The 224,391-nt window shown below is 66.0% G+C and carries 217 protein-coding genes, 2 tRNA genes and 2 pseudogenes (1 of these 221 only partly in view); 101 read left to right on the forward strand and 120 right to left on the reverse strand.

The features are described 5' to 3' along the window. Positions 1-163: 163 nt before the first annotated feature. Positions 164-2,005: an ATP-dependent DNA helicase gene (locus QA609_RS03390; protein ID WP_278301393.1), complete on the reverse strand. Its 1,842-nt coding sequence runs from the start codon at positions 2,003-2,005 to the stop codon at positions 164-166. A 181-nt stretch (positions 2,006-2,186) separates the two neighbouring features. Between QA609_RS03390 and QA609_RS03395 the strand changes: the two genes are divergently transcribed. Continuing rightward, positions 2,187-2,274: transfer RNA gene (locus QA609_RS03395), tRNA-OTHER, on the forward strand. Between the two features lie 86 nt (positions 2,275-2,360). Here QA609_RS03395 and QA609_RS03400 read toward each other — a convergent pair. Continuing rightward, positions 2,361-2,606, reverse strand: coding sequence for a hypothetical protein (locus tag QA609_RS03400; RefSeq protein ID WP_278301179.1), 246 nt, complete (start codon positions 2,604-2,606; stop codon positions 2,361-2,363). 80 nt (positions 2,607-2,686) lie between these two features. Between QA609_RS03400 and QA609_RS03405 the strand changes: the two genes are divergently transcribed. From QA609_RS03405 to QA609_RS03415, 3 genes are read left to right on the forward strand one after another with little or no spacing between them, the layout of a single operon-like run. Further along, the gene (locus tag QA609_RS03405) at positions 2,687-3,628 is read left to right on the forward strand and encodes a YkgJ family cysteine cluster protein (RefSeq protein WP_278301180.1); all 942 of its coding nucleotides are present in this window, start codon (positions 2,687-2,689) and stop codon (positions 3,626-3,628) included. A gap of 59 nt (positions 3,629-3,687) precedes the next feature. Continuing rightward, positions 3,688-4,647 carry an NAD(P)H-binding protein gene (locus QA609_RS03410; RefSeq protein ID WP_278301181.1) on the forward strand — a complete coding sequence of 320 codons (960 nt, stop codon included), beginning with the start codon at positions 3,688-3,690 and terminating at the stop codon, positions 4,645-4,647. Continuing rightward, positions 4,644-5,369, forward strand: coding sequence for a hypothetical protein (locus QA609_RS03415; RefSeq protein ID WP_278301182.1), 726 nt, complete (start codon positions 4,644-4,646; stop codon positions 5,367-5,369). The genes QA609_RS03410 and QA609_RS03415 overlap by 4 nt, the downstream gene beginning before the upstream one ends. On the opposite strand, the gene QA609_RS03420 is transcribed toward QA609_RS03415, so the two are convergent. Beyond that, positions 5,366-5,539 carry a DUF5786 family protein gene (locus QA609_RS03420; protein ID WP_278290408.1) on the reverse strand — a complete coding sequence of 58 codons (174 nt, stop codon included), beginning with the start codon at positions 5,537-5,539 and terminating at the stop codon, positions 5,366-5,368. The genes QA609_RS03415 and QA609_RS03420 overlap by 4 nt on opposite strands. Before the next feature lie 110 nt (positions 5,540-5,649). On the opposite strand from QA609_RS03420, the gene QA609_RS03425 reads away from it, so the two are divergent. Together QA609_RS03425 and QA609_RS03430 are read left to right on the forward strand one after the other, a co-directional pair. Then, positions 5,650-6,663: a DUF5784 family protein gene (locus QA609_RS03425; protein ID WP_278301183.1), complete on the forward strand. Its 1,014-nt coding sequence runs from the start codon at positions 5,650-5,652 to the stop codon at positions 6,661-6,663. Between the two features lie 403 nt (positions 6,664-7,066). Beyond that, complete coding sequence (locus QA609_RS03430; protein ID WP_278301184.1) at positions 7,067-7,555, forward strand: cupin domain-containing protein; 489 nt, start codon at positions 7,067-7,069, stop codon at positions 7,553-7,555. Between the two features lie 353 nt (positions 7,556-7,908). Here QA609_RS03430 and QA609_RS03435 read toward each other — a convergent pair whose 3' ends face one another. Together QA609_RS03435 and QA609_RS03440 are read right to left on the reverse strand one after the other, a co-directional pair. Further along, positions 7,909-8,886 (reverse strand): stage II sporulation protein M, encoded by a 978-nt coding sequence (locus QA609_RS03435; protein WP_278301185.1) that lies wholly within the window; start codon positions 8,884-8,886, stop codon positions 7,909-7,911. A gap of 43 nt (positions 8,887-8,929) precedes the next feature. Further along, positions 8,930-9,850 carry a phosphotransferase gene (locus tag QA609_RS03440; protein ID WP_278301186.1) on the reverse strand — a complete coding sequence of 307 codons (921 nt, stop codon included), beginning with the start codon at positions 9,848-9,850 and terminating at the stop codon, positions 8,930-8,932. A 112-nt stretch (positions 9,851-9,962) separates the two neighbouring features. Between QA609_RS03440 and QA609_RS03445 the strand changes: the two genes are divergently transcribed. Then, positions 9,963-10,820 carry a ribose-phosphate diphosphokinase gene (locus QA609_RS03445; protein WP_278301187.1) on the forward strand — a complete coding sequence of 286 codons (858 nt, stop codon included), beginning with the start codon at positions 9,963-9,965 and terminating at the stop codon, positions 10,818-10,820. 769 nt (positions 10,821-11,589) lie between these two features. Here QA609_RS03445 and ileS read toward each other — a convergent pair. Beyond that, positions 11,590-14,790 carry an isoleucine--tRNA ligase gene (gene ileS, locus QA609_RS03450; protein ID WP_278301188.1) on the reverse strand — a complete coding sequence of 1,067 codons (3,201 nt, stop codon included), beginning with the start codon at positions 14,788-14,790 and terminating at the stop codon, positions 11,590-11,592. 181 nt (positions 14,791-14,971) lie between these two features. Between ileS and QA609_RS03455 the strand changes: the two genes are divergently transcribed. Together QA609_RS03455 and QA609_RS03460 are read left to right on the forward strand one after the other, a co-directional pair. Then, complete coding sequence (locus tag QA609_RS03455; RefSeq protein WP_278301189.1) at positions 14,972-15,154, forward strand: hypothetical protein; 183 nt, start codon at positions 14,972-14,974, stop codon at positions 15,152-15,154. Between the two features lie 91 nt (positions 15,155-15,245). Then, positions 15,246-15,425 (forward strand): hypothetical protein, encoded by a 180-nt coding sequence (locus QA609_RS03460; protein ID WP_278301190.1) that lies wholly within the window; start codon positions 15,246-15,248, stop codon positions 15,423-15,425. Here the strand turns inward: QA609_RS03460 and QA609_RS03465 are convergent. Continuing rightward, positions 15,422-15,649, reverse strand: a complete 228-nt coding sequence (locus QA609_RS03465; RefSeq protein ID WP_278301191.1) for a hypothetical protein — start codon at positions 15,647-15,649, stop codon at positions 15,422-15,424. The two genes, QA609_RS03460 and QA609_RS03465, sit on opposite strands and share 4 nt — an antisense overlap. Before the next feature lie 92 nt (positions 15,650-15,741). Here QA609_RS03465 and QA609_RS03470 point away from each other — a divergent pair, with 92 nt between their 5' ends. The 4 genes from QA609_RS03470 to QA609_RS03485 are packed head-to-tail and all read left to right on the forward strand — an operon-like array spanning position 15,742 to position 17,618. Then, the gene (locus QA609_RS03470) at positions 15,742-16,416 is read left to right on the forward strand and encodes a uracil-DNA glycosylase (RefSeq protein WP_278301192.1); all 675 of its coding nucleotides are present in this window, start codon (positions 15,742-15,744) and stop codon (positions 16,414-16,416) included. Positions 16,417-16,440: 24 nt separating this feature from the next. Then, positions 16,441-16,875, forward strand: a complete 435-nt coding sequence (locus tag QA609_RS03475) for a Rieske 2Fe-2S domain-containing protein (RefSeq protein ID WP_278301193.1) — start codon at positions 16,441-16,443, stop codon at positions 16,873-16,875. Between the two features lie 50 nt (positions 16,876-16,925). Beyond that, on the forward strand, positions 16,926-17,345 hold the full coding sequence (locus QA609_RS03480) for an HIT family protein (RefSeq protein ID WP_278301194.1): 420 nt from the start codon (positions 16,926-16,928) through the stop codon (positions 17,343-17,345). A 42-nt stretch (positions 17,346-17,387) separates the two neighbouring features. Next, positions 17,388-17,618 (forward strand): hypothetical protein, encoded by a 231-nt coding sequence (locus QA609_RS03485; protein WP_278301195.1) that lies wholly within the window; start codon positions 17,388-17,390, stop codon positions 17,616-17,618. Here QA609_RS03485 and QA609_RS03490 read toward each other — a convergent pair. The 6 genes from QA609_RS03490 to QA609_RS03515 form a co-directional block, all read right to left on the reverse strand. Then, positions 17,610-18,611, reverse strand: a complete 1,002-nt coding sequence (locus QA609_RS03490; RefSeq protein ID WP_278301196.1) for an A24 family peptidase — start codon at positions 18,609-18,611, stop codon at positions 17,610-17,612. The two genes, QA609_RS03485 and QA609_RS03490, sit on opposite strands and share 9 nt — an antisense overlap. A gap of 146 nt (positions 18,612-18,757) precedes the next feature. After that, positions 18,758-19,870 (reverse strand): ABC transporter ATP-binding protein, encoded by a 1,113-nt coding sequence (locus QA609_RS03495; protein WP_278301197.1) that lies wholly within the window; start codon positions 19,868-19,870, stop codon positions 18,758-18,760. Next, positions 19,867-20,685: an ABC transporter permease gene (locus tag QA609_RS03500; protein WP_278301198.1), complete on the reverse strand. Its 819-nt coding sequence runs from the start codon at positions 20,683-20,685 to the stop codon at positions 19,867-19,869. The genes QA609_RS03495 and QA609_RS03500 overlap by 4 nt, the downstream gene beginning before the upstream one ends. Next, positions 20,682-21,632, reverse strand: a complete 951-nt coding sequence (locus QA609_RS03505) for an extracellular solute-binding protein (protein WP_278301199.1) — start codon at positions 21,630-21,632, stop codon at positions 20,682-20,684. The genes QA609_RS03500 and QA609_RS03505 overlap by 4 nt, the downstream gene beginning before the upstream one ends. Before the next feature lie 334 nt (positions 21,633-21,966). Beyond that, positions 21,967-22,356, reverse strand: coding sequence for a ferredoxin Fer (fer, locus tag QA609_RS03510; protein WP_005554738.1), 390 nt, complete (start codon positions 22,354-22,356; stop codon positions 21,967-21,969). Between the two features lie 161 nt (positions 22,357-22,517). Beyond that, positions 22,518-23,699, reverse strand: a complete 1,182-nt coding sequence (locus QA609_RS03515; RefSeq protein ID WP_278301200.1) for an inorganic phosphate transporter — start codon at positions 23,697-23,699, stop codon at positions 22,518-22,520. 417 nt (positions 23,700-24,116) lie between these two features. Between QA609_RS03515 and QA609_RS03520 the strand changes: the two genes are divergently transcribed. Beyond that, entirely contained in the window at positions 24,117-24,869 is a 753-nt protein-coding gene (locus QA609_RS03520) for a hypothetical protein (protein WP_278301201.1), read from the forward strand. Positions 24,870-24,928: 59 nt separating this feature from the next. Here the strand turns inward: QA609_RS03520 and QA609_RS03525 are convergent, their stop codons facing one another. The 3 genes from QA609_RS03525 to QA609_RS03535 form a co-directional block, all read right to left on the reverse strand. Then, the gene (locus QA609_RS03525) at positions 24,929-25,354 is read right to left on the reverse strand and encodes a universal stress protein (RefSeq protein ID WP_278301202.1); all 426 of its coding nucleotides are present in this window, start codon (positions 25,352-25,354) and stop codon (positions 24,929-24,931) included. A gap of 40 nt (positions 25,355-25,394) precedes the next feature. Next, complete coding sequence (locus tag QA609_RS03530) at positions 25,395-26,558, reverse strand: inorganic phosphate transporter (RefSeq protein ID WP_278301203.1); 1,164 nt, start codon at positions 26,556-26,558, stop codon at positions 25,395-25,397. 96 nt (positions 26,559-26,654) lie between these two features. Next, positions 26,655-28,511, reverse strand: coding sequence for an SLC13 family permease (locus QA609_RS03535; protein WP_278301204.1), 1,857 nt, complete (start codon positions 28,509-28,511; stop codon positions 26,655-26,657). Between the two features lie 118 nt (positions 28,512-28,629). On the opposite strand from QA609_RS03535, the gene hisA reads away from it, so the two are divergent. Beyond that, positions 28,630-29,361, forward strand: coding sequence for a 1-(5-phosphoribosyl)-5-[(5-phosphoribosylamino)methylideneamino]imidazole-4-carboxamide isomerase (hisA, locus tag QA609_RS03540; RefSeq protein WP_278301394.1), 732 nt, complete (start codon positions 28,630-28,632; stop codon positions 29,359-29,361). A 13-nt stretch (positions 29,362-29,374) separates the two neighbouring features. On the opposite strand, the gene QA609_RS03545 is transcribed toward hisA, so the two are convergent. After that, the gene (locus tag QA609_RS03545) at positions 29,375-30,904 is read right to left on the reverse strand and encodes a TrkH family potassium uptake protein (protein WP_278301205.1); all 1,530 of its coding nucleotides are present in this window, start codon (positions 30,902-30,904) and stop codon (positions 29,375-29,377) included. A 105-nt stretch (positions 30,905-31,009) separates the two neighbouring features. Continuing rightward, complete coding sequence (locus tag QA609_RS03550; RefSeq protein ID WP_278301206.1) at positions 31,010-31,279, reverse strand: hypothetical protein; 270 nt, start codon at positions 31,277-31,279, stop codon at positions 31,010-31,012. 262 nt (positions 31,280-31,541) lie between these two features. On the opposite strand from QA609_RS03550, the gene hisB reads away from it, so the two are divergent. Further along, positions 31,542-32,129: an imidazoleglycerol-phosphate dehydratase HisB gene (hisB, locus tag QA609_RS03555; RefSeq protein ID WP_278301207.1), complete on the forward strand. Its 588-nt coding sequence runs from the start codon at positions 31,542-31,544 to the stop codon at positions 32,127-32,129. 84 nt (positions 32,130-32,213) lie between these two features. Beyond that, on the forward strand, positions 32,214-32,717 hold the full coding sequence (locus QA609_RS03560) for an amino acid-binding protein (RefSeq protein ID WP_278301208.1): 504 nt from the start codon (positions 32,214-32,216) through the stop codon (positions 32,715-32,717). A gap of 2 nt (positions 32,718-32,719) precedes the next feature. Here the strand turns inward: QA609_RS03560 and QA609_RS03565 are convergent, their stop codons facing one another. Continuing rightward, positions 32,720-33,109, reverse strand: coding sequence for a hypothetical protein (locus tag QA609_RS03565; RefSeq protein WP_278301209.1), 390 nt, complete (start codon positions 33,107-33,109; stop codon positions 32,720-32,722). A 152-nt stretch (positions 33,110-33,261) separates the two neighbouring features. On the opposite strand from QA609_RS03565, the gene QA609_RS03570 reads away from it, so the two are divergent. Continuing rightward, positions 33,262-33,870 (forward strand): YigZ family protein, encoded by a 609-nt coding sequence (locus QA609_RS03570; protein WP_278301210.1) that lies wholly within the window; start codon positions 33,262-33,264, stop codon positions 33,868-33,870. A 5-nt stretch (positions 33,871-33,875) separates the two neighbouring features. Here the strand turns inward: QA609_RS03570 and QA609_RS03575 are convergent, their stop codons facing one another. From QA609_RS03575 to QA609_RS03590, 4 genes are all read right to left on the reverse strand, one after another. Next, the gene (locus tag QA609_RS03575; protein WP_278301211.1) at positions 33,876-34,748 is read right to left on the reverse strand and encodes a hypothetical protein; all 873 of its coding nucleotides are present in this window, start codon (positions 34,746-34,748) and stop codon (positions 33,876-33,878) included. A gap of 49 nt (positions 34,749-34,797) precedes the next feature. After that, on the reverse strand, positions 34,798-37,539 hold the full coding sequence (locus QA609_RS03580) for a TRAP transporter fused permease subunit (RefSeq protein ID WP_278301212.1): 2,742 nt from the start codon (positions 37,537-37,539) through the stop codon (positions 34,798-34,800). Positions 37,540-37,610: 71 nt separating this feature from the next. Beyond that, a complete protein-coding gene (locus QA609_RS03585) occupies positions 37,611-38,174 on the reverse strand; it encodes a DUF1850 domain-containing protein (RefSeq protein ID WP_278301213.1) in 564 nt (187 codons plus the stop codon). 39 nt (positions 38,175-38,213) lie between these two features. Continuing rightward, positions 38,214-39,278: a TAXI family TRAP transporter solute-binding subunit gene (locus QA609_RS03590; protein WP_278301214.1), complete on the reverse strand. Its 1,065-nt coding sequence runs from the start codon at positions 39,276-39,278 to the stop codon at positions 38,214-38,216. A gap of 197 nt (positions 39,279-39,475) precedes the next feature. On the opposite strand from QA609_RS03590, the gene QA609_RS03595 reads away from it, so the two are divergent. The 3 genes from QA609_RS03595 to QA609_RS03605 all read left to right on the forward strand — a co-directional run bounded on the left by QA609_RS03595 (position 39,476) and on the right by QA609_RS03605 (position 43,240). Then, the gene (locus QA609_RS03595) at positions 39,476-41,659 is read left to right on the forward strand and encodes a S9 family peptidase (protein WP_278301215.1); all 2,184 of its coding nucleotides are present in this window, start codon (positions 39,476-39,478) and stop codon (positions 41,657-41,659) included. Positions 41,660-41,730: 71 nt separating this feature from the next. After that, positions 41,731-42,879: a M48 family metalloprotease gene (locus QA609_RS03600; RefSeq protein ID WP_278301216.1), complete on the forward strand. Its 1,149-nt coding sequence runs from the start codon at positions 41,731-41,733 to the stop codon at positions 42,877-42,879. A 166-nt stretch (positions 42,880-43,045) separates the two neighbouring features. After that, on the forward strand, positions 43,046-43,240 hold the full coding sequence (locus QA609_RS03605) for a DUF2892 domain-containing protein (protein ID WP_278301217.1): 195 nt from the start codon (positions 43,046-43,048) through the stop codon (positions 43,238-43,240). Positions 43,241-43,267: 27 nt separating this feature from the next. Here the strand turns inward: QA609_RS03605 and upp are convergent, their stop codons facing one another. After that, complete coding sequence (gene upp, locus QA609_RS03610; RefSeq protein ID WP_278301218.1) at positions 43,268-43,945, reverse strand: uracil phosphoribosyltransferase; 678 nt, start codon at positions 43,943-43,945, stop codon at positions 43,268-43,270. 145 nt (positions 43,946-44,090) lie between these two features. On the opposite strand from upp, the gene QA609_RS03615 reads away from it, so the two are divergent. Next, a complete protein-coding gene (locus QA609_RS03615) occupies positions 44,091-44,807 on the forward strand; it encodes a DUF5828 family protein (RefSeq protein ID WP_278301219.1) in 717 nt (238 codons plus the stop codon). Here QA609_RS03615 and QA609_RS03620 read toward each other — a convergent pair. The 4 genes from QA609_RS03620 to QA609_RS03635 are packed head-to-tail and all read right to left on the reverse strand — an operon-like array spanning position 44,804 to position 48,365. Continuing rightward, positions 44,804-45,799 (reverse strand): amino acid ABC transporter permease, encoded by a 996-nt coding sequence (locus QA609_RS03620; protein ID WP_278301220.1) that lies wholly within the window; start codon positions 45,797-45,799, stop codon positions 44,804-44,806. The genes QA609_RS03615 and QA609_RS03620 overlap by 4 nt on opposite strands. A gap of 30 nt (positions 45,800-45,829) precedes the next feature. Further along, positions 45,830-46,648, reverse strand: coding sequence for an amino acid ABC transporter ATP-binding protein (locus QA609_RS03625; RefSeq protein WP_278301221.1), 819 nt, complete (start codon positions 46,646-46,648; stop codon positions 45,830-45,832). Beyond that, positions 46,645-47,478 (reverse strand): amino acid ABC transporter permease, encoded by an 834-nt coding sequence (locus QA609_RS03630; RefSeq protein ID WP_278301222.1) that lies wholly within the window; start codon positions 47,476-47,478, stop codon positions 46,645-46,647. Before QA609_RS03630 ends, QA609_RS03625 begins: the two co-directional genes overlap by 4 nt. 11 nt (positions 47,479-47,489) lie before the next feature. Further along, the gene (locus QA609_RS03635) at positions 47,490-48,365 is read right to left on the reverse strand and encodes a transporter substrate-binding domain-containing protein (RefSeq protein ID WP_278301223.1); all 876 of its coding nucleotides are present in this window, start codon (positions 48,363-48,365) and stop codon (positions 47,490-47,492) included. A gap of 124 nt (positions 48,366-48,489) precedes the next feature. Here QA609_RS03635 and QA609_RS03640 point away from each other — a divergent pair, with 124 nt between their 5' ends. After that, positions 48,490-49,677 carry an inorganic phosphate transporter gene (locus QA609_RS03640; protein ID WP_278301224.1) on the forward strand — a complete coding sequence of 396 codons (1,188 nt, stop codon included), beginning with the start codon at positions 48,490-48,492 and terminating at the stop codon, positions 49,675-49,677. Between the two features lie 48 nt (positions 49,678-49,725). Further along, positions 49,726-50,430: a hypothetical protein gene (locus QA609_RS03645; RefSeq protein WP_278301225.1), complete on the forward strand. Its 705-nt coding sequence runs from the start codon at positions 49,726-49,728 to the stop codon at positions 50,428-50,430. Here QA609_RS03645 and QA609_RS03650 read toward each other — a convergent pair. Continuing rightward, positions 50,427-51,815 carry a hemolysin family protein gene (locus tag QA609_RS03650; RefSeq protein WP_278301226.1) on the reverse strand — a complete coding sequence of 463 codons (1,389 nt, stop codon included), beginning with the start codon at positions 51,813-51,815 and terminating at the stop codon, positions 50,427-50,429. The genes QA609_RS03645 and QA609_RS03650 overlap by 4 nt on opposite strands. Positions 51,816-51,910: 95 nt before the next feature. On the opposite strand from QA609_RS03650, the gene QA609_RS03655 reads away from it, so the two are divergent. From QA609_RS03655 to QA609_RS03665, 3 genes are read left to right on the forward strand one after another with little or no spacing between them, the layout of a single operon-like run. Beyond that, positions 51,911-52,243 (forward strand): glutathione S-transferase N-terminal domain-containing protein, encoded by a 333-nt coding sequence (locus QA609_RS03655; RefSeq protein WP_278301227.1) that lies wholly within the window; start codon positions 51,911-51,913, stop codon positions 52,241-52,243. Next, positions 52,243-52,749 carry a redoxin domain-containing protein gene (locus tag QA609_RS03660; protein ID WP_278301228.1) on the forward strand — a complete coding sequence of 169 codons (507 nt, stop codon included), beginning with the start codon at positions 52,243-52,245 and terminating at the stop codon, positions 52,747-52,749. Before QA609_RS03655 ends, QA609_RS03660 begins: the two co-directional genes overlap by 1 nt. A 39-nt stretch (positions 52,750-52,788) precedes the next feature. Continuing rightward, on the forward strand, positions 52,789-53,373 hold the full coding sequence (locus tag QA609_RS03665; protein WP_278301229.1) for an L-threonylcarbamoyladenylate synthase: 585 nt from the start codon (positions 52,789-52,791) through the stop codon (positions 53,371-53,373). Here the strand turns inward: QA609_RS03665 and QA609_RS03670 are convergent. Together QA609_RS03670 and QA609_RS03675 are read right to left on the reverse strand one after the other, a co-directional pair. Then, the gene (locus tag QA609_RS03670) at positions 53,370-54,050 is read right to left on the reverse strand and encodes a hypothetical protein (protein ID WP_278301230.1); all 681 of its coding nucleotides are present in this window, start codon (positions 54,048-54,050) and stop codon (positions 53,370-53,372) included. The genes QA609_RS03665 and QA609_RS03670 overlap by 4 nt on opposite strands. 60 nt (positions 54,051-54,110) lie before the next feature. After that, positions 54,111-54,701 (reverse strand): conditioned medium-induced protein 4, encoded by a 591-nt coding sequence (locus QA609_RS03675; RefSeq protein WP_278301231.1) that lies wholly within the window; start codon positions 54,699-54,701, stop codon positions 54,111-54,113. A gap of 168 nt (positions 54,702-54,869) precedes the next feature. On the opposite strand from QA609_RS03675, the gene QA609_RS03680 reads away from it, so the two are divergent. After that, entirely contained in the window at positions 54,870-57,068 is a 2,199-nt protein-coding gene (locus QA609_RS03680; RefSeq protein ID WP_278301232.1) for a (Fe-S)-binding protein, read from the forward strand. Between the two features lie 174 nt (positions 57,069-57,242). Here QA609_RS03680 and QA609_RS03685 read toward each other — a convergent pair whose 3' ends face one another. The 7 genes from QA609_RS03685 to QA609_RS03715 form a co-directional block, all read right to left on the reverse strand. Next, the gene (locus tag QA609_RS03685) at positions 57,243-57,974 is read right to left on the reverse strand and encodes a type 1 glutamine amidotransferase (RefSeq protein ID WP_278301233.1); all 732 of its coding nucleotides are present in this window, start codon (positions 57,972-57,974) and stop codon (positions 57,243-57,245) included. A 105-nt stretch (positions 57,975-58,079) separates the two neighbouring features. After that, positions 58,080-59,258 carry an AMP-binding protein gene (locus QA609_RS03690; RefSeq protein WP_278301234.1) on the reverse strand — a complete coding sequence of 393 codons (1,179 nt, stop codon included), beginning with the start codon at positions 59,256-59,258 and terminating at the stop codon, positions 58,080-58,082. Between the two features lie 66 nt (positions 59,259-59,324). Further along, the gene (locus QA609_RS03695) at positions 59,325-60,110 is read right to left on the reverse strand and encodes an alpha/beta hydrolase (RefSeq protein WP_278301235.1); all 786 of its coding nucleotides are present in this window, start codon (positions 60,108-60,110) and stop codon (positions 59,325-59,327) included. Positions 60,111-60,158: 48 nt separating this feature from the next. Further along, on the reverse strand, positions 60,159-61,397 hold the full coding sequence (locus QA609_RS03700) for an ArgE/DapE family deacylase (RefSeq protein ID WP_278301236.1): 1,239 nt from the start codon (positions 61,395-61,397) through the stop codon (positions 60,159-60,161). Between the two features lie 78 nt (positions 61,398-61,475). Further along, entirely contained in the window at positions 61,476-62,987 is a 1,512-nt protein-coding gene (locus QA609_RS03705) for a tripartite tricarboxylate transporter permease (RefSeq protein WP_278301237.1), read from the reverse strand. Continuing rightward, positions 62,984-63,871, reverse strand: a complete 888-nt coding sequence (locus QA609_RS03710; protein ID WP_278301238.1) for a hypothetical protein — start codon at positions 63,869-63,871, stop codon at positions 62,984-62,986. Before QA609_RS03710 ends, QA609_RS03705 begins: the two co-directional genes overlap by 4 nt. 198 nt (positions 63,872-64,069) lie before the next feature. Further along, a complete protein-coding gene (locus QA609_RS03715) occupies positions 64,070-65,128 on the reverse strand; it encodes a tripartite tricarboxylate transporter substrate-binding protein (protein ID WP_278301239.1) in 1,059 nt (352 codons plus the stop codon). Positions 65,129-65,334: 206 nt separating this feature from the next. Here QA609_RS03715 and QA609_RS03720 point away from each other — a divergent pair, with 206 nt between their 5' ends. After that, on the forward strand, positions 65,335-66,639 hold the full coding sequence (locus QA609_RS03720; RefSeq protein ID WP_278301240.1) for an ArgE/DapE family deacylase: 1,305 nt from the start codon (positions 65,335-65,337) through the stop codon (positions 66,637-66,639). Positions 66,640-67,032: 393 nt separating this feature from the next. On the opposite strand, the pseudogene QA609_RS03725 reads toward QA609_RS03720, so the two are convergent. The 4 genes and pseudogenes from QA609_RS03725 to QA609_RS03740 form a co-directional block, all read right to left on the reverse strand. Then, positions 67,033-68,153, reverse strand: a pseudogene (locus QA609_RS03725) (Gfo/Idh/MocA family oxidoreductase). Between the two features lie 751 nt (positions 68,154-68,904). Then, on the reverse strand, positions 68,905-71,682 hold the full coding sequence (gene alaS / locus QA609_RS03730; protein WP_278301241.1) for an alanine--tRNA ligase: 2,778 nt from the start codon (positions 71,680-71,682) through the stop codon (positions 68,905-68,907). A gap of 118 nt (positions 71,683-71,800) precedes the next feature. Then, the gene (locus tag QA609_RS03735) at positions 71,801-72,295 is read right to left on the reverse strand and encodes a hypothetical protein (protein WP_278301242.1); all 495 of its coding nucleotides are present in this window, start codon (positions 72,293-72,295) and stop codon (positions 71,801-71,803) included. A gap of 503 nt (positions 72,296-72,798) precedes the next feature. Next, positions 72,799-73,791: a replication factor C small subunit gene (locus QA609_RS03740; protein WP_278301243.1), complete on the reverse strand. Its 993-nt coding sequence runs from the start codon at positions 73,789-73,791 to the stop codon at positions 72,799-72,801. Positions 73,792-73,950: 159 nt separating this feature from the next. On the opposite strand from QA609_RS03740, the gene QA609_RS03745 reads away from it, so the two are divergent. Together QA609_RS03745 and QA609_RS03750 are read left to right on the forward strand one after the other, a co-directional pair. Next, positions 73,951-75,045 (forward strand): polymer-forming cytoskeletal protein, encoded by a 1,095-nt coding sequence (locus QA609_RS03745; RefSeq protein WP_278301244.1) that lies wholly within the window; start codon positions 73,951-73,953, stop codon positions 75,043-75,045. A gap of 56 nt (positions 75,046-75,101) precedes the next feature. Further along, positions 75,102-75,320 (forward strand): ubiquitin-like small modifier protein 2, encoded by a 219-nt coding sequence (locus QA609_RS03750; RefSeq protein ID WP_278301245.1) that lies wholly within the window; start codon positions 75,102-75,104, stop codon positions 75,318-75,320. Positions 75,321-75,373: 53 nt separating this feature from the next. Here the strand turns inward: QA609_RS03750 and QA609_RS03755 are convergent, their stop codons facing one another. Next, the gene (locus QA609_RS03755) at positions 75,374-76,081 is read right to left on the reverse strand and encodes a TOBE domain-containing protein (protein ID WP_278301246.1); all 708 of its coding nucleotides are present in this window, start codon (positions 76,079-76,081) and stop codon (positions 75,374-75,376) included. A gap of 137 nt (positions 76,082-76,218) precedes the next feature. Here QA609_RS03755 and QA609_RS03760 point away from each other — a divergent pair, with 137 nt between their 5' ends. Both QA609_RS03760 and QA609_RS03765 read left to right on the forward strand, forming a co-directional pair. After that, positions 76,219-76,620 (forward strand): GNAT family N-acetyltransferase, encoded by a 402-nt coding sequence (locus QA609_RS03760; protein ID WP_278301247.1) that lies wholly within the window; start codon positions 76,219-76,221, stop codon positions 76,618-76,620. A gap of 59 nt (positions 76,621-76,679) precedes the next feature. Further along, positions 76,680-77,039 carry a hypothetical protein gene (locus tag QA609_RS03765; RefSeq protein WP_278301248.1) on the forward strand — a complete coding sequence of 120 codons (360 nt, stop codon included), beginning with the start codon at positions 76,680-76,682 and terminating at the stop codon, positions 77,037-77,039. Between the two features lie 52 nt (positions 77,040-77,091). Here QA609_RS03765 and QA609_RS03770 read toward each other — a convergent pair whose 3' ends face one another. Continuing rightward, a complete protein-coding gene (locus QA609_RS03770; protein WP_278301249.1) occupies positions 77,092-78,441 on the reverse strand; it encodes a tryptophanase in 1,350 nt (449 codons plus the stop codon). Between the two features lie 211 nt (positions 78,442-78,652). Between QA609_RS03770 and QA609_RS03775 the strand changes: the two genes are divergently transcribed. Further along, positions 78,653-80,281, forward strand: a complete 1,629-nt coding sequence (locus tag QA609_RS03775) for a long-chain fatty acid--CoA ligase (protein ID WP_278301250.1) — start codon at positions 78,653-78,655, stop codon at positions 80,279-80,281. Between the two features lie 148 nt (positions 80,282-80,429). Here the strand turns inward: QA609_RS03775 and QA609_RS03780 are convergent, their stop codons facing one another. Both QA609_RS03780 and QA609_RS03785 read right to left on the reverse strand, forming a co-directional pair. After that, positions 80,430-80,576, reverse strand: a complete 147-nt coding sequence (locus QA609_RS03780) for a DUF1328 family protein (protein WP_005554807.1) — start codon at positions 80,574-80,576, stop codon at positions 80,430-80,432. A 131-nt stretch (positions 80,577-80,707) separates the two neighbouring features. After that, on the reverse strand, positions 80,708-81,886 hold the full coding sequence (locus QA609_RS03785) for an aspartate kinase (RefSeq protein ID WP_278301251.1): 1,179 nt from the start codon (positions 81,884-81,886) through the stop codon (positions 80,708-80,710). Between the two features lie 191 nt (positions 81,887-82,077). On the opposite strand from QA609_RS03785, the gene QA609_RS03790 reads away from it, so the two are divergent. Then, complete coding sequence (locus QA609_RS03790; RefSeq protein ID WP_278301252.1) at positions 82,078-82,515, forward strand: hypothetical protein; 438 nt, start codon at positions 82,078-82,080, stop codon at positions 82,513-82,515. On the opposite strand, the gene QA609_RS03795 is transcribed toward QA609_RS03790, so the two are convergent. Continuing rightward, on the reverse strand, positions 82,512-84,107 hold the full coding sequence (locus QA609_RS03795; protein ID WP_278301253.1) for a DNA-directed DNA polymerase II small subunit: 1,596 nt from the start codon (positions 84,105-84,107) through the stop codon (positions 82,512-82,514). The two genes, QA609_RS03790 and QA609_RS03795, sit on opposite strands and share 4 nt — an antisense overlap. A gap of 91 nt (positions 84,108-84,198) precedes the next feature. Between QA609_RS03795 and QA609_RS03800 the strand changes: the two genes are divergently transcribed. Then, on the forward strand, positions 84,199-85,212 hold the full coding sequence (locus QA609_RS03800) for a S26 family signal peptidase (RefSeq protein WP_278301254.1): 1,014 nt from the start codon (positions 84,199-84,201) through the stop codon (positions 85,210-85,212). A 91-nt stretch (positions 85,213-85,303) separates the two neighbouring features. Here QA609_RS03800 and QA609_RS03805 read toward each other — a convergent pair whose 3' ends face one another. Beyond that, a complete protein-coding gene (locus QA609_RS03805) occupies positions 85,304-86,950 on the reverse strand; it encodes an ORC1-type DNA replication protein (RefSeq protein WP_278301255.1) in 1,647 nt (548 codons plus the stop codon). Between the two features lie 1,318 nt (positions 86,951-88,268). Here QA609_RS03805 and QA609_RS03810 point away from each other — a divergent pair. The 4 genes from QA609_RS03810 to QA609_RS03825 all read left to right on the forward strand — a co-directional run bounded on the left by QA609_RS03810 (position 88,269) and on the right by QA609_RS03825 (position 91,412). Continuing rightward, positions 88,269-88,907, forward strand: coding sequence for a GTP-binding protein (locus tag QA609_RS03810; RefSeq protein ID WP_278301256.1), 639 nt, complete (start codon positions 88,269-88,271; stop codon positions 88,905-88,907). A gap of 6 nt (positions 88,908-88,913) precedes the next feature. After that, complete coding sequence (locus tag QA609_RS03815; RefSeq protein WP_278301257.1) at positions 88,914-89,318, forward strand: DUF2073 domain-containing protein; 405 nt, start codon at positions 88,914-88,916, stop codon at positions 89,316-89,318. Continuing rightward, positions 89,318-90,343 (forward strand): Zn-ribbon containing protein, encoded by a 1,026-nt coding sequence (locus QA609_RS03820; RefSeq protein WP_278301258.1) that lies wholly within the window; start codon positions 89,318-89,320, stop codon positions 90,341-90,343. Before QA609_RS03815 ends, QA609_RS03820 begins: the two co-directional genes overlap by 1 nt. Positions 90,344-90,617: 274 nt before the next feature. Beyond that, on the forward strand, positions 90,618-91,412 hold the full coding sequence (locus QA609_RS03825) for a hypothetical protein (protein ID WP_278301259.1): 795 nt from the start codon (positions 90,618-90,620) through the stop codon (positions 91,410-91,412). Here QA609_RS03825 and QA609_RS03830 read toward each other — a convergent pair. The 3 genes from QA609_RS03830 to QA609_RS03840 all read right to left on the reverse strand — a co-directional run bounded on the left by QA609_RS03830 (position 91,409) and on the right by QA609_RS03840 (position 95,324). Further along, positions 91,409-91,987, reverse strand: a complete 579-nt coding sequence (locus QA609_RS03830) for a hypothetical protein (RefSeq protein ID WP_278301260.1) — start codon at positions 91,985-91,987, stop codon at positions 91,409-91,411. The two genes, QA609_RS03825 and QA609_RS03830, sit on opposite strands and share 4 nt — an antisense overlap. A gap of 129 nt (positions 91,988-92,116) precedes the next feature. Next, positions 92,117-93,739 (reverse strand): iron ABC transporter permease, encoded by a 1,623-nt coding sequence (locus QA609_RS03835; protein WP_278301261.1) that lies wholly within the window; start codon positions 93,737-93,739, stop codon positions 92,117-92,119. Positions 93,740-94,085: 346 nt separating this feature from the next. Continuing rightward, positions 94,086-95,324: an extracellular solute-binding protein gene (locus QA609_RS03840; protein ID WP_278301262.1), complete on the reverse strand. Its 1,239-nt coding sequence runs from the start codon at positions 95,322-95,324 to the stop codon at positions 94,086-94,088. 229 nt (positions 95,325-95,553) lie between these two features. On the opposite strand from QA609_RS03840, the gene QA609_RS03845 reads away from it, so the two are divergent. Then, positions 95,554-96,234 (forward strand): class I SAM-dependent methyltransferase, encoded by a 681-nt coding sequence (locus QA609_RS03845; protein WP_278301263.1) that lies wholly within the window; start codon positions 95,554-95,556, stop codon positions 96,232-96,234. Between the two features lie 399 nt (positions 96,235-96,633). On the opposite strand, the gene QA609_RS03850 is transcribed toward QA609_RS03845, so the two are convergent. Continuing rightward, a complete protein-coding gene (locus QA609_RS03850; protein ID WP_278301264.1) occupies positions 96,634-97,209 on the reverse strand; it encodes a DUF1684 domain-containing protein in 576 nt (191 codons plus the stop codon). Positions 97,210-97,688: 479 nt separating this feature from the next. Here QA609_RS03850 and QA609_RS03855 point away from each other — a divergent pair, with 479 nt between their 5' ends. From QA609_RS03855 to QA609_RS03875, 5 genes are all read left to right on the forward strand, one after another. Then, positions 97,689-98,711: a metal ABC transporter substrate-binding protein gene (locus tag QA609_RS03855; RefSeq protein ID WP_278301265.1), complete on the forward strand. Its 1,023-nt coding sequence runs from the start codon at positions 97,689-97,691 to the stop codon at positions 98,709-98,711. Positions 98,712-98,773: 62 nt separating this feature from the next. After that, entirely contained in the window at positions 98,774-99,526 is a 753-nt protein-coding gene (locus QA609_RS03860; protein WP_278301266.1) for a metal ABC transporter ATP-binding protein, read from the forward strand. A gap of 2 nt (positions 99,527-99,528) precedes the next feature. Continuing rightward, positions 99,529-100,494 (forward strand): metal ABC transporter permease, encoded by a 966-nt coding sequence (locus QA609_RS03865; RefSeq protein WP_278301267.1) that lies wholly within the window; start codon positions 99,529-99,531, stop codon positions 100,492-100,494. 58 nt (positions 100,495-100,552) lie between these two features. Continuing rightward, positions 100,553-101,176, forward strand: a complete 624-nt coding sequence (locus QA609_RS03870; protein ID WP_278301268.1) for a metal-dependent hydrolase — start codon at positions 100,553-100,555, stop codon at positions 101,174-101,176. 97 nt (positions 101,177-101,273) lie between these two features. Further along, entirely contained in the window at positions 101,274-103,640 is a 2,367-nt protein-coding gene (locus QA609_RS03875; protein WP_278301395.1) for an ATP-dependent DNA helicase, read from the forward strand. A 57-nt stretch (positions 103,641-103,697) separates the two neighbouring features. Here the strand turns inward: QA609_RS03875 and QA609_RS03880 are convergent, their stop codons facing one another. Together QA609_RS03880 and QA609_RS03885 are read right to left on the reverse strand one after the other, a co-directional pair. Beyond that, the gene (locus tag QA609_RS03880; protein ID WP_278301269.1) at positions 103,698-104,006 is read right to left on the reverse strand and encodes a hypothetical protein; all 309 of its coding nucleotides are present in this window, start codon (positions 104,004-104,006) and stop codon (positions 103,698-103,700) included. 117 nt (positions 104,007-104,123) lie between these two features. Then, complete coding sequence (locus QA609_RS03885) at positions 104,124-105,263, reverse strand: extracellular solute-binding protein (RefSeq protein ID WP_278301270.1); 1,140 nt, start codon at positions 105,261-105,263, stop codon at positions 104,124-104,126. Between the two features lie 109 nt (positions 105,264-105,372). Here QA609_RS03885 and QA609_RS03890 point away from each other — a divergent pair, with 109 nt between their 5' ends. Both QA609_RS03890 and QA609_RS03895 read left to right on the forward strand, forming a co-directional pair. Continuing rightward, entirely contained in the window at positions 105,373-106,470 is a 1,098-nt protein-coding gene (locus QA609_RS03890; RefSeq protein WP_278301271.1) for an AI-2E family transporter, read from the forward strand. 52 nt (positions 106,471-106,522) lie between these two features. Continuing rightward, positions 106,523-107,101 carry a DUF5518 domain-containing protein gene (locus tag QA609_RS03895; protein WP_278301272.1) on the forward strand — a complete coding sequence of 193 codons (579 nt, stop codon included), beginning with the start codon at positions 106,523-106,525 and terminating at the stop codon, positions 107,099-107,101. Positions 107,102-107,234: 133 nt separating this feature from the next. Here the strand turns inward: QA609_RS03895 and QA609_RS03900 are convergent, their stop codons facing one another. Further along, on the reverse strand, positions 107,235-108,587 hold the full coding sequence (locus QA609_RS03900) for an ABC transporter permease (RefSeq protein ID WP_278301273.1): 1,353 nt from the start codon (positions 108,585-108,587) through the stop codon (positions 107,235-107,237). Further along, positions 108,584-109,357: an ABC transporter ATP-binding protein gene (locus tag QA609_RS03905; RefSeq protein ID WP_278301274.1), complete on the reverse strand. Its 774-nt coding sequence runs from the start codon at positions 109,355-109,357 to the stop codon at positions 108,584-108,586. Before QA609_RS03905 ends, QA609_RS03900 begins: the two co-directional genes overlap by 4 nt. A 142-nt stretch (positions 109,358-109,499) precedes the next feature. Between QA609_RS03905 and QA609_RS03910 the strand changes: the two genes are divergently transcribed. The 3 genes from QA609_RS03910 to rpiA all read left to right on the forward strand — a co-directional run bounded on the left by QA609_RS03910 (position 109,500) and on the right by rpiA (position 112,104). Continuing rightward, positions 109,500-110,429, forward strand: a complete 930-nt coding sequence (locus QA609_RS03910; protein ID WP_278301275.1) for an ABC transporter ATP-binding protein — start codon at positions 109,500-109,502, stop codon at positions 110,427-110,429. Beyond that, on the forward strand, positions 110,426-111,268 hold the full coding sequence (locus tag QA609_RS03915) for an ABC transporter permease subunit (RefSeq protein WP_278301276.1): 843 nt from the start codon (positions 110,426-110,428) through the stop codon (positions 111,266-111,268). The genes QA609_RS03910 and QA609_RS03915 overlap by 4 nt, the downstream gene beginning before the upstream one ends. A 128-nt stretch (positions 111,269-111,396) precedes the next feature. Then, complete coding sequence (rpiA, locus tag QA609_RS03920) at positions 111,397-112,104, forward strand: ribose-5-phosphate isomerase RpiA (RefSeq protein WP_278301277.1); 708 nt, start codon at positions 111,397-111,399, stop codon at positions 112,102-112,104. 9 nt (positions 112,105-112,113) lie between these two features. Here the strand turns inward: rpiA and QA609_RS03925 are convergent, their stop codons facing one another. Then, positions 112,114-112,527, reverse strand: a complete 414-nt coding sequence (locus QA609_RS03925) for a hypothetical protein (protein WP_278301278.1) — start codon at positions 112,525-112,527, stop codon at positions 112,114-112,116. Between the two features lie 99 nt (positions 112,528-112,626). On the opposite strand from QA609_RS03925, the gene fni reads away from it, so the two are divergent. Then, positions 112,627-113,685 carry a type 2 isopentenyl-diphosphate Delta-isomerase gene (gene fni / locus QA609_RS03930; RefSeq protein WP_278301279.1) on the forward strand — a complete coding sequence of 353 codons (1,059 nt, stop codon included), beginning with the start codon at positions 112,627-112,629 and terminating at the stop codon, positions 113,683-113,685. Positions 113,686-113,851: 166 nt separating this feature from the next. Here the strand turns inward: fni and QA609_RS03935 are convergent, their stop codons facing one another. Beyond that, on the reverse strand, positions 113,852-114,019 hold the full coding sequence (locus tag QA609_RS03935) for a DUF1931 family protein (protein WP_005554854.1): 168 nt from the start codon (positions 114,017-114,019) through the stop codon (positions 113,852-113,854). A gap of 254 nt (positions 114,020-114,273) precedes the next feature. On the opposite strand from QA609_RS03935, the gene larB reads away from it, so the two are divergent. The 6 genes from larB to QA609_RS03965 all read left to right on the forward strand — a co-directional run bounded on the left by larB (position 114,274) and on the right by QA609_RS03965 (position 120,417). Then, positions 114,274-115,032 carry a nickel pincer cofactor biosynthesis protein LarB gene (larB, locus tag QA609_RS03940; RefSeq protein WP_278301280.1) on the forward strand — a complete coding sequence of 253 codons (759 nt, stop codon included), beginning with the start codon at positions 114,274-114,276 and terminating at the stop codon, positions 115,030-115,032. 118 nt (positions 115,033-115,150) lie between these two features. Further along, on the forward strand, positions 115,151-115,300 hold the full coding sequence (locus tag QA609_RS03945; RefSeq protein WP_278301281.1) for a hypothetical protein: 150 nt from the start codon (positions 115,151-115,153) through the stop codon (positions 115,298-115,300). Positions 115,301-115,404: 104 nt separating this feature from the next. After that, positions 115,405-115,659 carry a GIY-YIG nuclease family protein gene (locus QA609_RS03950; RefSeq protein WP_278301282.1) on the forward strand — a complete coding sequence of 85 codons (255 nt, stop codon included), beginning with the start codon at positions 115,405-115,407 and terminating at the stop codon, positions 115,657-115,659. A 419-nt stretch (positions 115,660-116,078) separates the two neighbouring features. Continuing rightward, a complete protein-coding gene (locus tag QA609_RS03955) occupies positions 116,079-116,990 on the forward strand; it encodes a helix-turn-helix domain-containing protein (protein WP_278301283.1) in 912 nt (303 codons plus the stop codon). Positions 116,991-117,167: 177 nt separating this feature from the next. Further along, positions 117,168-117,830, forward strand: coding sequence for an ABC transporter ATP-binding protein (locus QA609_RS03960; RefSeq protein ID WP_278301284.1), 663 nt, complete (start codon positions 117,168-117,170; stop codon positions 117,828-117,830). A 4-nt stretch (positions 117,831-117,834) separates the two neighbouring features. Continuing rightward, positions 117,835-120,417 carry an MMPL family transporter gene (locus tag QA609_RS03965; RefSeq protein WP_278301285.1) on the forward strand — a complete coding sequence of 861 codons (2,583 nt, stop codon included), beginning with the start codon at positions 117,835-117,837 and terminating at the stop codon, positions 120,415-120,417. A gap of 456 nt (positions 120,418-120,873) precedes the next feature. Here the strand turns inward: QA609_RS03965 and QA609_RS03970 are convergent, their stop codons facing one another. Further along, positions 120,874-121,458: an NADPH-dependent FMN reductase gene (locus tag QA609_RS03970; RefSeq protein WP_278301286.1), complete on the reverse strand. Its 585-nt coding sequence runs from the start codon at positions 121,456-121,458 to the stop codon at positions 120,874-120,876. A gap of 89 nt (positions 121,459-121,547) precedes the next feature. Between QA609_RS03970 and QA609_RS03975 the strand changes: the two genes are divergently transcribed. Together QA609_RS03975 and QA609_RS03980 are read left to right on the forward strand one after the other, a co-directional pair. Then, a complete protein-coding gene (locus tag QA609_RS03975) occupies positions 121,548-122,936 on the forward strand; it encodes a phosphoglucomutase/phosphomannomutase family protein (protein WP_278301287.1) in 1,389 nt (462 codons plus the stop codon). Positions 122,937-122,989: 53 nt separating this feature from the next. Next, positions 122,990-123,382, forward strand: a complete 393-nt coding sequence (locus QA609_RS03980; RefSeq protein WP_278301288.1) for a hypothetical protein — start codon at positions 122,990-122,992, stop codon at positions 123,380-123,382. A 4-nt stretch (positions 123,383-123,386) separates the two neighbouring features. Here the strand turns inward: QA609_RS03980 and cysE are convergent, their stop codons facing one another. The 3 genes from cysE to QA609_RS03995 all read right to left on the reverse strand — a co-directional run bounded on the left by cysE (position 123,387) and on the right by QA609_RS03995 (position 125,480). Beyond that, entirely contained in the window at positions 123,387-123,896 is a 510-nt protein-coding gene (gene cysE, locus QA609_RS03985) for a serine O-acetyltransferase (protein ID WP_278301289.1), read from the reverse strand. Between the two features lie 217 nt (positions 123,897-124,113). Then, positions 124,114-124,782, reverse strand: a complete 669-nt coding sequence (locus QA609_RS03990; protein WP_278301290.1) for a metallophosphoesterase family protein — start codon at positions 124,780-124,782, stop codon at positions 124,114-124,116. Between the two features lie 107 nt (positions 124,783-124,889). Then, positions 124,890-125,480, reverse strand: coding sequence for an IMP cyclohydrolase (locus tag QA609_RS03995; protein ID WP_278301291.1), 591 nt, complete (start codon positions 125,478-125,480; stop codon positions 124,890-124,892). Between the two features lie 112 nt (positions 125,481-125,592). Between QA609_RS03995 and QA609_RS04000 the strand changes: the two genes are divergently transcribed. The 3 genes from QA609_RS04000 to QA609_RS04010 all read left to right on the forward strand — a co-directional run bounded on the left by QA609_RS04000 (position 125,593) and on the right by QA609_RS04010 (position 127,439). After that, positions 125,593-126,384: a hypothetical protein gene (locus tag QA609_RS04000; protein WP_278301292.1), complete on the forward strand. Its 792-nt coding sequence runs from the start codon at positions 125,593-125,595 to the stop codon at positions 126,382-126,384. A 111-nt stretch (positions 126,385-126,495) separates the two neighbouring features. Continuing rightward, positions 126,496-126,568, forward strand: a tRNA-Gln gene (locus tag QA609_RS04005). A gap of 127 nt (positions 126,569-126,695) precedes the next feature. Further along, the gene (locus QA609_RS04010; protein ID WP_278301293.1) at positions 126,696-127,439 is read left to right on the forward strand and encodes a rhodanese-like domain-containing protein; all 744 of its coding nucleotides are present in this window, start codon (positions 126,696-126,698) and stop codon (positions 127,437-127,439) included. Positions 127,440-127,443: 4 nt separating this feature from the next. On the opposite strand, the gene QA609_RS04015 is transcribed toward QA609_RS04010, so the two are convergent. Further along, positions 127,444-128,796, reverse strand: a complete 1,353-nt coding sequence (locus tag QA609_RS04015) for an NADH:flavin oxidoreductase (RefSeq protein WP_278301294.1) — start codon at positions 128,794-128,796, stop codon at positions 127,444-127,446. A gap of 42 nt (positions 128,797-128,838) precedes the next feature. Next, positions 128,839-129,882 carry an NAD(P)-dependent alcohol dehydrogenase gene (locus QA609_RS04020; RefSeq protein ID WP_278301295.1) on the reverse strand — a complete coding sequence of 348 codons (1,044 nt, stop codon included), beginning with the start codon at positions 129,880-129,882 and terminating at the stop codon, positions 128,839-128,841. A 142-nt stretch (positions 129,883-130,024) separates the two neighbouring features. On the opposite strand from QA609_RS04020, the gene QA609_RS04025 reads away from it, so the two are divergent. Next, entirely contained in the window at positions 130,025-131,089 is a 1,065-nt protein-coding gene (locus QA609_RS04025; RefSeq protein WP_278301296.1) for an amidohydrolase family protein, read from the forward strand. Beyond that, positions 131,089-131,856, forward strand: coding sequence for an iron-sulfur cluster assembly protein (locus tag QA609_RS04030; protein WP_278301297.1), 768 nt, complete (start codon positions 131,089-131,091; stop codon positions 131,854-131,856). Before QA609_RS04025 ends, QA609_RS04030 begins: the two co-directional genes overlap by 1 nt. A 16-nt stretch (positions 131,857-131,872) precedes the next feature. Here the strand turns inward: QA609_RS04030 and QA609_RS04035 are convergent, their stop codons facing one another. From QA609_RS04035 to QA609_RS04045, 3 genes are all read right to left on the reverse strand, one after another. After that, complete coding sequence (locus QA609_RS04035) at positions 131,873-133,042, reverse strand: LEA type 2 family protein (protein WP_278301298.1); 1,170 nt, start codon at positions 133,040-133,042, stop codon at positions 131,873-131,875. A 106-nt stretch (positions 133,043-133,148) separates the two neighbouring features. Further along, complete coding sequence (gene cgi121, locus QA609_RS04040; RefSeq protein ID WP_278301299.1) at positions 133,149-133,646, reverse strand: KEOPS complex subunit Cgi121; 498 nt, start codon at positions 133,644-133,646, stop codon at positions 133,149-133,151. Then, positions 133,646-135,982 carry an ATP-dependent DNA helicase gene (locus tag QA609_RS04045; RefSeq protein ID WP_278301300.1) on the reverse strand — a complete coding sequence of 779 codons (2,337 nt, stop codon included), beginning with the start codon at positions 135,980-135,982 and terminating at the stop codon, positions 133,646-133,648. Before QA609_RS04045 ends, cgi121 begins: the two co-directional genes overlap by 1 nt. Before the next feature lie 283 nt (positions 135,983-136,265). Here QA609_RS04045 and QA609_RS04050 point away from each other — a divergent pair, with 283 nt between their 5' ends. Next, positions 136,266-136,700: a universal stress protein gene (locus QA609_RS04050; protein WP_278301396.1), complete on the forward strand. Its 435-nt coding sequence runs from the start codon at positions 136,266-136,268 to the stop codon at positions 136,698-136,700. A gap of 2 nt (positions 136,701-136,702) precedes the next feature. Here QA609_RS04050 and QA609_RS04055 read toward each other — a convergent pair whose 3' ends face one another. The 3 genes from QA609_RS04055 to QA609_RS04065 all read right to left on the reverse strand — a co-directional run bounded on the left by QA609_RS04055 (position 136,703) and on the right by QA609_RS04065 (position 139,097). Further along, positions 136,703-137,911, reverse strand: coding sequence for an inorganic phosphate transporter (locus tag QA609_RS04055; protein ID WP_278301301.1), 1,209 nt, complete (start codon positions 137,909-137,911; stop codon positions 136,703-136,705). A gap of 92 nt (positions 137,912-138,003) precedes the next feature. Next, positions 138,004-138,738, reverse strand: a complete 735-nt coding sequence (locus QA609_RS04060) for a DICT sensory domain-containing protein (protein ID WP_278301302.1) — start codon at positions 138,736-138,738, stop codon at positions 138,004-138,006. Beyond that, positions 138,735-139,097 carry a hypothetical protein gene (locus tag QA609_RS04065; protein ID WP_278301303.1) on the reverse strand — a complete coding sequence of 121 codons (363 nt, stop codon included), beginning with the start codon at positions 139,095-139,097 and terminating at the stop codon, positions 138,735-138,737. The genes QA609_RS04060 and QA609_RS04065 overlap by 4 nt, the downstream gene beginning before the upstream one ends. 186 nt (positions 139,098-139,283) lie before the next feature. Between QA609_RS04065 and QA609_RS04070 the strand changes: the two genes are divergently transcribed. Beyond that, positions 139,284-139,529, forward strand: coding sequence for a ferredoxin (locus QA609_RS04070; protein ID WP_278301304.1), 246 nt, complete (start codon positions 139,284-139,286; stop codon positions 139,527-139,529). A gap of 12 nt (positions 139,530-139,541) precedes the next feature. Here QA609_RS04070 and QA609_RS04075 read toward each other — a convergent pair whose 3' ends face one another. Next, positions 139,542-140,195, reverse strand: coding sequence for a helix-turn-helix domain-containing protein (locus QA609_RS04075; RefSeq protein ID WP_278301305.1), 654 nt, complete (start codon positions 140,193-140,195; stop codon positions 139,542-139,544). 81 nt (positions 140,196-140,276) lie between these two features. Here QA609_RS04075 and QA609_RS04080 point away from each other — a divergent pair, with 81 nt between their 5' ends. Continuing rightward, positions 140,277-141,734 carry a cytochrome P450 gene (locus tag QA609_RS04080; RefSeq protein ID WP_278301306.1) on the forward strand — a complete coding sequence of 486 codons (1,458 nt, stop codon included), beginning with the start codon at positions 140,277-140,279 and terminating at the stop codon, positions 141,732-141,734. Positions 141,735-141,749: 15 nt separating this feature from the next. On the opposite strand, the gene QA609_RS04085 is transcribed toward QA609_RS04080, so the two are convergent. Next, positions 141,750-142,019, reverse strand: a complete 270-nt coding sequence (locus tag QA609_RS04085; RefSeq protein WP_343233784.1) for an HAD-IA family hydrolase — start codon at positions 142,017-142,019, stop codon at positions 141,750-141,752. A gap of 148 nt (positions 142,020-142,167) precedes the next feature. Then, positions 142,168-143,082 (reverse strand): malate dehydrogenase, encoded by a 915-nt coding sequence (mdh, locus tag QA609_RS04090; protein ID WP_278301307.1) that lies wholly within the window; start codon positions 143,080-143,082, stop codon positions 142,168-142,170. Positions 143,083-143,263: 181 nt separating this feature from the next. On the opposite strand from mdh, the gene QA609_RS04095 reads away from it, so the two are divergent. The 5 genes from QA609_RS04095 to QA609_RS04115 all read left to right on the forward strand — a co-directional run bounded on the left by QA609_RS04095 (position 143,264) and on the right by QA609_RS04115 (position 146,809). Further along, positions 143,264-144,487 carry an MFS transporter gene (locus tag QA609_RS04095; RefSeq protein ID WP_278301308.1) on the forward strand — a complete coding sequence of 408 codons (1,224 nt, stop codon included), beginning with the start codon at positions 143,264-143,266 and terminating at the stop codon, positions 144,485-144,487. Between the two features lie 45 nt (positions 144,488-144,532). After that, positions 144,533-144,979: a TIGR00725 family protein gene (locus tag QA609_RS04100; RefSeq protein WP_278301309.1), complete on the forward strand. Its 447-nt coding sequence runs from the start codon at positions 144,533-144,535 to the stop codon at positions 144,977-144,979. 137 nt (positions 144,980-145,116) lie between these two features. Then, positions 145,117-145,551 carry an ester cyclase gene (locus tag QA609_RS04105; RefSeq protein ID WP_278301310.1) on the forward strand — a complete coding sequence of 145 codons (435 nt, stop codon included), beginning with the start codon at positions 145,117-145,119 and terminating at the stop codon, positions 145,549-145,551. 37 nt (positions 145,552-145,588) lie between these two features. Further along, complete coding sequence (locus tag QA609_RS04110) at positions 145,589-146,011, forward strand: GNAT family N-acetyltransferase (protein ID WP_278301311.1); 423 nt, start codon at positions 145,589-145,591, stop codon at positions 146,009-146,011. A gap of 45 nt (positions 146,012-146,056) precedes the next feature. After that, positions 146,057-146,809 carry an Sjogren's syndrome/scleroderma autoantigen 1 family protein gene (locus QA609_RS04115; protein ID WP_278301312.1) on the forward strand — a complete coding sequence of 251 codons (753 nt, stop codon included), beginning with the start codon at positions 146,057-146,059 and terminating at the stop codon, positions 146,807-146,809. On the opposite strand, the gene QA609_RS04120 is transcribed toward QA609_RS04115, so the two are convergent. The 3 genes from QA609_RS04120 to QA609_RS04130 all read right to left on the reverse strand — a co-directional run bounded on the left by QA609_RS04120 (position 146,806) and on the right by QA609_RS04130 (position 151,695). After that, a complete protein-coding gene (locus QA609_RS04120) occupies positions 146,806-147,222 on the reverse strand; it encodes a thiol-disulfide oxidoreductase DCC family protein (protein WP_278301313.1) in 417 nt (138 codons plus the stop codon). The two genes, QA609_RS04115 and QA609_RS04120, sit on opposite strands and share 4 nt — an antisense overlap. A 76-nt stretch (positions 147,223-147,298) precedes the next feature. Further along, on the reverse strand, positions 147,299-148,897 hold the full coding sequence (locus QA609_RS04125; RefSeq protein ID WP_278301314.1) for an HTTM domain-containing protein: 1,599 nt from the start codon (positions 148,895-148,897) through the stop codon (positions 147,299-147,301). A 299-nt stretch (positions 148,898-149,196) separates the two neighbouring features. Next, positions 149,197-151,695, reverse strand: a complete 2,499-nt coding sequence (locus tag QA609_RS04130; RefSeq protein ID WP_278301315.1) for a DEAD/DEAH box helicase — start codon at positions 151,693-151,695, stop codon at positions 149,197-149,199. 99 nt (positions 151,696-151,794) lie between these two features. Between QA609_RS04130 and QA609_RS04135 the strand changes: the two genes are divergently transcribed. Continuing rightward, positions 151,795-152,013: an antitoxin VapB family protein gene (locus QA609_RS04135; RefSeq protein ID WP_278301316.1), complete on the forward strand. Its 219-nt coding sequence runs from the start codon at positions 151,795-151,797 to the stop codon at positions 152,011-152,013. Between the two features lie 69 nt (positions 152,014-152,082). Continuing rightward, positions 152,083-152,583: a TspO/MBR family protein gene (locus QA609_RS04140; RefSeq protein ID WP_278301317.1), complete on the forward strand. Its 501-nt coding sequence runs from the start codon at positions 152,083-152,085 to the stop codon at positions 152,581-152,583. Positions 152,584-152,850: 267 nt separating this feature from the next. On the opposite strand, the gene QA609_RS04145 is transcribed toward QA609_RS04140, so the two are convergent. Further along, positions 152,851-153,783 (reverse strand): hypothetical protein, encoded by a 933-nt coding sequence (locus QA609_RS04145; protein ID WP_278301318.1) that lies wholly within the window; start codon positions 153,781-153,783, stop codon positions 152,851-152,853. 83 nt (positions 153,784-153,866) lie between these two features. Between QA609_RS04145 and QA609_RS04150 the strand changes: the two genes are divergently transcribed. Then, a complete protein-coding gene (locus QA609_RS04150) occupies positions 153,867-154,511 on the forward strand; it encodes a helix-turn-helix domain-containing protein (RefSeq protein ID WP_278301319.1) in 645 nt (214 codons plus the stop codon). A 261-nt stretch (positions 154,512-154,772) separates the two neighbouring features. Continuing rightward, the gene (locus tag QA609_RS04155) at positions 154,773-154,994 is read left to right on the forward strand and encodes a hypothetical protein (RefSeq protein ID WP_278301320.1); all 222 of its coding nucleotides are present in this window, start codon (positions 154,773-154,775) and stop codon (positions 154,992-154,994) included. Positions 154,995-155,077: 83 nt separating this feature from the next. Here QA609_RS04155 and QA609_RS04160 read toward each other — a convergent pair whose 3' ends face one another. From QA609_RS04160 to QA609_RS04185, 6 genes are all read right to left on the reverse strand, one after another. Continuing rightward, positions 155,078-155,662, reverse strand: coding sequence for a dolichol kinase (locus QA609_RS04160; RefSeq protein ID WP_278301321.1), 585 nt, complete (start codon positions 155,660-155,662; stop codon positions 155,078-155,080). A gap of 98 nt (positions 155,663-155,760) precedes the next feature. Further along, a complete protein-coding gene (locus QA609_RS04165) occupies positions 155,761-156,093 on the reverse strand; it encodes a HalOD1 output domain-containing protein (protein ID WP_278301322.1) in 333 nt (110 codons plus the stop codon). 47 nt (positions 156,094-156,140) lie between these two features. Further along, the gene (locus QA609_RS04170) at positions 156,141-157,283 is read right to left on the reverse strand and encodes a bacterio-opsin activator domain-containing protein (protein WP_278301323.1); all 1,143 of its coding nucleotides are present in this window, start codon (positions 157,281-157,283) and stop codon (positions 156,141-156,143) included. 174 nt (positions 157,284-157,457) lie between these two features. Then, positions 157,458-158,447, reverse strand: a complete 990-nt coding sequence (locus tag QA609_RS04175; RefSeq protein WP_278301324.1) for an acetamidase/formamidase family protein — start codon at positions 158,445-158,447, stop codon at positions 157,458-157,460. Positions 158,448-158,541: 94 nt separating this feature from the next. After that, positions 158,542-160,311: a glycine--tRNA ligase gene (glyS, locus tag QA609_RS04180; RefSeq protein WP_278301325.1), complete on the reverse strand. Its 1,770-nt coding sequence runs from the start codon at positions 160,309-160,311 to the stop codon at positions 158,542-158,544. Further along, positions 160,304-161,155 carry a CBS domain-containing protein gene (locus QA609_RS04185; RefSeq protein WP_278301326.1) on the reverse strand — a complete coding sequence of 284 codons (852 nt, stop codon included), beginning with the start codon at positions 161,153-161,155 and terminating at the stop codon, positions 160,304-160,306. Before QA609_RS04185 ends, glyS begins: the two co-directional genes overlap by 8 nt. 131 nt (positions 161,156-161,286) lie before the next feature. On the opposite strand from QA609_RS04185, the gene QA609_RS04190 reads away from it, so the two are divergent. Both QA609_RS04190 and QA609_RS04195 read left to right on the forward strand, forming a co-directional pair. Next, complete coding sequence (locus tag QA609_RS04190; RefSeq protein WP_278301327.1) at positions 161,287-161,448, forward strand: hypothetical protein; 162 nt, start codon at positions 161,287-161,289, stop codon at positions 161,446-161,448. Positions 161,449-161,517: 69 nt separating this feature from the next. Beyond that, the gene (locus tag QA609_RS04195) at positions 161,518-162,024 is read left to right on the forward strand and encodes a hypothetical protein (RefSeq protein WP_278301328.1); all 507 of its coding nucleotides are present in this window, start codon (positions 161,518-161,520) and stop codon (positions 162,022-162,024) included. Positions 162,025-162,076: 52 nt separating this feature from the next. Here QA609_RS04195 and QA609_RS04200 read toward each other — a convergent pair whose 3' ends face one another. From QA609_RS04200 to QA609_RS04225, 6 genes are all read right to left on the reverse strand, one after another. Then, the gene (locus QA609_RS04200) at positions 162,077-162,232 is read right to left on the reverse strand and encodes a hypothetical protein (protein ID WP_278301329.1); all 156 of its coding nucleotides are present in this window, start codon (positions 162,230-162,232) and stop codon (positions 162,077-162,079) included. A 175-nt stretch (positions 162,233-162,407) separates the two neighbouring features. Then, positions 162,408-163,745, reverse strand: a complete 1,338-nt coding sequence (locus QA609_RS04205; RefSeq protein ID WP_278301330.1) for an oligopeptide/dipeptide ABC transporter ATP-binding protein — start codon at positions 163,743-163,745, stop codon at positions 162,408-162,410. After that, the gene (locus tag QA609_RS04210; protein ID WP_278301331.1) at positions 163,738-164,853 is read right to left on the reverse strand and encodes an ABC transporter ATP-binding protein; all 1,116 of its coding nucleotides are present in this window, start codon (positions 164,851-164,853) and stop codon (positions 163,738-163,740) included. Before QA609_RS04210 ends, QA609_RS04205 begins: the two co-directional genes overlap by 8 nt. A 2-nt stretch (positions 164,854-164,855) precedes the next feature. Beyond that, positions 164,856-165,857: an ABC transporter permease gene (locus QA609_RS04215; protein ID WP_278301332.1), complete on the reverse strand. Its 1,002-nt coding sequence runs from the start codon at positions 165,855-165,857 to the stop codon at positions 164,856-164,858. 2 nt (positions 165,858-165,859) lie between these two features. Continuing rightward, a complete protein-coding gene (locus tag QA609_RS04220; protein ID WP_278301333.1) occupies positions 165,860-166,858 on the reverse strand; it encodes an ABC transporter permease in 999 nt (332 codons plus the stop codon). A 96-nt stretch (positions 166,859-166,954) separates the two neighbouring features. Further along, positions 166,955-168,634, reverse strand: coding sequence for an ABC transporter substrate-binding protein (locus tag QA609_RS04225; RefSeq protein WP_278301334.1), 1,680 nt, complete (start codon positions 168,632-168,634; stop codon positions 166,955-166,957). 355 nt (positions 168,635-168,989) lie between these two features. Between QA609_RS04225 and QA609_RS04230 the strand changes: the two genes are divergently transcribed. The 4 genes from QA609_RS04230 (at position 168,990) to QA609_RS04245 (ending at position 175,735) form a co-directional block, all read left to right on the forward strand. Further along, on the forward strand, positions 168,990-172,604 hold the full coding sequence (locus QA609_RS04230; protein WP_278301335.1) for a DNA polymerase II large subunit: 3,615 nt from the start codon (positions 168,990-168,992) through the stop codon (positions 172,602-172,604). A gap of 94 nt (positions 172,605-172,698) precedes the next feature. Then, on the forward strand, positions 172,699-174,234 hold the full coding sequence (locus QA609_RS04235) for an alkaline phosphatase (RefSeq protein ID WP_278301336.1): 1,536 nt from the start codon (positions 172,699-172,701) through the stop codon (positions 174,232-174,234). 262 nt (positions 174,235-174,496) lie between these two features. After that, complete coding sequence (locus tag QA609_RS04240) at positions 174,497-174,796, forward strand: hypothetical protein (protein ID WP_278301337.1); 300 nt, start codon at positions 174,497-174,499, stop codon at positions 174,794-174,796. Between the two features lie 39 nt (positions 174,797-174,835). Continuing rightward, the gene (locus QA609_RS04245; protein WP_278301338.1) at positions 174,836-175,735 is read left to right on the forward strand and encodes a 2-dehydropantoate 2-reductase; all 900 of its coding nucleotides are present in this window, start codon (positions 174,836-174,838) and stop codon (positions 175,733-175,735) included. Between the two features lie 54 nt (positions 175,736-175,789). On the opposite strand, the gene QA609_RS04250 is transcribed toward QA609_RS04245, so the two are convergent. Further along, on the reverse strand, positions 175,790-176,146 hold the full coding sequence (locus tag QA609_RS04250) for a NifU family protein (RefSeq protein WP_005554935.1): 357 nt from the start codon (positions 176,144-176,146) through the stop codon (positions 175,790-175,792). Between the two features lie 48 nt (positions 176,147-176,194). Beyond that, the gene (locus QA609_RS04255) at positions 176,195-176,512 is read right to left on the reverse strand and encodes a DUF5783 family protein (RefSeq protein ID WP_278301339.1); all 318 of its coding nucleotides are present in this window, start codon (positions 176,510-176,512) and stop codon (positions 176,195-176,197) included. Positions 176,513-176,675: 163 nt separating this feature from the next. On the opposite strand from QA609_RS04255, the gene QA609_RS04260 reads away from it, so the two are divergent. Then, positions 176,676-177,056, forward strand: coding sequence for a hypothetical protein (locus QA609_RS04260; protein ID WP_278301340.1), 381 nt, complete (start codon positions 176,676-176,678; stop codon positions 177,054-177,056). A 252-nt stretch (positions 177,057-177,308) separates the two neighbouring features. Next, complete coding sequence (locus QA609_RS04265) at positions 177,309-178,061, forward strand: PHP domain-containing protein (RefSeq protein WP_278301341.1); 753 nt, start codon at positions 177,309-177,311, stop codon at positions 178,059-178,061. Here QA609_RS04265 and QA609_RS04270 read toward each other — a convergent pair. From QA609_RS04270 to hemC, 5 genes are all read right to left on the reverse strand, one after another. Beyond that, positions 178,058-179,563 (reverse strand): DHH family phosphoesterase, encoded by a 1,506-nt coding sequence (locus QA609_RS04270; RefSeq protein WP_278301342.1) that lies wholly within the window; start codon positions 179,561-179,563, stop codon positions 178,058-178,060. The genes QA609_RS04265 and QA609_RS04270 overlap by 4 nt on opposite strands. Positions 179,564-179,623: 60 nt before the next feature. Next, on the reverse strand, positions 179,624-179,974 hold the full coding sequence (locus QA609_RS04275; RefSeq protein WP_278301343.1) for a hypothetical protein: 351 nt from the start codon (positions 179,972-179,974) through the stop codon (positions 179,624-179,626). A 145-nt stretch (positions 179,975-180,119) separates the two neighbouring features. Next, a complete protein-coding gene (locus QA609_RS04280) occupies positions 180,120-180,863 on the reverse strand; it encodes a uroporphyrinogen-III synthase (RefSeq protein ID WP_278301344.1) in 744 nt (247 codons plus the stop codon). Between the two features lie 4 nt (positions 180,864-180,867). Beyond that, positions 180,868-181,674, reverse strand: a complete 807-nt coding sequence (gene cobA, locus QA609_RS04285) for a uroporphyrinogen-III C-methyltransferase (RefSeq protein ID WP_278301345.1) — start codon at positions 181,672-181,674, stop codon at positions 180,868-180,870. Continuing rightward, positions 181,674-182,798, reverse strand: a complete 1,125-nt coding sequence (gene hemC / locus QA609_RS04290) for a hydroxymethylbilane synthase (protein ID WP_278301346.1) — start codon at positions 182,796-182,798, stop codon at positions 181,674-181,676. Before hemC ends, cobA begins: the two co-directional genes overlap by 1 nt. A 145-nt stretch (positions 182,799-182,943) precedes the next feature. On the opposite strand from hemC, the gene QA609_RS04295 reads away from it, so the two are divergent. After that, complete coding sequence (locus QA609_RS04295) at positions 182,944-183,309, forward strand: group 1 truncated hemoglobin (RefSeq protein ID WP_278301347.1); 366 nt, start codon at positions 182,944-182,946, stop codon at positions 183,307-183,309. 6 nt (positions 183,310-183,315) lie between these two features. Here QA609_RS04295 and QA609_RS04300 read toward each other — a convergent pair whose 3' ends face one another. The 6 genes and pseudogenes from QA609_RS04300 to QA609_RS04325 all read right to left on the reverse strand — a co-directional run bounded on the left by QA609_RS04300 (position 183,316) and on the right by QA609_RS04325 (position 191,056). Then, on the reverse strand, positions 183,316-184,002 hold the full coding sequence (locus QA609_RS04300; protein WP_278301348.1) for a hypothetical protein: 687 nt from the start codon (positions 184,000-184,002) through the stop codon (positions 183,316-183,318). A 76-nt stretch (positions 184,003-184,078) separates the two neighbouring features. After that, the gene (locus QA609_RS04305; RefSeq protein WP_278301349.1) at positions 184,079-185,425 is read right to left on the reverse strand and encodes a glutamate-1-semialdehyde 2,1-aminomutase; all 1,347 of its coding nucleotides are present in this window, start codon (positions 185,423-185,425) and stop codon (positions 184,079-184,081) included. A gap of 126 nt (positions 185,426-185,551) precedes the next feature. Beyond that, a complete protein-coding gene (locus QA609_RS04310) occupies positions 185,552-187,303 on the reverse strand; it encodes an ammonium transporter (RefSeq protein WP_278301350.1) in 1,752 nt (583 codons plus the stop codon). Between the two features lie 481 nt (positions 187,304-187,784). Beyond that, positions 187,785-188,156: pseudogene (locus QA609_RS04315) on the reverse strand (P-II family nitrogen regulator); the annotation flags it as partial. A 227-nt stretch (positions 188,157-188,383) separates the two neighbouring features. Beyond that, positions 188,384-189,409, reverse strand: a complete 1,026-nt coding sequence (hemB, locus tag QA609_RS04320; protein WP_278301351.1) for a porphobilinogen synthase — start codon at positions 189,407-189,409, stop codon at positions 188,384-188,386. Positions 189,410-189,571: 162 nt separating this feature from the next. Then, on the reverse strand, positions 189,572-191,056 hold the full coding sequence (locus tag QA609_RS04325; RefSeq protein WP_278301352.1) for a sodium:solute symporter family protein: 1,485 nt from the start codon (positions 191,054-191,056) through the stop codon (positions 189,572-189,574). A gap of 478 nt (positions 191,057-191,534) precedes the next feature. Here QA609_RS04325 and QA609_RS04330 point away from each other — a divergent pair, with 478 nt between their 5' ends. Both QA609_RS04330 and QA609_RS04335 read left to right on the forward strand, forming a co-directional pair. Continuing rightward, the gene (locus QA609_RS04330; protein ID WP_278301353.1) at positions 191,535-192,323 is read left to right on the forward strand and encodes a helix-turn-helix domain-containing protein; all 789 of its coding nucleotides are present in this window, start codon (positions 191,535-191,537) and stop codon (positions 192,321-192,323) included. A 98-nt stretch (positions 192,324-192,421) separates the two neighbouring features. Then, the gene (locus tag QA609_RS04335; RefSeq protein ID WP_278301354.1) at positions 192,422-192,745 is read left to right on the forward strand and encodes a ferredoxin family protein; all 324 of its coding nucleotides are present in this window, start codon (positions 192,422-192,424) and stop codon (positions 192,743-192,745) included. Here QA609_RS04335 and QA609_RS04340 read toward each other — a convergent pair whose 3' ends face one another. Continuing rightward, complete coding sequence (locus QA609_RS04340; protein WP_007141157.1) at positions 192,746-192,910, reverse strand: DUF6757 family protein; 165 nt, start codon at positions 192,908-192,910, stop codon at positions 192,746-192,748. It lies immediately after the preceding gene. 58 nt (positions 192,911-192,968) lie between these two features. Further along, positions 192,969-193,745 (reverse strand): PHP domain-containing protein, encoded by a 777-nt coding sequence (locus QA609_RS04345; RefSeq protein WP_278301355.1) that lies wholly within the window; start codon positions 193,743-193,745, stop codon positions 192,969-192,971. Between the two features lie 147 nt (positions 193,746-193,892). On the opposite strand from QA609_RS04345, the gene QA609_RS04350 reads away from it, so the two are divergent. Next, positions 193,893-194,180, forward strand: a complete 288-nt coding sequence (locus QA609_RS04350; protein WP_278301356.1) for a DUF2795 domain-containing protein — start codon at positions 193,893-193,895, stop codon at positions 194,178-194,180. An 81-nt stretch (positions 194,181-194,261) separates the two neighbouring features. Here the strand turns inward: QA609_RS04350 and QA609_RS04355 are convergent, their stop codons facing one another. The 3 genes from QA609_RS04355 to QA609_RS04365 all read right to left on the reverse strand — a co-directional run bounded on the left by QA609_RS04355 (position 194,262) and on the right by QA609_RS04365 (position 198,192). Further along, positions 194,262-196,898 carry a heavy metal translocating P-type ATPase gene (locus QA609_RS04355; RefSeq protein ID WP_278301357.1) on the reverse strand — a complete coding sequence of 879 codons (2,637 nt, stop codon included), beginning with the start codon at positions 196,896-196,898 and terminating at the stop codon, positions 194,262-194,264. Between the two features lie 177 nt (positions 196,899-197,075). After that, complete coding sequence (locus QA609_RS04360) at positions 197,076-197,387, reverse strand: hypothetical protein (protein ID WP_278301358.1); 312 nt, start codon at positions 197,385-197,387, stop codon at positions 197,076-197,078. Between the two features lie 202 nt (positions 197,388-197,589). Beyond that, on the reverse strand, positions 197,590-198,192 hold the full coding sequence (locus QA609_RS04365) for a MarR family transcriptional regulator (RefSeq protein ID WP_278301359.1): 603 nt from the start codon (positions 198,190-198,192) through the stop codon (positions 197,590-197,592). Positions 198,193-198,403: 211 nt separating this feature from the next. Here QA609_RS04365 and QA609_RS04370 point away from each other — a divergent pair, with 211 nt between their 5' ends. Further along, positions 198,404-200,656, forward strand: a complete 2,253-nt coding sequence (locus tag QA609_RS04370) for a heavy metal translocating P-type ATPase (protein ID WP_278301360.1) — start codon at positions 198,404-198,406, stop codon at positions 200,654-200,656. A 34-nt stretch (positions 200,657-200,690) separates the two neighbouring features. Here the strand turns inward: QA609_RS04370 and QA609_RS04375 are convergent, their stop codons facing one another. After that, positions 200,691-202,682: an acetate--CoA ligase gene (locus QA609_RS04375; RefSeq protein ID WP_278301361.1), complete on the reverse strand. Its 1,992-nt coding sequence runs from the start codon at positions 202,680-202,682 to the stop codon at positions 200,691-200,693. Between the two features lie 157 nt (positions 202,683-202,839). Here QA609_RS04375 and hisG point away from each other — a divergent pair, with 157 nt between their 5' ends. Beyond that, positions 202,840-203,697, forward strand: coding sequence for an ATP phosphoribosyltransferase (hisG, locus tag QA609_RS04380; protein WP_278301362.1), 858 nt, complete (start codon positions 202,840-202,842; stop codon positions 203,695-203,697). Between the two features lie 262 nt (positions 203,698-203,959). Here hisG and QA609_RS04385 read toward each other — a convergent pair whose 3' ends face one another. Together QA609_RS04385 and QA609_RS04390 are read right to left on the reverse strand one after the other, a co-directional pair. Continuing rightward, positions 203,960-204,352 carry a hypothetical protein gene (locus tag QA609_RS04385; RefSeq protein ID WP_278301363.1) on the reverse strand — a complete coding sequence of 131 codons (393 nt, stop codon included), beginning with the start codon at positions 204,350-204,352 and terminating at the stop codon, positions 203,960-203,962. Between the two features lie 312 nt (positions 204,353-204,664). Continuing rightward, positions 204,665-205,225: a TATA-box-binding protein gene (locus QA609_RS04390; RefSeq protein WP_005554970.1), complete on the reverse strand. Its 561-nt coding sequence runs from the start codon at positions 205,223-205,225 to the stop codon at positions 204,665-204,667. Positions 205,226-205,428: 203 nt separating this feature from the next. Between QA609_RS04390 and QA609_RS04395 the strand changes: the two genes are divergently transcribed. Both QA609_RS04395 and QA609_RS04400 read left to right on the forward strand, forming a co-directional pair. Next, the gene (locus QA609_RS04395; RefSeq protein WP_278301364.1) at positions 205,429-206,514 is read left to right on the forward strand and encodes a methyltransferase domain-containing protein; all 1,086 of its coding nucleotides are present in this window, start codon (positions 205,429-205,431) and stop codon (positions 206,512-206,514) included. A gap of 88 nt (positions 206,515-206,602) precedes the next feature. Then, positions 206,603-207,025 (forward strand): nucleoside 2-deoxyribosyltransferase, encoded by a 423-nt coding sequence (locus tag QA609_RS04400; RefSeq protein ID WP_278301365.1) that lies wholly within the window; start codon positions 206,603-206,605, stop codon positions 207,023-207,025. Positions 207,026-207,097: 72 nt separating this feature from the next. On the opposite strand, the gene QA609_RS04405 is transcribed toward QA609_RS04400, so the two are convergent. From QA609_RS04405 to QA609_RS04415, 3 genes are read right to left on the reverse strand one after another with little or no spacing between them, the layout of a single operon-like run. Further along, entirely contained in the window at positions 207,098-207,535 is a 438-nt protein-coding gene (locus tag QA609_RS04405; RefSeq protein ID WP_278301366.1) for an acyl-CoA thioesterase, read from the reverse strand. Positions 207,536-207,588: 53 nt separating this feature from the next. After that, positions 207,589-208,593, reverse strand: coding sequence for an AAA family ATPase (locus QA609_RS04410; protein ID WP_278301367.1), 1,005 nt, complete (start codon positions 208,591-208,593; stop codon positions 207,589-207,591). Between the two features lie 51 nt (positions 208,594-208,644). Next, positions 208,645-209,796 (reverse strand): CARDB domain-containing protein, encoded by a 1,152-nt coding sequence (locus tag QA609_RS04415; RefSeq protein ID WP_278301368.1) that lies wholly within the window; start codon positions 209,794-209,796, stop codon positions 208,645-208,647. 151 nt (positions 209,797-209,947) lie between these two features. Between QA609_RS04415 and rnz the strand changes: the two genes are divergently transcribed. The 4 genes from rnz to QA609_RS04435 all read left to right on the forward strand — a co-directional run bounded on the left by rnz (position 209,948) and on the right by QA609_RS04435 (position 213,507). Further along, positions 209,948-210,874 (forward strand): ribonuclease Z, encoded by a 927-nt coding sequence (rnz, locus tag QA609_RS04420; RefSeq protein WP_278301369.1) that lies wholly within the window; start codon positions 209,948-209,950, stop codon positions 210,872-210,874. Positions 210,875-210,959: 85 nt separating this feature from the next. Beyond that, on the forward strand, positions 210,960-211,226 hold the full coding sequence (locus QA609_RS04425) for a hypothetical protein (RefSeq protein ID WP_278301370.1): 267 nt from the start codon (positions 210,960-210,962) through the stop codon (positions 211,224-211,226). Between the two features lie 346 nt (positions 211,227-211,572). Then, positions 211,573-212,772, forward strand: a complete 1,200-nt coding sequence (locus QA609_RS04430; protein ID WP_278301371.1) for a glutamate-cysteine ligase family protein — start codon at positions 211,573-211,575, stop codon at positions 212,770-212,772. A gap of 6 nt (positions 212,773-212,778) precedes the next feature. Then, on the forward strand, positions 212,779-213,507 hold the full coding sequence (locus QA609_RS04435; RefSeq protein ID WP_278301372.1) for a type 1 glutamine amidotransferase: 729 nt from the start codon (positions 212,779-212,781) through the stop codon (positions 213,505-213,507). Positions 213,508-213,541: 34 nt separating this feature from the next. Here the strand turns inward: QA609_RS04435 and QA609_RS04440 are convergent, their stop codons facing one another. Beyond that, positions 213,542-214,516: an aldo/keto reductase gene (locus QA609_RS04440; protein ID WP_278301373.1), complete on the reverse strand. Its 975-nt coding sequence runs from the start codon at positions 214,514-214,516 to the stop codon at positions 213,542-213,544. A 148-nt stretch (positions 214,517-214,664) separates the two neighbouring features. Here QA609_RS04440 and QA609_RS04445 point away from each other — a divergent pair, with 148 nt between their 5' ends. Genes QA609_RS04445 through QA609_RS04455 form a run of 3 tightly spaced genes read left to right on the forward strand, consistent with a single transcriptional unit; the run spans position 214,665 to position 218,574 of the window. After that, entirely contained in the window at positions 214,665-215,312 is a 648-nt protein-coding gene (locus tag QA609_RS04445) for a hypothetical protein (protein ID WP_278301374.1), read from the forward strand. Beyond that, positions 215,309-216,550 (forward strand): DCC1-like thiol-disulfide oxidoreductase family protein, encoded by a 1,242-nt coding sequence (locus QA609_RS04450; protein WP_278301375.1) that lies wholly within the window; start codon positions 215,309-215,311, stop codon positions 216,548-216,550. The genes QA609_RS04445 and QA609_RS04450 overlap by 4 nt, the downstream gene beginning before the upstream one ends. Positions 216,551-216,600: 50 nt before the next feature. After that, positions 216,601-218,574, forward strand: coding sequence for a DUF460 domain-containing protein (locus tag QA609_RS04455; protein WP_278301376.1), 1,974 nt, complete (start codon positions 216,601-216,603; stop codon positions 218,572-218,574). A 40-nt stretch (positions 218,575-218,614) separates the two neighbouring features. Here the strand turns inward: QA609_RS04455 and QA609_RS04460 are convergent, their stop codons facing one another. Next, on the reverse strand, positions 218,615-218,794 hold the full coding sequence (locus QA609_RS04460) for a hypothetical protein (protein WP_278290615.1): 180 nt from the start codon (positions 218,792-218,794) through the stop codon (positions 218,615-218,617). A 124-nt stretch (positions 218,795-218,918) separates the two neighbouring features. Here QA609_RS04460 and eif1A point away from each other — a divergent pair, with 124 nt between their 5' ends. Further along, positions 218,919-219,209 carry a translation initiation factor eIF-1A gene (gene eif1A / locus QA609_RS04465; RefSeq protein ID WP_278290616.1) on the forward strand — a complete coding sequence of 97 codons (291 nt, stop codon included), beginning with the start codon at positions 218,919-218,921 and terminating at the stop codon, positions 219,207-219,209. Between the two features lie 101 nt (positions 219,210-219,310). On the opposite strand, the gene QA609_RS04470 is transcribed toward eif1A, so the two are convergent. The 5 genes from QA609_RS04470 to QA609_RS04490 form a co-directional block, all read right to left on the reverse strand. Then, on the reverse strand, positions 219,311-219,592 hold the full coding sequence (locus QA609_RS04470) for a hypothetical protein (RefSeq protein WP_278301377.1): 282 nt from the start codon (positions 219,590-219,592) through the stop codon (positions 219,311-219,313). 420 nt (positions 219,593-220,012) lie between these two features. Further along, positions 220,013-221,125, reverse strand: coding sequence for an alanine--glyoxylate aminotransferase family protein (locus tag QA609_RS04475; RefSeq protein ID WP_278301378.1), 1,113 nt, complete (start codon positions 221,123-221,125; stop codon positions 220,013-220,015). A 557-nt stretch (positions 221,126-221,682) separates the two neighbouring features. Beyond that, positions 221,683-222,708, reverse strand: coding sequence for a DMT family transporter (locus tag QA609_RS04480; protein ID WP_278301379.1), 1,026 nt, complete (start codon positions 222,706-222,708; stop codon positions 221,683-221,685). Positions 222,709-223,096: 388 nt separating this feature from the next. Next, positions 223,097-223,756 carry a twin-arginine translocation signal domain-containing protein gene (locus tag QA609_RS04485; RefSeq protein ID WP_278301380.1) on the reverse strand — a complete coding sequence of 220 codons (660 nt, stop codon included), beginning with the start codon at positions 223,754-223,756 and terminating at the stop codon, positions 223,097-223,099. A 127-nt stretch (positions 223,757-223,883) separates the two neighbouring features. Further along, positions 223,884-224,391, reverse strand: partial view of an MFS transporter gene (locus tag QA609_RS04490; protein WP_278301397.1) — the 3' end only. It continues 725 nt past the right edge of the window; the window shows 508 of its 1,233 coding nt (coding positions 726-1,233); its start codon lies beyond the right edge, outside the window; the stop codon is at positions 223,884-223,886.

Raw genomic sequence — 224,391 nt, forward strand, 5'->3', positions numbered from 1 at the left:
CTTCGTCGAATTGCCTCTATCCTGTGATGCATTCGCGCGCTGTATTCAGCACGGTTCTATCAACATCACCGATAGCTGATAGAAGTAGCAGCATTACGTTCGCACGCTCTACATAACGCTCGGTCACTTGGGTCCAGATCCGCGGAGAGAATCCGATTGCTACCTATCCGTCCGTATCCCAGACGTCCGCCAGCGGACTCGAGCCCGACGAGCGCCGCGAGCGCGAGCTGGAACTACCGCGGCCGCTGCTCGAGTAGCCGCCCGAGCTCCGGCCCGAATCGCTCCGAGATCGACCGGCCGAACTCGAGCCCTTGCGTACTGCCGCACTCGGCTCGAACGCAGGCAGCTCCGGGCGCTCCATGCGTTCGACCTGGGCGGCGAACCAGTCGGGCATATCCGAGCGGGCGCGATCGAACACGTCGAGCAGGCTCGAGTCGGCCAGATAGGTCGCGCCGTAGTCGTCTGGGGCACGGACGACCCGCCCGCAGGCCTGGATGATCGTCCGCAAGGCGGTCCGGTAGTACCACGCCCACTGGCCCTCCTCGAGGCGGTGGGCGACCCTCGAGTCGCCAGTGTTGAGGAAGGGCGCCTTACAGAGCACCTGCCAGCGACAGAGCTCGCCTTTGAGATCCAGCGCCTCCTCCATCTTCACCGAGAGGAAGACGTCGGGGTCGTCGCTCGCTTTCCACTCCTCTAAGGCGGCGTCGCGGCTGTCCCGGTCGTGGACGCGGATCCGATCGCCGACGCCGAAATCACCCAGGAGGTCGGCCAGCCGCTCCTGGATGTCGTAGGAGTGGGCGTGGACCAGCCCCTTCTCGTCGGGGTGTTCCTGCATGACCCGGACGATCGTTCGAGCGAGTTTCGGCGTGGTCTCCGAGCGGTGCTCGTAGGTCATCTTCCCCTGCGTGACGTCGTACAGCGGGCGGTGCTCGACGGGAAACGTGTGCTCGACGTCGACCAAGGCGACGTCTGCGGGATCGAGCCCGACCTGCCGGCAGAAGGCGGCCTTGTTCAGGATCGTCGCCGACAGCAGCGCGAACTTGTTCCCGCGGTCCCAGACCGTGTGGCGGAGGTAGCGCTCGGGATCCATCGGCTTGATCGTCAGCGGCCCGCCGAGCTTCTCACCCTCCCCCTCGGAATCACCGCTGTCGCCCTCGCTTCCGCTGGAGCGCGGATCGGACTGGTCGACCAGCCACGTCGTCGCGCTCTGTGGATCCCGGTAGTCCGAGACGAACCAGTCGAGTTCGCCGATCAGCTCCTGGAGGCGGTCGCGCTGGCGGACCTCTCGCGGAGTGAGCGACTCCTGGGCGAGCAGCTCGTCCTTTCGGCGGGTACAGATCTGGGCGACGTTCTCCGCGTACCGGACCGCTCGATCCAGACCGTCGAGCTCGGGCACCCGGAGCTCGTCCCAGAACGGCACCGTCCGCGGTCCCAGTTGAATGGTCGCGTACATCTCGGCCCACTCGGCGAGCCCGTGGGCCTCGTCGATCACGACGACGTCGCGCTTGCGAAAGACCTCGCTGCCCGCCGTCTGCATGAAGTAGGCCAGCGTCATCGCCGCGATCGACCGGTTCGAGGCGATCGCCCGGTCGGAGAAGTACGGACAGCGGTGTTTGACCGAGCAGTCGTACCCCCGTTCGCGGACGCAGGGGGCCTGGTTGACCGGCGTGTCACGCTCGTCGGGGAGGATGCAGGTGTAGTTGGACTTCCCACGGATCACGTTCAGGTCGGCCAGCAGGTCGTCGGCCGCGACGTCGTCGAGCTGGGAGACCTGCGGGGTCGTGTAGTAGGCGCCCGCGGCCTCGCTGGGCTCCGCCTCCTCGACGGTCCGTGCGCAGCCGGCGACCGCGCGGGCGAGCAGGGACTTGCCGCTGCCCGTCGGCGCGCGCACCAACACGACGTCGTTGCCGGCCGCGAACGCGTCGCGAACGTCGCGGAGGGCTTGCTCCTGGGTCCCACGGTAGCTCGGCGCGGGGAAGGCCTCGAAGATCCGCTCGGGGTTCACCGTTCGATCCACGGGGCGGTCGCGTCCTAAAGGCTGCGAACCGTTACGCCCCGTGCAACCGTCGTCGTCCGTTTCGCTCGTCGAAACTCGAGAAGGCGCCGCCTATCGGGACGTAGGCGGTCGATACGATCGGGGTAGCGGGTCGATTACGAATACGGATCCCGCCCTCAAGTTCGAGTGCGGAAGGGTCGCTCAGCGGTAGAGCACCGCGGTGCCCTCGGCCCGCGGCGGCCATCGTGCCTCGTGGCGTTCAAATCCCACCCCTTCCGCTCGCGGCGCCGGGTCGAACGATCGCGGTCGTGCTTTCGGTGGTGTGTCACACGCTCGCTCCCTCCACTCGTCCTCCGGCGCCGCCTCAACTCGACTCGAGTCGCGACGTCTCCCCGTCGACCTGCTCCAGCCGGGCGACGTCCGCGTCCGTCGGTTCGTCCGGCAGGGCCGCAATACAGGGGTAACACAGCAGGTGGTCCGAGCCGTTCTCGAACTCCAGGGTCATCGCGGAGCCCTGGCTGCCGTCGTCCTCGCCGAACGTCCAGAGGTTGGCGATGCCGCCGGCGACCGTCACCGTTCGGCCGCAGCCGTCGCAGGTGTCCCGCGCCATACGCGAGTATCCGTCTCGAGCCGTGAAAGTCGTTCCCCCGCGGCACAGCGGTTATGGCCACGCCCGCGGTACCGACGCCCATGGAGGTGAACTGTCACGGCTGTGCCGGCTGCTGTCTCGACTGGCGGCCGCTGCTCGAGGCCGACGATGGGTCGAATCGACGACGGCGCGCCCGATCGGCACCACACGACGGCGGCGCCGAACGCGAGCGGGCGTTCTCCGAGCGCGTGCCGCTGGGCGGCAGTTACAACTTCGTCGCGCTGACCCGCGGCGAGATTCGGACTCTCCTCGAGCGGGGTGCGGCCGCGGCGCTAACCCCGCGGTTCTGGACGGTCGCCGAGGAACGCGAGGGCGTCGAGATCGGCGACCGCCGCGTGGCCGCCGTCGCCGGCCGTCCGGTCTTCTTCGTCGGCCTGCGGAAACCGCCGAAACCCGTCGCCCCCTTCGGCCGCGAGGAGCCGACGTGGCTGCCGACCTGCGTCTTCCTCGACCCGACGACGCTGCAGTGTCGGATCCACGGGAGCGACCGCTTCCCCGACGAGTGCGGAACCTATCCCGAACAGACCCTCGCGCTGGGTGCCGAAACCGAGTGCGAGCGCGTCGAGACCCGGTTCGGCGGTGAGCGTCTGCTCGAGCGAGACCACGACGATCCCGACGGACTGCTGTTCGGTCCGCAGGCGCTGGGCGCGAAGCTGTTCTGTCACCCACGTCCCGACGAACTCGAGGGGCTGCTCGACCGGCTCGAGCGTGGCGAGCCGTCGGCGACTGACCGAGCCGAGTGTATCGCCGTCGCCGCGGCCTCGAGTCCCGGCACCGTCGCCGTCTCGAAGCCCCACTACGAGCGGGCGCTCGAGCGTCTCGAGGGCGACGAGCCGGACGGCGACGCGTGGATCGCTCCCGCGATCGAGGAGTGGCACCGACGTCGGGATCGAACTCGAGCCGGCGAGGCGATTCCCGATCCTGAACTCGCGGCGAAGATCGAGGATCGACGCGGCGCTCCCGAAACCCCTGGCTGGGAGTGAGTCGAGGACGGAACCGCTGCAACGCGACTCGTTAAGAGCCGATCGTCCGTACCCGTCGTATGAACGTACTCGTGACGGGTGCGACCGGCTTCGTCGGGAGTCGCCTCGTCGCCGCGCTGCGTGCGATGACCGACCACGACGTGACGGTGCTCGTTCGGGACGCCGACGACTACGAGCCGCCCGACGACGGAATCACCGTCGCGGAGGGCGACGTCCTCGAGGAGGGCAGCTTCGAGGACGCTCTGGAGGGGATCGACGTCGCCTACTATCTGATCCACACGATGGGCAGCGGCGACAAAGACCTGATCGCGCAGGACCGACGCGCCGCGCGGAACTTCGAGCGGGCGGCGACCGACGCCGGGCTCGAGCGGATCGTCTACCTCAGCGGGCTGGGCAACGAAGACGAGCGGCTGTCGGAACACCTGGCCTCGCGCCGGCTCGTCGAGTCCGAGCTGCAGGCCGGCAGCGCCGAGGTGACGGTGCTGCGGGCGGCGATCATCATTGGCGGGGAGAGCGCGAGCTTCCAGATCGTCCGCCAGCTCGCAAAGCGACTCCCGGTGATGGTGACCCCGCGGTGGGTCCGCGTCGACTGCCAGCCGATCGCCATCGACGACGTGATCGCGTACCTGCTCGCGGTCCTCGAGCGACCCGAAACCGCGGGCGAGACCTACGAGATCGGCGGTCCGGACGTGCTCACCTACGGGGAGATGCTCCGGACGACCGCGAGAATCATGAGAGGCTGGGAACCGATGATCGTCCCGGTCCCGGTGCTGACGCCGACGCTGTCGGCGTACTGGGTCGACCTCGTCACCGACGTCGACCCGCAGGTCGCCCACCGGCTGATCGAGGGGATGGTCAACCCGGTTGTCGTCGAGGACTATCGCCTGCAGGAGCTCGTCGGCGTCGATCCGACGCCGTTCGAGGACGCCGTCCGCAGCGCGCTCGCCGAAGAAGTGACCCTCGACGGGGACACCCTCGAGAGCGGGCTGCCCGACGAGGGGCGCCCGCTCGAGGAATGACCCGAACTCCGGAGTACGGCGAGACGTGGGTCTACGAGAGCATCGTCGGTGCGCTGCCGGGGGTCGACCTTTCGGATCGGCTCGCCATCGGGATCCAGTTCGCGGTCTTCGAGGCGGCGCTGCTCGTGGTCGCGGCCGCCTACGGGCTGTGGGGAGCGGTCGTTCCGGGGACCGTCGCCGTCCTCGTCGCGGCGGTCGGCAGCTGGCTCATGCTCCGGTACAGCCGCTCGGTTCGTGCGCTTCGGTCGCCGGAGGGGTATCGGCGCGTGCTGTTCGGCTCGAACATCGAGGTCGTCCTCGGGGTGGTGGCGTTCGTCCTCCTGGTCACGTACCTGTTCGTCACCGATCCCCGGACCAGCGACGTGCCGTTGCTGACGGAGATCCTCGGTCCGGAACCGCCGGCGCTGGCGGTCGCCCTGTTACTGTTGATCCTCTGGGACGTCGTCTACCGGATCGGCACCTGCTGGTGGGCGACCGTCGCCGGGCTCTGGCGGTCGATCGTCTACGAGTTCGAGCCGAAGACGACCCGAGAGTACGCCCGGACTGACGGACTCAACGTGGCGTTCGCGGGAGTCCAGCTGCTGTTCGTCCCGTTCGTTCTCGGTCATCCGATCCTCGTCGGTGCGCTCGTGGGCCACGTGATCGCCGTCGTCGCGGTGGCGGCGCTGTCGGTACTGCTACAGCGACGATCCCAGAAAGAATCCGGAGGGACGACCCCCTAATCCGACTTCATCTCTTCGAACTGGCTCAGCAGCTCCTCGGCCGACTCGCCGGCGTCGTACTCGACCTTACCGTGGTAGATCGTCCGCTCGTCGTCGAAATCCGCATCCACCCGCGAAGCCTGTGCCTCGCGCCGCTCGTGTTCGTCTTCGTCATAGGCACCCATTGACATGGTAAGTATACACATTGTAGGCAGCTGATGCTTATCAATGTAACGGTGACCCACACCCCCGTCGTCCCGTCAGCGAACAGTATATACCCTCCCGGACACAATCTATCGGCGTGGCACGGCCGCTTCGCTTTCGTTACTCGCCCGCCCGCTGGAGCGAGCAACGAGTCCGACAGGAGATACTGGGTCCGCTTCGCTCGAACATCGGCGCTCGAGCCGCGGCCCCGCGATTCGATATCGGCGCAGACTGGGAGACGCACCGCTTCGAGATGCAAAACGGCGACCTCGCACTTTTCGCTCGCAACGGCGAGGAGGCCTACTGGATGGGCAACACGGAGACCCCCTCCTCGCTGTGGAAGACCGACAAGTTCGGCTGGAAGGACGTTCCCTACCACGTCGCTCGCTGGAATCAGCGAGAGCTGCTCGCGACGCTGCACGAGACCGATCCCTGGCTCGCGGACTACCCCTACCTCTCGTGGTTCTTCCTGCCCGTCTTCATGTCCAAGGACGGACGCGATTCCACACGGGCTTTCTTCCGTGAACACGCCGCGGGGTTTCCCGACGCCGGTCGCCGCGAGGCAACCCGCTACTTCGAGAACTTCCTCGAGACCGGCGTGCTCGACGACTACCGACCGACCATGGCCGGGAAGCTGGGCACCAGCAACCACGTCGACCGCGTCCGGATGAGCGCCGCCATGGGCGAGTTCATCGCCGCGAAGATCCTCACCGACGCAGGCTACGAGGTCACCCCCGAGATCGAGGTGACGACCGGACACTCGCTGGACTACCGGGCCGAGGACGAGGAGACGAACCGCCTCGTCGAGGTAACCCGACCCCAGCCGCCGGCCAACCGGGCCGCGGCCGGCCCCGTCGCTGCCGTTCGGGACACCGCCGAGACCAAGACCGACGGCCAGCTCGCCGAACACGGCGGGGGCGCCGTGTTGTTCGTCGACTGCTCGAGCTTCCGGGACGACGCCTGGGCTGCAGTACGGGGTGAACAGCCCGACCTGCGACACCGCCCCGCGGTCGTCTACCGCGCTCGTCCCGACGGTTACGTCGAGGGCTACCGGAAGGGGTCGGTTCCACTCGAGTTCGGCGACGCGATCGAGTTTTTCGATTCCTCGTGAAGCAGATCGTTGATCGTGGGAGCTGTAGCTGAAGATCGGAGAGGACAAGCGACCGCGCCAGCGGTTCCCGATCCGTTCTCGAGCCGCCGCTTCGTGTCGGAGCAGCTGTAGCGGACCTGATGCAGCAGGAGTCGCTGGCCGTCTCCGTCGACGGATTTCGGTCGTATGAGCCACGAGATGTTGGCGACAAGTTCGACCGACAATACGTCGTCCACAGCGACAGTGAAGACGCTGCTGAAGACGTCATCTCAGCATCTGTGAGAGCCACGACTCGCTGATGTGACCGTGGCTCTCACCCCCTCGAAGTGTCTCAAAAGACAAACTCGCACCCCATTTTATGCTGTTAACTGATCCGCCCCTATTAGCCGACATCATTAACTCTTCTTGTCCGTTGACTTTCCGCATGGAGAAAGTGACCATCGATAACGTGCGAAACGAGGTCAACCCGATGCAAGTTCACGACGTACGCCGACCGGTCTCGGACGCGCTCGGAACCGACCACTTCGCGATGAACTACTTCGAACTTGCGCCGGGCGATTCCTTCTCCGGGGGGCTTCACACGCATCACGACCAGGAAGAAGTCTTCTATATCGAGGAGGGAACGGCTGTATTCGAGGTCGGCGAGGAGCGCGAACGGGTAACCGTCGAGGAAGGGGAAGTCATCAGATTCGAACCCGGAGAGTTCCAGATGGGCTACGCGAAAAAGGAGACCGGAAACGAGGTTATCGGCTGGGCGATGGGTGCACCCGGCTCGACCCACGACTGGGAGGAGCTCGAATCGGTGGTGTCATGCCAGGAGTGTGAGGAGGAAGTTCGACACGCGACGAGGATTAATTCGGAGGGCCGATTCGAGTTCACCTGCACCGAGTGTGGCAACGAGTTTGCGATGTGAGCAGAGGTGTTCCGCGACGCGGTCGAGGCCGAAGTGTACTGTCGTAGAAGTTGAACGTATTTGCAGTACGAACTGCTGGAGCCAGCCCCCATCCGTCGATCTTCGTTATCACTCGGCACCTATGAGCGAGGATTTCCGTGAATTACTACAGTTGGGCTGGCAACGGAGGCTTTCCACGCCCTCCCCGGCCGAGTCGTACGCTCACGGGTCGCCGACCGCTCACGTACTCGTCCCTTCCACGGGTCGATCGATCGCTTCTCACCGTCGTTCGAACTGACCGACAGCGCGCTCCATCGCACCGTGGATCGGCCGGTCCGTAGCGAAGCGCGGTGCAACGAAATCGGATCGATCGGTCACGGCTCGGCCAGCCCCGGGAACAGCGCCTCCGCGATCACGATCGTCAGGTAGGCCTCGACAAAGGCCGCCAGCGCGAGCAACAGCCAGCCGAAGACGACGAGAAGGGTGGTCCGATAGACGTAGGTCTTCGTAAACAGCGAGTCGCGCGAGCCGACGAGCCGCTGGCCGGCCCGATGGAGGAACCGGAAGCCGACGCCCGCGGCGATAAACAGCGCTGGCAGCTCGAAGATCCCGTGGGGGACGAGCAGGGCGACGATCGGGCCGAACCCGACCTCGAGCCCGGTGACGACTGCGATGTTGCCGACGATGATCCCGTTAAAGACCATGATGACCGTCGTCACCAGTCCGAGCGTGAGCGCCCCGAAGATAGCCGCCAGAAACGGCGGCGTGTTCTGGACGAGGAAGAACGACGCCGAGAGCTCGATCCCACCGCCACCGGCCAGTTCGTCGTCGACGAACTCCTCCTCACCGAACTCCTCGGTCAGGAGCTCGAGGAACAGCTCCGTGAGGTCGACCCCCGCGGCGACGAGCGCGGCCCCGAGGACGACGCCGCCGCCGAACAGTGCCGTCGCGAACCAGACGTAGAGGCGGTGTTCCGCCCATCCAGCTGCGAGCGACGCGGCCACACCGGAGCCCTCGGTCAGCGCGACCGCGCCGAGCGCGGCGAACGCAAGCGCGAGCACGGCGGCACCGGCCGCGGCCGTCGGAAGATCGTGGATCGCGGCCGTCGCCCCCGCCGTCGCGAGCGAGACCAGCGCCAGCGCGAACGCGAGGGCCGCCCAGCCGCGGTTCGGATCCGCTCCCGGCCCCGGCTCCGTCCCGGTCCGGTCGGGATCCGGCGGCTGGCTCGAGGGAGCCTCTCGACCCGCGGAATCAAGCGGCTCGCGTCGCTCGCTCGCCGACTCGTCGGCCCGCGCCGACCGATCTGCCTCGGTCGACTCGACCGTTCGGTCGTCGGCCTGTCTATCGTTCATACCCCTTCCTTCGGGCAAATCGCGGATAAATCCGCCGACGGAGCTACCCCTCGAGCAGCCGACGGCACTGCCGCCACAGCTGTCGGCGACCGCGAGCGCTACCAGCGATCCGCCCGTAGTTCGCCGCTGACTGGGCGATCCAGAGCAGTTTGTACGCCCGGAGTCGACGAGTGGTCTCGGGCTCGAGCCGAACCGCCCGTGCGTATCCGGATCGGAACGCCGTCCGAAGCCGAGCGCGCTCTCGCGGATCGAGTTCCCGCACGTGGGCGTCGACGAACCGAGCCTCGGCGCGGGCCAGCGCGTACTCGGCGCGGGTGACGTGGGCGTTCCCCCAGTCGAGGACGCCCGTGATCGAGCCAGACGTGTCGATCAGCAGGTTCGAGGGCTGGTAGTCGCCGTGAGTGAGCACCGGGCGGGGGTCCGGGTCGTCGGCCGGCGGTATCGGGAGCGCCTCGAGCGCGGGTCCGAAATCCACCGCGTGCCAGCCCTCGGGCTCGCACAGCCGAAGTGACGATCCCTCGCGGGCGAGCCCGGCGACGCGGTCGAACGCGAGCGAATCCGTCGCGTGGAGCCGACCGAGCAGCTCGCCGGCCTCCCGAGCGAGCCGTTCGCGGACGGCCGGCTCGAGACCCGGATACTCGGGCCCGGGATTTCGGCCCGACAGATGCTCGTAGAGAGCCCACCGTTCGGGCCCGGCGTTGGACGGGTTCGCGAGCGAACCCGACGCGAGTACCTCGGGAACCGGAAGGTCGGTCGCCGCGCCGACGAGGTCGACGACCAGCGGTTCGATCACGTCGCCCGTCCAGACGCTAGCACCGCCGCGCTTGCAGACCGCCGTCTCCGGGTTGTCGGCCAGCTCGAGGACGAGCGTGTCGGCGACCGAGCCCGGATCAGGGCGGCGAACCGATCGGAGTTCGGTCCCGAGGGCGGTCTCGACGATCCGTGCGGCCGTCTCGAAGTGCATCCGTCCGCCGGCTACGGTCGGCGCAGCCGTAGCCCTTCCGTCCCGCCGAGTCGTCGGCAACGCCGGCACCGAGAACGAAAGCGGGTTTACCCGCGGCGCTGTGGCAACGAGTATGATCGTCAGCGGATCCAGCTCCCAGGCCTTCGCCGCGGCCCTCGCCCGCGACCTCGAGGAACCGCTCGCCGCCGTCGAGTACGACCGATTCCCCGACGGCGAACTGCTCGCGGCCGCTCCCGACGTCGCCGACCGCGACGTCGACCGGGCGATCGTCGTCGCCTCGACGACCTCGAGCGATGCCCACCTCGAGGTGCTCCAGCTCCAGGATGCCGTCCGGGAGGCCGGCGCCGACGAGGTCGTGACGGTGTTGCCGTACATGGGGTACGGTCGCCAGGACAAGGCCTTCGAGGCGGGCCACCCGATCTCGGCGCGAGCCGTCGCGCGGGCGATCTCGACCGGAACGGACCGCGTGCTCACCGTCAACCCTCACGAGGAGTCGATCTGTGGCTTCTTCGAGCCGACCGCGACGGCCGTCGACGCCGCTGACCAACTGGCCGACCCCCTTCCGGCTGACCTCGAGGAACCCGTCTTCCTCTCGCCCGACGCGGGTGCTGTGGAACTCGCCGAGACGGTTCGGGACGCCTACGGCAGGGGGGCGACGGACTACTTCGAGAAGACTCGACTCTCGGGGACCGAGGTCGAGATCTCGCCCAGCGACGTCGCCGTCGCGGACCGGGACGTCGTCGTCACCGACGACATCATCGCGACGGGGTCGACGATGAGCGAGGCCGTCGGCGTCCTCGGCGAGCGCGGTGTCGGCCGCGTGTTCGTCACCTGCGTCCACCCGCTGCTGGCCCGCGACGCCGTCACGAAGCTCTCGAGAGCCGGCGTCGAGGCGATCTACGGCACCGACACGATCGAGCGCCAGTACAGTGCGGTGTCGGTTGCCCCGTCGGTCGCCGACGAACTGTAACAGTAGAGCGGAGCACGGTTTCGGTATTCAGCCTCTCGAGTGGTAATCGCGTTCCCTATAGAGAATAAAGTCAGCAGACGGGAGATGCCGATTACTCGACTGACTCGCCGCTTCGCCGGGATCGATCACGTCCCATCTCGACGACGTAGCCGTCCTGGGAGATGGAGATAGATGCCCGCGGGTCGGTCGATTGGTCGCCGAGGTACTGAGCAGACTCGATTCCGACCGCGTCGAACGGGTAGAGGGAACCGTCCGCCGACGTACGGACCCAATCGAAACGACTCTTGAAGATTTGTTCGAGCCTCATTCGAGCTTTCATGGTTATCTTGTATTTGGCTTCTAATTGTGAAGAGTATTACGAGAAGCATGTGAACACGTGGTGAACGATCTGCACCCACGGGTGACGACGATTGGAGAACCACTTCATAAAGCACGTTCAGGATGCTTGAAGTTCCACTGAAACTAACACTAGCCGGTTACTACCTTTCGTAGGTCCAAGCCAGATGATGTGTAACATTCGCGTTGTGTACAGGCGGAGGCGGTATCACTGCAGTGTGGTTCAAGCACAGCACCCGCGATCGAGCATCGCGAGTGAGCGGCTTTTTAGCGTAGATTTTTGCGCGAGTGGTTCCGCGCGAAGCGCGGAATCCCGACGCGGAAAAAGGTACGTGTGTAGATCGATATAACGAATCAACCGTTCTGAGTTCGACACCGCGACCGAACAAAGAAGGGCGATTGCCAACTGCTAATGAAAAATCCGGTTTTGCGCTTAGTCCGAGGCTTCCGCCGCCGCGACGGGCTCGAGGGCGATCTCCATCGCGACCCCGTCGACGTCCCACTCCTTGCGGTGGCCGTCCTCGACCGTCCGCAGTTCGTCGGCCCGGACCTCCTCGCGGATCAGGTCCTCGCGTTCCTCGACCAGCGAGGCCACGCGGTCGTCGTCGATCTCGACCTCGAGGACGATCCGCTCCTCGACGTCTAAGTCGAGCTCCTTGCGCATCTCCTGGACTCGACGGATGACCTCGCGGGCGTACCCCTCGCTCTCGATGTCCTCGGTCAGCGAGGCGTCGACGTAGGCGACGCCGCGGTCGTCGCCGTCGAGCGAGAAGGCGGTGCCGGCGATGTCGTCGGGGGTCTCGGTGACAAAGGAGACCATCGACTCCTCGATCGATTCGCCGTCCTCGAGCGCGTCCGAGACGGCCGCTTCGAGGGTCTCGAGGTCCGGTTCGTCGATGCGGGCCTCGTTGAGCGCGTTCATCACCTGCCCGGCGCGGCCGCCGAAGGCCGGGCCGAGTTCGCTCATATCGGCCTCGGCGCTGTACCGAAGCTCCTCCCAGCGGTTTTCCGCCGAGACGAGTTCGATCTCGCGGGCGTTGAGCCGGTCCTCGAGCAGGTCGGCGTGGCGCTCGACCGCTTCGGCGACCCGCTCGTCGTCGGCCGCGACGACGACCCGCGGAACGGGCCAGCGCAGCTTGCGGCCGGCCTGCTGGCGGGCGTTGGCGCCCGCTTCCTCGATCGCCCGCAGGAAGGCGACGTCGGTCTCGAGCTGGTCGTCGACCCAGTACTCCTCGACGGCGGGCCAGTCGCACATGTGGACGGTGTCGTGTTCGGCCTCGCCCGTGAGCGTGCCGTAGATCTCGTCGCTGACGAACGGCGCGTAGGGAGCGAGCAGGGCGACCGTCTCGCGCAGGACGCGGTAGATCGTCGCGTAAGCGGCTTCTTTGGAGGCGCTGTCCTCTTCCTCCCACATCCGTTCGCGGACGGCCTGGACGTAGAAGCGGGAGACGTCCTCGACGACGAACTCGAGCAGCGCATCGAGGGCCTTGTCCTGGCGGTAGTCCTCGAACGCCTCGGTCATCTCGGCTTTCGTCGACTGCAGCCGGGCGAGCACCCACTCGTCGATCAGCTCGAGGTCCGAATCGACGTCGTCCAGGCTCGTCCCCTGAGGATCGAAGTCGTCCAGCCGCATGTACGGCAGCGGGAACCGGAAGACGTTCCACAGCGTCCGGAGGTTGTCCTCCATCGTCTGCATACCATCCCAGGAGAAGCGCATGTCGTCGCCCTGGGGGTTGTTCGACAGCAGGAACAGTCGCATCACGTCCCGGCCGTGGCGGTCGATCGCCTCGTGGGGGTCGATCAGGATGTCCTTGGACTTGCTCATCGCGCGGCCGTCGGGCATCAGCGCGTGGCCGTGCATCAACACCTCCTGGTAGGGACTCTCGCCGAGCGCCGCGGTCCCCATCCCGAGCTGGGACCAGAACCAGCCGCGAGTCTGGTCGTGGGCCTCGAGGATGAGGTCGGCGGGCCACAGTTCGTCGAACGTGCTGTCGTCCGAGGGGAAGTTCAGCGTGCCCCAGGAGGCCACCGAGGAGTCGAGCCAGACGTCGAACACGTCCGGAACGCGGGTGTACGTCTTCCCGTCCTCGGTGATCGTCAGGTCGTCGACGGTGTCCTTGTGGAGGTCGACGCTGTCGTACTCGATCTCCTGATCGACCCGCTCGACGAGCTCCTCGCGGTCGGCGACGACGATCATGTCCTCGTCGTCGTCCCGATCCTCGGGCGTCCAGACGGGGAGGGGAATGCCCCAGTAGCGCTGGCGGGAGACGTTCCAGTCGGGGGCGTCCTCGACGAAGTCACGGAACCGGTTGTCCCGTGCCCACTGGGGGTGCCACTCGCTGTCCTCGATGTTGGAAAGCAGCTCCTCCTTGACGTCGGTGATCGTGATGAACCACTGGTCGGTGACGATCTGGACGATCCCCGTGTCACAGCGCCAGCAGTGGCCGTAGCTGTGGTGGACCGTTCCCGAGGACAGCATCGCCCCGTTGTCCTCGAGGTCGGCGATGAGCTCCTCGTCGGCGTCCTTGACGAACTGGTCCTCGTACTTACCAGCCTCCTCGGTGTAGACGCCGTCACCGGCGACCGGACAGAAAATCGGCAGGCCGAGTTCGCGGCCCCGCCGGAAGTCCTCCTCACCGTGGCCGGGCGCGGAGTGGACGAGTCCGGTGCGGTCGGCCTCGACGTACTCGGCGTCGTAGATCTGGAGGGCGTCGTCGACGTCGACGTGGTCGGGCACCTCCTCGGCGAGGGGGTGTTCGTACTCCCAGCCGATCATCTCCTCGCCCGTAACGGTCTCGAGGAGCTCGTAGTCGTCGTAGCGGCCCTCCTTGAGGACGCCCTCGACACAGTCCTCGGCGACGTAGATGACCTCCTCCTCGCCGTCCTTCTCGGCTCGGACGCCCTGGTAGGTCAGCTCGGGATCGACCGCGACGAACGTGTTCGCCGGGATCGTCCACGGCGTCGTCGTCCAGATGACGACCGACCCCTCCCGGTCGACGAGATCGAACTTGACGTAGATCGAGGGGTCTTCGACGTCCTCGTACTCGACCTCGTTGTTCGCGATGGCGGTCTCACAGCGCGGACACTGCGAGATCGAGCGGTGGCCCTTCTCGACGAGCCCGCGCTCGGCTGCCTTCGAAAAGCCCCACCAGGCGGCCTCCATGTACTCGGGTTCGACGGTCCGGTAGGGGTCGTCCCAGTCCATCCAGACGCCGAAGTCCTGGAAGTCGGACTGGAGCCCCTCGAGCTGTTCGTCGGCGTACTCCTTGCACTCCCGGATGAACTCGTCCTCGCCGAACTCCTCGATGTCCTTCTTGTTCTCGAAGCCGAGCCGCTCCTCGACGCGGGTCTCGATCGGCAGTCCGTGCATGTCGTAGCCCGGACGGTCGGTGACGTCGTACCCCTGCATCCGCAGGAAGCGGATGTAGACGTCCTTCAGGGACTTGTTCCAGGTCGTTCCCATGTGTGCCGACCCGGAGGTGTACGGCGGGCCGTCGACGAAGAAGAAGGAGTCGCCGTCGGATCGGTGCTCGACCGTCTGTTCGTAGGCGTCGACGTCGTCCCAGTAGTCGAAGACCCGTTGCTCTAGGGTGTGGGGGTCGTACTGGTCGTCGACCTCGTCGAACCTGCTCATACCGGACGTAATTGCACGGGACGGTAAAGAGGAATCGATATTGCAGGTTCGGCTCGACGGGAGTCGACGACCTCCACGGTCGCCGTGTCCCGGAAAACGGCCCGTCCGAGACCCGTCGGCTTCGTATTCAATATCCGAACGTAGAACAAGCACTATATGTTGGATTATTGTTGTTCCCTACATGGCGATTAGCAGTCTGATCGGGCTCACGTTCGTCTTCGCGTTTCTGACGACGGCATCGTACGTCGGCACCCGGCTGGCGATACGAGACGCCACGCCGCAGGGACCGAGCCGGGAGTACGTACCCGAGAAGCGGCCGGACGAAGGGCAAACGAGCCGTGACGGGCGCTCGAGGGCGGAGTGACCGGCGTTCTCTCGAGGCCCGCGGTACAGTCGGAGTCCTGTTCGGCCGAGAATTTCTGAAACCCCTCGCGGTCGTCGTCGCTGACTGGTTGATGCTCGAGACGGGAGCCGCGATGCCGGCGTTCGTGGAGGTCCGGGCCCTCCTGAACGCGCTCTACGAAGGGATCAGGACGCTCACGACGCTCGTCGACGCCGTGCTCTACTACGGCGGTGCGCTCGCGTTGCTGGTCAAGCTCGTTTACGACACTGCCGTCCTCGCCGACTCGAGCTAGCTCGAGCGAACCGACGCGAGGACCTTCTGGTAGCCGATGCCGTAGATGCCAGCGTAGAGCATGATCGCACCGAGGCCGGCGAGCCACAGCGCGACGACGGCTTCGCCCGAGCCGAAGTGCTGGAGGCTCGCGTACTCCGCGGCGAGCCCCCCGGCGGTCAGAACGGCCGCTGCGAGGACGTAGAGTAACAGTGCGAGCGATTCGGCGATGAGTTCGGAGCCCATTGTCGTCCGAGAGTCACCCGGTGAAGGTAAACTTGTCCCTCGCTCTACCGACGATCCGACCGGCCTATACACCTCGAGACCCGAACGAGCCCGTGCCAGCTTCGAACGACGATGCCACCCCGGAGCCGCCGTTTCCCGACTCGAGGAACGTCCTCGAGTCCGACTGTCGGCGCTGTCCCGCCCTCGCCGAGGACCGAAACTGCATCTCGTGGGGAACCGGCCCGCTCGACGCCGACGTGCTCGTCGTCGGCGAGGCGCCCGGCTCCGGGAACCCTGACGCCGACCGCTGGAAGGGGGGCAACTGGACGGGGAAGGCCTACACCTCCCGCCACTCGGGCCGACGGATCCGGGGGATGCTCGAGCGGGTCGGCCACGACGAACGGTCGTACTACACGAACGCGGTGAAGTGTTTTCCCGCGAGCGAGGAGGATCCGACCAGCAACCGCGAGCCGACCGACGAGGAGCGGGCGAACTGTCGAGCCCACCTGGCAACGGAGGTCGAGACCCTCGAGCCCGACGTCGTCCTCGCGACGGGTAAGCACGCGACGAAATCCGTACTGGCGGCCGAGGGCCGCGGGCTCGACGGGTTCATCGACTCCGTCCTCGAGCCCGTCCGCTGTGAGACCCTCGACACCTGGCTCGTTCCGATTCTACATCCCTCCTACCAGGACGTCTGGATCGTCCGCATGGGGTACGAACCCGAGGAGTACCTCGCAGAGATCGGCGCAACGCTCGACGAACTCGCCGCGGACGGCCCGGACGCCTAAGCCGTTCGACGCCCAACTCGAGGTATGGCGGTTCGACATCGACTGACGAGCGTCGAAACGGTTCTCGAGGAGGGATCCTGGCTGTTTACGGTTCGGGACGGGCGCGGCGAAGAAAAGGAGGTGATCCTCGTCCCCTGCGACGACGACGAGCGCGCCCCGGTCGAGGCGTGGGTCAACCGGTGTACCCACGAGAGCCAGCGGCTCCACCGAGAGGGAATCGGGGCCGTGATCCGCGACGGCGGAATCGTCTGTCCGAAACACGGCTCGATGTTCGAGACCTGCTCGGGCTACTGCGACAACGGCGAGGCCGCGAACACGACGCTCGTCGACGTCGGGATCGAGGTCGAGGACGGGGAGGTGTACCTGACCGACAACGACGTCAGCTTCCTTCGGGATGGTGGAACGAACGACGACGAGGACGGGGACGGACCGAGTTCGACGTCCCACATCCAGTTCTGAGCGCGGATCGCCGGGTAACCTTCTTACGGCGAGCCGACACACACTCGCGTATGGGTACGATCTTCACGCAGATCGTCGAGGGAGAGATCCCGGCACGCATCGTCTACGAGGACGAGACCACCGTCGCCTTCCTCGACGCCAACCCGCTGGCGCCCGGCCACACGCTGGTGATCCCGAAAGACGAGTACGAGCGGCTGAACGACGTTCCCGACGACGTCGCGACGGACCTCTACGCGACGATTCACAGACTGGTTCCTGCCGTCGAGGAAGCCGTCGACGCCGACGCCTCGACGGTCGCGTTCAACAACGGCGAGGAAGCCGGCCAGGAGGTCCCCCACGTTCACTGCCACATCGTTCCCCGGTTCGAGGGCGACGGCGGCGGCCCGATCCACGGCGTCGCGGGTGAGGCGCCCGATCTCGCCGACGACGAACTCGACGACATCGCTGCCGACATCGAGTCCCGGATCTGACCCGGCCGTGACAGTTTTGAACCCCTCGTGTGAGAGTCGCGTATGGTAGTTCCCGACGTTGGCGCTCGAGTGCGAGCCAACCCCGTCGCGGCGACGATCGAACTCGCGAGCGTCTGCGTCGCCGCGCTGTTGCTCGTCGGGACCGTCTCGCTTCTCATGGGCGGGCTCCCGATCCGCGCCGAGTGGCCCTGGCTGCTCGTCGTCGGCGTCGGCGCCGCGTTCGTCCTCTTCTGGACGACTCTCGTCCCGGCGTACGAACGGACCCTACGGTAGGATCCCGGACAGCACGTCGCCGTAGGTGAGCGCGACGACGAGTCCGAGAAACAGCGGGACGAGGAAGGGCATTCCCGGCGAGATCCAGACCCGATCACGGGCCGCCAGCGTCTCGAGCCCGTCCCGGAGTTCCGACGCCGACGTCCCGTACGCCGTGCCCTCGATATCCTCGAGGAACCGTTCGGCGCCCCAGGGGTCGTCGTACTCGCGTGATCGGTCGCCCCCGTCTCGGACCGGCTCCTCGAGGGCGGGACTCACGTCGTCATCCGATCCGTCGGCGACGGCGCCGTCGGTCGGCGGGTTCGGTTCGTCGGGAAGCGTGTCGGGATCCCGGTACCGATCGGGCTGCTCCTGAAGTCGCGCGAGCGTCAGGCCGCGCCACCGCAGGTACATCCGGAGGGCGTCGAGGTCGAGCCCGCCACCCCCGTCGTCGCCGGGCGCCGAGAGCAGTTTGCCGTGGGTCGTCGGCACCCGTTCCCAGGGAACGGGTCGGCCGACGAAGACGAGTCGCGTGAGGCGACCGGCGGCGACGTTGCGGGCCGCCAGGGCGAGCGGAATCGCGAGTGCGACGAGGACGGCGTTGGTCAGGATCGTAAACGAGAACGTCCCGAGCGGCGACGTCGCGACGGGGGTCGACCAGGGGCCGAGGACGTACTGCGGCGTCGTCGGAAACAGGAGCGCGAGTACCAGCAGCGCCTTCCCGTCCGCACCGCCGAACGCGCCGAACCACCAGCACAGGTACGCGAAGGGGACAACGAAGCCGAGGCTGATCGCCGCCGGAACGAGAAACTCGTACTGCCAGACGGCGGGACCGGCGGTCCGGGCTACGAGGGCGTCCCACAGCAGGAGGACCGCCCCGAGCAGCGCCAGCGGAATCCAGAGCGCACTCGAGATCCGCCTGGTCCTGACGTCGCGAACGGCGGCCCAGCCGAAGACCGGAACGGCGAGGAGTCTGAGCAGATCCGGAACCGTCGTGACGTCGAGGGGTGTCACGCCTGGGTACTCTCGAGCGCGACGGCGTTATCTTTTCGGCCACGGAGGTAGTTGCTTCCTCACGAATTTGGATAGATAAGAAGTAGGTGCAACGGACTGCTCGTACCGAACGAAGCGGTTCGCCACCGAACAGTGCTGCTGTGGGCTCAGCCCCTCGTTTCGTTTGCAGCGACGAGACGCTGCCGTTCGTTTTCGTCGGCGTCGAAGACCGCGATCCGATCCCGTGGGAGTTCGACCGCGACTCGCTCGCCCGCTGTCGGCGGGTCGTCGGTGAGCTCGACGACGAGTTCGTCACCGGTTTCGGTTCGAACGGTCACGTCGTACCGGCGACCGACGTCCGCGACGGTTACGACCTCGCCCGGGATCGAGAGTCTCGTTCCGCTGGCTCCGGCGGCTTCAGGGGGAGAGATCGACAGATCCGCCGGACGGACGTGGCACGTGACCGACGCTCCCGTCGGCGGAGAACGGACGCTGCTTTGCAGTTCGAGCTCCCGGTCGCCCACTGCGACGGTCGGCGGCTCTCGAGCGACGACGGTCGCCGGGAGCGCGTTCGATCGGCCGAGAAACGACGCCACGAACGGGGTCGGCGGCGATTCGTACAGCACCCGAGGGGTCGCGTTACCGGAGAGCCGACCCTCGTCCATCACGACGAGTCGGTCGGCGAGCGCCATCGCCTCCTCCTGATCGTGGGTGACGAACAGGGTCGTCACCCCGGTTTCGTCCTGGATACGAGCGATCTCCTCCCGGAGCCGCTCGCGGAGCGTCCGATCGAGCGCCGACAGCGGTTCGTCGAGCAACAGCACGTCCGGTTGCGGGGCCAGCGCACGAGCCAGTTCGACCCGCCGCTGTTGCCCCCCGCTCAGTTCGGCGGGGTACGCGTCCCGCTGATCGCGGAGGGCGACCAGCTCGAGGTACTCCGTCACCAGTTTCTCTCGTTCTCGAGCGCCGATATCGCCGGACGCGAGGCCGTAGGCGACGTTCTCGCCGACGGTCATGTGGGGGTACAGCGTCGATTCCTGGAAGACGACGCCGACGCGACGCGCTTCGGGCGGCTCCTCGGTGACGTCGCGGTCGCGAAGGCGGATCCGCCCCGCGGTCGGTCGGACGTGGCCCGCGATCGCCTGTACGATCGTCGTCTTCCCGCAGCCGCTGGGGCCGAGCAGCGCGACGAGTTCGCCCTCCTCGAGCCCGAACGAGACGTCGTCGACGGCCAGCTCGTCGCCGTATCGGTGGGTCAGCGACTCGAGCTCGAGAATCATCGGTCGATCACCGTCGGCACGCGGCCGAACCGCTGGACCGCCGCGAGGACGGCCAGCGTGATGCCGAGCAGCGCCAGCGCGAGCGGGACGATCGCGTCGATACCGCCGGCGATGAACTCCACCCAGATCCGTGTCGGCATCGTCCGCGGGTTGTACGCGACCATCATCGTCGCGCCGAACTCGCCGATCGCCCGCGCGAACGTCAGGACGATCCCCGCGACGATCGCGCCGCGAGCCAGCGGTAGCGAGACGTTCCAGAACGTCGAGAGCGGCCCGTAGCCGAGCGATCGGGAGGCCTGTTCCAGCCGTTCGTCGACCGCGCCGAACCCGGCACGAGCGGTGATGATCACGAACGGCGCAGCGACGAACGTCTGTGCGAGGATCACGCCGAGCAGGCTATCGGTAAGCGGGATGCCGACCGCCGCGGCGGCGGCGCCGATGGGGGTGAACCGGCCGACGGCGGTAAGCAGCATCGCGCCGCCGACGACCGGCGGGACGATCAGCGGCAGGATCACCAGCGCCTCGACGAGCCGCTTTCCGACGAACGACCTGCGGGCGAGGACGTACGCAAGCGGGACCCCGAGGACGGTCGAGATCGCCGTCGAAACGGGAGCGGTAAGCAGCGAGTTGCGGATCGCCACCCGGGCCTCCGGCGTCGACAGCTCCCCGACGACGTCGACCGCGCCGGTTCGGGCCAGGAACGCGACGAACGGGATCGCGAAGTAGACGAGGACGAGTCCGCCCAGCAGCGCGGGAACGAGCAGTTCAGGCAGCCGGCTCGAGCCACGGGTCGGGAAGCGCCTGGCGAGGCTCACGCGTCGATCGCCTCCGGGAGGTCGCCTTCGGGACGCGGAAGGCTGTCGCCGACGGTCAGCCCGGCCTCGACCAGCGGGTCGGATTCGTCGGCAAGGAACTGGACGAGGTCGCGACCCGCGTCCGGTTCGTCGGCCTCGTCGTTCACCGTGGCGTTGTACAACACCGGTCGCCCTTCCGCGGTGTACCCCTCCTCGTCGGTCGTGAACTCGACCGTCGCGTAGTGGTCGGCCAGCCCGGGCTCCCCGAAGTTGTACGCGTCGGGAAACTCGAGGAAGGGCATGCCGTGGTCGACCGCCATGTTCCGGTAGACGACGGACGCGGCTCGAGAGCCGCTCTCGACGCCCGCCATCATCTGGGGCTCGTCGGGTTCCTCGGAGACGAGCTCCAGCAACTCGTCGCGAAGCCCCTCGATACCGTGCTCGGCTTCGGCCAGCTCGAACGCCTGGACGGCGCGGTAGCCGAGCGGATCGAGGTCGGGGTCACCGATGGAGATGTCGCCTTCCTCGGTCGCGAGCGCCAGCTCGTACCAGGGCTCGCCGTTCTCGAGTCCGCGTCCGAACGTCGTTTCCTCGTCGTACCCGATGCCGACGCTGTTGGTCGCGAACTCGACGTCCCAGTCGGTGAACTCGCCGTACAGTCGGTCCCGAAGCAGGGTCGCATCGGCGCTCACGATGACGTCGGGGTGTTTGGTACGATCCTCGACCATCCGCATGACCGCGTTCGCCCCGTAGTACTCGCCGTGTACCTCGAACCCGGTTTCGTCCTCGAACGCTGGACCGACGTGGTCCTCGAACGTGTGAGCGAGGCTTCCGGCCGCCAGCACGCTGACCGACGCGGAGTCGCTGCCGAGACAGCCCGCCACGGCCGTTCCGGCGAGACCGCCCACTGTGGCGAGGACCGAACGACGGGTTCGAAGACCGCTGCCGCTACTCCCGTCCCGTGTCATACACCACTCTCTGTATACGGACAGTATGAAACCTCGTACAGTTTCCTACTGGCTAAGAAGAAACCCGTACTGGTTTCGTAGACGGTGATAGCAGGCCCGGGAACAGAAACGCGGTCGCTGCTGACCTCGAGCTGTCGCGGCGTTGTTAGGAATCCACGATCGTCGAAAGCCGTACCTTCGCGGGAACGGAATCGGTATCGATCGATCCACAACTCTCACTGCTACTGATAGTTGAACGCCGGGGACGATCGACCGATAGCCGAGTCGCTGATGCCGCGTATTTCAGTCTACCCAACAATAAATAAAACCGATATCGTGCGGTCTACGCGGCCGATTAGATGACGCGGTTCTGCAGGTAGTCGAGGTGCTTCGCGTTGTAGACGATCTGAACCTCGTCGGTCTCGGCGGAACCGATGCAGGTCAGACGGACGTTCTTGTCCTCGACCTCCTCGTCCGAGAGGATCTGCTGCATGTCCATGTCGATCTCGCCCTCGTAGACGATCGCTGCGCAGTTCGCACAGGCGCCCGCACGGCAGGAGAAGGGCCAGTCGTAGCCCTGCGCCTCGGCGGCCTCGAGGATGTACTCGCCCTCGGCGACGTCGAGGGTTCCGTAATCCTCCTCGTCGAGGCCGGCGTCGGCGGCTTCGTCGAAGAGGTCGTCGTCGTCCATTTCCCAGCCCTGGTCGTCCAGCACTTCGTAGTTGAGGTATTCTACCGTGGGCATCACACGACGGTTCGAGTCCCGCCTTGGTATAGCTTGCTGTTCGATCCGAGGCGCTGCCGGCCACTGCAGGCGTCTACCACTTAATTACGGAACCGGCGAGCAAGTCGGACCGATCGGGGGTCGGACTCGAGTTCGGGCGCGCGGCCGAACTCGAGGCGCGATCAGAGCCCGAAGATCGGAACGAATCGGAACGTCAGGAACGCGCCGACCGTCGAGATGATGGGGACGACGTTTTGCATCAGGACGACGCGGGCCGTCGTCGAGGGATCGAAGAGGTCGGACGCCTGCGGGATGTCTGCGGGTTCCTCCTCGCCGATTTCGGGCGAGCGTTCGCCTTCCTCCTCGGCGGTCAGGGCGCCGACGGAGACCCTTGTTTCCTCGCCGGCCCTGGCGTCCGAGAGCGTCGTCGTTCTGGTGGCTCGACCCCAGCCGAGCCCGATGATGCTCATCGTCGCGATGACGACGAAACTCGCGGGAATGCCGATCCACGAGAGTCCGATAACGATCCCCGAACTGATAACCGCGACGACGATCGCGGCGGTCAGCGGAAGGTTCGTGATATCGTTGCCGAGCGTGTCGAGCGTCCGTCGGGCGATGGTGAAACAGCCGACGGCGACGGCCGCGGAGCCGATCAGGATCAGCGGAATCATGTCGACGTCGCCGGTGCCGTAGATCGGTGCGATGGCGTTAGCGATGTTGCTCGTCCCCGAGGAAAAGGCCATCAGACAGCCGATCGCGACGACGACGAGCGCGCCCGTGATCTCGCGGCGATCGGCGTCGTCCCCGAACCGGAGCTGCGGGGCGAACCCCGATCGGTCGACCGTTATCATCTCGCGTCCCTCCCGGTTGCCCTCGATGGCGACCCAGGCGTTGATCTGCGGGTAGAAGTAGCGGCCGACGACGCCGGCCACCCAGAACCCGATGATCGGAGCGACGATCCACCAGATGACGATTTCGCCGAGGACGGCGAAGTCGAGTTCGCCGGTCGCCAACCCGAGCGCGGCGATCGCTCCGACCGCGGTCATCGACGTGGAGGCGGGGACGCCGGCGTAGTTGCCGATGAACAGCGCACCGCCGATGAAGAAGAGGACGGCGACGTTCGAACGCATCGTAAAGATCGCCGTGTCGGTGACCAGTTCCGCGCCGAGCGTGTCGACGACGTTCGGGCCGATGGTGATCGCGCCGATGAAGAAGAAGATCGACATCAGCGCGGCAGCCATCAGCTTCGTGATGACGTTCGCTCCGACCGCCGGTCCGAAGGCGGGGCCGGTCGTTGCACCGCCGATATTGTAGCCGACGAACATCGCAACGAGAAGCCCCACGATAAGCAGTACTTCTGTCACAGTACTAGCCACAGGATCCGTCCGTAAAAACACGCCTATTTGCGGCGTACCCGGCGACCGTACCCGCCTCGAGTCGATGCTGTCATCAGTGTGTCTCGAAACGGTACGGGTTCGTTGCGAAGCCCGTCGGCGTTCCGCACAGAAGCAAAGCGACGCTTCGAGACGGCCGTGATACCGGACGATTCGCTCGATACCGGGGGAGTTCCCGAACCGCTCCTTCGACGGTTCGTGAGAGGGTTCGATCCTAAAGAACTTCAACAGTCATACCCTGGAATACAGTATCATGTACGCCGATCGGAAACTCGTCTCGAGGAATCGTCAGGGAAGGACCGGAACGGGTCCGCAGGGGGACGAAGAGTTCGCTATCGACGAGCGTTCGAAAACCGTCCGATCCACGCGTGTCGGTGGCGGTCGGCTATGCTAAACCCGGTTCGGGTCGACGCGGCCGTCGACCTCGCCTACGGAGCACTGATCGCGCTCTCGATCGTGCTGATCATGGTGCTCGGAACGAACGTCGGGATCGCGTTCGGAGTCGGCGTGTTCGCCTCGTACGTCGTCCACGTCGTCTGGAAGATGGCGCGCTTCGATCCCGATTGGATGACCACAGCCGTTCAGGAATCGGTCGAAGAGAGTGTCGGCGAGACCGTCGAGGAACGGGTCGGCGAGACTGTCGAAGAAACCGTCGGTGAGACCGTCGAGAAAAGCGTCGAGGAGACCGTCGGCGAAACCGTCGAAGAGACCGTCGGCGAAACCGTCGAGGAGCGGGTCGGTGAGACCGTCGAGAGAAGCGTCGAAGAGAGCGTCGGTGAAACCGTCGAGGAGCGGGTCGGCGAAACCGTCGAAGAGACTGTCGAGGAGCAGGTCGGCGAAACCGTCGAGAAAAGCGTCGAAGAGACTGTCGGCGAAACCGTCGAGGAGAAGGTGGGAGAAACCGTCGAGAAGCGGGTCGGTGAGACCGTCGAGGAGGCCGTCGAGCGAACCGTCGGCAAACGCCTCGAGGAGATACAGGCGGAGGTCAAAGCCGTCGACGAACGAATCGATCGCCGGCCCCGAGAGGACGAGATCGAGGAACTTCTCGAGGACGACGACGGCGAGGGGACGGAACGCGACGACGGCAAGGAGACGGAGCACACCGACGACGAGCAGGCGGAGCGCACCGACGACGACTGATCGACGTGTGAACGATTACGCTGTCGTTTCCGCGGCCGTTCGATTCGCTGCGTGAGCGGTCACCGAACGACGACCACCGGTACCGGCGACTGGTGGACGACCTTCTTCGCGACGTTGCCGACGTAGAGATTGTCGGCGATCGTCCCGCCGTGGCTGCCGATAACAACCGTCTCGTAGTCGTCGGCGCGGTTGATTATCGCGCGAACGGGATGGCCCAGCTCGTAGACGGTCTCGAGGTCTGCGTCACCGTCGGCGTCCGAAACGATCTCGCGCGCCCGTTCGAATATCGACCGCGCGGCTTCCTCCGCCGCTTCCTCGAGGTTGTCGGCGAGCGCGAGCCCCGTCGCTTTCCCCCACATCGACGACGGTTCGCCGACGACGGTCAGGACGGTTATCTCGGCGTCCGGATACACCTCGAGGGCGTACTCGAGGGCGTGTTCGCTCATCTCCGAGTCGTCCATCGGAACGAGAACGCGTGAGACCATACGCGATCTACGTCGGGGCCGCGAATAAATCCGGAGGGAGTCAGAACAGCTCGAGGGTGGTAAAGAAGCCGTAGGCGAGCGCCGTCGACATCGACGGGCCGATGATCCACATCGAGAGGTACTTTACGACCGCTCGCGGGTTGAACAGGTCGCTCGCATCGAGAGCCTGTTCTGACTCCTCCTCCCCGATCTGCGTGACTGGCGCGTCCGGCTCCGCCCGCAGTGCCCCCATCGAGAGTTCGGTGTCGGTGTTGCCGCGAATCGCCTCCCGGGCCGTGATCGGACGGGTCGCTCGTCCCCAGCCGAGACCGACGATCGTCATCACCGACCCCATCACGAGACTGATCGGAATGCCAGCCCACGAGAGGAGTGTGGTGATCGTCGAAGCCGTGATCATGACGATCAGCGCCGCGAGCAGCGGAATGTCACTGAGTTCGCCGCCGACCGACTCCATCGTCCGCCGGGCGATCGTAAAGCCGCCGAACCCGATCGCAACCGTCGCGAGGACGATCGCGGGCTCCTCGGAAAGCGCGCCGCTGCTGACGAGCGGGGCGACGGCGTTTGGGACGTTGCTCGCACCGGCGCTGAACGCCATATAGCAGCCGACGACGAGGACGACGATCGTTCCGCCGAGTTCCTGGAACGTCGTGTTCGGGCCGAACGAGGGCAGTGGAACTGAACCGTTACGATCGAGAACCAGCAACGGTCCCGCCGAGTTGCGGATCTCGAATCGCCGGTTGAGCTCCGGGTACACGTATCGGCCGATCGTCGCGCCGACCCAGAATCCGATCACTGGCGTGACGGCCCACCACGTGATGATCCAGCCGATGACCTCGACGTTGAGCGTGTCGGTCGCCAACCCGAGCCCTGCGATCGCGCCGACGGTCGTCATCGACGTCGGAACCGGGACACCGAAGACGTTCGCGATGAGGATCCCCAGCCCGATGAAAAAGAGGACGGCTACCCCCGCGGTGAGCGATATTTCGATCGCGATGATGTCGCCGGCCAGCGTGTCCATAACGTTCCGGCCGACGGTCCACCCGCCCAGAAAGACGAAAAACGTCATCAGTGCTGCCGCAGTCGTCTTTCCGAGGATCCCGGCCCCGACCGCGGGACCCCACGCGATCCCCGTCGACGAACCGCCGATATTGAACCCGACGAAGAGGGAGGCGACGATCCCGACCAGCAACACGGTTTCGACCATCAGTAGATAGAACGGGCGTATTCGAGGAACAAATAGTGTGTCGAATCCATCCCGTTTTCGACTGCCGGCATCGCGCCGACGGTACCCCTGGTCGGATCAGACCCCCCAAAAGTAGGCGATCCCGAGCACGGTGACGATCGACAGGATCAGCTGCAACGGCGCGCCGACCCGGAAGTAGTCGCTGAAGCGATACCCGCCGGGCCCGTAGACGAACAGGTTCGTCTGGTAGCCGATCGGTCCCAGAAAGGAGGTGCTGGCGGCGAAGGTCACCGCGAAGACGAACGCGAGCGGGTTCGCGCCGATCCCCGCCGCTGCGGCCGCCCCGACCGGAACCATCAGGACGACGCTCGCGTTGTTACTGATGACCTCCGTGATCAGCCCCGTGACGATGTAGAACAGCCAGAGGACGACGATCGTCGGCAGGAAGCCGGCCGTCGAGACGACCAGCCACGCGAGGTAGGCCGCGGCGCCCGACCCCTCGAGGGCGATCCCCAGCGGGATCACGCCCGCCAGCAGGAAGATGATGTCCCACTCGACGGCCTCGTACAGTTCGTGTGGCTCGAGGACGCCCGTGACGACCATCGCGACGACGCCCGCGAGCGCGGACAGCAGGATCGGATAGAGCCCGGCGGCGGCGACGGCGACGACGCCGATCATGATGGCGACGGCGATCGGTGCCTTGTCGGCGCGGTACTCCGGACGGGGTGGCTCGCGGGCGACGATCACGTCCTCCCGGCGCGAGAGCCGATCGAGCGTCTCCTGTGGAGCCTGGACGAGCAGCGTGTCACCGACGTCGAGCCGTCGACCGACGATCCGTTCGTTGACGAGTTCGCCCCGGTGCCGAAGCCCGAGGACTGCCGCGCCGAACTCCTCGCGGAACGACTCCGGGTCGAGCCGTTCGCCGACGAGCCGGGAGTCGAGCGCGACGATCAGTTCGGTCACGGTCCCCGTCTCGTCGTTCGTCGAGAGATCCGCAACCGAATCCGGCTTGCCGACGTGTTCGACCCCCTCGAGGTCCTCGAAGGCTGCGATCGCCGACCGTTCGGTGCGGACGACGAGGACGTCACCTTCCCGCAGCTGGACGTCCTGTCTGGGAGCGACCGAGCGATCCCGATCCCGGACGACCTGAACGATGTCGATGTCCGACCCGAACCGATCGGTCGCGTCGCCGACGGTCTCGCCGGCCAGGGGAGAGCCGGGAACCACCGCAACCTCGGCGATGTAATCGCTGACCGCGTACTCCTCCAAGTAGTCCGCCCGTGGGGGCACCCGTTCGGGGATGAGGTAGTGGCCGACGACGATCAGGTACAGCGCCCCCGTGACGACGACGATCGCACCGAGCTGGGTAAACTCGAACATCGAAAAGGCGTGAAGCTCGGGATACTCCTCGCTCAGTCGGCCGCTGATGTTGCTCGCGAGCAGGTTCGTCGACGTGCCGATCAGCGTGAGCATCCCACCGACCTGGGAGGCGTACGACAGCGGAATCAGCAGCTTCGAGGGCGACGTGTTCCCCCGGTTCGCGACGTCGGTGACGACCGGGACGAGCAGGGCGACGATCGGCGTGTTGTTGAGAAAGCCCGAGGCGGGACTCGTCGCGAGCACGGTCGCGAACAGCTGCTTGTGGATGCTGTCGCCCGCGTAGGCGGCCATCCGTCGGCCGAGTTCCTGGACGAGACCGGTGCGGGCGACACCCCCGCTCAGGATCAGCATCGCGAGCACCGTGATCGTCGCGTCGTTCGAGAAGCCCGAGACGCCGGTGCTCGGGTCGACGCCGGTCCAGGGCTCGAGAACGACCAGCACGACGATCAACAGGATCGCGGTGACGTCGATCGGGAGCCGCTCGGTGAGAAACAGGACGAGCGCGAGGGCGACGACGCCGAGAACGACGAGGATGTCCGTCGTCAGCTCCGGCTGGGTCGTCACGTCCTGGGCGAGCACCAGGCTCTCCGGCATACCTCCTTCCGACACGGACCCGACAGGTAACAGTTCCGGACGATCGCCGAACACTCCGCGCCCGATGGCAGTCGTCGAAACCGTCGCCTTTACTCGCCCCGACCGCGCGCACTCGAGTATGCAACCAAACGGGTTCGAGGTGATCCCCGCGGTGGACGTTCAGAACGGCGAGGTCGTCCAGCTGGTCCAGGGCGAGCGCGGCACCGAGAAGACGTACGGCGACCCCGTCGAGGCCGCCGAACGGTGGATCGACGCCGGCGCGGAGACGCTGCATCTGGTCGATCTCGACGGCGCCTTCGAGGGCGAACGACGAAACGCTGATGCCATCGACGCGGTGATCGACGCCGTCGACGTTCCGACGCAACTGGGTGGCGGGATCCGAACCGCCGAGGACGCCGTCGACCTGCTCGAGCGCGGCGTCGATCGGGTCATCCTCGGGACGGCGGCGGTCGAGAACCCGGACATCGTCGCCGAGATCAGCGAGACGTATCCCGACAGCGTGGTCGTAAGTCTCGACGCGAAAGACGGCGAGGTCGTCGTCGAAGGTTGGACCGAGAGTGCGGGAATCACGCCCGTCGAGGCCGCCGAACGGTACGCGGAGCTCGGCGCGGCTGCGATCTTGTTCACGAACGTCGACGTCGAAGGACAGCTCGAGGGCGTCGCCACCGAACCCGTCCGGGAACTCGTCGGGGCGACCGAGATTCCGGTGATCGCCAGCGGCGGGGTCGCGACCCTCGAGGACGTCCGGGCGCTCGAAGAGGCCGGCGCGGCCGCGGTCGTCGTCGGGAGCGCGCTGTACGAGGGCAACTTCACGCTCGAGGAGGCGCAGGCGGCCGTCGCCGAGGACTAATCGCGCCCGTCGGCTACGACTTCCAGAACGCCGGCGTGAGCAACACGAGCACCGGAATGATCTCGATGCGGCCGATCCACATCATGATCACCATCACCGCTCGAGAGGTGACCGAGAAGCCGGCGTAGTTATCGAGCGGGCCGGCCCGCTCGAACGCGGGACCGATATTGAGGAAGATCGACGCCGAGGCGCCCATTGCCTCGAACTCGCCGACCGGGTCGCTAGTGCGGGCCGCGTCGACGACCACGAAGATCGTCAGCAGGAAGAAGATGACGAGCGTGAGCAGGATGTAGGCGTAGATGTCCCGAACGGTCTCCTCGTCGACGACCTCGTCGCCGAGCCGGAGCGGACGGATCGCTTCGGGGTGGACCGACGTGAAGAGGCTTCTGCGGAACGCCTTCAGCGTCACCAGCCAGCGCAGCGACTTGATCGAGCAGGTCGTCGACCCGGCCATCCCGCCGATGAACATACAGAGAAACAGGAGGTGTTTCGCGCCGGGGCCCCACAGATCGAAGTCCGTCGAGGCGTAGCCCGTCGTCGTCACCAGCGAGGCGACGTTGAAGACCCCGTGGCGGATCGTCGGCTCGAAACCCGTGTTGACGTCTGGATCCAGCAGGAGGATCGCCACGACCAGGGCGGCGAAAAACGCCAGCACGCCGACGTAGAAGCGAAACTCCTGAGACTCGAGGGGTCGACGGTAGTCGCCCTGTGTCACGTAGTACAGCAGGACGAAGTTGGTCGATCCCAGGATCATGAAGGGGATGATCGCCCACTGGACGACCGGCGAGAAGGCGCCGGCGCTGCCGGGTTCCGGCGAGAAGCCGGCGGTGGCGACGCTGGTCAGCGCGTGGGCGACGGCGTTGAACGCATCCATGTTGGGACCGAGCCCGACCAGGTGGAGCGTGTAGAACGTCGCCGCCGCCAGCACGGTGACGCCGACGTACAGCCCCCAGATGAGCCGAGCGGTGTCGCTGATGTGAGGACGGAGTTTGCGGACGTTTCGGGTCTGGGACTCGGTCTCCATCAACTGGGCGCCACCGACCATCAGGCTCGAGAGCAGCCCGATCGCAACGATCAGGATCCCGAGGCCGCCGAGCCACTGGATCAGCTGGCGCCAGAGCAAGATCGCCCGCGACTGGTTCTCGAAGTCCCAGCCGCTCATCACGGTCGCACCCGTCGTCGTGAGTCCGCTCATGCTCTCGAACAGGGCGTTGACAGGGCCGCCGAGCCCGCCGTAGAACGCAGACTGTGGGCCGGCCGCGAGCCCGACCAACAGGAAGGGAACGGCGCCGACCGCCGCGACCCCGAGCCAGGTAATCGCAACCATCAAGAACGCCTCCCGCTGGCCGAGCGAGCGCTCCGCGGAGAGGGTCTCGAGGGCGAGTCCGATCGCCGCCGTGAGGACGATCGCGACCAGAAACGGGATCGGGTCGTCGCCGTCGAGCATCGCGAGTGCCAGCGGAGCCGCTAACGGAACGGCGAGCCACTTGAGCACCGTCCCGGTGAGGCTACAGCTCGAGCGCCAGTCGACGCGAATTGTCACGCGTACAAGACGGTGCGAGAGGGGGGTAAATAATCGGTTCGAAACGAAAACGAGATTCCGCACAGGAGTCGCTCTCGAGAGGATAGTTCCGGACGGAAGGACGGCTCAGGGCTGGTTGTGTCCGTGTCCGGCGTAGAGCGCGAGGACGTTGATGCCGAGCAACACGGAGAACGCGAGCAGGACGTTCGGATCGCCGAGACCGCGTGCGAGCAGCGGGAGGTGGACGAATGGGAGGGCGATCGCGGCCCAGAACGAGACGAACTGGGCGGGGGCTTTGACCGATCGAACGAATCGACGATGGTATCGCTCGGCCGTAGACGCGTCCGAGTCGGCAGGCGTGATCGATTCGTTCGGAAGTGGGGAGTGGTTCGACATGGCCAGGAACTACCTCTTTGTATCTCTTACATTCACCATAATCATCATATAAGCAATCGAATATTAGGTTAAGTTAGTTCTATTTTATCACTGGTACGTACTGGAAGAGACGTTTCGAAACCGTTCCAGAACTAGTTAGAAATTTTATAACCGGCTCTGCGGGATCCGATCGTGCGAACCACACGCATCCGGCGGGAGCGATCCTCGACGGTCCCCCGAGCCGAACGGAACCACCTTGTACCGGCGGCGGCATCGGTCCACCATGAGCGAGCGAACGGCGACGGTAACCCGCGAGACGAGCGAGACGACCATCGACTGCACCCTCGCGATCGACGGCAGCGGCGACGCCGACGTCGAGACGGGGATCGGCTTCTTCGATCACATGCTGACCGCGCTCGCCAAACACGGGCTGTTCGACCTCGCGGTCGACTGCGACGGCGACCTCGAGATCGACGACCACCACACCGTCGAGGACGTCGCGATCGTCGTCGGGACGGCACTCGACGAGGCGCTGGGCGACCGCACGGGGATCGTCCGGTACGCCGATCGCCGCGTCCCGCTGGACGAGGCCGTCGCAGGCGCCGTCGTCGACGTCAGCGGCCGACCCCGGTTCTACTTCGACGGCGAGTTCTCCCAGGACGCGATCGGGGAGTTCACGAGCGACATGGCCCGCCACTTCGGAGAGTCGCTCGCGATGAACGCCGGGCTGACGCTCCACCTCGAGGTCGACGGCGAGAACGCCCACCACGAGGTCGAGGCGCTGTTCAAGGCACTCGCGCGCACGCTCGACGACGCGACCCGGATCGACGACCGTCGGGAGGGGACACCGAGCACGAAGGGTGCCCTGTAACGCGGTCTCAAGACACGCGCCGAGCCGACGGCGCGCGCTGATCACCGACCCTTATACCCCGGCCCGCGTACGCCCGATACGGACATGTTCGACGAGATTATGGAGAAGTTCGAGGGGTCGCCGAGCCAGCAGGCGGTGATCCGCCTGCTGCTCGAGCGAGGGTTCTCCGTCAACGACGACGGACGGGTCGTCTCCGGCGGCATCGAAATACCGAACACGGGCATCGCACGCGAGATCGGCGTCGACCGGCGAGTCGTCGACTCGACGACCGACGTCATTCTCGAGGATCCCGAACTGCGACGGATCTTCCAGAACATCTCGCAGGTTCCCAGTCTGATGGATCTGGCGCCGGTTCTCGATCTGACGGTGCTGTCGATCGCAGTCGACGACGCCGACCAGGAAGGGATCGTCGCGACGATCACGGGGACCCTGGCCGAGTACGATATCTCGATCCGGCAGACGATCAGCGAGGACCCCGAGTTCACCGACGAACCCCGGCTCTACCTCGTCACCGATCAGGATCTGCCCGGCGAGGTGATCACCGAGATCCGCGACCTCGAGTTCGTCCGCAAGATCGAACTGCAGTGAGGTCAGATCGCCGGCTCGTGGTCCTCGAGGACGGCGCTGAGCGCGCTCGTCAGCTCCTCGAAGCGCTCCATCGACATGTTGTCGGTCGTCACCCAGACGCCGTGTGAGCCCCGAATCACACGGGTCAGGTAGCCGTTCTCGAACATCCGGATCGTCGCCTCGTACTCCCCGAGCTGGGTGTTTCGGTAGGCCGACTGGGAGTGAAAGCCGCGGCGTTCGTGTTCGGCGAAGCCGACGAGATCGGCGGTTTGGTCGAGATCCGACCGCAGGTACACCTGCTCGACGTCGTCCTCGGTGAGGTAAGTGATGCTGCGGAGTTCGTCGCCGACGGTGGTTCGGCAGGCGCTGCGAAGCTCGTCGGCGAACGTCTCGTCGATGACAGTATCGTTCATGGGGTCACAGACCGTACCGAGGACCAATAACGTAGCGGATCCGGCACCGACCGGCGCGGCGACCGACGGGCTCTTTTTGGTCACATGCGTACGGCCCCCATGATCGATCCGGGGCAGGGCCAGGGCCGGGAACGGGGACGGAGTGGTCCCGCGTGAGCGAGACGTATCGAACCGTCGCCGACGCCGCGACGGCGACGTTCGTCGTCCAGGGGTCGGAGTTCCTCGGCCACGTCCGCCCCGTCGACTCTGTCGACGCCGCCGAGGCGTTCGTCGACCGCGTCGCCGCGGAGTACGACGACGCGACCCACAACGTCCCCGCCTACCGTGTGCGGGCCGACTCCGACGGGGAGTTCCTCCGGGAGTACTCGAGCGACGACGGCGAGCCTTCGGGATCGGCCGGCAAGCCGGCCCTGAACGTCCTCGCCCAACAAGAACTCGAGAACTGCGCGGTCGTCGTCACCCGTTACTACGGCGGGACGAACCTCGGCGTCGGCGGGCTCGTGCGAGCCTACTCCCGGGCGGTGAAAGAGGCCGTCGAGACGGCGGGGATCGTCGAACAGCGGCCACACGAACGGGTGACGGTCACCGTCGAGTACGACGACTCCGGAACCGTTCGCAGTATCCTCGAGAGCGAGGCCCTCGAGTTCGACGCCGACTACGAGGCCGAGGTCAGCTTCGAGGTTCGGGTTCCGGTCGCAGAGGCCGAGGCGCTCCGGGACCGACTCCGGAGCGCGACCAGCGGGCGGGTCGCCCTCGAATAGCCGGATTACGGTACGGACCGAGCGTCCGCGCCCGCGGCTTCGAAGGTTCGCTCGATCGTCTCCCGGACGGCCTCGAGTTCGTCGAGTTCCGAGCGCTCGAGGCGGACGTCGAACAGCCTGCGATCGAGGACGAGTTCGTCCTCGTGGAGCCGAACGTGGGCGACCTCGTCCCAGGGGACGAACGTCTTCGTGAACGGGCGATGCTTGACGAACCCGTTCTCGTAGACCCGGATTTCGGGGTCGGCGCCCCACGGCGTCTGCCACCGGCCCTCGATAGCACCAGCGACGATCCAGCCTGCCGCGATCAGCAGCCAGACCACGGTGGCCGACCAGTTTCCGCCGACGGCGTTGATGAACGCGATGGACAGCCAGCCGAGCGCGACGAGCGTATCGACCTTGCCGCCGTTCGGCGGCGTCCACTCCCAGGTACCAATCGGCTCGTCACCGGTTACTGCCTCCACGTACTCGGTCCGGGCGATACCGCCGAGGACGTACCCGAGCACGAGAACGGTAAGGGACGACCCGGTCGCGACGAGTGGCGAGGCGACCGGCGACCACGACGAGGCGACGGCCGCCGCGCCGAGCAGGCCCGGAATCCCGGGCAGGTACAATAGCGCGCGACGGCGCCGGTTCCGGCCGAGGCGGATCGCGAGGTCGTCGTCGAGTCGCGCGACGACGATTCCCAGGAGTATCCCGGTCACGAGGCCGCCGACGAAAACCCCGACGAGGACGGCGTTCGAAACCTGCTGGGTCGCAGCCACCGAGGCCGCGACGCCGCCGACGAGGACGCCGACGTAGAGCCCGAGCGCGATTCGAAACGCGGTGCTCGAGGAGGTGACGGCGTCCTCGTCGGCGATCGACACGCTCGGGTCGGTCATACGACGACCTACGTCGGATAGATTAAAATACTGACGGGATCGTCCCGGATCAGGCGTCGCCGGCTGCCGGCGCGGACGGCGTGGTGTCGGCTTCCTCGAGATCGGCCCGCGAGCGGTTGCGGTAGGTCAACACCGCGAGCATCGCCAGGCCGACGCCACGGAGCGAGGCGGTGATCTCGAAGATCGTCAGCGCCGAGGGGATACCCGCAAACGCGAGGACGGCCTCCGTGAGCAACAGCGGGATCTCGGGCACCATCAGCAGGATCGACGAGATCGAGTACAGCGCGCGGTTCGTCGAAGTGACCTCGGTGTACTGGTAGCCGATGATCGTCACGCCGAGTGCGTAGACCCCGACGAACATCCCGAGGACGGGGATCACCACGTCCGGGACGATGTAGCTCACGTCGGTGACGTCCGCCCAGCCCATGACCTCGCCGTCCCGCAGGAGCAAGATTCCCGGCGAGAAGACGAAGGCGAACGGCACCAACACCTTGTTCAGCGAGAGCAGGAACGCGGTCACCGCCGTCTGCATCTCCTCGGCTTTCGCGACGCCGGCGCCGGCGAAGGCGGCGACCGCGACCGGCGGGGTGACGTCGGCCATCAGCCCCCAGTAGAGGACGAACAGGTGCGCGGCCAGCACGATGACGCCGGCATCGACCAGCGGTGCCTCGAGCATCGCAACGAGGATGATGTACATCGCGGTCGTCGGCATCCCCATCCCGAAGATGATCGAGGCGATGCCGGTCAGCATCAACAGGACGAGCATCGAGTCGCCGCTGATGGCGCTGATGAGCGCCGCCAGGTTCGGCCCCAGACCGGAGACGCTGATGACCCCGGGGACGACGCCCGCCGCGGCGACGGCGACGACGACGGTGGTAGCGGTCCGGGCACCGGAGTCCATCGACTTCAGGACGAACGCGCCGAACCGGTAGGCGTTGTTGCTCGCAAGCGTCGGTCGGTCGATTTTCTCCGCGGCCCCTCTCGCGGCGTCGTCGACCGCGTCGTCGAACTCCAGCAACGGCGCGTCGCCGCGAGGCTGGAGCAGGATGAACACGACGCTCACGAGGATCGCGATGACGCCAAGGTCGGAAGCCGCGGCGTTGATGGCGGCGGCGGCCGACAGCGGCTCGCCGGTCGCCTCGAGTCCGGCAACCGCCTGGATCGCGTCGACGAGACCGGCGCCGACGGCCGCGTACGCACCGGCGTGAGCGGCGAAGAGAGCCGTAATCGTCGCGAGCAGCGGGACGCGGGTCCGCTCGTTGTAGGCGGCGACGACCGCGAGCAACGCGATCACGGCGACGATCGTGAACCAGCCGGCACGGTTGATCGAGTACCGGGCGATGATGAGGTAGTACAGCAGCAGGACGATCGGGATCAGGTAGAACCAGCCGCTTCGAAGCGCGCTTCTCACCGCGGGGAGCTCCGAGCGGGGGAGGCCGCCGATCCCGCCTCTGACGGCCTCGAAGTGGACCATTACCCACATCCCGAAGAAGAATGCGAGCGCTGGCAGGGTTGCAGCGATGATCACGTCGGCGTACGGTGTCCCCGTGAACTCGACGATGAGGAAGGCGGCAGCCCCCATTACGGGTGGGAGCATCTGCCCGCCCGAGGACGAGGACGACTCGACGGCGCCGGAGAACTCCGGCGAGTAGCCCGAGCGCTTCATCAGCGGGATCGTGAACGCCCCGGTCGTCACCGTGTTCGCGATCGACGAGCCCGAAAGCATCCCCATGAAACCGCTGGAGACGACGCTCGCCTTCGCGGGGCCACCCTGGCGGGTGCCTGTCGCGGAGTAGGCCAGGTCGATAAACCACCTGCCCGCACCGCTCATCTCGAGGAACGCTCCGAACAGGATGAAGATGTAAATGAACCGGACGCTGACGGAGACGGGCTGGCTGTGGACGCCCGCCTCGACGGTGTACCAGAGGTTGTACATGATGTTCCCCCAGGTGTCCGGCTGAATGGTCAGCGCGCCGATCGCGGAATCGCGTGGGATGAGGTATCCCCACCGGGCGTAGACGATGAACGTCGCCACGAGCGACGCCAGCAGGAGCCCGAGGGCGCGTCGGGTCGCCTCGAGAACGAGCAGCATACCGAGGATAGAGAGGACGAACGCGGCCGAGACGTCGGCGAACGGAGCGCCGGCGTCGACGAGCGCGGCGCCGATGTCGACGTCGATCCCGGCGACTGCCAGCAGCCACTCGATCGCCTCGAACGGCGGAAACACCTCGTAGAGCGACTGCGTTCCCTCGAACCGGTGAACCCCGATCGTTCGGATCTCGTCGAAGTGGCTCGCGATGTAGTAGGCGGGCCAGAGCGAAAGCAGTGCCAGGAGAACGTCGACCGGTGCGATCCGACGCATGTTCGGGTCGACCGCCGCCCAGCGGGTGAACCCGGCCGCGCGAGCGGTTGCACCGGTGAGTGCGTGATCGTCGCCGAACCGTCGTCTGACTGCCGGTTCGACCCGACCGAGACGACGGGCGAGGAATCCCTCGCCGCGGCTCGCCGGGAACAACAGGAAGGCAAGCACCAGTGCGAACGCGACGTGGATCGCGTTCACCTGGAGCTGCTGGAGCCCGGCGAGTCGGACCTCTCCGACGATCGGTAGCGTCGCGCCGAAAACGTACCCCCGGGCGGCGATCCACATCTGGAACGCCGAAAACGAGATCGCGATCAGTCCGACGATGACGACGGCGAGCCCGCGGTGGGTTCGTCGCCGCTCGACCTCCTCCATCAGTTCCTGCTGCTCTTCCTCGCTTAGCGTCTCGTCGTCTCGAGTGTCGATGCTCATACGTGCCTCCCGTTCACGCTCCCCTCAGACGTGCGCATACTATCTGTGCTGATACTCCTGTTCCGGTCGGTTTAATCAGTCGATTTGTGCTCGAGCGAACTCCCCCGCGGCTGCGGTGTGACGACCGACGACAGTCGATCGGCCGCGAACGCGTCTCCGGCCGTCCGATCGGTCAGAAACAGGACAACGCCGCCGTCGGCGATCCCGACGAGATCGTACCGATCGTCGCCGACGACCAGTTCGTGGCCGGCGATCGAACCGGGAACGACGTACAGCTCGTCGTGGCGACTGGTTCCGTCGACGACGTACCCCTCGTCGGTGCGCGTAACGTCGGTCGGTAACCCCGCCCCGAAGGAGTGAAACACCGACTTCACGGCTCGGAGCTCGTCGCCGTCGACAGCGTACACGTCCTCGACCGGCGTTCGCTCGACGCTGTGAGTGTACTCGAGGGTCACTCGCTCGCCGTCGTCGACCGGGAGCTCGAGCAGTCGCTCCTCGGTAGCGGCGTCGGCAACGACGAGCGTCCGGTCGGCAGTCGCCGACGAAATCGTCACGGCGGACGCTCCGAACAGTGCGAAGGCGGACGCGACGAGTCGACGTCTGGTCAGTTTCACGGTAGTCGGGTGGCGGTCCATCGAGGGATCTCGACGTCGAGACCGATCCGCGTCGGTCCCTTACTCCTCGGCGTCGCCGAAGTACGCCTCGGCGCCGGGATGGAGATCGATCGGCATCCCGTCCTGGGCGGATTCGACGTCGATGAAGTCGGCCTGGGTGGTGAACTGATCGGTGTTGTCGAAGATCGCCGTCGTGACGTCCTCGACGATCTCGTCGTCCATCCCGTCGTGGGTGGCGATCATCGCCTGGACCGAAACCGTCTCCACGTCGTCGTCGACGCCGTCGTACGTTCCGCCGGGGATCGTGTCCTCGGCGAGCCACTCGGCCTCGTTCATGAGGTCCTCGCGAAGGTCCTCCTCGACCTCGACGAACGCGATATCCTGATTCACCGCGAGGTCCTCGATCGCGCCGAGAGGCCACCCGCCTACGGTGACCGCGGCGTCGACGTCGCCGTCGCCGATCTGGTCGGCCGCCGTCCCGAAGTCGGTGTTTTGCTCGTCGAAGTCCTCGACGCCCGCGGTCTCGAGGATCTGCAGGGCGTTGACCTGCGTCCCGCTGCCGACGTCGCCGGTGTTGACCGAGGCCCCCTCGAGATCCTCGACGGTTTCGATGCCCGAGTCGGCCTGGGTGACGATGTGAATCGTCTCCGGGTACAGCGAGGCGATCCCGCGGAGGTTCTCGACGGGTTCGCCCTCGAACTCCTCGATGCCGGTGCCGTTGAACGCGAAGTAGGCGATGTCGTTCTGAATCAGCGCGAAGTCGGCCTCCTCCCGCTGGAGACTGCCGACGTTCTCGACGCTCGCGCCGGTCGACTGCACCTGGATGCCGTGTGGCGAGTGCTCCTCGACGATGGACTTCACGTCACCCGACAGCGGGTAGTACGTCCCCTCGGTACCGCCCGCGTGCCAGGAGAGGACCTCCCCACCTTCGTCCGGTTCCGCCTCGCCGAAGTCTTCCTCCTCGCCGTTGGCGTCGTCGTCGCCGTTGGCGTCGTCGTCGCCATTGGCATCGTCGTCGCCGTTGGCCTCCTCTTCGGCGTCTTCGCCGATACAACCGGCGAAACCCACGATTCCAGCAGCCCCACCGAGCGCAATGAACTTGCGCCGCTTGATATGTCGAACCATACGGCACTATATATTGTGTGATTCGTTAATAGCTGCTTCGGATTTTTTCCGCTAGTCAGTACGAAAACATATATATTAAAAGGAGTCTTCCCGGCTCATCGAAGTCCGGGCGGGCTGTCGAGAAATCCAGGCCGGTCGATCGACCGAAGTCGGTTACGAATCGAAATACTTTCACGGATTCCACGGTGCCTGTTGGCATGAACCGGATCGAGGCGGCTGACTACCACGACCTCGTACAGCCCGCAGATCCCCGACTCTCGCCGGGGGGAGACCGCGTCGCGTTCGTCCGTCGGACGCCGGAGGACGAGGAGACGACCGAGGCGACGATTCACGTCGTTCCCGTCGGTGGCGACGAACCGCGACAGTTCACCGCGGCCGACGGCGTCGACGGCCAGCCCCGCTGGAGCCCCGACGGCGACCGACTCGCGTTCGTCAGCACGCGCGGCGAGGGCGACCGACAACAGCTGTGGCTCCTGCCGACCGACGGCGGCGAGGCTCGGCGTCTCACGGGTGTCGTCGGCGGAGTCGGCGACCTCGAGTGGAGCCCCGACGGCTCCCGGTTGCTCTTTGCCCAGCAGGTTAGCGAGGGCGACCGCGAAGAGGGGCGCGACGTCGCGGTCGATCCCGACTACGAACCTGAGACACCCGACCCGCGCGTGATCGATCGGATGATCTACCGCGCCGGAACGGAGTACATGGACGGACGCCGGAGCCACGTCTACGTCCTCGACGTCGAGGCGGCCCTCGAGGGTGGCGTCGATCACGGAGACGACGACGCGGGCGCGGCGATCACCCGGCTTACCGACGGCGACGCCGACTACGTCGGCCCGACGTGGGGCGACTCCGAAACCGTCTACTACGCGACGAAAGCGGGCGAACAGCCCGACGATTCGGTGACGTACGACCTCCTCGAGCACGAGCTCGGAACCGACGAGCGCACCGAATTCACGCAGACGACGGGCTGGATCAGCGGGCTCGAGGCGACGGCCGACGGCCGGGTCGCCTTCGAGTACACCGACGAGGAACGGCTGACGCTCGGGCAGACCGAACTCCGCGTCCACGACCGCTCGAGCGGGACCGAGACGACGCCGACGGAGCTGCTCGATCGGACGATCGGTCACAACTCGGCGTTCGAGTGGGACCCTGAGGGCGAGTCGCTGTACTTCACGACGCCGGACGAGGGGTCGCGGGTGCTCTGGTCGGTTCCCGGCGACGGGAGCGAGGAGCCGACCCGCGTCTACGGCGAGGGCGTCACCGTCGAGTCGTTCTCGGTTGGGACTGACGCCGTCGCCGTCGCCCAAAGCGAGTGGGACCACCCTGGCGATCTGTTCCTCACGACCCGCGGCGGCGCCGAGACGGTCAGACTGACCAGGGTCAACCACGAGTACCTCTCGGATCGGGCCGTCCGCCAGCCAGAGGAGGTGTGGTTCGAGAGCGACGGACACGAGATCCAGGGCTGGCTGCTCACGCCGCCGGAGTTCGGCGGCGAGGGACAGCGCGCCTCGGAAGCGTCGAGCGAGCAGGGCTCGCGAGGCCCCGACGAGACCTACCCGCTGGTCGTCGAGATCCACGGCGGTCCCCACTCCCAGTGGACGACGTCAGGGACGATGTGGCACGAGTTCCAGACCCTGGCCGCGCGGGGGTACGTCGTCTTCTGGTCGAACCCGCGAGGGTCGACGGGCTACGGCGAAGCCCACGCGAGCGCCATCGAGCGCGACTGGGGCGACGTCACGCTGACCGACGTGCTCGCGGGCGTCGACGTCGTCTGCGAGCGCGACTACATCGACGAGGACGAGCTGTACGTCACCGGCGGGAGCTTCGGCGGGTTCATGACCGCCTGGACGGTCGGACAGAGCGACCGCTTCAGGGCTGCGGTCTCCCAGCGCGGCGTGTACGATCTCTCCAGCTTCTACGGCTCGACGGACGCGTTCAAGCTCATCGAGGGCGATTTCGGGACGACCCCCTGGGAGGAGCCGGAGTTCCTCTGGGAACGATCACCCGTCGCCCACGTCCCGAACGTCGAGACCCCGACGCTCGTGCTCCACTCCGATCGGGACTACCGGACCCCCGCGAACACCGCCGAGCTGTTCTATCTCGGCCTGCAGAAACACGGCGTCGACACGCGGCTCGTCCGCTACCCCCGCGAGGGCCACGAGCTCTCCCGCAGCGGCGAGCCGGGCCACGTCGTCGACCGCATCGAACGCATCGTCCGCTGGTTCGACGGCTACTCCACCTACAGCGAAGCACCGCTGGCCCTCGAGCGCGAGCGCGACGACGGACTCTCGAGCGCGATGGACGAGACCGAAGGCGACGAGAGCGAGGGGGACGGCAACGATGGCGGCGAGAGCGAGACGGAAGACGCGGGCGGGACCGACGAGTAGCGCTCGAGCGTCGCGCGCTCGAGGTGACAACCGCCGAAACAGTATTGACGAACAGAGAGAAATGTCGGAACATGCCGCTCCCGCCCGACCGACGGCTCCAGCTTCGAGTCCTCGGCGCGCTCGCGCTGGTGGTTGCCGTCAACGGCGTCGTGCTCGCGGCGCTGGCCTGGATCGGGAGCCGCGCGCTCGCCGTCAGCGGGCGGTCGGTGTCGATCGAGCTCGGCCTCCCGCTTTCGGTCGGGGCGGTGCTTCTCGGCGCGATCGGACTCGTCGTCACGCAGGCGCGGTACGGCTCGCGGACGGCCGTCGCCGGGCTCGGTCTCGAGGACGTCGACGGCGACGGACCGCGAAACGTCGCGAGCAGAGTCCGACGGCTGGCGGTCCAGGCCGACGTCCCGGCTCCATCGGTGGCCGTCGCCGACCGCCCCGAACCGGGCTGTCTGACCGTTGGCCCCCAGCGCTCGCCGACGATCGTCCTCACGACGGGACTGCTCAAGGAGCTCGACGACGACGAACTCGGGGCCGCGCTGGCCCACGAGGTCGCCCACGTCGCCAACCGTGACCTCCCGGTCGTCACCGCCGTCGCCGCGACCGTCGCGATCGGCGACCGACTGCTCGAGCGCGAGCGCCTGCTGCGGCGGGTTCTCGAGAACACGGCGACGATCGCCCTCGTCACCGGGATCGGCGTTATTGTCTTCGCGGTCCCGATTCTCGTGCTCGGCCTGTGTTACCTCGTCGTGAGCGCGGTCGCACGCGCGGTACTCGGGATGAACGCGATCGCGCTCGGACTCTTCTCGCGGACCCGCGAGTACGCCGCTGACCGCGGAGCGAGTCGGTTGACCGGCGATCCGGGGGCGCTGGCGAGCGCGCTCGAGACCCTCGAGGACGACGAGTTGCGTCCCCGGCGGGATGTGCGGGTGCACGCCAGTGCGACCCTCGGGATCGTCCCGCAGCCGCTGGGGATCGAGATCGCCGACCCTGACGACGGGGAAGAGAGCTGGGTCGAGCGATACCTCCCGCCGGTCTCGCTCGAGCGAATCGGCGAACCGGGCCCCTTCGAACGGGCGCTGGCGTGGATCGGCAGGTCGATTTACGCGGGGGCGATCGAGCCGGTACTGCGGGCGGTTCGTCGGCTCCTGGGCTGGCGGCCCTCGACGCATCCGTCGACCGAGGCGCGGATCGGTCGGCTGCGAACGTTCGAGCGACGACGACGCGAGTAACAGTCGGTTCAGCCGAATCGAGCGACGAACAACCGGCGCACCGAGAACACTTCGGGACCGTTTCGACTCGAGATCGACAGCTCGAATCGCCCGACGTAGCGAGGGTTCGACCGGAAACGGAGGGGTCAGGGGACAGAGTGACGTGCGTGGCGTTCCTTCCCCGCGTATGAATCCGAACGTCGGCGGAGTCGACCGCCTGCTGCGCGTCGTCGTCGGAATCGCTCTGCTAACTTTCGGTTACCGCAACCGCGACCGAACGCTCGGAACGCTGGCATTCGTCGCCGGTAGCGACGTTTTCGCGACCGCGATCATCCAGCGCTGTCCCGCCAACGAGCTGCTCGCGCTCGACACCTGTCGCTAGCTCGCTCGAGCGCCGCTGCTCGAACGGCTACGTCGTCCGGAACGCCCGGTCGCCGGCGTCGCCCAGCCCGGGGACGATGAAGCCGCGACCGTCGAGTCGGTCGTCGATCGAGACCGTCAGCAGGTCGGCCTCGGGGTGGGTCTCGTCGACCCGAAGCAGGCCCTCCGGCGCGGAGACCGCAGAGAGGACGATCAGGTTCTCGGGCTCGGGTGAGTTCTCGATAACGTGCTCCAGAACGGTACACATCGTGCTCCCGGTCGCGAGCATCGGATCGGCGATGATCACCGTGTCCTCCTCGTGGATCTCGGGCAGTTTGACGTAGTCGACCGTGATCGGGAACGAGCCGTCCTCGTCGCGGCCGGCCTCCTCGTCGCGGCTCGCGCTGATGACGCCCTGACGCGCGCGGGGGAACGCCTTTAGCAGTCCCTCGACGAACGGCGTCGCCGCGCGCAGGACGTTGATGATGACGACGTCGTCGAGTCCGCGGACCTGTTCGCCCATCGTCGGCTCCAGGGGCGTCTCGATCTCGACGTACTCGGTCTCCATCCGGCCGTCGATGATCTCGTAGCCACAGATCCGGCCGAGTTTGACCAGTCCCTTCCGGAAGCTGACCTGCTCGGTTTCGACGTCCCGAAGCTGCGAGAGCGTGTGTTTCGCGAGCGCGTGCGTGATCAGGTGTGCGTCCTCCCGGTCTTCGATCGTCATTACTCGAACAGGCACGCGCCGGCACTTTCACGGTGTCGGTCCGTCTCGACGGGCGAGCGCGGCACGTGCCAGCAACTCACGAGAGTGGCGATCTCACGCAGCGACGAAACTTATGTCGGTCCAACGCATAGCAGCGCGCAGCCGAATGGAAGAGAGCATCTCGGGATTCAAAGTTCGCGGCGATTGGGGAGACGTCGTCGAGCACGGCGAGCGGATCACGCGCGCGCTCCGGAAGGCAGGCGTCCACGACCCCGACCACGACTACGGCGCCAGCTTCGCTCGCGCCTTCGAGGAGTGGGACGAGTGGCGCCCGAAGGCTCACGAGACCCTCGAGCGGGACGTCAGCGAGAAGACGGCCGATCAGGCCAGCGTCGAGGAGGGGAAAGGCGAGCGCGCGGGCAAGGAGCCCGACGAGGACATCAAGACCGCCGGCGAGAAGCTGTCCAAATCGTACGAACACTTGGAGAAGGACGACGCCGACGCCGCGGTCGACGACTGGAAGGAGTCGATCGACTACGTGGCGCGCGCGGCCGACTCGGCGAGCCGAAAGGCGCTCCGTCGGGTTGAGGACACGGTCTACCAGAACGTGATGACCCAGCTCGCCCCGTACTACTTCGACAACGAACTCATCAGCGCGAACATCCAGCAGTCGACCCGCGGCGAGGGCGAGCAGTTCATCTTCGAGGTCAACGTCAACGACGACGTCCTGAAGGAGGACGTCTCCAGCCAGCTCAGCGAGTTCGAGGACGCGATCGATCGCTGGCACGTCGAGGTCGAAAAGGACACGGAGGCCGCGGAGGCGATCGAGGGCGCCGAACCGCCGCCGGAGCCCACGGACAACTCGAAGTCCACGACGAACTAACCCTGCTGGCGACCCTCCGCCTGTCCGATCCCCGGAACCGCGACCCGGCGTTCGACACGGGTCATCAGATTCGTCGCCGACAACACGATACCGAGGTAGACCAGCGCCAGCAGCGTGAAGATCGGCGTGTACTCGAACGTCGAGGAAGCGATCCGGCTGGCCCGGTAGTAGAGTTCGGGTACCGTAATGAAACCCGCCAGCGAGGAGTACTTGATCAGATAGACCAGTTCGTTCGTCCAGGCCGGGATCGCGTACCGTAGCGTCTGTGGGAGGACGACGTGGCGGATCCCCTCGAGCTTCGAGAGGCCGATCGCCCGCGCGGCGGTGAGCTGGCCCTCGTCGACGCTCTCGAGTGCCCCGCGGATGTACTCGGCCTGGTAGGCCGAGCCGTTGATCGTGAAGCCGATGATCGCGATCCAGAACGCGTAGTCGGGGACGAACCCCTCGCCGACGACGGGAGCGTCGTTGAGCCACAGCGCCAGGTAGGGCGTGTAGTAGAGCACGAACAGCTGGGCCAACAGCGGCGTTCCCCGAATCAGCTCGGTGTAGGCGAGCGCGAGCCAGCGGAACGGCCCGCCATAGACCCGGAGGACGGCCATCGGCACGGCGATGAAGAAGCCGAGCACGATCGCGACCGTCGTCAGGACGATCGTGTACCACGCGCCGGTCGCAAGCGCGGGCGCGATGTCGATCGCCAGCGCGATCCCGTCGGCGAGGGTCGCGAGCGGATCGACCGGAATCCTGACCGGACCCAGGGCGACGACCGATCCCTCGAGGGCGTCCGCGACCCCCTCGAGCGGGGCCGGCGAGAGGAAGTTCTCGCCCGCACCGGGACCGATCTCCCAGCGTCCGAGCGTCCAGTCGTAGAGCCAGCGCGTGACCAGCCACCCCCAGAAGGCGATCCCGACGACGACCATCGCGACCCGCCCGAGGTCGTCGGTCGACTCCCGGAGCCGGCCGGTGTCGATTCCCAGGGCGTCGGCAACGCTCATGGCCGCGCTCGACCCCCGGTGTCGGGTTCGCTACTCATGGCGGATGCTCTCGAAGAACCGCTTCGTTCGCTCGCGCTCGGGGTTCTCGAACAGCCGTTCGGGCGGGCCGCGTTCGACGATCTCGCCTTCCGCGAGGAACGTGATCTCGTCGGCCCCGCCGCGGGCGAAGCGCATCTCGTGGGTGACGACGACCATCGTCATCCCCTCGGCGACCAGCCCCTGCATCACCTCGAGCACCTCGTTGCTGAGTTCGGGGTCGAGCGCGCTGGTGGGCTCGTCGAACAGCATCACTTCGGGATCCATCGCCAGCGCGCGGGCGATCCCGACGCGCTGTTTCTGGCCGCCCGAGAGCTGTGCGGGATAGGAGTCGGCCTGATCTGCGAGGCCGACCCGGTCGAGTTCGCTGTCGGCCCGTTGCCGAGCCTCGTTCTTGCTCAGCCCGCGGACCTTCCGAAGTCCGAGCGTGATGTTCTTGCGCGCGGTAAGGTGGGCGAAAAGGTTGATGTCCTGGAACACCATCCCGATCTGCTGGCGGACGGCATTTGGGTCCGCGTCGGAAGCAGTGATCTCGGTGTCGCCGAGGTAGATGTGACCGCTGTCGACCTCGGTTAAGCGATTGAGACACCGCAACAGCGTGGACTTCCCGCTGCCGCTGGGGCCGACCAACACCTCGACGTCCCCGCGGTCGATCTCGAGGTCGATCCCCCGGAGCACCTCCTCGTCGCCGTAGGACTTCCGGACGTCCTCGATGCGCAACAGGGGATCCGTTTCGGTCCCGCGGGCCGAACTCGAGGCGTCGGCGCCGCGCTCCCGTCCAGTACCGTCGGTCGTCTCGGTTCGATCACTCACGACGATTCACCTGGGATTGCGAAGCGATTGCTCACGTAGTCGAGCGTGCGGTTGGTTCCGAAGGTCAACACGAAGTAGATCAAACTGATGAAGAGGATGACTTCGAGTACGGCGGTCGTTTGCTGGGTAAACAGGTCGTGGCTGCGCTTGAGCAGTTCCCCGAGGCCGATCGCGAAGGCGATCGAGGTGTCCTTGAGGACGATCGTGAACTCGTTTTGAAACCCCGGGACGCTGCGGCGCATCGCCTGGGGGACGATCACGTGTCGGATCGCCTCGAGGCGGCTCATGCCGATCGAGCGGGCGGCCTCCATCTGTCCCTCGTCGATGCTCCCGAGTGCGCCACGGAAGATCTGTGACTGGTAGGCTGCGCTCCGAAAGCCCAGCGCGATCGTCGCGGCGATGAAGGCTTCGGGAACGTCCGTCGGCACGGTAAACGGCGTCGGGCCGAGAACGAACTCGATCGAGCGCAGTCCGATCTCGGCGGCGCCGAGGACGATGTCGATGGGCAACACGAAGAACGTGAATATCATGATGACCAGGATCGGCGTCCCGCGCAACAGGACGCCGAACTTCCGAACGATCGCCCGCGAGTAGCCGCTCCCGTAGGCCTCGATCGCGCCGGCGGGGAAGCCGGCGAGAAAGCCGAGCAGGATGCTGGTCAGCGTGAGGAGGATCGTGACGACGGTCCCCCACAGCAGGTAGTCGCTGTTCCGGTAGACGAACTCCCAGTCCTCGCCGAGATACTGGCCGACCTGCTCCTCGCTAACGGGCAGAAGTTGCCCCGCCGGTAGCGCCGTCGAGAGCTCGGTCAGCGCGACGATGCCTTCCATCTCCGATCAGGCTACTCGTCGAACCACTCCTGGGTGATCTCGTCGTACTCGCTGGATTCCTCGACGGCCGCGATCCCCTCGCTGAGCGCTTCTTGGAGGTCCTCGTCGTCCTGTCGAACCCCGAAACCGTACTCCTCGCCGGTCTCGAAGGTGAAGGCGATCTCGACGTCCCGGTCGCCCGCGAACGACTCGGCGACCGGTTCGTCGATGACGATCGCGTCCAAGGTGCCGCGCTCGAGTTCCTCGACGGCGAGGACGTAGTTGTCGTAGGAGGTGTAGTCGACGTCGTCGCCGAGTTCGTCCTCGACGACGCCCTCGCCCGTGGTTCCGGACTGGGCGCCGACCTCGAGGCCTGCGAGGTCCTCGAGTTCGTCGGGCTCGACGTCCCCGCCGGACTGGACCAGTACGGACTGGTCGGCGCTGTAGTACGACTCCGTAAAGGCGATCGACTCCTCCCGTTCCTCGGTGATCGTCATCGCCGCGGCGATGACGTCGATGTTCTCGTTCTCGAGGGCGGGGATCAGCGAGTCGAACTCGAGTTCCTCCCAGTCGCCGAGTTCGTACTCGGTCTCGGCGACGACGGCCTCGAGCAGGTCAATGTCGAAGCCGACGAGTTCGCCGTCGACGTTCATCTGGAAGGGTTCGAACCCCGGCGCGGTACCGGGAACGATCGTCTCGCCCTCCGTATCGCCGTTGCCGTTCTCGCCGTCGTCGGCGACGTCTTCGTCGTCTCCGTTTTCGTCGTCCTCGTCGTCCCCGTTTCTGTCGTCCCCGTTCCCCTCGGCGTCCTCGAGACAGCCGGCCAGACCGATCGTCGTGGCAACCCCGGCTCCCCCGGCCAGCGTCAGGTACTCCCGCCTGTCGAATCTCCGCTGCTGATCGCGCATAGCTACGCTTCGATAAGCGGGCCCACCACTTAACACCTAACGGTATCGACGGCGGCTCTCGGTGGCGAAGACGGCGATTGCAGGTCGGCACACACTTGTAGGGGCCTCCAGTAGTATCAGATAGATGGTCGAACTCGTGACGGTCGCGACGTTCCTGATCGCCGCAGTTGCCAGTCTCTTTATGGCCTGGGCGATCGGCGCCGGCTCGAGTGGGTCGACCCCGTTCGCCCCCGCGGTCGGGGCGAACGCGATCTCGGTGATGCGGGCCGGTTTCTTCGTCGGCATTCTCGGGTTCGCTGGCGCGGTGTTGCAGGGAGCGAACGTCTCCGAGGCGGTCGGGACGGAGCTGATCGGCGGCGTAACCCTGTCGCCGGCGGCCGCGACGATCGCCCTGATCATCGCCGCCGGACTCGTCGCGATCGGCGTCTTCGCGGGGTATCCAATCGCGACCGCGTTTACCGTCACCGGTGCCGTCGTCGGCGCCGGACTCGCGATGGGCGGCGACCCCGCCTGGTCGAAATACGCCGAGATCGTCACCCTCTGGGTTCTGACGCCGTTCGTCGGCGGTGGGATCGCCTACGCGATCGCGCGAACGCTGCGAGCCGAACCGATCGCCGAGGAGTACCTCATCGTCGCGCTGGCGGCGCTGATCGGAGTCATCGTCGCCAACATCGAGTTCGCCGTCCTCGGGCCGCCCGACGGCGGGGCGTCGATCGCCCGAGCGGCCAGCGGCTGGATGCCGGGAAGCGATATCGTCGGTATCGTCGCGATGACGGCACTCATCGCGGCCCTCTGGGCGATCGTCATCGGATACGACCTCCGTAACGGGGTCGAACGCGGCGAGCGACACTTCCTCCTCCTGCTCGGCGGGCTCGTCGCCTTCTCCGCCGGCGGCAGCCAGGTCGGGCTCGCGATCGGACCGCTGATCCCGCTGTCGGGCGACGTCGGGCTGCCGCTGTTCGCCCTGCTCGTCGGCGGCGGGTTCGGACTGCTGCTCGGCTCCTGGACCGGCGCGCCGCGGATGATCAAGGCGATCTCGCAGGACTACTCCTCGCTCGGTCCCCGGCGGTCGATCGCCGCGCTGATCCCGTCGTTCGCCATCGCGCAGGTCGCCGTACTGTTCGGCATTCCCGTCTCGTTCAACGAGATTATCGTCAGTTCGATCATCGGTAGCGGCTACGCCGCCGGCTCCGGTGGCGGCGTCAGCGCCAGCAAGATGGGCTACACCGTCCTCGCCTGGGTGCTCTCGCTTGCCGGGTCGATCGTTATCGCGTTCGGAGGATATCTCGCCATCGAGGCCATCCTGCTCTAGGCGCCCGACACCGAACAGCCTTTACACGACCGGCGGCGAGAGTCGAGTATGGACGCCTCCGAACCGCTCCGGTGGCGACGGGATCCCGACACCTCCCGTACCGTCCGTCTTCTATGGTCGGTCGGCGTCGGGACCTTCTTCGCCGTGAGCGTCATCATCGTCTTCTGGCGGCTGTTCGATATGGCCAGTCAGGTCGGCGGCGAGTCGATCGTCGTCGCTGCGCTGGTCGCCGTGTTGGCCACGGCCGTCGCGTTCGCCCTCTCGAGTAACGCCGAACGCCAGTTCGAGCGTCTCGCCGACAGGATACCGACCTCGATCGACCGGGAGATCTCGCTCGATCGGGCGAGAGACGCGATTCTGGGAACGGTCGGGATGATCGTCGTCATCGGCTCGCTGATGATCGCCGGACGGATCGTCTCCCAGCAGGGACTGTTAGGCGACGTCGGCGCCGGCCCGTTCACCGGTCTGGCCGCGCTGTCGCTCCCGCTGGCGCTCGTCGCGCTGTTGCTCGCCTCGTTCCTGCGCTCGGTCGGCGCCTACGATCCCGACGAGCGGACGATCTACCTCTACGATCCGGACCAGGCGATCGATCTCGACGTAATAAAGGGCGCGTCGGTCCGTCGGATCGGCGACATCGCGATCGTCAACTTCGATTACGCACAGCCCGACGGCCGCTACGTCCAGGGCCCCCGACGAGTCGTTCTGCCGCCGCGGGTCGCAAGCGAGGTCGTCGCCGCCGTCGACGCTCGTTAGTTCGCGTCGGTCTCCTCGAGTTCGTTGGCCTCCTCCTCGCTCTCGTCGTGGCGCTCGAGTTTGTGCAGCCGCGCCTTCATGATGCGGGTGTTCTCGACGGCCTCGACCGTGATACGGACGCCGTCGAACTCGATCTCCTCGCCCTCCTCGACGAGCCGGCCCGCGCGGTTGAAGATGAAGCCGGCGATCGTTTCGAACTCCTCACCCTCCGGGAGCTCGATCTCGAGAGCCTCGTTGACGTCCTCGATGTTGACCTCGCCCCGGACGAGGACAGTGTCGGCGTCGATCTCCTCGATCGGCAGGTCCTCGCCGCCCTCTAAGATCTCGCCGATGATCTCCTCGACCATGTCCTCCATCGTGACCAGCCCCTCGGTGGTGCCGAACTCGTCGATGACGATCGCCATATGCATCCGATTCTCTCGCATCTCAGTCAGCAGCTCGTCGACGTTCTTCGACTCGGGGACGTGTAGCGTCGGCTGGATCAGGTCGGCGAGCTCGAGGTCCTCCGCCTCGGCCTCGCCGTAGTTGAGATCCCGAACCAGGTCGCGGATGTGGACGACGCCCTGGACGTTGTCGAGGCTGCCCTCGTACACCGGGACGCGAGCGTGGCCACTCTGGATACAGGTCTCGATCGCCTCGTCGATCGTCGCGTCTTTCGGAACCGCCGTCATGTCGAGGCGCGGCGTCATCACCTCCTTGACGATCGTCTGGTTGAACCGGAAGATCCGGGTGAGCATCTCGTGTTCTTCCTCCTCTAAGACCCCCTCGCGCTCGCCGGATTCGATCATCTCCTGGATCTCGTCGCGAGTGACGTAGGGCGACTCGATCGCGCCCGTCGAGCCGGTGAGCTTGTTCACCTGCCGAGTCAGATAGTCGAAGAGGACGATCAGCGGGAACAGCACGTACTCGGTGGTCTTGAGCGGCTTCGAGATGCGGACCGCCCACGACTCGGTGTTCTCGACCGCGTAGGACTTGGGGACGCTCTCGCCGAACAGCAGCACGATCGCCGTAATCCCGAACGTCGCGAGCAACACGCCGACCAGCCCGCCGAAGTGAATCGAGAGGACGGCCGTTGCGATCGAGGACATCGCGATGTTGACGATGTTGTTTCCGACGAGGATCGTTACGAGCAACCGGTGGGGATCGTCCTTGAGCGCCTTCACCAGCTCGGCGCCCTCGACGCCGTCCTCAACCATTCCGTCGAGACGGTGTTTCGCGAGGTTGAACATCGCGATCTCGGACGACGAGAAGAATCCCGAGAGCAGAATGAGCACCGCGACAGCGAGAACGCCGAAGATCGTCACGGTCGACTCGTCGACCTCGAGACCGACGAACGGGACCTCGTAGGCGGCGAGCACGACCTCGAGCAGCGGAGACAGCGCCATGATGTCCTGACTTAACACCCGATCGGTTAACCGTTTACCATTCTTTGCCCCTTCCTGACGACACGTTTACCCCGTCCGTCCCCCAACGAACGGCCATGTCCAAGGCCACCAATCGTGACGACGGACCGGCGATCACCTTCTACCGGCTCCAGGCGTGTCCGTACTGCGAGCGCGTCGCTCGCGCGCTCGGAGAGCTGGGACTCGAGTACCGCTCGCGGTTCGTCGAGCCGCTGCACTCCCGTCGGGACGTCGTCAAGCGCGTCGCCGGCGTCCGCACCGTCCCAGTCATCGTCGACCACGAGACCGGCGTGACGATGGCCGAGAGCGCCAACATCGTCGACTACCTCGAGTCGACCTACGGCGCCGGCTCGGCGGCCGACTCGACGACGGCCGACGGGGCGACCGCCGAAACCGGGGGTGACGACTGATGCCCGAGTTCGACGTCGTCGAACTCGAGCCGACCGACCACCTCGGGCCCGGCGAGACGGCGCCCGACTTCACCAGACCGCTCGTTACCGACGAGTTCTGGGAAGATCGCTCGCTCGCGGAGTTCGTCGACGGCCGGACGATCCTCGTGTTCACCCCGATGATCGGCTCGTTCGTCGCCAAGTACGTCTGGGACGAGCTGGCCGAGCGGGGCTGGCTCGAGCGCGAGGAGCGGGTCGTCGGGGTCACGGCCTCGACGCCGTACGGTATCTCCCGGTTCCTCGACGAGAACGACCTGCCCGTCGAAATCTTCGCCGATCCGACCAACGGGATCGCCGCCGACTACGGGATCGCTCACGATCTCGACGGGATGACCGGTATCGGCGAACCCCGATTGGCGTTCGTCGCCCTCGAGGCCGACCGATCGATCGAGTCGGTCTGGGTCGCCGACGAGTGGCCCGAGTTCCCCGACTACGAGGCCCTCGAGGCCGAACTCGGTCTCGACTAACGCGGTGCGTTTTTGCCGGTTCCGAGCCGATGGACGACTATGAGCGAACTCGAGTCGGCCGCCACCGCTATCCGAGAGGGCGAGCTAGTCGTCTACCCGACCGAGACCGTCTACGGCCTCGGCGCGAACGCCGTCGACCCCGACGCCGTCGAGCGAGTGTTCGAGGCGAAGGGACGCGACCGATCGAAGCCGGTCTCGATGGCCCTGCCGTCGGTTCCGTCGGCGCTCGAGTACGTCCGCGCGACCGACCGCGAGCGCGAATTCATGGCGAAGTTCCTCCCGGGGCCCGTGACCGTTCTCTGTCGGCGACGCGAGATCGTCCCCGACGAGCTAACTGCGGGCGAGGATCGGGTCGGGGTCAGGGTGCCGGACCACGACCTCGCGCTCCGGCTCTGCGAACGGGCCGGAACGCCGATTACGTCGACGAGCGCAAACGTCAGTGGCCGCGGGAGCGTCCGCAGTGTCGACGAGCTCGAGCCGGCGATCCGCGAGGCGGTCGCGGTAACGATCGACGGCGGCGAGACGGAAGGTACCGAAAGCACCGTCGTCGACGTCTCGAGCGGGACAGTTCACCGTCGCGGTGCGCGTGCCGACGAGATCGAGGCGTGGCTCGACGCCCACTAACCGAATCCGAGCAACGACCGTAGCGTCCGCGTTCGAACGCCACACTGCTCGGCGAACTCGCAGGCTCCGCACTTCGCTCGGTTGTCGATCCGCGCCGGCGGCCCGTCGAGTTCCCGCACGGCCCGTAATGCTCGACGGTACCCCGCCTTCCGTCGGGTCGTGAGATCGATCCGCCGGATCGTGCCGTGGGCGGGGTACTCGAGCCAGGCGCGCTCGATCGAGCGCTCGTGCTCCCAGGCCAGCGCCTTCGCGGCCGCGACGGCGTGGACCGACTGGGACTCCCAGACGCCGTTCTCGGGGGGTTTTCCGGCCGAGACGAGGACGGGCTCGACAGGGTCTTCGAGGACCTTGTGGACGATCCCCCGACAGTGGCGCCCCGTCGCGAGGACGGTTCGCCCGTCGGGCTCGCGAAGACGCCCCCAGTGGTCCGCCTCCGCGAGCCGCCGTCGGGTCTCGGCGAGTCGGTCGCGGTAGGCCGCCGGCGGAAGGGCGATCGGTTCGGATGCGAGGTCGTCGATCGACGCCTCGAGCAGGGACTCGTAGCGGGGCTCGAGATCCCGAATTTCCGTAACCTCGGGTGGCGGTTCGCGCTCGTCGTCGTCCTGCCGGCGCCGATAGTAACACTTCCGCGGGCAGTAGGCGGCTGTCCGGAGATCGCTGAAGGCGACGTGTGACACGGGCGGTCTGGCCGCGCCCTCGTACAAAAACTTCGCCTCCGTCGCGACGGATTCGTCCCGCTAGAAGTCGACGTCGGTCTCCATCCCCTCGGTCGCGTCCTCGAGGCCGTCCTCGCGGACGTCGGTCGCCATGCGTTCGGAGAGGTCGGCGTCGGCGAGAACGCTGTCGAACTCGTCGCGGTAACGGTCGTTGGCCGCCCGGGACTCGTCCCTGGCCGCGGCGACCCGGCGGTAGCGGCCGATGCGCTCCTCGCTGACGTCGTACTCCTCGGCGAGTGCGGCGTCGTCCTCCTCGCGCTCGCGGATCGCGGCGAGGTCGACCTCGTCGGCGTCGCTCTCGTCGATCAGGTGCAGCGACAGCCGGGCCTCGAAGACGTCGTCCTCGTCGACGCCGAGCTCCTCGGCCAGCTCCGCGTCGGAGCGGTCCTCGTAGAACCCCTCCGCGACGCGGAGGTAGTCGTCGGTCGAGAACGGGCCCTCGAGCCCGTAGCGCTCGTTCATCTGCGTGACGACGCTCTCGAGGCGCTCCCGGTCCGTGCGTTCGTCCTTCTCGAGGGAGCCCCGGTCGTCCTCCTGGGCCTCCGTGACGGTCTCCTCGCCGTCGGTAACGTCGGTGAAGATGTCGCGGAGTTCTTCGGTTTTCTCGTTCATGAGTGGACACTCGCGGGGGGCGGCTATATAAGCCTGTTGGCAGAACGGGTCGGCGACCGGTAGTTCGCAGAAACTCAAAATATCTAGTCAATTTACGCAAGACGACGGAGGGGTACGTGGGACAATCTCGTGACAAGAATTAAGTCACGGCTCCCCGCCTAATTGAACATGAACGTCCTCGCGCAGACGGAGGTGACGAGGGAGACGTACTGGGGGCTCAGCAGCACGGAGTACGCGCTGTTCTATCTCCTGGCGACCGTCACGATCCTCGTCTTCCTCTACGGAGTGTACAGACGATTTACGCGGTACACGGCCGGCGACGACGACCCGTTCGCCCGCCTCGACGATCTCGGCAGCCGGATCGTCTCGAGTACCAAGATCGTACTCTCGAACGAGAAACAGTTCGACAGAGACCTCTACGGCGGGCTGATGCACGCCTTCATCATGTGGGGGTTTCTCACCTTACTAATCGCGACGACGATCCTCTTCGTCGACGGCTACTTCTGGGAACCGTTCCAGGGCTCGTTCTGGGTCGGCGACTTCTACCTCGCCTACCAGTTCATGGTCGACGCGATGGGACTACTGTTCGTCGTCGGGATCGGGATGGCGATGTATCGGCGCTACTGGGTCCGTAACGAACGCCTCTGGGATCGTCACACGAGCAGCGAGGACGACATCTTCATCTGGACGCTGTTCGCGCTGGGCGTCGGCGGCTTCCTGCTGGAGGGACTGCGTATCTACGCGACGGGGATGCCAGATCACGAAATCGTCAGCTTCGTCGGCTGGGGGCTCGCCTTGCTGTTCCAGACGATCGGACTTCCCGTCGTCGAAGGAACTGCCACGGATCCGAACTACACCGCACTCGGCGTTCTCGGCTTCAACGCCGAGACCTTCCACTGGCTCGCCTGGTGGTCCCACTCGCTGATCGCGTTCTTCTTCATCGCGTGGATTCCCTACGCCAAGCCGTTCCACATGCTTTCGTCCTTTGCGAACGTCGTCACCCGCGACGAGAAGGCCGGCAAGCGTCTGCCGAACGTTCCCGCCGATCTGGACGCGACCAACGCCGAGTCGATCGAGGACTTCACCTGGAAGGAGATGCTCGACCAGGACGCCTGTACCAAGTGTGGACGCTGTTCGTCGGTTTGCCCGGCGAAGGCCTCCGACCGCCCGCTCGACCCGCGCAACGTCATCCTCGATCTCAAAAAGTACCGCGAACAGCGCGCCGAGGGAGGTGAGGAGCAACCGATCATCGCCGACGGCGGCACGAGCGTGATCGACACCGAGACGATGGAGTCCTGTATGGCCTGTATGGCCTGTATGGACGCCTGCCCGGTCGAAATCGAACACCTCCAGTCGTTCACCCGGCTCAACCGCCAGATGACCGACCAGGGCGACATCGCCCCCAGCATGCAGGACGTCTTCCAGAACGTCATGCAGGACGGCAACACCTTCGGCGACAGCCCCCGCTCTCGTGGAGAGTGGGCCGACGACCTCGAGTTCGACGTCACCGACGCCCGCGAAGAGGAGGTCGACTACCTCTGGTACGTCGGCGACTACCCCAGCTACGACGACCGCAACAAGAAGGTCGCCCGCTCGCTGGCGGCCATTCTCCAGGAGGCTGACGTCAGCTTCGGCATCCTCTTCGACGACGAGAAGTACGACGGTAACGACATCCGCCGCGTCGGCGAGGAGTTCCTCTACATCGAACTCGCCGGCCACCACGTCGAAACCTGGGAGGACTGCGAGTTCGACAAAATCGTCTGTACCGACCCCCATTCGTACAACACGTTCAAAAACGAGTACCCGGAGGTCGACTTCGAGGAGTTCGCCGACGACCCGATGATGCCCTTCGACTACGAGGAGCAGTGGAACGCAGACGGCGAGATAGACGTCTACCACTGGACCCAGGCCGTCGAGGAACTCGTCGAGGAGGGCAAGCTCGACCTATCGGGTACGGAGCTCGACTACACGGTCACCTACCACGACCCCTGCCACCTCGGTCGGTACAACGACGAGTACGAGGCCCCCCGCGAGATCATCAAGGCGACGGGCTGCGAACTCGACGAGATGCCCCGCAACCGCGACGATTCCTTCTGCTGTGGCGGCGGTGGCGGCGGGCTCTGGATGGACTTCGAGGAGGAACCCAAACCCAGCGAGGAACGGCTTCGAGAAGCCCTCGAGGACACCGACGCCGGCTCGAGTGTCGAGAAGTTCGTCGTCGCCTGTCCGATGTGTATGACGATGTACGAGGACGGCCGCAAGACCGGCGGCTTCGAGGACGACATCGAGGTCGTCGACGTCGCCGAACTGCTCGTCGAGGCGATCGACGCACAGGAGAAGGCCGGACTCGAGGTCGCGGCGGAGTAGCCGACTGCCGATTTTCGGTCTGAGGTCGCGATGGTGTGCCCGAACGTAGTTTCGCTACCGCTACTCGCTCGCGGTCGTCTCGGGATCGATTCGATTCGGCGGCTCGAAAAATCGGGAGCCGAGGGTGCTGCGCTCGGCGATCGGCTGCGGCGGTATCAGTTCTGTCTGTAGCGATCAGTCCGAGGATCCGGCCCTCGTCGACGTTGCTCCGCTCGAGGTGGCCTCGGTCGACTGCAGTTCGGCGACGTACTCGAGGAAGTTCTCGAAGACGAGCTTCGCCTCACAGGCCTGCTGGTAGTTCTCGTCGGTGATCTCGGCGAGCACCGAGTCGCGCCGTTCGTCGGACAGCTCCTTGCGGTGGACGAGTTCTCGGGCCGTCCGCTGGTCGTACTCGGGGTGGAACTGGACGCCGAAGACCCGGTCCTTTCGGAAGCCGTGGTTGGAGTACTCGTTCTCGGCGAGGGGTTCGGCGCCGTCGGGCAGCGCCGAGACCTCGTCGGCGTGGCTCGTGAAGGCGGTGAACTCGCTCGAGATCCCCTCGAACAGCCGCGACTCCCCGGAGTGTTCGATCCCGCTGTAGCCGACCTCGTAGGCACCCATGTCCTCGACGGTCCCACCCAGGACGTCCGCGAGCAGCTGGTGGCCCCAACAGATACCGAGAAACGGCACGTCTCGAGCGACCGCCTCGTCGACCCACTCCTTGGTGGCGGTGATCCAGTCCTCGTCCCAGTAGACGGACGTTCGTGACCCCGTGACGACGGCGCCGTCGAAGGCATACGTCTCGGGCAGTTCCCCCTGCGTGATATCGAACTCCGCCAGCGAGGCGTCGAGTTCGCGTCGGAAGTTTCGCGTCGTGTTCGCGTCCTCGTGAGCCGCGTTCAGGACGGCGATGCGTAGCTGACCCATCACCACTCCCTGGCCGCTCGGAGGAAAAATGCCTTCTGCTACGGCCGGACGTTGCCGGCACCTCGAATCGCTGTGAAATCGGATCGTCGCGAGCCCTCGACGTCCTCACGGCCGGCGGTAGCTGCCGTCGTCGCTCCGATGGAACCGCTCTCCGGTGTCGAACCAGCCGTCGACGAACCCCGACTCCACCTCGCCGTCGTCGCGGTCGTCGGCAGATGTTGCGTACCCGTCGGCGACAACCGGGCCCGAAAGCTGCAACCGTCCCGTCGCCTCTTCCTCGAGGACGACCTCCTCGTCGTCGACCAGCCGCGCGTCGCAGTCGAGGACCGGCCTCCCGATCACGTCGCCGTCCGTCGGCCCCGACACCGTCCGAGTCGCCGCCGTGGGACACGCGGGCACGCCGTAGGCTCGCGAGACCGTGACGCCGTACTCGAGCAGCGTCTCGACGGGCGCCTCGTCGACGGCGTGATCGCAGATCGCGCGCTCGAGGCCCGCGAGCGCGTCGGCGTTCTCGTCGATCGTGAGTTCGCGGATCGGCGCCCGTCGACCGGAGACGACCGTCACCCCGCTCTCCTCGATCGCCGTCAGCGTGTCGCCGGGATCGAACGCCCGATCGAGCAGGAGCTGCCCGCCGACGTACAGCACGGGGAGCGCGGTTCGGAACAGTCCGTCGACCGTCGAGAGCGGATCGAGAACGAATCCCGAGTCCTCCCGGGAGAGGTTCCACTCGAGGACGGCGTCGATACAGTTCCACTCGACGGTCTCCGACGAAAGGGTGGCCACCGACTCGCCCGATTCGCCGTGGACCGCGAGCAACGGTGCGTCGTCGGATCGCTCCGTTCCGGCGTCGACGGCGGACACGTCGGTTTCCGCGAGCTCCTCGAGTGTGGCGGTTCGGTCGTGGGGAATCGAGCGCACGAGGTCGCGCTGGGCCGCCTCGGCGACGACGATCGCGGGCTCGAGCGTCTCGAACGGACGGGTCACCGTCGCGGGCGTCAGCCGGTGTGAAACCGGAGCGAGCGTCGCTCCGAGCCGACGACACGCGAAGACGAGCGCCAGCGACGCCACCCGGTTTCGGGTGACGAGACAGACGGTGTCGCCGGAGTCGACGCCCCGTTGCTCGAGCGCGCCGGCGAGGCGACCCGCGATACGGGCCAGCTCCGCGTAGCTGACGCGGTCCTCGTCGACGGTGTCGGCCGGCGCGTGGAGGCGGTCTTCGGCAGCGTCGACGATCGCCGTCCGGTCCGGGAAGCGCTCGGCGCGACGGGCCAGCGAGAGAGTCACGCCGGTATCTTCGGCGGCCAGCGCCGTAGTAGCACGGGGAGACAATCGCAAGCCGGAGTCGATCGTTCAGCGGTCGCCGTCCGAGCGCTCCTCGAGAAAGCCCAGCAGCCGATCGTTGACCGTCCGCGAGCGCTCGATCCCGACGAGGTGGCCCGCGTCCTCGAGCGGGACGAACTCCCCACGAGGGAGCCCGGCCGCGAGCTCGCGGCCCGCATCGGGCGAGACGAGTTCGTCGGCGGTTCCGTGGAAAACGCGAGCGGGTTGAGTCACCTCGACGAGCCAGTCACGGGCGTCGAACTCCTCGAGGGCGGCGAGCTGTGCCTCCCACCCCTGCCTCGTGGCGTCGCCGTCGGCTCGCCAGTCGACGATGCCGTCGACGACGTCGGGCTGGGACTCGCGGAAGTCGGCGGAGAGGCCCGACTCGAGCGAGGTCCGAAGGGCCGCGCGGTCGTCGGGATCGGCCAGCAGGGGCTCGAGGTCGAACGCCGACGCGCGGGCGGCGGTGCCGAGCAGCGACAGTGTTTCGACCCGCGTCGACTCGCGGGCTGCGGTGAGCGCGACCGCACCGCCCAGTCCCGCGCCGACGAGGTGGGCGTTCCGGGCGTCGACGGCGCCGAGAACCGCCTCGAGGTCCGCGACGAGCGTTTCCATCGAGTACGGTCCGGGCGGCACGTCCGATCGACCGGTCCCCCGAAGATCCCAGACGATGGTCTCGTAGGGACCGGTCAGCGCGGCGTGTTGCCACCCCCACGACCAGCCGCCGAGGCCGGCCTCGGGGACGAAGACGACGGTCGGACCGTCGCCCTCGCGGTGGTAGTACAGCGAGACGCCGTCGTTCGAGGCGGTGGGCATACTCGAGGAGTGGCGTTCGCGGCCCAGGTCGGTTTCGGTTCGCGAGGATCAGTTTGCGAGGTACGACTCGGCGGCCGTTGCCAGCGTCTCGCTCGCGACGAGCACGTCGTCCCACGCGATCGTCTCCTCGGGGAAGTGTGCCTGCTCGATGTTCCCCGGACCGAACAACACCGTCGGGATTCCGGCCTCGACGTAGTGGCGGCTGTCGGCACCGTAGGTTCCGGCCTGCGGGTCCGTCGCCTCGAGCCCCTGGGCCGCCATCGCCGACTGCACCGCCCGGACCACCGGCTCGTCGGGCTCGATCTCGGCGGGTTCGAACTGGATCGAGAACCGCTCGAACTCGCAGTCGACGTCGGTTTCGGCGACGGCCTCTGCCACCCGCCGGTCGAACTCCCGCTCGACCTCGTCGACGGTCTCGCCCGGCGCGACGCCGATGCGGATCTCGGCGACGAGTTCGTCGGCGACCGAGGAGGCCCAGCGTCCCGCCTCGAGACAGCCGACACAGACCGGCCATGGGATCGGAAACTCCTCGTACAGCGGATGGGTGACGCGTTCGCCGCGTTCGGTCTCGAGTTCCTCGAGCGCCCGTCGGATTCGCTCGAACGCGGGCAGCACCGACTCGCCGCGCCAGCGCGTCGCCGCGTGGGCGGATCGGCCCTCGAGCCGGAGTCGTTTCATCAGGCTTCCCTCGGTCGCGACCACCGGTCGGCAGTCGGTCGGCTCGGCGACGATCGCCGCGTCGCGTTCGAACGGGTAGGGGTTCTCCAGGGCCGCGGCGGCCGCACCGATCCCGCCTTCCTCCTCGCCGGCGACGCTCTCGACGACGAGCCGGCCGTCGATCTCGGGGCTCGAGGCCTCGAGCTGTCGGGCCGCGAACACGCAGGCCGCCAGCCCGCACTTCATGTCCGCGGCGCCCCGAGCCGTGAGTCGGCCGTCGGTCCACCGGGGCTCGAACGGATCGCCCTCCCAGCCGCTGCCCGCCGGCACCACGTCGACGTGGCCGTTCAGCACGAGCGTCCGTCCCGCGTCGGGGTCGCCGAACTCGAGCACGCCGCCGACGCTCGGCCTGTCGGTCGTCTCGATATCGGTAGGATCGTCGGGAAACGAAGGATGGTCGGCGAGCGTCTCGGCGTCGGCCTCCCACCGGTAGGTTTCGAAGCCGGCAGACTCGAGCGTCCCTTCGATCCACTGCTGGGCTGGCGCCTCGTTCCCTGCCGTCGTCTCGAACCCACAGAGTTCGTCGGCGAACGCTCGCAGTTCCGCGTCCCACGCCGTCGCGAAGTTCATACTCGGGACAGGAAGCGAGTCCTCAAAATACCGGGTGGCCCGACGCGGTCACGGAGTCGGTCGACGGCGGGAGAGCGGTTACGCCGACTGCCAGTCCTCCCACCAGCGCTTGATGAACGGGCCGAACAGCAACGCCGCGATCAGGATCGAGAGGAAGAGGGAGATCCACCGACCGTACTCGAGCGGGTTGACGAAGATCATGTAGGAGCCGTCCGACAGCTGGAGGGCGGTGTAGAGGTTCTCCTCGGCGATGTCCCCGAGGACCACCCCGAGGACGAACGCGATCACCGAGTAGTTGTACCGCACCATGTAGAAGCCGATCACGCCGAAGACGATCACGGTCAGGATGTCGATCGGGTTGATCCGGAGGGCGTAGGTCCCCAGGAACGAGAGGACGACGACCATCGGGATGATGTAGTCCGTGTCGATCTTTGTCAGATATCCCAGCTGGGTCACCGCCGACAGCCCGAAAATGAGGATGACGACGTTGCCGACCAGCAGCGCCAGCAACATCGTGTACGTGAGCGTCAGCTCGCCGCTGGGGTCGAACATGCTCGGCCCCGGGCGGAGATCGTGCATGAGCAGGCCGCCGATGAGGACGGCCGTCGACGAACTCCCCGGAATACCGAACGAGATGGCGGGTACGAGCGACCCCGCGACGGTCCCGTTGTTCGACGCTTCGGAGGCGATGACACCGACCTCGTTGCCCGAGCCGAAGGAGTCGGGATCGTTCGAGGACCGGACCGCCTCGGAGTAGGCGACGAAGTTCGACACCGTCGCGCCTGCGCCGGGGATCGCGCCGACGATCATCCCGATGTTCGCGGACTTGAACACCGTGATCGGGTGTTTGAGCGTCGACGTGATCCCCTCGGTGACGCCGGCCCGGTCGATCGTGACCTCGCCTTTCGCGATGCCGCCCTCCTGGCCGGCGAGTTTCATCATCTCCGCGATCGCGAACAGCCCGATCAGGACGGCGACGAAGTCGATGCCGTCGTAGAGGTACATCGTCTCGCTGTAGCGCTGGTCGAGCGACATCGGCGCGATGCCGACGGTCGTAACCAGCAGTCCAGCCACGCCGGCGAGGATCCCCTTGGCGAACGACCCCCGCGTGACGACGGTGATCATCGCCAGCCCGAGGATCGCGACGAGGAACCGCTCGGGCGTCCCGACCGCCAGCACCATCTCGATCAGCGCGGGCGAGAACAGGATCAGCGCCGTGATCGTAAAGAGGCCGGCGAACGCGGAGGCGGTCGCCGAGATGGCAAGTGCTGTCGCTGCCCGCCCCTGTTGTGACATCGGATAGCCGTCGAACATCGTCGCCGCCGATGACGACACCCCCGGGGTGTTGATCAGGATCGCGGCGATCGAACCGCCGTACATCGACCCGCTGTAGACGCCGACCAGCAGGATGATCGCGTTGGCGGGATCGAGCGGTAAGGTTAGCGGCAGGATGATCGCCATCCCCAGCGGCGGTCCGAGTCCGGGGAGCCCCCCGACGATGATCCCGACGATGACGCCGGCGAGCAGCCAGAACATCGTCTCGGCGGTCAACAGTGCCTCAACCGCACCGAAGAACGATTCGACGGTCATCCGAGCATCACGCCCCACTGGAGCAGGTCACCGGCGTGGATCCACAGTCCGAGCAGGTCGTCCGGTGCCGGAAGTTCCCAACCGGTGAGCCATCCCTCGGCGATGTCGTCCTGGATGAGGTCGTAGAACAGGTAGGCGGTGACGAAGCTGAGGACGGTGAGCGCGACGGCCCTGATGACGTTCATCCGAACCCAGAGCGTCCAGGCGATGACGAAGATCGGGGTCGCGTACAGCATCCCGATCGTGAAGGTCAGCAGCATGTAGCCAACACAGAGCAAGCCGGTGACGACCGGCCCCTTCGGGTCGTCAATCTCGTAGACGTACATCGCGGCCGACTCGCTCTCCTCGTCGCTCGAGGTCTGATCGGCCGCTGCTTCCGGGTCGGCCTCGTCGGCCGGCGGTTCCTCGCGTTCGGTTTCGTCAGCCGTCGGTGCCTCCGTCGTCTCCTTGTCGCCCATCACCTGCATCGGCTCGGCGACGAAGGACTCGACGGCCTCGCCGAACCGCTCGCGGAAGCCGACGACCGCGACCAGCAGTCCAACACCTGCGACGAGCGATACCAGCCCGCCACCGTCGGCGAGGAACGTGGTAGCGCCGTCGTACGCGAGGTACGCACCAAGCCCGGCGCCGACCAGCGGGGCGACGACGGTCAGGTGGTTGCGAGCGAGCAGGAGGAAGGCGAGAACGGCCGTTCCGCCGGCCATGAGTCGCGGGAACGTCTGGGCGTCCGGCGCGAACTCGGAGGCGCCCTGATACATGTAGACCCCGACGACGAGAAACAACACCAGCAGGACGTGTTCCATCGTCGGTCGCTCGCCCAGCACCGTCTCGAGGGGTGCTCGAGCGCGGTCTGCGATCGAGCCTACGGTGTCGTCCTGTTCCATGGCTGGTCACGGTTGACGGCGTGGGCTTGGATCGCGTTCCGGTCGGCGCCGGTCCCGATACGACGTCGGCTTCGAGATCCGCGAGTAGTTCCGGCAGCGATAGATTTGTTCTTTGACATCTCTCTTTTTTCCGTAGCTTGGAAGCAACGCAGTCGGCGTTTCGAGTCGGAATCAGCTTCGGTGTTCTGGTTCCGAAGATTACTCCTCTTCGTCCTCTTCCTCTTCGACCATCTGCTGGAACTCGTCGAAGCCGCCGATGGTGTCGTCGACCTGCGATTCGATCTCGTCGACGCTGCCGACGTACTGATCCGCCGCGTCGTCCATATCTCCGAACTCGACGATGTTCCCGGTCTCTTCCTCCCACTCCTGGGTGTCCTCGGCCTCGGTCGCCTCCTGGATCGCATCCATGAGGACCTCGCGTTCCTCCTCGGGCGTCTCTGGCGGCGCGACCTGTACCTGGTAGAACTCCGTGATCCAGGCCAGGCTGTCGCCGTAGTCCGTGATCGGATCGATGTCGGGGAAGACGTGATCGAGGTCGATATCCATCAGATTGACGATGGCGGTCGCCTCGCCCGACTCCTCGGCGGCGACGGCGGACGTGTTCGTCGCGAACCCGGCCGCCACCTCGCCGCCGATCACCGCCTCCATCGTGGGACCGCCCCCGTCGTAGGGGACGGCGCTGTCGTAGTCGAGGTCGTACTCTTCGCGAAGCAGCAGCGTCGACAGATGGCTGTCACTGCCGGCACCCTGGTAGCCGAAGCCGCTGATCTCGCCGTCGGCGTACGCGTCCCGGAGCGACCCGAAGTCGTCGATACCGGCCTCCTCGGCCGCGTCGTCGTTTACGATGAGCGTGTACCCGAAGACGCCGGAGTGAGCGATCGGCTCGAGGTCGTCGGGATGCCAGCCGTCGACCTCCTGGGCCCGCCAGGTGAACGACCATCCCGGCGGGTTGACGGTCCCGAACGTGTATCCGTCGGGATCCTGCTGGGTGAGCCACTCGCTTCCGAGCATGCTGCCTGCACCCTCCCGGTTGTCGATCTCGATCGACTGGTCGAGCGGCTCCTCCATCAGCGGTGCCATCTGGCGTGCGTACGTGTCCGTTCCGCCTCCCTCTCCCCAGGGGATCATCCACGTAAGCGACTCCGAGGGGAAGTCGCCGTCGTCCCCGTTGTCGTCCTCACCGAGACACCCAGCAAGCCCGGTCAATCCCACGGCCCCAACTGCACCCGTTGTCTGGACAAACGTTCGACGGTCCATGATAACGGAGACCATGAATCAAGAGTACATAATAGTTTTGGATTTCAGGAGCGCGATCCGGGAAATCATTGAATTCATTATATTATCCGGAAGACCGTTACTGATCGCATATCTCGACGCTATTGCTGAATATGTGTAAGTAACAATTCAGGATCTGGCAGTCGAATCGTCCGTACCTATATCGTTCGGCTCACCAACTGTCTCGTATGGACGAACGAACGAGGAGGGGTCGAGTCGAGGACGCGATCGCGGATCGAGAGGACGACCTGCTGGAACTGCTCGAGGACCTCGTTGCCGCGAAGTCGGTAACAGGGTACGAACCGCGTGGACAGGACGTAATGTGCGAGGCGTTCGACGACCTCGGGCTCGAGGTCGACACCTGGAAGCCGAGCGTCGAGGACCTCGAGGGCCACCCCGGGTTCTTCCACACGTCGTCGTACGACGAGCACGGCTACGAGGGTCGGGAGAACGCGGTGGCGACCGTTGCGGGTTCCGGTAACGGGCCAACTCTCGCGCTCTCCGGGCACATCGACGTCGTCCCCGCCGACCCCGAATCCGCCTGGGAGTCCGATCCCTGGACGCTCCGGCGCGAGGGTGACGAACTGTACGGCCGCGGCGTCTCCGATATGAAGGGTGGGCTCGCCGCGATGCTCGTCGCCGTCGACACCCTGCAAGCGGAGGGGATCGAGCTGGCCGGCGACCTCTACGTCCAGAGCACGATCGAGGAGGAGGCGGGCGGCGTCGGCGGCCTGCTCTCGGTCCTCGAGCAGGGGTACGTTCCCGACGCGGCGATCGTCCCCGAACCCTTCGGCCTGCCGAACGTCGGCATCGCCAGCGCCGGAGTGATGTTCTTCGACGTGACGGTTCCGGGCAAGAAGGCCCACGCGGCGTGGGGTCACCAGGGCGTCAACGCCTTCGACAAGGCCTGTCTCGTCCGCGGGACCCTCGAGGGGCTGAACGACGAACGGCAGGCCAGGATCGACTTCCCGCCGGCCTACGGTGCCGATCCCGACCTCGAGGGCCACGTGACGAACATCAACCTGGGCGTCGTCGAGGGTGGGGACTGGCCCGCCTCGGTCCCCGCGGAGGTAACCCTGAAGGGACGCGTGGGGTGGCCGCCCGGGGAGAGTCGCGCCGAGGTTCGCGAGGCGATCGAGGGGGCGATCGCCGACGTCGCCGACGGGGACGAGTGGCTCGCCGAGAATCCGCCGGCGGTGGAGTGGACGGGCTGGAACGCCGCACCTCACGAGGTTCCCCGCGATGCCGAAATCGTCGAAATCGCGAAACGAAACGCCGAGTCGATCACCGGCGAGGACGGCACGTTCGTCGGCGGCAACGCCGCGCTCGACGAGCGCTTCTACCAGCGCTACTACGATGTCCCAGTCGTCACGGCGGGCCCCTACGGGCCGAACCTCCACGGCGTCGACGAGTACACGACACTCACGTCGCTGGTCGAGACGGCACAGACCATCGCGACGTCTGCGATCGACTACTGCGGGCTCGCGGAGTAACCCCCGATAGCGTCTCGAGGAGCCATAGAAGCTCCGATACCCACCTTCGACTACCCGACGAGCGGTGTGTACAGGCGGAGGCGGTTTCACTGCGGTAGCGCCACAAGCGCAGCACCCGCGAGCGACCATCGGGAGCGAGCGGCTTTTTAGCGTAGATTTTTGGAGTCGAGTGGGACCGGCGGTCCCACTGACCATGCGAACGGGCGCTTCGCGCCCGTGAGCAGAGAGCGGTGAGCGAGCAACGCAAGCGAACCCGACGAGAAAAAGGGACGTGTGCAGCACCAACTGAACAACCCATATCTACATTATCACAATCTGCGTGCTGACTTCAGAGGATTCGTTCTTCATACGTTTCTCAGGAGTGTACAACAAATTAAAAACTGCATCAGGCAGTCACTCGACAGTTACCCGTTCACCAGTTTCATCGCTCCGCTCGATCGCATCGAGCACACGTTGCACGGCCAATCCGCTCTCGAAGCTTGGCTCGAACGCTTCGCTTTTGGTCACAGAAGTAAGGAACTCGTAGTTTTCGTGGACAAAGAGATGTTCCAAGCCCAAGTACGTCAACGGGAACCACCGATCATTGTATGGATCTGAGAATTCAACCATAGGGATCGTCTGGTAGCCACGATCGTCTGAAGCTCGGTACTCGAGTTCGTTCAGTCGCTCACTCGAGAAGCGAATGCTTCCCTTCGATCCGTGGATCGTGATCGTGTGATCGTTATCGTGTCCCGGAACGACGCGCGACGCCTCGAATCGCCCGCTTGCCCCATTTTCGAACGTTACATGGGCGACAAACGCATCATCCACATCAACCTCGCGACGTTCAGTGGCCTGCCCTTCCTCGGCTGGGACGGGTCGCTCATCGACGAACGTTCGGAGTTGTCCGCTAACGCTGACAATATCTCCGACTCGCTCACCCACCAGGAACCGCGCCAGATCAATCGTATGCGCACCCAGATCACCGAGTGCGCCTGTCCCGGATAGCTCGGCGGAGTTGCGCCACGTCCACGGGGCCTCAGGATCGACGAGCCAGTCTTGGAGGTACTCCCCTCGCACGTGGCGAATCTCACCGATCGCACCGTCGTCGATCAACGCTTTCGCATACTGGATCGCGGGCACGAATCGAAACACGTACGCAGCCCCGCGATTGCGTCGGATGCACGGGCGGCCTCGGCCATCCGTTCCGCATCCGCCACGGTATGGGCCAGCGGTTTCTCACAGAGGACTGGGATATCGGCCTCAAGCGCCGCGATCGAGGGGTCGGCATGGACGGCGTTCGGGCCGAGATTGTAGAAGACATCCACCTCGTCGATGACGCCTTCCCAGGTGGTCGCCGTATTCTCAAATCCTAACTGATCCGCCGTCTCAAAGAGTGCCTGCTCGGTGCGACCGATGAGTGTGTGCCGATTGACCGTGGGCATCTCCGGAAAGACGATTGGCAGCCGGGAGAGCGCGTTCGTATGGGCGCGACCCATAACTCCATATCCGAGCATCGCGATGTCGAGCGTCACGTCCGTTCACCTCGGATCCCGCCCCTGATCGACCACGCTGCTCGAAGTATCTCCTTCTCGTTCGTATTTTTGTGTTTCAAACCGTTGAGAGAACGGGTAATCCACTCGTGATCTGTTGATAGTGTTTCTGCCATAGGTTGCTTCCTCCCTTATTGTGGGATGCAGTCACATGGCGTTAACTGGTGACGAATCTGCATCAACCAGATAAGAGGCAGATGGTGACCGATTCGCGCGCTGTATGCAGCAGCGACCGACGAAGCTACCAAATCCCTGCAAACAAAGCCGTGCTCAATATAGAGTGTGGATGCAGCAAACCAGCTTCGTGTCCCGAGTGACTGTCGACGAATCAACCGATCGATAGATCCACGTCGGGGGGAACTAGCTATTGAGTAGCTTACCGAAACAGCGTCTTCACTCGCCGCCGAACGACGCGTCTGCGAGCAGCTGTCGGACGGCGGTGGCGGCGTCTTCGAACGCGTTCAGATCCATACTGTCGGTCGTCATGATCGTTCCGGCATCGCCTTCGAGCACCCTGACGGCGAATCCGTCCTCATGGAATCGGATCGTAAACTCGTAGGGTCCGATCCCCGTTCCGTCTTCCTAGCGACCGATCGCCGCCCTGACCGATACCTCCGCGAATCCGACCCGCTCGAGTTCGACCAGTTGCTTCTTGGCCGTTCGGGCGTCTTCCACCGAGTTGTAGAGTCCCTGACGGAGGTAGAGTACCCCACGGCCGCCGATTCCGCGCCGATCAGGCGTCGAGGATCTGTCGAACGACGTCGGGGGCGTCCTCGAGTGCGTCGTCCAGGTCGTCGACGTTCGGACCGCCACCCTGGGCGAAGTCCGGTGGACCGCCCCCGCCGCCGCCGACCTTCGCGGCGAGCTCGCCGACGACCTCGCCGGCGTTGACGCCGACGCCGTCGGGAACGGCGACGACGAACTGGGCACCGCTCTCGCCGCTACCCAGAATCGCGATCTTGCCCTCGTCGCTGATCGCGGTCGCGGTCGCTCGCAGTTCGTCCATGTCGGCGTCGATGCGATCGACGACCGCCGCGGTGTCGCCGACCTCGATCTCCTCGCTTCCGGCGCCGCCCGCGCGGGCCGCCGCGAGCTGTTCTTTCAGGTCCTCGAGCTCCTTGCCGCGGGCCTTCCACTCCTCGAAGAACCGTTCGGCGGTGTCCGGTACCTCCCCGGGAGAGACGTCGAGGACCTCGGCGGCCGCGTAGAGGGCGTCTTCGGTCTCCTGGGTCGCCTCGATGGCGGCCTCGCCGGCGGCGAACGTGAGTCGCTCGACCCCGTCCTGGACCCGCTCGCTCGAGCGGATCTTGATCGTGCCGATCTCGCCGGTGCGGGCGACGTGGGTCCCCCCGCAGGCCTGGACGTCTTCGTCGACGTGGATCAGCCGGATCTGCTCGCCCGGCGGGATCCCGCCCTGATAGAGGTCGAACCCGTGCTCACTCTCGGCGTCGTGGCGGTCGGGCCACTCCTGGCTCACCGGGGCGTTGTCCATCACGATCTCGTTTGCCGTCCGTTCGATCGCCTTGACGTCCTCGCGGGAGATCCGGTCGTAGTGGCGCAGGTCGATCCGCGAGGAGTCGACGCCCTTCTGGGCGCCGGCCTGACGGACGTGCTCGCCGAGCACCTGGCGAGCGGCGTGGATGACGATGTGGGTCGCCGTATGGTGGCGCATCAGCTGCCGGCGTCGGTCGACGTCGAGATACCCCTTCACGAACTCGCCCTTGCCCGGGTGGGCGTCGGTCCGGTGGAGGATCACGCCGTCCTCGATCTGGACGTCCTCGACTTCGACGGTGGCGTCGTCGGTCGAGAGCGTCCCGGTGTCGGCGGGCTGACCACCGCCCTCGGGGTAGAACATTGTCTGGTCGAGGACGACGTCGTAGCCGTCCTCGCGCTCGAAGACGTCCAGGACGACCGCCTCGAACTCGGTGCGTTGCTGGTCGTCGTAGTACAGCTTCTCCGTCTCGGGGAGGTCCTCGAACCGGGAGTCGGTCTCGCCGGTCGCCTCCTCGAGCGCCTCGACGGTGTCGTGGCGCTGGGCGACGAGGCTGTAGAAGTCGTCGGGGACGGCGACGTCGGCGCCGGCCTCGGCGGCGATCTCCTCGACCATGTCGGGCTGAATCCCGTGGGAGTCGTAGAGTTCGATCAGCTCCTCGGTCGGGATCGGTTCGCCCTTCTTGGCGTACTCCGTCGCGAGTGCTTCGACCCGTCGACCGCCGCGCTCGAGGGTCTCGCGGTACTTCTCGACTTCGGTGCGGACGATGTCGCGGATGGTGTCGCGGTTCTCGTACTCCAGCCGTTCGGCCTGCATGTCGACGAGCTCGTCCAGCGGCGCGTCGACGCCGACGTTATCACAGAGCCGCTTCGTGCGTCGGAGCACCATCCGCGCGAGGTAGCCCGTTCCGACGTTCGAGGGGACGATCCCGTCGCCGAGCATGTACGCGAGGGTGCGACAGTGGTCGGCGATCGCGTAGATGTCCTCGAGCGGTTCCATCAGCTCGGCGAGCTCGCCGGCGTCGACGCCGAGTTCGTCCGCGATCTCCCCGCGAGCGCTCTCCATATCCTCGGCCTCGTCGATGTCCATGTGACCCGCCAGCTTGGCGGCGCGGTGGACGAGCTCGCTCTCGTCGTCGGAGTGATCGAGCTCGGCGTTGTTCTTCAGGAACTCGATCATGTCGGGGTAGATCGCCTCGTAGACGGTCGGCGTCCCCTGGGACACCCAGGCCCAGCGCTCGAGGCCGTACCCCGTGTCGACGATGTAGGTGTCCATGTAGGAGTAGCGGTTCCCGTCTTTCATCTCGAACTCCCCGTCGGGATCCTGCTCCATACACATGAAAACGAGCGTCGCGAGCTCGACGCCCTTGAAGATAACCTCGATCGCGGGGCCGGCGTTACCGCCACCGACCCACGGATCCTCGATGTAGATGACCTCCTCGAGGTCGACGCCCATCGAGTCGAAGAACTCGTCGCAGAGCTCGACGGTGCGGTCCTTCCAGTAGACCTCGCCCTGGTAGGCGTACTGGTCGGGGTCCTCGAGGTCCTCCCGGGCGTTGAAGGCGTGGTGGGCCATCATCTCGAAGGCCATCGTGTGTCGGCCCGTCTTCCCGACGTTGTCGATGTCCTGCATCCGAATGCAGGGCTGGGAGATCGTCAGCGGGTTCGCCGGCGGGGGCGTCTCGCCGCTCGTGACGAGCGGCTGGAAGTCGTAGATCGACGCCTGGGTCAGCAAGACGTCGTCGCGCCAGCGGTTCGCCGCGACGGGGTAGGGCTCGATACGCTCGTGGTCGTGGCCCTCGAAGAAGGAGAGGAACGTCTCTCGCATCTCCTCCAAGCTGTGCTCCTCGTCGAACCCGGGGTTGCCGATGAAGTCGTACTCCTCGCAGGGCGGCTCGCCGCAGGTCTCTCGCTCGTGGTCGCGCGTCCAGAAGTGTGCGCCACAGGAGGGACACTCCTTGCGCTCGAAGCCTTCCTCCTCGAAGTACTCGAGGCGGTACTCCTCCTCCAGTTCACTCATTACACAGTTGTTGGCCCCGCAGCGGGTAAAATAGTTCCGCAACCGTTATTCGGGATAGATCGCCCAACGACGGCGGTCTCGGGCTCGAGGGTCTCGATCGCCTCCCCGCAATCGACCGTCACCGGTACGCGAACGCGACCGCTAGCAGGACGACGACCGTACTCGCCAGCGCGACGGCGGCGACGACCGCGTCGTCGACCTCGAGCCGGACGAGTGGAGTGAACGCGAGCAACAGGACGCCACAGCCGATCGCGACGAACCCCAGCCGACGGCCCGTCTCCCGGTCGACGTCGGGTGTCGTCAGCAGTTCCCGTCGGTCCCGAACCGCGACGAGCCAGCCGAGGATGAAACACAACAGTGCGCTCGCGAGGAGCGTCGCGGTTCCGACCACCTCCGGGGGGAGCTCGAGGACGATCGCCCCGGCCAGCGCGAACAGTCCGACGCCGACGATCCCGAGGACGGCGGCGTTCGCTCGAGCGCCCGCGTCGGCGTCCGGCTCGAGGCCGTACAGCCGTCGCGTCCAGCTCCCGGATCGAAGCGACGCCAGCGCGAGCGCGAGACAGCCAGCGCCGACGGCGAGGAGGACGGCGATTCCGCCAGTCGAGGGAGACATGGCTGGCGAGCGGTACGTCCCGAACTGCGAAAGCTACGTCGAACGGATCGATACCAGTAGCGTATGAATGGAACATCCGGCGTTGGGTCTGCAGTATCGACCAGCCACCCGTGGGTGGGAATAAAAGGGGCTGGCCCGCTCGGGGAGCGAGGCGACGTAAGCACCACAGGGAGCGTAGCGACCGAGGAGCACAGCGAGTCGCAGCCCTCGAGCGGGCCAGGGGCTTTCGAGGGAGTGACGACGAGAGCAGTCCTGCTCGCGCGAACACAGGGGATTGCCACGCCCTCCCCAGCCGATTCACTCGGTCGCGCTGCTCCCTCACTCATCCCTCGCACAGTGTCGTTGACCGTCCTCACTGGCGTTCGGACGGTCGACAGCGCGCGCCACCGCAGAAGGATGATCAGACCGAGCTGATACGTAGTTCGCCTGAACGTAACAGGCGTTTTACGACTCACACAGGATACCGAACTCGCAGTCCCGACTACCGATACCGAACGTCGCGTTCAGTCCTCGTTCTCGAGGGCCAGCGACGCCAGCATCGCCTCGAGCTGGAGTCGTTCGTTCGCGCCCTCCGTGATCCGGTAGTCGACCTCACCGAGACGCTCGAGCAGCCGAACAGTCGCCTTCTCGGGAATATCGAACTGCCACGCGGAGCGGTGGAGCTGGTCGATCACGTCCCCGCCCGCCAGCCCGCGCTCGGTCAGCAGGTCCTCGAGGGCCGCGCGGGCGGCCGTGAAGTCGCCGCCGATGGCCTGGTCGACCATCGCCTCGACCTCCTCGGGCCGAGCGGTGGAGGTGATCGCGAAGACGGTCTCCTCGTCGACGACCTCGCCCATCACGGCCGCGGCCTGGAGCCCGTTGATCGCCTTGCGCATATCGCCGTCGGCTGCGTAGACGAGCGCGTCGACGCCGTCGTCGGTGACCTCGATCCCCTCGTTTTCGGCGATCTCGCGGATCTGCGCTTCGACGGCGTCCTCGGTGAGTTCGGTAAACCGGAAGACGGCACAGCGAGACTGGATGGGGTCGATGATCTGGCTCGAGTAGTTACACGAGAGGATAAAGCGGGTGTTGCTCGAGAACTGCTCCATCGTCCGTCGCAGCGCCGACTGGGCGTCGGAGGTGAGCGCGTCGGCCTCGTCTAAGAAGATGATGCGGTGATCGTACCCACCGAACGAGGAGCGCGCGAAGTCCTTGATCCGATCCCGGACGACGTCGATCCCGCGCTGGTCGGAGGCGTTCAGCTCGAGGAAGTTCTCGCGCCAGTCGTCGTCGTAGACCTCGCGGGCGATGGCCTGTGCCGCGGTAGTTTTTCCCGTACCCGCTGGTCCTGCGAACATGAGGTGCGGCAGGTCGTCCTGCTCGACGTACCGCTGGAGTCGTGGGACGATGTTCTCGTGACCCTTGATCTCGTCGAGCCGCTCCGGGCGATACTTCTCGATCCAGACCTCGGTCTTGCCGGGAGTCGGCTCCGCCGCCTCGGCGTCGGCCTCGCTCATACCCACCACGAGGGGGAGCCGCCAGATAAATCGCCCGAAGGTCGTCCTCGAGGCGTCAGTGCGGTTCCGCCGGAGGACTCGAGGATTTCCGCGCCGAACCCTCTCGAGTTCGTGGACGCGGGTGTCATGTTTTTCAGTTCACACGACGAGAGGGAAGCTATGGCGTTCGAAACGTCCGTCCGAAAGCGACTCGCGGTCGTCCTCCTCGTCGTCGTCCTGCTGGGGACGCTACCGACGGGGGTCGCCGCGCAGTCCGAGTCGACCGTCGGCGGGACCGTTGTCGTCGGGGAAGGGGAGACGATCGACGAACTCGAGGCCGTCGCCGGCACCGTCGTCGTCGAGGGGACGGTGACGGGCGACGTTTCGGCCGCGGCCGGCGACGTGCGGATCGAAAGCGGCGGCGAGGTCGGGGGCGACCTCGAGGCCGCGTCGGGAAGCGTAACGATCGACGGCGCCGTCGGCGGCGACGTCGACGTCGGAGCGGGTAACGTGGCGGTCGGCGAGGACGGAACCGTCGGCGGCGAGTTTACCGCTGGCGCGGGTAACGTCGTCGTCGACGGCACACTCGAGGGCGACGCGGCGATCGGCGCCGAGACGATCACCCTGGGTGAGGACGCGGCGATCGCGGGCGACCTGCGGTACAACGGCGACCTGCAGGGTAACACCGACGCGGTCGCAGGCTCGATCAGCGAGGATCCCTCGCTCGGGTTCGATATCGCGCCGACGCTGCAGCCGCTGGCGTCGTGGCTGGTCTCGCTCTACACCCTCGCGCTGAACCTGCTGCTCGGCGCCGCGCTGCTCGCGCTGTTCCCGCGGTTTTCCGACGGCGTCGCGGAGCGGGTCGCTCGCGATCCCGTTCGAACGGGCGCGGTCGGTTTCGGGGTTCTGATCGGGGTACCGATCCTGCTCGTCGCCGCGGCGATCACGATAATCGGCATCCCGTTCTCGATCGTCGGCGGGTTCGCGTTCGCCCTCGTCGTCTGGATCGGGATCGTCTACGGGCGGTTCGCCGTCGCCGCCTGGCTGCTCGGGTACGCCGATCTCGAGAACCGATGGCTCGCGCTGGTCGTCGGGATGATCGGCGGGGCGATCCTCGCGCAGGTGCCGTTCGTCGGCGGGCTGTTGAACTTCGTGATCCTCCTGCTCGGTCTGGGCGCGCTGGCCTGGGGGCTGTACGCGCACCGACGAACGCCGGGGACTCGAGAGCCCGAGCACCGTGATCGGATCGGGCCCGACGAGCCGGCGAGCGACTGAAACTCGGATACACTCGCAGTCGACGCGCTCAAGGCCACGCTCGAGCAAGCACCGCCATGCGCGTCACCGTCGACGTCAAGGGTGAGGGGAGTCACGAACTCGAACTCGGGGAGGTGGCGACCGACGCCCCCGAGCCGACCTACGCGGACCTGCTCCGGGCGGTCGGTCTCAGCCCCCACGAGGTGAGCGTGCTGATCGACGGTCGTCCGGTCCCCGAGGACCAGCCCGTCGAGAGCGAGCGCGTTACCGTCCTCCGACTGATCAAGGGCGGCTGACCCGCGTCGCTACTCCCGGCTTCGAGTATCGCCACTCCCGGCTTCGAGCGTCGCTACTTCTCGGTCTCGGGCGACTCGAGCCCCGTCGCCCGTGCTGCGGTCGCCTTGAACGAGGCGACGACATCCCGGCCCGACTCGAGCCCCAGTCGCTCGCGGCTCGAGCGGGTCACGAGTGCCTCGAGGGTGACACCGTTGGCCAGCGAGAGCGTGACGCTGGCGATCGCCTCGCCGTCGTCGATCGTTGCGACCGTCCCGGAAAATCGGTTCCGTAGGCTCGTTCCGTCGGGCTCGGGCGTCTCGGTCGGATCCGTCAGGACGACGGCGTCCGACCGAACCGCGACCTGCACCTCGCCCGCGTCCGGCGGGACCAGCGCCGTAACCGGACCGACGGCGGTCTCGACGGTCGCGAGCTCGCCGGTCCGTTCGACGACGGTACCCCGAAAGACGGATTCCGTCGCGGTGGCCACGCCGTCGAGTTCGCTCTCGTGGCGATCGAACTGTCGGCGGAGCTCGTAGGCGGTTTCCGTCAGCCGGGTGCCGCCGCCGTCGCGGCCGCCCCGTGTTCGCTCGGTGAGTTCGCCGAGTTCGTCCTCGAGTTCGACGACCCGGTTCTGGAGTCGGGCGTAGGAACGGCCGAGTTCCTCGGCCGCGCCGTGTAACGATCCCTGTCGGTCGATCGCCTCGAGCATCTCGATGTCGCGGCGGTCGATCGTGATGTCACCCGCCGAGAGCTTGGTACTGAAGTCCTTCTCGATCCCCATCGTTTCTCCTCGCGTGATCCGACAGACCAGCCCGCGATCGATAAACGTCCGGATTCGTCGAGGATGTGGTCGGCGGACCGTTTTCCTCGAGAGCGTGACCGACGGACTGTTGGCGGACAGCGACCTACGACCGACCGATGCACGTTCGAACCGCAGGTCCCGACGACGCCCTCGAGGTTCGGCGGATACTGGACGCCGCGATGCTCGAGCCGGGCGACGTCGAGGCGCGGATCGACGGCGGAGACGTCTTCGTCGCCGGCGACCGACGGGGCGAGGGATCGAGCGAGCGGATCCTCGGCGCGCTCGTCTGCGAGCCCCGCGGGCGAGGCGCCCACGTCGCCGCCGTCGGCGTCCGTCGTCGTCACCGCGGGCAGGGGATCGGTCGACGGCTGGTCGAGCGAGCGCTCGAGCGCGAACGTAGACTTACCGCGCGGTTCGACGACGGCGTCCGGCCGTTCTACGAGGCGCTCGGGTTCGCGATCGAACCGATCGACGAGAGTCGACACCGGGGTGTCGCCGTGGCGGACCGAGGCAAATGAGCGTCGCCCGTCTCGTGCCGGCGGAAGTTTAACACCGAGAGCGTGGTACGATCCGTCGCATGGCGCTCCAACGGATGCTCAGCGGAGACCCGTCGAAGAGCTCGAAGCTGTACATCGCGATCGGGCTGCTCTCGCTCGCGAAGGCGATCGTCGTCTACAAGGACCGAAACCGGTTCCGGCGGGAGCTGATCGACGCCGCCCTCTTCCTCGGCGTCGGTATCACGCTCCGGAAGTACAGCCAGCTCAAGGCCGAAAAGCGCGAGGAGATCGAGTCGCAGGTTCCGGACTGGCTGGCCAGCGCCGCCCAATCCGAGGCCGCCAGACAGGGCGTCCGTTCGGTCGCGAAACGAAAGCTCGGCGGGGAACCCGAGCCGGAGCCGACGTTCCGCGACCGCGCTCGAGACGCCGTCTCGCGGTAGTCGCGGGTTCCGGTCCTCGGCTTTTTTGCAGTACCGTCGCGGTTCGCTCGGCTCAGGAGGAGTCGATCGGCTCGAGCGTCGCCGTGAAGTGGCGGATCTCGGCCATCTCGGGCTCCTCGGCGATCTCGAATCCCGAAACCTCCTCGCGTCGCTCGAGGACCGCGGCGGCGGTTTCTGCGACGTGCTCCAAGTGCTCGCGGTGGTAGGTCCTGCGGGGCAGCGCCAGCCGAACCAGTTCGGGTCGGTCGGTGTCGGGGAACGCGAAGCTACCCAGTTCGACCCCGCGGACGCCGCCCTCGCGGTAGAGTTCGCAGACCAGCGCCTGACCGGGGAACTCGGCGGGCTCGAGGTGGGGAAGGAAGGCGCCGGCGTCGAGGTAGACCGCGTGTCCACCCGCGGGCGTGTAGATCGGCACGCCGACGGATTCGAGGGCGTCGGCGAGTTCCCGGACCTGTTCGACCCGGTCGGCGACGTAGGCCTCGTCGACGGCCTCCCGGAGGCCGACGGCCATCGCCGCGATGTCCCGGCCGGCCATCCCGCCGTAGGTCGGAAACCCCTCGTAGAGGATCGCACGCTGTTTGCAGGACTCGTACATCGCGTCGCTGTCGGTGGCGACGAACCCGCCCGCGTTAGCGAGCCCGTCTTTCTTTCCGCTCATCACGAGGGCGTCGGCCAGGCCGAGCTGTTCGCGGGCGACGTCGGCGACCGAGGCGTCGGCGAACTCGTCCTCGCGTTCGGTGACGAAGTAGGCGTTCTCGGCGAACCGACAGGCGTCGATCACGAACGTCGCACCGATCTCGTCGGCGAACTCGCGAACCGCTCGGGTGTTCTCGACGCTGACGGGCTGGCCCGCGGCGGAGTTGTTCGTGATCGTCTGGACGACGACCGGGACCCGCTCGGGGCCGTACTCCTCGGCGACGGCACGGGCGCGCTCGAGCGAGGTGTTGCCCTTGAACGGGCCGTCCGCGTCGGGGTCGCGGGCGTCGTCGACCGGGCAGTCGACGGGGTCGGCGCCCTGGTTTGCGATGTGGGCCCGCGTGGTGTCGAAGTGGGTGTTGTTCGGGACGACGTCACCCTCCTCGACGAGAGTGCCGTAGAGGACGTTCTCGGCGCCCCGTCCCTGGTGGGCCGGGACGACGTGCGAAAAGCCCATCACGTCGGCGACGGCGTCCTCGAGTTCGCCGAAGCTGCGCGAGCCCGCGTAGGCCTCGTCGCCCCGGAACAGCGCCGCCCACTGCTCGTCGCTCATCGCGCCCGTCCCGCTGTCGGTGAGCAGATCGACGAAGACGTCCTCCGCGGGGAGGTTGAAAACGTTGTAGCCGGCCGCCTCGAGGGCGCGCTCGCGTTTCGCTCTCGAGGGGAGGTGGATCTGCTCGGCGACCTTCGACTTGTATCCGACCATACGGTGTCTTCGAAAGCCACGCAGTTCAATTCGAGTGACTGAATCTGCTCACGAACGGTTCGGATCGACCCTCGGCGGATCGATCCGGCGTTCGGCGCTCGAATAGCGCCACCGACGAGCGCGTTCGTGGAACAGGACGGTGCAAAAAAACAATGTAAGCGTACTGTCCGGTAGACGTGCCATTATTAAACCCAGATAATAATTGTCGCATATGGCTGGCTACGACCAGACGCTGCGACCGTTCCTCTGGCGCGCCGAACGACTCCACCCCGACCAGGAGGTCGTCTCGCGGACCCACGACGGGATCGTCCGTAACACGTACGCGGAGTACGGCGACCGGACCCGTCAGTTGGCGAACGCCCTCGAGGATGCCGGGATCGAGGACGGCGACCGCGTCGGCACGTTCTGCTGGAACCACCACCGCCACGCGGAGGTGTACTTCGCGGCGCCGAACGTCGGCGGTCAGCTCCACACGATCAACCCGCTGCTGCCTGCCGAGCACATCCAGTACATCGTCGAGAACGCTGAAGACCGACTGCTGTTCGTCGATCACTCGCTGCTCGAGCCCCTCGAGGCGGCCTACGACGCCGACGCCTTCGAGAGCGTCGAGCAGTTCGTCGTGATGGGCGAGTCGGTTCCGGAGACCGACCTCGAGCCAGTCACCGACTACGAGTCCTTTATCGGCGCGCAGACGACCGAGTACGAGTGGCCGGAACTCGACGAGGACAGTCCAGCGGGGATGTGTTACACGTCGGGGACGACGGGCAAACCGAAGGGCGTCGAGTACACCCAGCAGATGCTCTGGAGCCACACGATGATGACGCTCACCCCGCAGGGGCTCGGCATCGCCGAGGACGACGTCATCATGCCGGTGGTCCCGATGTTCCACGTCAACGCGTGGGGACTGCCGTTCTCGACGACCGCCGCGGGCGCGAAACACGTCTATCCCGGTCCCTCGCCCGACCCCGCAGACCTGGTACAGCTCATCGAGGAGGAGGGCGTCACGCTCACCGCCGGCGTGCCGACGGTGTGGCTCGGCGTCCTGGAGTACCTCGAGGAGCACGACGCCGACCTCTCCTCGCTCGAGCAGATCGTCATCGGCGGCAGCGCGGCACCCAAGAGCCTGATCCGGGAGTTCGACGACCGCGGCGTCGAGGTCGTCCACGCCTGGGGAATGACCGAGATGTCCCCGCTCGGCACCGTCGCCCACCTCAAGGCCGACCTCGAGGACCTCCCCGAGGACGAGCAGTACGAAAAGCAGGCCAAGCAGGGACTGGTCGTTCCGGGCCTCGAACTCAAGGTCGTCGACGACGACGGCGAGGAAGTCCCGTGGAACGGTGAGGACTTCGGCGAGCTCTACGTCCGCGGCCCCTGGGTCACCGACTCCTACTTCGAGCGCCCCGAGGCGAACGAGGCCGACTTCGAGGGGTCGTGGCTCAAAACGGGCGACATCGTCACCGTCGACGAGGACGGTTACATCAAGATCGTCGACCGCGCGAAGGACGTGATCAAAAGCGGCGGCGAGTGGATCTCCTCGGTCGAACTCGAGAACGCCATCATGGCCCACGACGACGTCAGCGAGGCGACGGTCATCGGCGCGCCACACGAGAAGTGGCAGGAACGGCCCGTCGCGTTTGTCGTGCCCGCCGAGGACACCGGGATGAGCGAGGAGGAACTCCACGACGAACTCCAGGCGTTCGTCGCCGAGGACTACCCCGACTGGTGGACCCCCGACGCGGTCGTCCGCATCGACGAGGTGCCCAAGACCGCCACCGGCAAGTTCGACAAGAGGACGCTCCGCGAGGAGTACGAAACCGAGGACCTGCTCGAGGACGAGTAGGCGCTTCGCTTTCGTCGCAACTCGAGTACGAACCGAAAACGGATCGACCGCCGGATTACTCCGAACGGTCCCTCGGCTGTCGGATGTTGCGGCCGCGAAAAGCGGCTTCGGTTGCCGCGACGATACGCCTCTCAGTGTCTTCGTGCCGTCACAGCAGCAGCGACAGGACGGCCAGGACCAGGAACGCGAGGACGAGCCACTTCGCGATGGCCATGGACATCCCTGCGACGCCGCCCGCACCGAGCGCCGCGGCGATCAGCGCGATGACGAAGAACACGATTGCCAGTTCTAGCATACTCCTACCTTCGAGAGGTTACCAAAAGTGCGTTGAGCATGAATCTGCCATACGGTAGCTTTTCGAGAACGGGTTCGCGGGAGAGAAGCGCCGTAGGGGCGAGCAGACGCTATCAGTCGGTTGCGCTCGGGTTAGAAGAGCCCCTGCGTTAGCTCGAGGGTCTCCTCGCGGTCGTCCCAGTCGACGAAGATGGCGACGCTGGTCGCGCTCGTGATGATATCGTGGACGTTGATGCGGGCCTCCGAGAGTGGGTTGACGATGTCGCTGATGATTCCGGGCTGATTGGGGAGTTCCCCGCCGGTGACGCGGACGACGGCGAGGGACTCGTCGACGGTGACACTCGAGAGTTCGTCGCGGGCGATGACCTCGCGGTGGAGGATGTTCTCGGCGCGCTCGGCGTCCTCCTCGTCGACGTAGAAGGTGACGCTGTCGAGTCCGCTGGCGACGGCGTCGACGTTGATGTCGCTCTCGCTGAGCGGTTTCGAGAGGTGGTTGAAAACGCCGGGCTGGTTGCGGATCGCCCGTCCGGCGATCGTCAGGCAGGCAAGCGGGCGCTCGCGCAGGTCGACCAGGTTCTCGAACTCGCCCTCGATGCTCGTCCCGCCAGAGAGGAGATCACCGTGCTGGTAGTGGACGACGCGAACCGAGAGCGTGTCCTCCTTGTAGGAGAGCGCGGAGGGCGCGACGACCTCGGCGCCGCGAAACGAGAGGTTGCGAAGCTCGTCGACCGAAATCTCGCCGACGTTGCGGGCTCCTTCGACGACGTTCGGGTCGCCGGTCATGACGCCCTCGACGTCGGTGACGATGACGACCTCGTCGGCGTCCATATACTTGCCCATCATCACGGCGGTCGTGTCGCTACCCCCGCGACCGAGCGTCGTCACCGAGCCGTCCGGTCCCTCCGCGAGGAATCCGGTGATCACCGGCACCGTTCCGTCGAGGTCGGCGGCGACCTCGCGGGCGCGGCGCTGGGTCTCCGGAACGTCGACCTCGCCATACTCGTCAGTGACGACCGGCCAGTTCTCGCTGCCGGGCTCCAGGAAGACCGCGTCGACGCCCCGCGCCGTCAGGGCGGCCTTGAGCATCCGGACCGAGGTCCGCTCGCCCATGCTGACGATCTGTGCGCGGTCGGCCTCGTCGGTATCGAACGTGATCTCGTCGAGCAGTTCGTCCGTGGTCGACCCCATCGCGCTGGCGACGACCGCAATCTCGTGGCCGTCCTCGACGGCCGCGGCGATCGAGTTCGCGGCGCGATTGATTCGATCGCCGCTGCCCAGACTCGTCCCCCCGAACTTGGCTACGACGCGCATACTGACACCTCACGGTCCGCCGGCAACCTGGTGGATTGACTCATGCGAGGTCGTTGCAAGGGCGGGCAGATAACTGTGTCTCATCGCCCGCATTTTTACCCCCACCGATCCGTCTCGTGTCGAAACACACGGGACGAGCGCTCACGGGTTCCAACTGGATTTATATTTGTGGGTATCATTACCACACCCTAATGAACGTACGGGATGCACTCGAGGCCGACGCCGACGCGCTGGCGGCCATCGCCGACTCTCCGACCGACGTGATGCGGAACCTGGTTCACGACCGGACGGTCCGGGTCGCCGAGGACGGCACCCACGACCCGAACGCGGACGTCTCGGAGTCCCAGTACGGCGGCTCGGATCCCGAGGATCTGCTGGGGTTCGTCAGTTTCGACGCCCGCGAGGACACCGTCCACATCACCCAGCTCGACGGGACGCCCGAGGCGTGCAAGCGACTGCTCGCCGAACCGGTCCGGTTCGCCGAGCGCGAGGGGATGGCCGTCGAGGTGTTGATCGCGTCCGACGCCGAACTCATCGAGGACGCCGCTCAGGAGTTAGGGTTCGATCGTTACGGGCCGGGGCCGCGGTTCAACGGCGCCTCGACGGTTCGGTTCCGCCTCGAGTCCTAGCTGAACTTCTGGACGGTCACGTCGAGCGTATCGAGGTCGACGATCGGCGCGAATCCGGCGTCTGGCTGGATGTTGACGCTCTTCTGGAAGTCCGTCTGGGCCTGCCAGCAGCCGGAGTTGATCGCGAGCACGTTGTGATACTTCCCGAAGCCGAGCTTGTGGACGTGGCCCGTATGGAAGATGTCCGGAACCTCCTCCATGATCAGGTAGTCCTTCTCCTCGGGTGCGAGCCGGGTGTGACCCCCGAACTGCGGCGCGACGTGGCGCTTTTTCAGCAGCTGGTACATCGCTCGGTGCGGATCGTCGTAGCTCGCCTTCTCCTCGGGGAGTTCGGCGATGACCTCGTCGAGGCTGACGCCGTGGTACATCAGCACCGAGACGCCCTCGAGGGTTACGGTCGATGGGTTGCTGACGATCCGGGGGTCGTGAGCCGACATAATCGTCCGCAGCTTCTCGTCGAAGCCGGGCTGGGGTTCCGCGAGCCGGACCGCGTCGTGGTTGCCCGGGATCATGACGATCTCGATGTCGCCGGGTACCTGTTTCAGTCGCTCGTTGAACACTTCGTACTGCTCGTAGATGTCGATCACGTCGAGCTCCTCGTCCTGGTTCGGGTAGACGCCCACGCCCTCGACCATATCGCCCGCGATCAGCAGGTACTCGACGTGTTGGGCCTCGGGCGTGTGAAGCCAGTCGGCGAATCGGTTCCAGGCCTCGCCCATGAACTCCTGGCTGCCGACGTGGACGTCGCTGATCAGCGCCGCCTGCACGTGGCGATCTGCCGTCGACGGCTCGTGCGTGCGCGGGACGTCCGGGAAGTACATCGAGTCGACGAACGCGATCCCCGAGTCGTCGGCGAGGGTGCCCTCCATCGCCAGCACCTCGTCGTACAGCAGTTCGTCGACCAGATCGGCGTACTCCCGGTCTTTCATCACGAGCCACGGGAAGGTCCCGGTCGCGTCCTCGAGTTCGATCAGCCAGTGACCGCTCGCGGTCGAGCGCACGTCGTTGACCAGGCCGACCATTCCGGCCTCGCTGCCGCCGGGCATCGACTGGATCGCCGTCGCCGGACGGTGGTTGACCCGCCCGCGGAGCTTCGACCCCAGCCGCTCGAGACGGTCCCGGAACACCGAGACGAAGTCCCCGTACTCGCCGGTTCCCGTGCTCTCGCCGGTCATATCACCGGCAATCTCGAGCGATCGCTCGAGCGGATCGGCCGACCGACCGCTCCCCTCGGGAACCCCCTTCGTTTCGACTGGACCTCCGGTAGCCGTCGGTCGAGAAGTGGAGCGTTCGTCTCCAGTCGAAGCGGAGGTGTTGTGGGTCGACGATTCGATCGAGTCGGGGCCGTCGTCGGTCGACGAACCGGCCGGATCGGTAGTTCGAGCGCCGTCGGAGACGGGCTCTCGCTCGAGGAGCGACTCGACGTGTTCCGATCGGACGACCAGCGCGTCGTCGGGGAGGTCCTCGAGAACGGCCTCGAGGGTCGTCGCCGGATCCTCGGTCGCGGCGATCCGCGTCACCGCCTCGCGCTCGGCGTTGTAGCCGCGGCTCGTGAGTTCACCGACGATCCGGGCGGGTCCCTCGAGTGGCACAGGCCTCGCATTCGCGAGCGGAGGCAAAAGCGTAGCGGAGTCGGTGTGACGAACAGAACCTTGATGGCCGGGCCCGGTATAACACGGGACGATGAGCGGTCCCGACCCCGGCGACGAGAGGAGCGACGACAGCGGTGAGTCACGCCGCCACGACCCGAGCGAGGCCCCGTCGGACGGGACCGACGATCCGGAACGTGACCCGGGCTCAGCGAACGACGGCCGACCCCGAACGGGAGTCGGCACCGACCACGGGGGCGAGGAGTCGGTCGTCCAGCGCAGCGGCTCGGGGTCCGAGAGCGACGACGTCTCCATCGAGGACGACGGGATCGTCCGGTGGTTCTTCGGGACGAACGACGAGACGGTCGTCCTCGTCCGGGACATCCTGAGCAGCGTCGCCATCGTCGCGGTCATCGGGCTTCTGTTGTTCGGGATCAGCGGCGTCTGGCCGCCGCTAGTCGCCGTCGAGAGCGGGAGCATGGAGCCCAACATGGAGGTCGGCGACCTCATCTTCGTCGTCGCAGACGACCGTTTCGTCGGCGACGGCGCCACCGGAGACACCGGCGTCGTCACCCACGATGACGGTGAGGACCACGAGAAGTTCGGCAAGGCCGGCGACGTCGTCGTCTTCGAACCCAACGGACAGGCCCACCAGACACCCGTGATACATCGCGCACACTTCTGGGTCGAGGAGGGCGAAAACTGGGTCGACACCAGGGCCGAGCCCGAGTACGTCAACGGCGCGAGCTGCGATCAGCTCCAGACCTGTCCGGCCACCCACGACGGCTTCGTCACGAAGGGTGACGCGAACCCCTACTACGACCAGTACCAGCGCGGCGGCGCGAACACCGACGTCGTCCAGCCCGGCTGGATCACCGGAAAGGCGTCGTTCCGGGTTCCGTGGCTCGGTTACGTCCGGCTCACGTTCGACTCGATCCTCGGCGGGATGCTCGCACCGCAGCCGGGTCTCGAGGCCGTCGCGGGAACGGTCGGAGCCGAAACGCCGCTCTCGAGCGCCGGTGCAGTCGGAACGAGCGTCGGTGCGGCGGGCGTCGCCGCGGCCGGGACGGGTGCCGCGATGGCTGCGGGTCGACGACGACGACAGTAGCCGGACGCGTCGCTCGAGTCGAAACGGAGGGGTCACCGAACGGGGTTCTGAGCGGAAAACGAGTCGAATCCTCGTTTCTCGAGTCGGATCCTCAGTTCTCGAATCGCGCCTGGACGAACGGCTGGATGTCGTCGATATTGCTCAGTCGGGAGTCCGAGAGCAGGACAGCCTCGGTCTCGTCGATCGGCACCGAGAGGCTGATCTCCTTGGTCCGACCGTAGCGTCCCTTCGAGACGACGACGGCGTTGACGATCCCGAGCATGTCGAGTTCGCTGATGAGGTCAGTTACCCGACGCTGGGTGAGGACGTCGGCGTCGATCTCCTCGCAGAGGCGCTTGTAGATGTTGAACACCTCGCCGGTGTTGATGCTGTGGACGCCGTTTTTCTCGAGCAGGATGATCGAGAAGAGGACGAGTTTGCTCTGTGTGGGGAGCGTGCGGACGACCTCGACGACCCGGTCGAGTTCGATCTTGTCCTGTGCCTGCCGGACGTGTTTCTCGACGATCGTCTCGGCCTGGGAGCGCTCCGCCAGTTCGCCCGCGGTTCGGAGCAAGTCGAGCGCTCGACGCGCGTCGCCGTGTTCCTGGGCGGCGAAGGCCGCACATAGCGGGATCACGTCGTCCGATAGCGCGTCGCCCTTGAAGGCGACGTTCGATCGGTGCTGGAGGATATCCCGGAGCTGATTCGCGTCGTACGGCGGGAAGACGATCTCCTCCTCGCCGAGGCTTGATTTGACTCGCGGGTCGAGGAAGTCGGTGAACTTCAGATCGTTCGAGATCCCGATGATCGACACACGGGAGTTCTCGAGTTCGGAGTTCATCCGCGAGAGGTTGTACAGCGTGTCGTCCCCGCTCTTCTCGACGAGCTTGTCGATCTCGTCTAACATGATGACGACGACCCGCTCGTCGTAGTCGACGGCGTCGAAGAAGACGCTGTACACTCGATCGGTCGGCCAGCCGGTCATCGGTACCTCCTGGAACGACTCCTTGTCCTCCTCGAGGGAGTCGATCCGGTCCTCGACGTCCTCGCGATCGGAGAACGGCGTGGACGCAAGCGGGTGTTCCCCGTTGGCTACGTCCGCATCCGCCGGCTCCGTCGACCCCCCCGTTTCGACTGGAGAATCGGACGACTGCGACTCGATATCGGTTGCAAACGAAACGTCGTCGTTCGAGTCGCGCTCGTCGGATCGCTCGGTCGAGTCGTTGTGACCCGCGCCCGTTTCGTACTCCTCGAGCGCCTCGAGGCGCTCCTCGAGTGCGTCGACCTTCCGGTCGATCCGGGCCTCGTTCTTCTCGATGAACTTGTTCGCGAGCTGTGCGAGGACGCGGTACTGGGTGTCGGTCACTTCGCAGTTGATGTACTCGACGTCACAGGGGACGCTGTACTTCTGGGAGGTGCTCTCGAGTTCCTTGCTGACGAACTTCGCGCTCGCGGTCTTTCCGGTCCCCGTCTTCCCGTAGATCAGGATGTTCGAGGGCGTCTCGCCCCGGAGCGCGGCGACGAGGATCGTCGCCATCTTGTTGATCTGGTCGGTCCGGTGGGGCAGTTCGTGGGGCGTGTAGGACGGACGCAGTACTTCCTTGTTCTCGAAGATCGGCTCACCGCTGAGCAGGTCGTCGAACAGTCCCTGGCTCGGTTCCTCGTCGCCGATCGCCGTCTCGTCGAGCGTCGTCGAGAACCCGTCGGTCTCGCCCTCGACGTCGTCGGTTCCTGGCGGCTCTGAGTTGTCGTCTGACATCCGTCGTTGGGATACCCCCTCGTTTCGTGTGGAGAGACGGACCCGAAAGCAGTTATACAGCGTTTGAACGGCCAGTACGGCCGATCAATCGGGATAGCCATCGGTTTCGGATCCAGTTGATGCAAGCGAAACAGAGGAACACCGCGATATTAAATTCTTCCCTTTCACTCACGTAGGATATGATTCTTTTTGGACGGATCCGCGCGCGAATCGAGTTGGAATTGCGACCGATAGAAACAAGACGAAGCGAGCGGTTCCCCCACCGAAGCGGGCGTGAAGCGGCTTTTTAGCGGAGATTTTTGGAAGTCGAGCGGGACCTTCGCGCCGCGATTGTCGGGACGGCGGCCGTCCCGCAGTGCCCGTGAGCAGAGAGCGGTGAACGAGCAACGCGGTCGAACCCGACGAAAGAAGCATGATGCACAGTCTCTGTAACGAATCGGCCGGTTCGGGGTCACGGCCGAGACCGAATACCGAATCCGACTGGCAACGAGGTTTTGGGCGGAATCCGGCCCCGCTTACGAACAGGATTGCATCGATACCGATTCGCTCCTTCGCTCGCCATCTTCGCCTCTCTCGAGATGGTATCGAGACTCGTGACCGACGATTCCCGTTCGGTCTCGCGGCAATCTTCTCGTCGGGTCGGTTCGTTCAACCTCGGTGTCTACCGGTTGATCCGAAACAGAAGGGGCGAGGATCCCAAGAGGACGAGTCGGTTTCGGCGTCGAAGGTGACTGGACGCTCTCGAGTCGAAGAAAGGGGGGTAATGGCGGTTCCTCTCCCCCCACCCCTTCGTTTCAACTGGAGAACGACGAGGGGGAGGGATGGGTGAAACGGAAAGAACGGTCGCCGGGGAACGATGTTCAGGTCCCGACCGGACGATTTCGGGGTGCTCGAGAGATGTACGGGAGTTTCCGTAACGAGAGATGTAGACAAATCATCTAGCTAGATAGTTCAAGGGAAAGCTAGCAACTAGAAGTACTAGCTAGCAATCTCTAGTAAATAGTTTCTCCCTTGTCCAGTACGGATGCTGTTTCTGGCCTGTCTAAATAAAACCTTCCACTTCAGAGACCCCCTCCCCACCCCCTTCCTTGGAGCGTTCCAGTTGAAACGAAGGGGTGGGGGGCACCCCTGTCGCTTCAATAACACATTCTGGTATTCTAATCATTATCTCTCATCTGCTGCCGACTCGTAATGGTTTGTTACTCATTACCGTGGCTTCTTTTCACAGTAGTCGAACACTCTACACGTCTGACGTAGGCTTAAGTGAATTCAGTTTGTAGTACGCGCAGACGCACTTCGCGGTGCCGGAGGGCCAAGGATGGGACTGTTAACAGGACTCAAAGATAGTATCTCCCGGGTTACGGATCGATTGTTTACCGACGATCAACCCAAACGAATCGGAATCTACGGACCGCCCAACGCTGGAAAGACGACGCTTGCGAATCGCATCGCGCGGGACTGGACCGGCGATGCGGTCGGAACCGAAAGTCACGTTCCACACGAAACACGCCGCGCACGCCGAAAGGAGGACGTCGAGATCGAACGCGACGGACAGTCCGTTTCGATCGACATCGTCGACACGCCCGGCGTAACTACGAAGGTGGACTACGAGGAGTTCACCGACGAGATGGAGGAAGACGACGCGATCCGTCGGTCCCGCGAGGCCACGGAAGGCGTCGCCGAGGCGATGCACTGGCTTCGCGAGGACGTCGACGGCGTTATCTACGTTCTCGACAGCGCGGAGGATCCGATCACGCAGGTCAACACGATGCTGATCGGCATCATCGAATCCCGCGATCTGCCGGTTCTCATCTTCGCGAACAAGATCGACCTCGACGAAGCGAGCGTCAAACGGATCGAGGACGCGTTCCCCCAGCACAAGACGGTCCCGCTCTCCGCGAAGGAGGGTCAGAACATGGACGAGGTCTACGACAACATCGCGGAGTACTTCGGGTGATCAGTCGTGCCCAAGGCAACTAACCCGGACGACCCCAACGGCGACGACGGCGTACAGATCGACCTCATCAGCGGTGAGCGGATGGATTCGCTCGCCTCCACGGAGAAGATCAGGATGATCCTCGACGGCGTTCACGACGGTAACATCGTTATCTTAGAGGAGGGGCTCACCCCCGACGAGGAGAGCAAGCTCATCGAGATGACGATGGCCGAGATCAGCCCCGACGCCGGATTCAACGGTATCGAGATCGAGACCTACCCCAAATCGGAGACGAAGGACTCGTCGCTGCTGGGTCGGCTCATGGGATCGAACGAGTCGGCGGCGAAGCTGACGGTAATCGGGCCCGCGAACCAGATCGAGACGCTCCACAAGGACGAAACGCTGATCAGCGCGCTCGTATCCCGCAACTAATGCCACACCAGTGTACGAACTGTGGCCACACGTTTCCCGACGGCTCGAAGGAGATGCTCTCGGGCTGTCCGGACTGTGGCGGGAACAAGTTCCAGTTTACGCCGGACTCGGACTCGGAGTCGAGCGCCGAGGACGGCGCCGACGGAGACGCCGGCCCCGAAACGCCACCACCGACTAGCGACCCCTCCGACGAGGGAGCCGACGGTGTCGCCTCTCGAGCGGCCGAGACCGTCCGCGGCTGGGTTTCCTCGGACTCGAGCGACGAGTCGACGCACGATCCAGCGGAGTCGCCGGCAGCCGACCGACCGACGACGAGCGCCGGTTCGTCCGACCGCGACGGGACGAACAGCCGGAGCGGAGAGACGGCCGACGCCTCTCGAGACGCGAACTCGTCCCGAAACTCGCGCTCGCCGTCGACCCGATCCGGAGACCGGAGCCGAGCGGCTACCGACCGGGACGACGACTCGTTCACCGAATGGCCGGACTCAGCTCGTCGACCCGAGGACCGCTCCTCGTCGCCTGCGGAATCCGCGACCGACGACGCCGCCGACGATCGTGCCGTCTCCGAGCCGTCGACGAGCGATCGGCGAACCGACTCGAGTTCGGACGGCTCAAGCGAGCGCTCCGAACTCGACCACGAGACGGTGACGATGGCGGACTCGGAGGACTCCGCGCAGGCGACCGCCCGAAGCGAGGTCGTTCCGGCCGACGATCTCCCCGCCGGCTCGAGCGCGGCCGGCGAGGGGGATCCGATCACGGAAGTCGATCCCGTCGACGACGAACCCGAAGAGACGCCCGATCACGGTCGGGTCGTCAGCGAACCCTCGGGCGAGCAGCCGTCGATCGAGGAGCTCCGCGCGGAGCTCAACGAGCAGTTCGAGAGCATCAAAATCCTCCGCCCGGGTCAGTACGAACTCAACCTCATGGAGCTGTACAACCGCGACGAGTACATCATCTCGCTCCAGGAGGACGGGCGGTACGTCATCGACGTTCCGGAGTCCTGGCACGACGACGTCGACGAGTAGCGCCGCCAACCCCTTCGGTTCGACTGTAGACGGCCAGCGACTGCCCTCGAGACGGTCGTTCCGCAAGTTGCGTTGCAGTCGAACCCGGGGTCTGCGGGCCGCCACGAGCGTTCGAGATGCCCGACCGTCTCGCGGTTTCGGCCGAGACAGATGGATTTAAGCGACGCGACCGATAGCGTCCGAACATGAGTACTGCAACCAAGGCCGTCCTCGCGACGATCGCCGCGTCGGCGCTGCTGTCGGCGTTGATCATCTTCCAGACCGTTCTCGTCTGATGTTCACCGCTCGAGAGCTCTCGCCCCCGGTTGCGGCGATCCGGGAGGAGCACGCTCCCGACGCCGTCGTCGTCGACTGCGATCGGGACTTCGAGACGCTTGCGCCTGCTCAGGCGGAGGACCTGGGCCTGCTCGTGGACTCACTCGAGCCGGCAACGTACCCGGCGGCGTGGCTCCCCGAGGACGCCCCGGAGCTCCTCGTCCGTTACGCGAGCAGCGACTTCACGATCGGAATGCCCGGCGATGGGAGCATTACCTGGACCCACCAGACCGACCCGCCGACGGTCATCGTCAAACCCCGTGTCGAAGGGTCGCCCGAACCGTTTCTCGACTTTCTGCTCGCGGAGGCGCTCGTCGAGGTCGGGCTCGAGATTCCTGAACAGTTCCTCGGCTTCTTCGAGGACGAGTACCGTGACCTCGAGCGCGCGACGGCGCTCGATCCGGCCGGCACCTACCAGATTGCTGCAGCGCTGTACGACGGCTGGACGGGGCTCCACACGCGCGACGTGTTCGCGGCGTGGGACGAGGACGAGGGCGGGACGCATCCGGAGCTGGCCGACGCCTGGCGGGACGCGGGCACTCGGCTCGAGGACCGTGTCTCGGGGCTTCCGGGCGCGGTCGCTCGCGGCGAGACCGACTTCGCGGACGCGACCGAACTGGCCTGCGCCGCGATCAAACACGGCCTCGATCTACCGGCGCCGTTCGACGCGCTCGACACCGACGCTTACCGTGATCACGGATCGGACTACGCGGTGACGTGGGCCCAAAAGACGTTCGACGCGCTCGAGGACTAGAACGACGCCTCGATGCTGCCGTCCTCGTCGAGATCGATCGTTCCGTCGAACAGCTCGCGGAACCGTTCGACGAGCGCCTCGTCGTGTGGGTCCTCCGAGAGATGAAACAGGCCGACCGCGTCGTGTTCCTCGAGCAGCTCGAGGATGCGCTCGGCGGCCTCGAGGGCCTCTTCTTCTCCGGCGTAGTAGGCGAGTTCGGTGACCGAGTCGAAGCTCAGGCGAAGCTTCCCGTCGTGATCCGAGAGGAAGCCGTCGATATGAGTGACGATGCCATCGATGTCGTCGGGGGCGGCGACGTAGTGGACGGTGTCGCTGGTCCGGCGGGAGTAACCCCGTTCGATCGAGAGCGTGTCGAGGATCTCGGCGCGGTTCTCGTCGACGTCGTAGTACTCGAGTTTCTGTTTGGCTTCGCGCGCGGTCGTTCGAGTGGAGACGACCAGGAAGTTGTCGGTGTCGGTCTTGAGAAAGTCGGTGTCGATGCGGTCCGTCTCACCGGTGCTGGGATGCAACAGAAGGATGCCGGTTCCCCCGGGGACCGTCTCGGGCGTTCCCTCGATTGCCAGTTCGTACTCCATACGGCGTGATCAATTGCCGGAACCGACTTAATACTGAGGATGTGTCGTCCGACGATGCGCGACGGCCGCTGCCGAACTCGCGGTGTCGCCCCCCGGTTCGACTCGAAACGGAGGCTGCCGTGTCGACGGTCAGCCGATCTTGCCACCCTCCTGTCGGAGCAGGACGAGCATCGAGAGCCCGGAGATGAGGATCAAGACCAGAGCGGGGATCGCAGCGTACCGGTACGCCAGCGCGTCCTGTGCGTCCCAGATGATCGAAACGAGCGTGTCCATCCCGACCGGTTGGAGCATGAGCGTCGCCGGTAGCTCCTTCATCGTCGTCAGGAACACGAGGACGCCGCCAGCAACTAACCCCGGCATAATAGCCGGCAGGGTAATGCGACGGAACGTCTCGAGGCGGCCAGCGTTCAACGTCCGGGCGGCCTCGATCGTTTTATCGTCGACCTGGAGTACGGACGAGCGAACCGTCCCGACCGCCTGTGGAAGGAACCGAACCACGTACGCGAACACGAGTAACCAGACGCCCTCTCGGTACAGCCACGGGAGGGTTCGGGTACCCAGAAACACCAGGGCGAGACCGATAACGATCCCCGGGACGGCGAATCCGATGTAGGTCGCCCGCTCGAGGACCCGTGAGACGAGGGAGTTGGCCCGTCCCGAGTAGTACGCGACCGGAAGCGCGAACGCACACGCGACCAGTGCGGCCAGTAGCGCGAGGTACATCGAGTTGAACGCGAACTCCCACTGGAACTCGAGAGACGGGATCGGATCCCCCGCGCTGCGGACCAACCAGTTCGTGAAGATCGCAACCGGAACGACGAGCGTGACGATCCCGATCGTCGAAACGAATCCCATTGCCGGCCACTTCCAGGGACCGAGCCGGATCGTACTTCCCGACCTCGCACTGACGCCGGCCGCGTCCTCGTCACGACCGATTCCGGCCTCGATAACGAGAACCACGGCGACGATCGCGATCAGTTGCAACGCGAGCAACGCGGCGAACTCGACGTTGAAACTGCTGAACTCCCAGTAGATCATGCTCGTAAAGACGCTCGCCTGCATGAACGCCGGCGTTCCGAAGTCGGAAATCGCATACAGACCGGCGAGCAACGCACCGGCCGCGATCCCCGGCCTGATCTGTGGCAGCGTGACGCGCCGGAACGCTTCGAACGGACCCGCGTTGAGCGTCCGTGCAGCATCGGCGAGCGAACTGTCCATCGACAGCAGCGCTGCCCGGGTCGTCAGGAACACGTACGGGTAGGTGTACAACGTGATGATGAACACCGCACCGGACAGGCCGTCGATCCGTGGGACCGACACCCCGAACAGCGAGTCGATCTCACCGCCCGAGCCGAACATCCCGACGAACGCGATCGCACCGATATAACTCGGAATTACGAGCGGGAGCGCTGCCACGACGGTCCAGAACCGTGGATACGGGAGATCGGTTCGGGTCGTCAACACCGCGAGCGGAACCCCGAGAACGATCGAAAACACCGTTACGAACAGCATCAATCCGAGACTGTTTGCGGTGATACGTGCGGTCTGTGTGGAAACGATGAGATCGTACGCTCGGGACAGTTCGACCGTCAACGCCTGCCAGACCAGCCAGAACATCGGCAAAACGACGAGAAACGCGACGAGAGCACTCGCGGCGGCCAGGGCGACCATCCAGGGGTCCGCACGCTCGAGTCGCTCCGTAACCGTTTCGACGTGTTCTGAACCGCTGACGGTGTTTTTGAGTGATTTCATCGTGTGTATGTGCCGATCGAATCGATTCTCCTACGAATCGGTGGGCCCTCGATTCTCTTGAACCCCGTGATTAGTCTCTCGAGTCGGGAAGCTCCGCTCGGGAGCGGAGAGCTGCGGACCGCCGTGAAACCGGCGTCGGCGATCGGCCGTCTGTGTGATCGACGACTGACCGAGGTTGGGCCACAGTTTCGGCCGAGCGCTCGGAGGCGTATGAATCGAAAACTGATGGGACATCTCGTGTACTGAAAGACGGGACGGAGCGGTGTGGCAAAGACTCGATAGTCCCGTTCGGATGCCGGTGATGGTCTGGATCCCGTAGATTCTCAGGTGTGTCCGTCGATCGGGGTTAGAGCGGCATCATTCCTTCCTCCTCGAGGAGGTCGTTGGCCTCCTGTAGTTCCATGTCGAACTGGCTGATATCGTAGTCCGGCGAGTCGAGCTCGTCGGGACCCGGCAGCGGACCGACGTAGTCGACGCCTTCGACGACGGGGAACTCGCCGTTGGCGTCCATCATGAACTCCTGTCCCTCCACGGCGACGAGGTGGCGGGCGAACTCGGCGACGAGTTCGGGATCCTCGACGTCGTTCGTCACGGCGATGCCCGCGACGCTGAACAGGGCCCCTGCGTCGCCTTCGGTGAACGCCACGCGGATCGGCGAGTCGGGGTCCTCGTTGACGAGGCGAGCGGCGTAGTAGCTGTTACCCAGAGCGATGATCGGATCGTCGTCGCCACCGTTTTCGACGGCTGCAGCCTGGTCGCTGCCGCCGGAGAACAGCTGCGGATCCTGGTCCATGAAGTCTCTGACCCACTGGCGCGTCTCCTCTTCGCCCTCGAGGTCGACCATCGCCTGAATGAATCCGCGGAACGTCCCGGAGTTCGGCCGCGTCGAGATGATTCCCTCGAACCGGTCGTCTTCCGCGTACGCGAAGATATCCGTCGGGAGCTCGTCCCAGTCGTCGAACTCCGTTTCGTCGAGTCGGTCCTCGTTGTACTGGATGGCACGGACACGGCCGCTGACGCCGGTCCAGTTGCCATCAGGGTGGCGCCAGCTCTCGGGGACGGTGTCGACGACGTCTTCCGGAAGCTGCTGGACGAGCCCCTCCTCTTCAACTGCACCGAGTGCGCCCGGGTCCTGGGAGTAGAACACGTCCGCCGGCGTGGCGTCGCCTTCCTGGACTAGCTGGTTGACCTGCACGTCGTTGTCGTCGTAGTCGCGGTTGATCGTCAGCCCGTCGTACTCCTCTTCGAGCGCCTCGAATACGGGGTCGATCTGGTCGCGCGTGCGGCCCGAGTAGATCGTGAGCTCGCCCTCGAGGTCGCCCAGGTCGTCCCAGGAGACGCCACTCGAGCCGACCGGCTCTCCCATCGGTTCGGCGCCGGCGACGGCGCCGGCGACGTCGTCACCGTTCCCGTTATCGTCGTGGTCGTCGCCGTTTCCGTCGTCGCCGTTCCCGTCGCCATCGTCGTCACCGACGCAGCCGGCCAGCGCCGCGAGTCCCGCAACGGAGACTCCCGCGGTGGCGAGAAGCGGTCGGCGACCGGTTGTGGCTCGGCCCGAACTGTCGTCATCGTCTCGCTGATGCATACTTTGTTTTAGGCCAGCCTAAAACACTAATACCTTCCGATTGTTCCCGGGAGAAGGACGAGAGGCCGGGATAGCTACTGCTTCCCGTTCGGCCCGCATCCGATGCCCACGGATTTCGGCCGACCTAAACCTCCACGTCGATCTTTTTAGGCCAACCTAAAGAGCTTATCGGTGGCTTTCGGAGGGGAGAGCCGAATCGGTTTTGGCGCTCTGGAGGAAACGAATCGGTATGAGCGTACGCGAGGAGTTCGACGAGTGGGCTACGAGCGGTCGCGACAGGGGAATGGAGGAACGACACTGGCACACCGCCAAGCACGCGCTCGCGCGGATGCCCGTCGAACCGGGAGATACGGTTCTCGATCTGGGCTGTGGCAGCGGCTACGCCGGCCGCGCGCTGCGAGATACCAAGGACGCCGGACGGGTCTACGGGCTCGACGGCTCGCCCGAGATGGCCCGCAACGCCGCGAGCTACACCGAGGACCCGGAAATCGGCTACGTCGTCGGCGACTTCGGTGCCCTGCCGTTCGCCGAGGACTCGATCGACCACGTTTGGTCGATGGAGGCTTTCTACTACGCTGCCGACCCCCACGAGACCCTCGAGGAGATCGCGCGGATCCTCCGACCGGGCGCCACGTTCTACTGTGCCGTCAACTACTACGAGGAGAACGTCCACTCCCACGAGTGGCAGGACAACATCGACGTGGAGATGACTCGCTGGGACCGCGACCAGTACCGCGAGGCGTTCCGCGCGGCGGGGCTCTCGGTCGCCGAGCAGGACAACGTTCCCGACCGAGAGATCGCGATCCCCAGCGAGGCGGAGTTTCCGCTCGAGGACTGGGACACACGCGAGGCGATGGTCGAGCGCTACCGGGAGTACGGCACCCTGCTCACGGTCGGGGTCGCCCCCTGATTTCGGCTCGCCCCTCCGGCTGAACCCCCTGGTTTCCACTCGAGCGTTCGGACATCTCGTCGGTTTCACTCGAGACGGCAGACCCGTGTAACGCTTACCCGGACTGTGCCAGTATCGGTACGTATGACACTGTCTCGTCAACTCCGCTCTCGGCAGGGAATCGTTCTCGGTGCGATCGCCGCGGTTGGTGCGGGGCTTTCAACGTCTCTCGGGACGGCGACTACTGCGGACGAGACACCCCCCCGAAACGGCGACCGAACGCGATGGCGACGGCGAGATCGATAGTGACCGATCCGGGGCCAAACGCGACGACGATCGCGAGCTCCCGCCCGCGCAACACGAACGACTCTGTCGGTGTCGGAGCTGTATGGGCGGTCTCGGTCCCTCGGTGGAGTAACGCTACTCGAACCGTTCGCCCGCCGGAATCGTCACCTCGAGCCAGTTCTCCTCCGGCGGCAGCGGACAGTCGAACGTCTCGCTGTAGGCACAGAACGGCGTGTACGCGAGGTTGAAGTCGACGACGAGTTCGTCGCCAGTCTCGAGGTCGCGATCCGCGGCGAGCTCCATGTATCGCCCGCCCTCGTAGGTCTGCTGGCCCGTCGTCTTGTCCCGGAACGGAACGAAGTAGGGCTCCTCGTCCGGGCTCTCGAGCTGGTAGGCCGCCAGCTCGAAGGTGCCGTCCTCGAGGTCCTCGTCCTCCCGATCGAGTTCGAACTCGAGCGTGGCGGCCCGGAGGTAGCGCATCTCCCGGCCCGCAGTCGTGTCCATCAGAACGACCTCCGGGTCGTCGTGGGCGGTTACGGTCGCGCTTACCCGATACGTCGCGTCGGGCTCGAAGTACTCCAGTCCCTCGAATCCCTCGCGGTCCTCGGGCGGCACCGGTGACTGGGGGTGTTCGGCGAAGAACTCGTCCTTCTCGGCGCGTTTGGATTTCAGTTCTGCGCGCCAGTCGTCGACGTCGATGGAATCGCTCATATCCTCGGTTGGGAAGCGAGACTGGAAGGCGTTGCGTTCGAGACCGGAAAAACGACTCCGCGAACTAGGGAGCCGCCGAAACACGAGTTGACGGACGAATATCCGTTCCCGATCACGGAAGCCGAGGAATGGCGTCTGATCATGTAGGGGCTTCCAGGAGCTCACCTGGTTTTCGTTCGGGCATATCGGCTTGGTGCTCGGTCGGTGCAGCGTTCCGGCACACCGGAACGAGAGTCGAACGGTGAGTGCTATCGAGTTTATTTTATAATCCAATCTTCTATATTAGCCTCATCTAATGATCTGTGTGAGAGCAGAAGCACCGATAAACTGCTCAAACAGCCACTAGATGCCTCATCTTCCGAGGACGGCCGAACGAGTAGGCAAGCTGTGTTGCAACCTGGCCCCAACCGAATTAGCCTCGTCTAATAATAGACATAGAATCACAAACTATTTTACTTGGTGTCATGGAATGTGGGCCGATGACAGATGTTTCGAAGACTGATCGATTAGGTCAGTCTCGTTCTACGCGCCGGGCCATTCTTGCTGCGGGCGCCGGAACGCTTGCCGCGAGTATCGCGGGCTGTCTCGACGAGGACCCGCAGTCTGGCAACGGCGACGACGGAGACGGAAACGGCGATGATCTAGAGAACGGAGCGGACGACGATTCCTACACCGTTGCCGCCGGGATGCCGGCGCTGTGGGACTTCACGCGGGAGGTCGGCGGCGATCACGTGAACGCCGTCGATCTGATTCCGACCGGCGAGCACGGCCACGACTACGAACCTGGGCCGGGGATCGTCGAGGAGATCGAGGACGCCGACGCCTTCGTCTATATGCGCGATTTCGCCGGCTGGATGGAAGACGCCGTCGCGGAGCTCGAGAACGACAACGACACCGCCGTGATCGATGCGTCGGAAGGGATCGAGTTCTTCGATAGCCCCGCCGAAGACGACGACGAGCACTGGTGGATGGATCCGGTCGAGTGCCAGAACGGCGTCGACAACATCGCCGACGGACTCTCGGATCTCGATCCCGATCACGCCGACGAGTACGACGAGAACGCCGCGGCGTTCAACGAGGAACTCGAAGCGATCCACGAGGAGTTCGAGGAGCTGGTCGATCGCGCGACGCTAAACGAGATCGTCATCGGCACTCACGACTCCTTCCAGTGGTGGCACCGCCAGTACGATATCGACATCTACTCGCCGATCGGCACGTCCCCGGACGGCGAGGCGTCCGCACAGGACATCGAGGAGGTCGAAAATCACATCGAGGAGTACGGTATCGAGCACGTCCTCTACGACGTCGGCGAACCGGCACATCTCGCGGAATCGATCGCCGACGAGACGGACGCAGAGGTGCTCCCGATCTCGCCGGTGGAAACGCAACTCGACGAAACCACGGAGGTCGGGGACGTCCAGATGGAGCCGGACTGGGGCTACCTCGAGCACTACCGCGAAATCAACTTCCCATCGCTCGAGCGAGCCCTCCAGGTCGAGTGAGCGTTAGCAGTCTCGAAAGATTTGGATAGCCTGAGGACAAGAGTATGTTACCAACGTCAAAAATGGACCCCGCAATAGCCGCCGAGAACGTCACGTTCGCGTACGACGACCAACCCGTAGTAAAAGACGTCTCTCTCACGGTCGAAGCTGGCGATTTCCTGGGACTGATCGGGCCGAACGGCTCCGGGAAGACGACCCTACTGAAAATCCTGCTTGGGTTACAGACGCCGGATACGGGTACGGTCGAACTGTTCGGCACCGACGCGACGTCGTTCGACGAGGGGACCCGTCTCGGCTACGTCTCACAGCAGTCCTCCGAAGCCGACACGACGATGCCGATCTCTGTCCGTGAGGTCGTGACGATGGGACGGTACGCCCACGCCGGTCTCTCGCCGCTCACGACCGACGATCACCGCATCGTCGACGACGTCCTCGAGCAGGTCGGTATCGCCGACCTGGCCGACCGGCAGATCAGTTCGCTCTCGGGCGGACAGAAACAGCGGACGTACATCGCTCGCGCGCTCGCGTCCGAAGCCGATCTGTTGGCGCTCGACGAGCCGACGGTCGGCGTCGACGCCGAATCGCGGGACGCCTTCTACGATCTGTTACACGAGCTCAACGAGACGGGGATCACGATCGTTTTGATCGAACACGATATCGGCGTCGTCACCGAGCACGCCGACACGATCGCGTGTCTCAACCGCGAACTCTACGAACACTGCGGCACGGAACGGTTCCTCGAAACCGACGCACTCGAACGCGCGTTCAGTTCGGCGCGAGCGGCACGGTCGACGAGCGCCGCCTCCGGAGATTAACGATGGATGTCGATACGTTCCGGTCTCGGCGCGGACTGACGGCGGCCGCTGTCGGTCTCCCTGCGGCGGTGATCGCCACCGCCGCGTTCGTCTACTTGGCTTTTCCCCCGCTTTTCGACGCGTTCTGGGGAACGACGTGCGGAGCGATCGGTTCCTGGCTCGTCTGTAGTACGTTCCTTCAGCACGGCTTCACGACCGGCGTTCTCGTCGGGATCGCCGCACCGCTCGTCGGCGCCTACGTCGTCAACCGACAGATGGCGCTTATCGGAGAGGCCCTCGCCCACACCGCGTTCGGCGGTGTGGCGATCGGGCTCGTGGTCGGCGCGAGCGTCGAGTGGCTGAACTACCCGCTGGTCTTCGCGCTGGTCGCCGCCGTCCTCGCCGCGCTCGGACTCCAGTACCTCGCCGTGACGACGGACGCCTACGCCGACGTTCCGCTGGCGATCATCCTGACCGGGGGGTTCGCCGTCGGGGTCGCCGTCATCTCCTACGGCGAGGGCGTCGCGTTCGGTCGCGAGATCGAGAGCTACCTGTTCGGCAACATCCTGTTCGTTCCCTTCGAGAACGTCCAGCTGATGGTCGGGCTCACGATACTGGTCGTCGGTATGGTGGCGCTGACACACAAACAGCTGTTGTTCATCACGTTCGACCGCGAAGCGGCGCGACTGGCTCGCATCGACGTCTGGTTCTACGATACGCTCCTGATCGTCGTGACGGCGCTGGTCGTCGTCGCGGCGATGCAGATCCTCGGTGCGATCCTCGTCGCCGCGATGCTCGTCGTTCCCGTCGCGGCCGCGATGCAACTGACGAGTAGCTTCAACCACGGCCTCGTTCTCTCGATCGTGTTCGGCGAGATCGCGGTTCTCGCCGGCATCTTCTCCTCGTACTACCTCGACATTGCGACCGGACCGGCGATCGTTCTCGTCGCGATCGCGATCTACGTGTTCGCGATCCTCAACAACAGATAACGTCGAAACAATGATCAATAAAACAACGTCTATTATCAAAGAGGTGAACTGAACGCGTATGTGGCCCTGGGAACACGCGATCATGGGGTACGTCGCGTACTCGCTGTTCTGTCACGTCTACTACCGCGACTCCCCGGGTGGGCTCGAGGCGTTCGCGGTCGTCTTCGCCTCCGTCCTTCCCGACCTGATCGACAAACCGCTGGCCTGGGAGTACGGCGTCTTCGAGGTCGGCTACGCGATCGGTCATTCGATCTTCTTCGCCGTCCCGCTGTCGATCGCCGTCGGCGCGCTCGCCCGGTCGTACGGCCGCCCTCGAGCCGGAATCGCGTTCGCCGTCGGCTACCTGCTACATCTGCCCGCCGATATCGTCGACGGCTACGTTCGGGACGACCACCTCAGCTTCTGGATCGTACTGTGGCCGTTCCGCCAGGACGAGGTTCACCACCACGCCCACGAGCACACCGGATTCACGGATCAGTTCTTCGTCCTTCTGGGCACCTACCACCAGGAGCTGTTCTCCGACGACCCGTCGACGTACGCCCTGCTCATGCTCGGTGCGACCGGCTTTGCCGCTCTCCTGTGGCTCTACGACGGCGCACCGGTCCTCCGCGAGTCGGTCCTCGCGGTCAAACGCGGGCTCGAGCGATCGGTCGAACTAGTAACCGACTCCCGGAGCCGCTGACGCGAGCGGGCGTCGGTCCTCCCTCCTGAGGTTTATAGCCGAAGCCGCGGCTACGGTTCGTCAACGCTATGAGCGACCGACGATGAGTACGGCAGGAATGACCGACTGGCGCTCGATCTTCGGCCACCCCCAGCCCTACGACGAGCAGGTCGACGGTATCGAAACCGCCGTCGAAACCGCTCGAGACGGCGGCTACACCGTCGTCGAGGGAGCCTGTGGCACCGGAAAGACGATGATCGCGCTCACCGCCGGGATCGACCTCGTGCGCGATCCCGACACCGACTACGAGCGCGTCTTCGTCCTCACGAGCGTCAAACAGCAGCTGCGCCAGTTCGAGGCCGACCTCGAGACCATCAACGAGAACCTCCCCGACGACTGGAACCCCGTCTCGGGGCTGACCCTCGTCGGGAAGGCCGACGTCTGTCCGTACAACCGCGCAGGTGCAGGAGATATCGACGATCGAAACGTCTACGACCGCTGTGAGAGCCTGCGGGATCGAACCCGCGAACTGACCGGCGAGGGCGGCGAGACGACCGCGGGCACGCTGACCGCCCGCGCCCGCCAGCAACAGACCGGCCTCGCCGACAGCGGCTCGTCGGGATCGACGGGTCGATTCCTCGAGACCGCCGGGGAGACCGCGGCCTACCCGCCGGAGATGCCGACCTACGGCGACGGCGGCGCGGTCGGCGCCGAGACGGAGTACTGCCCGTTCTACGCCCAGTACCTCGAGGACCTGCCCGACGAGGAGGACGGCGACGCCGCCGAGGCCGTCCCCTTCGACTTCACCGCGACCGGGATGCTGACCCCGGACGATCTCGTCGCCCGCTCGGTCCGCAACGGCACCTGTCCACACTCCGTGATGGGCGCCGCGCTTGGCCACGTCGAGGTCGTCCTCGGCAACTACTACCACGCGTTCGATCCGACCACGACGACCGCGTTCACGGGTGCCCTGCTCGACGACTCGACGTTCGTCGTCTGCGACGAGGCCCACATGCTCGAGCCCCGCGTGCGCGATCTGGTCAGCGACGGCGTCGCGGACGGGACCCTCCGGGACGCCGAGACGGAGCTCTCTCGAGTGCTCCAGCCGATCAAGTTCGAGCGCGAGGGTCGGGAGGCCCAGGGTGGCTCGAAGACCGCCGACGCCGACCTCGTTCGGGGCGAACTCGAGGACAGCGACGTCTCTTTCGAGGAGCTCTCCCGTACCCTCGAATTCGTTCGTGACCTCCGGGAGGAACTCGATCGTCGCGTCACCGCCCACCTCGACCGGAACCACAGGGGGTGGCAGTCGAATCCGACCGAGCTCTCGGACGCGGAGATCCCGCTCCGGGACCCCCAGGAACCGGCCGTCGACGAACTCACCGAGTGGGCTGCCGACGCGGGGTACAGCGACGCCGTCTGGGTCCGTGCCGAGGCCGTCGGTGCCGTCGTCGAGCGCGTGTTGAACGAGGCCGAGGACGAGGACAGAACCCGGGCAGCGCCCGCCGTCGGTCGCCTGCTGGGCGAGTGGTACCGCCGGGATCACACCGACTACTTCCGGGAGGTCGAACTCGAGCGCACCTGGGACGAGACCGAGCCGGCCGACTCCTGGCGACGGGCCTACACCGCCCGACTCGCCCTGCACAACTGCGTGCCAAGCGAGGCCATCGGCGACCGCCTGGCGGCGTTCGGCGGGGGAATCCTGATGAGCGCGACCCTCGAGCCGGTCGACGCGTTCACCGAGGTAACGGGACTCGACTACCTCGCGGACGAGGGGGACAGACCGGTGGTCGAACGCCGCTACGGCCTGCACTTCCCCGAGGAGAACCGCGAGAGCTTCGCAGTCGCCGCGCCGAAGTTCACATACGACAACCGGGGTCGACCCGGCGAGAGCAACCCGACGCGCACCCACTACGCCGACGCCGTCGCGAAGGTCGCCCGGCTCCCAGGTAACGTGCTCGTCGGGATGCCCAGCTACGCGGAAGCCGAGTGGATCGCGGGCGCCCTCGAGGGCCGGATCGGCAAACCCGTGCTGCTCGACGCCGCCAGCGACGACGAGACGACCCAGTCGCTCAAGAACGACTTCTTCGCGGGCGAGGGGAAGGTGCTCGTCACGAGCCTGCGGGGCACGCTCACCGAGGGGGTCGACTACAGCGGCGACCGACTCTCCGCAGCCGTGGTCTGTGGCGTCCCGATCGTCAACACCTCGAGCCCGCGGACGACGGCCGTCCGTCGGGCCTACGACGACGCCTTCGGCGACGGGTTCGAGTACGCGCTGACGATCCCGGCGGTCCGGAAGACCCGCCAGGCCGTCGGGCGAGTCATCCGCTCGGCCGACGACGTCGGCGTGCGAGTGTTGCTCGACGAGCGCTACGCCCGAAACAGCTGGGACTCGGTGCGGGAGTACCTCCCCGACGACGGCGAGTTCCAGCCCGTCAGCCCCGACATGCTCGAGATGGGGCTCGACCGGTTCCGGTCGCGGCTCTAACCGCTTTCGGCCGGGTGGATCCGATTGGTCTATCGACGGTCCCGGTCGGCACTCGACTCACGGCGATTTTCGAACCGTGACGGTCCTGGTCGGCGTCTCCGCGTACAGTGAGTACAGCAGGACCGCACAGCCGCCGGCGGTGAACGAACTCTGGACGGCGACTCCAAGCGCGATCCGACCGGCGAGGAGGTGGACCGCTCCACCGAGAACCGAGCCGGCGACGAGTAGCCCGAATCCGATGGCGACCGCCCGAAGCGGTCCGGCTCCGGTTCGTCGAAACGCACGGTATGCGAGCACTGCGACCGCGCCGCCGGTGAGCAACGTTGCCGTGTTCGCCGTCGCGATGAGGACGCTGTATTCGTTCATGGAATCCCTCGATCCTCGAGCAGAGGCGGCGCTCGAGGACGCGTTCGTTCGCCGCTGGGTCGCCCTGGTACTTCAGTCGGGTAGCCGGTTCCCACTCGAGCGGAACCGTCGGGTCCGTTACTCCGCGAGCGTCTCCGCCCACTCGTCGACCCACCGCTCGAGGTCGGAGCGGAGTCGATCGTACCCCACCGAGACGGGCTCGGACGGAACCGCCGCGCTCTCCTCGAACGTCTCGTCGAGCTCGAGGAACGCTCGGCTGAGCGCCGGTATCACGGAGTGACGCTCGGCGAACTCGGCCTGGACATCGCTCGAGAGCAGGAAGTTCAGGAAGTCGTAGGCGAGATCCACCTCCTCGGCATCCTCGAAGATGGCCGCGCCGACCGGCGTCTCGTACCCCTGTCCGTTCGGAAACGCGAGCTCCCAGTCGTCGGTCTCCAACCCCTCGCGCTCGGCGAAGGCGGCGTCGGTCGAGTAGCCGACCGCGAGCGGACGATCGCCGTCGGCGAACGCGGTCGTCGACGCCGTCCAGTCGTTGACGAGTTCGAGTCCGTTCTCCTCGAGGTCGCCCCAGTAGCGGCGGTAGCCGTCGTCGCCGACTGTCTCGATCGTCCAGAGCAGGAAGGCGAGGCCGGCGTCGGAGCGGTCGGCGCGCGGAACGAGTAGGCTGTCCTCGTACTCGTCGTCGAGCAGGTCGGCGAGGTCGTCGGGCTCCTCGAGTTCGCTCTCGTCGTACCACAGACAGCTGTATCGGACGCCGGCCGGAACGGCGCGTCCCGAGGGATCCCCGAACTCGAGGTCGTCGCGGATCCGCTCGGTCGCCGGAAGCCGATCCCCGCCGAGTTCCCGAAACAGGGCGTTCGCCGCGAGATCGGCGTCGAGTCGGGCGAGATCCGACGGCGTGAGCCCGAGGTAGACGTCGGCGTCGATCTCCGCACCCTGGTCGACCCGTCTGCGGTAGTGATCGAGACCGGCCTCCGGAATCGTCCACTGGAGCTCGGCGTCGGGAAACTCCTCCTCGAAGGCCTCCTTGATCCACTCGCCGACGGCCCGCTCGCCGACGACCATCGACTCGGTCGTCGCCACTCGGAACGTCCCCTCGAGGTCGGGGTCGTCCGGCTCGGTGTCGTCGCGCTCGGTCGCGTCGGTCGCCTCCTCGTCCCCGTCGTCCTCATCCTCCTCCTCGTCGCGGGAGAAACAGCCGGCCGTCCCGGCGAGCGCTCCGACGCCGACGGCCCGCACGACCGAACGCCGATTCATGGTGGGAGTGACACGCCGTGCCGTCTTAAGCGCCGGGATCATCCGGCGGATACCGGTCGGCGCGCCCCCGTCACGGAAAGGCTTTGACGGTCGACGGCCATCGGCCCGTGTGACAGCCACCACGAACTCGCCGCGGCGGCGCTACGTGCTCGGCGCCGTCGTCGCGGCCCTCGGCCTACTGACCGGTGCGATCCTGCTCGAGGTGCTGGGAACGATCCTCTTCGCGCTGACGGTCGCGTACGTACTGGTGCCGGTTCAGGGGTGGCTGGTCAGGCGCGGACTCGGCGAGTGGACCGCCGCCGTCGGCGCGACGCTCGTTGGGTTCGTGAGCGCGACCGCAGTGTTCGCACCGATCGTTTTCACGTTGTACGTTCGGATCGACGAAGTGATCGCCCTCGTCGAGGGCGTGCCGGCCGAGATCCCGGTGACGGTTCTCGAGATGACGTACACGATCGAGACCCGGGAGGTCCAGGTGTTCGTGGTCTCGTTCCTCCGCGACGTTGCCGTCTCGCTGGCCTCGTCGCTGCCCGTGCTCGCGATCAAGTTCGCGCTGTTCGTCATCCTGCTGTTCGCGCTGCTGTACAGGGGCGACGCCGCTGCGCGCGCCGCGATCGCGCCCGTCCCCCACGAGTACAGAGGAGTCGTCCGAGCGCTCGCCGTCCGGGCTCGGGAGACGCTGTACGCCATTTACGTGCTACAGCTCGCCACGTCGGTCACCTCGCTCGTGATCGGCTACCCCCTGTTTCACCTGCTCGGCTACGAGATGGCGTTCACGCTCGCGCTGTTCGCCGCGATCTTGCAGTTCGTGCCGATCATCGGTCCGAGCCTGCTGATCGCCCCGATCGCACTCTACCACGTCGCCGCGGGCGACCTCGTCGGGGCCGCGCTGGTCGGTATCCTCGGTGTCGGGCTCGTCGCCTGGCTGCCCGATATCGCCGTCAGACCCCGACTCGCCCGCCGCTCGGCCGGACTGCCCGGAAGTCTCTACTTCGTCGGCTTCACCGGCGGACTCTTCACCCTCGGGGCGATCGGGATCGTCGTCGGCCCGCTGATCGTCGCGATCTTCGTCGAAGCGGTCGAGCTACTCGCCGACGAGGTCAACGGGGATCTGACCCTCGAGGAGCTCACGTCGCCAGAGCTCGAACCCGAGAACGGCGCGCAACCCTCGAGTGTCGACGTCGAGTCCGAGGCCCCGACAGACGACTGACCGGGCCGAATCAGCCAACACGCCTTTCTCCCTGCTCGTCGTCGATCTCCCTATGGTCAGTGGCCGAACGATCATCAACGCGATCATCGGCGCCGTCGTCGGCATCGTCCTCTCCTTTATCCCGTTCTCGACGGTCGTCGGCGGCGCAGTCGCCGGGTTTCTCGAGGGTCCGGACGATCGGGACGGGGCGATCGTCGGCGCCCTCGCGGGCGCGATCACGTTCGTCCCGATCGCCGCCGTCGCCGTGCTGGGGATCGGCTTCGTCGGGTTCGGGTTCGGAGTCGCCGCCGCACCCGCGGAGGGCTTTGCGTTCGTCGTCCTGTTGATCCTCGTCGGGGTCCTGTTCGCGTTCGTCTACACCGTCGGGCTGTCGCTGCTCGGCGGATACCTCGGAGCCTACCTCGCGCGGGAGTACCCTGGAAAACACGCGCGAACGCGAGAGACGTTCGGCGGGAGGCGACGGGAGCCGACCCCTCGTTCCGGAACCAGACCACGCGAGCGGGACGCGGAGGGGACCGATCGACACGACTCGGATCGGTCGACGCGAAACGAACCGGCCGACGAACGCGAGGACGGCGACCTCGATCCGTCGCGATGGCACGAAACCCGGGATCGCGAGCGAGACGAGTAGCGCCCGCTCCTAGGCGAATTCGAAGAGCGCCGACGTTCGATCCGGAACGCGGATCCCGACGTACTCGAGCGAGTATCAGTCTAGCACCGACCACGGGTCCGGTCGCGTACGAGGAGACGGCGTCAGCTGACCGTCACTCGTACCGGAGCGCGTCGATCGGATCCGTTCGGGCCGCCCGCCAGGCGGGGTACAGCCCGGAGAGGATCCCCACGAGGACGCCGACGGCGATCGCGAGCGCGACGTACTCGAGGGGGTAGACGAGTGGCAGATCGATGTACCACGCGCCGAGGTAGCCCGCGACCAGCCCGAGTGCGGTCCCCAGGATTGCTCCGATGACACCCAGGATCACCGCCTCAGACAGGAAGAGCCCCAGTACGTCGCGGTTCTGGGCGCCGACGGCTTTCATGATCCCGATCTCGCGGGTCCGTTCGGTGACGCTGACGAGCATGATGTTCGCGATGCCGATCGAGCCCACCAGCAGGGAGATCGCGGCGATCCCGACGATGAAGTTCTGCAACAGCTCGAGGACATCCTCGAGCTGCTGGAGCAACTCGGCGCTGGTCTGGAACGTCATCGCGAGGTCGTCGCCGAGGAACTCGCTGGCGTCCGAGTCGTCGCTCTCGAGGTAGTCGATCGCGGCCTGGCGGGCGGCGTCGACGTCGTCCTCGTCGGCGGAGTGGGCCTCGACGATGACCGCGATGAAGCGCGCGTCGCCGCCGTCGGCCTGCGCTTGCGCCGCCTGGTCGGCGTCGTCGGCTTCGGCGGCGTCCTCGCCGTCTCCGTTACCGACGCCCTCGCTCCCGCCCGGTCCCTCGTCGCCGAGTTCGACGGCTCCGGCCTGCTCGACGTAGTAGGGGTCGGTCGGCACGTAGATCCGCGGCGAGGACTCGAACCCTTCGAACGGGCTCAGCCCCTCGTTGCTGTCGGTGATCCCGACCACCTCCGCGGTCGTCTGCTGGCCGCCCAGGATCGTGATCGTGATCTCGTCGCCGACGCTGACGTTCTCCTCGAACTGGCCCGCCGCCGCGGGGTTGAGCACCGCCTCGCGCTCGCCGGGCTCGAACTGTCGGCCCTCGCGGAGCGTGTCCTCGCGGACGTAGGACGGACCGGTCGCGATCACCCCGTCGCCCTGGGCGATCTGCTCGTCGCCGCTCGAGACCGCCTGGCTCTGAATCGGCGCGTAGCCGTAGGCCGCCTCGACGTCCTCGAGCCCCTCGATCGTCTCGAGGTCGTCCCCGCTGACGACGGGCTGGGCGCCCGCCAGCGGTCCGCCCTCGGTGTCGGGGTCGGCCGCCCAGCCGTAGACGTTGCGCTGGTCGTCCGGACTGATGTCGCCGATGATCCCTGCCTGCAGGCTCGCACCCAGCGTGACGAACGCGATCACCGCGGCGATTCCGATCACGATGCCGAGCGTCGTCAGCGCCGACCGGAGCTTGTGGCCGCGGATCGAGCGCCAGGAGAGTCGCAGGCTCTCGAGCGGGTTCATCGATCCTCCCTACCGCCGTCAGCGGGCTCAGCCGGTTCGCCGGGGTCGCCCGCCGAGCCGAGCTCCTCGATCCGTTCGATCTTCCCGTCGAGCAGGTGGACGATCCGCTCGGCGCGCTCGGCGACGTGGCGCTCGTGGGTGACGACGACCAGCGTCGTCCCCGCGTCGTGGAACTCGCCGAAGAGATCGAGCACCTCGGCTTCGGTCTCCGTGTCGAGGTTCCCCGAGGGTTCGTCGGCTAGCACGAGCGCCGGATCGTTCACCAGCGCCCGCGCGAGCGCGACCCGCTGACGCTGCCCGCCGGAGAGTTCGTTCGGAACGTGGTCGATGCGGTCGCCGAGGCCGACCCGCTCGAGCAGCTCTCGGGCTCGCTCGCGGCGCTCGTCCCGGCCGACACCCTGGAACAACTGGGGCAGCGCCACGTTCTCGACGGCGTTCAGCCGCGGCATGAGGTTGAACGTCTGGAAGACGAAGCCGACCGTCGTCCCGCGGAGGGTAGTCCGTTCCCGATCGCTCAGGGTCGCCACGTCTGCGCCGTCGACGACGACGGCCCCCTCGGTCGGCGTATCGAGACAGCCGACGAGGTTCATCAGCGTCGACTTCCCGGAGCCACTCGGCCCCATGATCGCGGTGTAGGACCCCCTCGGAACCTCGAGGCTGACGCCGTCGAGGGCGTGGACGGGTTCCCCGAGCTGGTAGGTTTTGCGGACGTTCTCGAGGCTGACGGCCGTCGCTCCGCTCGCTTCGGCGCCGCCGCCCGTTTCTGTCATACGATATCGATGCACTCCCGGTCGAAAAAGGTTCCAACTCCGGTGACGGTATCCGGGTTCGGTATCGGTATCCCGATTGCGGCTGTTAGTAGGCAGGGAAAAACATATGTGACAGCCAACTAGACGTACGGTAATTAAAACCGTGGCTGCAATTAACATCGATGGTGTGACAAAACGGTTCGGCGACGAGCTCGCCCTCGAGGGACTGGATCTCACGGTCCGGGAGGGCGAGGTGTACGGCTTTCTCGGCCCGAACGGCGCGGGGAAGTCGACGACGATCAACCTGTTGCTCGATTTCATCCGGCCGACCGCGGGCGGGGTGACGGTGTTCGGCCGCGACGCTCAGGAGGGAAGTCTCGAGATCCGCGAGCGAACCGGGATCCTGCCCGAGGGGATCGAGCTCTACGATCGACTGACGGGGCGCCAGCACGTCGAGTTCGCCATCGAGTCCAAGGCGGCCGACGACGACGCCGACGAACTGCTCTCCCGGGTGGGGATCGCCGACGCCGCCGACAAGAAGGCCGGGGGCTACTCGAAGGGGATGGCCCAGCGGCTTACCCTTGCAACCGCGCTGGTCGGTGAGCCGGACCTGCTGATCTTGGACGAGCCGTCGACCGGGCTCGATCCGAACGGCGCCCGCGAGATGCGCGAGATCATCCGCGAAGAGAACCGGCGGGGCGCGACCGTCTTCTTCTCCTCGCACGTCCTCGGTCAGGTGGAGGCGATCTGCGACCGCGTGGGGATCCTCCGTGACGGTGAACTGATCGCCGAGGACACCATCGCCGGCCTCGAGGACGCGGTGCCCGATCGGACCCGGCTTCGGGTGCGGCTCGATCGGATCCCCGAGGACTCGGCGGCTGCGCTCTCGGCCGTCGAATCGATCGACGGCGTCTCCGAGGTCGAGGCCGAGGGGACGACGCTGGTCGTAAGCGTCGCCGACGAGGCGAAGACGACCGTTCTCCGCACGATCGAGGAGTACGACGTCACCGTCGAGGACTTCGAGACCGACGAGTCCTCGCTCGAGGACCTGTTCGTGGCCTACACCGCCGAGGAACGGGAGGTAGCGCCGTGAGCGCGATCGCCGTCGCCAAAAAGGACTTCCGCGACGCCGTGCGCTCGCGGACGCTGCTTGCCCTGACGGCGCTGTTCGGGCTCTTTACCGTCAGCGGGGCGTACCTGGCCTCCTGGGCCGCCGAGGTGCTCGACGGTGGCGCCGAGACGACGCTCGACCTCATTATCGCGCTCCAGACGCCCGCGGGCTATCTCGTCCCGATCATCGCGCTCGTCGTCAGCTACGCCGCGATCGCGGGCGAGCGCGAGAGCGGGAGCCTGAAGTTCCTGCTCGGCCTGCCCCACTCGCGGCGCGACGTCGTGGTCGGGAAGATCCTCGGCCGAACCGGGGTGGTCGGAGTTTCGATCCTCGTCGGGTTCGCCGTCGGCCTGATCGGGCTGTTCGCGTTCGTCGGCTCGGTCTTGCTGGTCGACTACCTCGGCTTTACGCTCGTCACGCTGCTGTTCGGACTGGTCTACGTCTGTATCGGCGTCGGCCTCTCCTCGATGACCCGCTCGACGACGAAGGCGGCGATCGGCGCGTTCGGCCTGATCGTCTTCTTCTGGTTCGCCTGGTCGATCCTCGTGCAGCTCCTGCTGTACGCCGTCGAGGGACAGTTCCTCCTCGAGGAGTTCCCCGACTGGTACGTGACGCTGCTCTCGCTGTCGCCCGACGCGGCCTACGGCTCGGCGCTGGGCGCCGTCCTCGGCGAGTCCGGACTGACGATGAGCGGGATGTACGGAAGTACCGACGAACTCCCGCTGGCCGCGCGACCCTGGTTCGGGTTCGTCGTGCTCGGCGTCTGGGCGCTCGTCCCGCTCGTGATCGGGATCCTGCGGTTCGAGTCGATCGACCTCTGATACCGATCGGTGGCGCGTTTTGCCCGCGATCGTTCGAACGAAGACGGCGATCACCGGCAACGAACAATGACGGTCCGCACGGTGGAGGAAGTACAACGTTTTTCCCGCCGCCTCTCGCCCTATGAGCCATGAAGACGACGGGCGGCTCCGACGCGGCGAAGCGACGCGCGGGCGAGCGCGCGGCCGAGGGGGTCGCGGACGGCGACGTCGTCGGGCTCGGAACCGGCTCGACGACCGCCTACGCGATCGAGGCGATCGGTCGGGCGGTCGACGACGGCCTCGAGGTCCGGGGGATTCCGACCTCCTTTCAGTCCCGGCAGCTGGCCCTCGAAGAGGGGATTCCGCTAACCGAACTCGACGCCGTCGAGGGGGTCGACCTCGCGATCGACGGCGCCGACCGGGTGGTCGACGATCCCGGATCCCCGGCTCACGGCGCGCTGATCAAGGGCGGGGGCGCTGCCCACACGCGCGAGAAGCTCGTCGACGCGAGCGCCGACCGGTTCGTCGTCGTCGCCGACCCCTCGAAGCTGACCGACCGACTCGAGGCGTCGGTCCCCGTCGCCGTCCTCCCCGAGGCCCACACGGTCGTCGCCGAGCGAATCGCCGAACTGGGCGGCGAGGCGACGCTGCGAGATGCAGAACGCAAGGACGGCCCCGTCGTCACCGACGCCGGGAACCTGGTGCTCGACTGTGCGTTCGGCCCGATCGCCGACCCCACCGAACTGGCCGGACGGCTCTCGAGTCTGCCCGGGGTCGTCGAGCACGGGCTGTTCGTCGACGTCGCCGACGCGACCTACGTCGGGACGGACGACGGCGTCGAGGTTCGACGTTACTGAGGACGGCGGTCAGTTCCGCGCGGACTCCGCCTCGCTTTCGTCGCTCCCGATCGTCGACAGCGCCGCGACGGTCAGATAGAGCACGCCCAGCAGCCGGGCGGCCGGGTTCACCCACGGCTTCGGCTCGAGCTCGTCGACGTTCTCGTAGACCAGCTGCTGGCTCAGTTCGACGAGGGGCTGGGGAACGAGCACGAGCGCGATCCCCGCGAGCGCGAGCAGCCGGTTGGCGATCGTCGCCCCCGACTCCCGGCGGGCGAGCACCCAGACGAACAGCGCACCCTCGAGCCGGGCGCCCCACAGCGCCCGCGGCCGGAGTCGGGCTTCCTCGGGGTTCTCGAGTCCGATCCGTTCGCAGGCGTCGATCACGGGCTGGGGCAGTGCGATCTCGAAGATCCCGAACGCGATCAGCAGTTTGCGGAGCATCGTCGTCTTTCGGATGGATGCCGACCCTCAAAAAATCGGCCCCGGAGTCGCACGCATCGAACGGATCGCTTTTCACGATCCTCGTGTCGGTACTAGGCAATGACCGAGACTGCCGACCGCAAGGACGATCACATTCGAATCATCGAGGAAGAAGACGTCGAAACGAAGGGAACTGGATTCGAGGACGTCGAGCTGATCCACGAGGCCCTCCCCGAGATCCACCGCGACGAGATCGACACGTCGACGACCCTCTTCGGCTCGGAAGTCGACGCACCGATCGTCATCGAGAGCATGACCGGGGGCCACCCGAACACGACGAAAATCAACCGAGCGCTGGCCGAGGCCGCCCAGCGAACGAACGTCGCGATGGGCGTCGGCAGCCAGCGAGCGGGTCTGGAGCTCGAGGACGAGGCGCTAGTCGAGTCCTACACCGTCGTCCGCGAGGCCGCGCCCGACGCCGTCCTCTACGGCAACGTCGGCGCCGCACAGCTGCTCGAGTACGACCTCGCGGACGTCGAGCGGGCCGTCGAGATGATCGACGCCGACGCGATGGCCATCCACCTCAACTTCCTCCAGGAGGCGGTCCAGCCCGAGGGCGACGTCGACGCCAGGGGCTGTCTCGCCGAGATCGAACGGGTCGCCGACGGGCTCTCGGTACCGGTCGTCGTCAAGGAGACGGGTAATGGCATCTCCCGGGAGACCGCCCGGCGGCTCGCCGACGCCGGGGTCGACGCGATCGACGTCGCCGGTAAGGGCGGGACGACGTGGTCGGGGATTGAGTCCTACCGGGCCGCTGCGGTCGGTGCCGACCGACAGGAGCAGATCGGGAAGCTGTTTCGTGCGTGGGGCGTTCCGACCGCCGTGAGCACCCTCGAGGCCGCCGACGAACACGACACCGTCGTCGCCAGCGGCGGCGTTCGATCGGGGCTCGACGTCGCGAAGGCGATCGCGATGGGCGCCAGCGCCGGCGGGCTCGCGAAGCCGTTCCTGGCTCCTGCGGGACAGGGCGCCGATGCGGTCGTCGACCTGCTCGAGACCCTCGCACTCGAGTTGCAAACGGCGATGTTCGTCACCGGCGCGGAGTCGATCGAGGCGCTCGGCGAACGCGAGTACGTCCTCACCGGACGGACGAAGGAGTACCTCGAGCAGCGCCGCTAACTATAGTAGCCACTGAAAATCAGTGCGTACCCGATCGCACGACGGCTGTGCGATCGGTATGCAAACAGTTTCAGTTGTTACTATACCCGTTCTCGCCTCTCGCACTGGCGGCGTAGTCGGGACTACGTGTCGTTGTTTCGATAAAAGAACGCTCGAGCGGATCGCCTTACAGGTCGCGCGGCTGGACCGTCTTCCGGTCGTTCTCCTCAGCGCGGCGGGCGGCGTCCTCGAGAAGCTGGTCGACTTCCTCGTCGAGTGCGTCGTAGAAGTCCGAAGCGACGTTCTTGTCATCGAGCGCTTCCTTCACAGCGGCTTTGACGATAAGGTCTGCCATACGCTGTATCCGTTCCCGTTTCCCCATTATAAGTATTTTGGTTATGAGGGGGGAGACCGGGGTTGCAGCGGTTCGTTCGCCTGTTTGGGGCGCATATTCCACCGGAAAATATATGGTTGATGAACTCGCCCGGTCAGCTTCGGGGTAATCACACCGGAGAATCGGTCTCGCGCGCGGTCTGGGCCGTTCGCGCGCGTTTCCGAACTTGCGGTTCGGGTCGACGGATTCGAGTAGATCGATCCCCCAGTTCGGGTATGCGAGAACTCCTCGAGGCCGTCGCCGACGGCTCGCTGTCGCCGGCGGAGGCCGAGGCCGAACTCAACGGCTACGTCACCGGCGAGGCGGGACGGTTCGACGCGGCTCGCCAGCAACGTCGCGGCATTCCGGAAGGGATCTTCGCGGCGGGCAAGACCGCCCCCCAAGTCGTCGCCCTCGCCGAAACCGCACTCGAGACGACTGGCCGGGCGCTGATCACCCGCGCCGACGACGCCCAGATCGAGGCCCTGGAATCGAGCCTGCTCGAGTCCTTTCCCGATGCGACCCTCGAGCGCTGGAGCACGACCGTCCTCGTTCGTACGGCCGACGCCGATCAGCCGTCCCTCGACGCGACGGTCGGCATCGTCACCGCGGGTACCGTCGACGGTCCGGTCGCCGACGAGGCCGCGGCAGTCTGTCGGGACGCGGGCGTCACCATCGATCGGGTCGACGACGTCGGCGTTGCCGCGCTCGATCGCCTGCTCGACCAGCTCGATCGGCTTCGCGAGGCCGACGTGTTGCTCGTCGCCGCGGGCCGGGAGGGCGCGTTGCCGACCGTCGTCGCCGGTCTCGTCGACTCGCCGGTGATCGGGATTCCCGTCTCGAGCGGATACGGCCACGCCGGCGACGGCGAGGCGGCGCTCGCGGGAATGCTCCAGTCGTGTACGATCCTCTCGGTCGTCAACGTCGACGCGGGGTTCGTCGCGGGCGCGCAGGCAACCCTAATCGCACGGGCGCTCGACGGCGCCCGGAGCTAACCGGGTAACGGATTTACGGAAAATATTCTTTCGAAGTCGGAAAGCCAAACTACGTTTGGGAAAGCGTTTTTATTAGTATACGGACTACGGATGGGTGCCGGCCGAAGCCGGCATCATAATGCCCACCTGTGACCACTGCGACGCGCACGTCTCCGAACGGTTCGCCCGCGTGTTCGCCGACGAGCACGGCGAGATTCACGCCTGCGTCAGCTGTTCGGCGAACGCCGGGATTGCGGAAGCCGCGAAGGAGCGCGCCCGCGGTACCTGACCCGCTCGAGTACCGTCACCGATAGACCACGCCCGGACCCCGACCCCTAGCTCCCACCCTGCGGACGAGACGATTTTTACCCGCCAACCCCGTACCCTCGAGCGATGGCCGACACCGACCACGTGGTCTACGTCCTCGAGTGCGCCGACGGCTCGCTGTACACGGGGTATACGACCGACCTCGAGCGACGCGTCGCGGAACACGACGCGGGCGAGGGGGCGAAGTACACCCGCGGGCGGACCCCGGTGGAGCTGTGCTACGAGGAGGGGTACGACTCGAAGTCCGCGGCGATGTCCCGCGAGTACGAGATCAAACAGCTGACGCGGGGTCAGAAGGAGCAGTTGGTCGGGCTCGAGTGATTGCTCGCCCGTGCTGAGAGAAACTCGTCGTAGGGAGAGAGTAGGTACTGAGTGTGGAACAAACAGCAGTTCCAGTTGGAGAAGTCACTTAGCTCACCCCTGTCAATAAGATAATATTATCCCCCGCAAACTCCTCGCTACAACAGGAACCACTCTTCCTCTTCCCCTCCTCGGATGTCTAAGAAAACGGTACTCTTGGAGGCGACCGCACCGGTAACGGAGATGGCCATCAGCTAACCTGGCAGTCTCGATAGATGTTTCAACCGCCGTTCGAGATAGGGCGCGTATCTTGAAACGGCCCTCGCAAGACTCCGTTTGTGGGTCGCTATCCGACACTGCATATTCGGAGCAGTCACCCGGTCGTGAATCGGAGCAGCTCCGCCCGAACGATAATAGCGTCGGTTCTCGAAAGGAGGGACATGCCGGACGAGGAGGAAGCGGCCGAGGCCTTCGGAACGCTATCCGATCCCACGCGGGTCGCGATTTTGCGGGCGTTCGCGGAGGCGCTGGACGAGCAGGGGCTCACTCCAGGGGGATCGATGCCGGAGCTGTCCTTTTCGGAGCTGTACGAGCGGGTCGAGATCGACTCGACGTCGCGACTGTCCTATCACCTCGAGAAGCTCGACGGGGCCTACCTTCGGCACACCGACGAGGGCTGGAAGTTCACCTACGCCGGCGAGGCGATCGTCAGACAGTACCTCGCGGGCGCGTACGCCGGCGACGTCGAACTCGACCCCTTCGAAATCGAGGGGCGTTGTCTACACTGTGACGCCGAAGAGCTCGTGACCGACGTCGAGGACAGGATGTTGATGCACCGCTGTGAGGAGTGTGGCGAGTGCTTCGGGAACATTCCCGTAACCCCCGCGCAGGTGACTGCTCGGGACGACGACGCCGTGATCGAGAGCGTGAAGACGCGGACCGCGAGTTACTTCCAGCAGTTCCGCGAGGGGGTCTGTGCGATCTGTGGGGGATGCAACGACCTCGATGTCAGGAACGTCGAGGACGTGGCGCCCGGGCCGCTCCGGTTCGTCGCGATCGCACGCTGTCGGAGCTGCTGGACCAGGTTCAACGGTCCGCTATCGGTGTGGCTCGCCACCCATCCCGCCTCGATCGCCTTCCACTGGGAACAGGGTATCGACACCACGTCCCTGAGCACGTTCGAGATGGTGCCACGCGTCATGGACGAGCAGTGGTCCACCGACCGCCTCGCCTCGGACACGTACGAGGTGACCTACCGCGTCGACGAGAACGCCCTCCGGTTGCTCGTCGACGACGACCTGTCCGTCGAGCGGGCCGAGCGCGTGCGACGCGATTCGGTCGGCGATCGCTGATTCTCTCGGATTCGCTACTCAACGGCAGTTGACCGATTTCGCCCTGTGAGCCGATCCGCCGCGTCGAACCTGCAGCGAACCGTCGGATCTACTCAACCCTTTTTTTGAACCAGATGCGACATATGTCATTTATTCGATAACACTTAAGCGTGAGTCCGGGTGACGTCCGGATACGCGATGAGCGTACTCGAGACGAATGACCTGACGAAACGTTACGGCGGCCGGCCGGTCGTCGACGCACTGGATCTGACGGTCGAGCGCGGGGAGGTGTTCGGCCTTGCCGGGTCCACTGGTGCCGGCAAATCGACGCTGCTCGATCTGCTGGCTGGGAGCGTCCGGCCCTCCAGGGGGAGCGCGACGGTCCTGGGGCTGGATCCCTGGCACGACCGGGATCGGCCCCACGAACGCGTGGGGTACCTCCGGGAGACCATCGACCTTGACGGCACGCAATCCGGGTGGGAACACCTCCGGAGGGGGACGGATCGAACGACCGACGACGCGGCCGTGACGGCAACCTTCGACCGCGTCGGTATCGCCCCCGATGTGGCCGCCCGACCCGTTCGTACGTACTCGGCCGGGACCGCACGCCGGCTCTCGCTCGCGATGTTCCTCGTCGGCGATCCCGACCTTCTGCTGCTGGATGCACCGACTGCTGGTCTGGATGGATCGGACAAGCTCCCCCTAGAAGCGATCGTCGAGGACGCCGCCGACGAGGGGTCGACGGTCGTGCTGGAGGTCGCCCACGCTGGCGTCGCGATCCACGACTTCACCGTCGCGGCACCCGACGACTCGAATCGACAGCGACCCACCGATAGCCGAACCACCGACGGCGAACGCTAACACCATGCTACGAACGCTACTCCATCGAACGGCCGACGTCGTAACGACACACAACCACCTCGTCGTCATCCTCGCGCTCGTGCTCACGGCGGGCCTGGTCGTCGGCATCGCGAACGCCGAGATGGGCGGCGACGGCGGCTTCGCCGGTGCCGTCGAGACCGACGTCGACGAGGCGGAAGAGTACGTCCAGGCGAACTACGAAACCGACAGCGGCGACGATCCGGCAGCGCACTTCCCGGTCTACGTGCGGGACGACGGCGGCAACGCCCTCTCGACGGACGCGTTGATCGCGACGCTGGAGTACCAGCAGTCGGTCGCCGAGGACGACGCCGTCGCCGACGCGCGGACCGACGACGAGGTCCTGAGCATCGCCTCGCTGGTCGGGACGCAGGCCGCCGGCGATCCCGACGCCAGCCTCGACGAGCAGATTGCCGCCCTGGAGGCAGCCGACGAGGACGAGGTCGCCGCGCTCGTCGAGGCGACGCTCGCCGAAGATCCCCGTGCCCAGTTGCTGGTGCCCAACAGCTACGCGCCCGGCACCGCCGAGGCCGAGAGCACGCAGGTCGTCTTCGCGTTCGAGCCCACCGAGGACGGCGAGGCGCCCGCCGACGCCCAGTACGCGCTGGCCGATGGGGCCGCCGACCGCGAAACCTCCGAGTTCTTCACGCTCGGCCAGCCGGCGATGGACGAGATGTCCGAGACGAGCGTGGAGAACACGGTCTTCCTGGTGCTGCCGGTCGTGCTCGGACTGATCCTCGCCGTGGCCGCCTTCGCCTATCGCGACGTCGTCGACGTGGTCGTCGGGCTCGCGGGCGTGCTCGTCTCGATTCTCTGGATGTTCGGCATCCTGGGCTGGCTCGGCGTCGAGGTCGGGCCCGCGGTCGTGATCGGCCCGGTCCTGATCGCGGGGCTGTCGATCGACTACGGATTCCACGTCTTTACGCGCTACCGCGAGGAACGCGAGGCGCTACGCGCCTCGGATGCGCGAACGGGGAGCGAGGCGACCCGTGAGCAACGAGGCCCCGACGAGCCAGTCCGATCCCCGATGGCTCGCGGGCTTCGCGCGGTCGCGGTCGCGTTCGGGCTCGTGACGATCACCGCCAGCATCGGTTTCCTCGCGAACGTCGTCAACCCCGTCGGCACCCTGCAGGACCTCGGGATCGCGATCACGCTCGGCGTGATTTCGGCGTTCGTGGTCTTCGTCACCCTGGTTCCCGCGCTGAAGGTCACGATCGACGACGCCCTCGAGCGGCTCGGCCTGGATCGTCACAAGCGGCCGCTGGGCGCTGGCGCCTACGTCGGCCCGGTCCTCTCGAGCACGGTGGCGCTGGCCCGCCGGGCGGCCCCCGTCGTAATCGTCGTTGCGCTCCTCGTCGCGGCCGGCGGTGCGGTCGCGTGGACGGCCCTCGACGAGGAGACGATGGGCGCCGAGAACCCCGACGTCGCCGAGTGGAAACAGGAGCTTCCCGGCCCCGTCGGCTGGGAGGAAAACGAGGCGATGGCGAACCAGGAGTACGTCGGCGAGCAGTTCCGTAGCGCCGCAGCCGACGAGGACGACCGCGTCCAGCTCCTCGTCGAGGGATCGGTGACCGACGACGACGCGCTGGACGCGCTCGAGGCAGGCATCGACGAGGGCGTCGAACGTGGCACGTTCGCCGAGGGACGCCTGGACACTATCGAGACGCCGGCGGCCGTACTTAGCGGGGTCGCCGCCGAGGACGACGAGTTCGCGAGCACGGTCGAGGCTGCTGACACGACCGGCGACGGGATCCCCGACAGCGACCTCGAGGCAGTGTACGACCACCTCTACGAGGTCGACGCCGAGGCGGCGAGCGCGGTGATCGAGCGGGAGGATGGGGAGTACCAGTCGCTGCGAGCGATCGGGCCGCCCCAGGCCGCCGACGGGCCGGCGGTCGACGGCGATCGGTCGGGGAACCTGTTCGCGGTCGGCGACGCGGTCGAAACCGAGGGCGGCGACCTGGAGGCAACCGTCGTTAGCGATGCCACCGCCGAGCAGGCGTCGATCGAGCGGATCACCGACGGCATCGTCCGGGTGATGATCGTCGCCGTGGCCGCGGTATTTCTGGCGCTCGTCGCCGTCTACCGGCGGGTACACGGAAGCGCCACCCTCGGTCTGCTGACGGCCGTCCCCGTCGCGCTCGTGCTCGGATACGTCGTTGGCGGGATGTACCTGCTGGACGTCCCGCTGAACTTCCTGACAGCGCTGCTGGTGAGCCTGGTGATCGGGATCGGCGTCGACTACTCGATCCACCTCAGCGACCGGTTCGCGCACGAGCGCGCTCGCGGCCGGACGGATCTCGACGCCCTCGAGATCGCCGTCACCGGTACCGGCGGCGCCCTCCTCGGGAGCATGTCGACGTCAGTCGCTGCCTTCGCCGGCATGTTGATTCATCCCGATCCGTCGTTCGGGAACTTCGCGACGCTGGTCGTCCTGGCGATGGTCGCCGCGTTCGTCGCGAGTGTGGTCGTCCTGCCGAGCCTGCTGTACCTTTGGGCGCGCTCCGTGAGCACCGACCAGGCGACCGAAGATGCTGACCCTGACGTCGTAGCGTCTACCCAAGACTGAGACGAACAGCTGTTACTCGCGCCTTTGCCCGGGGATCCTTACAATTATAGGACAGATCACAGTTCGCCGCGTTACACCCTCCCCTTGTACGGAACGCGCTTCTGTTCCCAATACGGGATTTCCACGTTCTCCCCAACCGACTCGCTCGCGTTGTCGGCTCACGGGCACAGGGAGCCCTCTGCTCACGGACGCACAGCATCCGTTTGCACTATCCGCACGGTACGCGGGACTGTCGGTCCCGCGTCACTCGCGAAGACCTCGCACGGCGTCGGATCGCAGTTCGCTGTCGGCTCACTGCGATCCAGCGTGCGCCGCCGCACGGGAGTCGACTGATTCGGTCGACCGACCTGGTTCGGTCGGCTCCAGTGGTCCGTGGATCCGTCCTCGTCGAATCGGATTCGTTCCGATAGAACGAGTACCATATCCGGGAGTTCGAGGACGGACATCCAGCTCTCGTTACTCGTCGGCTGCAGCCGTCCGCGGAGTGCTCACGTCGGGCTCGATGTGGGCGTACTCGACGAGCATCCGGCCTAGTTTCCGGGTTCGCTCCTCGAGTTTCTCGTCGACGAACGCACGGCCGTCGACGGCCTCCGAATCGGGCTCGAACTCGCTCGAGGCGCCGCGGATGCCGACCTGGTGGGGGAGCACCCAGCCGTGGACGCCCCGAACCGTGATCCGGAGGTGGTCGAGCGTCGAGCCGTAGCTGCCCCCGCCCGCGGTCGCGAGCAGGCCGACGGTCGTGTCCTCGAACTCCTCGAACCCGCAGTAGTCGTGGAGGTTCTTCAGCGCGCCCGAGTACGAGCCGTGGTAGACCGGGGAGCCGAGCGCGACGGCGTCGGCCTCCCGGACGAGCCGTTTCGCGGCCTCGCCGTCGCCCTGACCGTCGACGTCGGGGTCGTAGACGGGGAGGTCGTACTCGCGCAGATCGAGCAGCCGGGTCTCGGCGCCGGCCTCCTCGGCCGAGTCCAGGACGTACTCGAGGGCAGTTCGCGTGTAGCTTTCGTCGCGGAGACTGCCGGAGACGGCGAGAATGCGTGTCATACCGCCCCTAGCGTGGTCGACGTCAAAACCTCGTTGCCTTCGGTGCCGACAGCGTCGCCTTTTTCGCACCGGACGGTGAGGGGCGGGGTATGGAGACGATCTCGTTCGGAACCGACGGCTGGCGGGCGCCCCTCGAGGAGTTCACGGCGCCGAGAGTGCGGATGGTCGGACAGGCGGTCGCGACGTACCTCGCCGACGAGGGACTCGAGGGACCGGTCGCGGTCGGCTACGACGCCCGCGAGACCTCGCGGGGGTTCGCCGAGGAGCTGACTCGCGTGCTGTGTGCAAACGGGTTCGACGTCCTGCTGTCCGAGCGGGACCGACCGACGCCGCTTTTCGCCCACGCGATCGTCGAACGGGATCTGGCAGGGGCGATGGTCGTCACGGCCTCGCACAACCCGCCCGAGTACAACGGCGTGAAGTTCATCCCCGAAGACGGCGCCCCGGCACTGCCGGAGGTGATGGACGCGGTCGCGGATCGTCTCGCCGAGCCCGATCCGCTCCCCGAGGACGAGCACGGAAGCGCCGAGGAGATCGATTTCGTCGAACCTCACGCCGACGCCGCGTTCGACCTCCTCGAGGAGACGATCGGCGACGTCGATCTCGAGGGAACGTCCGTCGCCTACGACGCGATGTACGGCAGCGGTCGCGGAACGACCGACGCCATCCTCGAGCGGGCCGGCGCCACGGTCAATCGGCTGCGCTGCGAGCAGGATCCGGCGTTCGGCGGCGGGGCGCCCGAACCCGCGCCGGAGAACCTCGAGGCGCTCGTCGAGCGCGTGACCGACGGCGACGCCGACCTCGGTGTCGCCAACGACGGGGACGCCGATCGAATCGCGATCGTGACGCCCGAACGGGGCTACCTCGACGAGAACCTCTTTTTCGCCGCGCTGTACGACTACCTGCTCGAGCGCGACTCCGGAGCCGTCGTCAGGACGGTGTCGACGACGTTCCTGATCGACCGGGTCGCCGACGCCCACGACGAGGCCGTCCATGAGGTCCCGGTCGGGTTCAAGTGGATCGCAAAGGGGATGGCCGATCACGACGCGCTGGTCGGTGGCGAGGAGTCTGGCGGGTTCACGATACGGGGTCACGTTCGCGAGAAGGACGGGGTCCTGATGGCGCTGCTGGCCGCCGCGATGCACGACGCCGAACCGATCGACGACCGCGTCGACCGCCTGCTCGACGAGCACGGAACGGTCGTCCAGGACAAGCGCAGCGTCGCCTGCCCCGACCACGAGAAGGCGCGGGTGATCGACGACCTCGGCGACGAGATCCCTGACGACGTCGCCGGAACGCCCGTCGAGGACGTCAACACCGCCGACGGGTTCAAGCTCCAGCTCGAGGACGGCTCCTGGCTGCTCGTTCGGCCGAGCGGCACCGAACCCAAACTGCGAGTCTACGCGGAGGCGACCGACGAGGACCGGGTCGCCGAACTGCTCGAGGCCGGCGAGGCGCTGGTCGAGCCGCTCGTCTGAGGGTTGCGCACTCCGGGTTCACGCTTACCGGGACAGCGATCCCAGAGACGAGTATGAGCAGATCCGACGACGCCGCGTACACCGAGCTCGAACCCGACGCGTGGCATCAGACCGAGGAAAGCGACTACGCCATCGACTGTCCGGAGTGTGGCTCGAAGGCGTCCCTGATGAACGTCGTCAAACACGGCCGCTGTAACGGCTATCTGAGCAAACACGACGAGGATGTCGACCTCGATACCCAGCCGATGGACTGTACGGCCAAGCTCTGGTTCGAACTCGGCTACGTCTCCGATCCCGACGAGTCGATGACCGACGACGCCGTCGGCGCGGACGATGACGATAACGAGGACGAGACCGACGAGGGAATCGAATCCGAAGAGGGGGTTCCCGCCTCGGACTCGCCTGCGGGTGCCGAGGGAACTGTTGACGACGATCAGACGCAATAACCGCTTAGTCGATCCGTTCTGCAGGGACGCCGGCGACGGTCGTCCCGGAGTCGACATCCTCAGTGACGACCGACCCCGCACCCACGGCCGCGCCTTCGCCGATCGTGATATCTCCCAGCAGCGTCGCGTTCGCGCCGACGGTGACGCCGTCCTCGAGGGTCGGATGGCGCTTGACGGGTTCGTTCGCCGTTCCGCCGAGGGTGACGCCGTGGTACATGTGGACGTCGTCGCCCACCTCGGCCGTCTCGCCGATGACGACGCCCATTCCGTGGTCGATCGTGACGCGACGTCCGACCGTCGCCGCGGGGTGGATCTCGACGCCGGTCAGCATGCGGACGAGATAGGCGAGCACGCGAGCGACGAGCTCGAACCCCCCGTTCCAGAGGCGGTGGGCGAGTCGGTGGCCCCAGACGGCGTGGACGCCGGGATACGTGAGCCAGACCACGCGACAGCCCGTCGCCGCGGGATCGCGGTCGCACATCGCACGAACGTCCTCGCGGAGTTTTCCGATCATGCGTCCTCGAGGCGGATTTCGCTGGTATCCGACGCCGTTCGGACGAGTTCGGGCCGCGACGGTCGTCGTCGGTCGGAGGCCGCTGCGAGCGCGACGCTCCGTGTGACGGACCCGGTGCGGCCGGTCGAGAGCATGCCTCTCACTACTCCGATCGACGGGCTAAAATGGATCGCTTCGCTGACCATCCTGTAAACCAACTACGACGATACCTTTTCGGCTACTTGCCCCGCTCGAGTCGACTTCCGATCCCCTCGGGCAGTCCCGCGGCCGAAACGGCGTCCCTGACGGCGCCGATGTCGTACTCCACACGAGAGGTTTCGACGGTCATCGCCTCGAGGTCGACGACGGCGTAGGCTGCCCGCGGATCGCCGTTACGGGGCTGGCCGACGCTACCGGGGTTGAGGACGATCCCCTCGCCGTAGCGCTCGACGCCCTGAACGTGGGTGTGTCCGAGCACCAGAACGTCCTCCTCGCCGAGCATCCGGGGAGAGAACTCCTCCGGGTACGTGTACCGGGTGTAGCGTTCGGGATCGTCCGGGTGACCGTGAACGAGCTTCACCCGATCGTCACACGCCAGTCGCTCCTCGGGCAGGTCGGCGAGCCACTCGAGCTGATCGGCCGAAAGCTGCTCGAGGGCGTGTTCGACCCCGGCTTTGGCCATGCTGTTGAAGCGAAACGGCGTCTCCTCGACGACTGCGGCGTCGTGGTTGCCCATCACGGTCGGCACCGCACGCTCGCGGAGTTCGTCGACGCAGGCCCCCGGCCAGGGGTTGTAGCCGACGACGTCGCCCGCACACAGGAGTTCGTCGACGGGCGGCATGTCGGCGAGGACTGCCTCGAGGGCGACGCGATTGCCGTGAACGTCGGAGATGAGTCCGACTTGCATACCCGGAACTACAGCACGGGGACTTGTAGGTCATCCGCCGGCAACGTGGACGGGTGGGGAACCAGGAGAGCGGCACTCGCCCGTTCGACCGAACGACGGTACCTCGATTAGTCGCCGTTCTCGATCGCCGTCTCGAACCCGTCGGCGGTCCGGGCGATGCCGGCCGCGCAGACGGCGTGTTCGAACTCGTGGTCGTACACCTCGCTCGCCGCTTCTTCGGCGGTGTCGGCCTCGAGGTCGAACGCCTCAGGAGCGTCCTTCTCGTAGGTCGCGACCAGCGTTGGCTCCTCGACGGTCTCGACGAGCAGCGCGTCTTTCCGAACCGTGCCGATCAGCGCCTCCCCGTCTCCTCCCAGAGTCGCCGCGATCCGGGGCGTATCGTAGTCGTCTTTCTCGTAATCCAGCGCGAGCAGGCTCTCCGCGAGGGCGTCCCGGGCGGGGTAGCCCAACTCGAGCTTCTCGGCGATCGGATCGACGTGGGAGCCGTTGCCGAAGGCGGCCGTCTCGCCCGTCGGCGTCTCGACGACTCGCAGGCAGTTGTAGGAGACGTAGGGGTTGTCCGTCTCGGGGGCGTCTTCGGTGGGGCCGACGGTGAGGGCCTCGTCTCGAGCGGTGAGCTTGCGGTTCGGGAACGACCTCGAGGAGACGCGGTAGGCGCCGACCTCGGGGCCGACGACGACGAATCGTCCGACGTACATACACGTGGCTGTACAGGGAGAGGTGAAGTGTGTGTCGATCTGTGCACTATCGTCGACTCCGCGTAGTCGCACGGAGTGAAATTTTATGTTCAGCTGCACGACAACTTCAGGTATGGCGACGGAGGAGGTCTGTCTCGAGGCGTTGCGACGCGCCGCGGACGAACTCGGTGAATCACCGACGAAGGCGCAGTACGAGGATCTTGGACTGACGCCAGCCTCGGCGACGATCATTCGAACCATCGGTGGATGGAACGCGGCGAAAGAGCGAGCCGGGTTGGCGACCGAACCGTCCACCGGTTCCCGCACGCTACCGAAACCGGACGACGTGAACCTCCCATTGGATACGGCCTGGGAGGAGCTTTCGGTCGACCAACGGTGGCACTATCGGAACGTCGAGCGGAATACCGAACGGACGCTGTCCCGCCGTTCGGGCCTCCGCTCGTGGCTCAACGACAAAAAACGGGAACAGGGCTGTTCGCGTTGCGATGTCGATACGCCGACCTGTCTCGACTTTCACCATCGAGACGAAGAAACGAAACGGATGGCGGTCGGACGAATGATCACGTTCGGATACGGGAAGGACGCGCTCCGGAAAGAGATTCGGAAGTGTATCCTGCTCTGTGCCAACTGCCACCGAAAGCTCCACTACACGCCGCCGAAACGGGAGCGCAGACAGTGGGTTCACGATCGGAAACGCGCCGAGGGGTGCGAACGCTGCGGTGAATCGTCTCCGGCGTCTCTGGACTTTCATCACACGACCGATCGGAAGGAAGCGACCGTCGCGAGATTGATCTCGGACGATAGATCGAGAGAGCGGATTCGAACCGAAATCGAACGCTGTACCGTTCTCTGCGCGAACTGTCACCGGAGGGAACACCAGGATATCTTCGCCGCTGATCCCTGATCGCCGTCGGCCGATCAGGGAGACGGACGATCGTTCGTCGGAGTTCGTAACACTCTAATACGGACCCGCCGTTACGAGTAGATAGGTCGTCTCCGGTAGACGACGCGATACAGTCCATTGGGGTAGCGGCCAATCCTGAAGCCTTCTGGGGGCTTCGACCCTGGTTCGAATCCAGGATGGACTACTTTCTCCCGATTTCATCTCGATCCGTTTCGTAGCGCCCGGCGTCGATCTCCAGTCGAAACGAAGGGGTCACCGGACGACCGTTCGGACCAGAACCCATATTCAGTCGGCCTCCCTAAGAGTCGGCGATGAGACGACGGAAGCTTCTCGCTACGGGAACGGCGGTGACGGCGGCGGCTATCGCGGGGTGTCTGGGCGACGACGATAGCGCCGACGGCTACGGACCCGAACAGGACTCGGTACCCGAGGAACGATCGATCGATCCCGACACCTACGAGATTCTCGAGGTCGGCGACGTCGACGTTCCGCTGGCGCCGCTCGAGGACGTCACCTACTGGTACGAGCGTCGGGAGGCTCGGATCGTCGACGCCCGGGGCGCCGACCAGTACGACGACCTTCGGATCACGGGCGCGGCGCTCAGCAGCGCTCCGGACGGCGTCTCGAACGATCCGGTCGAGGACTGGTCGACGGACGACCGCATCGTCACCTACTGCGTCTGTCCGCACGCGCTCGCCGGACAGCGGGCCGCGTCGCTGATCGACGCCGGCTACGAGAACGTCTATGCGCTCGACGAGGGGCTCGAGCCGTGGGTCGCCCAGGGGTATCCCGTCGAGGGCGAGCAGGCGACACGGAGTCTGACGTCGTATCGGATCCGCGGTCGGTCGGATCCCGCCTACGCCGACGAGTACGTTCACGCTCGAACCGTCGACTCCGATCAGAGCGAGCTGAGCACCGTCGAGGACGACGGCAGCTACGAGCTGACGGTACACTTCACGGGTCTCGAGGCCGACTCGCTGCTCGAGATCGAGGCGCCGGACTACACCCGGGAGCTGACACTCGAGGAGGCAACCGACGGCGTCGTCACCGCCTGAACTGTCAGTCGTCCGCCCTCCGCTCGTAGGCGCCGTCGCGCTCGAGTTCGCCGCGCCTCCGAAGGACCGACGGTGTCCGACAGATCCCCGGAGCACCCGTCACCTGCGGTACCGTACAGTTGTTGCAGCTCTCACAGAGAACCCGGATACCCTCACTACCGTTCGTGGACTCTGTTTCGAGTAGCCTAGCTCCTAGCCGTGGCTCAGCGTAGAACGGACGGGCCATCCCGACCATCTCGCAGGCGGTCGGCCTGGTTTCGCCGCCGAGCAGCCGATCCATCTCCCGACGCTCGCGGATCCCTCCTTCCGCGAGAACCGGAATCGAGACCCGCTCGCGCACCCGTCGACAGAACGCCTCGTTCCAGGCCGGTTCCGTGTCGTACTGCAGCGACTGGATCCGGTTCCCGACGGCGACGAGACGTTTGCGAGCCGCGCCGCCGAACGCGGCGTCGTACCCCTCCTGTAGTGCCTCGTTCTCCCAGGCCCGGTCAGGATACTTCCCGCGGACGATACTCATGTCCCAGACGACCGACGTCTGTACCGGGACGACGGCGTTGTACCCGATCTTCTCGAGTCGTCTGGCGATCTCGATCCCGTCCTCGAGCGAGAGCTTCCGTCGCACCAGCGGCGCCGGCGGAGCGGGAGTCTCCGCGGGCACCTTCGCTATTACGGGAACGTCGCCGGCCCGCTTTCGGATCTCGTCGCGGACGACGGCGAGAAAGCGCAGTCGCGCCTCCGGCGATCCCCCGAATTCGTCGTCCCGGCGGTTGTAGAACGGCGAGCAGAACTGCTGGACGATCCCCATGTTCGCCCCCGCAATGTGGATCCCGTCGTATCCCGCGTCGGCGGCGTATCCTGCCGCACGGCCGAAGTCGGCCGCGAGTTCGTACACCTCCTCGGTCTCGAGAACGCGGGGATCGTACGACAGGAAGCCGGCTCGATCGAGCGCCCGGAGCTGCCAGGGTGGCTCCGAGACCGCGAGTTGCTCGAGACCTGGATTCTCCCGGCGGTACTCGGCGTGCCAGGTCTCCATGCTCCGGAGCCCGCCGTGCTCGAGCTGGAGGAAGAGCTTGCTGCCGTGATCGTGGATCCGATCGGTCAGCCGCGAGAGTTCGGCGACAAACTCGGGGTCGTGAACGCGGGTCATCCCCGGGGCCGCACAGCCGCCCTCGCCGCGGACGATCGTCGCCCCCTGACAGAGCAGTCCGACACCCGACGCGGCGGCGGGCTCGAGGTCCTCGATCAGCGTGTCGACGGCGTCGGGGCCGTTGCCCGCACACTCGAGCAATGGAGCTCGGTAGAGGCGGTTCGGAACGCGACAGTCGCCGATCTCGATCGGGTCCTCGAGGGTTGCCATACGCGATCCGTTCGGCGGCTCGCCACAAGAGCGTGCTGCCGATCAGGGCGGCGTGATCACCGCCCGGCCCTCGATCTCACGGTGCTCGAGGCGCTCGGCGACGGTGTTGATGTCCGCGAGGTCGTAGATCTCGGTACGTAGCTCGACGTCGCCGCGGTCGACGAGCGCGACCAGCTCCTGGAGTTCGGCGTACTTCCCTACCAGGGTCCCCTTGAACGAGAACTCGCCGTTGACCAGCGCCTGGCAGGGTTCGTGGATGTGTCCGCCGTAGCCGATCACGTGGTGGTCGCCGCCTGCGGCGACCATGTCTGGTGCCGCACCGGTCGTCTGATCGGCCCCGACGAAGTCGAGCACCTGCTGGGCGCCCTCGTCGTCGGTCAGATCCATCACGCTCTCCGCGAGGTCGTCCTCGCCGGAGTTGATCGTGTGGCGAGCGCCCAGCTCCTCGGCCAGCTCGAGAGCGTCGTCCTTCAGATCGGCGGCGACGATGTCGGCGGCGCTCATCGCGTCGAGACACTGCAGCCCGATGTGGCCCAGTCCGCCGACGCCGATGACGACGCAGGTGTCGCCGGGATTGAGTTCGCGGACGGCCTTCTTCGTCGCGTGGTAGGCCGTGATCCCCGCGTCAGCGTGGGGGGCGATCTCGGTCGGATCGACGCCGTCGGGGAGCGGGATCACCGCGCGCTCGTTGGTCTGGAGGTACTCCGCGAACCCGCCGTTCGTGGTGAGCCCGTTGAACGCGCTGTTCTCGCAGTACATATCCTCGCCGAGCCGACACGGCCGACAGATGCCGCAGGTCTGGACGGGGTGACAGATCACCGGGTCGCCCTCCTCGACGAGGGTTACCTCCTCGCCGACTTCCGCGACGATGCCCGCGTTCTCGTGGCCGAGCGTCATCGGCAGATCCTGCGGGGCGTACTCCTCCCACATCCCCTCGATGATGTGGTTGTCGGTCTGACACCAGCCGGCGCCCGAGACCTCGACCAGGATCTCGTCGGATTTCTCGAGGGTCGGACGGTCGATCTCCTCTACCTCGAGGGCCTCGCTCATCTCGTCTGTGTACTCGTGAAGACGGGCTGCTTGCATGATACCACGTCACACTTTGTCGTACTGAGTGAAAACGTTCGCCCAACGTATCGCTCCCCGAACACGATCGCTACCAGCGCGCCCTCTGGTCGGGAATCCATCACGAAGAATAATGGTTGTTGATACCTAGCAACATACCACGATGTACGATCACAACGGCGAGGAGATCTTCGTCATCGACGGTCACGTCCATCTGTGGGACGCGACGGAGGGAAACATCACCCACGAGGGTGGCGAGGAGTTCATCCAGTGTTTCTACGACTACCACACGACGTTCACCCCCGAGGAACGTCAGTGGAGCATCGAGGAGTACCGCAAGTACGGCGCCGAGCGGATGGTCGAGGACCTGTTCGAGAACGCTGCCGCGGATATGGCGATCTTCCAGCCGACCTACCTTACGGACTTCTACGGGGAGGGGTTCAACACGACCGAGCAAAACGCCGAGCTCGCGACCGAGTACCCCGAACGGTTCGTCCTCAACGGGAGCTTCGATCCCCGCGACGGCGAGGCCGGGTTGGAGCACCTCGAGGAACTGAACGATACCTACGACCTCCAGGGTGTGAAGGTCTACACCGCGGAGTGGCGCGACGAGTCGAAGGGGTGGCGGCTCGACGACGAGGCCGCCTTCGAGTACCTGGAGAAGTGCGAGGAGCTCGGCATCGAGAACATCCACGCCCACAAGGGGCCGACGATCCGACCGCTGAACCGCGACGCGTTCGACGTCGCCGATATCGACGACGCCGCGTCGTCGTTCCCGGATCTCAACTTCGTCGTCGAACACGTCGGGCTGCCACGACTGGACGACTTCTGCTGGATCGCCGCCCAGGAACCGAACGTCTACGGCGGGCTCGCGGTCGCCGCGCCGTTCGCCCAGAACCGCCCCGGCAAGTTCTCCGAGATCCTCTCCGAACTGCTTTGGTGGCTCGGCGAGGACCGGGTCCTGTTCGGCTCGGACTACGCCATCTGGAACCCCGACTGGCTCGTCGAGGCGGTTCTCGAGGCCGAACTCACTCAAGAAGATCGCATGGAGTACGGTGTCGAGTGGGATCTCGAGACCAAGCGGAAGGTGATGGGCGAGAACGCCGCCGAGCTGTACGACATCGATATTGACGAGAAGAAACGGCAGTTCCGCGAGGACGAGATCAGCGAGCAGTTCGGGCTCGAGGACCACTACGCGAGCGACGCCCCTGCGGCGGCCGACGACTGATGACCGGACCTCCCTCCGACGGCCTCACCCGCGAGGCCGTCCGCGACCGACTTGATCGAGTCACCGATCCCGAACTCGACCGCTCGATCGTCGCACTCGAGTACATCGACGGAATCGAACTCGACGCCGGAACGGTTACCGTTCACCTGACGCTGCCGACGGCGTGGTGCTCGCCCGCGTTCGCCTGGATGATGGCCGCCGACTCCCGCACGGAGGTCGAGGAACTCCCCGCGGTCGAGCGAGCCCGGATCTACCTCCACGAGCACATGCACGAGATCGAGATCAACCGGGGCGTGAACGCGGGTCGATCGTTCCCGGAGGCGTTTCCCGACGCCGAGGACACCGTCGACGCCGTCCGTGCAGAACTCGACCGGAAGGCCAGAACCGCCCGCCAGTACGACGCCGTCGAGGCGCTGCTCGAGGCGGGCCTTGAGTCCGAGACGATCGTCTCGCTTCGGCCGCGGGATCTCGAACGCATCGACGGCGACGACCGCCTCTCTATCTACCTCGCGGATCGGGCGATCGCCGTCTCCGTCTCCGCGGAACCGATAGACCGCTATCTCGAGAAGGCCCGCGAGACGGGACTGGTCGACGCCGAAACGGACCCGCTGTTCCTCACTCCCGAAGGGGAGCCGATCGACCCCGACGAGTTCGAGCTGGTTCATCGACGAGGGCGGCTCGCACAGGTCAACATGTCGAGCCAGGGCGGGATCTGCGACGGGCTGCGGGAGTCCCGGGAGCGACGGCTCGAGGTCGCGAACGACTGACCGACCGGCCGGGCGCTCAGGATCGGGAATCGACCGCGATCGGCTCGTCGCCGTTCTTGTCGGAATCGACCGTTTCATCGCCGATCGTCCCGGCTTGCTCTCGATCGGTTTCGGTCAGGTCGACCGTCGCACCGAGCTCCTCGAGGGTCTCGTCGTCGGGGCTCGCCCAGGGGAGGAGTTCACACTGCTCTCGCACGATCTCGCTTTTCTGGTCGACGAAGATGTCGGTCCACACGCCGTACTCACAGCGGATCGCCTCCTCGTCGTCGGGAACGGTCACCGTCTCGCCGTCGACGTTCATCGCGAGTTGCGCGCGGATCTCGGCGTCGGTGAACTCGTCGCCGTCGACGTGGGTCGCGAACCAGTCGACCACCTCGTCGTTGTCCAGCTCGACGACGAAGGTGATCTCCCGACTCTCTCCGGGCGGGATGTTCGTATCGTAGGTCCCGCGGAGTAGCTCGACCTCGTGGGCGTCCCACTCGGCGACCGACCGCTGGTTGAACGCCATCTCGCCGGTCATCGCGGGCGTCGGCAGCGGATGGACGTTCGGGTTGTGGATCTCGTAGGTCAGGTAGAGCTCCGTTCGTTCGTCGGTCACCTCACCCCACTCGGCGTCGGTGTCCCGAATTTCGACGGTCGGTTCGACCGCTCCAGTTCCGGAGTCGACCGGCGAGAGCGAGTGCTCTCCCTCCTGTTCGGCGAGCGTCTCCTCGATCATCGGCTCGAGGTCGGTCTCGACCTCGTCCTCGTGGGTGTGGGCGGGCGATCCCGAGAGCGGTCCGACCGTCGCGTGGGCCGTCAGGTCGACTTCGAGTGCGCTTGTCTCGCCGTTTCGGACGTGCGAGGCCCACCACGACGGTAGCCGATCGTACTCGAGGTCGGTCCGAAGCTCAGTCGTCGAGTTCCCCGCCGGAACCGCGACGTCGTCGGCCGACCCAGTCGCGAGAGCCACGTCGTTCATCGCGAGGTCGTACTCGACGCTCAGATCGTCGACCTCGACGCCCGGATTAGGGTTGTCGACCCAGACGGCCGTGATCACCTCGATCCGTTCGTCTTCCACCTCGCCCCACGCGTTGTCCTCGAGGCCGGCGTCGGGGAGACCGAGCACACCCGCCGCGGCGAGTCCTCCGAGCGCAGTTGCAGCGCAGAGACCGACCGCGAGAACGAGTTGAAGATACCGTTTCATGACGAGCCAACCGAGCTCGATCGATATATTCTTTCGGAGGAGTGGTGAAATATCCCCACCGACTCTCGTCTCCGAGACGGTCCGAGAGCGGGGACGGCGACGCCGGTTACTTCTCGACCTCGAGCAGCGCCACCCGCTCGCGGACCAGCGCGCCCAGCGAGGCGTCGGTCGCCGCGCGCTCGCGGTCCGGTATCTCGAAGAACTCCTGGAGGACGTCCTCGTCTGGCGCCTCGAGGGTCGGTTCCGAGCCGGCGAACGCCGCGAGCTCCCGGACGTCCTCGAGCGCCGCGGCTTCCTCGCCCCCGTCCGCGAGGACGACGGCCCGGTTTCGCCCCTCGCCGACGCCCATCTCGAGCGCCCGATCGATCTGGCGGCGCCCGGCGGCGTACAGCAGGATCTCGACGGCCCGGTCGCGGGCGACGTTCTCGCCGCGATCGATCGATCGGTCCGCGAGCTCGACGGCGCGCTCGAGGTGGCGAGGCCCGGCGACGTAGCGCGCGTCGAACGCCTGCAGGGTGGTTCCGTGCGTCTCGCCGATCTCGCCGATCTCGGCGACGAACGAATCGAGGTCGTCGACGTCGAGAACGCATTCGAGGGACTCCATCAGAAATCACCCAGGCTGGACTGACTCTCCTCGTCGTCGGTCGCGGTCGCCTCCGTCTCGGCAGTGCTGTCGTCGCTCGAGTCCGTCGCCGCGGCCGACGCGTCGGCCTCGACGCCGTCCATCGAGGGGTCCTCGCGGCCGACGTTCTCGAGGATGTTCTCGGCCGTCTTCTTGCCTTTGAGTGCGCCGAGAACGACCGACTTGTCCGCGCTGCGGAGGTCGGCGGGCGTCTGGATGCCGACCTCGTACAGGTCTCGGGCGCGTTTGCGCCCGACGCCGCGGACCGAGACGAGCTCGAGCAGCTCCTCGCCGACGCCGTGTTCGACGCGGGCGCGGGCCTCGCGGACCGCGACGGTCCACTCGCTGTCGATCTCCGCGGCCAGCGACTCGGCCGCGCCGAGGAGCCACTCGGCGGTGTCGACCTTCCCGCGCAGGTCGCCCGGCCCGATCTTGTACCGTTCGGTGATCCGTTCCTCGTCGTCCTCCTCGGCCCAGTCCTCGAGCAGTTTCCCCGTCTTCAGGGCCGCGAGCCAGTCCTCGAAGCGGTCCTCCTCGAACTCGCTGGGCGCGTCGCCGAGCAGCTCGGTCTCGCGTTCGTAGTACAGTTCGCCGAACTTCTCGTCCTCGCCCGAACGGAGGTAGAGCTCGTACATATCCGGCGTGCGGGAGATCAGCTGATAGAGTCCCAGCGCGGTGGGTCGATCGTCGGCGTCCTCGAGTCCGTGGACGATCGTCGCGGCGCTCATCGGATCCAGGTAGAGCCGCGAGACGGTGTGGCCGAGGCTGGTGGCCTCGAGGTCTTCGCTTCGTCCGCCACTGTCCGCGAGGTCGGCTGCGGTCGTGAACGCGCCGGTGTCAGCCCCTCCGTCACCGCGGTCGCGCTCCACGAAATCGTTGCGCTCGAGGTAGTCGAGCACGCTGTCGGTCACCGTCTCGAGCCGACCCGCCTCCGATGACTGGCTTGCGTACAGCGTCGCCTCGAGGAACTCGAGCAATCCCTCTCGCGTGCGGGCGAAGCCTGAGGCGATCGTAGCGAGCACGTGGGTCCGCAGCGCGGGTTCTGCGGCGAGCTTCGAGCGAACGGGCTCGGGGTCGGCCCAGACGTAGCGGTCGAACAGCTCCTCGCTCTCGTCGTGGCTCTTCGCGAGCAACACGGCCTCACCGTAGGGGTCGAGCCCCGGTCGTCCGGCACGGCCCATCATCTGGTGGACCTCGAGGACGTCGAGCGGGGCCATTCCACCCGCACTCGGATCGAATCGCCGCCAGTCCCTGACGATGACTCGCCGGGCCGGAGTGTTCACCCCTGCGGCGAGGGTGGGCGTCGCCGAGATCACCTTCAGCAGGCGCTCGCGGAAGGCGTCCTCGACGAGCGAGCGCTGGGTGCTCGAGAGGCCGGCGTGGTGGAACGCCGACCCTCGCTCGACGCAGTCGGCGAGGTCCGTGCTCGTCTCGGTGTCGCTGTCGTCGCGGATCTCCTCGGCCAGTTCGGCGAGGTCGTTCCGTTCGTCGTCGGTCAGCTCCCGGCTCGTCACCTGTCCCAGCCGCCGGGCTGCGGCCTCGGCGTTGCGCCGCGAGTTGACGAACACGAGCGAGGACCCGCCTTCCTGGACGATGTCGCGGACGAGGGCGGCCTCCTGCTTTTCGCTCCCTTCGACGGGCACCTCGCGGGTCGAGCCGTCGTCGAAGTTCAGGGCGTTGCCGTAGTGGACGCCCATCTGCAGGTCGATCGGCCGCCAGTCGGTGTCGACGAGTTCGGCGTCGAGCCACGCCGCAATTTCGTCGGCGTTGCCGACCGTGGCCGACAGCGCGACGGTCTGGAGGTCGGGGTTGAGACGGCGCAGTTTGGCGAGGGTGACCTCGAGCGTCGGCCCCCGGTTGCGGTCGTCGATGAGGTGAACCTCGTCGCTGACGACACAGGTGAGCTCGGAGAGCCAGCTCGCGCCGTTGCGGACGAGCGAGTCGACCTTCTCGCTGGTGGCGACGACGATGTCCTTCGTGGCGAGCCAGTCGCTGGTCGACTCGTAGTTGCCGGTGGTCACGCCGACGTCGACGCCGAACGACTCGTAGGCCGCGAACTCCTCGCGTTTCTCGCTGGCGAGCGCCCGCAGCGGCACGATGTACAGTGCCTTCCCGCCGCGCTCGATCGCCGACAGCATCGACAGCGCGGCGATCATGGTCTTCCCGCTCGCCGTGGGGACGGCCGCGACGAGGTTCTCCCCCTCGGTCGCGCCGGCCTCGACGGCCTCGGCCTGGGGCGGGTAGAGCTCCTCGATCCCCTCGCTGCGGAAGTGCTCGACGGCGCCGGGCGGGAGCCCCGACAGCTCCTCGATGTTCATTACCCGCAGTTGGCGCGTCCTGCGGTTTAAACTGTCGTCTTCGGGGACTCGGGGCACCGACGAACCACCTCCGGGCTCGGGTTCACTCCCGGAGCTCCCCCCGCTGCCGGTGAGACGTCGCGAGTCTATACCGATCCACCAACCGTTCCGAGACCGAACGCCAGCAAGGACGGGCGAGGAACTCCCTCGAGCCCGGTCTACTCCGTCGGTTCGGTGGCTCGTCCACGCTGGCGCACCGTCCATGGGCGACAGACCGATTGCGGTGGCGCTCGAAACCGATGACATGGCCGATCCCGACCGCGTCCTCGTTCCCACGTTCGGTCGACCGCGAGAGGACGAGGCCCTCACTTACGCCCTCGAGACGTTTCCCGAGGCCGACGTCACGCTACTCGCGGTGGTCACGCCGCTCGACGCGCCGATGAGCGAAGGGGGAGTGCTCGAGCGCGACGAGGCCCGGGCCGACGAGGCTCGAGACTGCGCGACCCGACTGCTCGCGTCGATCGCCGATCCGTCCGCGACCGACCGAGTCGGGATCGAAACCGCGGCGGGCCGACCCGGGACGGTCGTTCCTCGATACGCGACAAACCACGACGTCGATCAGGTCGTCATGCACGGCCACGACCGCACGTCGTCGGGGCTTCTCAGACGGGTTCTCGGCCGCGGAATCGCCGCGACGGTCGTCGAACGGATCGATCGCCCGGTGACGGTGCTCGAGTGAGATCAGCCGCCGATGACCGCTGCGAGCGCTCGATAGAGCCCGTAGCCGACGAGTATCGAACTCCCCAGCGTCAGCAACCAGAACGTGACGGTAAAGCCGATCTTCCGTTTCGAGACGCCGGCCGAGCCCGCGGCCAGCCCGCCGCCGATGACTCCCGAGAGGATGATGTTGTTCAGCGAGATCGGAATGCCGAGTGCGATCGCCAGCTGGGCGATGACGAACCCAGGGACGAGCGCCGCAATCGAGCGCCGCACCCCGAGCTGGGCGTACTCCCGCGATGTGGCCTGTAACAGTCGCGGTGCGCCCATCCAGGCGCCGGCAAGGATCCCGGCGGCCCCCAGCGCGAGCAGCGTGATTCCCGGCAGTCCGAGTTCGATCCGAAACAGATTCTCGAGGGGACCGGTCGCGAGTCCGACCTGCGATCCCCCCGAGGAGAACGCGACGATGCTGCCGAGGACGAGCAGGAACGATCGGATGCCGTCCTCGACGGAGTCGAGCACTCGCTTGCGGACCCAGAAGAACGCGAGGGCGCCGACGACGACCGTCACGAGAACGGTGCCGAGGTCGACGTCTCCGACCAGCACCGGCCCGCCGCCGAACTGGCGGGAGACGAACCTCGCGAGAGTCCCCTGGTCAGCCGTCGGGTCGGGGATAACGCCGAGCCGGATGTTCGCGACGATCGCGCCGACGATACCCGCGAGCAGCGGGACTCCGACGGACTCGGGGATGTCGTCTCGACGCAGGGTGATTGCCGTCGCGTACGCCAGCCCGCCGGACATAAACGGCACCAGCAACCAGAAGGTGCCGAGGCGCTGGTAGGTTGCCATCGCCGGATCGCCGCCCAGCGAGAGGCCGACGCCGACCATCGCGCCCGTCGTCGCGAACGCCGCGGGGATCGGGTATCGGGTGTAGATCCCGACCGCCATGAACGTCGCGGCGGTCATCAGTCCGGCCGTGGCCGCAAGGGGTGTGATCGTGACGCCGTCGATGAGATCCGCACCGACCGTCTCGGAGATGCTCCCGCCCTGCATGAGCGCGCCGGCAGCCGCGAGCAGGCCGATGACGAACGCCGCCCGCATCGTCGAGATCGCGTTCGCGCCGATGGCGGGTGCAAACGGCGGCGAGTTGCTGTTCGCCCCCAGCACCCACGCCATGAACAGACAGGTGACGATGGCGGTTCCAACGAGAACGGCGAACGACAGAGCGACCATTCGGTGGAAAGACACTCACTCTCGCAGGACAAAAACGTTCGTTCACCGCGGCTGTCGTTCGGCGGGCCATCGCCTCTCGGATCGAAGGGCGGCTACGCTTCCGGAACCTCGTAGCTTCCCTCGAGGTGATCGATCAGTTCGCCGACGAACGCGGGATCGTACGTCCAGACGCCGTCGTACTCCCCGGGCTGGCGCTCCTCGGCGACCAGCGCACAGCTCTGACGGTCGGTGTCGGCGGCCTCGAAGACGACGAACCAGAACCGACCGATCTCGCCCGACGCGGAGACCACCGACGGCCCTTCGAGGGGCGCGTCCCACGCGTCGTCGAGAAACGCCGTTACCGAGAGCGTTCCCCGAGCCGCCAGGCGCTCGTACACCGCGAGCTGATCGGCGAACGCCGCCTCGCGCTGGAAGCCGGCGTACAGGGTGCCGTCGGCGACTCGCCACGCTCGCTCCTCGATCTCCCGCGAGACCGCGAGCAGCTGTCGCCGACCGGCCGAGGCGAACGGCGTCCCATCCAGAAAGTCGAGCAGCTCCCGGAGGTCGACGTCGGTCTCCTCGAGCGTCCAGGGCGGGTGGATCTCCGGCGAGAGGATCGCGTCGAACCCCTCGAGACCCAGCGCGCCTCGGAACTCGCCGTCGGAATCGCGGATCACCACGAACCCGTTCTCGAACGCCGCGGCTCGGCGGTACTCGACCGCGACGTTCCGGCTCGTGAACTGGCGCTGTAGGTCGACCGCGACGTCGCTATCGCTCGCGTGTACCTCGAGTCGCTTTCGGTCGGCTTCGGCGCGCTCGAGCGCTTCGTCGAGCGTCTCGAGACTCATTCACCGACCCCGAGCACGTCGTAGACGGCCGGCGGTACGTCGACCTCCTCGACCGTCCCGTCGACCGGATCGAACCCGATCAGCCCGTGGTCCTGGAGCCGGGGGAGGACCGAGTGATGGAGGTAAATGTACGCTCGCTCGTACTCCGACTCGCCGCCTATCCGGCCGTCCTCGGCGGCGACGGAGCCGGTGATGGCAGCGGCGAGTTCGTCGACTGTCGCGTTCGGGTGATCGTACAGGTACGCGAGCGTGATGCGGACCTCCCGCGTCGAGAGAAGTCCGAGGAGTTCGTCGACGTCGTGCTCGGACACGGCGTCCGCGAGCGCGGAGAGATCCTCGAGACTATCTTTCATGATCATTCATTTACTTAGATCCTCGACGGTATAAGCCGTATCCTGTTCGATCGGGACAGTCGTCGGTCGAAATATATCAGAAAATGGAGGCTGTCGAACACATTCCGTCCCAGAGCGAGGGGAGGGTCGGGAGCCCGACGCTCGGTCGCCACGACCGCTAACGATTTACGACGATCAGTCCAACTCTCGGCCATGAGAGTCGAGTTCGACGAGGAGACCTGTATCGGGATGTACCAGTGTGTCGCCGAGTGGGACGCCTTCGAGAAGGACAAGTCGGCGGGGAAGGCGATCCTCGAGGACAGCGAGGAAGTCGAGGACGGACTCTTCGTCCGCGAGGTGCCCGAGGAGGCCGAACTCGACGCGAAGTTCGCGGCCCGGACCTGTCCCGTCGACGCGATCACGATCTACGACGACGACGGCGAGCAGTTGATTCCCTGACCGGCCGCTTTTCTACCGCCGTAGCGCCGCATCGACCAGCTCCCTCTCCGCCGACCGCAGCAGCGTCGACGCCGCGCTCTCGGAACACTCGAGCTCCTCGGCTACCGTCGCGAGTTCGCCGCTCCGGGGGATTTCGTAGTAGCCTGCGTCGCGGGCGACCTCGAGCGCTTCGAACTGTCTGGCCGTGAGTCGGCCGGCCAGGGTCTCCGAGCGGCGCTGGTGTTCGCTCACGCGCGTGACCTCGACGTCGACGCCGTCGGGGGCACGCTCGAGTAGCCCCGACATGGCTTCGGGCTCTCCGAGGACGGTGACGTGGACGTTCTCCCGACCAGTGTAGACCATCGGCGGCACGACCACCAGCCCGGGAACGTCGAACGTTCCCAGCAGGGTGGCGTCGGCCGCCCGCAGGTCCATCTCGACGTAGCCGTAGAACGTGTCCGTATCGATCGGCGTGACGTCGTACCGGCGAACTGAGTCGAGATCCTCGGCCAGGTTTCCGAGTGCGCCGGGGTCGCCGACGATCAGCGAGAGAAAGCGCACGGTTTCGGACTCTTCGTCGACTTCCCAGGAGAGCACTTCCTCGCGCCGGAACGACTCGAGTGGCTCCTCGGGCGCCGGCAGTTGCATCGACGGCGGAAGCCGGAGCGTGAGGTCTGCCGACTGCATACCGGTCGTTCGACGAGATAATATAAAGAAGTTCAGTGCTTCGGGAGAGCACCGACACTCGTTCGCTTCGAAGAAGCGGGTATGAGCGAGACGCGCACGACGTCGGACGACCGTGACCAGCCGACGACCGACGCGGACGACGACACCGGACCGACGCGAGCGGTGATCGGAACGCCGCCGCCCGGTCCGCGCGGGCTTCCACTGGTCGACAGCACCCTCGCGTTCGCTCGCGACCCGATCGAGTTCCTCTCCTCGATGCGCGAGTACGGCGACGTCGCCCGGTACGAGGCCTTTGGCCGCGAGTTCGTGGTCGTCTCGGACCCCGGGCTCGTCGAGGAGGTTGTCGTCGCCCGCGACGACGAGTTCTGGCGCGGGGAGTTCGAACACGAGTTCGGCGAACTGCTCGACGTCGAGGGACTGTTCTTCGCGGAGGGCGAGCGCTGGCGCCGCCAGCGTCTGCTCCTCCAGAACGCCTTCACGCCGGCGCGAATTCGGAGCTACGCCGACGATATGGTTGCGGAAACCACACGGCTGGTCGAGAGCTGGTCGGACGGCGAAGCCGTCGACGTTCGAGAGGCGATGTCGACACTGACGCTACGAGCGCTGACGCGGTCGCTGTTCGATCTCGAGTTCGGGGACGGACGCGCCGATCGCGTGCGACGCTGGGTCCACGCCATGGGCGCGTACAGCGACAGCGAGTTCTTCGGCGCTCGTGCCGTACTGCCGACGTGGATTCCGAACCGGGCCGAACGCGAGTACCGTCGCGCGACGGCCGACGTCGAGGCGCTCGTCGAAGGGCTGGTCGCAGAACGTCGCCAGTCCGACGCGGACGGCGACGACTTACTCTCCTTGCTCGCGATGAACGACTACCCCGACGGCTCGAGGCCGTCGGTCGAGGAGATCACCGACCAGTTGCAGCTGTTCCTGCTGGCCGGCCACGAGACAACGGCGACCGCGCTGACCTACGCTTGCTGGCTGCTGGCCGACGACGACGCCGAGGACGTTCGGTCGCGACTCGAGCGGGAGGTCGATGCCGTCTGTGGCGACCGGGATCCGACGTTCGCTGACCTGCCCGACCTGACGGTCACGGAGGCCGTCGGCCGGGAGGCGATGCGCCTCTACCCGCCGCTGCCGTTCCTGCAGCGCGAGCCCCACGAGGAGACCGCGCTCGCCGGCTACCGGCTCGGTCCGGGAACGACGGTCCAGTTGAACATGTACGGCATCCACCGCGACGAGCGATGGTGGGCCGATCCGGACGCGTTCCGGCCGGGCCGATGGGTGGCGAACGGCGAGGACGCGGACGGGGACGAGCGATCCGTCCTCGCCGATCCCGACGACCGCCCCGAGTACGCCTACTTCCCTTTCGGCAGCGGCTCGCACCACTGCATCGGGATGCGGTTCGCGATGACCGAACTCCAGCTCTCGCTGGCGACGATGGTTCGACGCGTCGACCTCGAGCGAGTGACGGAGTCGATCGACCCCACGCCGAAAGTCTCGCTCGATCCCGGCCCCGTCGAGATGCGGGTCCGAAAGCGGTGACCGCTCCTCGATCCGCTACCTGTGGATCAGCCGATTCAACCCGTACAGGCCCTCGACCTCGTCGGTCGGTGTGATCTCGAGGTGGGCGTCGTGACGGTGCGATCGGCGAACGAACGCCGACTCGAGGCTGGCCCGTTCGGCCGCGACGATATCGCTCTCGTTGTCCCCGACGTAGAGCACCGACTCCGGTGGCGCCGTCGGATTCTCGAGTGCGCGCTCGAGGTAGTGCGCGTCCGGTTTCTTCAGCCGAAGGCTCTCGACGGTCATCTCGCGGCCGTAGGAGATGTCGACGCACGTCGACGAGTACGCCGTTGCTGTCGAAGAGCACGGCGTCGCACCCCGTCACGCGCAGTGAAGCTCCGAACGGCCAGTTGATCGTTTCGGTCGGATGTCCGTGCGAAAAACGGTCGAGTTGCAGTTCGAGACGAACCGACTACGCGATCTCGTCGTACTGCTCGGAGAGCTTCTCGGCGGCCTCGCCGAGCTGGTTGCGCTCGAACTCGGTCAGGTCCCACTCGACGATCTCCTCGACGCCGTCGGCGCCGAGCTTGGCCGGGACACCGAAGGCGGTGTCCTCGTGGCCGTACTCGCCCTCGAGGACGACGCTGCAGGGGAGCACCTCGCCCGTATCGCGGAGGATGGCCTCGACGGTGTGGCCGACGCCCGTCGCGGGGCCCCACTGGGTGGCGCCTTTCTTTTCGATGACGTTCATCGCCGAGGTCTGGAGTTCCTCGAGCAGCTCCGCCTTCTCGTCGTCGGTGAACTCGAGATCCTTCCCGTTCACTCGCACCTTCGAGAAGGCGGGAACCTGCGCATCGCCGTGTTCGCCGAGGATCGTCGCCTCGACGTTTTGTACGGGGACGTCGAAGCGCTGGGCGATCACGTAGCGAAAGCGGGCGGAGTCGAGCCGACCGCCGAAGCCGACCACCTGCCCGCGCGCGCGGTCGCCGGCCTCGTAGAGGTGGCGGTTGAGCAGGTCGACGGGGTTCGAGGTGGTGACGGTGACGAAGTCGTCGTTGTGCTCGGCCAGCGAGGAGCCGATGTCCTCCATGATCGGCGCGTTGTCGCCGGCCAGATCGATCCGGGTCTGGCCGGGCTGGCGCGGGATCCCGGCCGTGATGACGACGACGTCCGAACCGGCGGTGTCCTCGTACTCGCCCTTTCGGATCGTCGTGTTCGAATCGTAGGCGACGCCGTGGTTCGTGTCGGCGGCCTGGCCGATCGTCGTATCCTCCTGATCCGGGATGTCGACGAAGACGAGTTCGTCCGCGATGTCTCGGAGCGCGATGTTGTAGCCTGCGGCGGCCCCGACCGTGCCGGCCGCGCCGACTACGCTAACTTTCGTCATACCACGTGAAACTGCACCATCCCAGGCGTTAAATCCGTCGGATCGTCCACGCTCGCCCGAGACTGACGATGGATTATACGTCAATCGTCGAAATACGCCGTCGGGCTCGGCCGTCGACCGAGTCGGCCGAGTCCGGACGCTTTCACAATTGCTATCACCTCTCCCTCGAGCTATCGGTCTCATGGATCGGAACGATCGCCGAATCGCCCGCTTTACCATGCTCGGCCACGCGACGTTCCACCTCTACGAGCTGACGATCCCGCTGTTCGTCGTCGTCTGGCTCGAGGCGTTCGACGTTTCCGCGGCCGTCCTCGGGACGGTGGTCGCCGTCGGCTACGCGCTCATCGGTATCGGGGCGCTCCCCAGCGGCGCGCTCGCGGACTCCTACGGCTCGAAGCGACTCGTCGTCCTCTCGATGGCCGGGATGGGTGGGGGGTTCGTGCTGATCGCGCTCGCACCGTCGCTCCCGCTGCTCGCGCTCGCGCTCGTACTCTGGGGTGCTGCAGCCAGTCTGTACCATCCCGCAGGACTGTCGTTGATCACCCGCGGCTCGGAGCGCCAGGGAACCGTCCTCGCGTACCACGGCGTCGCCGGTAACGTCGGCACCGCCGTCGGCCCCCTCGTCGCCGCGCTCTTGCTTACGGTTCTGGACTGGCGGCTCGTCGCCGGACTGTTCGCCGTCCCCGCCGTCCTCGCGATCCTCGTCGCGGGCCGGCTCGAGTTCGCCGAGCGGACGGCGATCGATCCCGACGAGTCGACGGCGAGCGACGCCGACGGCCTCTCGGCGATCGTCGCGCAGTCGCGGCTGTTGTTCGTCGGCAGCTTCCTGCTCGTCTTCGCCATCGCCGTTCTCGCGGGAACGTACTACCGCGGGCTGTTCACGTTCCTCCCCGACGTGCTGGCGGGGCTACCGGTGTTCGAGCCGGTTGAAATCGCGGGTGAGACCGTCGAACCGAGCCAGTACGCCTACGCCGGCCTGCTGCTCGTCGGCGCCGCGGGCCAGTACGCCGGCGGACGGCTGAGCGACAGCCGCTCGCCCGAGCGAACGATCGTCGCCGTCTTCCTCGCGCTGATCGTCGTCTCGCTGTCGTTCCCCGTCGTCACGTCGTTCGGCCTGTTCGCGACGGTCGCGATCTGTGCGCTGCTGGGCTTTTTCGTCTTCATGGAGGCACCGATCCACCAGGCGCTTATCGGCGAGTACGTCGCCGCTGACGTCCAGGGACTGTCGTTCGGCTACACCTACCTCGGCGTGTTCGGGATCGGCGCCGCGGGTGCGTCGATCGCCGGAATCGCGCTCACCTACGGCGGTACGGCTCTCCTGTTCGTCGCGCTCGCGGCGCTTCCGACCGGCGGGCTCGTCCTCGCCGCGATCCTCGTCGCTCGTTCTCGGCGCCCGTCGCCGTAGCTCGGGACCGAATCGGTCTTCCCGCTTGCCGTCGCTCCCTCGAGCATGCGCGTCAGCGTCATCGGCGGCGGACGGATCGAGAGTGAAGCGACTGCCCGGGCCGAGGCCGTCGGTCGGGAGCTCGGCCGTCGGGGACACACGGTCGTCTGTGGCGGGCTCGGCGGGACGATGGAGGCGGTCTGTCGCGGCGCCAAAGCCGAAGGCGGATCGACGGTCGGCATCCTCCCGACGGAGCGACCGGACGATGCGAACGAGTACGTCGACGTTCCGATCGCGACCGGGCTCGGTCACGCCAGGAACGCGCTCGTCCCGCTGAACGGCGAGGCGGTGATCGCCCTCGCGGGGAGCCACGGCACCCTCTCGGAGATCGGCTTCGCCGGCGTCTACGACCGCCCCGTCGTCGGCCTCGAGACCCACGACCTGCCCGGCGTCGACGCCGTCGAGACGCCCGAGGCCGCGGTCGACGCCGTCGAAGCCGCAGTTTCGGACTGAGCCTCTCCTCGAGTCTCGTCGTCCGGACTGTCTCCGTGAGGGACGATAACAGATAACACCCGAAACGTCGACTCTACAACCGACGTTCCGGAACGGCGGAAGCGACCGACCGCCCGGAGCGATCACGAGGTGAGAGCATGGCAACCCAGACCGAATCCAACACGGAACTCGTTCGCCAGTATCTGGCCGCGTTCAACGACCGGGATCGGGAGGCCCTGTCGGAACTCCTCGCGGAGGACGTGGTTGAGCACGGCATCCACGACGAACTCCACGGCGTCGACGAACTTCTCGAGAAGCTCGAGGCGCACTTCGAGCCGTTCCCGGACTACTCGGGGACGACCGAGGCGATGGTCACCGAGGGCGATCTGGTCGCGGTCCGGTATGCGGTCAGCGGGACTCACACCGGCGAGTACCGCGACGTGGAGCCGACGGGCCACGTCGCGGAGTGGACCGGCATGGCCATGTACCGGATCGAAGACGGCGAGATCGCCGAGGTCTGGCTCGAGGAGGACCGGCTCGAACTGCTCGAGCAACTCGAGGTCGTCGACCCCCCGGCCCACCTCCGGATCTGATCGGTACCCCTTTTTTCCGTCCCGGCTATCCTCGAGCGTGAGCGACGACAGCGATCCGTACACGGTACACGAACGGCTCCCCGACCCGGACACGTTCGCCCGCCTGCGGGAGGTGACCGGGATGTCCTCGCGCTCCCGCGAGGGGATCGAGCGCGGACTGCCGAACTCGATCCACGCCGCGATCGCGATTCACGAGCCGACCGGCGAGACCGTCGGAATGGGACGGCTCGTCGGTGACGGCGGTACGGTCTATCAGGTCTGCGACATGGCGGTCCACCCGGACCACCAGGGCCGAGGACTCGGGACGCGAATTATGAAGCGACTCGAGGCATACCTCGAGCGCGAGGCGCCCCCGGAGGCGTACGTCAACCTGGTCGCCGACGTCGACGGCTTCTACGAGCGCTTCGGCTACGAGGAGCTCCGTCCCGCGTCGAAGGGGATGCACCGCTGGATCGACTGAGCTCCTGTCGCAGCTTTTTCGACGCTCGGGCGCCTTTCGACGGGTATGAGCGACTTCGACAAGGAAGCCGAGCGCGAGAAGCTTCGTGAGAAGTACGAGCGCGACAAGGCCGATCGGGAGGCTACCCAGCGGATGAGCGACCTCCTGCTCAAGGGAGCGACGATGACCAACAGCCACTGTGGCACCTGCGGCGACCCGCTGTTCCAGCAGAACGGGACGACGTTCTGTCCGAGCTGTCACGGCAACCCCGACGCCGTCCAGGGAACGGAGCTCGAGGCCCAGCCGGCCGAGGACGCGGCTCCACAGGACGACGCCGACGCCACCACCGACGAGGAGTCGGATCGACCCCAGCCCGAGATCGACGGCACGCGGTCCGAGACCGACGAGAACGGGCCCGAGACGGCACCCGAGCGTCCGGGCCAGGGCCAGACCGCCGACACCGATCCGGCAGGCGACGCGAGCGCACGCCCGTCCTCGCCGCCGTCGAGCTCGACGGCCGACGGAGAGGTCAGAACGCAGTCCCAGGACGACCCGCCTCGCGATCCGGAGTCCGATCGAGCACAGCGCGACCGACACCACGACGAGTCGCGACGCCCCGCCGAACCGTCGCGACGGCCGATCGACTCGCGAACGCGAGCGTCGTCGGGAGCCGGCGACCTCGAGGACGCCCGCGCCTCGCTGGTCGCCGCCCTCGAGAAGTTCTCACGGGAGGCGAGCGAGACGGACGATCCCCGCTACGCCCGGGAGTGTCTCGAGGCTGCCCGCGAGGCCGGAGAAACCCTCGAGACGCTGCGTTAGTCGAGAAACCGCTCCTGGACGTTTCCGGTCGGCATCATACACTGATCTTTCTTGCCGAACACCCGGTACCGGTTGGCGGCGACGACGTCGTACCCCCAGTCCCGCAGTCGTTGCGGGAGATATCGTAGCGGTCGCCCGAGCGCGTAGACGCCGCCGAGATGCTCGCCGATCCGGAGGACGGCTGCGGACTTGACGTAGGCGTCCTCGCCCTCGATCAGGACGATCGAATCGAGGTGATCCTCGGCGAGACCGTGGTCGGTCAGCAGCCGCTGGCCGACGTCGGACTGCAGCGACGCGAAGTGAAAGACCTCCTCGTCGTCCCGCGGCACAATAAACTGGACGAAGCCGGCACAGAGGTTACAGACGCCGTCGAAGAGGACGATCGGCGCGTCCTCGGGGATCTCCTCGCTCATCGGGTACCAGTTCGGAGCGCTCGCAGTTCAGAATTCCGATCGGGGTCTCGATCCCGAGGATTCGACGGCTCGGTCCTCAGAAGTCGGGTGGCTGAATCTCCGTCGGCTCGTTGTCTCCACAGCCGTGTGCGGAGACCGGTCTGACGTCTCGATCGCGGTCCTCGGGATCGCTCACGGTGTCCATGCCGACGCTCTCGACCACCTGATACATGTTGACGTGGGTAAGCTCCGTTCCGTGTTCGTCCTCCCAGCTCGCACAGATGTAGTCGGCCAGATACTCGTCGGCGTCGTTGGTTCCCTGGATCCCGCCGCGGCGGACGCTGTTCATGTAGAACCGCTCCCGGTAGGAGCCGTACTGCGCCTGGAGCTGGCTCCCCTCGTAGGGTCGGTCGTAGGAGACCGACGCCTGGCCGTTGTAGACGTCGACCACCTCGCCGTCGGCGGTCTGTGCCGGGAAGACGTAGTAGCTGTCGCTCGTCCGCGGGGTCGGCGCGAAGACGCTCCAGTCGGGCTGGTCGATGCTCAACTGCTGGGCGCGGTCCTCGATCTGTTCCTCGACGACGGTCTCCTCGTCGGCCAGGCCGCCGAACGGAATCGTGGAGAGGGCCACGAACAGCACTATCGACAGGACGACGACGCCGATCGCCGCGTTGTAGCCGATCTCCCGCGTGCGCCGCTGGCGTTCGCCGCCGATTCGGACGTCCGGAACGCGTCTCGCGAACCGCACGAGGCGTTCCCGCCGGGCCTCGAGCCGGTCTAAATCGAGCTCGAGGAAGCGAGCGATCGCCTTCAGATCGTCCCAGAACTGCGCCTGGAGGAACAGCATTACGCCGGCGATCGCGACGTAGGGGAACGCACCGATCCGTACCGTGACGATGAACGAGGCGTGCGAGGCCACGAACATCCCGACGAGGGCTATCCGCAGTCGACCGCGCAGCACGAACAGCAGCCAGGAGAAAATCAGCATGTAGAACCACGTCAACCCGCCGATCTGGAGCAGCGTCTGAAACTCTCGGAGATAGGGTGCGAGGAAGAACGTCGTGTCGTGGAGCCCCATGATCAACGGCGTCGCCTCGCCGCTCGTCCAGAGCTCGTCCTGGGCCTTGTGGTAGCCGTTGACGATATACATGACGACCATCTGGGCGAGAATGAGCGCCGACGCGACGCTGGCGATTCCCTCCCGGGGCTGGCGGTCGGCGTGGACGGCGTCGATCGACCACCGCTCGCCCAGCGGGAGGAAGATCGCCCAGAACAACAGGAGCCGGAACAGCGTGTCGGCGTAGCTCAACACCAGCGGATTGTGGTGGTCGAGCGAGACCACGAGCAGGAAGGAGAGGATCGTCGCGATCCGGGTCTTGTAGCCGACGATGAGCTGGACGGCGATCAACCCCTGGAGCACGAACAGGCCGGCGATAACGGTCGGATCGGTCGTGTAGTGATAGATCGATATGGCCCCCTCGGAGCTCATCGCCTGGGCCAGCGACTGGGGGACGGCGCCGTCGTTCGTATAGTAAAACGAGAAGTTCCGACTCCGCAAGAGCAGATCGGCGACGATCAACAGTCCGGCGAGGATGCGAAACACCGCGAGCGTCCGGGTGTCGATCCGGACCCGATCCGCGACCGCCTGGCGGAGCCGTCCAGCGAGAGTGCCGGAGCCGGACGCAGCGCTACGCATCGCTCTCCGGCCGAAGCAGGCCGGTGTATCGAACTCGGATCCGTCCCGGAGATCGTCGGACTCCGGTTTCGTGACTGTACTCGCGGTGTGTGTCGTCGCCCATTCTGTAGCACCCCTCCGCTACTCGCCCGATCCCAGGTTCCCCGGGCCGAGAACGAGAGAGTTCCCGCGTCCCGACTGCCGAGGGAGCGGGTCGGTTGTCTCTTCGATAATCGAGACGCGACCGATATATATTTTCCGTCCATATTCACCGAAAGCTGTAGTCGGAAATTTCCACGAACCGTTCGCCGTCTCGTCGGTTAACCGGTGTACTCGCTGCCGATCACGTCGCGGATCCGCTCCGCGGTGACCTGGCCCACGCCGTCGGCTTCCGTCAGTTCGTCCTCGGTCGCGATCATCACTGCCTCGACAGTGCCGAACTCCTCGAGCAGCGCCCGGGCGGTGACGGGACCGATCTCGGCGATCGATGAGACGACGTACTCCTGCTGTTCGGCCATCGTCTTCGCCTGTTTTTCGCCGTGGACCGACACCTCTCGGTCGGCGGTCTCCTGCTCTCGTCCGGCGATCACCGCGAGCAGTTCGGTCGTGTCGCTCTCGCTTTCGGTCCGGAGAACGCTCGCGCCGAAGTCGACGGCCAGACTCGAGAGCGCGCCCCGGACGGCGTTGGGATGGACGTCCCGCTGTTCGTACAGTCCCTCGCCTTCGACGATCACGATCGGTCGGGCGTAGTGACGGCCCATCGCGCCGACCTGCTCGAACACCGAGCGGTCGCCGCCGACAAGCGAGTCGACGAAGTCCGCGACGGACTTGCGCTCGACGGCGACCCGATCCGAGAGCACGTAGTCGCCGATTTCCAGCGTCTCGAGGCGCACCTCGTACTCCTCGCGTCTCGAGAGCTCGCGGGCGATGTTGGCGTCCATCTCGCGCTGGTCGGCGACGACCTCGACCGTCTCGCCCTCGGCGTGGGGCTCGTGGGTCTGGACGCTTCCTTCCGATACCGAATCGCCGCCGTCCGGCCCGTCGGATTCCTCGTCGTCGTCCGACTCGTCGTCGCTCGATTCCCCATCGCTGCTACTCGAATCCGTCGATTCCTCGCGGAACTCCTGCAATCCTGGTCGATCGCCAACCCCCCCGTTTCCGCTGGAAGATCCGCTCCCTTCCTGCGGTTTTCCGCCTTCAGTGTCCACTTTCGCTCCGCTCTCGAACGCGGCCAGGGACTGCTGGGCGTCGTCGAGTTCCTCCTCGAGGTCGTCAGCCATCCCCTTCAGCTCCCGGAGTTCGGACTCCATCTCCTTCTCGCGACGTTTCGAGATCCAGAAGTAGGCCTCGTCGCGGGTGTCCTCGGCCAGCAGGACGACGACCCGACCCTCCGACTGGCGTCCCGTCCGACCCTTGCGCTGGATCGACCGGATCGCCGTCGGGACGGGCTCGTAGAACAGCACGAGGTCGACTTCGGGGACGTCCAGTCCCTCCTCGGCGACCGACGTCGAGACCAGCACCTCGAACTCGCCGCCCCGGAAGGCGTCGAGCACCTCCTGTTGTTCCTTTTGTGTCATCCCGTCGCTCCCTTCGCGGTCGCCCTGGCCGACGAACCGCTTGGCGTCGAAGCTCTCGCTCAGAAAGTCGGTCAGCGCCTCCGCGGTGTCGCGCGATTCGGTGAAGATGATGACGCGCTCGCCGCCCTCGAGTCCGAGCGTCTCGGCGAGCAGCATTCGCGTCTTCCGATACTTGGGGTGGAGCTGGTCGAAGCTCTCGGCCTTCCGCATCGACTCCCGAACCCGGGGGTCGGAGACCATCCGCTGGCTGGCCTTCGAGGCTCCCGAGGAGCGAGCCTGATTGCGCTGGCGGTCGAAGTATCGCCTGAGGGCCTCGACGCTCTGGGTCTCGACGAGGGTGACGGCCTGGCGGAGCTTCATCACCTCCGCGTGGACGGACATCCCCTCGAACCCCTCCGACTGATCGTTGTTGATCAGCTTCTGGAGCTCCGCGCGCATTCGGTTCAGGTCCTTCTGGGACTGGTCGGGCTGGGTCGAGGACGCGACGCCGAGCTCCTTTAACTTCTCGAGGCGATCTTTGATCACCTCGTTTAGCGCGTCGCGGATCTCGAGGACCTCCTCGGGGAGGTCGATCCGTTCCCACTCGACGTCGGTGTCGTGGGTGAACTCCGCGACGTCGGCGTCCTCCTCGGTCATCACCTCTACTTCCTGCAGGCCGAGGTTCTCACAGACCTCGAGAATGGCCTCCTCGTCGCCGCCCGGCGAGGCGCTCATTCCGGTGACGAGCGGCTCGTTCGCGTCGGCGTGGTAGCGCTCGGCGATGTAGTTGTAGGCGTAGTCGCCGGTGGCGCGGTGGCACTCGTCGAACGTGCAGTGGGTGACGTCGGCGAGGGAGATTCTGGAGCCGACGAGGTCGTTCTCGATCACCTGCGGGGTGGCCATCACGATCGTCGCCTCCTCCCACAGTGCAGCCCGGTCGTCGGGGCTGACGTCGCCGGTGAAGACGACGATCTCGTCGTCCGGTATCTGGAGGGCCTCGCGGTAGAACTCGGCGTGTTGCTGGACGAGGGGCTTGGTGGGGGCGAGCATCAGCGACGTGCCGCCGACCTCCTCGAGCCTGCGGGCGGTCACCAGCAGGCTCACCGTCGTTTTCCCCAGTCCCGTCGGGAGACAGACGAGCGTGTGGTGGTTCGCGGCCGTCCCCGCGAGCTTGAGCTGGTAGAGCCGGCGCTCGAGGAAATTCGGCTCGAGCAGGGGGTGGTCGATCGTCGGCTGGCCGCCGTCCTCGTCCGTCGCTGCCATTGCCGGGCGTTCATCCTCGCCGCGAATAAGGGTTCGCGTATCGGGGTGAAAGTGAAACCGGAAGGAAATCCTTTGATGGAACGGGGTGAAGACGGTCTTGTGAGCGAACGAATCCGCGTCTCCGACGCGACCTACGTGAAACTTGAGTCGCTACGAGCGGACGGAGAGACGTTCGACGACGTCATCTCCCGCCTGCTCGACGAGCGGTATCGGCGAGTCCATGCCGGAGCCGGATACTGGTGTGACAGCGACGCGTCCGAGTGTGCGCGGCGAACTCGAGCCGAACTGAAGCGCGAAATCGGTTTCCAGCGTTGCTGACAGAGCTGCTGTACCGCCCCCGTATGTTGCAACGTAACCCTCCAAGCGGCTGCATCTCGACGAGGACGTATGGAAACCTCGAGGAACACTCTCGGTCTGCCGGAGCCGCGATCGATCCTCACGGCGATCGGCGTCGTCGTCCTGGTCAACGCCGTCGGCAGCGCGCCCGCCCTGATCTCGTCGTCGGATACGGCCTGGTTCCAGGCGCTCGACAAGCCGTGGTTCTACCCGCCCGGTATCGCCTTCTCGATCGTCTGGACGCTGCTGTTCACCTTGCTCGGTGTCGCGCTCTGGCTCGTCTGGCGTAGCGACAGCGACGGTCGGCGACTCGCCCTCGGCCTGTTCGTCGTCCAGATGGCGGTCAACGTCTCGTGGACGCCCGCCTTCTTCTCACTCGAGCAGCTGCTCGTCGCGTTCGGGATCATCGTCACCCTCTGGGTGCTTGTCGTCGCGACCATCGTCGCTTTCCGGCGGGTCGATCGCCGCGCGGCTGCCCTGCTCGTGCCCTACCTCGCCTGGATCACGTTCGCTGCCGTGCTCAACTTCGAGATCTGGCGACTGAACGCGTAGGGCAAGAAACGGGTTTCCACCTCTCCCCGCGGCGCGCGCTGAGTCGCGGCGAGTGAAGCGAGACGCGACTCGATGTCGCGCGAGGGGCGAGTGAGCGAGTCCACGAGCGAACGAGTCGGCTGGGGAGGGCGTGGCGATCCCATGTGTTTCGTGCGAGCAGAATGCTTCCCAAGTCGAAATTACGATACAACTCCGTACCTCTCGGTCAAAGTCTGCACCCCCGATCGGGTAGGTCGGCAGCCTCGCTGTCGAACAGAACCCCTTCTCTCAACACTCCTGTGGCTTCCGCGGTCGGTCCGGATCGACCGCGTGCGCGAGCACCTCGAGCCCGGTCCCCAGCGGGTACTCGAGGATCTGTCGTGGCTCCTCGAGCACGCGTCCGAACACCAGCTCCGACAGTCGAGCGACGGGGTTCCAAGTGTCGTAGTAGGCGTCGTACACACCGCCCATCGCCTCGGTTTCCATATAGCCACAGAGGACGTACCCCTCGGGTCGGCGCTCGAGGACGATCGACTCGGTGTACATGTTCTCGGCCTCGAGCATCTCCCCGCTCCAGCGTTCGATCGGGCCGAGGTCGATCTCGCCCGCCGCGACGCGCCGCGAGAGGCCGGCGAACCGATCCGCGAGCCGCTCGGCCAGCCCCGGCTTCAGGTGTAACTGGACGAGGTCGACGTCGACGCCGTTCTCGAGCTCCGCCCCGCTGACGACGAGCGGGCCGTCGTCGGTCCCCGTCGCGCTACGAGGCCGATTCGGATTGACCGCGTGGACCAGTAACTCCCGATCGACGCGGGCTTCCCCGGTGGCGATCGCGTCGTGCTCGAGGGGAAACGCTGCGTCGACACGCGACTCGGGATCCTTCCAGTCAACCATCACGGAGCGGGGCACCTCGACGTACCAGATCAGTTCGGGATCGTCGCCCGCGTCGAGAAACAGCGAGGCCGTGGTCGCACCCTCGAGGCCGAGCAGCGATTGCGGATCGTCGGGGTCGGCACAGCGCTCTACAACGGCTTCGCGAACCGACTCGAGCCGATCCCCGTCGATGCGCCGGCGGACGAGAAACGCGCTCGCGTGGCGCTCGGTGATATATCTCGAGTCGCTCGCTGCCGACCCGCGACGCCTGCGATACTGTGCGTAGCCCAGGCCAGCGACGACGACGGTTCCCAGCGCGAGACTTCGGCGTCCCCACGGTCGAGCGTCCATACCAAATAGTCCGCGCGAGCGACGTTCGCAGTGTTCCCGAAACCTATCGGCCATTCAAGTATATCCCGTCCGTACGACCGACCGTGAAGTCCGTCGGCATCGAACTGCGCTACGACCGCCACGCGCTCTCGCCGATCCACGAGGGGATCTGTTCGTCGCCCGCCCTCGAGCGCGAGCTGATCCTCGGGGGGCAGGCCGTCGACGGCGTCGAGACGATCACGTCGTTCGTCGACGGCGATCCGGCTGCCTACGAGCCGTTGCTCGCCGACAGCGAGCGGGTTCGCGAGTACGAACTCACGCCCGCCGAGGACGGCTTCTTCCTCTACCTGCGCCAGGAGCTCGGCCCCGAGGGAATCTCGCTGCTGGATGCGCTCGCACAGGAGACGGTCGTCGTCGTGCCGCCGATCGAGATTCGTGCGGATCGGACGATGCGGCTGACGCTCGTGGGCCACCCCGACGACCTCGGGACGATCCTCGAGACGGTTCCCGACGGCGTCTCGCTGGACGTGCTGTGGGCCCGCGACGAGCTGACGGTTTCCGGGAGCGTCTCGGATCGCCAGCGCGAAGCGCTCGAGGCCGCTCGAGAGCTCGGCTACTACGAGGTCCCGCGCCGGAACGGAATCGAGGCCGTCGCGGCCGAACTCGAGTGTGCCGTTTCGACGGCCTCCGAACTGCTGCGGCGGGGCGAGGCGGCGGCCGTAAACGGCGTTCTCGACGGGGAGCCGTGAACGATCCGAAGAACGGACGAGCGGGATGTGCACCGATCCCAGAGCGGTTCGCGTTTTAGCGTCCGAACGAGGCGCGGAGCGTCTCGGCAACGTTCCAGGAACCCTTCGAGTTTCGGCGTGCGCGTAAGACCTACGGTCTTGCGAGCGCCGCAGCCGGCAGGGTTCTCACCTCGAGGGATCGTAACCGCCACTCGCCAAAGTTCCTTGGATAATTGACTGATCCTCCACAAAACATTTGCGTACATGATGTACCTCTCCGGTATGTACGGCGATTCGAACCCGACCCGCGCTTTCGGGAGCGTTCACGCGGTGCTCATAGCCGTTCTCGCACTGGCGATCGGCGGGACGTTCGGATTGTCCTATTTCGGACTGTCGGGCGGGTCGATCGGTGCCGCCTTTATTCTCATTTTTGCCAGTTTGCTGGCTCTTGGGTGGCCCCTGCTTCGGAAGGCCCAACCGCGCCACGACCGGAATCGTGAGTGATTCCTCGAGCGTGGTCGCCGTCCTCGAGCGGTCGTGATCGACGACGACCGACTCCGAATACCGACCCTTGCACCCACTTGTTGCTACAGAAACTCGAGTGCCAGATACGCCAGCACGCTCGCGTAGATCGGGATGGTGAGGTTGTCGTCGACGATGAACTCGCCGATCCGCACCTTGACGCCGTCGGCGATCGTCGCCCCCACCGCCGCGGCGAGCACGGCCAGGGGTGCCTCGTAGAGGAAGGGGGCGGCAAGAACGGCGCTGACGACGAACATCGTCACGAGCACCTTCGGCCCCTTAACGGTCTTGAGGGTGTCGTCCGAGACCGCGCCGCTGATCGGGTCGCCGATCGCCAGCATCAACATGGCGGGAAGGGCGATCGCGGGCTGGAAGAGGAGCACGGCGACCGCCATGCTGACCATGTAGTAGCCGTAGCCGGCGAACTGGTCCTGTTCGTACTCGCGGGTGAGCTTGTCGTAGATCGTCCAGTCGAGCCCGACACGTAGTCGGAGGAACTCGAGGCCGATGACGCCGAGCGCGAGGATCACCATCAGCACGCGAAACCGGTCCCAGGTAAGTCCGAGCTCGAGGAAGCTAGCGAGGAGGTACAGCGCGACCAGCCCCGCCCCGCTCGAGTGGACGAGACGGCGCTTCAGTTCGTCGGCCATCACCGCAATCCTCGAAAGACGGTACCTTCAGTCCGTCGGTTACGTTTGCGACCGATCCGACGGGACTCGGAGCCCGATTCTCGAGCGTCGCCTGGAGCTCACTCGTCCGGCGATTCGACGGCGACGGTGCCGCGACTCGAGACCGTCACCTGGCAGCCCTCGTAGGAAAAGGTCACCTCGACGGGCGTGTCACGGTTCGACGCCACGAGGTCGACGAGCGCCTCGGGATCGACGGTCGCAAACAGCGGCGACAGATCCTCGCTCTTGCGGTTCGTAACGGCCGCGACGGTCTCGACGATCGCCATGACGGCGGTGGTGTAATCGGTGCCGAAACGGGCGTACGATGCGTCGGCGGTTGGGTCGTATCCCACGACGTCCTCACCGAGCCCCGCAGCGGACGTCACATCGGATTCGGTCGTATTATCGTTCACGGCTCCCTCTTATGACTGACGTCGTGGTAAGGGGGGACGCTGACCAGTCAGCGTGCCTCCGCACCCGACTTTTCGAAGAGGTGACGGAACACCGTCCGTTGGGCCTTGCGAAGGTGCTGGTTGAACGTCTGTCGCGTCACGCCGAACCGATCTGCCAGTTCGTCGCCGGTGCTCGTTCTCGGCGTGTCGAAATAACCGCCGAAGTACGCGGCGTCGAGCACGGCGAGCTGGCGCTCGGTGAGCGCGTCGGCGACGACGTCGTACAGCAGGTGCGGCGAGTAGACGAGATCTTCCGACACCAGTTCAACGTCCGGGTGAAACTCCCGGATCCCGTCGGCGGCCAGCCGGGGGTCGACGTCGCCCGGAAGCTCCCCGAGGAACCGCACTTCGTCCGGAGCGATGACGATCGTTCGGGCGCGACCGCCGAGGGAGGGAAAGACCTGTGCGACCGTCGTCGACTCGGCTTGGGCTTCGACGCGGTTGTGGCCACCGATCGAACTGAGCAGCCGAACGTCGATGTAGTGGGGCACTTCCTCGACGGCGGTGACGAAGTCGCTCGCCGAGAGATCCGACGTTCCCATGTACTGGACGGTCGTCCCGTCGGGCAACGGGACGATAGAGTCGATCTCGATTCGCGTCTCGCCGCCCTCGATCCGGAGCGACGGCGGGACCGCCGACTCGCTGGCACGAAACTCGAGTCGGCGGACGTGGTCGCTGGTCAGTCGCTTCTCGCGTCGCTTCAGCTGCGTCACGTCCTCGAACGCGACGACGACGTACTCGACGTCTCCCTCCTCGTTCGGAACGGGAGCGGTGTTGCTCGAGAGCCACCGCTCGGAGCCGTCGGACAGTTCGATCCAGTGTTCGAATCCGAACACCGGTTCGCCGGTCTCGAAGACGCGACTCACGGGATTCTCCTCGTCCGGAACGGGCCGCCCGTCGTCGTAGTAGATGTTCCACTCGCCCGAGTCGTACGTTCGGTCGGTGATCTCATCCCGCGAGAGGTCGAGCGTCGCCACCGCCCGCTCGTTCGCAAAGACCATCTCCCCCGTCGAATCGACGACGATAGTGCCGACCGGATTCACGTCGAACACCCGTCGGGCGAGATCCTCGGGTGGTGTACACGCCCGTTCGTCCCCCCACTCTTCGGTCGATCCCTCCTCGGAACGGCCGTCCGTCGATCGGTCGTTCACCGATCCACCCCCGGTCGGCGACGCCGACGCTCCGCGGTAGGGCAATCGACTGGCAACGGGATGACTCGAAACGGGATCATGTCGCCGGTACGGTCCCAACGAATATGTGTGTTCCACAGGCTCCCACCACAACGGAATCCGCCGATTCGGGGGTCCTCCGCCTCGATCACGGTGCTACCGCTCGAGTTCGTGCGACCGCCGACGCTCCTCGGGGAAGATACTCTCCGGCAGGTACGCCGAGACGACCCAGTTCGGGGCGTTGACCGCCTCGCTGACCTTCAGGTCGACGGCGGCCGAACACAGCATGTACGCCTCCGCTCGCTCGAGTCCGCGTTCGGCCACCATGTGGTCGATCTGTTGGCGAATCGCCGCTCTCGACGCCTCGAGCAGATCGTCGCCGACCCCGGTCGTCCCGTACATCGGCTCGTCCCGACCGGTCGGCGTGAACGGCCCCGTCGTCTCGAACTGAGGCTGTTCGATCGACATCTCCGAACGAAGGCTGAACCGACACGTCACCGTCATCGGCGCCTCGATCCCGGTGCCACAGACTTCGCCGTCGCCCTGTGCCGCGTGGCAGTCGCCGACCGAGAACAGCGCGTCCTCGACGGCGACGGGGAGGAACAGCCTCGAGTCCGCCGTGAGGTGTTTGATATCGAGGTTTCCGCCGACCGACCGCGGCGGGAACGTGCTGTGGGCCCCTTCCTCGGCGGGTGCGACACCGATCACGCCGGGGAACGGATCGATCGGGACCTCGATCCCGTCGACGAACCGGGCGACGCCGTCCTCGAGCTCCCAGACGTACAGATCCGGCTCCGGAAACTCGTCGGCCAGGAGTCCGAGCTCCATCGCTCCGGGCAGGATCAGCGTCTGTCCCCACCCCTCGTGCTCGAGGGCGAGCAGTTCGACCTCGAGGACGTCGCCTGGCCGAGCCCCCTCGATCGCGACCGGTCCCGTCAGCGGATGGATCGGCTCGACGTCGATCGCCGCGATATCCTCGGCCGTCGAGCCGGGGCCGAGCTGTCCGTTCGTCGCGTCCCGACAGTCGAATCGGACGACGTCGCCCGGCTCGACCGTCAGCGCCGGCTCGAGGTTGTTGTCCCAGCTGCTGTGAACCGCGTCGTCCGCGCTCACCCGATGATCCACCGAGTACGTCTCGCCTGACATTCGAATACGGTATGAGGGCCAATAAAATAAGGATACTGCGACAATCGCTGTATCGGTGGCCGTCGCCTCAGGTCGACCTCGAGAGATGGCGACGCTACAGCGCCTCGAACTCGCGGTCGCCGTTCCGGATCGCGGCCAGCGTCTCGGCGAGGTCGTCGACGGACAGTCGCTTCTGGTCGGTCGAGTCCCGCTCGCGGACGGTGACGGTCGTCTCCTCGGCCTCGACGGTCTCGTAGTCGATCGTCACGCAGAACGGCGTGCCGACCTCGTCCTGGCGGCGGTAGCGCCGACCGATGTTACCAGAGTCGTCGTAGGTGATCGATAGGCCCGCCTCGCGGAGGTCGTCGACGACGTCGTTCGCGACGGCCTCGAGCTCGTCGTCGCTCTGTAGGGGGAAGACGCCGACGAAGGTGGGCGCGACCTCGGGGTCGAGCTCGAGGTAGGTTCGCTCCTCACCGTCGACCTCGTCCTCGCTGTAGGCGTGATGGAGCACGGTGTAGACGACCCGATCGACGCCGAAGGAGGGTTCGATCACGTGGGGCGTGACGTGCTCGCCGGCGATCGTCTCCTCGTCGACCGAGAACCCGGTCTTCTCGACGGGGAGCTCGTGGGTTTCGCCCTCGAGTTCGATCTCGACGCTGTCGCCCTCAAATGCCGATCGGTCGCGCTCCGCGAGGGCCTCGAGCTCGGCGACGACGTCCTGGGCTGCGCCGCCGAACTCCGGCCCGAGGAAGCTCATGTCGGGATCGACGGTCGCCCGTTCGACGGTCTTGGGCTCGTCGTACTGCTTGAAGACGGTAAAGCGGTCCTCGGAGTACTCCTCGTGTTTCGAGAGGTCGTAGTCGGTCCGGTTGGCGAAGCCGGCCATCTCGATCCAGTTCCCATCGATTTCGCTCTCTGCGTCCCAGCAGTCCGCGGCGTAGTGGGCCCGCTCGCCCGAGAGGTGCTGGCGGAACCGGAACCGATCCATGTCGACGCCGACGGCCTCGTACCACGGTTTGGCGATCCCGAGGAAGTACGCGACCCATGCGTCGCCGATGATCCCCTCCTCGACGGCCGCACCGATCGTCGTCTCGATCTCCGCCCCGTCCTCGTCGTTCTGCTCGCTGACGGGGTACAGGCGGACCTCGACGTCCTCGACGCGTTCGAGGGGTGGTTCGTCCTCCTCGGGATCGACGAAGTACTCGAGTTCGGCCTGGGTGAACTCCCGCGTCCGAATAATGGATCTGCGCGGACTGATCTCGTTGCGGTAGGCTCGCCCGATCTGGGTGACGCCGAAGGGAAGCTGGTTGCGGGCGTACTCCTTCAGGCGCGGGAACTCGACGAAGATCCCCTGTGCGGTCTCGGGGCGCAGGTAGCCCGGCTGGGAGTCGCCGGGGCCGATGTTCGTATCGAACATCAGGTTGAACGTCTCGACGGCCTGGCCCGCCAGCCCCGCGCCACAGGCGGGACAGACGAGTTCGTACTCGGCGATGACCTCCTCGACCTCCGGAATGGGGAGACTCTCGGCGTCCTCGTACTCGGTGTTGTCCTCGACGACGTGGTCTGCACGGCTGCTCTCGCCACACTCCGGACACTCGATCAGCATGTCGTCGAACCCCTCGAGGTGGCCCGACGCCTCGAAGACCGGCTCGGGCATGATCGTCGGCGCGTCGATCTCCATATTGCCCTCCGCGACGGCGAAGCGGTCGCGCCAGGCGTCCTCGACGTTCCCCTTCAGCGACGCGCCCTGCGGACCGAACGTGTAGAAGCCGCCGACGCCGCCGTAGGCGCCCGAGGACTGGAAGAAGTAGCCTCGACGCTTGGCGAGTTCGACCAGCTTCTCGCTGGTGGGCTGGTCCGTCGCGTCGTTCGCCTCACTCATAGAGCGCCTCCAGGAGGTCGACGTCTCGCACGACGCCGACGAGCTGTTCGCCCGTCACCATCGGGAGCTGTTCGATGTCGTTGCTGATCATCTTCTGTGCGGCGTCCTGGATCGACGTCTGCGCCGAGACCGTCACCACGTCTTCGCTCATGAACTCCCGGACGGAGCCGTTCGGGATCTCGATGTCCCGCGTCGGCAGGTAACGACTCCCGACGCCCTTGATTCCCTCCCAGGACCACTGGGCGTCCTGGTCTGGGAAGTTGTCGCCAGTCTCCTCCTCGCCCTCGACGATGCGGGCGACGTCGATGATATCGACCTCCGTGAGCACGCCGCTCATCTTTCCGTCGTCGTCCAGCGCGACGGTGTAGGGAACGTTCGCGTAGTACAGCTCGCGCTCGGCGACCGGCAGCGGCGCACCCTCGTAGGTCGTGTTGACGTTCCCGCTCGAGTGGCCCTCGACGGTGTCGTCGGTCTCCTGGTCGCCGGTCGCGATCGCGTGGACGACGTCGGTCACCGTGACGATCCCCTCGAACGCCCCATCAACCACCGGGATTCGTCGCTCACCCTCGTCGAACATCAGCCGGGCGACCTCCTCGAGGGAGGTGTCGGCCGTCGTCGAGGGCACGTCGTCCATCAGCATGACGAGCTGGTCCTCGTCGGGCTGTTCGATCAGGACGTCCCGCGAGACCAGCCCGCGGTACTCCACCTCGCCCCCTTCCTCCGCGACGACCGGAACTGACGAGAACGACTGTTCCTGCAGGTACTCGAGGACGTCCTCGCGAGTGCCTGGTAACTCGACGGTCACCACGTCTTCCCGCGGCGTCATCGCGTCGGCTACGTTCATTATGGTACCCGGTACGGCGAAAATGAGTATAAACCCAGTGTTTCACCTGCGGACGGGTGCGCCCGACCTCGTGCAGACGGCGAACGGACCGATCCGACGCGTTTATATGTGGGAGGCATTCACATTCATGTATGATGTCATCTGATGTCACTCTCGTCGGTGACGAGACGGTCGTCGGTGCGGTCGATCCGACCGAGTCCGGTGACCGCTACGTTATCGCGGACGTCTCGACGGACGACGCATGGCTCTCGATGCGGGCCGACGACGCGCCGACGCTGCCGTCGATGCAGTAAGCCACAGTTTCGCGAGTGGCCGCCCGTCTCCCCACAGTATTTGCGCCTCAGGCACCTCCTTCTCCATAGATGGTTGGACCGACCCCACGGAGCGACCGGAGCGAACGATCCGGTGCCGACGCCGACGACTCCCGGTATACGACCGCGAACTTCCTCGCCGCGCTGGTTCCGACGGCGCTGGCGCGACGACTGCTCCGCGTCTCCGTCGAAACCGACCGCCAGGTCTACGACCGCGACGACTCCGTCGAGATCACCGTCGAGTTCAAGAATCCGTTGCCGGTGCCGATCGATATCCCGACCCCCGAGCAGCGCCGGTGGGGGTGGACGGTCGACGGACTCCTCGAGGCCAGCGACGAGAATCGCTACACCCGCAGCCGGCCGAGTTCCTTCTCGTTCGCCGGCGGGGAACGGAAGCGAACGTCGTTCGTCTGGAACGGTCGATTCGAGCGACACCACGAGAACGGGCCCCGCGAGTCGGTCGTTCCCGATCCCGGCGAGTACGAGATCCGTGTCTTCGTGGCGACCCACGAGGGGACGTTCCGACCGACTGCCACCACCACCGTCACGCTCCGTTAAAAGAACCCGTTACGTCGATCGTCCGTCGACTCCTCTCGAGTGCGACCGTCGACTACCCGGTTAGCATCCCGCCGGCCGGAGCCTGCATTTCGGGTCGGCCGTCGTCGCTCGTCTGAACGCCGGTGAACTCCGGCGAGTTGTCGATCGCTCGTCGCGCCTTCGCACCGAACACGGCGGTCGTCGTCAGGATGGACATAATCTTACTCATTCACGAGTTAATACTGGCCCTGGCCGCTTAAGACTTTATACCACCAAAGATAGTGCTGTATACTAGTTCCCACGGGATACGTCTCACCCTATCAAACGGCGGCGAGCAGAGTTATCGGACCTAACGAGCGCACGGCTCACGGATCGGAACGCGCCTCGGAGAAGGTCGCCGGGGATCAGCGGTGGAGGTGACAGGCTGCGAAGTGGGTATCGGTACCGTACTCCGGCTGAACCTCGTAGGCCGGCCGCTCGGTCGCACAGATACTTTCGCGGGCGAACGACTCGAGCAGGAGCTCGCGGGCCTCTCTCCAGTCGTCGTGATCGTCGGCGACGTCCTCGGACGCCGCGTCGGGATCGGTCGCGACGAGATCGATCGCCTCCGCGACGATCTCACCGGCCTCGCCGCGGGGAAGGTTCCCGCCGAAGAACTCCTGGCGGAGCTCGCCCGCGGGCATCGGCTCGAACGTTCGGCGCTTGACCGACCGCATGAACGCCCGCGTGTGGCCCCACTCCTCGTCGGTCCACTCGTACCCCTCGGGAGCGATCAGGCGCGGACACCGGGTTCGGAACCGACAGCCCGAGGGCGGATCGATCGGGCTCGGCACCTCACCCTCGAGAACGCCCCGGGCGTCTCGCTCCCGCGGGTCGGGGACGGGGATCGAGTCGAGCAGCGCCCGCGTGTAGGGATGCTGGGGGTTCTCGAACAGTTCCTCTTTGTCGGCGAGTTCGACGATATTCCCCAGGTACATCACCGCGACGCGATCGGAGATATGGCGGATCACCGAGAGGTCGTGGGCGATAAAGAGGTAAGTCAGGCCGAACTCCTCCTGAAGCTCCTCCATCGTGTTCAGCACCTGGGCCTGAATCGAGACGTCGAGCGCCGAGACGGGCTCGTCACAGACGATGAACTCCGGATCGACCGACAGCGCTCGCGCGAGGTTGACCCGCTGGCGCTGTCCACCGGAGAACGCGTGCGGGTAGCGGTTGTAGTGATGGGGGTCGAGCCCGACCTTCTCGAGCAGCTCCTTCGCCCGCTGCTCGCGGCCCTCGCCGTCCAACATTCCGTGGGCTTGCATCGGCTCCTCGACGATCTTGCCGACCTTCATTCGCGGGTCGAGCGAGGCCTGAGGATCCTGGAAAATCATCTGGATCTCCGACCGTTTCTGCCGGAGTTCTTCGCCGCTCATCTCCGCCAGATCCTGCCCCTTGAAGTCGATCGTTCCCTCCGTCGGCTTGAGTAGCCGCAACAGCGTCCGACCGAGCGTACTCTTCCCGCAGCCCGACTCGCCGACGAGCCCCAGGGTTTCGCCCCGGCGGATCTCGAAGTCCACGTCGTCGACGGCCTTGACTTGTTGCTGGCCGACTTCGATCGGCGGGAACTGGCTCGAGTCGAAGGAGAGCCCGCTCAGGAGTCCCGAGTCCTGGTTGAAGTACTTCTTCAGGTTCCGAACCCGGACCAGCGGCTCGCCATGACTGGTCTCGCTTGCCGTTCCCGAGTCGGCCGGACTACTCACCGTCTTCACCTCCCGGCGTGCTCGCGGTTAGCTGTGGCTCTTTCTCGAGCGGCGGGCTCTCGTCGTAGCCGACGTCGAAGACGTCGTGTTTGACGCAGGCCGCGTTGTGCGGGTAGCCGTCGGCGCGGTCTACCTCCTTGGGTTCCGGATGCACCCGCTGGCAGACCTCTCTGGCGTCGGGACAGCGCGGGTGGAACCGACAGCCCGATGGCGGCGAGATCGCTTCCGGCATCACACCCTCGATCGGTTCGAGTTCCTCGACCGTGCGGTCGGGCCGAGGCATCGACTTCAACAGCGCCTGCGTGTAGGGGTGTTTGGTGTCGTAGAACAGCTCGTCGACCGGCGCCTGCTCGATGATTTCCCCGAGGTACATGACGTTGACCCGGTCGCAGATCTCCGCGACGACGCCCATGTCGTGGGTGACCCAGACGAAGCTCGTGCCGTACTTCTCCTGGAGGTCGTCGACGAGGTCGATGATCTGACCCTCGACCGTGACGTCGAGTGCTGTCGTCGGCTCGTCGGCGATGATGAGACTCGGCTCGCAGGCCAGCGCCATTGCGATCAACACCCGCTGGCGCATCCCGCCGGAGAACTGGTGGGGATACTCTTCGTAGCGCTCCTCGGGATCGGGAATGCCGACCTCTCGGAGCATATCGATCGCCTCCTGCTTGGCTTCCTTGCCGGAGAGGTCGCGGTTGAGCTCGATGAACTCCCGGATCTGTCCCCCAACCGTGAAGACGGGGTTGAGTGACTCCATCGGATCCTGAAAGATGACGGCGATCTCGTTGCCACGGATCCGGTCGCGTACCGCCTTGTTCGAGAGCATGTCCTCGCGCTCGCGGAGTTCGCCGTCGGGACCCTCCTCGAGTCCGAAGAGCGTCTCGCCCTTGTAGGTAATCTCGCCGGCGACGATCTCGCCGGGGTGTTCGACGAGCCGCAGCAGGCTCATCGAGGCGACGCTCTTCCCGGCGCCGCTCTCCCCGACGAGGCCGACGATTTCGCCCTCGTGAACCTCGAAGGAGATTCCGTCGACTGCCCGCACTGTACCAGCGTTCGTAAAGAACTGCGTCTTGAGATTTTCGACGCGAAGTAGTGGTTCGGAACTCATTGTTAGTCCTCAAGTCGTGGGTCGAGAGCGTCCTGGAGACCGTCTCCGAAGAGGTTGAACCCCATAATCGTGATCATGATCGCCAGTCCCGGCCAGATTGACAGCCAGACGTTCGAGTGCATGTAGCCGTGAGAGGTGTTGAGCATCTCGCCCCAGTCCGGCGTCGGGGGTTGGGCCCCGAATCCGAGGAACGAGAGGCCGGCGACGATGAGGATCGTCACGCCGATCTGCAGGGTGGCGTACACCATCACCGGCGCGAAGCTGTTGGGGATAATATGCCGGAGGATGATGTTTCGGTCCTTTACTCCGGCCGCCCGCGCGGCCTCGATGTAGTCCATCTCGCGGACGGACAACACCTCGCTGCGGATAATCCGAGCGAACACCGGCACGAACGCGAGTCCAACGCCGACGATCGCGAACCGGACGTCCGGACTGCCGCCGCTGACGAAGACGGTAAAGACGATGATGAGGATCAGCGGTGGGATCGCGTACACCGTCTCGACGGCACGCATCAGCGCGTCGTCGACCCAGCCGCCGTAGTAGCCGGCGACGGCCCCGACGGCCGTGCCGCCGACCAGTCCGAGAAACGTCGCGGCGATCCCGACGGTAACCGATACCTGGGCTCCGTAGACGATTCGGGTGAAGTAGTCCCGACCGTTCGGATCGGTACCCAGCGGGTGCGAGAGCGAGCCGTCGGCGTGGAACACAGGCGGTTGGTTCGTCTCGGCCTCGCCCGGTGCCGGCAGCCGTTCGGGATGTTCGAAGAACGGGAGCGCCTCGGCGAACGTAAAGTCCGACATCGCGCCGAACGTGAGCCGGGAGAGGTTGCCATCGACGAGCGTGTAGGTCGTGATCGCGAGAACGAACCCGATAACGTACAGTCCCCAGCGGGCAGTCGTGTCCTGTTTTATTTTCCTGACGGTATTTCGCCACCCGGTGTCTGGCTCGACTCCCTTTTCGGCCGGTTCGGATCCGCTTCCGACCTGTGATTCACCTACTGCCATGATTACTCACTCTCCCCGTACGTGACGCGTGGATCGATGTACGCGTACGCGATGTCGGTAATGACGACACCGATAACGAACATCGTCGCGATGATCATCGTAATTCCCATGATAAGCTGATAGTCGAGTTGTATGATCGCCTCGTAGAACAGCCGTCCGAGCCCGTTGATGTCGAAGACGAACTCGATGAGGACGGAGCCCCCCAGCGCTGTCGAGAGGTTGAGTCCGACGATCGTAATGATTGGCAGCTGAGCGACCTGGAACGCGTGCTTCCGCATGATCGTCCGTTCGGGGACGCCGTAGGCTCGCGCGAGCTTGACGTACTCCCCCTGCAGGGACTCGATCATCTGGGTGCGTTCGACCCGCATCAGGGTCGCCATCTGGAGCGTCCCGAGTGCGATCATCGGCAACAGCAGATGGCGTATCACCTGGTAGAAGTGTTCGCCGTATCCGTCGTGGCCGTACGTCTCCGGCGACCACCACGGATAGACGAGGTCGCTGGAGGGCAACCAGCCGAGCTGGACTGCAAAAATCAGGATCAGCATGATCCCGATCCAGAACGATGGCGTGCTCACGCCGAACAGCGCGACGATGCGCGAGACGTGATCGAAGGGGTCGTTGCGTCGCTTGGCGGCGATAATACCGAGAGGGATCGACGTGGCGAGCGCGAACACGTACGCCGAGAGCACGAGCAACAGGGTTGGACCGATCCGGTTAGTGATCAGCTCGGCGACGGACGCGTTCCGGTGGAAGCTATGGCCCATATCACCCTGCACGAGACCGCCCATGTAGGTGAGATACCGCTCGTGTATCGGTTGGTCGAGTCCGTACTGTGCTTCGATCCGCTCGATCGTCTCCTGATCGGCTTCCTGTCCCTGTAGCATGAGCCTGACCGGATCGCCGGGGGTCAGGTTGGCGAGAGCGAAGGTAAGGATAGAAACACCAATCAGAACCGGGATTGCCTGAACGAGTCGATAGGTCGTGTAGCGAAGGAGTCCCATATATCGGACTGTAATCGGATTATTATTTCGGTTATTTAATTCCTTCCGTGTGGAACGGGTTACGCATCGAGGAATCGAATTCGACACCCGGTGACGCTACTCGTCGATCCAGGTGTTCTGGTACTCGGAGACGATACGCGGGTTGTAGCTCACCGAGGGATGTGCGTGGAGGTCCTTGACCTCCTCGCGAGCGGCCATCGTGTTGTGCTCGGAGTAGGCCGGCAGCACCGGCATCTGCTCGATGATCTCCTCGGTAACGTCGATGTACAGCTCACGCCGTTCCTCCTGGTCGGCGCTCTGGCGGGCGTTCATGATGTTGTCGTGGAACTCGCCCTGGCCCTCGTAGAAGTGACCCTGCCCGACGCCTTCCTGGCTCTCGTGGAAGAGGTTGTAGTAGTAGACGTCGGGGTCCGGACCGCCGGTCCAGCCCAGCAGGTACATCTCGTAGTCGTCGGCGTTGCCGGTCGGATAGGTGTCGACGAGCGTCGCGAACGACATCCCCTGAACGTCCGCTCCGTATCCGATCTCGCTGAGCCGCGACCCGATCCGCTCGGCCAGCGCCTCGCGCGGTCCACCCTCGGGCGCGATGATGCGCGGTTCCCAGTCGTCGGGGACGCCGGCTTCCTCGAGCAGCTCCTGAGCCTGGTCAGGATCGTACTCGGGCATCTGTTCCTGCCAGTCGTCGACTGGGAAGTCCCACTCACCTTCCTCGTTAGTGATCTGCGGGACCGGGCTCGAGAGCGCGTCGGCTGCGGGGCCGAGGTGGTCGTCGACGAAATCCTGCATTGAGAACGAGTGACCGACTGCGCGGCGCACGTCGGGATCGGTCGTCTCTCCCTCGTTGCAGTTGAACGCTAGGTACATGTACGACGGGCTGCGCGAGCCGTGGATCCGGACGCCGTCCGCGCCGTCGACCTCGTCCCACTCCGTCGCGGGCACGGTGTCGATGACGTCGGTGTCGCCGGCGAGGATCTGTGCGACGCGGTTCGCGTCGTCGGGGGTCGCCTCGAACCGGATCTGCTCGACGTACGGCTGGGGCTCGTCCCAGTAGTCGTCCCAGCGCTCGAGTTCGACGTACTCCCCTTCCTGGAAGTCGGCGAACTGGAAGGGACCGGAGCCGATCGGATCCGTGTTGAACGCGTCGGTGTCCTCCGTTCGAAGGTCCTCGGGAACGACGTTGATCACGACTGTCGAGAGCGTGAAGGGCCCGTAGGGGTGTTCGAGGTTAACTTCGAGCGAGTAGTCGTCGATCGCCTCGGCCGACTCGATCATCGCGTACGTCGCCGCGTTCTGTGTCTCTTCTTCGACCGGTGCGGTAAAGGAGTGGGCGGCGTCGCTTGCGGTGACCTCGTCGCCGTTGTGGAACTCGATACCCTCTTGGATGTCGATGTAGTACGTCTCGCCGTCGTCGTCTTCCTCGGGCATCCCGTCGGCGATCTTCGGTTCGACTCCGAGGCCGTCGTCCCACTCGTAGAGGCCGTCGAACACCAGGTTGACGACCTGCTGGCTGTAGGAGTCGAACGTGACGACAGGGTCGAAGTCTTCGTCTCTGTCGGCCGGCTGGAGGAACTCGAGGGAGTCGCTCCGGTCCTGGTCGTCGGGCTCTTCCCCGTCGTGTTGGTACTCGCTGATATCTGCGACCTCGTCCTCACCGTTACCGTTGCCGTTTTCGTCGTCGCCGTTCCCACCGATGCACCCTGCAACAGCCGCTGCGGAAACCGCAGCACCCGAGGCGAGCATGTGCCGTCGGGTCCATACCTGCTGGTTGTTTGCCATTCTCACAGTAATGGCCGTAGAGACAAACTATATATGTTTTGGTTTATGGTGAACGAGTACCGCCCGCGGAGACACCTTTGTACACTGTAGGTCTCTTGTGTTCACACACCTTGTTCATCCATATATGATTTTTTATAATTTTATATGTGTGGTGCCGCTGGTAGGCCGATTTCCCCCTTCGAGCGAACGAGGCGCGTTCGACACCGACGAAGTCGGCTGTGACCGGTGCGCTTTTTCTCCCGGCCGACACAGTAGTGTCGTATGAACTATCGAGCCGTCGAGATCAGGGACGAGCACGCCGGTAGCCTCGAGGGCGAGTACGACGAGACGACCGAACCCGGCTCCCGGCTCTGAGATGCGCGAGGAAGACGAACGCTACTTCGAGCGACTCGAGTCCCAGCTCGATACCGCGTTCGACGTCGCCGAGCGGGCCAAAGAACGCGGCGGCGATCCGAAACCCGAAGTCGAGATCCCGGTTGCCAAGGACATGGCCGACCGCGTCGAGAACATCCTCGGGATCGACGGCGTCGCCGAGCGCGTCCGCGACCTCGAGGGCGAGATGAGCCGCGAGGAGGCCGCCCTCGAACTCGCGGAGGACTTCGCGGAGGGGCGAGTCGGCGACTACGAGACGAGAGCCGGCAAGGTCGAGGGGGCGGTCCGCACTGCAGTCGCCCTGCTCACCGAAGGCGTCGTCGCCGCCCCCATCGAGGGGATCGACAGGGTCGAACTGCTCGAGAACGACGACGGCACCGAGTTCGTCAACGTCTACTACGCGGGGCCGATCCGCTCGGCCGGCGGGACCGCACAGGCACTCTCGGTGCTCGTCGCCGACTACACGCGCGCGCTCGTCGGGATCGAACAGTACGACGCGCGCCAGGAGGAGGTCGAGCGCTACGCCGAGGAGATCGGCCTCTACGACAAGGAGACGGGGCTGCAGTACACCCCGAAGGACAAGGAGACGAAGTTCATCGCCAAACACCTTCCGATCATGTTAGACGGGGAGGCTACCGGCGACGAGGAGGTGTCGGGCTTTCGGGACCTGGAGCGCGTCGATACCAACAACGCCCGCGGCGGGATGTGTCTCGTCCTGGCCGAGGGGATCGCGCTGAAGGCCCCGAAGATTCAGCGCTACACCTCCGCGCTCGACGAGATCGACTGGCCCTGGCTGCAGGACCTCATCGACGGCAACTACGCAGACGACGCGGCCGACGCGGAAGAAGACGAGGGCAACGAACCGGACGAGGAGTCCGACGGCGACGACGAGCGCGAGACGGAGCCGGCCGAACCCGAGGGCCCCGTCCGAGCGAAGCCGTCCCAGAAGTTCCTCCGGGATCTGATCGCCGGCCGTCCCGTTTTCTCTCATCCGAGCGCCGAAGGCGGCTTTCGGCTCCGGTACGGCCGTGCGCGTAACCACGGCTTTGCGACCGGCGGGATCCACCCCGCGACGATGCACCTCCTCGACGACTTCCTCGCGACCGGAACCCAGATCAAGACCGAGCGGCCGGGCAAGGCCCACGGAATCGTCCCCGTCGACACGATCGACGGCCCGACGGTCAAACTGGCCAACGGCGACGTCCGCCGGATCGACGACCCCCAGGAGGCCCTCGAGATCAGAAACGGCGTCGAGCGGATCCTCGACGCCGGGGAGTACCTGGTCAACTACGGCGAGTTCGTCGAGAACAACCACCCGCTCTCGCCGGCCTCGTACGTCTTCGAGTGGTGGATCCAGGATCTCGAGGCTGCGGGTGCGGACGTTCAGGCCTTCGAGGACGATCCCCGGATCGATCTCGAGAACCCTGACGCCGACCGGGCCCTCGAGTGGGCCACAGCGTACGACGCACCGCTTCACCCCCAGTACACCTACCTCTGGCACGACATCTCCGTCGCGGAGTTCCGTACGCTCGCCGACGCGGTCGCGAACGGTCGGGTCGAGCGCCCCGACGAAGGCGCCGGAACGCTCGTCCTCGCACACGACGAGACCGTCCGCGAGGCCCTCGAGGCGATCATCGTCGAGCACCGCCAGCGTCCCGACGACGGCCGGATCGAGATCGACGACTGGAAACCGTTCGCTCACACTGTGGGCTGTGAGCCCAGAGAAACGGTCGCCGACGGCGCGGCAGCCGACCCCGACGCCCGGGATCGACGTCCGACCGTCGAACTCGAGCGCACCTGGAGCGACGACGATCTCTCCGAGCGCGCCCGCACGTGGGGCCACGAGGAGGAAGGCGACAACGCCGTCGAGGCGGTCAACGAGGTCGCGCCCTTCGCGGTTCGAGAGCGTGCGCCCACGCGCGTCGGCAATCGGATGGGACGACCCGAAAAGTCGGAGCGCCGGGACCTGAGCCCGCCGGTCCACACCCTGTTCCCGATCGGCGAGGCCGGGGGTCCACAGCGCAACGTCGCCGACGCGGCCAAACACGCCGAGACGATGTCCGATACGCCCGGCGTCGTCGAACTCGAGATCGGTCGCCAGCGCTGCGAGAACTGCGGGACGGAGACGTTCAAGAATCGGTGTCCGGACTGCAACGAACGGACGACGCCCGACTACCGCTGTCCCGACTGCGAGACGCAGATCGAACCCGACGAGGCGGGTCGCGTCGAGTGTGGCCACTGCGAGGTCGAGGCGACCTGCGTCGAGCGCCGCGAGGTCGACCTCAACGAACAGTACCGCGATGCCCTCGAGTCGGTCGGCGAGCGCGAGAACGCCTTCGAGATCCTCAAGGGCGTGAAGGGACTCACGTCGACGACGAAGGTTCCCGAACCGATCGAGAAGGGTGTTCTCCGAGCGAAACACGACGTCTCGTCGTTCAAGGACGGCACCGTCCGCTACGACATGACCGACCTGCCCGTCACCTCCGTACGGGCCACCGAACTCGACGTCGACGTCGGCCAGCTTCAGGCGCTCGGCTACGAGGCGGACATCCACGGCGACCCCCTCGTCCACGAGGACCAGCTGGTCGAGCTGAAGGTGCAGGATATCGTCCTCTCGGACGGCGCCGCCGAGCACATGATGCAGACCGCCGACTTCATCGACGATCTGCTCGAGCAGTACTACGGGCTCGAGCCGTTCTACGAGCTCGAGGATCGACAGGAGCTCGTCGGCGAGCTGGTGTTCGGGATGGCGCCGCACACGAGCGCCGCAACTGTCGGGAGAGTGATCGGTTTCACGAGCGCGGCAGTCGGATACGCGCATCCGTACTTTCACGCCGCGAAACGCCGCAACTGCGACGGAGACGAGGATTGCGTAATGCTCCTCATGGACGGGTTATTGAACTTTAGTGAAAGCTTCTTGCCAAACCAGCGCGGGGGGAAGATGGACGCACCTCTGGTCATGTCCTCGAGGATCGACCCCTCCGAGATCGACGACGAGGCCCACAACATGGACATCGCCTCGCAGTACCCTCGCGAGTTCTACGAGGCGACCTTGGAGCAGGCCGACCCCGGCGAGGTCGACATTCGGATCGGCGAGGACACGCTGGGCACCGACGGCGAGTACACCGGGTTCGAACACACCCACGACGTCACCGACATCGCGATGGGGCCCGACCTGTCGGCGTACAAGACGCTCGGGTCGATGATGGAGAAGATGGACGCCCAGCTCGAGCTCTCCCGGAAGCTCCGGGCCGTCGACGAGACCGACGTCGCCGAGCGAGTGATCGAGTACCACTTCCTGCCGGATCTGATCGGGAACCTGCGGGCCTTCTCTCGCCAGGAGACCCGCTGTCTCGACTGCGGCGAGAAGTTCCGCCGGATGCCCCTGACCGGGGACTGTCGGGAGTGTGGCGGCCGCGTCAACCTTACGGTCCACCAGGGGTCGGTCAACAAGTACATGCAGACCGCGATCCAGGTTGCCGACGAGTACGACTGCCAGGACTACACGAAACAGCGCCTCGAGGTGCTCGAGAAGTCCCTCGAGAGCATCTTCGAGAACGACAAGAACAAGCAGTCGGGAATAGAGGACTTCATGTAACTTTGTGAGTTCGTTCGTCGATCTCCTGTCGGTGCTATATTTACCAGTAGACTGAAGGCAAAAATCCGATACCGTGGTGTGTTGTCTCCCTGCTATGGGCCACGACAACTGTTGTAGTGGTAGTATCGCTCCCGACCCGGAGGCGCTCCCGTCGGTCGCAACCGAGCGGCGATCGTTCATCAAGGGAGTCGGTACACTCACCGGGGGTGCTGCCCTCTCCGGCCGAGCGGCTGCCGACGACAGCGACGAGAAGAGTGATTCGGACCGCACGGAGGAGTGTCGAAACGCGATCACCTTCATTCACGACGGGATGGGCCCGACTCAGGTCACGGGCGCTCGCTACCTCAAGGCCTACCAGGAGGATGCAGAGCAGTTCCCGCTGAACGCCGATCCGTCCGAGACGCCGCTGCACATGGACCGCCACGAGGCCCACGGGACGATGACCGTCTTCCCCGACGATCCCAACGAGATCGTCATCGACTCGGCGGCTGGAGCGACGAGTCCTGGCGCGATCGACTGTGCCGCCTCGGCCACCGGGATCGGTGCCGGGGTCAAGACGTACAACGGCGCGATCGGCGGCATCAGAAACGAGGACGGCGAGTTCGTTCCCGTCGAGACGATCCTCGAGGCGGCCAGCGATGCGGGGCTCGCGACGGGGCTGGTGACGACCACGCGGATCACCCACGCGACGCCGGCGGCGTTCGCCGCCCACGTCCCCCACCGGTCGATGGAGGACGAGATCGCCGAGCAGTACATCGACGAGGCCGACGTCGACGTCCTGTTGGGCGGTGGAAAGGCCCACTTCGATCCCGACCAGCGCGACGACGGGCGGGACCTGCTGGGTGCCGCAGAAGAGAACGGCTATCAGATCGTCGAGACCGCCGACGAACTCGGTGACGTGGATCAGACACCCGTCCTCGGACTCTTCACCGAGGACGACAGCCACCTGAACTACTACCTCGATCGCCAGTCCGACACGACCCAGCCGGGATTGGTCGAAATGACTGAGAAGGCCCTCGATCTGCTCTCGAGGAACGACGAGGGCTTTTTCGTCATGGTCGAGGCGGGACGGGTCGATCACTGCGGACACAAAAACGATCCGGCGATCCTCGACGAACAGCTCGAAGGTGACCGAGCCGTCGGCACCTGCCTCGACTTCGCGCGGGACGATGGGACGGCACCGACGACCGTCGTAACGACAGCGGACCACGAGTGTGGCGGCTTCTCGCTCGGTCGCGACGGGATATACAACGTCGACTACGAGATGATCGACGCGCTCCAGGCCAGCGTCACCGAGGGGATCGTACCCGCGATCGACGAGGACGTCGAGGACGTTGCAGACCTCCAGACCGTCATGTCCGAAGTCGCCGGAATCGAACTCGAGGACGTGGATCGAAACCATTCCGACGCCGATATCTACCGAGCGATCGATCTCGGTCCACTGTACGCCGAGGTTCCTGCGCTTCGAGACATGCTCAACAGACAGATGCTGATCGACTTCACCTCTCACGGTCACACAGGCGTCGACGTGCCGCTGTACGCCGACGGGCCGAACGCCGAGTTCTTCGACCGAGCGCGGGACAACACCGATATCGCCGACGTGATGGCCGACGCGCTAGGCGTCAAGTGACGAGTCACGCCTGGCTCGAGCGTCTCGCCGGGAATTTCGATTTTCGGAGGGCTGATGCCGGAGCCTCCACCGTTGTCGTTCGGTAGTCGCTTCGCTCTCGTCCGACCGTGATCGGGCCCAGCTGGAATTGGTATCGCGTCTAGTGATTTATATCTGTGTTGGCAGTTGTTCTGCAGCGCACAGAACGCTCTCGAGAACGGGACACTCAGTCCGTCCGAAGACCGTACGTCCTTTATGTTCGTCCGGAGCGTCGGGGATGGGTATGACCGAAGAACAGGATACGCCCCGTCTCGGGTTCGGGACGAGGATCTACACCGAGGACGGAACGCAGGTCGGCCGCGTCCGCGGGTTCGACGAGGACGGATTCTACGTCACGGCTCGAGAGGGCCTCGAGGGGATGAGCGTCGAGCACGTCCGATCGGGCAAGGAGTTCGGCGAGGCGGAGCTGATGTGGCGCTGCTGGGAGTGTGGCGAGATGGGACGGCTCAACTCCGAGCTACCCGAGAGCTGTCCGTCCTGTGGCGCCGATCGCGAGGATCTGTACTACTGGACCGAGGACTAACGACAATCGTTTTCACCGCTCCGAAACCACCCTCGAGCGATGCAGATCGTCATCTTCGGCGCCGGCAGCCTCGGGAGCCTCGTCGGCGCCGTCCTCGCGCGCGACCACGAGGTAACGCTCGTCGGTCGCGAGAGCCACGTTACGGCCGTTCGAGAGCGCGGGCTCGTCCTCGAGGGCGAGCTCGAGGCGACGGTCGAGCCGCGGGCGACGACCGACGGGGCTGGACTCGCGGCCGACCTCGCGGTCGTGACGGTGAAATCCTACGACACGAGAGGGGCCGCCGAAACGCTCGCGACGGGGGCGTTCGACGCCGTCCTCTCCCTGCAAAACGGGATGGGAAACGAGACGGTGCTCGCCGATGCGCTGGACGAGCCCGTCCTCGCCGGGACGGCCTCCTACGGCGCCGTCCTGCGGGAGCCGGGGATCGTCGAGTGTACCGGTATCGGTGAGCTCGTCCTCGGCGACCGTCGCGGGGGCGAATCCGCGATCGCCGACCGTACCGCCGACGCCTTCCGTTCGGCCGGGCTCGAAGCGACCGTCTCCGAGGCGATGCCCCGTCGGCTGTGGGAGAAGCTCGCGGTCAACGCTGCGATCAACCCGGTGACGGCGCTGACCGCGACCGAGAACGCGGCGGTGCTCGAGGAGCCGGCTGCCGACCTCGCTCGAGGGGCGACCCGCGAGACGGCCCGCGTCGCCCGTGCCGAGGGCGTCGGGCTCTCGAACCGCGAGGCGCTCGCGGCGACGGAGCGAGTCGTCGAGGAGACGGCGGCGAACACCTCCTCGATGCGCCAGGACGTCCTCGCGGAACGCCGAACCGAGATCGACGCGATCAACGGCTACGTTCTCGAGCGAGCGGTCGAACACGGGCTCGAGGTCCCGACGAATCGCACGCTCGCGGCGCTCGTGCGAGCGTGGGAACGGGGACGTGGTCTGCGGTAGAGTCCGGCAGCTCTCGACTCGAGCGAAAACACGAGAACGGATCGAAACGACGCCTTAGAACGGAGCCTCGGGTCCTTCGTCGGCCTCGCCGTCGTCGACGGTCTCGCCGGGGAACGACGGCTCCATGCCGCCACCCATGTCGTCGCCGCCATCCATACCGGTGTGGGCGTTGACCTTCTCGATCTCGGGAATTTCCTTGACCATTCGGCTCTTGATCGCCTGGATCGTCATCGGCGAAATTCCACAGCCACTGCAGGCGCCACCGAGCGCGATGGTGACCTCGCCGGACTCGCGGTCGAGGTCCTGAATCGCCGCCGAGCCGCCGTGCATCTGGATCTGCGGGAAGTTCCGTCGCAGGAAGTTCGAGACGCGGTCCTCGAGGTCGTCTCCGTCCTGAGTTTCGGTGCTCATGTCTCGCCGTTGGGGGCGAACCTCCCTAAACCTTCCGTCGCTTCCCGTTCAGTCGAACTCGAAGACTCGCTCGAGTTCGCGCTCGATCTCCTCGACGTAAATCTCGAGGATCTCCTCGAAACGGTCCTCCTCGACCAGCACGCCCGTAACCCGGTCGTAGGGGTCGTCGGGAAGTTCGACGCGGAACTCGCCGTTTCCGTCGTAGAAGGGTTCACTTTCGTTCAGGACCTGCTGGTCGATCGCGTGGACCAGTTCGGAGTCGTAGCGGTCGTTCATCCGGTTGAACGCGTTCTTGTACGCCTGCTGGAGTTCGGGGAAGTAGTTGGCGTACTTGTCCTCGAACTTCTCGGGGTCGAACTCTGCCATACCGTCTACGAACGCGAGCGAGGACAAAAGTCGGACGATCGGCCGCTTGACCCCCGTTAACACAGACACTAGTAACGACCCTGACACGGTACGGGGTTCCTACATACGACCCACGCACACGCAGGCGGCACCACCATCCCTCTCACCGGGATAGCGAGCCACGATGTCATCCGATCAACACCCCGTCCCCCCGGAAGCCCTTCCACCGGGATGGGGGCCGGTCGAGTGCTGCCGTGGCTACCTCGCGTACCGTCACGCTCGACCGCCGATCGAACTCATTGCGGACCGGACCACCGCCGACGGTTTCCACCCCGGGCTCGGACTGAGCCACTGCTGGGAACTGCAGTACCAGTACGCACTCGACGACCGGGCGATTACCGAGTGCATCGGTCGCGTGCCGACCCGGCAGGCGGCCGTCGAGGGACTGCTCGAGTGTATGTCCCGACTGCACGACCGCCTCGAGAACCGGACCGACCCGCTCGAGATTCGGACCGTTCTGGACGGCGTCTCGCTCGGCGACGCGATTCCGGACGGTTCCCGCTGAGGGCCCGGACTCGTGTCCGCCGTAATGACCTCTTACTCGGCCGTTCGCATCCAGTTACGGCCACTGCAGTTTCTACGACCGGTCGGGTCAGAAGCGAGTTCGCCGCCATCGGTCTCTCGTGGTGAGGCAGTCGGCTCCGGACGGAGCCAATAAATTGTATATTACGATATAGAATCCGTCGGCGAGGCGTGGCGGAGCGCTTATGCGACCGACCGAACTACCGTGTACAACGGACGCTACTCGAGAGGTCTCATGACAGCTCAGATCCCTTTCGCCATCGACTTTCACGTTCACTCGGACGACTCCTACGACGGTCACGAACCGATCGAGCTCGTTCTCGAGCACGCGGCGGATATCGGGCTCGACGGAGTCGTCATCACCGACCACGACGAGATCGGTGAGTCACTCCGGGCCGCCGAGATCGCGCCGGAGTACGGCCTCGTCGGAATTCCGGGTGTCGAGGTATCGACGCGACACGGCCACCTGCTGGCGATCGGCGTCGAGGAGCGACCCGATCCGGGCCAGCCGTTCATGGAGACGGTCGAGACGGTTCGCGACCTCGGCGGCGTCGCGATCGTTCCACACCCGTTCCAGCGCAGCCGCCACGGCGTTCGCAAGCGCCACATCGAGGACGCGGACGCGATCGAGGTCTACAACTCGATGCTGTTTACCGGCTACCGCAACCGCCGAGCACGAACGTTCGCCAGACGGCGAGAGTACCCCGAGATCGGCGCCAGCGACGCTCACTACCTGCCGAACGTCGGCCGCGCCTACACCGAGATCCTCGTCACACCGGACGCCGCGAACCCCACCAAAGCCGAGATCGACGGCGATGACCTCATCGACGCCATCCTCGAGGGACGGACCCAGATCCGAGGCAAGCGCACGCCGGTGTACAAAAGCTCGATCCAGTACGCCAAGGGAGCGGTCCGGAAGTCGACGTATCTGTTGACCTCGCGTGCGCCGCTGGTGCCGACGGTGCCGGCGTCGATGGACCGCTCCTAACCGAGCTGGTCGCCGACGATCTCGTCGGCCCGTTCGACGAACTCCGCCTCCGCCCCCTTCGGAACCGTCGCACCGGCGGCGACGTCGTGGCCCCCGCCGTCGCCGCCGACCGCCCGCGAGGCCTCGCCCATTACCCGCGAGAGATCCAGTCCCTTCCGGACGAGACTGTGGGTACTACGGGCCGAGACCTTGATCTCCTCGACGTCGGTCTCGGCTCCGTCGTCATCGTCTCCACCCTTTTCGGCGAACGCGAGGATCGGCTTCGATCGGCTGATCCCGTCGTTGCCCATCGCCATCCCGGCGACGATCCCGACGATCGTCTCGCGGATGCGATCCTCGGCGTGGAACCACTGGACGTGTGCCTCGTGGGTGACGCCCTCCTCGGTGACGAGGTCGATCCCCTCCGAGAGGTTTCGGCGGTGGTTGCGCAGGAGCTTGCGAGCGCGCTCGAGTGCGCCCTCCCGATCGCCCAGGCAGACGCCGAGGCCGACGTCGGCTCGCTCGTAGCGGGCGGTCGCGTTCAGCAGCGTCGAAAACTCGCTGGCGTCCCGTAGCTCCGTGCCGACCGGCTCCTCGCTGAGCACGTAGCTGGTGGCGACGAGCCCGTCGATCTTCGACGCGGGGACGCCCCGCTCGACGGCTCGCTTGACGAGGGCGCTGGCGACGGTCTGTTGTTCCTCCCTGGTCAGCTCGGCCCAGCAGCGCCACTCGCCGTCGGACTGTAACTCGAGGCCGAGCCCGTCGAGAAACGAGAGGGCCCCGCGCTGGTCGTTCGAGATCCCGGGGATGCGGACGTCGGTCGCGTACTCGAGGAGCTTCGGCAACGGGCGGGTCTGTTTGCCGTACAGCGCGAGGTCGGTCCCGGTCTCGACGACGCCGGCCTCGACGCCCTCGGCGACGATGCCCTCGTTGGCGCCGTGGAGTTCGCCGCCGGACGCCTGCATGTCACCGACGGCGCCGACCACCGCGAGGGCGGCGAGGTCGCGGTTGTCGGCGCGTGCGGTCGCGGTTCCTCCGTCCGCCGCCGTGATCGGTCCGCCGTCGTCGTCGGTTCCGGCCGTGAGTTCGGCGAGCGCCCGCGCGAGAACGTAGCTCGCTCCCGCACCCGACAGCTCCGAGGCGCCGTCGATCCCGAACAGCAGCGGGTTGAGGTGGTAGTCGGTCTCGTGGTCGGCGGGCTGGTGGTGGTCGGCGATGACCGGCGTGAACGCGCCCGCGTCCTCGTACTCGCCGATGATATCGAGCTGGCCGCTGCCGAAGTCCGTGAACAACACGGTGTCGTAGTCGGTCGCGGCGATGTCGGCGATCGCGGCCTCGTCGAGCTGTTTCTCGAAGACGCTCTCGAAGGGGATCCCCGCGCGCTCGAGTGCCCGTGCGGCGATCGCGGCGCTGGTCAGTCCGTCGGCGTCGATGTGGGAGGCGAGCAGCACTCGATCGCAGTCACGGAGGTGTCGTGCGCACGCGAGCGCTCGGTCGTCGAGTTCGGGAACCGGTCCGGTCATCGGTTCATCGGTCGATTGTGAGTCGGCATACGGGATAAAGCTCCGGTCCCGGCCGAACGGTTAGGCGGCGATCGGGGAGTTCCCCGACAGCAGCAGGATGACGTTGTTCGTCACGAGCACGAGGTAGACGGCGACCATCCCGCCGACGAACCGACGGTCGATCGGATCGGAGAGGAGGTGTCCGATCGCGACGACGATCGCGGCGTAACAGATCGCGGCGACGGCGACGCCCGGCAGGCCGAGCAGTTCGTAGAACAGCACGGTAACGGGATTGAGTTCGGTCGCGTAGGGTACCAGAAAGAACAGCGTGGCGGCGACCATGTCGATCCCCCAGAGGACGAAAAACGCGGCCCGGAGCCCGACCGTTCCCGGGGGGTCGAGTTCGAGCGTGTGAGATCGTTCTACCGTCATTCGACGCCCACTAGCCGTCCGGAGAGATTATGAAGCATCCTTGCGAGAGCCAACTGTGACGCCTTCGCACGGCCCCTGACGGGTTCGGGCCGGCTCCTTCGAGCGCCCGCCACCGCCCTCGTTCGATCCGACAGCCGAGAGGCGATCAGTCGCGGTACGTCGGCGCTGCAGTCTCGACGGTCTCGCAGGCCAGCGCGTCGAAGGTCGCCTCGCTCGCGACCACGTCGACGTCGATTCCGCGCTCGGCGGCCGTCTCCCGGGTTGGTTCCCCGATGACGCCGACGGTCGCGTCCTCGAGCCCATCGACCGCTTCCTCGCGAAGGCCCCGTTCCCCTGCGGCCTCGAGGAAGTGATCGACGGTCAACGAGGAGGTAAAGCAGGCGGCGTCGAGCTCGCCGCCGGCCGCCCGCTCGGCCGATACGCCGCTGCCCTCGGGTCGGACGAGCCGGTAGAGGATCGTCTCGTGGACGTACGCACCGGCGGCCTCGAACCCGTCCAGAAGGACGGGACTGCCGTGGTCGCTGCGGGCGACCTCGATCCGGGCGCCGTCGATTCGATCGGAGAGGGTGACGACCAGGCCGCTCGAGGTGTACTCGTCGGGAACGACGTCGACCTCGTAGCCCGCCTCGCGGACGGCCGCGGCCGTCTTCGGGCCGATCGCACAGACGGTCGCGTTGCCGGGGTTCCAGCCCGAGTCGGCGACGAGTTCGGCGCCGGTTTTGCTCGTCAGGACGACGTAGTCGGCGTCCTCTCGAGGCGTAGCGTCGGCTGCTTCGATCGACAGCATCGGATCCGGAACCGGCGTCGCGCCAAGCGAGTCGATCAGTTCGACCGCGTCGGCGAGCCGTTCGTCGTCGGGTCGGAACACCGCGACGGAAAGGTCTCGCATCCGGTTACACCTCCCCGTCCGTCGCCGTCGTCTCGCTCGCCGTCTCGTTGGCGAGGAACTCGAAGACGGTCGCTCTGGTCGCGGCGACCTCGCCGATGACGGTCACTGCGGGCGGCCTGATTCCGACCTCGTCGCGGGCGCCGACGATCGTCTCGAGGGTTCCCGTCGCGACCTGCTGGTTCGACCAGGTGGCGCGCTCGACGAGCGCGACCGGCGTCTCGGAGGCCATCCCGGCCTCGAGCAGCGCGTCGGTGTAGTCGGGGAGGCGCTTGACGCCCATCAGCACGACGATGGTGCCGCCGACGGCGGCCAGGGCCTCCCAGTCGACAGCCGACTCGGATTTCGTGGGGTCCTCGTGGCCCGTGACCACCGACAGCGAGGAGGCGTGGTCGCGGTGGGTAACCGGAATCCCGGCGACGGCGGGCGCGGCGGTCGCGGAGGTGACGCCGGGGACGATCTCGAAGGGAACGCCGTGCTCCGCGAGGTGTTCGGCCTCCTCGCCGCCGCGGCCGAAGACGAACGAGTCGCCGCCCTTCAGCCGGACGATGGAGTTCCCCTCGCGGGCGAGTTCGACGAGTCGCTCGTTGATCTCCGACTGGGGAGTACGCTCACCGCCCGCCCGCTTGCCGACGTCCTCACAGCGCTCCGGAGAGAGACCGTCGAGGATCTCGGGGCCGGGCAGCCTGTCGTGGAGGACGACGTCGGCGCGCTCGAGCAGTCGCTTCCCCTTCACGGTCAACAGCTCCGGATCGCCCGGCCCGCTGCCGACGAGGTAGACGGTTCCGGGCTCCGGGTCGACGATGTCGGCCATCACTTCCCCTCCGGTTGCTCCTCCGGCGCTGGCTCGGCGTCTTCGCGGGCGGCGTCGATCAGCTTCGCGGCCCCGCGGTCGGCGAGGTCGGCGGCGAACTCGCGGGCGGCCTCGGCGTGGCGCTCGACGGGCAGATCCCGGCTCGCCGCGACGGACTCCTCGCCGTCGCGGTCGAAGACCGTGACCGTGGCGCGGACGTACTCGCCCTGGATGACGCCGTAGACGCCGATCGGGGCGATACAGCCCCCGCCCAGCTCCGCGAGCACGGTACGCTCGACGGTCGTCTCGACGCGACTCCGGGGATGGTCGAGCAGCGTCTGGAGGTCGTCCGCGGTCTCGCCGTCGACCGCGGTAACCGCCAGAGCCCCCTGTCCCGGCGCGGGGACGAACGTCGTCGGCGACAGCTGCTGGTAGTCGACGGAGTGGGTGAGGCCGCTGCGCTCGAGGCCGGCCTCGGCGAGCACGATCGCGTCGTACTCGGTCTCGACCTCCCGGCCCAGCGCCCCCTTCTCGAGCTCGGAGAGGTCGTCGAACCAGTCGTCGACGGTGCGGTCGTACTCGGGTTCGAAGTCGTCGTCCCCGACGTTTCCCTTCCGCTCCTTGTCGGCCTCGCTTCGCTCCTGGTGTTCGGCCTGCAGCGACGGTGCGAGCAGCTTCTCGAGGCGCGTGTCGACGTTCCCCCGTAGCGGCTCGACCTCGAGGTCCGGTCGCTCCGATAGCAGCTGTGCGCGCCGGCGCAGGCTCGAGGTGCCGACGGTCGCCCCGTCGGGCAACTCCCCGAGGGTGGCGCCGTCGGGCGTGACGAGGACGTCGCCCGGCCGCCCTCGCTCGGGGACCGCCGCCGTTACGAGCTCCTCGGGCTGGTCGGTCGGCATGTCCTTCATCGAGTGGATCGCGCCGTCGACCTCCCCCTCGAGGATCCGCTCGTCGAGTTCGCGGACGAACGCCCCCGTCTTCCCCAGTCGGTGGATCAGTTCGTCCCGTATCTGGTCGCCCGTCGTCTCGACGGTGACGAGCTCGACCTCGTACCGTCGCTCCTCGAGGGCCTCCTGTACGAGTGCGGCCTGTCGCCGGGCCAGGTCCGACCCCCGCGTCGCCAGTCGCAGCGTCCCGCGCGTTCTCATAGGCGGTACTCGTCGCCTGAGGTATGAAAAGCGCACGCTTGTCGGTCACACTTTCGAACCGAGCTCCGATCGCTCCGTTTCCCGCTGTGGAGCCGACGACATGTTCGGGACTGGCTTTATTAGCGAGTGCTAACTATCGTTCTCCGTGACAGACACACTCTACGACCGTCTCGGGGGCCGAGACGCGATCGGAGCCGTCGTCGACGAGTTCTACGATCGGGTGCTCGAGGACGAGCGAGTCGCGTACTATTTCGAGGACGTCGACATGCAGAAACAGCGGGCCCACCAGACGCAGTTCATCAGCTCCGTTACCGGTGGCCCCGTCGAGTACTCAGGTGCGGAGATGGAGGCGGCCCACGAGGGGATGGGGATCACGCCGACGGAGTTCGACGCGATCGCGACCCACCTCGACGAGACGCTGGCGTCGTTCGACGTCGACGACGAGGACCGACGGGCCGTCATGGAGGCGGTCGCGAGCTACCGGCCGGCCATCGTCACCGCGTCGGACTGAGCGCGATCACGGCGTTCCGAGGGTTCGGTGGCGCCGCAGCAGGTAGTAGCCGGCGAGGATCGGCTGTAACGGCGCCACGAACAGGGTCAGGAAGGCGAATCCGAGGTAGAGTCCGGGGTTCGGCCGCCAGGTAGTACTTCGGGTACAGACGTAGGCCGCGTCCTGGTGGATCGCGATCGGAAACGTTCCGAACGCGATCGCCCCCGAGAGCCCGATCACGGTAAACAACGGCCCCGGAAACGCGAGGACGACGGCGACGACCGCCGCGACGAGTCCGATCACTGTCGTTCCGAACGAGATCGCGACGACGAGCCACCACTCCGACCAACCCGGCGGGGTCCCGAAGCGACGGTGGCGTCGAAAGAGGTAGACGACGCCCGCGATCGGGGCCCACAACAGCGCGAAGGCGGCGTTGAGCCACGGGTTCGGTCGCCACTCCCCGCTCGCCAGCGGCTGTCGACGGACCCGCCGGGCGTCCAGCAGGAGCGCCCCCGCCAACCCGATCGTCAGAAGCGTGTACCCGAACGTGCCGAACAGGACCAGCCCCCGCTGAAGCAACGGGACCCCGAGATCGGCCTCCCGGAGCACCCCGATGACTCCGACGCCGATCACCGGCGGGAACAGATAGAGCAGCCGCTCCGCGACGCGGGCCCAGTCGAGCTCGGCGGCACTCGAGGGGAACTCGAGGTCCATCAGCCGCCCGCGGTGCTCGAGTCGGCCGACGTTCGTCCGTCCCTTAGCTTCCGACGGTCCGCCATCACCGTTGCGACTACAGCGCCTCCTTGTACGCCTCGAGGGTCTCCTCGACGTCCTCCTCGGTGTGGCCGTAGCTGACGAACTGGCACTCGAACTGGTTCTGCGAGAGGAACACGCCCCGCTCTTTCATCTGACCCCAGAAGATCCGCCGCCAGCGGTCGGTCTCGGCGTTTTTGACGTCGGCCGCGTTCTTCGGACAGCTGTCGTAGCGCGGGCAGGTCGGCCGCTGTCGACACCCGTTCGAGCACTGCTCCTCGAGGGAGTTCGCGCCCGGTCCGTCGCGGGTGAAGATCACCTTGAACATGCTGTCGGTACCGGTGACGGTGTAACTCGGCGCCTGGTCGGCGAGGACCTCAGTCAGCCCGCTTCGCAGCTGCTCGCCGAGCCCGTTGACGTGGCCGTAGACGTCGTTCTCGGCGGCGAACTGCAGGGTCTCGAGGCCCGCGGCCATCGTGACGGGGTGGCCGGAGAACGTACCGGCCTGGAACACCGGACCCGAGGGCGCCAGCTGTTCGACGATCTCGGCGCGGCCGCCGAGCGCGCCGACGGGGAAGCCGCCGCCGACGATCTTGCCGAACGTCGTCAGGTCGGGGGTGACGCCGAGCTCGCTCTGAGCACAGCCCAGCCCGCCGACGCGGAATCCCGTGATCACCTCGTCGAAGATCAGCAAGGAGCCGTGTTCGTCGGTGATCTTGCGGAGGAACTCGTGGTAGCCGTCCTCGGGGTAGACGACGCCGTGGTTCGCCAGGATGGGTTCGGTCATGACGGCCGCGATGTCGTCGCCGTGTTCCTCGAAGACCTCGCGAACGGCGTCCTCGTCGTTGAACGGTACCGGAAGCGTGTGTTCGGCGAAAGACTGCGGAACGCCCGCCGACGACGGAGCCGGATTCTCGGCGTCGCCCTCGACCAGCGTCGACTCCTGTGCGCCGTGGTACCCGCCCTGCATGACGACGATCTTGTTCCGACCCGTGTACCCTCGAGCGAGTCGCACCGCGGAGGTCGTCGCCTCGGTGCCGGAGTTGACGAAGCGGATCTTCTCGACGCTGGGGACGTGGCGAACGACGAACTCCGCCAGATCGACCTCGATCTCGGTCGGGGTGCCGTACATCGGCCCCTCGCTGGCGTTTCGCTGGATGCCCGCGCGAACGGGTTCGGGAAGGTCGTGGCCCAGCAGCAGCGGACCCAGCCCCATCACCCAGTCGATGTATCGGTTGCCGTCAGCGTCGATGACGTGACCGCCGTCGCCCTTCTGGACGAAGAACGGGTAGGGTTCGATCGCCGCGCGAACCGCCGAGTTGACGCCCCCGGGCATCACCGACAGCGCCCGGTCGTACAGGTCGCGTGAGTGGTCGTCGGTCATGGGCGAGCCTTACGAGCGGGACGGCAAAGTAGTACCGAGGTTCGCTCGTCGGCCGCGCTCGAGCGCGGTCGACACGCTCGCGACCTCGAGCCGATGGAAGAAGCCGCGACGCACGTTCCGACCCGATCAGACCGCGTCGGTCCCGGTCTTGCCGGTCCGGATCTGGACGGCGCGTTCGACGGGAGTAACGAAGACCTTTCCATCGCCGGGTTCGCCGGTGTTCGCCCCCTCACAGATCGCGTCGACGACGGTCTCGGCAGGAATGTCGGCGACGACGCACTCGATCTTGACCTTCTGGTGGAGGTCAACGGTGTACTCCTCGCCGCGCCACTGGCCCTTCTTGGCGGGCTGTGAGCCCCGCCCGGAGACGTTCGTCACCGTCAGCGACGGTGCGCCGGCCTCGGCCAGCGACTGCTTGACCGCGCCGAGGCGGTCGGGGCGAACGATAGCGGTAACCATCTTGATCTCGCCGCCGTTCGGGCTTCCCCCGTCGGTCCGAATGCGCTCATCGTCGACGCTTCCGCCGTCCGTCGCGACGTCTGGACCGCCGAACTCGGGGTAGGTGTCGACGCCGTGTTCGGTGACGTCGAGCCCGTCGCGCTCGTGTTCGGGGGTCACGCGGGCCTGTCCGATCGCCTTGAACGCGCCCCAGACGGCGGCAGTCGCGGCGACCGTCCAGACCGTGATCGTGGCGACGCCGATGGCCTGAGGGGCGAACGCGCTCGCCTCGATCGAGAGGATCCCGCCGGCGACGACGCCGCCGCCGATCGCGGTTCCCTCGATCGACCACAGCGGGTAGATGAGCAATCCGAGCATCCCCGCGGTCCCGTGAACCGGGAACACCGCACAGACGTCGTCGATCTTGAGCCGCTCGTCGACGAACTTGAAGACGATCGGAAGCTGCGCGCCGGCGAGGAAGCCGATCGCGATCGCACCCATCGGGGTGATGAGGTTCGTCGGACCGGTGACGCCGACCAGCCCCGCGAGCATCCCGTTCGCGACGTACAGCGTGTCGACCTTGCCGTTTATCGCCAGCGAGACGCTCGAGGCGCCGAGTGCACCAAGCCCCATCCCGAGGGCGGTGACCATCGCGACGCTACCGACGTACTCGAAGTCGGCCAGCCCGACGACCTCGCCGGCCGCCGCGCCGGCGTCGACGTCGACGACCGTTGCGGCCGTCCCGACGTTGAAGCCGAACCAGCCGAAACAGAGGATCAGCGTCCCCAGTACGGCGAACGTCATCGAGTGCCCTGGGATGATGTTGACGCTGCCGTCCTCGTTGTACTTGTCCATCCGCGCGCCGAGGATCCAAGCTGCGGTGAGCCCGGCGACGCCGCCGACGCCGTGGACGACCATCCCACCCGCGAAGTCAGCAAACCCGAGGCTCGCGAGGATCGGCTCCCCGCCCGGGGCGTACCAGACCATCGCGGCGACGACCGGGTAGATGACCGCTGCGAGCAGGAACGTGTACGTAATGTACGCCCGAAGCTTCGCGCGGCCCGCGACGGCCCCGGAGACGATCGTGGCCGCGGTCATCGCGAACACCGCGCTGAACAGCCACATCGCCCAGTCGAACGATCCCTCGCCGAACATCGTCAGCGGCCCGGCGTCGCCGCCGCCCAGCGCCGCGCCGACGTTGTTCGAGAGCCCCATCCCGATTACGAAGAAGACGAAGATGCCGACCGCCCAGGTCAGCATGTTCTTCGTCAGCTGGTTCGCGACGTTCTTCGAGCGGACCTGCCCTGCCTCGAGCATCGCGAAGCCGGCGTGCATGAAGAATATCAGGAACGTCACCGTCAGCGCCCACATCAGGTTCATCCCCGTCGCGAGCTGTTCGATATCGGCCGTCGAGACCTCGAGTGCGATCGGTTCGATCACGAATCGCTCACCTCGTTCGTAGGACTTCTGCTCGAGTTCTGTAAGCGATCGTCCACTCTCTGTGCTATACCTTCCGTGTATGTGTTCTGGTTCACGGGTAACGGTGATGGAAGTGAATAGTATAAGGCTTAGCCTTGACATCCGGTCGTATATTGATGGATATTTGCGTCAGGCGTAGATATCTATAGGCAGTTTAATCCGTATAAGGGGATTCGAATCGGACTCAGACTGGTGTTTCGATCGCCGATACGACGGTTACGAACGATACCATCCTGAGATAATCGGTCTTCGACGTAAATTTCTCCGTCACCGCAGCCGATCGTAGCCCGCGCGGAAAGTGTTGCCGACAGTTTCCCGCCGCGGGCTCGCCGTTGGACGTTCGTCCGAAACTGCTTCGCAGTGCTTCACCGACCGTTTGGCCACTCGATCGGCCGATTCTCCCGCGCTTTTCCCATCAAAAACGGTTCACGTCGGGCACCGCTCAAACCGCGTCGGTCCCGGTCTTGCCGGTCCGAATCTGGACGGCGCGTTCGACGGGAGTAACGAAGACCTTTCCGTCACCGGGCTCGCCGGTGTTCGCGCCCTCACAGATCGCGTCGACGACGGTTTCAGCGGGAATATCGGCGACGACGCACTCGATCTTGACCTTCTGGTGGAGGTCGACGGTGTACTCCTCGCCGCGCCACTGGCCCTTCTTGGCGGGCTGTGAGCCCCGCCCGGAGACGTTCGTCACCGTCAGCGACGGTGCGCCGGCTTCGGCCAGCGACTGCTTGACCGCGCCGAGGCGGTCGGGGCGAACGATGGCGGTAACCATCTTTATCTCTCCGTCGTTCGGCTTTCCTCCGTCCGTCTGCGCGTCCTCGCCGCTCGTGTCTGAGCTCACGTCTTCGGATGGGAAAGAGGAAAATATAACGATTGGTGTTGACAGTCGTGTCGTTCTGGAGAGAGTATATGCCCTATTGTCCAGTATATTAGGGGGCGCAACTCGTACAAGGTCGGTTGTTTCAGAAGCACCTTCAGTTCGAGACGGAAATCCGACGGTCGTCGAGCCGATCCGTCGCTTCCGAACGGTCCGCCGAGCTAGCTCCGATCGGACAAACGCTCGGCGACGTCCTCGGCGAAGTAGGTCAGAATCAGATCCGCACCCGCGCGCTTGATCGAGAGCAGCGATTCGTGTGCGACGGCCTCGAGGTCGAGCCACCCCTTCTCGCTTGCGGCGTGGAGCATCGCGTACTCGCCGGAGACGTTGTAGGCGGCGATCGGGTGGTCGAACTCCCGGCGAAGGTCGCCGACGATGTCGAGGTACGGCAGCGCGGGTTTGACCATCAGGACGTCGGCGCCTTGCTCCGCGTCCAGTCGAACCTCCCGCATCGCCTCGCGCGCGTTCGCGGGATCCATCTGGTAGTGGCGGCGGTCGCCGAAGGCGGGCGCGCCGTCGGCCGCGTCGCGGAACGGCCCGTAGAAGGCGCTCTCGTACTTCGCGGCGTAGCTCATGATCGGGACGTGCTCGAACCCCTCGCGGTCGAGACCCGCGCGGATGGCGGCGACCATCCCGTCCATCATCCCGCTGGGTGCGATCATGTCCGCGCCGGCCTCGGCGTGAGAGACGGCGATCCGGTCCAGCGCCTCCAGCGTCGCGTCGTTGTCGACGGTCCGAATCGGATCGCACTCCGGACCGTGTTCGTGCGAGCCGTCCTCGCCGCGGAGTTCCGCCTCGAGCGGGCCACAGTGGCCGTGATCGGTGTACTCGCAGAGACAGACGTCCGTGATGACGTAGGCGTCGGTCTCGCTCGTGATCCGTCGAGTCGCCTCCTGGACGACGCCGTCGTCGGCCCAGGCGCGAGTTCCTTCGGGATCCTTCGATTCGGGGATCCCAAAGAGCATGACGGCCTCGACGCCGGTCTCGAGCACCTCCTCGACGCGGGCGACGCTCTCGTCGATCGGCACCCGCTCGTGGCCGGGCATCGTCTCGATCGGGCGGCGCTCGTCGGTCGTCGCGTCGACGAACACCGGGGCGATGAAGTCGGCGGGCTCGAGGCTCGTTTCGCTGACTAACCCGCGAACCCGGTCCTGGCGGAGTCGTCGCGGACGGTGGGTGAGATCCATACCTGTTCTACCGAGGGCACGTCCAAAAGGGGTGCGCTCACGCGCCGTCGTCGCGAGCGAAACGTGACGTTCAGTCTGCGGCAGCGTCTATTTGGCTGCCCGGCTCCGAGCACGAATCCGCTCGAGACGAATACGGTTTCCGACCGCGTCCTCCCGTCGTTCTCAGTCGTCGTCCTCTGCCGGACGGACGTCCTTGGTAGTGAGTCGGTCCATGTCCCGACTCGCCAGTTCCCGGACCTCCTGGTTGCTGAAGGTCTCTCCGTCGTACAGCAGACTTACGACGACGATCGTGATAACCGCCGCGGCCGTCGCGGGGACGGCTGGTTCGACCTGTCCCTCGCCGAACAGTTCGGGTGAGCCGAGGCCGAACTCCCAGACGACGAAGACGACCCCGCCGACGATGAAGGCGGGGAGCCCGGATTCCCGGACGGTGCGATCCCACAACATCATCACCAGTCCCGCGAACAGCACCGACATGATTCCCATTCCGAGCGTGTTGATGACGATGATCTCGATACCGCTGAGGGCGATCAGCGCGGCACTGACGCCGAAGCCGATGATCGTCAGCCGCGTGACGAGGACGAGGTGAGCGTCGGTGAGGTTCTCGCGCCCGCCCCGGAGCGGGATGTAGAGATCGTTGATAAAACTCGTCGAGCCGGCCAGCAGGAACGAGTCCGCGCCGGTGATGACCGAGGAGACGGCCGCGGCCAGCAACAGGCCGGCGAAGACGTCCGGAAGCATGTTGGTGATCGTCCAGGCGAACGCCATCTCGGACTCAATGTTGGCGCCCTGCGCGTTGGCGATCATGCCGGCCGCGGCGGTGAGGATACCGTAGCCGGTAATGACCGTCCCGGCCAGGAAGGTCCCGAACATCGCGACCTTCCTGCTGCGGGCGGACCAGGTGCGCTGGAGCATCTGCTGTTGTGCTCCAGCGACCGTGATATACATTAGATACCAGGTGCCGATCTGAACGATCCCGACGCCGATCCAGTTCGTGTGTCCCTCCGGAACGCCGGCGGTGATCGTTCCGACGCCGCCGGCGTTGGTCACCGCAAGCGGGATCGCGACGACCATCCCGAAGATGATGACGATCCCGTGGAGCGTGTCCGTGTACGCGACCGTGTTCATTCCACCGTAAGCGGTGAGACCGACGAAGACCGCGACGCTCACCCAGAACGCCGTTGTCAGATCGAGCCCGGTAGTGACCGCGAGCACTGATGCCATCCCGATCGTCTGTCCCGTCGTCAGTGCGATCTGGCCGACGACGGTAAACAGCCCGGCGAAGTACTTCGTGTATTCGCCGTAAACCCGCCCCAGCAGCTCGGGGACGCTGACGACCTCGAACGAGTAAATGAAGCCGATAAACAGCGTCATCGTCATCCAGGCCAACCCCTGGGTCATCGCGTACCACTGGGCACTGATCCCCTCGATGAACGCTTCCTGGGCGATTCCCATCGTGAGACCGCCGCCTGCGAACGTCGCGAAGTACGTCATCATGTAGACGGGCAGGCTCAGGTTCCGGCCGGCCAGGGTGAACTCGACGTACCCCTCGCCAGCGCCCCGTCCGTACCAGAGTCCGACAGCCAGAGTTACCGCGAAGTACCCGATCATCGTCGCAACGATCGGGTCCGTAACTGTATCAATCATACAAACACCTCGTGAAAATTTCCACCTGCGTCATATGTTACCTCTCTCAATTGAAAATTTCTCGAAACGGCCTGCACATGTAAGCCGATTATTCGATCCTCACCGAACGGTTCGGAGTCACAGCTGGTACTCCCGCTAATAACGGACTCGACGCGCTGCTGCAGCGTTTCCTCCGTCGGACTGTCGCCGGTGCGTTGTCACTGGAGAAGTAACAGTACAGCTGTCTCCCTCGAGATCACACACGAGCTATACGACGTCAACCGAACTATCGGTCGTGACTGGAACGGGTCGTCGAAAGGGAGCAGCACGCTGTGTCGAGTGCGGGCGCGCGCTGGCGGTCTGGCTGTCGTCGTCGGGCGAGATCAACCCGATCGGCAGCACTACAGGCTGTCCGTGCGGCGGAACAGAGTTCGATTCACTGGGGTGAACGATACCGCGAGAACGTCCGACTTTTAGCCGCCGACGCCCGTGTCCACGTATGTCCAAAACCGAGGAGGCGGTCACCGCGCTGTCGGAACTCGGGCTCACCGAGTACGAAGCGCGGTGCTTCGTCGCTCTGACGAAGCTCACGACCGGAACGGCAAAGGAGATCAGCCAGGTTTCGGACGTTCCCCGGTCGCGCGTGTACGATACGATCGAACGACTCGACCGGAAGGGGCTCGTCGACGTCCAACAGTCCGACCCCCGCGAGTACCGCGCGGTCGAAGTGGAGACGGCGTGTCGCCGGATCCGCGAGAACTACGACTCCCGGATCAACACCGCCGAGAACGCACTCGAGCAGATCGAACAGCCCGAGTCGACCGAAGACGCGGGCGTCTGGTCGATCTCGGAGACCGACCACGTTACCGATCGGATCGCCTCCTTCGTCGAAAACGCCGAGGAGTCGGTCCACCACGTCGTCGCGACCGACGAGGTAGTCGACGACGCGATCCTCGCGGAACTACGTGGAGCGACCGACCGTGGCGTCGAGGTCGTCGTCGAGGTTCCGACGGACGACGATAGGAAGGCCTTCGAGGAGGCCGTCCCGGATGCAACCGTCGTCGTCGCCCCGGACCTCGAGACGACTAACGCCGTCTACTCGGAGTGGCCCGGACAGCTCCTGCTCGTCGACCACGAGTCGGTCGTCGCGGCGGCGATCAAGGAGGGCGGACTCCCCGACGTCATCCAGCAGTCGGCGATCTGGACGTACGGCCACGATCACGGCGTGGCCGTCTGGATCCGCGAGCTGCTCGACGACCGTCGCGCGTTCCGGGAACGGGAGGACTGAGCCGTCCCGACGGACGATCGCGTCGCGACGTTCCGCCGCCGTCGGCCGGAATACGGCACATACTTTTAAGTCCTGGCGGCGATTTTTACCTGTTAGCAATGACCATAGATCCGCAGTTCCACGAGAACCGGGAACAGGTCGACGAACACAACGGCCACGCCGTCTGGGGCCCCGTCGACGAACCCGAAGAGCTCGGTATTCACGGCACTCACGTCGCGGTCGACTTCGACCTCTGTATCGCCGACGGTGCCTGCCTGGAGGACTGTCCCGTCGACGTCTTCGAGTGGGTCGACACGCCGGGCCATCCCGAGAGCGAGGAGAAGGCGGATCCGGCGAAGGAGGCCCAGTGTATCGATTGTATGCTCTGTGTCGACGTCTGCCCCGTCGACGCCATCGACGTCGACGCCGGGCGGACGGCCTGATTACTCGGCTCGGTCGACGTCGACCTGCTCCTTGAGCGTCTCGAGGCCGTCGGCTTCGGCGAGTTCCTGCAACCGCTCGCGGAAGTGCTCCTCGCAGAGTCCGACCTTGAGTCCGTCGGATTCGGCTGCGAATGCAGCTTCGCGGTCGCAGTAGTGGCAGTTCATACGCGTTCGTACGAGCCAGGGGACATTGAAGGCTCCGTTCTCGGCGGCGTTCACCAGCTCAGTTCTCGAGCCCGAGCCGTTGGTACTCGGCCTCTGAGAGCCCGGTGACGCCGAGCTCGCGCTCGTGGGCGTCGGTCCCACCCGTCGCGAGCAGTCCGTGCCGTTCGATGGCTCTGTCGACCTGACTCGAGTCGACCGCCCGCCCGTAAGGGTAGTAGCGCTCGACGGCGTCGAGTTCGCTCGTCAACTCGAGGGCGGCCCCGGGATCGGGGTACCTGAACGGATGTGCGAGCGAGACCAGCTGGCCCGCCTCGGACAGTACCTGTCGGCCGTGCTCGAACGACGGAAGTTCCCTGGGAACGAAACAGGGGCCGTCGTTGCCGATGAGGTGATCGAACGCCCCCTCGTAGTCGTACGCCGCGTCAGGATGGGCGTCTATCGCCCGCGCGACGTGGGGCCGCCCAAACCCGTCGTCGACGGTGACGCCGAGATCGACGTCGAGTCGATCCTCGACGCGGTCGACGATCGCCCGCCCGCGTTCGATCCGGTTTCGCTGGATCCGTTCGGTCGTCGCCTCGAGATCCGCGGTCGGCTCGATCCCGTAGCCCAGCAGGTCGACGCGCTGGCCGGCGTCGGTCTCGACCCGGAGTTCGATCCCGTGGACGATCCGGATCCCGTCCCGTTCGATAGCGGGTTCGTCGAACGGCTGCAGGCGATCGTGGTCGGTCAGCGCGACGACGGCCACACCCCCTCGTCGCGCGGCGTCGGGAACCTCGGCCAGCTCGAGGGCGCCGTCCGAACGAGTCGTGTGGACGTGGAGATCGGCGTAGGGCATGCCCTACTCGAGCCGTCCCGCAGTCGTAAGCCCACTGTTGTGGTGGCGAGACCGCCTCGCCGCCTTTAGGTCTTTAAGGAGTACGGTAGGCCTAGAAATCGATTATGGAAAATGTTTATAATCATCGTTCACACAGATAGGGGTGTAATGCTGCTCAACGGCACCGGCGAAGTCATCGACGACTACGAGTACCCCGCGACCACCGAGGAACTGATCGCAGAACACGGCGACCGAACCCTCGAACTCCCCAACGGAACCGAGACGGTCAGCGAGGTACTCGCCCGCCTCGAGTCCGAGACCTTCGAGAATCCGGAGGATGCCCGGTTCGCCGTCTACTCTGCGGTGAGCGACAAGGCGATCGGCCGGGTCGGCTACAGCGACCGCGACCCGACCCCGGTCGGGAGCCCGTACGCCCCGGACGCGGTGTCGTTCTAGAACCGTTCCAGTAACCCTCGATCTCGCTCCGAACGCGTTTTTTGACGTCTCGCCCCCACCAGCGACGGCTCGGCGTCGCCGTCAGTTCCCGCGGAGTCGTGCGAGCGGCTTCGTGACGGCGAGCCGGTAGTCCTCGTGGGGATCGTACTTCGCGAACGCGAGGCTGTTGCTCATCACGCTCACGCTCGAGGCGGCCATCGCCAACCCCGCCAGCGCAGGATTGAGAAGCCCGAGCGAGGCGATCGGGATCAGCGTCGCGTTGTAGACGAATGCCCAGAACAGGTTCTGGCGGACCTTCGAGATCGTCGCCTCGGAGATCCGAACCGCCTTCAGTACGTCGGCGGGATCGTCGCGCATCAGCGTCACGTCGGCGCTCTCGATGGCGACGTCGGTCCCCGAGCCGATGGCGACGCCGACCTGCGCGGTCGTCAGCGCGGGCGCGTCGTTGACGCCGTCGCCGACCATCATCACCCGCGATCCGTCGTTCTGTAACGCCTCGACGTGATCCGCCTTGTCTTCGGGCAACACCTCCGCGCGAACGTTGTCGGGGTCGATCCCGACCTCCCGAGCGACCGCCGCTGCGGTGCGCTCGTTGTCGCCGGTGAGCATCACGACCTCGGTTCCGCGCTCTCGCAGCGCCGCGACGGTCTCCTTCGCGCTCTCGCGGACTTCGTCGGCGACCGCGAGGACACCGAGCAGTCGGCCGTCCACCGCAACCGGCATCGCCGTCTTCCCCTCGCGCTCGAGTCGGGTGAGCGTCTCCTCGGCGGGCTCGGCGTCGATCCCCGCGTCCTCGAGGAGCTTCCGGCGACCGATCAGGACGCTGCCGCGGTCGGTTTCCGCTCGAACGCCGTGACCGGGGACGTTCTCGAACTCGCTGACCTGGCCGACATCGATGCCCCGATCCTCGGCGCCGTCGACGATCGCCCGCGCGATCGGGTGTTCGGAGCCCGACTCTGCGGTCGCGGCCGCGCCGAGGACGAACGACGCGGCGTTCTCCTCGCGCTCGAGTCCCGTCAGCGTGCCACCGTCCGGGACGGCATCCTCGCCGCCGTCCGCCATCGTCTGCTCGCCGACGAGTTCGACGTCCGTCAGGCTCATCTCGCCGTGGGTCAGCGTTCCCGTCTTGTCGAAGACGACCGTATCGATTCCCCGGACCTGCTCGAGGACGTCGCCGCCCTTGAACAGGACGCCGTTCTTGGCCGACAGCGTCGAGCCGACCATCGTCGCCGCGGGCGTCGCCAGTCCCAGCGCGCAGGGGCAGGCGATCAGCAGCGCCGAGGCGAGCACGACCACCGAGAACTCGAGGACGGGCACGCCGCCGACGACGGGACCGCCCCCGACGGGCTCGAGGATCGGAATCCACGACCCCAGCGCCGCGGAGGCGCCGTACAGCGTCTCGGGGAAGAGGAACCAGAGGATCGACCAGACGACGGCGTTGACGATCACCGCGGGGACGAAGTAGGCGCTGACACGGTCGACGAGTCGCTGGATCTCGGGCTGGCGGGACTGGGCCTCCTTGACCCGCTCGACGATCTGCTGAATCGCCGTCTCGGAGCCGACCTTCGTCGCCTCGACCAGCAGGACGCCGTTCTCGTTGATCGTCGAGCCGACGACCTCGTCGCCCTCTCCCTTCTCGACGGGAACGGACTCGCCGGTTAGCATCGATTCGTCGACCGCGCTCTGTCCCTCGCGGACGATCCCGTCGGTGGGGATCCGCTCTCCGGGGCGGACCTTCATCACGTCGCCTGGCTCGACGTCCTCGAGGGGGACCCGCTTCTCCTCACCGTCCGTAACGATGGTCGCCTCGTCGGCCTCCATCTCCAGGAGTTCCCGTAGGGCGCTGCCAGCGCGGGCCTTCGAGCGGACCTCGAGCCAGTTGCCCAGCGTGATGAACCACAGGATGAAGGCGACGGCCTCGAAGTAGAGCCCGCCCGTGACGACCCCCAACAGGACGGCCGTACTGTAGACGTAGCCCGCCGAGGTGCCGACGGCGACGAGCGTGTCCATGTTCGCCCGCCGGTTGTTCGAGAACGCTCGCCAGGCGCCGACGACGAACTCCTTGCCGAGGGTTCCCATCAGGACCGTCGCGAGGACGAACTCGAGCCAGCCGGGCGGGTGCGCGATCGCGGCGGGGATCGGCGAGGCGACGCCCGCGAGCCCGAACAGCATCTCGAACATCATCGGGACGAACGGCAGCGTCAGCAGGCCGCCGCCGATCACCAGTTTGCGCTGGCGGCGAAGCTCCGTCTCGACGGCGCGCTCGCGCCGACTCTCTCCTTGACCCTCCTCGAGTTCGTCGCGGACGGGGTCGTACCCCGATTCCTCGATCGCGCCGACGATCTCGCCGAGCGAGACGTCGTTCGGGTTGTACTCGACGCGCGCCTCGTCCGAGGCGAAGTTCACGTCCGCGCGGACGACACCCGGTAGGTCGGTGACCGCCTCCTCGACGGTTCCCGAACAGGTCGAACACGACATCCCCATCACGGTGATCGTCTCGGTCTCCGAGGCCGCTTCGTAGCCCGCTTCGGCGATCGCGTCGTAGATCTCGGCCAGCGACGTCTCCGCGGGGTCGTACTCGACGGTCCCCTCGTCGGTCGCGTAGTTCGCGCTCGCCGACGCGACGCCCTCGAGATCGCCGACTGCATCCTCGACGCTCCCCGAACACGTCGAACACGACATGCCGGTGATCTCGAGGTGCGCTCGTCTGCTACTCATGGTCGATGATACGTACTCTACGTTGAAGCGGGTTGCGTCTCATATAGCTAAAATAATTCGAATCTAAAGGTTTGAATATAAACCTAAGGTCCGGAAAACCACTCCTAACCAAAGCCGACGGGCGGTGATCGGCTCGATCGTTTCGGCCGTGACGACGGAAACCCGTCGCGACCGGGGTTAGCAGTGACCGCCCGCCTGGTGGTGCTTTCCGTGGTCCTCGGCGTGTTCAGCGTGGTGTTCGCCGTGTTCGTGGTCAGCGTGGTCAGCGTGGTGTTCGCCGTAATCGTGGTCAGCGTGGTCAGCGTGGTGTTCGCCGTGTTCGTGGTCAGCGTGGTCAGCGTGGTGTTCACCGTGAGCGTGTTCGCCGTCGCTGTGCATCCGGTCGAGGACGTCGGTCGGACCCGCGTCCGCGCTTACGACCGCGACACCGCCGAGCAACGCGACGATCACGACCGTGGCGGCCAGGAGTCGGAGTGGGAGTGTCGTCATTGGTCTTCTCCTCGGTCGATCGAACGGGCGGAGAACGGTTGTAGAACTGGGTGTGAACCCGCGACGGAGATCGTCGGAGACCGTTTGTACGCCGATCTAATCGTTTCTTATCGAGGAGACCGTTCGTTCGGCCCCTGCGTGGCGGTTTCGATATCGCCGTCCCGAGCGTCGCACCGAAGCGTCCCGAGTCGCCGGAAAACGGTCACCGTCCGCCGTCGAGATCGTCGGTCAGTTCGTCGCTCGGGTAGACGCGGTACGTCCGCCCCTGTCGCTCGCGGTAGAGTAAGCCCCGTTTCTCGAGGTCGGTGACGGTCTGGCTGACCTTGCTCTTGGAGAACTCTGCGCGATCACGGAGCGCGATCTGGGTGATTCCGGGGGAGTCGACGACGGGTTCGAGGACGCGGCGTTCGTCCTCCGGCAGGACGGCCAGGACGTGAGGGGACGTCCGAGCTGCCGGCTCGTCCGTTCGATCGCCCGGAGTATCCCGCGATTCGGGTGGTGACTCGTCGGCCGCGGTCGATGGCCCGGCCTCGACCTGGGCCTCAGTCCCTCGAGGTGCGCTCTGCTGGTCCGGTTTCGCCGTCCGCTCCTCGCGGACGATCCAGTACGCACCGCCGACGACGCTCGCGGCGAGGATCGAGCCGAGCAGATACCAGCCCGGGTTCGGCCCGTGAACCGCAGCGTGGCCCATCATTTCACCGTGTGCCTGAGCCTGTCGATACGCCTGCCAGGTGGCCCCGACGCCGAGCAGGAGGATCCCGGCAATTAGCGCGGCGACGGCAGCGTCGCGTGTCGTTCGATCCACGGGTATAGATACGGCGTCGCTCACCTACTACGTTTCCGCTCCCGACTGCCACCGACGGATGCCCCGCCGGTGCCGAGATCCGCGTGTGAGGATTATGTTGATCGGACGAGAACTAGCGGACGATGTCCGCCGATGGTCCGCTCGCCGGTCCAGCCGATGGCTACTCGAGTGTGACGCTCGGTGGTCGACGCGAACGAGCTGCTCGAAACCCATGACCGAGCCGACCCACGATCACGGCGACGGCGCCCGCCCGGAGGGGGAGTCCGCTCGCCGCGAGAGACCGACGGACAGCTACTGCTCGTGCTGCCGGGTGTGTGACTGCTACCGGGACGCGCCCGAACCCGACCAGAAGCCGGTCGAACGTCGCGACGACCGCGAGGACGCTGCTCACGAAGACGATCACGAGCACGGTGCTCACGTCGACCACTCGGGCCACGAGAAGATGTTCCGGCGGCGGTTTTTCGTCTGTTTCGTGCTCTCCCTGCCGGTGTTGTACTACAGCCCGATGCTCAAGGAGTGGTTCGGCTACACCGCCGTGACCGTCCCTGGCAGCGATCTCGTCGGCCCCGTCCTCGGCGTGGTCGTCTTCGCCTACGGCGGCGTTCCGTTCCTGCGGATGGGTGCAGTCGAGGCGCGCAACCGCGAACCCGGGATGATGCTGTTGATCTCGCTGGCGATCACGGTCGCGTTCGGCTACAGCGTCGCGGCGGTCGCCTTCGGGATCGGCGAACCGTTCTTCTGGGAGCTCGTGACGCTGATCGTCATCTTCCTGCTGGGCCACTGGATAGAGATGCGCTCGGTCAGACGCGCCTCGGGCGCGCTCGACGAACTGGCCGAGCTAATGCCCGACACCGCCGAGCGAATCACCGAGGACGGCGACACTCGGGAGGTTCCGACCGACGTCCTCGAGGAGGACGATCTCGTGCTCGTCCGACCGGGCGCGAACGTTCCCGCCGACGGCGTCGTCGAGGACGGGACGTCGAACGTCAACGAGGCGATGGTCACCGGGGAGTCGACGCCGGTGAAGAAGGAGCCGGGCGACGAGGTGATCGGCGGGACGACCAACCGCGACGGCAGCCTGCGGGTTCGGGTCTCGGCGACCGGCGAGGAGACGACGCTGTCGGGGATCATGCGCCTCGTCGAGGAAGCCCAGGAGAGTCGCTCTCGAACCCAGGTGCTCGCCGACCGGGCCGCGGGCTGGCTCTTCTACGCGGCGCTTGGCGTCGCCGCGGTCACCGCCGTCGGCTGGACGGCTGCGGTCGGCTTCGGCCTGCCGGTCGTCGAACGCGTGGTGACGGTGCTCGTCATCGCCTGCCCGCACGCGCTCGGGCTCGCGGTTCCGCTGGTCGTCGCGATCAACACCTCGATGGCCGCCCGGAACGGGATGCTCGTGCGGGATCGGATCGCCATGGAACAGGCCCGCGAACTCGATACGGTCGTCTTCGACAAGACTGGCACGCTCACCGAGGGCGAGCAGGGGATCGTCGACCTCGAGACGATCGAGGGCTGGACCGAGGAGGATGTGCTGACGCTCGCGGCCGCGGCCGAGGGCGATTCGGAGCACGTAATCGCACAGGCCGTTCGCGAGGAAGCCGAGGCGCGTGATCTTTCCACACCCGACGTTCGCGGCTTCGAGGCCCTCGAGGGACGGGGCGTTCGCGCGACGATCGAACGGGACGCGGTTCCGGCCGCGACAGCGGGCGGTCCCGGTGGAACCACGGACGGGAGCGAAACGGGCGATCGGGACGCCCACACCGTCTCCGTCGGGGGCCCGAACCTGTTGGGTCACCTCGGGATCGAGCCCGGGGCCGCACTCGAGGAGTTCGCCCACGAGGCCGGCGAACGGGGCCACGGGGTCGTCTACATCCTCTGTGATGACTCGATCGTCGGCGCGCTCGCGCTGGCCGACGTGATCCGCGAGGAGAGTTTCGAGGCGATCGACGCACTGCAGGGGATGGGCGTCGAGGTGGCGATGCTGACCGGCGACGACGCCGATGTCGCCCACAGCGTCGCCGGCGAACTGGGTATCGACACCGTCTTCGCCGAAGTCCTGCCCGAGGACAAAGACGAGAAGATCGTCGAACTCCAGAACCAGGACAAACTCGTCGCGATGGTCGGCGACGGGGTCAACGACGCGCCCGCGCTCACCCGCGCCGACGTCGGCATCGCCATCGGGTCGGGAACCGACGTCGCCGTCGAGTCGGCCGACGTGGTCCTCGTCGAGAACGATCCCCGCGACGTCGCCCGGCTCGTGCGCCTGAGTCGGAAGAGCTACCGGAAGATGCAGGAGAACATCGCCTGGGCCGCGGGGTACAACGTGTTCGCGTTGCCGCTTGCGGCCGGCGTGCTGGCGCCGATCGGCATCCTGCTCTCGCCGGCCGTCGGCGCGGTGCTGATGTCCGCAAGTACGGTGATCGTGGCGATCAACGCGCAACTGTTGCGGCGGGCGGAGCTCGCTCTCTGATTCGCAGCCGCCGGAATTGTTCGCTCTATCCGCGCTACTCGCCGTCCCACAGCGCCGAGAGCTCGCCGACGATCTCCGGGTTCCGAAGGGACGAACTGTCGGCGTCCTCGAGGCCGCCCTCGCCGATCACGTCCTCGAGAACGCGGTACATGGTCTTTCCAGTGTGCGTTTCGGGGAGTTCGGGCGTGAACGCCACGGCCGCGGGCCTGGCGAACTCCCCGATCCGGTCGGCGACCGCGTCGGCGATCGCCGCTCGCAACTCGTCGTCTTCGGGCTGGCCGCGCTCGGCCGTCGCGAAGACGTAGAGCTCCGTCCCGCAGTCCCCGCCCGCGATCGCGGCTCCCTCGGTGACGCCGTCGACGGCAGTGATCGCAGCCTCGAGTTCGGCGGTGCCGAGCCGGCGGTTGCCGAGCGTGACGATGTCGTCGGCGCGGCCGGTGACGGTGACGTAGCCGTCCTCGTCGACGACGGCGCGGTCGCCGGTGACGTACCGCCAGGTGTCGGCCCGGCGGTCGGAGAACTGCTCCCAGTACTCCGCGAGCAGCCAGTAGGGGTCGTCGTCGTGGGGTACGAGCATCGACGGCCAGGGTCGCGTGATCGTGAGATAGCCGGGCTCGCCCGGCGGAAGCTCCCGACCGTGCTCGTCGACGACGGCGGCTTCGATGCCGGGTAGCGGGGGCCCGACGGCACCGGGTTTCATCTCGTCGACGGCCGGCAGCGTCGAGAGCAGGACGCTCCCGGTCTCGGTCTGCCACCAGGTGTCGACGATCGGACACTCCTCGCGCCCGACGTGTTCGTAGTACCACTCCCAGGTGTCGGCTCCGATCGGCTCGCCGACGCTGCCGAGCAGGCGCAGCGACGAGAGATCGTGGCTCTCCGGGAACCGTTCGCCCCACTTCCGGAAGGTCCGGATCACCCCCGGCGTGGTGTAGAACACCTCGACGCCGTTGCGTTCGATCACCTCCCAGGGGCGGTGTCGGTCCGGGTAGCGCAGCGTCCCCTCCGTAAGTACGACCGTCGCGCCCCTCGAGAGCGGCCCGTAGACGACGTAGGAGTGGCCGGTGATCCATCCGACGTCGGCCGTACACCAGTGGGTGTCACCCGCAGAGAGGTCGAAGACCGTCCGGCTCGTCCACGCGGCGCCGGCGAGGTAACCACCGGTCGCGTGGGTCATCCGCTCCGGTTTGCCGGTGGTTCCTGAGGTGTGAATGTGAAAGAGCGGTGCGGTTGCCGCCCGCGAGACGGGCGGCACCTCGGCCCCATCGAAGCGCTCGACGAGGCTGTCGTAGGCGTACTGTTCCTCGCCCAGCTGGGTCTCGTGGCTCTTGCCCAGACGGTCGACGACGACCGTCGGGATTCGTTCCGACCTCGAGTCCGATCCGGATAGCGCCGTCAACGCGGCGTCCGCTTTCCGCTTCTGGTCGATCGCCGTTCCCCGACGGACGTAGCCGTCGCAGGTGATCAGCGCGCTCGAGTTGGCTCCGTCCATCCGCTCGCGCAACGCGTCGGGTGCGAACCCTGCGAAGACGACATTGTGCCGGGCACCGATCCGGGCACAGGCCAACATCGCGATCGGAAGCTCCGGCAGCGTCGGCAGGTAGAGGGTGACGACGTCGTCCGCTGCGACACCGAGGTCGCACAATGCGGCCGCGACGGCCTGCACTTCCCGCTGGAGGTCGAGATAAGTGTACGTCCGGCGCTCGCCGCGAGTCCCTTCCCACCGGAGCGCGACCTGGTTCTTCCGCCCGGCCGCGACGTGGCGGTCGACGCAGTTTTTTGCGGCGTTCAGTCGCCCGCCGACGAACCAGTGGTAGAAGGGCGCGTCGTCGTCCTCGAGAACGTCGTCGTACGGTTCGTCCCACTCGAGGAGGGCGGCGGCGTGCTCCCAGCAGCCCGGCCACTCGCGATCGAACTCGTCGCGGAGGTCGCCGTCGGCGACGGTCGCCTTCTCGACGAACCCGGATGGCGGGGGACGGGGTCCGTCGAATGCCGCTCGTGGATCGCTGCCGTCCGCGCGTTTGTCCATAGATCCGAGGCTACGCCGTCGCCACACCTGATCGTTTTGGCTGTTGTTACCGCTAGATACGCGACGGCGCGATCCACTGGCACGGTGCGACGCGGGAAAACGGTCTCGTCGGCGTCACATGGAAAAGCAGTTCCCTCGCCGGCTCGAACCCTCGGCAATGCGAATCGCCGTTCCCAACAAGGGCCGCCTGCACGAGCCGACGATCGACCACTTAGAGCGGGCGGGGCTTCACCTCGAGAACGGTGCCGACCGCAAACTGTACGCCGACACCGTCGACCCCGACGTCTCGGTGCTGTTCGCCCGCGCGGCCGACATCCCCGAGTACGTCGCCGACGGCGCGGCCGAGATGGGGATCACGGGCTACGATCAGGTCCGAGAGGCCCGCGTCGACGACGTCGCCGAACTGCTGGATCTCGAGTTCGGCCGCTGCCGGCTCGTCCTCGCCGCCCCCGAGGACGGCGAGATCGAGAGCGTCGCGGATCTGGCCGGGAAGACCGTCGCCACCGAGTTCCCGAACATCACCCGCGACTTCTTCGCCGACACCGGTGTCGAGCCCGACATCGTCGAGGTCTCGGGTGCGACCGAACTGACGCCCCACGTCGAGATGGCCGACGCAATCGTCGACATCACGAGCACGGGGACGACCCTGAAGATGAACCGGCTGGCGATCGTCGAGGAGGTGCTCTCGAGTTCCGTGCGGCTGTTCGCCCGCGAGGACGTCGTCGACGATCCGAAGGTCGGGGAAGTGCGGACGGCGCTGTCGTCGGTCAAACACGCTGAGGGGAAACGCTACCTGATGATGAACGTCCCCGAGGACCGGCTCGCGGACGTCCGTGAGGTGATCCCGGGCCTCGGCGGGCCGACGATCATGGACATCGCCGACGACAACGGCGACGGGATGCTCGCGGTCCACGCCGTCGTCGACGAGCGGGATGTCTTCGAGACGATCACCGACGTCAAGCAGGCCGGCGCCAGCGACATTCTCGTCACGGAGATCGAACGGCTCGTCGAGTAGCTGGGATCGACAGTCCGATTTCTCGGTGCGGTTGCGGTTCCGAGCTAGCGTGGTTCCCCGGCTCGAACGGAGTCCCGTCCGCAGCTCTTTACCGGTGGAATTAGAGAAAGCAGTATGGTGTTGAGCCTAGCGGCGTACGTGTACGCATCGGTCAGAACGAGAGAGCACGAGTTCGACGAAATATTCGCGCTCTTGCTTTTTTTCGCCGATTCGTTCACCGCGGCTGCGGTCGTCCCGTCCGCACCGTTCGTGGGCTGAGCGCTTACCAGGGACGCTCGAGATCGACGTCCTCGAGCAGCGACTCGAACTCGGAGAGGTTCGCCGCGGGCGAGACCAGGCCGCGCTCGCGGTCGTACTCGACGATCCCGTAGCGCTCGAGCAGCGGGAGGTGGGTGCGACACAGCGCGACGTGGACCCGCTGGCGCAGTTCGTGGATCGTCGTCAGGGCGGTCGTCTCGTCCTCGGTGTCGGCCAGCCAGCCGACGAGGCGCTGGACCGTGATCGGTTCGTCGGAGGCGAGCAGGTACCTGAGCACCTCGCGCCGACGATCGTTCGCCAGCACGCGACCGAACTCTCCCCGGGAGATGGCGCGGAGGCGGACGGTTTCGCCACTGAACCCCTCGGAGACGGCCGTTCGGTCCGGATGGATCGTCATCGTCGATAGAGACTCATGGATCCCGAATAAACGCGGTCGGTCGTTTCGAACGGTCAGTGTCGGTTCAGATCAGTCTCCGCGATCCGAAGCGCGATGAACGGTTTGGAACTCGAGCGAACGGTCGGACCGATCCCGTCGCTGGAGGGTATGTAGGAGTTAAACCGGGATTACCGGCCCGTTCGCGGCGATCGACGGGTGGGTCGCGTCGGTCGCCGGTTCGAACGGACGGTCCTCCGTGACGCCGTCGTGAACGGTCAGTACGAACGGTTCTCTGTCGGGACTGTCGCTCGCGAGAATCGGTTTCGGAACGCGTTACTCGAGCAGGCCGAGGTCCTCGAGGCGCGAGACGATCTTGTCGACGGCGTGTTCGGCGTCCTTGGGTTTTTTGCCGCCAGTGATGACGAGCTTCCCGGAGCCGAACAGCAGGGCGACGACCTCGGGCTCGTCGAGCCGATAGACGAGACCGGGGAACTGCTCGGGCTCGTACTCGATGTTCTCGAGGCCCAGCCCGATTGCGATCGCGTTCAGGTTGAGGTTACGTCCGAGGTCCGCGCTCGTCACGATGTTCTGGACGACGATCTCGGGGTCCTCGTTGACCTGGATCTGGAGCTCCCGGAGCTTGTCGAAGACGATGCGGAGACTCTCGTGGACGTCGTCGGTGCTTTTCGCACCGGTACAGACGATCTTCCCCGAACGGAAGATCAGCGCAGCGGACTTGGGATTCTGCGTGCGGTAGACGAGACCGGGGAACTGCTCTGGGTCGTAGTCGGCCCCCTCGAGGTCCATCGCCACGCTCTGCAGATCGAGCTCCTGTCCGATGCCGGTCGACGCCACCACGTTTTCGATGTTGATGGTGTCCTTCGGATCCGTCATAAGTCGCTTAAAAAGACGTATTTAAGGTTTATAAAGGTTGGTACCGGCACCTGATATGTCCGGTTTATATCGATCGGTTCGAAACCGTGATCGGTATCGCTCGGCCGTCTCCGGCGGGTTCGGCGGGGGATCGTGCGACCTGCTTCTAGAGACCGGTCGACGAAAACGGTACCCTGATACTCGAGCCCCAGCGATGATCGGACGTGTACTTCCTCGAGCTCGGCGGCGAGGACGACGCGTTCGCGGCCCGCGAGGCGACGAGCGCCGCGACCGGCGTTCGACGGGCCGCACCCGGCCTCGCCGTTGCGAACGCCGTCGTTCCCGAACGCGTCCGCGGACTCGCCTACACCCACCGCGCGAGTGAGCTGCTGGGTCGGACCGACGCCGACCTCGCGAGCGCGACGGCGCTACTCGAGGCCGCCCCGATCGACCGATCGGGCACCGTCGCGGTTCGCGCGACCGACGTCCACGGCTCGAGCGGCGTCGCGACCGACCGCGCGGAGCGGGAGCTCGGCCAGGTGCTGGTCGACCGCGGGTTCGAGGTCGACCTCGACGACCCCGATCACGTCCTGCGAGCGGCCTTCTCCGAGGGCCGACTCGAGCGCGACGGGGACGGCCGCGGCGACCTGCTCTCGGCTCTCGACGACGAGGGCGACGAACCGCGAGGCGAACGGACCTCCGTCTGTGCCCTGGGCTGGCTCGCGGCCGAGAGCGTCCGCGACTTCGGCACGCGCGCACCGACCGACAAGCCCTTTTTCCAGCCCGGGAGCATGGACCCGCTGCTGGCCCGCGCGGTCGCGAACGTCGCGGGTGCCCGCCCCGGCGCGACGATCCTCGACCCGATGTGTGGTACGGGCGGTGTGCTCGTCGAGGCGGGGCTGGTTGGAGCCGACGTCATCGGCACCGACGCTCAGGAGAAGATGACGGCGGGCGCGCGGACGAACCTCGAGCACTTCCTCGACCGTGATGACCCGTCACCGACGGGCGCCGAACGCGGTTCGTGGCACGTCGGTCGCGGCGACGCGACCCGACTGCCAATCGCCGACGACGCGGTCGACGGCGTCGTCTTCGACGCCCCCTACGGCCGTCAGTCGAAGATCGAGACTCACCGCCTCGAGGACCTCGTCTCGGGCGCGCTTTCGGAAGCCCGCCGGGTCGCCTCCCGAGCCGTCGTCGTCGCGGATCGGTCGTGGGCCGCCGAGGCTCGCGAGGCGGGCTGGGAGCTCGAGGCGGCGTTCGAACGCCGCGTCCACCGGTCGCTGACGCGGTACGTGCTGGTGCTCGAGTGACGATCGTTCGAAACCGATTCGAACCCGTCTCGGATCCGGACGAGCCAGAATAAGGGACTGTTAAGATCCGGTGGCGCCACGGCTCCGTATGAATATTTTCTTCAGTGGCTCCATCCGCGGCGGACGGGACGACGTCGATCTGTACGCCGACCTCGTTTCGCTCCTCGAGCAGTACGGGACGGTTCTCACCGAACACGTCGGAACCGAGGACGTCGAGGCGAAAGAGCGGGAGGCGGGACTGACCGACGGCGACATCCACGATCAGGACGTCGCCTGGCTCCAGCAAGCCGACGCCGTCGTTGCCGAGGTGACGACGCCGAGTCTCGGTGTCGGCTACGAACTCGGGCGGGCGGTCGCCTGGGAGAAACCCGTCCTCGCCCTGTACCGCCCCCAGGGCGAGCACGAGCTGTCAGCGATGGTACGGGGCAACGACGCCGTCGACGTCGTCGAGTACGAGACGCCCGCGGGCGTCGGGCCCACGCTCGAGGCGTTCCTTCGCACACATCGGTAAGCCACGTAGAGCGCCCCGAGTACGGCGGTTCAGCCGCTCGAAACGAACCGGCTGCCGGAACGCGAGAGTCGCCTACGGCTCGTCGCCGAGCGCCCGCTCGCGCAACTGCTTCCCCTCCTCGCTCTCGACGGTCAGCTCCGGAACCGGCTGCGGTTTCCCGTTCTCGTCGATCGCGACGAAGGTAAAGGAGGACTCGGTCGTCTTCTCGACCTCGCCGGTACGGGGCTCCTCGCGCCAGGCCCGTAGCGCGACGTGGACGCTCGAGCGACCCGCATCGTAGACGTAGGCCTCGACCAGCGCGATGTCGCCGATCCTGATCGGACGCTCGAAGTCGAGTTCGTTTACGCGGGCGGTGACGCAGGTCTCGCCGGCGAAGCGCATCGCCGACATCGCGCCGATTTCGTCGAGCCACTTCATCAGGTTCCCGCCGTGGAGCGTGTTGTTGTTGTTCGCGTGGTTCGGCTGGACGCGGAATCGGTTCTCGATGTAGGTCTCGAGGACGGTCGACATACCCACTCCTCGGTTCGGAACCACGAAAAGTTCGAGCCCGGAACGCGACGTGACTACGCGTCCCGTCCGAGTTCCGCAAGCAGGTGCGAAACGTGGATCCGATCGCTCGTTCCCTCGTGCATCTCGAACTCGATGTCGGCGGCGAGCCGGTGGGTGCGGGCGAGCTTCTCGCCCTGGTACCGTTTGCGAGCGACGCGGAGTGCGAGATCCAGCACCTCCTGGCCGTCCAGTCCCTCGTCGACGAGCAGGTCGTCCAGCGTCTTCCGCGCGTCCGTAAACTCGCCGCGTTCGGCGTCGTCGAGCATTCCTTCGACCTCGTCCTCGAGGCCGACCTCGCCGATCGTCTCGTAGGCCGCGCTCATCGTTAGCTCGCCCGCGTCCTCGACGGTGGTCTGAGCCGCGAGGATCGCCTGCCGGAGGTTCCCGTTCGCGTAGCCGGCGACGAACTCGAGACCCTCGGAGTCGTAGTCGACGCCCTCCGCGGTGACGATTCGCTCGAGGACCGCGACGGTCTCCTCGCTGGTCGGCGCGCGCACCGAGACGGGGAAACACCGCGAGCGGATCGGCGGGATGAGCTTCGTCGGTTGCCGTGTCGCGATGACGAACTGGGTCGTCCGGTGGTGTTGTTCCATGATTCGCCGCAGCGCCTGCTGGAAGTCCTCGCGGACGTCCTCGGCGTTATCGAGCAGGATCGTCTTGTACTCGCCGGTAACGGGCGCGTAGCTGGCCGACTCCTTGAGCACGCGGTTGATCATGTCGCGTTTGGACATCGACGACCGACCGGTCAGAAAGGAGGCGAACCGGGGGTCGTTTTTGATTTCGGTCTTCGTCCGACCGAAGAAGTCGGCGACGTTGATCTCGACCAGATCGTTGTCGGGGTCCTCGTGGGCTTCCCGAGCGAGCGCTCGCGCCGCCGCGGTCTTGCCGCTGCCGGGCGGTCCCTGCAGGACGAGGTTCAGCGGCTCCTCGACGGCTCGCTCGAGGTACTCGCGAGCGTCGTCCTGTGGCAACTCGGCCAGCTCCGGGGCGTGGGTGTCGGTCCACAGCGGCGCGTCCATCGCTCGTCGGTAGGGGAGAGGGCGGTAAGAATCGGTCGGTTGGACGTCGCGCTACTCGTCGTCGTCGGCGTTCTCGTCGTCCGTCTCGTCCTCGTTCCCGTCGTCCTCATCCTCGTCGTCCGCCTCGGCCCGGACGTCCGCGATGGTGAAGGTCTCCTCGACGGGTTCGTCCTCGTGCTCGAGGGGCTCCGCGGTGTCGACGTCCTCGGGATCGCCCTCGTAGACGACGGCCGTGAGCTCGTCGTCCTCGTCGACGCTGACGTCGTCGTCGAACGCGACGGTAACGTTTCCGTGCTCGCCGGGCTCGAGTTCGTCGCTGGTTCCGAGGACCTCGTCGTCGTCGTCCTCGATCGCGACGAACCCGTCCTCGGGCGTGGCGACGTCGACGGTCACTTCTTCGTCGTCGGCGTCGACGACCGTGACGTACGGATCGGTGTGGAACTCGAGGTCGATCTCGCCGACCTCGCCGTCGTCGTCGGTGTAGACGCCGATCGACTGGGTCCCGGGTGGCGTTCCGCCCAGGTCGACTTCGAAGCTGATTTCGCGGTCCTCACCGCCGTCGAGCTCGAGGATCTGACGCTCGAGGACGGTTCCATCCAGCCGGAACTCGACGATCTGTTGCTGGTCGAACTCCGTCGGGTTCCGGACCTCCGCGACGACCCCGATCGTCTCGTTGGTCGTCGCCGACTCGGGTGCGGTCATCGATTCGACGACGAACGAGTCCGAGACCGCTTCGTCGTCGTCCGGGGTCACCGACGCGGTGTCGCTAACCGGGTAGCCGTCCTCGAGATAGGGCTGGTCCTCCTCGCCGTCGGTCTCGTAGTAGGTGAACGCCTCGTCGCCGGTCGTATCCTGGTGGACCGTCGCGGTCAGCTGGCCGACGAGATCGGTCTCGTTCTCGTCGCTCTCGACGCTGACGTTTTCGTGCGTTCCGTCCCCGAGGTACGCAGAGACGGCGAGGGGCTCGTCGTTCCCGTCAGTGACGACGACGAAGCCACCGTCCGAGAGGGTAACCTCCTCGACAGTGACGCTCATGCCGTCGCTCTCCTGGTCCTCGAACGCGATCGACGCCGCTGGATCGTCGTCGACGCCGAAGATAACGGGGGCCTGACCGACGACGATACCCGCCGCGAGGACCACCGCGATCGCGATCAGGATGGCGGTAACACGTTTGATAGTTCCGAACGTCGGTCTCGAACTCATTTGGGGAAGGTGTTGCTCGACACGTTGGAGCTACAGGAACGTAAAACGCACAGTCCGTTCGCCGCGCCGGAACGATCCGCCCCTCGTTTGCGCGAAGCAGTCGGCGTCGGATCCGAAGGCGGTTTAGTCTCAGCGCGTCGAACACGCAGTGATGCCACTGCGCGTGACGTTCCTGGGGACCGGCGGGGCCGTTCCGACGACCGAGCGGAATCCGAGCGGGATCTTCGTCGCCCGCGAGGGTGAGGGACTGCTGTTCGACGCCGGCGAGGGAACCCAGCGCCAGATGATGCGCTTCGGCACGGGGTTTTCGATATCGCACATCTTCGTCACGCACCTCCACGGCGACCACGTCCTCGGGATTCCTGGCCTGCTCCAGACGATGGACTTCAACGACCGCGAGGACGCACTGGCGATCCACGGCCCCCGGGGTACCCGACGCGACCTCGAGTCGCTGGTCCACGCGCTCGGCAATCAACCCTCGTTTCCGGTGCGGATCAACGAGGTCGGCGGCGGCGACGTCGCCTACCGCGCCGACGAGTTCGAGGTTCGCGCCTTCGCGACCGACCACGACACCCGGTCAGTCGGCTACGCGCTCGTCGAGGACGACCGCAAGGGGCGGTTCGACCGCGAACGCGCCGAGGAGCTCGGCGTCCCTGTCGGGCCGAAGTTCTCGAGGCTCCACGAAGGGGAGCCCGTCGAGCTCGAGGACGGCTCCGTCGTCGACCCCGAGCAGGTCGTCGGCGACCCCCGCCCCGGTCGCGCGCTCGTCTACACCGGCGACACCCGACCGACGGCTGCGACGATCGAAGCCGCCGACGAACCCGACCTGTTGATCCACGACGCGACGTTCGCGGACGACCGTGCGGACCGCGCCGCGGACACCGCCCACTCGACGGCCCGCCAGGCCGCTGAAATCGCCAACCGAGCCGGTGCGACACGGCTGGCGCTGATGCATCTTTCCTCCCGGTACGCCGGCGACGTCTCGGCCCACCTCGAGGAGTCTCGCGAAATCTTCGCGGGCGAGGTGTTCGTTCCCGACGACGGAGAGACCCTCGAGCTCGAGTACCCGGACGCCTGAGTGGGGCCACCCCTCGGGGCGGTCCCGTCCTGCGGTCGGCCGACAAAGCTTTGTGGTACTGTCACACAGTGACAGAGGTATCGATATGCAACCGTGCCAGAACTGTCAGGCGATTATCGACGAGTACACCCTGGACAAACAACTCGAGACCCTGCGCGGACTCACCGTCGACGACTTCAACGTCTGTGCGGACTGCGTAACGGTCGCTCCCGACGCCTGCGTGGAGTGCAGCGGCGCGGTCTACGTTCCGCGAAGCGAACCCTCGACGCCCGACTACTGTCCGGCCTGCCGATCCGATCGGATCGAGCGCACGGGACGGGATCCCGGCTGGACCGTCGAGACGACCTCCTAAAGGCACCCGTCCTCGGACCGCTCCGAGCGGGTTTCGATCGATTTGGATGACGACGATTTTGGCCTCTGAAGTGTGACGAAGAACTCCATCCACTGGAGAGAATCGACGGTCTGTAAATATATAAGGTGAATATTTACTGTGTGTACACAACGGTTATTGCGTGGGATCAGCTCTCGATCATGTGAACAGTACGCACAGACGTTCGGGCCGCGGTGCCGGCCCGCCGATTTGCCGCCGGCCGAGAGGCGGAGCGAACGGTGCGATCGTCTCGGATCCGACCGCCTGGATCCCGCAGCAACCGACGCGACGCGGCGATCGAACGACACGCGTCTTCCGGAGTTGAGAGATGGCTTCCCCACTCGATACCGAAACAGCATCCTCCGCGAACGACGGCGAACCGGTTCGACGGAGCGTCGAGGTCGAGTACTGGGTAATCGACGAGCGCGGCCGACTGACCGAACCCGGCGACCTCCTCGAGGCGTCTCCGGGCGTCGAACGGGAGTTCGTCGCCCCGCTGCTCGAGATCAAGACGACGCCGTGTGAGTCTACGGACGAACTCCGCGACGAGCTGTTCGGCCGGTTGGGTCGCGTTCTTCGCCGGGCCGAGGACCGGGGGAAGCGACTCGTCCCGCTTGGCACTCCGATACACTCCGGCTCGATCGAGGACCGTCCGAACGAGCGCACGAGGATTCAAGACCGTGTCCTCGGTGAGAACTTCGAGTACGTTCGACACTGCGCCGGAACGCACGTCCACATCGAACAGCAACCCGGACGCGAGATCGACCAGTTGAACGCGCTCGTTGCACTCGACCCCGCACTGGCACTTGTCAACTCCTCGCCGTACTTCCGCGGGACGAAGCTGGCCGCCGGTTCGAGATCGCAGCTGTACCGCCGGCTGGCCTACGCTGCTCTCCCCCATCAGGGGGAACTCTGGCCGTACGTTCCCGACAGCGAAGCGTGGGCGAGGCGCGTCGACCGCTGTTACGAGGAGTTCCTGACCGAGGCCGTGATTTCCGGTTTCGACCGGCAATACGTTCGGTCGCACTTCGAGCCGGAGGGGACTGTTTGGACGCCGATCAAGCTTCGGGATCGGTTCTCGACCGTCGAGTGGCGCTCACCCGACACCGCTCTTCCGAGCCAGGTCGTTCGACTTGCCGACGAAATCGCCGGTATCGTCGAGCACGCTACCGATGTCGACGTCCGCATCGAAGGAGAGACCGGCCGCGTGACGAACGATTCGATCGTTCTTCCGGAGTTCGAGGCGCTAAAATCGTACGTCGACGCCGCCATTCGGGACGGACTGTCGTCGGGCACGGTACGATCGTATCTGGAACGAATGGGGTTCGACGTGGCGGCGTACGACCCGCTCTCCCACGAACTCCTCGCGACGGCGGAGCCGACGAGTTCCGAGGCGCGGGCGCTTCGCATCCAGTACGCGGAACGCCTCGAGCAGGACCTGTCCCGAGGCGCTCGTTCGGGGTCCGTCGATCCACGAGAACACCGGCCGGGCGCCGACGAGAGGGCGTCGCGATCCGATTCGCGGTGAGAACGAATGGGAGAGATACAACTCGCGCTACTGAACGCGGCTCATGAGGCGACCGACACGCGACGGAACTTCCGCCGGGAACTCGACGCCGAGTTGACGGAGTTTCACTGTCCATCCGGCGAGTTTCCCGACGACTTCCGCTACGACGGGTTCGTCGTCACCGGTTCGAGAGCGTCGGTCTACTGGGATCGGGAGTGGATCGGTCGGCTGAAGAGCTGGACCGGCGATGCGATCCGGGCCGGGCTGCCGGCGCTCGGCGTCTGTTACGGTCACCAGCTCCTCGCAGACGTGATGGGCGGCCGCGTCAAAGCCATGGGCGAGTACGAGATCGGGTATCGGACGGTCGAACAGGACGGAGAGAACCGCCTTCTCGAGGGGATCGACGAAACGATGACCGTCTTTACCACCCACTCCGACCACGTCTGCGAGAAGCCGCCGGGTGCGACGGTGTTCGCGAAGAACAGGTACGGGATCCACGGCTTCCGAAAGGACCGCGTCTTCGCCGTGCAGTTTCATCCGGAGTACGACATGAAGACGGCCGAATCGGTCACCGCAGGGAAGTCGGACCAGCTCTCGGAGCAGCGTATCGACGCGGTCCTCGAGGGGATCCACGCCGGAAACTACGACGCCGCTTGCGAGGCAAAACGACTGTTCGATAACTTCCTCGCGTACGTAGAAGAGGTGCGAGCGAAACGACTCGCTGCGGACTGTGGACCGAACGAGGAATCCCGTTGACCGCAGCCGGCGGGATGCCACCGAGGGTGTCGATTCAGTCGTGGCCGTACACCGGAACCGGTTCGTACGGCTCCTCGAGGTACTCGACGTCGGAGGACGACAGCGAGATCTCGAGCGCCTCGACGGCCTCCTCTAAGTGCTCGACGCTCGAGGTGCCGACGATCGGCGCGGTCGTATTGTCGTTTTCGAACTGCCAGGCCAGTGCGATCTGGGCCATCGTGACGCCGCGGTCGTCGGCGAGCTCTCCCACTCGTTCGTTGATCTCCTCGCTTGCCGGGAACTCGTGGTAGGGGACGCCGGCGTTCTCGATCTCGTGGTCGGCCCGCGTCGTCGTCTGAAACTCCTCGTGGGGCCGAGCGAGATACCCCGCGCCGAGGGGGCTCCAGGGCATCGTGGCGACGTCGTAGGCGTCGCAGACGGGGAACATCTCGCGTTCCTCCTCGCGGTAGGCCAGGTGGTAGAGGTTCTGCATCGTCTCGAACGGCGCGAGCCCCTCGCGTTCGCTCACCCGTCTGGCCTCGAGGAACTGGTGGGCCCACATCGAGGACGCCCCGAGATGACGGACCTTCCCGCGGCCGACGGCGTCGTCGAGAGCGCGCATCGTCGTCTCGATCGGCGTGTCGTAATCCCAGCGGTGGATCTGGTAGAGGTCGAGCGTATCCATCCCCAGGCGGTCGAGGGAGGCCTCGAGCTCCTGCTCGATCGTCTTCCGCGAGAGCCCCTCGGCGTTTCGGTGGTCGGTCGCGCCCGGAAACCGAACCTTCGAGGCGACGACGAACTCGTCGCGGTCGTAGTCGGCCAGCACGTCGCCGAGAATCGCCTCGCTCTCGCCCGCCGAGTAGACGTTCGCCGTGTCGAAGAAGTTGATCCCCAGATCGATCGCCCGCTCGAGGAGTTCGCGCCCTTCCTCCGCGTCCAACATCCAGTCCTGACCGCTGCCGAAGCTCATACAGCCGAGACAGATCTTGCTCACGGTCGTGCCGGTCGAGCCGAGCGTCGTGTACTCCATCGAACCGATCGATGGCCGTCGCGTCCAAATACCTACCGCTGCCGAACTCGCGTTATCTTTCCCCAGTCTAAAATTTACGATACAGGAAGTTACCATCCAGAAAACCTATATATTCGTTTCAAATACAACTCGTCAGTGATCTATCCTGTTGGACGGTCTATCTGATATCACGACCATCCTCTTTCCCACGGTGTACGTGCTGTTCTTTCTGGGCACGCTCGGAGTCCTCGCGTTCGCTCGTCGTCGATACGCTCGAGAGGTCTGGCTCGCGGGATTCTTTACGACGCTGCTGGCCGTCACGCTGGTGGGCATGCCGCTGCTTCCGGTCGTCGACATGCACAAGTTCGCCCAACCGTCCGAGGAGGAAGAGACCTACTACGAAATTCGGATGGTCGACGCGGCGGGTGAGGAACTCCGGTTCGACGACCGCTCGACGCCGCCGACGACGGGCACCCGGACGTCGACGGTCGCCGGACAGATGGCCGACGAGTACACCGACGAACAGCGCCTCGAGATGGGCGAGTTCTACCTCGCAAACGCCAGGGAGCACCGTCAGGCGGTCGAGTCCGGCGATCGATCGGTAACCGACCGACTCCAGCCGCCGCGGTACGTCGACGATCGGGCGTGGACCGCCGCGGAACTCGAGGGCTACGACTCCTTCGAGGCGATTCGGATCTACGAGCGCACGGTGATCTACAGCGACGACAACACGGCCGTCGAATCGAACGAGGAGCGACCTCGAGTGACGATCGATCCGACCGACGGAACCGTCACCGAACACGAGGACGGACGATGAGCGCGTTTATCAACTACGTCGCGGAAGACGGCCGCGGCTCGCCGATCAACCTCGCCGTCGTCCGCGTGCTGCTCGGGACGTACGTCATCTGGCGCGTACTCTCGCTCGAGTGGGCGGCCTACGGGGAGTGGCCCGACGTCCACGTCGACGAGACGATCGGCTTCCTCCACCAGGATCTCTTCTTCGCGCTGTTGCCCTACCAGCAGTGGGTCGTCGCCGCCCTGTTGGTGCTGTTCGTCGTCGGCTACCGGACCCGCTGGACCGGCGGGATCGCGAGTCTCCTGTTGATGCATATGCTGTCGGTCAAGGCGACGATCTACCTCGCCGGTACCGTCGAATCGCTGTTCGTCTGTGCGTATCTGATCCTCATGTTCGCGCTGTTCGCCGAGGACGACCGGCTGTCGGTCGACGCGTTCCGCAGAACCGGCGACCGCTCGCTCGAGGAACTGAACGCCGTCCTGACCGACGAGACCACCCGGGTCTACCGGATGCGCGCGCTCAAGTGGGGACTGCTCGCGGTCGCGATCATCTACGTCGGCTCGGCCTGGGGGAAGGCGCTGAACGGCCCGCTCGAGATCTGGCTCTCGGGCGCCGAACTCCAGCGGGACATCCTCTTCAACCGCGAGATGACCGGCATCGAACGCGCCGCCGGGGTGCCGATCGTCGAAAACGAGCTCCTGGCGTGGGTTGGCTTCGTCGGCACCGCGGCGGTTCAGGTGTCGCTATTCGTCGCCGCGGTCCTCGGGCTCTCGGTGACGCTTCCGATCCTCGGCATAATCGGGTTCCACATCTCGGTGATCCTCACGCTTGGCCTGTACTTCATCGACATGATCCTCGTCCTCTCGCTGTTTGCCGCCTGGGACGGGGCCTACCGACGGCTCGCGGTCGACGCGGACGACGAGGCGACGGTGGTGTACGACGATCGTTGCCGCGCCTGCACCCGCGCGCTCGTCCCGCTCGCCCACCTCGACGTCACCGATTCGATACGGTTCGTCCCGCGATCGGACCCCGCCGAGCCGGTCGATCGCGACGCGGCGCTGTCCCTGTCGTCCGAGGGAGAGATCGCCGAAGGGTACGAGGCGTTCCGTCGGCTGCTCGGGCGGTTTCGGCTGCTGACTCCGATCGCGTGGGGGCTGGGGCTCTCGCCCGTTCGAGCGGTCGGAACCCGCCTCTACGAGCGCGCCGTCCCCGACCGTCGTCGACGTCCCTCGGACGCGCCGGAACCCGGCCGCACCTGAGGACCCGTCCCCGCGTCGGATTTATACCCGACTCGACCCTATGGCCCGCCGTGAGCACGCGAACGAGTGCGCTCGACGCGGTCGTCTTCGGCGTCGACGTACAGAGCGGCGACGTGCGCGGCGACGCGCCGTCGTACGCGCTGGTCGTCTACGACGGCGAGGACGTCAGCCGGGACGTCGTCACGCACCGGAAACTCAGACGGCTGATCGACGACGAGGAGCCGGCCATCGTCGCCACGGACAACATGTACGAGCTCGCGGCGGACAAGGACCAGCTGATCCACTTCCTCGGGTCGCTGCCCGCCGGGACGAGCCTCGTCCAGGTGACGGGCGCCGAACAGCCCGAGCCGCTCTCTCGCGTCGCGAAACGCCACGGAATCCCCTACGGCAAGCAGCCGATGAAGGAGGCCGAGGCCGCGGCCCGGCTGGCGGCCCACAACGTCGGCCACGAGGTCTCGGCGTTTACCGATACGACGACGGTCAAGGTCTCCCGGGGTCGTTCGACGGGTAGCGGGGGCTGGAGCGAGGACCGGTTCACCCGCCGCATCCACGGCTCGGTCAAGAAGCGGGCCCGCGAGGTCGAGTCCGAACTCGAGGACGCGAACCTCGAGTTCGAACGCGACGTGCGGGAGGCCTACGGCGGCTTCGCCAACGCGGTCTTCACCGTCGAGGCCCGCCCGCAGGACATTCCCGTTTCACGGAACCGCGCGGGCGACGTCCGCGTCGAGATCGAACGCGAGCGCCGCGACGGGATCGAGTTCCGCCCGCTGGCCAAGCGCCGGGATCACGTCGTCGTCGGCATCGATCCGGGGACGACGACCGCCGTCGCAATCGTCTCGCTCGAGGGCGAAGTACTGGACGTCTGGAGCTCGCGAACGAGCGACACCGCGGACGTTATCGAGTGGATCGTCGAGCGGGGTCGACCGATCGTCGTGGCTGCGGACGTGACGCCGATGCCCGAGACGGTCGAGAAGTTCCGCCGGAGCTTCGACGCCGCGGGCTGGGTTCCCGACAGCGATCTGCCGATCGACGAGAAACAACATCGGACCCGCGACCACCCCTACGACGACGACCATCAGCGGGACGCGATGGCGGCCGCGCTGTTCGCCGTCGACGCCCACGAGAGTCAGTTCGAGCGCATCGCCGAACGGATCCCGCCGGGGATCGACCGCGGCGAGGTCACGGCGCGGGTCGTCGCCGGCGAGGAGAGCGTCGAGGCCGTCCTGACCGATCTGACCGAGGACGACGGCGGCGAGGAGGAGTCGACCGAGCACGAGCCCCGCGAGCTGACCGAGGAGGAACGGAAGATCAAGGACCTGAAGACACAGGTCGAACGGCTTCAGTCCCACGTCGGCACCCTCGAGGACCGACTCGAGGAGAAAGACGAGCGCATCCACGAACTCGAGAACAGCCTCAGCGGCGCCCGCCGCCAGGAGCGAAAGGAGGTCCGTCGGGACCGGGAGGTCTCGAGGCTCGACCGCAAGGCCGACCGCCTCGAGCGCGAGCGCGACGAGGCCCGCGAGGAGGTCGAGGCGCTCGAGGGGAAAGTCGAGCGGATGAAGGCGCTCTGGAAGCTCGATCACTCGAACTTCAGCGACGTCTCCGCGAAGAAGGAGGGGCTCGTTCCCGTCAAGGTGATCGAGAAGTTCACCAAGGGCGCCATTCGAGAAGCCGACGAGCAGTACGGCATCGCCGCCGGCGACGTCGTCCACCTCCGGGACGCCAGCGGCGCGGGTCGCTCGACCGCGGAGCTGCTCGCCGGGTTCGAACCGCGAGTCGTGTTGAAGGAGGGTGGTCTCTCGGACGTGGCCGACGAGATCCTCTTCGAGGCCGAGATTCCTGTCGGTCCGGCCGACGACGTCGCGATGCAGGAGGTCGACGAGCTCGCGGTCGCCCGCGAGGAGGACGTCGAGGCCGTGATCGACGACTGGCACGGCCGCGCCGAGGAGCGCACTCGCGACCGGAAGGCGGAGATGGTCGATCAGCTCATCAGCGAACATCGCGCGGGCGACAACGAGGTGTAACCCCACTTCGGGCTCGAGGCGGGGTCGACGAACCGGCCGCTCACATCATACCGAACTGCCGGAACACGCTCGAGACGAGCGCTTTCACGGCCAGTCCGATTCCGAGCAGAACGAGTGCCAGCCCCGCGGCGACCAGCAAACTCTCGTAGGCGATAACGGCGAGACCGACCAGCAAGAGCGCGATACCGGCGATTCCGAGCGGACCGAGATGCCTCAGCATACGCTGGACTGGTCAGGGCAGAGAGATAAACGACGTGGTTCGTCACGGGTACAGACCGGCAGTCGGGGCGATTCGGCCGGAAAATCGATAAAGGATTAAACCGATCGAACGCGAAGCCCGCGATATGAGCGACGACGGTGACGGCGGTCGGAACGACCTTCGGATGCCCGACGACGACGAGGTGTTCGCGACCGTTACCAACATGCTCGGAGCGAACCGCGTCAAGGTACGGTGTGCGGACGGAACCGAACGAACCGCACGCATCCCCGGAAAGATGCAAAAGCGCATCTGGATCCGCGAGGACGACGTCGTCCTCGTCGAGCCCTGGGACTGGCAGGACGAGAAGGCCGACATCACCTGGCGTTACGAGAAGAGCGAGGCCGATCAGCTCCGGCGTGAAGGTCACATCCAGTAGCTTCGGTTTTTGCGCTCCGTTCGCGTTTCACTCGACCGTCGTAGCGACGGCGTCGCCTCACCGCAGTGTTTTCGGGACCCTCAGTCGGCAAAACAGAGACGTTATCGGCCGTCGACGCGGATTCGGACGGTCCCGATACCGGGTACCTCGAGTTCGGTCATCCGGCCGTGAAGCTCGCGGGCCAGCGCAGGCGCTCCGAGTCGGAAGACCAGTGCCGCGACCGCGACGGCGCCGACGGCGGCGGCGACGGTCAGCGGGTAGCTGATCGCGACGAGCAGCCCCATCGCCGCGAGGACGAAGAGGAGCCCGCCGCCGATCGAACTGGAGTCTGCGGATCGTTTTCGTGTCGATTCGGCCGACTGGGGGTGGAAGTATCGCGTCATGGGCTGTTTCGGATCGAAGTACGCGCTCGACGCTTATAACCCTTCATCTTTCTGGCACTTTTAGACACGTGCTACCACGGAACGCTCAACAATTCCGTATCGTGATGGGCTACAGAGCCACGTAACGACTACCATGACACAGCTTCTCTGTATCTCGAAATAGTTACACATCCTGCCGGAACGATCATGTGGAACCGCCGATTCGGTCGATCGACGTCGGACGAACGGAGCGATCGCTCGAGAGAGTCGAGTCTCCCGTCTCGAGTCGAAACGAGGGCGGAAAACGAGGTCGTAGATCCGAACGGTCGGTCGTGGCGTGGCCGGTCAGCGACCGGCCGTTCGGGCGGACTGCTGTAACCGCATACCGGAGCGACCGCGGGACGGCTCGCGATCTTCGAAGCCGACGTACGGGGGTCCGTCTCAGAGGTCGGCGACGTCCTCGATGGCGTCGGTCAGCGCCTCGATGCTCTCGATGTCGTGTTCGCCCATGTGGCCGATTCGGAACGTCTTCTCGCCGAGCTGCGAGCCGTAGCCGTTCGAGAAGGCCATGTCGTACTCCTCGCTGACGGCGTCGATAGTCTCGGCGACGTCGATCCCCTGCGTGTTCTCGATACAGCTCACCGTCTGTGACTCGTACCCCTCCTCGGGGAACATCCCGAAGTGGTCGCGGGCCCACTCGCGGGTGTACTCGGCCATCTCGCGGTGGCGCTCGTCGCGGGCCTCGTGGCCCTCCTCGAGCATGTGTTTCATCTGTTTTCGGTAGGCGAGCATGATCGGAATCGCCGGCGTGGAGTGGGTCTGGCCCTTCCGGTCGTAGTAGTCGATGGTTCGCTGGAAGCCGCCGTACCACGAGGCCGACCCCTTCTCGAGTTCGCGGTCGTACGCCTCGTCGCTGACGGCACAGATCGCCAGCCCGGGTGGCATCGCGAACGCCTTCTGGGAGGACGCGAAGATGACGTCGATGTTGTGCTCGTCGATGTCGACGTAATCTCCGCCCAGCGACGAGACGGCGTCGACGACGAAGTACGTATCAGGGTACTCGGCGACGACGTCGCCGATCTCCTCGATCGGGTTTCGGACGCCGGTCGAGGACTCGTTCATCACGCAGGCGACGACGTCGTAGTCGGCGTCGTTCGCTTCGAGCGCCTCGCGGATGTCTTCGGGTTTGACCGCTCGTCCCCAGTCGTACTCGAGCCGATCGACGTTCTTCCCCAGACGCTCGGCCACGTTGGCGTGGCGTTCGCTGAAGCTCCCGCAGGTCGGCACGAGGATGTTCTCGTCGACGAGGTTCAGCGTCGACGCCTCCCAGAACTCGGTGCCGGAGGCCGTGAGGACGACGACGTCGTTGTCGGTACCGAGAAACTCCTTCGTGTCCTCGACGATCGTCGTGTAGAGATCGGTCATTCGGTCCATGCGGTGACCGAACATCGGCTCGCACATCGCCTCGATGACGTCCTCGCGCACCTCGGTCGGGCCCGGGATGTACAGCGTCTTGTCCGGATAGTCGTCTTCGTATTCGCGTTTTTCGGTCACGTAACCACCTGAGTACGGTCCACTGCGTCGCGAGACGGTATGGTAGTTGTGAATGGCACAGGACCGGAAGCGTCGTCGGTCCGGACCGAACGGGCGGCCGTCGCGTCGACGACGCTACCGACGCGTCGTCTCATACTGTCTACCGTAGGTCGGGACCGCACGACGGTCGCGGTCTCACCGGTACACCGTTACAGCAAACCGTATCACTCGTCGATCCAGCCGTAGTTCGGCGTCTCATCGCTCGCTGGACCGTCGACCCGGTCCCGGTCGACGTCGGCGGAGGCAGCGCTACCGTCGACGAACGGGCGCAGTGCTCACAGCGGTCGGCGTCGACCGCGACCCGGGCGCCACAGCTCGAGCAGTTCGGCTTCGACTCTACCGCGGTTTCATCGTTTCCGATCGTCTCGAGCCGTGGTCGAGTTTCGCGTGGCAGCGGACCAGCGCGACCAGTCCGAACGCCGCGAGGAAGACTGCGGTTCCGACGTCCGAACCGACGAGCGCCCCGTTCGGCCCGCAGCAGACGACTTGTCGTGTGTCGGACGGTCGATCACCGCCGATCAGTCCGCCGACTGCGCCCGGCCGGCGTAGCTGTCGGTGCCGGCGACGTAGACGTTACCGTCGACGACGATGTCGCCGGCTCTGGCCGCCGCGGCCGCGGGCCGGGTCGGGCCGTAGCCGACGACGGGGGCGCCGAGCTTCCAGAGCGCGCCGATCTTACACAGCGCGAAGCCGGCGATGATCAGCGCGAACCCGCCGATCGTCGCGAGTGTGATCGTCTCGCCGAGCAGCGCCCAGCCGACCAGCGCCGCGATGACGGGCGAGGCGTAGTTGACGAGGCTGAGCTCGCTCGCGCCGACGCGCTCGAGCAGGACGAAGTACGCCAGGAAGCCGCCCGCGGTGGAGACGATCGCGAGGTACGCGAGCGCCGCGGTCGTCTCGGCCGTCAGCGCGGCCCGGAGTCCGGCCATGCTCTCACCGGGGTGGGCGACGCTCAGCGCGTGAAGCATGGCGGCGCCGACGGCCATCGCCCACGTCTGGAGCGGGAGCAGCGGCAGCGTCCCTCGAGTCCGTTCGGTCAGCACCGAGCCGATCGCGAACACGAGCGACGAGCCGAACAGGAGGGCGACGCCGACGACCTGTCCATCGAGCGAGCCACCCGAAAGGGCGATCATGACGACGCCGGCCAGTCCGAGTCCGAGCCCGACGACTGCCGGCGCACGGATCCGTTCGCGGGGCAACAACGCCAGCGCGAGCGGGGGCGTCACGATCGGCGTCAGGCTGAGCACGATCGCCGCGACCGCACTCGAGACGTACGACTGGCCGAGGAACATGAGCCCGTAGTGGCCGCCGACGATCAGCCCGCCCGAAACGATAATCGTAACCCAGTCCGCCCTGGTTCGCGGTCGCCACTCGTAGCCGAGCGCGGCGACGGCCGCGACGAACAGGAGGACCGCGCCGTCGAGTCGGAGCGCGGCGAAGAGGATCGGCGGGAGCGTCTCCAGGCCGACCTCGACCGCGCCGAAGGCCGTCCCCCAGGCGACTGCGAGCGCAACGAAGAGGAAGATATCTCGCTGTGAAGTCATTTTATCACGAAATGGCCCGGGGGGATTTGTATTTTGATATTCGGGTGTAGAGTGGTGCTACGTACCGAATTCGGAGAGATTTGCTAGCTATGAACACGGGAAGAACGGTGTATGTTAGTAACTGAGACGGAACGAATTTTCGGCACGAACGCCAGCGGTCTCGAGTCGAGGGACGTGACCGATCCGTCGCGTGTGCCGGCGGGCGTCATCGACATCAGTCAGAGACGTCCGGAACTGAAACGAACGATCGCGATTCGGCTGCTGCTCGAGGGCCGAGTACGACCGGCGACTCCGACGTCCGGACCGTAGCGCGGTCGCTCGAGGGAGCTACCGCTCTGTCATCGTGGGCGCCACAAAAATGGGTGAATCGTTGCGCGAGGCGAGTGGGTTACTCGTCGTCTTCGTCGTCGCCGACGAGTTCGTCGTCGCCGTTCTCCTCGTCGTCGGCACCGTTCTCGTCGTCAGCGCCGTTCTCCTCGTCGTCGGCACCGTTCTCGTCGTCAGCGCCGTTCTCCTCGTCGTCCTCCTCTTCGTCGTCGGCGCCGTTCTCGCCTTCCTCGATCTCGAGGGCGCCGCGCATCGCGTTCTCGTGGGGACGGCAGACGTACTCGGCCATATCGTCGCTGGCCTCGAACTCGAGGAACTGGTCGTCGCCACCTTCCTCGCTGTTGTCGGTCGAGAGGTCGTCGACGACGTCGTCGTCCTCGTCGACGATCTCGATGTTGTGCTGGGTGCCGTCGCCCTCTTCCCAGCCGATCTCGTACTCCTCGCCTTCCTCGAGGATCAGCGTGGGGTTCTCCTCGCCTTCGATGTCTTCGGGCTCCTCGCCCTCCCAGCCGGCCGAATCGCCGAAGAGAACGATGCGCTCGCCGGGCTCGATCTCGACGCCGTCGCCGTCGGCGCCGTTCTCGCCGTTCTCGCCGTTCTCGTCGTCGCCGTTCTCGTCGTCGTCGCCGTTGTCACCACAGCCTGCAACGAGCGTCGTCGCAGCCGCAGCACCCGTGACCTTCATCGCGGTCCGTCGCGAAATGCCGTTATCTCGTGTCATCACCGATGGGTTGGAACCGAGTACATAAAAATTGCAACCCTCCATCCGAGCGTCGCCATGAGGTCTCATACCATGGTTTTCGGTAATATTGACTGGCCCGATTCATCCCCGAAATCGGAGATATCCGTCAGCCGTCACCACCCTCGCTCGCACGGAACGCCTCGCTGCGATCGACCGACAGCCGCAGGAAGACGGGGACGGCGACGAGCGCGATCAGGATCTCGAGGCCGCCGACGGCGAGAAACGCCGAGCCGTAGCCGTAGCTGCCGGCGACGCTCCCGCCGATCAGGAATCCGCCGAGGAAGCCGAGGCTCCCGGCGAGGTTGAAGCCGGCCATCGCGATTCCGCGCTCGCGCTCGTGCGCGATGTCGGTGACGAGCGCCATCGTCGCCGGCGAAACCAGTGCGCCGAGGACGCCGACGGCGACCATCGCGGCGGCGGCGGTCGAGACCGTCGGCGCGGCGCCGACCGCGAGGATCCCGACGCCGTAACACAGCGAGCCGACGACGATCGGGATCGTTCGCCCGATCCGATCCGAGAGCACACCCATCGGGTACTGCAGCAGGGCGAAGGGGGCGAAAAAGCACGCCAGCATGAGTCCGGTTGCGCCGGGGCCGAGTCCGAACGCCTCCTGG

The sequence above is a fragment of the Natronococcus sp. A-GB7 genome (assembly GCF_029688865.1).
GTDB lineage: Archaea > Halobacteriota > Halobacteria > Halobacteriales > Natrialbaceae > Natronococcus.

Excerpts from the sequence above, each read along its gene's own strand:
- QA609_RS03400 (WP_278301179.1), bottom strand. The coding sequence starts at position 2,606 with ATGGCGCGGGACACCTGCGACGGCTGCGGCCGAACGGTGACGGTCGCC.
- QA609_RS03405 (WP_278301180.1), top strand. The coding sequence starts at position 2,687 with ATGGAGGTGAACTGTCACGGCTGTGCCGGCTGCTGTCTCGACTGGCGG.
- QA609_RS03410 (WP_278301181.1), top strand. The coding sequence starts at position 3,688 with ATGAACGTACTCGTGACGGGTGCGACCGGCTTCGTCGGGAGTCGCCTC.
- QA609_RS03415 (WP_278301182.1), top strand. The coding sequence starts at position 4,644 with ATGACCCGAACTCCGGAGTACGGCGAGACGTGGGTCTACGAGAGCATC.
- QA609_RS03420 (WP_278290408.1), bottom strand. The coding sequence starts at position 5,539 with ATGTCAATGGGTGCCTATGACGAAGACGAACACGAGCGGCGCGAGGCA.
- QA609_RS03430 (WP_278301184.1), top strand. The coding sequence starts at position 7,067 with ATGGAGAAAGTGACCATCGATAACGTGCGAAACGAGGTCAACCCGATG.
- QA609_RS03435 (WP_278301185.1), bottom strand. The coding sequence starts at position 8,886 with ATGAACGATAGACAGGCCGACGACCGAACGGTCGAGTCGACCGAGGCA.
- QA609_RS03440 (WP_278301186.1), bottom strand. The coding sequence starts at position 9,850 with ATGCACTTCGAGACGGCCGCACGGATCGTCGAGACCGCCCTCGGGACC.
- QA609_RS03445 (WP_278301187.1), top strand. The coding sequence starts at position 9,963 with ATGATCGTCAGCGGATCCAGCTCCCAGGCCTTCGCCGCGGCCCTCGCC.
- ileS (WP_278301188.1), bottom strand. The coding sequence starts at position 14,790 with ATGAGCAGGTTCGACGAGGTCGACGACCAGTACGACCCCCACACCCTA.
- QA609_RS03455 (WP_278301189.1), top strand. The coding sequence starts at position 14,972 with ATGGCGATTAGCAGTCTGATCGGGCTCACGTTCGTCTTCGCGTTTCTG.
- QA609_RS03460 (WP_278301190.1), top strand. The coding sequence starts at position 15,246 with ATGCTCGAGACGGGAGCCGCGATGCCGGCGTTCGTGGAGGTCCGGGCC.
- QA609_RS03465 (WP_278301191.1), bottom strand. The coding sequence starts at position 15,649 with ATGGGCTCCGAACTCATCGCCGAATCGCTCGCACTGTTACTCTACGTC.
- QA609_RS03475 (WP_278301193.1), top strand. The coding sequence starts at position 16,441 with ATGGCGGTTCGACATCGACTGACGAGCGTCGAAACGGTTCTCGAGGAG.
- QA609_RS03480 (WP_278301194.1), top strand. The coding sequence starts at position 16,926 with ATGGGTACGATCTTCACGCAGATCGTCGAGGGAGAGATCCCGGCACGC.
- QA609_RS03485 (WP_278301195.1), top strand. The coding sequence starts at position 17,388 with ATGGTAGTTCCCGACGTTGGCGCTCGAGTGCGAGCCAACCCCGTCGCG.
- QA609_RS03495 (WP_278301197.1), bottom strand. The coding sequence starts at position 19,870 with ATGATTCTCGAGCTCGAGTCGCTGACCCACCGATACGGCGACGAGCTG.
- QA609_RS03505 (WP_278301199.1), bottom strand. The coding sequence starts at position 21,632 with ATGACACGGGACGGGAGTAGCGGCAGCGGTCTTCGAACCCGTCGTTCG.
- fer (WP_005554738.1), bottom strand. The coding sequence starts at position 22,356 with ATGCCCACGGTAGAATACCTCAACTACGAAGTGCTGGACGACCAGGGC.
- QA609_RS03520 (WP_278301201.1), top strand. The coding sequence starts at position 24,117 with ATGCTAAACCCGGTTCGGGTCGACGCGGCCGTCGACCTCGCCTACGGA.
- QA609_RS03525 (WP_278301202.1), bottom strand. The coding sequence starts at position 25,354 with ATGGTCTCACGCGTTCTCGTTCCGATGGACGACTCGGAGATGAGCGAA.
- QA609_RS03530 (WP_278301203.1), bottom strand. The coding sequence starts at position 26,558 with ATGGTCGAAACCGTGTTGCTGGTCGGGATCGTCGCCTCCCTCTTCGTC.
- QA609_RS03535 (WP_278301204.1), bottom strand. The coding sequence starts at position 28,511 with ATGCCGGAGAGCCTGGTGCTCGCCCAGGACGTGACGACCCAGCCGGAG.
- hisA (WP_278301394.1), top strand. The coding sequence starts at position 28,630 with ATGCAACCAAACGGGTTCGAGGTGATCCCCGCGGTGGACGTTCAGAAC.
- QA609_RS03550 (WP_278301206.1), bottom strand. The coding sequence starts at position 31,279 with ATGTCGAACCACTCCCCACTTCCGAACGAATCGATCACGCCTGCCGAC.
- hisB (WP_278301207.1), top strand. The coding sequence starts at position 31,542 with ATGAGCGAGCGAACGGCGACGGTAACCCGCGAGACGAGCGAGACGACC.
- QA609_RS03560 (WP_278301208.1), top strand. The coding sequence starts at position 32,214 with ATGTTCGACGAGATTATGGAGAAGTTCGAGGGGTCGCCGAGCCAGCAG.
- QA609_RS03565 (WP_278301209.1), bottom strand. The coding sequence starts at position 33,109 with ATGAACGATACTGTCATCGACGAGACGTTCGCCGACGAGCTTCGCAGC.
- QA609_RS03575 (WP_278301211.1), bottom strand. The coding sequence starts at position 34,748 with ATGACCGACCCGAGCGTGTCGATCGCCGACGAGGACGCCGTCACCTCC.
- QA609_RS03580 (WP_278301212.1), bottom strand. The coding sequence starts at position 37,539 with ATGAGCATCGACACTCGAGACGACGAGACGCTAAGCGAGGAAGAGCAG.
- QA609_RS03585 (WP_278301213.1), bottom strand. The coding sequence starts at position 38,174 with ATGGACCGCCACCCGACTACCGTGAAACTGACCAGACGTCGACTCGTC.
- QA609_RS03590 (WP_278301214.1), bottom strand. The coding sequence starts at position 39,278 with ATGGTTCGACATATCAAGCGGCGCAAGTTCATTGCGCTCGGTGGGGCT.
- QA609_RS03595 (WP_278301215.1), top strand. The coding sequence starts at position 39,476 with ATGAACCGGATCGAGGCGGCTGACTACCACGACCTCGTACAGCCCGCA.
- QA609_RS03600 (WP_278301216.1), top strand. The coding sequence starts at position 41,731 with ATGCCGCTCCCGCCCGACCGACGGCTCCAGCTTCGAGTCCTCGGCGCG.
- QA609_RS03605 (WP_278301217.1), top strand. The coding sequence starts at position 43,046 with ATGAATCCGAACGTCGGCGGAGTCGACCGCCTGCTGCGCGTCGTCGTC.
- upp (WP_278301218.1), bottom strand. The coding sequence starts at position 43,945 with ATGACGATCGAAGACCGGGAGGACGCACACCTGATCACGCACGCGCTC.
- QA609_RS03615 (WP_278301219.1), top strand. The coding sequence starts at position 44,091 with ATGGAAGAGAGCATCTCGGGATTCAAAGTTCGCGGCGATTGGGGAGAC.
- QA609_RS03620 (WP_278301220.1), bottom strand. The coding sequence starts at position 45,799 with ATGAGCGTTGCCGACGCCCTGGGAATCGACACCGGCCGGCTCCGGGAG.
- QA609_RS03630 (WP_278301222.1), bottom strand. The coding sequence starts at position 47,478 with ATGGAAGGCATCGTCGCGCTGACCGAGCTCTCGACGGCGCTACCGGCG.
- QA609_RS03635 (WP_278301223.1), bottom strand. The coding sequence starts at position 48,365 with ATGCGCGATCAGCAGCGGAGATTCGACAGGCGGGAGTACCTGACGCTG.
- QA609_RS03640 (WP_278301224.1), top strand. The coding sequence starts at position 48,490 with ATGGTCGAACTCGTGACGGTCGCGACGTTCCTGATCGCCGCAGTTGCC.
- QA609_RS03645 (WP_278301225.1), top strand. The coding sequence starts at position 49,726 with ATGGACGCCTCCGAACCGCTCCGGTGGCGACGGGATCCCGACACCTCC.
- QA609_RS03650 (WP_278301226.1), bottom strand. The coding sequence starts at position 51,815 with ATGGCGCTGTCTCCGCTGCTCGAGGTCGTGCTCGCCGCCTACGAGGTC.
- QA609_RS03655 (WP_278301227.1), top strand. The coding sequence starts at position 51,911 with ATGTCCAAGGCCACCAATCGTGACGACGGACCGGCGATCACCTTCTAC.
- QA609_RS03660 (WP_278301228.1), top strand. The coding sequence starts at position 52,243 with ATGCCCGAGTTCGACGTCGTCGAACTCGAGCCGACCGACCACCTCGGG.
- QA609_RS03665 (WP_278301229.1), top strand. The coding sequence starts at position 52,789 with ATGAGCGAACTCGAGTCGGCCGCCACCGCTATCCGAGAGGGCGAGCTA.
- QA609_RS03675 (WP_278301231.1), bottom strand. The coding sequence starts at position 54,701 with ATGAACGAGAAAACCGAAGAACTCCGCGACATCTTCACCGACGTTACC.
- QA609_RS03680 (WP_278301232.1), top strand. The coding sequence starts at position 54,870 with ATGAACGTCCTCGCGCAGACGGAGGTGACGAGGGAGACGTACTGGGGG.
- QA609_RS03685 (WP_278301233.1), bottom strand. The coding sequence starts at position 57,974 with ATGGGTCAGCTACGCATCGCCGTCCTGAACGCGGCTCACGAGGACGCG.
- QA609_RS03695 (WP_278301235.1), bottom strand. The coding sequence starts at position 60,110 with ATGCCCACCGCCTCGAACGACGGCGTCTCGCTGTACTACCACCGCGAG.
- QA609_RS03700 (WP_278301236.1), bottom strand. The coding sequence starts at position 61,397 with ATGAACTTCGCGACGGCGTGGGACGCGGAACTGCGAGCGTTCGCCGAC.
- QA609_RS03705 (WP_278301237.1), bottom strand. The coding sequence starts at position 62,987 with ATGACCGTCGAATCGTTCTTCGGTGCGGTTGAGGCACTGTTGACCGCC.
- QA609_RS03710 (WP_278301238.1), bottom strand. The coding sequence starts at position 63,871 with ATGGAACAGGACGACACCGTAGGCTCGATCGCAGACCGCGCTCGAGCA.
- QA609_RS03715 (WP_278301239.1), bottom strand. The coding sequence starts at position 65,128 with ATGGACCGTCGAACGTTTGTCCAGACAACGGGTGCAGTTGGGGCCGTG.
- QA609_RS03720 (WP_278301240.1), top strand. The coding sequence starts at position 65,335 with ATGGACGAACGAACGAGGAGGGGTCGAGTCGAGGACGCGATCGCGGAT.
- alaS (WP_278301241.1), bottom strand. The coding sequence starts at position 71,682 with ATGAGTGAACTGGAGGAGGAGTACCGCCTCGAGTACTTCGAGGAGGAA.
- QA609_RS03735 (WP_278301242.1), bottom strand. The coding sequence starts at position 72,295 with ATGTCTCCCTCGACTGGCGGAATCGCCGTCCTCCTCGCCGTCGGCGCT.
- QA609_RS03740 (WP_278301243.1), bottom strand. The coding sequence starts at position 73,791 with ATGAGCGAGGCCGACGCCGAGGCGGCGGAGCCGACTCCCGGCAAGACC.
- QA609_RS03745 (WP_278301244.1), top strand. The coding sequence starts at position 73,951 with ATGGCGTTCGAAACGTCCGTCCGAAAGCGACTCGCGGTCGTCCTCCTC.
- QA609_RS03750 (WP_278301245.1), top strand. The coding sequence starts at position 75,102 with ATGCGCGTCACCGTCGACGTCAAGGGTGAGGGGAGTCACGAACTCGAA.
- QA609_RS03755 (WP_278301246.1), bottom strand. The coding sequence starts at position 76,081 with ATGGGGATCGAGAAGGACTTCAGTACCAAGCTCTCGGCGGGTGACATC.
- QA609_RS03760 (WP_278301247.1), top strand. The coding sequence starts at position 76,219 with ATGCACGTTCGAACCGCAGGTCCCGACGACGCCCTCGAGGTTCGGCGG.
- QA609_RS03765 (WP_278301248.1), top strand. The coding sequence starts at position 76,680 with ATGGCGCTCCAACGGATGCTCAGCGGAGACCCGTCGAAGAGCTCGAAG.
- QA609_RS03770 (WP_278301249.1), bottom strand. The coding sequence starts at position 78,441 with ATGGTCGGATACAAGTCGAAGGTCGCCGAGCAGATCCACCTCCCCTCG.
- QA609_RS03775 (WP_278301250.1), top strand. The coding sequence starts at position 78,653 with ATGGCTGGCTACGACCAGACGCTGCGACCGTTCCTCTGGCGCGCCGAA.
- QA609_RS03780 (WP_005554807.1), bottom strand. The coding sequence starts at position 80,576 with ATGCTAGAACTGGCAATCGTGTTCTTCGTCATCGCGCTGATCGCCGCG.
- QA609_RS03785 (WP_278301251.1), bottom strand. The coding sequence starts at position 81,886 with ATGCGCGTCGTAGCCAAGTTCGGGGGGACGAGTCTGGGCAGCGGCGAT.
- QA609_RS03790 (WP_278301252.1), top strand. The coding sequence starts at position 82,078 with ATGAACGTACGGGATGCACTCGAGGCCGACGCCGACGCGCTGGCGGCC.
- QA609_RS03800 (WP_278301254.1), top strand. The coding sequence starts at position 84,199 with ATGAGCGGTCCCGACCCCGGCGACGAGAGGAGCGACGACAGCGGTGAG.
- QA609_RS03805 (WP_278301255.1), bottom strand. The coding sequence starts at position 86,950 with ATGTCAGACGACAACTCAGAGCCGCCAGGAACCGACGACGTCGAGGGC.
- QA609_RS03810 (WP_278301256.1), top strand. The coding sequence starts at position 88,269 with ATGGGACTGTTAACAGGACTCAAAGATAGTATCTCCCGGGTTACGGAT.
- QA609_RS03820 (WP_278301258.1), top strand. The coding sequence starts at position 89,318 with ATGCCACACCAGTGTACGAACTGTGGCCACACGTTTCCCGACGGCTCG.
- QA609_RS03825 (WP_278301259.1), top strand. The coding sequence starts at position 90,618 with ATGTTCACCGCTCGAGAGCTCTCGCCCCCGGTTGCGGCGATCCGGGAG.
- QA609_RS03830 (WP_278301260.1), bottom strand. The coding sequence starts at position 91,987 with ATGGAGTACGAACTGGCAATCGAGGGAACGCCCGAGACGGTCCCCGGG.
- QA609_RS03835 (WP_278301261.1), bottom strand. The coding sequence starts at position 93,739 with ATGAAATCACTCAAAAACACCGTCAGCGGTTCAGAACACGTCGAAACG.
- QA609_RS03840 (WP_278301262.1), bottom strand. The coding sequence starts at position 95,324 with ATGCATCAGCGAGACGATGACGACAGTTCGGGCCGAGCCACAACCGGT.
- QA609_RS03845 (WP_278301263.1), top strand. The coding sequence starts at position 95,554 with ATGAGCGTACGCGAGGAGTTCGACGAGTGGGCTACGAGCGGTCGCGAC.
- QA609_RS03850 (WP_278301264.1), bottom strand. The coding sequence starts at position 97,209 with ATGAGCGATTCCATCGACGTCGACGACTGGCGCGCAGAACTGAAATCC.
- QA609_RS03855 (WP_278301265.1), top strand. The coding sequence starts at position 97,689 with ATGACAGATGTTTCGAAGACTGATCGATTAGGTCAGTCTCGTTCTACG.
- QA609_RS03860 (WP_278301266.1), top strand. The coding sequence starts at position 98,774 with ATGGACCCCGCAATAGCCGCCGAGAACGTCACGTTCGCGTACGACGAC.
- QA609_RS03865 (WP_278301267.1), top strand. The coding sequence starts at position 99,529 with ATGGATGTCGATACGTTCCGGTCTCGGCGCGGACTGACGGCGGCCGCT.
- QA609_RS03870 (WP_278301268.1), top strand. The coding sequence starts at position 100,553 with ATGTGGCCCTGGGAACACGCGATCATGGGGTACGTCGCGTACTCGCTG.
- QA609_RS03875 (WP_278301395.1), top strand. The coding sequence starts at position 101,274 with ATGACCGACTGGCGCTCGATCTTCGGCCACCCCCAGCCCTACGACGAG.
- QA609_RS03880 (WP_278301269.1), bottom strand. The coding sequence starts at position 104,006 with ATGAACGAATACAGCGTCCTCATCGCGACGGCGAACACGGCAACGTTG.
- QA609_RS03885 (WP_278301270.1), bottom strand. The coding sequence starts at position 105,263 with ATGAATCGGCGTTCGGTCGTGCGGGCCGTCGGCGTCGGAGCGCTCGCC.
- QA609_RS03895 (WP_278301272.1), top strand. The coding sequence starts at position 106,523 with ATGGTCAGTGGCCGAACGATCATCAACGCGATCATCGGCGCCGTCGTC.
- QA609_RS03900 (WP_278301273.1), bottom strand. The coding sequence starts at position 108,587 with ATGAACCCGCTCGAGAGCCTGCGACTCTCCTGGCGCTCGATCCGCGGC.
- QA609_RS03905 (WP_278301274.1), bottom strand. The coding sequence starts at position 109,357 with ATGACAGAAACGGGCGGCGGCGCCGAAGCGAGCGGAGCGACGGCCGTC.
- rpiA (WP_278301277.1), top strand. The coding sequence starts at position 111,397 with ATGAAGACGACGGGCGGCTCCGACGCGGCGAAGCGACGCGCGGGCGAG.
- QA609_RS03925 (WP_278301278.1), bottom strand. The coding sequence starts at position 112,527 with ATGCTCCGCAAACTGCTGATCGCGTTCGGGATCTTCGAGATCGCACTG.
- fni (WP_278301279.1), top strand. The coding sequence starts at position 112,627 with ATGACCGAGACTGCCGACCGCAAGGACGATCACATTCGAATCATCGAG.
- QA609_RS03935 (WP_005554854.1), bottom strand. The coding sequence starts at position 114,019 with ATGGCAGACCTTATCGTCAAAGCCGCTGTGAAGGAAGCGCTCGATGAC.
- larB (WP_278301280.1), top strand. The coding sequence starts at position 114,274 with ATGCGAGAACTCCTCGAGGCCGTCGCCGACGGCTCGCTGTCGCCGGCG.
- QA609_RS03945 (WP_278301281.1), top strand. The coding sequence starts at position 115,151 with ATGCCCACCTGTGACCACTGCGACGCGCACGTCTCCGAACGGTTCGCC.
- QA609_RS03950 (WP_278301282.1), top strand. The coding sequence starts at position 115,405 with ATGGCCGACACCGACCACGTGGTCTACGTCCTCGAGTGCGCCGACGGC.
- QA609_RS03955 (WP_278301283.1), top strand. The coding sequence starts at position 116,079 with ATGCCGGACGAGGAGGAAGCGGCCGAGGCCTTCGGAACGCTATCCGAT.
- QA609_RS03960 (WP_278301284.1), top strand. The coding sequence starts at position 117,168 with ATGAGCGTACTCGAGACGAATGACCTGACGAAACGTTACGGCGGCCGG.
- QA609_RS03965 (WP_278301285.1), top strand. The coding sequence starts at position 117,835 with ATGCTACGAACGCTACTCCATCGAACGGCCGACGTCGTAACGACACAC.
- QA609_RS03970 (WP_278301286.1), bottom strand. The coding sequence starts at position 121,458 with ATGACACGCATTCTCGCCGTCTCCGGCAGTCTCCGCGACGAAAGCTAC.
- QA609_RS03975 (WP_278301287.1), top strand. The coding sequence starts at position 121,548 with ATGGAGACGATCTCGTTCGGAACCGACGGCTGGCGGGCGCCCCTCGAG.
- QA609_RS03980 (WP_278301288.1), top strand. The coding sequence starts at position 122,990 with ATGAGCAGATCCGACGACGCCGCGTACACCGAGCTCGAACCCGACGCG.
- cysE (WP_278301289.1), bottom strand. The coding sequence starts at position 123,896 with ATGATCGGAAAACTCCGCGAGGACGTTCGTGCGATGTGCGACCGCGAT.
- QA609_RS03990 (WP_278301290.1), bottom strand. The coding sequence starts at position 124,782 with ATGCAAGTCGGACTCATCTCCGACGTTCACGGCAATCGCGTCGCCCTC.
- QA609_RS03995 (WP_278301291.1), bottom strand. The coding sequence starts at position 125,480 with ATGTACGTCGGACGATTCGTCGTCGTCGGCCCCGAGGTCGGCGCCTAC.
- QA609_RS04000 (WP_278301292.1), top strand. The coding sequence starts at position 125,593 with ATGGCGACGGAGGAGGTCTGTCTCGAGGCGTTGCGACGCGCCGCGGAC.
- QA609_RS04010 (WP_278301293.1), top strand. The coding sequence starts at position 126,696 with ATGAGACGACGGAAGCTTCTCGCTACGGGAACGGCGGTGACGGCGGCG.
- QA609_RS04015 (WP_278301294.1), bottom strand. The coding sequence starts at position 128,796 with ATGGCAACCCTCGAGGACCCGATCGAGATCGGCGACTGTCGCGTTCCG.
- QA609_RS04020 (WP_278301295.1), bottom strand. The coding sequence starts at position 129,882 with ATGCAAGCAGCCCGTCTTCACGAGTACACAGACGAGATGAGCGAGGCC.
- QA609_RS04025 (WP_278301296.1), top strand. The coding sequence starts at position 130,025 with ATGTACGATCACAACGGCGAGGAGATCTTCGTCATCGACGGTCACGTC.
- QA609_RS04030 (WP_278301297.1), top strand. The coding sequence starts at position 131,089 with ATGACCGGACCTCCCTCCGACGGCCTCACCCGCGAGGCCGTCCGCGAC.
- QA609_RS04035 (WP_278301298.1), bottom strand. The coding sequence starts at position 133,042 with ATGAAACGGTATCTTCAACTCGTTCTCGCGGTCGGTCTCTGCGCTGCA.
- cgi121 (WP_278301299.1), bottom strand. The coding sequence starts at position 133,646 with ATGGAGTCCCTCGAATGCGTTCTCGACGTCGACGACCTCGATTCGTTC.
- QA609_RS04045 (WP_278301300.1), bottom strand. The coding sequence starts at position 135,982 with ATGAACATCGAGGAGCTGTCGGGGCTCCCGCCCGGCGCCGTCGAGCAC.
- QA609_RS04050 (WP_278301396.1), top strand. The coding sequence starts at position 136,266 with ATGGCCGATCCCGACCGCGTCCTCGTTCCCACGTTCGGTCGACCGCGA.
- QA609_RS04055 (WP_278301301.1), bottom strand. The coding sequence starts at position 137,911 with ATGGTCGCTCTGTCGTTCGCCGTTCTCGTTGGAACCGCCATCGTCACC.
- QA609_RS04060 (WP_278301302.1), bottom strand. The coding sequence starts at position 138,738 with ATGAGTCTCGAGACGCTCGACGAAGCGCTCGAGCGCGCCGAAGCCGAC.
- QA609_RS04065 (WP_278301303.1), bottom strand. The coding sequence starts at position 139,097 with ATGATCATGAAAGATAGTCTCGAGGATCTCTCCGCGCTCGCGGACGCC.
- QA609_RS04070 (WP_278301304.1), top strand. The coding sequence starts at position 139,284 with ATGAGAGTCGAGTTCGACGAGGAGACCTGTATCGGGATGTACCAGTGT.
- QA609_RS04075 (WP_278301305.1), bottom strand. The coding sequence starts at position 140,195 with ATGCAGTCGGCAGACCTCACGCTCCGGCTTCCGCCGTCGATGCAACTG.
- QA609_RS04080 (WP_278301306.1), top strand. The coding sequence starts at position 140,277 with ATGAGCGAGACGCGCACGACGTCGGACGACCGTGACCAGCCGACGACC.
- mdh (WP_278301307.1), bottom strand. The coding sequence starts at position 143,082 with ATGACGAAAGTTAGCGTAGTCGGCGCGGCCGGCACGGTCGGGGCCGCC.
- QA609_RS04095 (WP_278301308.1), top strand. The coding sequence starts at position 143,264 with ATGGATCGGAACGATCGCCGAATCGCCCGCTTTACCATGCTCGGCCAC.
- QA609_RS04100 (WP_278301309.1), top strand. The coding sequence starts at position 144,533 with ATGCGCGTCAGCGTCATCGGCGGCGGACGGATCGAGAGTGAAGCGACT.
- QA609_RS04105 (WP_278301310.1), top strand. The coding sequence starts at position 145,117 with ATGGCAACCCAGACCGAATCCAACACGGAACTCGTTCGCCAGTATCTG.
- QA609_RS04115 (WP_278301312.1), top strand. The coding sequence starts at position 146,057 with ATGAGCGACTTCGACAAGGAAGCCGAGCGCGAGAAGCTTCGTGAGAAG.
- QA609_RS04120 (WP_278301313.1), bottom strand. The coding sequence starts at position 147,222 with ATGAGCGAGGAGATCCCCGAGGACGCGCCGATCGTCCTCTTCGACGGC.
- QA609_RS04125 (WP_278301314.1), bottom strand. The coding sequence starts at position 148,897 with ATGCGTAGCGCTGCGTCCGGCTCCGGCACTCTCGCTGGACGGCTCCGC.
- QA609_RS04130 (WP_278301315.1), bottom strand. The coding sequence starts at position 151,695 with ATGGCAGCGACGGACGAGGACGGCGGCCAGCCGACGATCGACCACCCC.
- QA609_RS04140 (WP_278301317.1), top strand. The coding sequence starts at position 152,083 with ATGGAAACCTCGAGGAACACTCTCGGTCTGCCGGAGCCGCGATCGATC.
- QA609_RS04145 (WP_278301318.1), bottom strand. The coding sequence starts at position 153,783 with ATGGACGCTCGACCGTGGGGACGCCGAAGTCTCGCGCTGGGAACCGTC.
- QA609_RS04155 (WP_278301320.1), top strand. The coding sequence starts at position 154,773 with ATGTACGGCGATTCGAACCCGACCCGCGCTTTCGGGAGCGTTCACGCG.
- QA609_RS04160 (WP_278301321.1), bottom strand. The coding sequence starts at position 155,662 with ATGGCCGACGAACTGAAGCGCCGTCTCGTCCACTCGAGCGGGGCGGGG.
- QA609_RS04175 (WP_278301324.1), bottom strand. The coding sequence starts at position 158,447 with ATGTCAGGCGAGACGTACTCGGTGGATCATCGGGTGAGCGCGGACGAC.
- glyS (WP_278301325.1), bottom strand. The coding sequence starts at position 160,311 with ATGAGTGAGGCGAACGACGCGACGGACCAGCCCACCAGCGAGAAGCTG.
- QA609_RS04185 (WP_278301326.1), bottom strand. The coding sequence starts at position 161,155 with ATGAACGTAGCCGACGCGATGACGCCGCGGGAAGACGTGGTGACCGTC.
- QA609_RS04190 (WP_278301327.1), top strand. The coding sequence starts at position 161,287 with ATGATGTCATCTGATGTCACTCTCGTCGGTGACGAGACGGTCGTCGGT.
- QA609_RS04195 (WP_278301328.1), top strand. The coding sequence starts at position 161,518 with ATGGTTGGACCGACCCCACGGAGCGACCGGAGCGAACGATCCGGTGCC.
- QA609_RS04200 (WP_278301329.1), bottom strand. The coding sequence starts at position 162,232 with ATGAGTAAGATTATGTCCATCCTGACGACGACCGCCGTGTTCGGTGCG.
- QA609_RS04210 (WP_278301331.1), bottom strand. The coding sequence starts at position 164,853 with ATGAGTTCCGAACCACTACTTCGCGTCGAAAATCTCAAGACGCAGTTC.
- QA609_RS04215 (WP_278301332.1), bottom strand. The coding sequence starts at position 165,857 with ATGGCAGTAGGTGAATCACAGGTCGGAAGCGGATCCGAACCGGCCGAA.
- QA609_RS04220 (WP_278301333.1), bottom strand. The coding sequence starts at position 166,858 with ATGGGACTCCTTCGCTACACGACCTATCGACTCGTTCAGGCAATCCCG.
- QA609_RS04225 (WP_278301334.1), bottom strand. The coding sequence starts at position 168,634 with ATGGCAAACAACCAGCAGGTATGGACCCGACGGCACATGCTCGCCTCG.
- QA609_RS04230 (WP_278301335.1), top strand. The coding sequence starts at position 168,990 with ATGCGCGAGGAAGACGAACGCTACTTCGAGCGACTCGAGTCCCAGCTC.
- QA609_RS04235 (WP_278301336.1), top strand. The coding sequence starts at position 172,699 with ATGGGCCACGACAACTGTTGTAGTGGTAGTATCGCTCCCGACCCGGAG.
- QA609_RS04240 (WP_278301337.1), top strand. The coding sequence starts at position 174,497 with ATGACCGAAGAACAGGATACGCCCCGTCTCGGGTTCGGGACGAGGATC.
- QA609_RS04245 (WP_278301338.1), top strand. The coding sequence starts at position 174,836 with ATGCAGATCGTCATCTTCGGCGCCGGCAGCCTCGGGAGCCTCGTCGGC.
- QA609_RS04250 (WP_005554935.1), bottom strand. The coding sequence starts at position 176,146 with ATGAGCACCGAAACTCAGGACGGAGACGACCTCGAGGACCGCGTCTCG.
- QA609_RS04255 (WP_278301339.1), bottom strand. The coding sequence starts at position 176,512 with ATGGCAGAGTTCGACCCCGAGAAGTTCGAGGACAAGTACGCCAACTAC.
- QA609_RS04260 (WP_278301340.1), top strand. The coding sequence starts at position 176,676 with ATGTCATCCGATCAACACCCCGTCCCCCCGGAAGCCCTTCCACCGGGA.
- QA609_RS04265 (WP_278301341.1), top strand. The coding sequence starts at position 177,309 with ATGACAGCTCAGATCCCTTTCGCCATCGACTTTCACGTTCACTCGGAC.
- QA609_RS04270 (WP_278301342.1), bottom strand. The coding sequence starts at position 179,563 with ATGACCGGACCGGTTCCCGAACTCGACGACCGAGCGCTCGCGTGCGCA.
- QA609_RS04275 (WP_278301343.1), bottom strand. The coding sequence starts at position 179,974 with ATGACGGTAGAACGATCTCACACGCTCGAACTCGACCCCCCGGGAACG.
- QA609_RS04280 (WP_278301344.1), bottom strand. The coding sequence starts at position 180,863 with ATGCGAGACCTTTCCGTCGCGGTGTTCCGACCCGACGACGAACGGCTC.
- cobA (WP_278301345.1), bottom strand. The coding sequence starts at position 181,674 with ATGGCCGACATCGTCGACCCGGAGCCCGGAACCGTCTACCTCGTCGGC.
- hemC (WP_278301346.1), bottom strand. The coding sequence starts at position 182,798 with ATGAGAACGCGCGGGACGCTGCGACTGGCGACGCGGGGGTCGGACCTG.
- QA609_RS04300 (WP_278301348.1), bottom strand. The coding sequence starts at position 184,002 with ATGGACCTCGAGTTCCCCTCGAGTGCCGCCGAGCTCGACTGGGCCCGC.
- QA609_RS04305 (WP_278301349.1), bottom strand. The coding sequence starts at position 185,425 with ATGACCGACGACCACTCACGCGACCTGTACGACCGGGCGCTGTCGGTG.
- hemB (WP_278301351.1), bottom strand. The coding sequence starts at position 189,409 with ATGGATCTCACCCACCGTCCGCGACGACTCCGCCAGGACCGGGTTCGC.
- QA609_RS04325 (WP_278301352.1), bottom strand. The coding sequence starts at position 191,056 with ATGATTGATACAGTTACGGACCCGATCGTTGCGACGATGATCGGGTAC.
- QA609_RS04330 (WP_278301353.1), top strand. The coding sequence starts at position 191,535 with ATGTCCAAAACCGAGGAGGCGGTCACCGCGCTGTCGGAACTCGGGCTC.
- QA609_RS04335 (WP_278301354.1), top strand. The coding sequence starts at position 192,422 with ATGACCATAGATCCGCAGTTCCACGAGAACCGGGAACAGGTCGACGAA.
- QA609_RS04340 (WP_007141157.1), bottom strand. The coding sequence starts at position 192,910 with ATGAACTGCCACTACTGCGACCGCGAAGCTGCATTCGCAGCCGAATCC.
- QA609_RS04345 (WP_278301355.1), bottom strand. The coding sequence starts at position 193,745 with ATGCCCTACGCCGATCTCCACGTCCACACGACTCGTTCGGACGGCGCC.
- QA609_RS04350 (WP_278301356.1), top strand. The coding sequence starts at position 193,893 with ATGCTGCTCAACGGCACCGGCGAAGTCATCGACGACTACGAGTACCCC.
- QA609_RS04355 (WP_278301357.1), bottom strand. The coding sequence starts at position 196,898 with ATGAGTAGCAGACGAGCGCACCTCGAGATCACCGGCATGTCGTGTTCG.
- QA609_RS04360 (WP_278301358.1), bottom strand. The coding sequence starts at position 197,387 with ATGACGACACTCCCACTCCGACTCCTGGCCGCCACGGTCGTGATCGTC.
- QA609_RS04370 (WP_278301360.1), top strand. The coding sequence starts at position 198,404 with ATGACCGAGCCGACCCACGATCACGGCGACGGCGCCCGCCCGGAGGGG.
- QA609_RS04375 (WP_278301361.1), bottom strand. The coding sequence starts at position 202,682 with ATGGACAAACGCGCGGACGGCAGCGATCCACGAGCGGCATTCGACGGA.
- hisG (WP_278301362.1), top strand. The coding sequence starts at position 202,840 with ATGCGAATCGCCGTTCCCAACAAGGGCCGCCTGCACGAGCCGACGATC.
- QA609_RS04385 (WP_278301363.1), bottom strand. The coding sequence starts at position 204,352 with ATGACGATCCATCCGGACCGAACGGCCGTCTCCGAGGGGTTCAGTGGC.
- QA609_RS04390 (WP_005554970.1), bottom strand. The coding sequence starts at position 205,225 with ATGACGGATCCGAAGGACACCATCAACATCGAAAACGTGGTGGCGTCG.
- QA609_RS04400 (WP_278301365.1), top strand. The coding sequence starts at position 206,603 with ATGAATATTTTCTTCAGTGGCTCCATCCGCGGCGGACGGGACGACGTC.
- QA609_RS04405 (WP_278301366.1), bottom strand. The coding sequence starts at position 207,535 with ATGTCGACCGTCCTCGAGACCTACATCGAGAACCGATTCCGCGTCCAG.
- QA609_RS04410 (WP_278301367.1), bottom strand. The coding sequence starts at position 208,593 with ATGGACGCGCCGCTGTGGACCGACACCCACGCCCCGGAGCTGGCCGAG.
- QA609_RS04415 (WP_278301368.1), bottom strand. The coding sequence starts at position 209,796 with ATGAGTTCGAGACCGACGTTCGGAACTATCAAACGTGTTACCGCCATC.
- rnz (WP_278301369.1), top strand. The coding sequence starts at position 209,948 with ATGCCACTGCGCGTGACGTTCCTGGGGACCGGCGGGGCCGTTCCGACG.
- QA609_RS04425 (WP_278301370.1), top strand. The coding sequence starts at position 210,960 with ATGCAACCGTGCCAGAACTGTCAGGCGATTATCGACGAGTACACCCTG.
- QA609_RS04430 (WP_278301371.1), top strand. The coding sequence starts at position 211,573 with ATGGCTTCCCCACTCGATACCGAAACAGCATCCTCCGCGAACGACGGC.
- QA609_RS04435 (WP_278301372.1), top strand. The coding sequence starts at position 212,779 with ATGGGAGAGATACAACTCGCGCTACTGAACGCGGCTCATGAGGCGACC.
- QA609_RS04440 (WP_278301373.1), bottom strand. The coding sequence starts at position 214,516 with ATGGAGTACACGACGCTCGGCTCGACCGGCACGACCGTGAGCAAGATC.
- QA609_RS04450 (WP_278301375.1), top strand. The coding sequence starts at position 215,309 with ATGAGCGCGTTTATCAACTACGTCGCGGAAGACGGCCGCGGCTCGCCG.
- QA609_RS04460 (WP_278290615.1), bottom strand. The coding sequence starts at position 218,794 with ATGCTGAGGCATCTCGGTCCGCTCGGAATCGCCGGTATCGCGCTCTTG.
- eif1A (WP_278290616.1), top strand. The coding sequence starts at position 218,919 with ATGAGCGACGACGGTGACGGCGGTCGGAACGACCTTCGGATGCCCGAC.
- QA609_RS04470 (WP_278301377.1), bottom strand. The coding sequence starts at position 219,592 with ATGACGCGATACTTCCACCCCCAGTCGGCCGAATCGACACGAAAACGA.
- QA609_RS04480 (WP_278301379.1), bottom strand. The coding sequence starts at position 222,708 with ATGACTTCACAGCGAGATATCTTCCTCTTCGTTGCGCTCGCAGTCGCC.
- QA609_RS04485 (WP_278301380.1), bottom strand. The coding sequence starts at position 223,756 with ATGACACGAGATAACGGCATTTCGCGACGGACCGCGATGAAGGTCACG.